The sequence below is a fragment of the Kibdelosporangium philippinense genome, assembly GCF_021390435.2.
Lineage (GTDB): Bacteria > Actinomycetota > Actinomycetes > Mycobacteriales > Pseudonocardiaceae > Kibdelosporangium > Kibdelosporangium philippinense.
Genome location: NZ_JAJVCN010000002.1, coordinates 283,633 through 514,318, shown reverse-complemented (window position 1 = coordinate 514,318; position 230,686 = coordinate 283,633). Strand labels below are relative to the sequence as shown.

The window sequence follows — 230,686 nt, the reverse complement described above, 5'->3', positions numbered from 1 at the left end:
ATTCCGAGGCACGCGGGTGCATCCCATGCCACACCGACACACTCACCGCGGCCCGCCCAGGCTCGGCGGGCACCGCGAGGTATTCGTCCGGGTCACGCCAGCTACGGCGATCGGACAGTTTCATCTTTGGCCCGTGCACTCGCGGCCGCCCGATCGTGCCTGGTTCCCGCGGCGGCGGATCGGCCATCACCACCGCGTCCTTACGCAACCGGACCACGATCTGCACCCGCTCGCCGGTCAACCGGCCACCCAGATACACCGGGCTGTAGTCCCCGTCAGCACACACAATCGGAACCAGACCACCACCATCATCACCACCGTCCGGGTCCCGGTCGGCAGCCACCTGCTTCAGCAACGCCTCGATCTGCCCGACAGCAACCACATTGTGGTTCTCACCCACCGCGATACGCGCCACCGCCACCGGCGACGCCCACGACGAACCGCTCGTCCCGGTCGCGGCCAGCCACTGAAACCACCAGCCCGGAGTCACCACCCCGCTGCCACCGCCAACATCCTTGCCCGCGTCGTAGTTCAACGTCCGGTCCGGGCTGGTCGGCGCATCCGGACGCGGCCACTGCGAACAATCCAACGCGAACACCAGCCCCGAGGACCGATCCACCACACCCGCCAACACACCCGCCAACACCGCGGCGTCGATCCGGCCCCGATCCAACGCGGCATACACACTGCCATGCCCACGCCGCAACACCGGCTCCAAGCTTAGATACGGCAACGACTCCAACCGGCCCGGATGACACAACAACGCGTCCACCATCTCGAACAACACATCCGGCCACCTCGTGAACGACTCATACACCGCCCGGCGGAACCGCCGCAGCCGCCGGAGTTGGCCTACAAGGGATCCATCAGGCACACTGCCAGACACGGCCACCGCTTTCGTGATCAAAGTTCTGTGGAACGAACCAAGATCATCGAGCGGTGGCCGCCTCCATGTCAAAGATCAACCACCCGGAACGTTAAAACACCAGACCGGCCAAAACACTCACGAGGTCAGCAGTGCCGCCATGCTGCCGTAGGGGTCGCTGATGCTTGGCAGCTCCTCGTGGATGGCACGGCGGACGTTGCGTAGTCGTTCCGTCGCCTCGTAAGTGCGTCCGCGGTTTTCCCCTGTGGCAATGAGAAGCCGCGCGTCGACCAGATCTTGAAGATCCCTGCTGGCGGTTCGCTCTTCGACATCCGCCAGCTTCACGTAGCTCGAGCGCCGCAGCCTTCGCCCCATTGACGCGTCGAACATCGCAGGCACGGCACGCTCGGGCACCCCTGATTCCTCGGCCAGCCGGTCAAGCTCCGCCCACAGCAGCGATGCCTCCCGCAGCCGTGCGACGACAGTCTGGGCCTGCATGTGATGGGCTCGCAGGCTGAACCTCAGCCATAGGGTCGCGTCGTTGCCAGGCTGCCAAGATCCCTGGCCGACCCGGGCAAGTACCTCGTAGTAATCGGGAGTATTGCGCCCGAGAAACTCCTCGATGCTGCTGAACTGCGGTGCGATCACCGAGTCCCTGGCCAGTACCAAGGTTTGCAGGCAGCGTGCCATCCGTCCGCTGCCATCCCGGAACGGATGGATCATGACGAGATTGAGATGGGCCATCGCGGCACGGACAAAGCAAGACGGATCACCACGGTCGCCCGCGATCGAGTCGACCAGGTCCTGCATCAGGTCTGGCACCAGCTCGAAGTCCGGTCCCTCGTACACAACACGATCACGCGCCTCGTCGATGACGTACACCGTTTTCTGGCGGTACCGGCCCGGACTCTTGGCCAGGTCATGCGCGAGCATCATGTAGTGCAGGCTTCGCAACAGTGATTGATCCAGCCTGAAGTGCGGGTCATCGGCCAGCTGCAGCACGTAGCTCATCGCCGATCGGTAACCCTGGATCTCGGCCCAGGTGGCCTGATCCGCGGTCATCGGCTCTTCTTCCTCGACCGCGGCGACAGCGTCCTCATCGGACACGTCGTACCCTTCGATGCTGTTGCTTCCCTGGATCGCTTTGGCCAGCAGGTTGCGCCTCAGTTGACCGGTCCATCGCTTCGGCTCACTCAGCGCGAACCGCATCTCAGACCGGAACTGGTCGATCTCGCTGAGCACCGCACGGTCGGTCTCGTCGAGATCCGGCGACTGGAACACGGTCATTCACCCCTTCATCTGTCCCGTAATAATAGGACAGATGACCGATTGTTTGAGACAAGGTGACACGATCGTGTACATGCCTTTCGAGCTGGGATTTCCACTCGAATACCAGCGGGATCGTTGGTTAATTGACTCTAATCAGTTAGTTATTAACACGTAGAATGCTACGTCACGACTGGCCACGTGCGTTGTTGATGGCCGCGGTGAGTTGTAGCCAGGTCGGATCAGCATCCGTCGTGTCCGTGACGGTTGCGCGGTCGCCTGGGGTCCAGCTTTGGGTCCCGTCGGTGAGGTCGAGGGTTTCCCACGGATCACCGTCCTTGACGACCTCGACCGTGGAGTCCAGAAAGGCCTGCACCAACGCTGGGTCAAGTTGAGCCCTTGCGAAGGCGGTAGCGAGCGCGAGTTCGCCAGCGGCTGTGGCGACAACAAGGTTGCCTGCCCCTGTCGCGCACAGCGCGGTCACCCGAGATCCCGCGAGTAGGTTGTGCTCGACGGCCTGCTGGCTGTCGATGTCTACTTCGACGAGTGTTCCGTCGGGGGTTCCGACCCACAGCTTTCCCGGCGCTCCGAACGCTATGTTGTGCCGAGACCAAGATTCCTTGTGCTCAAGCCACTCGTCCGGGTACGGGTAGCCGGGGCTGGGTTCGCCGAGGATCATCGCGACGACCCTGTGCAGCGACGGGAATTCGAAGATCTCCAGTGAGTTCTCGTATGCGTTGCCTCGAATCGCCAGATAGCGGCCGTCTGGGCTGAAAATCGGAGCCGCATAGCCGTCGGCGTCCAGGATCAGTGCGCGGCGAAGCATTGTCTGGTCAGGTTTGGCGAAGACGCACAGGGTCGCGCCTTGGTCGCTGCACAACATGGCCACCAACCCACCGGCCGGGTGTACGGCGGCTCCGGTGTCCCATCTTGGGCCTGTGCCAACGGTTTCGGTAGCGAGGTCGAGAACATCTGAGCTCTCCCACCTGGCGTACTCGTCGCCCGATGTCGACGGCGATGCCCATAACCGCTCACCGTCCGGGCTGAACGCCAGATGCAGGTAGGTGGCGGTGAGCGGGACTCCAGCACGCAGTTCTCGATCGTCACGAGAGCCAACGGGCGTTCCGGATGCCAGGCCACGGCGGGTTTACGCAAAACGCGATCCTGGCCGTAGTCATCGTCGGCGTAGACAACCGAGTCCGCACCGATGATTCCCAGTAGGCGCAGGTCCGTGCAGTCCCAGACGTGCACTGCCGGACGTTCCGCGGCCAAACCCGCGACCAAAGGAAGCCGTGGATGGCAGACCAATTGCGTGACGGATCCGGCGAGCGCGACGACGTTCACCGGGAAAACCCTAGCTCAGAGCTCGTGAGTGGTTAGCCGGGTTAGAACACGGCTAACCACTCACGAGGGTTTACCTGCGTTTGCCGTGCAGCAAGGTCATCAGTTTGGCCACAGTCGCATCCACTTTCTCCGTACGGGCGAAGGTGGTCACGGTCAGTGGGGTGCTGAAGCGTTGGCGGGTGATGGATTTGGCGCGGGTGAATTCCTTCAGGCCGTCCGCGCCGTGGATTCGGCCGAAGCCCGAGTCGCCGACACCGCCGAACGGCAGGGAAGGCACGCCAGCGAAGGCAATCACGGCGTTCACGGCGGTCATGCCGGAGCGCAGGCGACGGGCCAGCTCCATGCCGCGGCGTTTGGCGAAGACCGTTGAGCCCAGGCCGTAGCGGGAGTCGTTGGCTTTCACCAGAGCTTCGTCCATGTCTTTGACTTTGGCGATGGTCAGGGTTGGGCCGAAGGTTTCGTCGCGGACGGCTACCGAGTCTTCTGGGACGTCCACGAGCACTGTTGGCTGCACGTATCGGTCGCCGACCGCGTCCACTCCGCCGACTAGGGCCTTTCCGCCGCGTTCGATCGCGTCGGCGATGTGCTTACGGATGATCTCCAGCTGGGCGGGCATGGTGATCGGGCCGATCTTGGCGTCGGCGTCCGAACCTGCGCGCACGCCGCGAGCCTTTTCCACAGTCGCGGCGACGAAGGCGTCGTAGATCTTCTCGTGGACGTAAACCCGTTCCACGCCAACGCATGTCTGGCCCGCGTTGGACATTCCGCCCCAGACCGCCGCGTCCGCTGCCGCGTCGATGTCGGCGTCTTCGTCGACCAGCAACGCGTCCTTGCCGCCTGCTTCGATCAGCACTGGCGTCAGGGTTTCCGCGCAGGCCGCCATGATTTTTCGGCCGGTTGCCGCTGAGCCCGTGAAGCCGATCTTGTCGACGCCTGCGCGGCACAGTGCCGCACCCGTCGCGCCGTAGCCGGTGATCAACTGGAAGACGGGGTGCTCGGGTACTGCTTCGGCAAAGCTGTCGACCAGCCACTTGCCTACACCGGGGGTGTATTCGCTTGGCTTGAAGACCACCGCGTTCCCCGCCGCCAGTGCGTAGACGATCGAGCCCATCGGCGTGAACAGCGGGTAGTTCCACGGTCCGATCACGCCGATCACGCCAAGCGGCTGGTACTCCACCGACGCTGATTGGTTCGCCATCAGCAGTCCAGCCGGGCGGCGCTTGGGGCCGAGCACCTTCTTGGCGTTCTTGGCCACCCAGTTGGTGTGGTCGATCGCCAGTACGACTTCGATCATCGCGTCCGGGTGTGGCTTGCCGGTCTCCTGGTGGATCACGTCGGCGAGCTGCTGACCGCGGCGCGTGATGATGCCCTTCCAGCGCTGCAAGCGCTCCGCGCGACCGGCGAACCCGAGCGACTGCCACCAGGCGGACGCGTTGCGCGCCCTCGCGACAGCGTCGGCGACATCCTTCTCGGTATGCACCGGGTATGTCCCGACGACCTCGTCGGTGGCCGGATTCAGCGAGTCGAACGTCTCGACTTTGTGCTCCACGGTCGTCATGAGCGCGCCTCCTGGTTGGCTACTGCCGAGGTTACTCGACGGTAAAGCGCGCCGCGATGGGCACTGATCACACCGAATGCCGCGATCAGCGCGACAGCCGAACCAACCAAGGGCGCCCCGATCACCGGCAAAAGAGCCACGCACAGTGACCCAAGCGCGAATCCGCCCGCCTGCGCCGTGAAAACCAGGCTGAAGCCCTCAGCCTTGCGCGACTCCGGCAATGTGAGCTGCACATGCATCGAGATCGTCGTGTTCAGCGGCCCAGTACAGACACCGACAGTCACCAATCCAGCGATCAGCAGCGGCCACGAGTTGCCGAACGCGACCAGCACGCCGCCAACAGCCATCACCACCAGAAAGAACGCGGTCCGGACACTCCGGTCCACCGTGATGGCGGGTCCGCCCCACGCGTACAGCCCGGCGCCAGCCATGCTCGCCGCGATCAACACGACCATGAACACCACCGCGAACTCTGGACCACCGCCGAGCCGCTGCGCGAACGGCAGCGAAGAAACCTCGATCGTGCTGATCAGAACCCCGAAGCCGAACGAACTCATCAGCCAGATCATGATCGACCCAAGCTTCGGCCGTTCGCCACGAGCACGCGGCGCGGCAGCGACCGTCGGCACGAACAGCACCGCGAGCAAATACGCCCCAGCCATCCCCAGCACCGGCGCGACAACCCCAAGCGGGGTAAGCAAAGCAACGACCAGCGGCCCGCTGACCACCACGATCTCGATGACCACAGCATCGATCGCAACGGCCCGTTCCAAGAAACCAGGAGCGACGGACTTCGGCAGCAGCGCACGAATCCCGCCGGACAACCCACCCGCAGCAAACCCAGTCAGGACAACAAGAACGATCGTCAGCACCGGCGAAGAAGCGACCAACGTCAAGCCACACAACCAGAAAGCCGAAACCACAAGCAGCACACGCAAACCGCGCGCCACCCCAAAGAGGTCGAGCAGTCGGCCGACAGGTCCGGCCACCAGGATCTCGGCGGTGATGAACACCGCCATCATCACGCCACCGAGCCGATACGAGCCGGTCATCTGAGTCGCCAGCAAAGCGAAAGCCAACGGCGCCATCATCGCGGGCAGGCGCAGGAACTGGGCGGTGACGGACCAGCGCAGGTAACTCACGCGGGCCACGCTGCAGGCAGCGGGCATCCCGGCGATACTGATTCGGCTATTTCCGAAAGGACGACCGGTGATCGAGATCCAGCTCGGCGAGGTCGGCGCCCAGCGGGTGCGGCTGGCGATCTCCCCGCTCGAAGAGGTGCTCAACGCGATCCGGCTGCTCACCAGGCCGGGCCGGGCACCAGCGCACGCCCGCTGGGCAGTCGCCAACCGGGCCACGCTGACCGGCCTTGACGTGCCCGAACTCGTCACGCTGGTCACCGGCGACCGGTACTTCCCCGATTTCCTCAGTCCGCCGCCTGCCGACCGCTGGACCACGGTCGAAGATCAACTCGAAGCCGTCACGCACACGCCGGACGAGCAGGTCAGCCTCGAAGTGACGATGTCAGCGGCCGGACGGGACAGTCTGGAAGACCTGCTGGTCGACCCGGCCAAGACCCGCGACCTGCTGACCGACCAGATGAGCAGGTGCTGGGACACGCTGATCAAGCCGATCTGGCCGCGGCTGAAGGATTTGCTGGACACCGACGTGCACTACCGGTCGCGCCAGTTCGGCTCCGGCGGGATCGCGAAGGTGCTGACCGGCCTGCATCCCGGAGTCGTCATCGACGGCAACCGGTTCCTGATGCCGACGTACAACAGCGCCCGGCTCGACTTGGACGACCGTGGCCTGCTGCTCGTGCCGAGCTCGTTCGCGGCGGGAATTGGCGTGATGATGACACCGCCGTGGCAGCCGTCGGTGGTGTATCCGGCTCGTGGCGTGGCAACTCTGTGGGAGGACGTACCCGCTTCGACAGGCGATCCGCTCGCCGCAGTCGTTGGCCGCACGAAGGCTCGTGTGCTGCGTGAACTGGGCGATCCCGCGAGCACGACAACGCTTGCACTGCGGTTGGGTGTCGTGCCTAGCACGATCTCCGAGCACGTCAAAGCACTGGCTGCGGCCGGTCTGCTGAGCGCACGGCGGTCCGGGCGTAGTGTCCATTACAGGCGCAGTGCGCTTGGCGACGAAGTGGTGGCCAGCGCGACCTGAGAGGAACCGCGGATGCAATTCGTCCATTTCGGACATTCGTGTGTGCTTGCCGAGACCGCCTCCGAGCGGCTGCTGTTCGATCCCGGCACGTTCTCAACGGGGTTCGAGGAGGTCCGTCACCTCGACGCGATCCTGATCACCCACCAGCACCCCGACCATCTGGACGTGCCACGGCTGGCCGAGCTGATGGAAGCCAACCCCAAGGCACAGCTGATCGTGGACTCCGCGTCCGCGCAGGACGTGGTCAAAGCCGGGCTGACCGCGCGGACGGTGAAACCGGGTGAGCGCTTCAAGATCGGCACAACGCAGGTGAACGCGGTCGGCGGCAACCACGCGATCATCCATCCCGAGATCCCGGTGCCGCCCAACGTCGGATACGTGCTGGCCGACGGCGCCTTCTACCACCCAGGCGATTCGTTCTTCCGGCCCGAGCAAAGCATTGACGTGCTCGGCATGCCCACTTCGGCGCCGTGGCAGAAACTCAGCGAGGCCGTGGACTTCCTGCGGATCATGAAGGCACGCGTGGCGATCCCGATCCACGAGGCCATCGTCGCCGTGCCGCAGATGTACTACAGCAGGTTCGCTGAGCTGGGCCCCAAGGAGACCGAGGTCCGCGTGCTGACCGCGGGCGAGGCCACGGCGGTCTGATACGTCGACGGCTCGGCGCCGTGATGGGTGGCGATGTCGATCGCGTCGAGAACCGCCCTGCGCGGCCCGGGCTTGGCCAAGTCCGCGGCGTCAACGGAAAGCCGGACAAGGCCACCGCGCCGGGCGGCCCTGGCAACGCTGAGCACCAAGGCGAAGCAGGACCACGTCTCCACGCGCTCGCTCGCCGACAAGGCATGCACACGTCCCTTGTGGACGGTGTCGGCGCGTAGGTCGTAGATCTTGCTCTGGTCCGCGCAGAGCGTGAAGTCATTACGCCGCAGGGCAGTCAGCGTTCCCGGCGAAACCGCCCACTGCGGCGGGGCGAAGCTGTCCACTTCCAGGTCGAGCCTGCCCATCAGCCTGCGGGCCGCAGTGATCCGCAGACCGGCTTCGTGCGCGGGCAACGAGCCGAACTCGGCACGGCGGCGTGGGGCGTCGGTCAGGTCGAAGCCGTGCAGCAGCAGCGCGTCACCTCGGGCGCGCCGCTGCCGCACCCAGTCCACAACCACTGAGTGCTGACCTGCCCCTGCCAGCCGCGGCGCGAACAACAGCGAGAGCGAGACCCCCCGAAGGTCCAGCTCTCCAGCCAGTTCGGCGCAGAGGTGCAGGGTCCGGATCCCGATGCCGGACAAGGAGACCACCAGACGCGCGGACACACCACTATGACGCCACACAACAATGGCGAGCGCTCGACGAGTTGGTAACGACTCGGCACTAATGCGGTGAAATCACGTCAGGGTGACTGAAGGCCTGGATATGTCGGACCCCTGCGGTAACGTTAAATCAAGGGTTCCCCTGGTGGCGGGATTTGTCGGATCAGGGCCAGTCCGAAAAGGACTTTCCTGACACGATCTCGTAGGCCTCGATGTAGCGCGACCGGGTCGCCTCGACCACGTGCTCGGGCAGCTCCGGCGGTGCCTCACCGGAGTGCCGGTCCCAGCCCGACTCGGCCGAGGTCAGCCAGTTGCGCACGATCTGCTTGTCGAACGAGGGCTGCACCTTGCCCTCCTGGTAGACGTCCACCGCCCAGAACCGGGACGAATCCGGCGTCAGCACCTCGTCACCGAGAACGATCTCGCCGGACTCGTCGAGCCCGAACTCGAACTTGGTGTCCGCCAGGATCATCCCGCGCGTCAACGCGTGCTCCGCGGCCTTCGAATACGTCGCCACAGTCAAATCCCGCAACTGCACGGCCAGCGAGTCGCCGACGGTCGCGCGGACCGCGTCGAAGTCGATGGCCTCGTCATGCTGGCCGACCTCGGCCTTGGTCGTGGGTGTGAAGATCGCCTCAGGCAGCTTGGACGCCTCGACCAGCCCGGCAGGCAGCGGCACGCCGCAAACGCCGCCGGTCTTCGAGTAGTCGATCAGGCCGGAGCCGGTGAGGTAGCCACGGGCCACGCATTCGACCGGCAGCATCTTGAGTTTGCGCACGAGCAGCGCCCGGCCGCGTACTTCCTCGGGGATGCGTGGGTCGTCCCATGCCACGAGGTGGTTCGGCACGTCGAGCAGGTCGAACCAGAACACGCTCATCGCCGTGAGAACGCGCGCCTTGTCCGGGATCGTCGTCGGCAGCACGTAGTCGTACGCGGAGATCTTGTCCGAGGCCACCAGCAGCAGGTGGTCGTCGTCCACTGCGTACAGCTCGCGAATCTTCCCGGCTGCTACCTGCGGATACTCAGTCAGCGAAGGCACTGCCACAGCTTAATTGCGTAGCGCGGGTCACACGCGGGAAGGTAGCTTGCCCGCTATGCACGATTATTGACTCACGTCTGACGACACGAGATCGCCACGCAGGTTGCTGTGGCGGTTGCTTGTCTCGACGCGGCGGACGCTGCTGTCAGGCATGTTCTGGGGTGCGCTGTGGATGGTTCCACTGGCGCTGGTGCCGCTGGCCATCGGCGAGGCGATCGACAAGGGCATCGCGGCGCGTGACACGGGGTCGTTGCTGACGTGGGCAGGCCTGGTTCTCGGACTGGGCATCGTGCTCGCGATCAGCGACTTGAAAACCAACCGGGCGGGCGACCGGGTCTGGATCGACAGCGCCGGGCTGATGCAGCGAATCGTGCTACGGCACGCCACGCACGTCGGCGCCGACCTGCCGAAGAAGATCAAGACCGGTGAGATCGTCGCGGTCGGGTCCTCCGACCTGCACGGCATCGGCGGGCTGGCATCGGTGATCACCAGGCTGACCGGTGGTGTTGTGGCGTTCGTCGTCGTCGCGATCATGTTGCTGACCTCGACGCCCATTCTCGGCTTGGCCGTGGTGATCGGCGTTCCGTTGGCGACGCTGGGTTTCGTGCCGTTGCTCAAACCGTTGCGGGCACGGACCGAAATACACCGCGACGAGGTCGGCGCGGCCACGACAATGGCCGCGGACATCGTCTCCGGACTGCGGGTTCTGCGCGGTATCGGCGGTGAGCGGAAGTTCACCGAGCGGTTCGGCACGACGAGCCAGCGGGTCCGCAAAGCAGGTGTCGAAGCCGCGAAAATCGACTCGTGGCTGTCCGGTATCGAGGTGTTCCTGCCCGGTCTGGTCACGATTCTGGTGGTCTGGCTTGGCGCGCGGCTTGCGTTGGACGGCACGATCACGGTCGGCGAACTGGTCGCTTTCTATGGTGTGTCGGCATTCCTGGTGATTCCGGTGAGTGTCGCGACCGAGGCCGCGCACCACTACAGCGAGGCGATCGTGGCGGCCCGGCGCGCGTGCGCGATCTTGGCGCTTGAGCCTGCACTGAAGTCGCCGCAAGATCCGAAACCGTTGCCGTCCGGGAGTTTCGGGCTGCGTGACGAGACGTCCGGGCTGACGTTCGCGGCCGGTCAGTTGACCGTGGTCACCACGACCGAACCGGTGGCGTTCGCGGACCGACTCGGCCGCTACACCGACGCGCCGGTGTTCGCCGAGGATGTTTCGTTGCGGGACGCGGACATCGACGAGATCCGGGACCGGGTCCTGGTGGCACACAACCAGGACGTGCTGTTCTCCGGCAAGCTCGCGGACGAGGTCGATATGGGCAAGTCAGTCGACCTGCGTACGGCATTGTGGGCGGCGGACGCGATGGATGTCGTTGACGGGCTGGAACACGGCACCGACGAGTACCTGGCTGAGCGAGGCCGGACGCTGTCGGGCGGTCAGCGGCAGCGGATGTTGCTGGCGCGTGCGTTGAGTTTCGACGCGGATGTGCTGGTTCTCGACGAACCGACATCGGCCGTCGACGCGCATACCGAGGCACGCATCGTGCAACGGGTGGCCGAGCTGCGCAACGGCCGGACCACGGTGGTATTCAGCCAGAGTCCCTTGTGGACTCGGGTGGCGGACAGGGTGTACACCGCATGAACACAACACTTCCGTTGGCGGACAAGAAGGACGTACGCGCGTGGGTATGGGCCATCGCGGTGGCCAACCGGCGTGAGTTCCTCGGGATGATGTCGTTCTTCGGCGCGGCGACGGTGATCGGCCTGGTCGGCCCGCAGCTGCTGGGCAACCTGGTCGATGCCGTCGTGAACGGCACGACCGCCCTGCGGGTGGACATCACCGCGCTGATATTCGTCGCCGTCCTGGCGGTCCACGCGTTGCTACGGCGGCAGGCCAGGCTGCGTGCGGCGATCTTCGGCGAGCGACTGCTGGCCGAGGCCCGTGAAGGCATGGTCGGGCACGTTGTTCGGCTTCCACTGTCCATAGTGGAGTCAGCAGGCACAGGCGACCTGCTCAGCCGGGCAACCTCGGACGTGGACAAACTCGACGAGGGGCTGCGGCAGGCCGCGCCGGAGATCGCGATCGCCACCGTGACCGTTGTGCTGACCGCGATCGCCATGCTCGTGACGTCGCCGCTGGTGGCGTTGGGCATGTTGGTCGCGGTTCCGGTGCTGGTGGTGGCCACCCGGTGGTACCGGCCGAAGATCATCCCGAAGTACCAGGAGGCGCTGGCCGACTGGGCGGAGCTGCATTCAGCCACGCACGAAACCGCCGACGGCGGCCGTACGGTCGAAGCGTTGCGACTGCGGCAAAAGCGCATCGAACTCAACGACACCAAGCTGCACAAGGCGATGTCCGTCGAGTGGGCCTGCAGCCTGCTCTGGACGGTCTTCCTGGGTTCGCTGAGCTTCGCGTACATCCTGCCCATCGCGGCGATCCTGTTGATCGGCGGCATCGCGTACGCCAACGGGCTGGCCGGCATCGGCGAGATCACCGCAGTCGTGCTGTACGCGAGGGCGATCGCCGAGCCGTTGAGCGACGCCCTCGCCTGGATGGACGAGCTGCAAGTCGGCAACGCGGCGCTGCGCAGAATCCTTGGCGTGCAACAGATCAAGCCGGACCCGGGTGACGAGTCGGCCGTGCCGGACGGGACGAACATCTCGATCAGGGGCGCGCGATTCGCCTACAGCCAAGGCCGTGAGGTGTTGCACGGCATCGATCTGGACATTGTGGAGGGTGAACGGCTTGTCATCGTCGGCCCGTCGGGTGCGGGCAAGTCGACGCTCGGCCGGTTGCTCGCCGGGGTGAACGCGCCCGATTCCGGGTCGGTCACGATCGGTGGCGTCGAGGTCAGCTCGCTGCCGTTGGCCAAGCGGCGTCAGGAAGTCGTTCTTGTGACGCAAGAACAGCACGTGTTCACGGGAACTCTGCGGGAAAACCTCACACTGCCGCGCGAAGCGTCCGACGAAGAACTGTGGGAAGCGCTACGCACAGTGGATGCCGCCGACTGGGCGAAGTCGTTGCCGGACGGGCTGGACACCGTGGTCGGTTCCGGAGGCGAGGCCATCGCGCCCGCGATGGTCCAGCAGATCGCCTTGGCACGCTTGGTGATCGCCGACCCGCACACGCTGATTCTCGACGAGGCGACGTCCCTTCTGGACTCATCGGCGTCCCGGCACCTCGAGCGGTCGCTTGGCGCGGTGCTCGCCGGCAGGACAGTTATCGCTATCGCACATAGACTGACCACAGCACGGGATGCCGACCGGATCGCCGTCATGGAGGACGGCCGGATCGTCGAGCTGGGCGATCACGCCGAGTTGATGGCCGCCGAAGGTTCGTATGCGGGACTTGTGGCCAGTTTGTCCGGGGAGAATCGGCGGGCCGTGCGCTAAGTGATCGTTCGAGCAGGGTATTAATGGCCATGGCTTTCGACTGGGTTTCGCTCACCACCGACTATGGGCTGGCTGACGGCTTCGTGGCCGCGTGCCGAGGCGTTATTGCTCAGAAAGCACCGAAAGCCCAGGTCATCGACGTGTCGCATGCCGTGCCGCCGCAGGACGTGCGGCGCGGCGCGGCCATCCTCGCCCAGGTCGTGCCCTATCTGCCGCCATCGGTGCACGTCGCCGTCGTAGACCCCGGCGTGGGCACGGGCAGGCGCGGGATCCTCGTGGTCACGGAGGAAGGCATCCTGGTCGGCCCCGACAACGGCCTCCTTCTGCCAGCCGCTGAAGCGCTCGGTGGGCCGCAGGGCGCGTACGAGCTGATGGCCGAGGAATACCGCCTCTCCACGGTTTCGCACACCTTCCACGGGCGGGACATCTTCGCGCCCGCGGCCGCGTATCTGACGCTGGGCGTCGAGCCCGCCGATTTCGGGCCCGAGGTCGACCCGGTGACTTTGGTCCAACTGCCGGAGCCGAAGGTCGTGGTCGGCAGTCAGCGGCTGCAGTCCGAGGTGCTGTCGGTCGACCACTTCGGCAACATCCAGCTGGCCGCCCAGGTCCGCGACATGATCGCGACCGGGCTGCTGCTGCCGGGCGCGTCCGTGCAGGTCCAGATCGGGATGCACACGGTCGACGCCACGATCGGCCGGACTTACGACGACGTCGAACCCGGCGAGGCGCTGGTGTACGTCGACTCCGCCGGGCACGTGGCGATCGCGGTCAACCAGGGCTTCGCGTCGTCGCTGCTGATGGTCGGCCAGCGCAACCCGATCGCCGAGATCCGACGCTAAACCCTGGTCCTGGCCACTCGGTGGGCCAGGAAGATGACCAGCGCGGACAGCACCACCGACTGGACCCCGATGAGAACGACCGTGCTGGCCGCGCCCGGGGTGTCCTTCGCGTAGAGGTCGATCAGGGCGTTCACCGGCGGCGCTTGCCGGACGAACAGCTGCCCGAAGCAGATCCCGACACCAAGCACCATGGTCCAGCCGAGCTTCGGCATCACCGGACGGCTGATCACCGTGCCGAACGCGACACCCGCCAGCACGGTCATCGCGAAGTCCAGCGCACCCACTCCGGCGTGCTCGAACTGGGTGGACGTGGCCGTGAGCCAGACCAGCGCGGACACGCCGAGCACGCCAGTGCACAGCAGCGCGGCACCGACTTTGGCCAGCCAGACCCTGGTGAATCCGCGGTTGACCGCCATCGTGATCGCGACCTGCATCGGCTCTTCGTTGTGCATCACGACAACCGTGATCCACATGCCGATCGGTACGAGCGCCGCCGATGCCATCGCGTACGTCGGCAGCACCGGCCCGGTCGGCGGCCCGATGATCATGAGAATCGCCAGGTAGGCCAGCATGGGTGCGGCCCATCGCTGGCCGCGCAGCACGTCGGCGACGAGATAACGGATCAGCGGGTTCATGAGACCGCCTCGATCAGGGACCATCCTTCGGCCAGTGCCTTGAGCAAGAGCTTGTCCGCGTCATCGGTACGGACAACTACCCGACCTGGCTCCTCCAAAAGGATCTCCGCCGCCAACTCCGATGTGAGCAAGCCGGGCCGAGTGGGCCGCAGCGCGATTCGCATGCCCCGCAAGGATTCCGTGACGAGCTTGCCGTTGAGCAAGCGATAGAGCTTCCCGTTGGGCACCGCACTTTCGTGTGCGCTCAACAGGATCCGGGCACCGTCCTGTTCGGCCTCGGACATCAGCGCGGCCAGTTCCGCACGAGCCGGGGCATCGAGACCGGTAGCTGGTTCGTCGACAACGAGCAGCTCGGGTGGTTTCAGGAACGCTTGCATAACAGCGACTTTTTGACCGTTGCCCTTGGACAGCGCCGCGATCGGCACGTCCGGTCCCGGCACCAGGGACAGCCGCTCGGCCAGCTCGTCCGTGCGGGCCTTGGTCTGCTTCGGCGTCAGGCCCCGCATCCGACCGATGTGCCCGAGGTACTGGCGCGCCGACATCCGGATCGCCGCCGGGGCTCGCTCGGGGACGTAACCGACCGTGTCAGGCCTGCCGGTGATCTGCCCGCCCGTCGGCACCGACGCACCGGCCACGATCCGTAGCAATGTGGACTTGCCGATGCCGTTACCAGCGACGATGACGGTGATGACGCCGGGTTCGACGGTCAGATCGACCCCGTCGAGCACCCACGGACCACTACGGGAGTAGCGCTTACGGACACTTTGAACCACGGTCACATTCCCATATTGCCGAAACCGACGATCGGTTCGCCGCCAAAGGGCTTCAGCGCATGGTCCGTACGTGGGTAATCGGCAGGCGACATCTTGCGCACGTTCGGGCAGCCGACTCACGCTACGAGACACCCTGCACACAAGTTCACAAGGGAGGGCTCATGAAGTCTCGTCGCGGTCTGCTGGCCGCGGCGGCGCTTGGCGCTGCCATGCTGCTGCCTCTGCCGGTCACGGCGTCGGCACAGCTCGACCAGAGCACGGCTGCGGCTGCCACTGCCGACAGCCAGGCGTCTGCGATCTACGTGGTCGAGAACACCACCCCTGCCTCTCGTACCGCGATCAGCCGGTTCGGCGTCGACATCCACGGCACCGAGCACGGCACGCTGATCTTCGCGGCAACCGCATCGCAGGCAAAGGCGTTGCGGAACGCCGGATACCAGCTGACGGCGCAAGCGACGACGCTTGACTTCCCGCCTGCCGACTCGATGTACCACAACTACGCCGAACAGACCGCCGAGCTGCAGAAGATCGTCGCGGACCACCCGTCGATCGCGCGGCTGACCAGCATCGGCAAGAGCTACCAGGGCAACAAGGACCTGTGGCTGCTCAAGATCAGCGACAATGTGGCCAGCGACGAAGCTGAGCCCGAAGTGCTGTTCACCTGCCAGCAGCACGCCCGCGAACACCTGACGCCGGAGATGTGCCTGCGCATCGCCAACCGCTACACCGACGGCTACGGCTCGGACACCGCGATCACGAACATGGTGAACGGCCGGGAGATCTGGATCGTCACCAGCGTCAACCCGGACGGCTCCGAGTACGACATCCAAACCGGCTCCTACCGAATGTGGCGCAAGAACCGTCAGCCGAACTCAGGGTCGTCCAACGTGGGCACGGACCTGAACCGGAACTGGGGCTACAACTGGGGCTGCTGCGGCGGTTCAAGCGGATCGACAAGCAACGATACCTACCGTGGCCCATCGGCGTTCTCGGCACCGGAAACCCAGCGGCTGCGCGACTTCGTGCAATCGCGGGTGGTCGGCGGCGTGCAGCAGATCAAGACGCACATCGACTGGCACACCTACTCGGAACTGATCCTGTGGCCGTACGGCTACACGTTCAACAACACCGGCCCGGGCCTTGACGCCAACCAGGAACGCGCATTCCGAACCCTCGGCCAGCAAATGGCGAACACGAACCAGTACACGCCACAGCAATCCAGCGACCTCTACATCACCGACGGCTCGATCGGTGACTGGATGTGGGGCGTGCACAAGATCTGGAGCTACACGTTCGAGATGTACCCGCGTTCGGGTGGTGGCGGCTTCTACCCGCCGGACGAGGTCATCGTCCGCGAAACCCAGCGTAACGACCAAGCGGTGGCTCTGTTCCTGAGCTACAGCGACTGTGTCCCCAGGGTCATCGGCGGAACCTGCTAGCACCGTGCATTTCACTGTTCCGGAACGGTGGACACACTGTTCCGGAACGGTGGACACACTGTTCCGGAACGGTGGACACACTGTTCCGGAACGGTGGACACACTGTTCCGGAACGGTGGACACGGCGGGGGTTAGGCGAAGGCGGTGACTTCCACGGGGTCTCCGGTGGTCAGTTCGCCGGTGGTCATGACGGCGAACTTGGCACCGAAGGAGACCCCGCCTTCTTCTTCCCTGCGGTATCCGGCCAGGGTTTTGGTTGGCTCTGGGCCGGTTTTGTGGCCGGTCGCCTGGTCGACTGTGGGGACCACGCACCGGACCGCTTTCTTCTCCCAGCCTGTTTGGATTGGGCCGACGGTCATCTGGCGGACTCGGTCTTCGGTGTAGGGCTCGTCCCAGCCGCTGATGACGATGTTGGGCCGGAACCGGTTCATCGGCAGGGTTTCCCCGCCTTTCTCCAGGATCAGTCCGTTCAGGTGGTCCAGCGAGGACAGGCTGGTCACGTGCAGCGCGTGCGCGTCGGCGAACCCGGCATACCCCTGGGTCAGTCCGCTGGAGCGGCGCTCGTGGTCCGGCGGGACGCGGACCAGCCTGCAGGGCTCGCCAAGGAACTGGGAGAACCACTCGGCCGGTGCCGCGCCTTGGTCGACCGCTTTGCCAGTCCACTTGAACAGCAGGACTTCAAGGCGTTCACCGTCGGCAAGGAAGTCGAACGTCAGGTCATCGAAGCCGGGCGCGGACAGGGTGAGCGTCCCGTCGCCCAGCTTCGGCTTGATCACCGCCATCTGGGGCCGGGTTCGCTGCGTGACGAACTTGCCGTTCTTGTCGACGACCATGAACAGCCGGTCGTCGACAAGGCCCATCCGACCGACTGCCGAGCGGTCGAGTGACTCGCCCGCGCAGCCTTTGACGACATACCGGACAAGTTCCGCCACGCGTGCGCCCATGGCCCCAACCTAGCAATACGCCCAGGTCAGGGCGCCCTTATCAAAGGATGGGCGCAGGGGCGTAACCAGCGGCTTCCGGATAATCCTCGAGCACCTCTGAGACACGCTTCACAACCGTGCGGACCTGGCTGTCAGCGACCCCTGTGAACGACAGGCGGTCGGCCAACAGCGCGTCCAGCTGTGCGCGGTCCAGCGGGATACGGTCGTCCGCGGCCAGCCGGTCAAGCAGATCGTTCTCGGCCTGGCCTTGCTCACGCATGGCCAACGCGACCGCGACGGCGTTCTCCTTGATCGCCTCGTGCGCGGTCTCCCGGCCGACGCCTGCCTGCACCGAAGCCATCAGAACCTTTGTCGTGGCAAGGAAAGGCAAGTACCGGTCGAGCTCGCGCGCGATCACCGCCGGGTACGCGCCGAACTCGTCGAGCACAGTCAGGAACGTCTGGAACAGGCCGTCCAGAGCGAAGAACGCGTCCGGCAGCGCGACGCGGCGCACGACGGAACACGAGACGTCGCCTTCGTTCCACTGGTCACCGGACAGCTCGCCGACCATCGAAAGGTAGCCGCGCAGGATTACCGCGAAACCGTTGACGCGCTCGCAGGAACGCGTGTTCATCTTGTGCGGCATGGCCGACGAGCCGACCTGGCCTGGCTTGAAGCCTTCGGTGACCAGCTCGTGCCCGGCCATCAGACGGATCGTCTTCGCCACACTGCCTGGCGCGGCGGCCAATTGCACCAAAGATGACACGACGTCGAAGTCAAGCGAGCGCGGGTAAACCTGGCCGACGCTGGTGAAGACTCGTTCGAAACCCAGGTGCTCGGCGACTTTCCGCTCAAGCTCGTCCAAAGTGGACTCGTTGCCGCCGAGCAGGTCGAGCATGTCCTGTGCGGTGCCGACCGGGCCTTTGATGCCCCGCAACGGATAGCGGTCGATCAGGTTCGTCAACCGCTCGAACGCCACCAGCAACTCGTCGGCCGCGGTAGCGAACCGCTTGCCGAGCGTGGTCGCCTGCGCGGCGACGTTGTGCGAGCGTCCGGCCATCACCAAGTCGGTGTGCTCGGTCGCCAGCCGCGCCAACCGCGAGAGCACGGCCAAGGTCCTGGCCGCGATGAGCTCCAGCGAGCGCTTGATCTGCAGCTGCTCGACGTTCTCGGTGAGGTCACGCGAGGTCATGCCCTTGTGCACGTGCTCATGCCCGGCGAGCGCGTTGAACTCCTCGATCCGCGCCTTCACGTCGTGCCGCGTGACGCGCTCGCGGTCAGCGATCGACGCCAGATCGACCTGGTCGATCACGCGCTGGTAGTCCGCGGCCACACCGTCTGGCACCTGTACGCCCAGTTCAGCCTGCGCCTTGAGGACCGCGAGCCACAGTTCACGTTCGAGGACGACCTTGTGCTCCGGCGACCACAGCTTGGCCAGCTCGACCGAGGCGTAACGGTTGGCGAGGACGTTCGGGATACGCGGCTTCACGGTGACACAGGGTATGTCACCTACATGTGCAAGGCGGGATCAGTGGCGAGGCGCACCAGCTGGTCGTCGGTCAGCGCGACGTTCGGCTGGTAGCCGCTCGGCCCGGTGACCGGGTCGTAGTTGTACGTGGAGACCCGGGTGACCGAGCCGTCCGTGCGGTAGTGCTCGGCCGAGGTGATCTTCATGTCCGGGGCGTTGCCTGCCGGGCCGGACTCGGTGCGGATCACCACTTTGCTGCCGTCGGCCTGTGGCAGCTCCCGGCAGCCCGTGCACGGCGCGCTCTTCTCCGGGGCGTTGTTGACCTGCACGTTGATCGCGGTCCGCGCATCGCCGAGCGTGAACGCGAGAAAGCCGTCCAGGTAGGTCTGGCCGTCCCAGAACTGCCCGCTGGCCTCACCGCCGAACTCGCCCGGCGTGATGTTCTTCGCATCCGGGACCACCACTGGGACCTGGGTCTTCAGGTGTGCCATGAGTTCCTCGCCGCGCTGCTTGAGCTGGGCGACCGTCATGGGCGCCTTCGGTGGCGAGGTGGTGATGGTGACAGCCGGAGGCGCCGCTTGGGGTAGTTCCGGCGGAGTGCCACCAATCCCGAGAAAGACAGGCACCGCCACAGCGACGACAGCGACCGCGGCCGTGCTCACACCGACCGCGACGAGGGCGCGGCGGCGCCGGACCATCCGCTCGGCGGTGTCCACGAGTTCATCGAGGTCGAAGACCATCGGGGGTTCGTCGGCGACGGCCAGTTTCAGGCCTTCACGCAGTTCCGCCTCACTCATGACACGACCCTCCTAGCCGGCCTGCCTGCCGTCATGTTCTCCACAACATCACGCAGGGTCGCCAGGCCGCGTGCGGTCTGGCTCTTCACCGTGCCCTCCGAACACCCGAGCACCGCAGCCGTCTCCGCGATCGACAAGTCGTCGAAATAGCGCAGCACCAACGCCGCCCGCTGCCGTGGTGGCAGCTCCAGCAGGGCGCGGTGGGTCATGTCCTTCGCCCACGCGCGATCCTGGTTCGCCTCCGGGTCAGCGGCCAGATCCGGGACGTCCGGCACCTTGTCGACCCGCAGCTCGCTGCGCCGCCATGGCTTGCGCTTCTCGTCCAGCCACGTGTTCAGCAGGACCCTGCGGGAGTAGTTCTGCAGGCTGTCCTGCTTCTGCACCTTGTCCCACGCCCGGTACATCTTGATCAAAGTCTGTTGTGCCAAGTCCTCCGCGGTATGCCAGTCACCAGCGAACAGATACGCAAGGCGGCGCAGCCCCGCGGCGTGTTTGCCGGCGAAGGCACGAAAGCTCTCCTCGTCGGGTTTGCGCACTCTGGCTCCCTTCGCATTCCCGACCTACCTCACGCGCGGTCAAGGACGAAGGTTGCATGGCTTGGTCGCGCCGGTCATTTACGCCACACAACACGCCCGATGCCGCCCCGCCCACAGCGGTGAAGAGACACTGCGCGGTGTCGGTTGCGTTGGGGTGGGGTGGGGTGGAAATGACCGGCTTTGGCGACCAAGCCCGTCCGAGCGGAGCGAGGACAATCCAGCACTGCATACCTATTTCAGCAGCGCTGCCCGGAGCATCTGGCGGGCTCTCGCGCGCGGATCCGCGTGGATCTCGATGATCGCGTTCAGCACGGCACCGTCGACAAGGGCGATCACCTGCTCGATCAGGTCAGCGTCGGACGGAAACCCGCATTTGGTGAAGACCGCGGCCAGCAGCTCGCGCAGCTTGACCGCGTCACTCCCCATCAACGGTTTGAGGTACGGCCTACGCCCGGTCCCGACCAACCTTTCGTAGCGCAGGAGCACGGCCTCGGCGTCCCCGGACTCCGGCTCGTCACCCAGCAGCAGGTCGAGAACGATCTCGACAAGGGTGTCGAAGCCAGCGTTCTGCGGCGTCTGCTCAAGCTGGGCCCACGCCCTGGCGAACTCGGTCTCGCCGCGATGCATGACGGCCGCGGTGATCAACTCGTCGAGCGAGTCGAAGTAGTACGTGGTCGACGCCAGCGGCAGGCCAGCCCGCTCCGCCACCGCGCGGTGGCGGATCGCGTCGAACCCGCCCTCGACGAGCAACTGCGCCGCAGCCTCGACAAGGGCGTGGCGCCTTCGTTCACCTTTGGGCGTACTCGCGGCAGTCATGGTCAGTCAAGCGTAGTGGCCTCATCGCCGACGGCGTTTCCCCGCATGAGCCATGTCGGGCCGTTGGCGTAGGCGCTGGCCTCGGCAAAGAAGGCGCTGAAGTACGGGCCGCTGGCGTGCGTGTTGAACGCCTCGGCGTCGGCGTAGACCTCGTTGAGGTAGATGACTTCGGGGTTCTCCTCGTCGGCGATGACCTCGAACCGCCGCGATCCGGGCTCGTTGGCCAGTGAGTCGCGCGCGGTTTTCGTCGCGACCCGGATGAAGTCGTCGCGGTGTTCCGGCTGGACGGTGAAGGAAACCAGGAACTGGTACATGGAAGCCTCCTGCGGGAGCAGTTCATTGACTGAACCGACGGTAGCACAGCGTGGTTCAGTGACCGAACTATCCGAGGTAGGCTGGACATCATGGCCCTTCCCAGCACGTACGCGGACCGCAACTGCTCGATGGCGCGAGCGTTGGAGGTGGTCGGCGAGCGGTGGACGCTGATGATCGTGCGAGACGCCTTCTACGGGGTACGTCGATTCGGCGACTTCGCCACGCAGCTCGGCATCCCGAGGGCGGTGCTGACGAACCGGCTGAAGGCGCTGGTCCAGGAAGGCGTGTTCAGCCGGGATGACGATGGCGCGGGCAACGTCGAGTACCGGCTGACCGCCAAGGGTGTTGAGCTGTGGCCGATAGTGCGGGCCCTGATGCACTGGGGAGACTCGTTCTACTCACCCGCGGGCGTGAAACGGGCCGTGCGCCACGACCTCGACGGCGGACTACTCGACCAGGAGGGCCGCTGCGAGCAATGCGGTCACCTCGTCCCGGTCCCGGAAAGCCGGATCGAACCAGGCCCCGGTTTTGACGCGGCGGCCGACGCCGAGACCGACCCGGTTTCCAGCGTGCTCAACACGCCGCGGCGGCTGCTCGATCCAATCCCGCACGGCGGCAAACAGTCCTGAATCAGGAATCGCCTTCCGGACCGCGAGTAAAACCGCCGAGATGCTCCGGAATGACGGTTATCTTGACGTTCGGCCCGCCAAGCTTCGTGAACAGATCCATGATCGCCTCGGTGGGTTGCCCATAGACCCGAACACTGCTGGTCTCACCAAGGAAGTCCTGGTAGGACGGGTCGTGCACGGTCATATGATGCTCGAACGACTCGATATCGGGATGAAACTGGATGAAATCGACCTCAGTACCATCCGCGTGGCCGAATTCGTGAAAACCGATAGTGCGCGGCTCATGGTCATGGGCGTATTGCGCCGAGCGAGGCGCCCGCTTTTTCTCATCCGCCAGTTTGCCGTCCTTGACCTTGCAGGTCGCGATCACGATGAATGGGCTTGCCATCAGAACTCCCGGTTGTGGGTTGTTTCGGCGCCAGGGTTCCCAACTTAAGAGTCCACTGGCCCGCTACAACCGAAGCTAACAGTCCACTGGCCGCCTAACAAGAGGCCAGTGGACCGTTAACGTGGGTTTGGCTGATGTCTGCCAGCAGTGGCGCCACCAAAGCCACGGCTAGAACCTCAGGGCGGTGCTATCCGGTGGCAGGTCATCGGCACGTCCGGCTTGCGCAGGCATGACCCGAGTCCGGGGGGCCGATCGGGCTTTCCGCCTCAGAAACTCGGCGCGATCTTGGCCGCCATCCGCGACAACTCGTCCGTGTACGGCGCTTCCGCTGGCTGCACCAGTGGGTCCGGCTGGCTGACGATGTTCAGCGTGCCACCGCTCTTCGCTGGGCTTTGGGCATTCGCCGTGCCGTAGACCTCGCTGCCCAGCGGCGCGAAGGTCGCTGAGCCTTGCGGCGTCAGGACGATCGAGATCGTGCCGGTCCGGGTGCCTTCGGTGATCTTGAATGCCGCGCCGCGGGAGCCCGGTGGGCAGCCGAAAGGCACCTGGACCGGGGTTTTTGCAGGGGCGGCCAGGAGCTCGCCCGCGAGGGCAGCAGCGAGCTCCTGGTCCGCCTGGCACCCACTCGGGGTGCTGCCGGCTGCGCCGGCTGTACCGGCCGAATCGCCTCCCTGCTTAGGTCGATCCGTCCGGTTGTCCTGCTGAGAGTTGGGCGATGCGTCCAACGCGGTCGCACCTTCCTGCGCCTCTCTGCGTTCCATAGTGCCACCGTTTTGGCCCACACCGCCTGCGGCAGCGGGGGCATTCGCCGCTGTTGGGGTCGCAATTCCACCCGAAAGGGTTACTGCGGTTACAGTTCCGCCCGCGACCAGCACAAATGCCAGGGCTGACGTTGCCACGACAGTGTTACGCCGCTTGATCGTCGCTCGGTGTGACGCCTGTTTGACCTCGCTCGTGCCGAAGGTGGCGGGTGGGACGTCCCGCACCGCGTCGTTGAACAGCTCACTCAGCTTCTTCTCGTCCACCTACATCCACCTCCTCAAGTTGCCGATCGCAAGTCGTCGAGCGAGTCACCCAGCGCCTCGCGCAGTGCGGTCAGCCCGCGCGCGGTCTGGCTCTTCACGGTCCCCTCGGAGCACTTGAGCGACTCGGCAGTCGCGGCCACGTCAAGGCCCTCCAAGAACCGCAGTACAAGCACCGCACGTTGCCGTGGCGGCACCTTTTTCAACCCGTCGAGCAGTGCTGACCTGGTCGCGACCGTGTCGCCCACCTCGCCGTCGGTCGGCGCGGGTTCAGGCAGCTGTTCGACGAATCGCTCCCGCCGCCATGGCCGTCGCGACTCGTCGATCATCGCGCGCACCACTGTGCGGCGGACGTAGGCGTCCAACGCCCCACGGTCACGCACCTTGCGCCACCGCCGGTGCAACGCGACGAACGCGGTCTGAGCCAGGTCGTCCGCCCGGTGCCAGTCGCCACACAGCAGGTACGCGGTTCGGCGCACGGCGTCTCGCCGAGCCTCGAAGTACTCCGCGAACTCCTGCTCGTCGCGCTGATCCACGCGGACTCTCTCCGCTCGTCGTCTTCGGGTAATGGACGGACCGGGTCGCCTACACGGTTGCACGGCCTGTGGATGAGTTCTACGCCACACCCCGGATCGGCTTGCCTCCGGGGCGCCAAGATTGGTGGGATCAATCCCGTGCCAGCACCGATGATCGATCTTCGCTCGGACACCGTCACCAAACCGGACGATCGGATGCGGGCCGCGATGGCCGCGGCCGAGGTCGGCGACGACGTTCTCGACCACGACCCGACGATGGCCAAGCTGGAGGAGACCGTCGCCGGGCTACTCGGGGTCGAGGCGGCGTTGTGGGTGCCGAGTGGCTCGATGGGCAACGTGATCGCGCTGATGCTGCACGTCAAGCGCGGTGACCGGTTCCTCGCTCCGGCCTTGTCGCACGTCATCTCCAGCGAACTGGGTGCCGGTGCCTGGCTGGCCGAGGGCATGCCCGACCCGTTGCCGTGGGACGGCGGCCCTGGACGGCCGAAGCCCGAGACGCTGCGGACCGCGATCGGCGGGCCACAGCCGTACTTCAACTTGAACACCACCTTGCTGTGCCTGGAAAACACGCACAACGCGGCTGGCGGGACCGTGACTCCGCTGGAGGAGTACACGCAACTGGTCGCGGTCGCCAAGGAAGCAGGCCTCACAGTCCACCTGGACGGCGCACGGATCTGGAACGCGTCCATCGCGCTCGGCCTGTCACCGGCTGAGTTGACGGTCGGCGCGGACACCGTGCAGGTCTGCCTCAGCAAAGGCCTGGGTGCGCCGGTCGGTTCGATGGTCGCCGGGTCTGCCGCATTCGTCACGGATGCCCGTCGCGTGCGCAAGATGCTGGGTGGCGGCGTCCGCCAAGGCGGCGTGCTGGCCGCAGCCGGTTTGGTCGCGCTGGAGAACATCGATTCGCTGGCCGAGGACCACGCCAACGCGCGTGCGCTGGCCGAAGGCCTCACCGAGCTGGGCTGGGTAGCGGCCACGCCGGACACCAACATCGTGGTGGCCAGCGTGCCGGATGTGGATCACGCGATCGCCCAGCTGCGCGAGGTGGGTGTGCTTGGTTATCCATTGCCCGGCCACGTCCGGTTCGTCGCTCACCGGGGCGTTTCCGCCAACGACATCACCGAAGTGTTGCGCCGGATAGAGAAGGGGTGAACGTGCGCTGGATCGTGTTCGACTACGGCGAGGTCATCAGCAAGCGGACCGCTGCGTTGGCTGAGCTCGCCGAGGTGGTGGGGGCGGACCCGGCGGCGTTCGAAACCGCGTACTGGGCGCATCGCGAGGCTTACGACCGCGGCCAGCCGGACCTGGAGTACTGGTCGGCCGTTGCCGGAACGGACTTGGACGAGCCGACTTCGGCTCAGCTGACCAAGATCGACACCACCGGCTGGCTGACCACCGAGCAGTCCACTTTGGACCTCATCGCGGACATCAAGGCCGCTGGCCACGGACTGGCACTGCTGTCCAACGCGCCGTCGTCGTTCGGCCGGTTGGTCGAGGTCGAGGCGTGGAGCACGCAGTTCGCACACCTAATCTTCTCGGGGGACCTGCGGATCGCCAAGCCGGACCCCGAGATGTGGACGTTGCTGCTGGAACGGCTGAACGCCCAGCCGCAGGACTGCGTGTTCTTCGACGACCGTCAGGTCAACATCGATGGCGCAACCGCGGCCGGGATCGACGCCCAGCTCTGGGTTTCGGCGGCCAAGGCACGCGAGTACCTGGCCGCCGCGGGCATCCTGTAGCTATGAGCGGATCTGGGAGCGCTTGATCGCACCGTAGGCAAGTGCTCCCACGGTGGCCACCGCGGCGATGATCAGCACCCACTTGAAGGCCGACAGGATCCAGCCGAGGACCATGAACGCCAGCCAGATCAGGACGATCGCACCGAGGATCTTCACAAACATGTCCAGCCTCCCCATTCGGGTCATGAAGTGAACGATCCGCGCTCACCCGTGGTTCCCAGTCAACCAGCGATCGGCCGCCCCGCCCATCGGGAATCACCCCGATATCGCAGTTCAGGGGTTCACCCACCCGCCTAGCCGGACGATCGCCTCCTCGATCTCGTGGTGCGCGCCCGCGAAACTCAGCCGGATGAACTTCGAGCCGTTCTCCGGGTCGAAGTCGATCCCCGGCACGATCGCGAGACCGGTGTCGGCGAGCAGCCGCTGGCACCAGCTCATCGCGTCGTGGGTGAGGTGCTCGATGTCGGCGTAGACGTAGAACGCGCCATCGGCCGGCGCCAGCCGGTCGATCTTGAGCCGCTTCAGGCCTTCGAGCAAGGTGTCCCGGTTCATCCGGTACTTCTGGACGTGTCCGTCCAGCTCCTTGTACGACTCGTCGGTGAACGCGGCGACCGCGGCGTGCTGGGCGAGCGCGGGCGCGCAGATGTTGAAGTTGCCGATCAAGCACTCGACCGCGCGATGCAGCCGTTGCGGCACGAGCAGCCAGCCAAGCCGCCACCCGGTCATCGCGAAATACTTGGAAAACGAGTTCACCACCACGGCCTCGCGGCTGTACTGCCACGCCGTCGCGGGCTTCAGGCCGTAGTCGATCCCGTGGTAGATCTCGTCGCTGATCAGCTGGACGCCACGTTCCGTGCACCAGCCGGCGATCGCGGCGAGCTCGGACCCGGCGACGATCGTCCCGGTCGGATTGGCCGGGCTCGCGATCACGACGCCCTTGAGCGGCCCAAGGCGGTCAAGGGATTCGACGGTCGGCTGGAACGTGTCGATCTCGACGACCTCACACCCGAGGGCCGTCAGGATGTTGCGGTACGCCGGATATCCCGGCCTGGCCAAGGCGACCCGGTCGCCCGCGTCGAACGCGGACAGGAAGGAAAGCAGGAACCCGCCGGAGGATCCGGTCGTGACGACCACATCCTGCGGCGAGACCTCAAGCGAGTACGTCCGGTCGTAGTGAGCGGCGATAGCGGCCCGGAGTTCCGGGATGCCCAACTGCTCGGTGTACCCGAGTTTGTTGCCGCGCAAGGCTTTCTCGGCGGCTTCGAGGACGGGAGCTGACGCTGAGGCTGATGGCTGACCGGCCGCCAACGACACCACATCGCCTTGTGAGCGTTGGCGGGCGTTGGCGGCCTCGAGCACATCCATCACGTAGAAGGGGGGTACCTGGGCACGAGCGGCAACCGTCAGCAGGTTGTTGACCATGCAGCCAGACTAATCAGCACCACCCGAAATACGTACCGTGAGCAAACCGGACAGATCAGAACCCGCCACGCCGGTTCTGTTCCTCGGCCACGAATCGCCGAGCGAACTCGGTCAGGTTCGGTTGCGGCACCGCGCGCCGTGACACCGTTTCCGCATTGTCGGCGGGGATGTCCGGGCGTTGGGCGCCGGGGCACGTGACACGGGTACCCGGCAGTACACCGTCGATCAAGTACCGGTCGACGAGTTCGTTCACACAAGGGTTGTAGCCATATAGGTCATGCGTGCCGTCATCCGCTACGGAGATAAGGTGATTGCGCAACTTGCTCGCCATCGCAGGACCACCGGCGTACGCGGTGTTCGTGTCACCTTCAGCCTGGATTACCACTCCGGTCGGGTAACCGGCTCGCTTGAGTTCAGTCACCTTGTCCGGTGGCGTGAAGCTGCGGAAGGTGCAGTTGTTCGGCGCGACCTTGGCGACACCGTCCCAGTACGGATATTCCTCCCGGAACACCTTCATCTCGTTGTAGTAGAACGACAGGTCCTGCGGCCAGTCAGCCTCACAGCGGACCGTGTCGAACACGCCTTCCCTGGTGCGAGGGATGGCGAACTCGCGCACCACCGCCGCCGCGTCGGTCGCGTCCTTGGCGGCCGGGGAATCGGCGGCGATGGTGCCTTCGGCGATCGCCTTGAACGTCTTGATCTGACGGCCAAGGTAGTCCCACGCCGACCGGGCGCGCGACAGGAACCCGAGCACGAAACGATCGTAGTGGGTGATGGTCATCGTCTCGCCGTTGTCGGGGTTGATGATCGGCTTCTCGATCAGCTTGGCGGCGAGGGCCCGCGAGGAGGCGTAGACCTCGGCGTGGGATTTGCCCAGTCCGTAAACGGAGTTGCGCTCACCAAGCCAGGTGAACAACGCGTCGACGTTGGCACGCGCCGCGACCGCTTGCGACCGCCAGGTCCCGCGCCAGATCTCGTCCGGGTGGACCGCGGAGTCGAATACGTTGCGGTTCACCTTGTTCGGAAACAGGCTGCCGTACACCGCGGCGACATAGGACCCGTAGGACGTACCGACAAAGTTGATCTTCTGCTCGCCGAGCACGCCACGGATGACATCCATATCGCGGGCGATGTTCGGCGTGTTGACGTACGGCCGCAACCCGCCACCGGCTCGCTCACATTCGGCTTCGGCCATGCGTGCTCGCGCGGTGAACAACTCGAACTGGTCATCGGTCGGCCGGGAACTGACCTCGCCGACCGGAGCGCCACCCTCGCAGTGCAGCTGGGTGGACTCGCCAACACCACGCGGGTCGAAGCTGACCAGGTCGTAAACCTGCCCGATGGGCCGCTCGGCATCCCAATACGGGAGCAGCAAGCCGCTTCCGCCTGGCCCACCCGGGATGAGCATCAGCGCGCCCTTGCGTTTCGCCGGGTCCTTCGCGGGCATCCTGCTGATCGTCAACGAGATCCGCTCGGCACCGGGTTTGCGGTAGTTCATCGGCACCACCAAGGTGGCGCACTGCAAACCTTCGATGGGACGCCCGAAATCCACACAACGACCCCACTGCGCCTGCTGACCGTAGAACTCTTGCAGGCCAGCGGGTTCAGCTGCCGCGACCGGCTGAGTCACGGCAGCCACCGTGCCAAGCAGCACGGCCGTGCTCACCCATCTATTCACTCGCACAAATTGCCCCTTCAGGTGCGGCGAACGGACTCAGAAACGTTCAGCTGCTGTGCCGGGCGCTGGGACACCGTTTCCGCGCTGTCAGCGGGCACGTCCGGGCGCGGGTCGCCTGCGCACGTGACGTGCGTCGACGGAAGCACGCCGTTGATCAGGTACCGGTCGATGATGTCGGACGCACAGTCGTTGTAGCCGTAGAGGCCATGCATGCCCTCATCGGCGACGGACACCAGGTGGTCACGCAGCTTCGTCGCCATAGCGGGGCCACCGGCGTACGCGGTCTGCGCGTCGCCCTCAGCCTGGATCACCAGTCCGGTCGGGTAACCGGCGCGCTTGAGGTCAGTCACCTTGTCCGGCGGCGTGAAGCTGCGGAAGGTGCAGTTCCACGGCGCGACTCTGGCAACACCGCCGAAGTGCGGGTACTTCTCACGGAACAGCCGCATTTCGTCGTAGTAATACGCCAGGTCCTTCGGCCAGTCGGCCTCACAGGTGATGGTCTCGAACACGCCTTCCCGTGTCTCCGCGATGGCGAGGTCGTACATCATCCTCGCCGCCTTGCCCGCGTCCTTGAGTACAGCGGAGTCACTGGCGAGCGCGCCATCGGCCGCTGCCTTGAAGGACTTGATCACTTCGCCAAGCTCGTCCCACAGCGGCCGGAAACGCGAATACCACCCAAGCAGCGCGTCCACGGTGGTGCCGTCCACCTCGCCGAAATCAGGGTCATTGATCGGCGCCTTGTTGAGCTTGGCCGTCAGGGCCTCGGTACTTGCGAACACCTCGGCCTGGGATTTATCCAGCCCGTACACGAAATTCCGTTCGCCAAGCCACGTGTCGTAGATGTCGATGTTGGCGCGCGCGGCAACCGCCTGCTGCCGGAACGTCTCGCGCCAGATCCAGTCCGGGTTCACCGACGAGTCAAGGACATTGCGGTTCAGCTTGCTCGGGAAGAGGCTGCCGTACACCGCGCCGAGATAGGTCCCGTAGGAGAAGCCGAGGTAGCCCGCCATCGCGACGCCACTCACTGTCACATGTGGACAGTACGGCGAACCTGATTCAGTAGCCGCGGTAGGCGCCGCCGCCCGCCATTGCCTTGATTCCTGGGACGTTGTCAAGCGATCCGTACCGGGAGATCGCGTAGTTCACGCCAGCGCAGATGTTCTGCACCGGATCCCAGACGTTGTTGTGCCCCGGCATTTTGTAGCTGTTGAAGGTCGGATCGATACACTGCATCAAGCCCTTCGACGGCGTTCCCTTGGCAGCGTTCGAATCCCACAGGTTCTGGGCATTGGGATTTCCGCTTGATTCGTGCTGAATGATCGCCCAGATCTTCGGAACGTCCGCTTCGCTGACGTTGATTCCGTTGGCGCGCAAGATTTCTAGCGCTTGCTTGATCCAGTCCTGGACGTTGCCGGGTGGTGGACCTGCTGGCGGGCCGCCGCTTGGGCCCATACCGCCACCGCCTCCACCGCCACCACTGCTGCCTCCGGATCCACCGCCGGAGTGGGTGCTCGCTGGCTGGGCGGTCGGTTTGGCGTCGGTGTTCGCCGGGTTCGTGCCTTGGTCCTTGGCTACTTCCTCTGGCTTCCAGTCGATTGTCTTGCCGGGTCCTGGCACGTATGCCTGGCTGCCAGGCTCGGGAACATCGGTGAATGTGGCGCCAGGGTTGGCGGCCGCCGTGATCTCGCTTGCCGCGGCTTTCAGCTGCGCGTCGGTTTCCTTGAGCTTGTTCTCGATGTCAGTGGCCGCGGCCGCCGTCAACGGCATGATCGCGGCGTCGATCTGCGCCTGGTCCGCGTCCGGGTTGCGCTGAACGGCCCGCTTGATCTCGCCGAGAACCTGCTCGCACCGGTTGGCCACGAAATGCTTGGCGTCCTCGATCGCCCCGGCCACTTTCCCCAGTGCCGCACCGGCTTTCGCCAACGCCTCGGCACTTGCCGTGCCAGCTTTGGCAAAACGGTCCATATAGGCCACGAACTGATCGGCTGACGCACCCTTCCATTCCGAGTCGAGCGTTTTGACCGAATTGGCGACACCCGTGCCGTGCTCACCCGCATTCGTGCCCGCCTGAGTCAGGCGTTGGGCCGCCGCGGTGATCGCCCCGCTGTTCGCTTTCTCGACTTTCCGCGCGGCCGCCAGAACGGCTCCACCGCCCGGATATTTCGCCACCACCTCCGCTGCGCTCACGGCTCAGCCCCTCCCCGGAGAAAATCAGACCTGATATGTCTTGGCGGTGTGCTGTTCGACGTTCTGCACGCTCTGGATCACCGCGTCCAACGACCGCGCGATCCCGTCGAGCAGGCTCTCGGCTTTCTCGAACTCGCTCTGCATCAGCTTGTTCACCACGTCGACCGCACTGGACACCGCGCCGGAACTTGGCAGCTCGCCATAGGCGCCCGGATCGCTCGGCACGCCCGTGAACGAATCGGCGATCTGGCCGAACTTCGGCTTGAAGTTCTGCACGGTCGTCATGCAGTTGTTGATCGCCGCAAGGTTGTAGTCGGCCACGTCCCCACCCTTCGCCCCACATCTGTGACGCCGGAGCACCCCTCCCCGGTTCCGCCAACCTTAGAGCGAATTCACACCTCGTCGAGCAATTCCCACACAAACGTGGCAAGCCGGTGATTGTCCGCGGGTGACACGGTCAGCCACATCCGCCCGTCCGGGCTCGGCTTCACCAGATCGAGGTAACGGCCAGAGCCGGTGTCATGGAAAGCGACAACTCGTTCGGCACGGACAATTCGCTGATCCCGATGCCGTCGTTCGGCACCGAACTGGCCACGCGTGGAGATTCCGTTGAGCATCGAAGTCAACGCGTGCGCCTCGGCCAACAGAACGCCTTTGGACTCAAGGGCGGTGACGAACTTCCGGGTGTCACCGCCCGATTCCTCGTCCGCGCCGACAACGAGATCGTTGGGCACGCTCACCGAACGGCCACCGCCCGAGCCCAGTTCACCGGCGACGGACACCGCCGACTCGGCGAGCGCGCTGTCCCGCGCCGGAATCAGCCAGACCTTGCCTTCGTCGACCACAGCGAGCTGAGCCTCCCGGCCAGCCATGGCCGCAAACGCTTTCACCTCGCGTCCAGCCCACACCCACACGTCGATGCTGACCTGCGGATGCGCCAGGATCTCCAGCTTGTCCACCAGTTCGGGCGTGGCCCGGCCGGACTGAGCCAGCCCACGCGCCTCAAGCGCCTTCCATGTCTTGCGGACCAGCTCGGCCCGCTCAGCGTGCGTCTTGCCGGGACTGGGCACGTCGAAGGCGACATGCCGGTCCGGCAGCCGTTCGCTCTCCCAGATGACGTCGAACTCCAGCGCGGAGAGAACCAGGCTCACTCGTCGTCGTCTTCACCCAGAACCGACGGCATGACCATGCGTCCGTCGGCGAACACGTCCTCGGCTTCGATGCCGTACTTACGGACGTGCTCCGCATCCTCTTCGCTCTGCGCGGTGCCCGCGGCAGGCTGCATCATCGACGCGCCAGGCTTGCTCGTCGACCCAACCCGTTCAGCCGCTCTCGCTGCCGCCTCCCCAGGAGGCAGAGCGCCAGCGGCCGCGCCACGTGAGCCACCCGACGGTGGCACCGCGACCCCACCAGGCCGTCCACCGCGAGGCGCCAAACGGTCCTTGTCGGCGACCGAACCCACGGCCGCACCACCACCAGCACCCCCGGCCATGCCAGCGACGGCCGCGGTCATGCCTTCGTAGTACGGACGCATCGGCGGAGTCGGAGGTGTCGAAGCCGGAAAGCCGGTCGTTGGACCAGGCATCGGCCCGATGCCGACGGTCTTGCCGGGAGGACCGCCCGTCGGTGCTGGTCCAGGCTGTCCACCGCCGCCTAGGGGGTTGATGGGTGCGTCGAAGGACCCGATCGGCGCGCCACCACCGGGCAGACCTGACGTCGGGGAACCACCGGTCGGGACGCCCGAACCACCAGCGCGGATACCGGAAATGCTGGTCCCGGAGCCATTCCTGGGCGGAGGTGCCGCGTCGAGGCTCATGTTCGGCGGAACCGGCAGGCCTTGATAACCGGCCAGGTTGTTGCGACTGGCGTTGGCGTAGTTGTTCATGGCGTCGACGGCCTGAGCCCGCGCGGCTTGGGTGCGCTGGACTTCCTTGGAGTGGTCCGTGGTGTGCAGCAGGAGCTTGTCGGCCAGGTTGTAGTCCTTGGCGCCCCTCAGCGCGCTCGACTCCGGGGCGCAGTTGCGAGTGCGTGAGTAATCATCGCCCTGGTTGCACACAGCCCCAGCGGAACTGGTGATGGTGCCCGTGGCCGCGCCGCCGTACTGGGCGGAGTCGGTCATCACGACCTGGGCGTCGTCACTGGACGCGCCAGTCCATTCGACGCCGATCTTGCCGAGCTCGGTGCGGAGGGTTTCGTCGGTCTGCTTGAGGCTGTTGGCGATCGCGGTGAGCGCGTCGACCGCGCGGTTCATGCTTTCCGAGCCACGCCCCTGCCGGATCTGGTCGACCATGCCGGCGAGTTCCTCGTTGCTGTAACCGGCGAATCGGTAGTCACCGATATCAGGTCCAGGCATGACGGTTCCTCACTTCAAGATCTTGAGAGTCTGCATGGCCAGGGTGGCGGCCTCTTCACTCTTCTGACACATCTGATCCTGGCTGAACGCATTGCGGGTTGGCCGGAACACGACCATCAATTGCTGGCCGTTGGCGACACCCACCGCGGTGGCGCAGTCGAACGCGCCGCCACTGCCGCGGATGTGGTAGTCCGCTGCCGGGAATCCATCAACCGAGACCAGGCGAGCTTGGACATTCCGTTTTCCGCTGAGCCAGGGTTCGAATCCTTCGCTCGTGATCGCCCAGACCTCATAGTCGAATGACGCCGGACCGTCGACACCATCCATCAGGCATTGCGGGGACCCCTTGAAGGCATCGCCATCCTGGGTCTTGTTGCGTTGCCGCTTGACTTTGATCTGATCGAGCTGGGCCTGGCTGTACAGCTTGCACGGATCGACGCCATCCAGCTTGATTTCCCGCGGTCTTGGCGGAATGGCCGCGCTCGGCGCCTGCGGACCGCTGGCGGCCTGCCCGCCACCGGCAGGCGGAACCGCCTGACCGGGTTCTGTCTCGGTGCACCCGGTCAGCGCCACCGCGGAAAGCAGCGTGACCATCACTGACTTACGCAACCGTCGTCGTCCCGAAAACGGCTGCGATGTCCTGCTCGTTGAATCCATAGGTCTTCGCGCTGTCCCGAAGTTGAGTCATGAGCTTGCGCAGGCTGCCGACATACTCGGTGATCCGGGCCGCATAGGAATCGTCCGCAAGTACCAGCCGATAGTTCCAAGCCTCCGCGGCGTCGACACTGACCGGGTCGTCGGCCGTTGCCTCGATCATCAACGATCGCCCATGTGAGGAGAACGTGTCGTTCAGTGCATCGATCTGAGCCTGGATGATCTTTGCCGCGGCCAGCACGTTGTCGTGGTTGACCTTCATCGTTGCCGTGCTCGCTGGTGCCTCTGGCAGTACCTCCGGCACCATTGCCAGCACTTTCGCAAAGAAATTTGAGCCGGTCGTCTCGTTCATTCACGCACCCCCGTACGTTCCGTAGTCGTCCGGTCTCGCTTCGTAGGCTACCAACGCTGGTAGACCGCTACCTGAAGTTTGACGGAGAAACCGGCTGGCTGGTTCCACCCAATTCAGCTAGCGGGAACCGCGACCTCCCCACGGGACGCACGCAGGGCGATGTCCGTCCGGTGATGTGACCCGGCGAGGTGCAGGTTCTCGACCCGACGGTACGCATCCTGACGCGCGGCCTCCAGAGACTCACCAGTTCCCACGACCGACAGCACTCGGCCGCCCGTCGAAACCACAGCTCCGTCGTCGCGGCGGCGGGTGCCTGCGTGCAGGACTCCCTCGGCCTCGCTGCCTGCGATCACGTCGCCGGTCCGAGGCCTGCCTGGGTAGCCTTCGGCTGCTACGACCACCGTGACCGCTGAGCCGTCTTCCCACTCCAGCGGGGGTTGCGCGGCCAGGGTCCCCGTGGCCACGGAGGACAGGAGCTCGCCCAACGGGGTACGCAGCAGGGCCAGCACCGCTTGGGTTTCCGGGTCGCCGAAACGGCAGTTGAACTCGATCACCGAGGGTCCGGTCGGGGTGATCGCCAGGCCTGCGTACAGCAGCCCGGAGAAGGGCACGCCACGGTTCGCCATCTCGTCCACGACCGGCTGGACGATGTCGGACACGATCCTGGACACCAGTTCGTCCTCGGCCCAGGGCAGCGGTGTGTACGCGCCCATTCCTCCGGTGTTCGGGCCGCTGTCGCCGTCGCCGACGCGCTTGAAGTCCTGCGCGGGCAGCAGTGGCACCACTGTCCGGTCGTCGACCAGGCAGAACAGCGATACCTCTGGTCCTGACAGGAAGGATTCCAGCAGGACCGGGTGGCCGCCTTCGAGCAATGTCATCGCGTGCGCACGGGCGGTCGCCAAATCCGTCGTCACGACGACGCCCTTTCCTGCCGCCAGGCCGTCGTCCTTGACGACCCAGGTTGGGCCGAAGCGCTGGAGGGCCGCGTCCAGGCGGGCTGGGTTGTCCACGATCTCGCTGTGCGCGGTCGCCACTCCGGCGGAGGCCATGATGTCCTTGGCGAACGCCTTCGAGCCTTCGATCTGCGCCGCCGCGGCCGACGGGCCGAAGCATGCGATGCCCGCGGCTCGGACCGCGTCGGCAACACCTTCGACCAACGGACCCTCTGGGCCGACGACGACCAGGTCGGCCTTCCATCTGGTCGCGAGGGCCGCGACCTCAACTGGGTCAGCCACTGAGACGCCGTACTGCTCAGCGACCGCGGCTATGCCGGCATTGCCCGGCGCACAGGCCAGCGCGGTGACCTTCGGGTCCCGTGACAGGCCAAGTACCAGGGCATGTTCTCGGGCCCCAGACCCGATGACCAGAACTCGCACGACTGATGAGGATAGGTGCCGCGCTCGGTTCAGCTCACGCCGAGGGCCTGCTTCGCACCCGGGTGGAGTGGTACTGGATCGGTCTTGACGGCCGTTTCTTTGGTGATGTCCTTTGCCGACGGGTGAGTCTTTTCCAAATCCGCCTTCTTGTCGAAGATCAGCTTGGTGATCGCGCACGCGTTCGCGGCCGGGAAGTCGTCCCGGACGAGCAGCAGGTTCGGCACGACGATGGTCGGCACGTCCGCGGGCTGCTTGTAGGTCGCGGCCGGGATGGTGCCCTGGTCGTAGACCGAGTTGAGCTGCTTGAGCGCACCCAGCTGCGGGGTGATGTCGATGAACTTCACTTTGTCGCCCATGGAGGTGGTCAGGTCCGTGATCTCGGGCGTCGGCAGGCCGCCGGACCAGACCAGTCCGTCGATCTTGCCTTCCTTCATGCCGTCGACGGTCTGGCGCAGCGCGAGCCGCTGCGGCGACAGATCCGCGTCCTTCAGGCCCGCGGCCTGCAGCAGGCGGTTGGCGATCACCTCGGTGCCGGACTTCGGCGAGCCGGTGGAGATCCGCTTGCCACGGAAGTCCACGACGCTGTTGATGCCGCTGTCGGTCCGCACGAGCACCTGCGTGTAGTTCGAGTAGATCCGGGCCAGTGCCTGGACTTTCTGCGGTTTGCCCTCGAACGCGGACTTGCCTTCCACCGCGTCGGCCGCGGTGTCGGCCAGCGAGAAGGCGATGTCGTAGGTCTTGTCGCCGAGCTGCTGGATGTTCTGCACGGACGCGCCGGTGTCCGCCGCGGTCGCCTTCAGCTTGGAGTTGTTGCTGATCACCTGGGCAAGGCCGCCGCCAAGGACGTAGTACACGCCGCCGACGTTGCCGGTGGCGATGGTCACGCGGCCGTCCGCCGCCTCACACGCGCCGTTGGCGGGCTGCTGAGCCGTGGGGGCGTCCTCCCGCTTGCCGCCGCAGCCGGTGGCCACCAGCGCGAGTCCCAGTACGCCAATCAGTGTCCTACGCACTGTCGATCTCCTCTTTGTCCTTGTTCCGCAAGATCAGGTGTACGACGAGGGCGGCAACGGCGAAGCCCGCGCCGATCGCGATGGAAAGTGGCTGGAGATACAGCAACAACAACGCCGCTGGCACGCACAAGATCCGTACCGCAAGCTTCGTCGGACCTATCAGCCAACCGGTCGTGACGACGGCGAGCACAGCGACACCGAGCGCCGAAACGGCCGTCACCCAGACAACATCGAGGAACGAACCCTGCATCAGCAAGGCGGATCCGTTGTCGGTCAGCACGAACGCAAGCGGCACAAGGAAAGCGGGCAGCGTGTACTTCCACGTCTGCCACATGGTCTTGATCACGGCGCCGCCGGTGATGGCCGACGCGGCGACGGCGGCGAGCGCGGTCGGCGGCGTGACCTCGGAAAGCACCGCGTAGTAGAAGATGAACATCGCGGTCTCGGCGGGCTGCACGCCCAACGTGATCAGCGCGGGACCGATCACCACCCACGAGATGATGAACGAAGCCGTGACCGGAACCGCGAGGCCGAGCACGCACACTGCCAAGGCACAGAACACAACCGTGCATGCGAGCACAACGGTTGGGTTGTCCGACAAGGAGTTCGCGGCCTTGACCAACGCGTCCGCGAGCACCTGGCCCAAACCGGTCTTGGTGATCGTCGAGGTGATCACGCCAGCCGCGGCACACACCGCGATCACCGGCAGCGCCCCACGAATACCTTCGGCCAGCGAGTCGACGAGTTCCTTCAGCCAGGCGATGACAGCGGCACGCTTGACGGACCCGAAAAGCTTGGTGGCCAACGAGAACAAAGCCGCGACACCGGACGCGTAAACCACTGCGGAGAACGGCGGGATGTCCAACGCCAGGAACACCACGATGATCGCCAGCGAGGCGAAGTGGTATCCGCCCTTGACCAGGACCGTCCAGGCTTTCGGTGTGTCGACGTCCACCGAATGCGCCCCGAAGCGACGGGCATCGGCTTCGACCGCGAACACAATCCCCAGGTAGTACAGCAAAGTCGGGATGATCGCCCAGAGGAGAACCGTCAGGTAGGACGTTTCCAAGTACTCGGCGATGATGAACGCGGCCGCACCGAGCGTCGGCGGCGACAGGATCGCGCCGATGCCGGACGCGGCAAGCAAACCACCCGCGTTTTCCTTGGGATACCCGGCTTTCTTCAGGATCGGCCAGGTGATCGCGCCGAGCGTGACCGTGGTCGCGGTGCCCGAACCGGAGACCGTGCCGAGCAGGAATCCCGACAGCGCGGTGGTCCGGCCCGGAGCGGTCCTGGACTTACGGAACAACGCGAAGCTGAAGTCGACGAAGAAGTTGCCCGCGCCCGAGTTGGCGAGCACGGCGCCGTAGATCGTGAACAGCACGATGTACGTGGCCGCGACGTCGAGCGGCGTGCCGTAGAAGCCGTTGCTCGGGTCGTACAGCGCGCTGATGATCTCGTCGAAGTTCATTCCCGCGTGCGAGATCGCCCAGCTCTGTGGCAGAAACCCGCCATAGTAGGCGTACGCGAGGAAGACAAGGCAGATGATCGGCAGGATCAACCCGGTGGTTCGCCGGGTGGCCTCAAGGATCAGCAGCAACAGCACCGCACCGGCCAGTACGTCCACAGTGGACAACTGGCCTTGCCGGTCGAGGAAGTCGTCGAACCCGGTCAGCAGCGGGTAAAGCGCGACCACCAGGGTGATCGCGGACAGTACCCAGTCGATCACGCCGGGGTCGTCTTCTTCCTTGGCCTTGCGGCCACCCGGCCGGTATGACAGGAAGACGAGCGGCAGCGTGACCGCGAGGAAGATCACCAGGTAGTACTGGTTGCCCTGGTCGAACGGCAGGAAGACCTGCTTGAGCACCAAGAGCGCGACGCCGGCGCCGATGATCCACAGCGCCCGCTCCCAGCGCGGGGACAGCTTGCGCGCGGGGCGTTCCTCATCGTGCGCGCCGACGATCTCATCGACATCTGGCCTGGGGCCGACCGTCACTCAAACTCTCCCGAACTGGTCTTTTCCCGACAAAGGTAGAGGCACGTTACCCCGTGACGTGGCGCTGGCCACAAGATTGACTCCCACCCGAGATGTTCACCTTCAGATCGGTTGCCGGACGACAACCGGATGTAGCGTCCACGCACTTCGTTTCAACAAGGAGGCACGTGATGGGTAAGCGACTCGCCGCACTGGCGTTGTCGGGGTTCGCGCTGGTCGCCCTGGTGGGCTCGGCGGCCGCGGACCAGGACTCGCGCGGTGGGGGTGAGCAGGCCAAACCGCTGATCTTCGGCCACCGCGGCGCCTCTGGCTACCGGCCAGAGCACACACTGGCCTCGTACGAGCTTGCCGCCCGGATGGGCGCGGACTACATCGAGCCGGACCTGGTGTCGACCAAGGACGGCGTGCTTGTCGCCCGGCACGAGAACGAGATCGGCGGTACGACCGACGTCGCCTCGCACCCCGAGTTCACCGGCCGCAAGACCACCAAGATCATCGACGGCAGCCCGCTGACCGGCTGGTTCACCGAGGACTTCACCCTCGCCGAACTGAAGACGCTGCGGGCGACCGAGCGGATCCCGGACATCCGCCAGCGCAACACGATCTACAACAAGCGTTTCGAGGTGCCGACCTTCCAGGAGGTCATCGACCTGACCAAGCGCTTGTCCTGGGAGCTCAAGCGGGACATCGGGATCGCCCCGGAGACCAAGCACCCGACGTACTTCCAGTCGATCGGCAAGCCGCTGGAGCCTGCCCTGATCCGCACACTCGACCGAAACGGTCTGAACAAGCCACAGGCCAAGGTCGTGGTGCAGTCCTTCGAGGTCAGCAACCTGGTCTCGCTCAACCGCTCGCTGCGGGTCCAGCTGGTGCAGCTGACCAGCGCCACGGGAGCGCCCTACGACTTCATCGCCAAGGGCGACAAGCGCACGTACGCGGACATCGTCAGCCCGGCTGGCCTGCGTGAGGTCGCGAAGTACGCCGACTGGCTCGGCCCGGAGAAGGCCCAGATCATCCCCCGGGACGCGGCAGGGTTCCTGCAGGCGCCGACCTCATTGGTCAGTGACTCGCACAAGGCGGGCCTGAAGGTGGTCCCGTACACCTTCCGCAACGAGAACAGCTTCCTGCCAGCTGACTTCCGCTCGTCCGCGGTGGCGGCGGAGTACGGCAACGCGATCGGCGAGTTCGAGAAGTTCTTCGCGACCGGAATCGACGGGATCTTCACGGACAACACGGACACCGGAGTCGAAGCACGCAAAGCCACGGGCCATTAACCCAACACCTGCGCGAGAGAGCCCTACCCCGCCAATGTGCGGGGTAGGGCACCAAACCGACCTCGCATGCAAACAAAGGGTTACCCCACCTTGGTCGAGAGCTCGGGCAGCATACCCACCGTGTCCGAGCCCAAGGTTTACCCCACCTTGGTCGAGAGCTCGGGCAGCATACCCACCGTGTGCGAGCCCAAGGTTTACCCCACCTTGCGTGCGGGTTGGGCGGTGTGCCGACCTTGGTTGAGGGGATGAAGGGTTGGGCCTGGAATGTGCGGCGTGCACCCGGTAGCACAATGACGTATCGCCGTGAGCGGTAGCGAACAGGCGGGGAGTCAGCGACGGGTGCCCGCGCGTGTCTGCCGCTCCGGCATGGCGTGTTGAACGCGCGAGCGGCGCACGGTGGCGAGCAAGCAGGCCGAAAGCGAGTCGAGCAGTTTGACTCGCCGTGCCGGTGGGGCGGACACGCGGAAGATCACCCCAGCCAACCCGGCTGGACCGCGAAGCCAGCAACGGGGCCGGGCCTGTCGGTATCGCCGGGCCGTAAAAGTCGGGGCTTCCACCGGACGGTGTCTGGCATTGCAGCGCCCTGGCGCGTGTCCACCGTTCCGTCACGGTGTGTCAAACTGCTCGACTCGCTTCCAGCCTGGTTGCTTCTCCCCGTGCGCCGCTCGCGCGTTCAACACACCATGACGGAGCCGGTGGACACGCGAACACGCGCGTGCACACGCGAGGGGGCTCTGGGGTTAGACCAGCTTGTTGTCTACGTAGCACCAGCGCCAGGCTTCGCCGGGTTCGTACGAGCGCATTACTGGGTGGCCGTCTTTGTGGAAGTGGCCGGTCGCGTGCCGGTAGGGGCTCGAGTCGCAGCAGGCTACGTGCCCGCAGGTCAGGCATTTGCGGAGGTGGACCCAGCCCGTCTCGCCGAGTTCGATGCACTCGGCGCAGCCGGAGACGCAGTCGACCTCGGGTTCGGGCGGCAGTTCGGCAACGTGCGTACAGCTCATGGTGAGATTCAACGCTGGATGGACCGGAATGACACCCGGGGGTGAGAACTTGCACGGAACTGACTTGCTCCTGCTGCTGGCGGGTTCGCTCGCAGTCGCCACGCTGGCGCGACGATTGAACTGGTCGGCGCCCTTGCTGCTGGTCGCGGTGGGTCTCGCGGTGTCGTTCATCCCCGGCATGCCCGCGTTCGAGATGGACCCCGAGCTGATCTTGCTGCTGGTCCTGCCGCCGCTGCTGTACTCGGCCGCGCTGGACAGCTCGTATCTGAACATCAAGGCGAACCTCAAGCCGATCGGCCTGCTGTCGGTCGGGCTGGTTCTCGCCACGATGGCCGTGGTCGGGTTCGTGGCGCACTGGCTCATCCCTGGGCTGTCCCTGGCCGCCGCGTTCGTCCTCGGGGCCGTGGTGGCGCCTCCAGACGCTGTTGCGGCCGTCTCCATTGGACGCAGGCTGGGGTTGCCGCGACGGACCATGACGATCCTGGCGGGCGAGAGCCTGGCCAACGACGCGAGCGCGCTGACGGCGTTCCGGGTCGCGGTCGCCGCGGCGACTGGCACGGCAGCGGTCTCGTTCGGCAACAGCGTGGTCGCGTTCATCGTCAGCGCGCTTGGCGGGATCGTGATCGGGTACGTACTCGGTGTCGTCGTGCACTGGGTTCGGATGCGGATCGGCGACGGCGTGCTGGAAAGTGCCCTTGGCATGCTTGTGCCGTTCGGAACGTACTTGCTGGCCGAGTCGGTTCACGTGTCCGGTGTGCTTGCTGTGGTCGTCGCTGGCTTGTACCTCGGCCACAACTCGCCACGAGCGGGTTACGCGACCCGGCTGCAGGAGACCGCGGTCTGGCGGTCGGTGGACATGTTGCTGGAATCGCTGGTGTTCGCGCTGATCGGCCTGCAGCTGCCGTCGGTGATCACGTCGCAGATCACTGTGCACATTGGCTTGACCGCGGCGATCCTGCTGGTTGTCACGATCGCGATCCGGTTCGTCTGGATGTTCCCGGCGACCTATCTGCCCAGGTTCATGTTCAAGAAGACCAGGGAACGCGAAGCCGATCCTGGTTGGCGTGGTGTGGTCGTGGTCTCGTGGGCGGGAATGCGCGGCGTCGTGTCGTTGGCCGCCGCTGCCGCCATTCCGCCGAATATGCCCGGCCGGGACATGGTTTTGTTCTGCGCGTTCGTGATCACGGTCGGCACGCTGTTGTTGCAAGGTCTCACGTTGCCGGTACTGATCAGGAAGCTCGGGGTACGCGGAGACGAGCAGCAGTCCGACAACCTGGCCGAGGCGCAGGTCCAGCACCGCGCGGCCGAGGTCTCGGTGACTCGCCTCGACGCAGCGATCAACGACCACGCAGCCCCCGACTACATCGTGGAACGGCTGCGCAACCTGGCCGAGATGCGCGGCAACGCGGCGTGGGAACGGCTTGGCCGCCAGGAAACCGAAAGCCCGGCCGCCGCGCATCGGCGGCTGCGCCGGGTGATGGTGGAGGCCGAGCGGGAGGTCTTCATCGCCGCGCGGGACGCCCGCGAGATCGACGATGAAGTCCTCCGCCGGGTGCTGCGTGAACTAGACCTGGAGGAGGCTCGCCTCGCCAGGGACGAGTAGGCCGCGCCTGGCCAGCTCCGGCCGCACGCCTTCGCCGAACCAGTAGGCCTCTTCCAGGTGCGGGTAGCCGGACAGGACGAACTCGGTGATGCCGATCGCGTGGTACTCGGCAATCAGGTCGGCGACCTCGGAATGGCTGCCGACCAACGCCGTTCCGGCGCCGCCACGCACCAAGCCGATGCCCGCCCACAGGCCTGGGTGGATCTCCAGGCCACGCACGCCCTTGTCCAGCGCGCCCTTGTGCAGCTCGACCATTCGTTGCTGCCCAACGGATTCACTCGCGGCCAGCTGCGCTTGGGCCTTGGCGACCTGTGCCGGGTCGAGCGCGTCGAACAGCTTGCCCGCCTCTGCCCAGGCTTCCTCGGACGTGTCACGGGAAATGGTGTGCAGCCGGACACCGAACCGCAGCGGCCGGTCGGTCAACGCCCGCACGGCCGCGATCTTCGCCGCGACCTGGGCTGGCGGTTCGCCCCACGTCAGGTACACGTCCGCAGCCTTCGCGGCGACGGGCAATGCGGCAGCCGACGAGCCGCCGAAGTAGATCTCTGGCAAGGGATCCGGCGGGGCGAGCACGGTCGCGCCCGCGACCCGGTAGTGCGCGCCATCGAAGTCGAACGGCTTGCCCGACCACACGCCGCGCACGATCTCCAGGAATTCCGCGGTGCGCGCGTAGCGCTGGTCGTGGTCGTGCCAGTCGCCGAATCGTTGCTGCTCAATGGCATCGCCGCCGGTCACCACGTTGAGCAGGAGCCGTCCGTTGGAGATCCGTTGGTACGTGGCCGCCATCTGCGCGGCCAACGTCGGCGAGATGACACCGGGCCGGAAGGCGACAAGGAACTTCAGGCGGGACGTGTGCGCGATCAGCGCCGCGGTCGTCAGCCACGCGTCCTCGCACCAGGTCCCGGTCGGGGTGAGCACGCCCGTGAAGCCGAGTTGTTCGGCAGCGCGTGCGACCTGCGCTAGGTAGTCGATATCCGCCGGGCGTTGCGCTGGCGCGCCGAGGGAACGGTTGGCGTGGAAGCGTTCCACGATCGTCCTGCCGTCGCCGGAGGTTGGCAGGAACCAGTGCAGTGTGATGCTCATTGGACGCTCCCGAGATCGGCCGCGTAGCGTTTGTCCACGAAGCCAGCGAAATCTACTGTGGACGGCAGGACCTTGTCGTCGGTGAAGGCGTTGGTCAGTTCCTGTTCAGAACCGATGACTGTGTCGTCCAACGGGACCGGCAGATCCGGTCCTTGCGCGGTCGCCGCCAGTGTCACGTTGACGGGCAGGCCCGTTTCCGCCGCCCATGCCTTTGCCCAGTCCTCGCGGTGCGCGTCCGACCACTTCTGCGCCTTGGCGATCCGGGTCACGTAGTCCTTGATCGCCGCGTTCTTTCCAGGATCGGCCAATGCCGCCTGCCCGGCGACCTGGAAGGTGTAGCCGTTGGCAACCCCGCGGCCGTCGGTGAGCACCTGGGCACCTGCCTCCAGTTTCGCCTGTGAGGTATACGGATCCCAGATCGCCCACGCGTCGACGCGCTTCTGTGTGAACGCCGCGTACGCGTCGGCCGGTTGCAGGAAGTTCAGCTTGACGTCCTGAGTGGACAGACCGGCTTTCTTCAGTGTCAGCAGGATCTGGCCGTGCGCCGAACTGCCCTTGGCCACCGCGATGCTCTTGCCGCGCAGGTCTTCGATCGCGCGCAGCGACGACCCCTGCGGCACCAGCAACGCGTCACTTTCGACGTTGCCCTTGCTGGAGCTGACGATCGCGATCTTCGCCTTGGCCGCGGCCGCGAAGATCGGCGGAGTGTTGCCGACCGCGCCGATGTCGATCCCACCAGCCGACGCCGCCTCCAGCAGCGGCGGGCCGGATGAGAACGTGGACCATTCGATCTTGTACGGCGTCTTGTCCAGCCCTGCCGTGGTCAGCAAGGTCTTTGAGCCGCCCTTCTGGTCGCCGATCTTGAGCACGACATTGGCGAGGTCAACCGGCCCGGTCGACACAGGCGTGCCCTGACCGCACGCGGCTAAGCCGAACAGCGCGATAGCCAGAATTCCGTTACGCAGTCGCATTCTCACTCACTCCAAGGTCGGCGAGGATTCGCTGGCGGACGCCCGGACCGGGCTCGTACTCACTGACGATCTGGCCACCGGACAACACAAGCAGCCGCTGCGCCAGGCGCAAAGCCTCGTCCACGTCGTGCGTCACCAGCAGGACCGAAGGCTGATGTGCCCGCCACAGGTCACGAACCAGGCGATGCATCGCCAACCTTGTCAACGCGTCCAACGCTGCGAACGGCTCGTCGAGCAGCAGCAGATCAGGCTCTCGAACCAATGCTCTGGCAAGGGAAACGCGCTGCGCTTCACCCCCGGACAAGGTCCGCGGCCACTTGTCCGCATGATCGGCGAGGCGCACCTCATCGAGAGCTTTCAAGGCCAAGTCGCGCCCAGCGTCCGGTTTGTGCAGTCCCAGCACAATGTTTCGCCAGACCCGGCGCCACGGCAACAGCCGAGGTTGCTGGAACGCCACCGAAACCGTGCCGTCGACATGCGCTTCACCCTCGACTTCACGGTCAAGCCCGGCGAGCACCCTGAGCAAGGTCGATTTGCCGGAACCGCTGTGCCCCAACAAGGCCACGAACTCGCCCGGCGCGATGTCCAGGTCCAGCCCGTCTAGCACGGTTCTTGTACCGAAGCGCTTGGTCAGCCCGCGTACCGTCACGCCCGCCATGCCAGCGCCCTCCTTTCCAGCAGCCGCACCAAGGCGTCCGTGACCAGGCCGAGGATCGCGTACACGACAAGGCCGACCACGATCACGTCGGTACGCAGGAAGTCGCGGGCGTTGTTGATCAGATAACCGAGGCCCGCGTCCGCGTTGACCTGTTCACCGACGATCAGTGAAAGCCAGGCGATACCCAGCGATTGCCTTACGCCGACAAGGGTTTGCGGGATCGCGGACGGCAGAACGACGTGCCACAGGCGCTCGGTCCGGGTGAACCCCAAGGCCGTTGTCGCCTCGATCAGCTGCGGCTCGGTGTTCCGGATGCCGGAATGCACGTTGAGGTACAAGGGAAACGCGACACCCAGCGTGACCAGGGCGATCTTGGGTTCCTCGCCGATGCCGAACCACAGGATGAACAACGGGATCAGGCCGAGGAACGGCAGCGTGCGCAGCATCTGCACGGGCGGGTCGACCAGGGCCTGGCCCCACTTCGACAGCCCGGAGATCACACCGAGGGTCAGGCCGATGACGGCGCCGAGCACGAAACCGATGGCCACGCGGCGCAACGAGACGACGAACGCTTCGCCCAGTTCGCCCGATTGCGCCAGTTCGACGGCCGACTGCAGGACCGTCCACGGCGAGCTGAGTTTGTCCGGCGGCAGCACGCCGGTACCGCTGGCCAGCTGCCAGAGTACGACTATCGCAAGTGGACTGATCCACCTGCGGAGGTCAGGGACTTTGCGGCGCCGCTTCTTCGGCGGCGCCGCAACGGGTTGGGCGGCCACCGGCTGGATCACGACGGAGCTCATGGGCTCCGAGTGTTCTCAGCCGGTCAGCCGGTGGTCAACGCTTCCCAGATGGTGAACGTGCCTTGTCAGCGCACCATTTCGTGGCGGACGATCGTCTGGTCGCGGCCGGGGCCGACGCCGATCGCCGAAACCCTGGCGCCCGACAGCTCTTCCAACCGCTCGACGTAGGCGCGCGCGTTTGCCGGGAGTTCCTCGAACTGCCGGCATTCGCTGATGTCCTCCCACCAACCCGGCATCTCCTCGTACACCGGGATGGCGTGGTGCACGTCGGTCTGCGTCATCGGCATGTCATCGAGCCGTCGGCCATCCACTTCGTACCCGACACAGATCGGCACAGTGTCCAAACCAGACAGAATGTCCAACTTGGTGAGGAAGTAGTCGGTGATGCCGTTGACCCGCTGCGCGTAACGCGCGATGACCGCGTCGAACCAGCCGGTGCGCCGCGAACGTCCGGTGGTGACACCGAATTCGCCGCCCTGCTTGCGCAGGTTCTCGCCCACCTCGTCGGTCAGTTCGGTCGGGAACGGCCCGGAGCCGACGCGCGTGGTGTACGCCTTCAGGATGCCGATCACGGTCGTGATCCGGGTCGGGCCGATGCCCGAACCCGCGCTGGCGCCACCGGAAGTCGGGTTCGAGGACGTGACGAACGGGTACGTGCCGTGGTCGACGTCCAGCAGGGTGCCCTGCGAGCCCTCCAGCAGCACGTTCTCGCCACGCTCAAGCGCCTGGTTGAGCAGCAGACGCGTGTCGGCGATCCGGCTGAGGAACTTGCTGCCCTGCTCAAGGACGGTGTCCACGACCTGGTTCGGGTCAAGCGCACGGTGGTTGTAGACCTTGACCAGCACCTGGTTCTTGAAGTCCAGTGCCGCGTCGACCTTCTGGCGCATGATCTTCTCGTCGAGCAGGTCCTGCACCCGCACGCCGACCCTGGCGACCTTGTCCTGGTAGCACGGCCCGATGCCCCGGCCGGTCGTGCCGATCTTGGCCTTGCCCAGGTACCGCTCGGTGACCTTATCGATGGCCACGTGATACGGCATGATCAAGTGCGCGTCCGCGGAGATCAGCAGCCTGCTGGTGTCCACACCGCGGTTCTCCAGCCCGGAGAGCTCGTCGAGCAGCACACCCGGATCCACAACGACCCCGTTGCCGATCACGTTGTTGACGTTCGGGCTGAGGATGCCTGAGGGGATCAGGTGCAGCGCGAAGTTCTGCCCGTCGGGAAGAACCACGGTGTGCCCTGCGTTGTTGCCGCCTTGGTAGCGGACGACCCACTGGACGCGGTCACCGAACAGGTCGGTTGCCTTGCCTTTACCTTCGTCGCCCCATTGGGCGCCGATGACCACGATGGCCGGCATGTGAAACTCCAGGGTGGATTCGGGCGTGCGAAATGCCGGTAAGTGAGACTAGACCAGGAGCTCAGCGTGGGTGCACTCGTACTGGCCTGCGGCGATTCGGCCGGACACGGTTGGTTGACGTCGTTGACCGAGCGTGATGACGTCGAGATCCGGCCGGTACCGGCGATCCCGGCCCGCCCGGACATAGATCCCCTGCTCGCGGGCCTTTCCGGACGCCGTCTGGTGGTCGTCGGGACGGACGCGGACCTCGCCGCCGTCACTCTCCGGCTGGTGCGGAAAGAACTCGTCGATTCCGTCACTATCGGATTCGTGCCGGTTGGTGAGTCGGCCGTGGCGGACCTCTGGAACCTGCCGTCGAACCCGGTCGAGGTAGCTCTGCACGGCGAAGTCGACCCGGTCCCGCTGCTGCGTGACGACGCCGGAGGCGTGCTCGTCGGACTCGGCAAGATCGGGCCAACTCGCGGGGTCGGCTACTGCGACGACACGACCGCCCTGCGTGGCGCGGCCAGCGGCATCGAGGTCACGCCCGATCCTTCTGGCCGCGACGGGCTAGTCGTCCGTGTGATCCGCCGGGGGTTGCTCGGCAAGCGCGTCAGCGAGTTCCGTGGGCGTGCGTTTCAGCTCGGCAGCCTGCCCGTGACCCCGGTCAAGGACGGCGTCCCGCACCCTCGGCAGACAGAGCGCTGGACTTGGTACCGGCACACCTCAGACCTGCGGGTCGCGCGCGGCCTCATCTGACTTTGAGCAGCGCTGGGTCGCGTTCTTCGAGCACATCGCCGCATACGAACGGCTCTACAAGGCCTGACTGGGAAAGATGGCAATCATTTGGTCCCGACCGTCCTCGGCGCCATCGCGGTCCAGTCGATCACGTGGTGGCTGACGCATGATCGTCCCTGTTCAGCGGCCGAGATCGCCGATCAGACGGCACGGCTGATGCGCGCCGTGGTCGAGTCCGAGTTACGGCATCAGTAGTACTGGCGTCACCCAGACGTATTGCCCACGCCATCTCCGTGAGTCACGGTCGATCGACCCTGCTTTGTCACGGAGGTGACATGTTCGCCAAACATGCCTTACGGACCCTGCTGCTCGTCGTCGCCCTGTTGCTCGGAATGGTCGTGGTGGCGTCGGCGACCCCGCCAGGCATTCCCAGCGCAGCCACCGCACGCACGCAGCTGAACTCCTTGCAGGTGGCCGCCGACGGGACGATGACCGGCTACAGCCGCGATCTCTTCCCGCACTGGTCCACCGTTTCCGGCACCTGCAACACCAGAGAGCAGGTGCTGAAGCGGGACGGCACGAACGTCGTCGTCGACTCGTCGTGCGCCGCCACGTCAGGCCGCTGGTTCAGCCCATACGACGGCGCCACGTGGACAGCCGCGTCGGACGTCGACATCGACCACATCATCCCGCTCGCCAACGCATGGCGGACCGGAGCGCGGTCGTGGACGACGGCCAAGCGCCAGCAGTTCGCCAACGACCTGTCCGGCCCGCAGCTGATCGCCGTGACCGACGACGTCAACCAGGCCAAGGGCGACAAGTCACCGGAGGCGTGGAAGCCGCCAGCCACGGGCTACTGGTGCACCTACGCCAGGATGTGGATCGGCTCGAAGCACAAGTGGGTGCTGACCGTGAACTCGGCGGAGAAGGCCGCGCTGAACACGATGCTCGACCGCTGCTGAAATGCCGTGAAGGTCTTCTTGCCTTCGCGGCGTTCAACAGGCCCTCGCTAGATCCCGGGGGCGGCTGGGTCGGAGTCCTCGATGAACTTGCGGACCCGGTCGTACTCCTCGGTCTCACCGATGGCGTTGGCGGCCTTTCCCAAGGCTGCCAGCGCCCTCAGGAAACCCTGGTTGGGCCGGTGGCTCCACGGCACGGGCCCGAAACCCTTCCAGCCGTTGCGCCGCAACTGGTCAAGGCCGCGGTGGTAGCCGGTGCGGGCGTAGGCGTAGGCCGCGACCGCCTCGCCCTTGTCGAGGGCCTGCTCGGCGAGAACAGCCCAGGCTTCACTGAAGTCCGGCCACTGGGCGGCGACCTCGGCGGCGTCTTTCCCTGACTCGATGGCGGCCTGCTGCTCGGCACGCTCGGGCAGCAATGTCGGTTCTGGGCCAAGCAGGTTGTTCTGCATGACCCCATCCAATCAGCTCAGCAAGCCAGCCAGAGCCCCGAGGGTGGCGAGAGCGAGACAAGCGAGAACAACGACAGCGACTACGCGTTTGGGCATCACGCCCCAGCACCTTGGCCGCAGTCGCGGCTGGCGGCAACAAAGTTCACCCGCTCGATCGGGTGACGGCTATCGGGTGGATGTTATCGCGGTGGCCACCCGGCGACCGCTCGACATCAGCCACCCAATGTGGCACTCCGGTCGAAGCCCGCGCACGGAATGTGCATTTCGGTGTGCCGGAATGGTGGACACGGTCTTCAGGAACGGTGGACACGGCGTGAAGAAGCCCGCGCCTTGGTTGGGGCGCGGGCTTCTGTGGGTGGTGCTTGGTCAGCCGGCGATCATGCGGCCGGCCGACTTCAGGTGCTGGCAGGCTTCGATGATCCGGTCGGCCATGCCGACCTCTGCCTTCTTCAGGTAGCTGCGCGGGTCGTAGGTCTTCTTGTTGCCGACCTCGCCGTCGATCTTCAGCACGCCGTCGTAGTTCTTGAAGAAGTGGTCGACGACCGGGCGCGTGAACGCGTACTGCGTGTCGGTGTCGATGTTCATCTTCACCACGCCGTACGACAGGGCCTCGTGGATCTCCGAGAGCTCCGAGCCCGAGCCGCCGTGGAAGACCAGCTCGAACGGCTTGGCGTCGGCCGGGCGGCCGAGCTTCTGCGCCGCGACTTCCTGGCCACGCTTGAGCACCTCGGGACGCAGCTTCACGTTGCCCGGCTTGTACACGCCGTGCACGTTGCCGAAGGTCGCGGCGAGCAGGTAGCGGCCGCGCTCACCGGCGCCGAGGGCGTCGATCGTCTTGAGGTAGTCCTCTTCCGAGGTGTAGAGCTTGTCGTTGATCTCGTTGGCGACGCCGTCTTCCTCGCCGCCGACCACGCCGATCTCGACCTCGAGGATGATGTTCGCCTCGACGGTCTGCGACAGCAGCTCCGCCGCGATCTTCAGGTTCTCGTCGATCGGCACGGCCGATCCGTCCCACATGTGCGACTGGAACAGCGGGTTCTGGCCCTTGGCCACGCGCTGCTTGCTGATCTCGATCAGCGGCCGGACGAAGCCGTCCAGCTTGTCCTTCGGGCAGTGGTCGGTGTGCAGCGCGATGTTCACGGGGTAGCGGTCGGCTACCACGTGCGCGAACTCCGCCAGCGCGACCGCGCCGGTGACCATGTCCTTCACCTTGGTGCCGGACGCGAACTCGGCGCCACCGGTTGACACCTGGATGATGCCGTCGCTCTGCGCCTCGGCGAAACCACGCAGTGCCGCGTTCAGGGTCTCCGAGGACGTGACGTTGATGGCCGGGTAAGCGAACTCGTTCTGCTTGGCCCGATCCAGCATCTCCGCATAGACCTCGGGTGTGGCGATGGGCATCGGTCTCGTCCTCCTCGGGGCTGGGATGCCTTTGCAGCCGAATCCTACGAGGCGTTAACTGGCGCTATGGCGATAGCACGGTGGAATGGAACGGTCATAGCGGAGAGTGACAACACGGTGGTCGTGGAGGGGAACCACTATTTCCCGATCGATTCAGTGAACCAGCAGTACTTGCAGCCATCCGAGACCACGTCGGCATGCCACTGGAAGGGCACCGCCAGCTACTACACGTTGTCGGTCGACGGCGCGCAGAACACCGACGCCGCGTGGTACTACACGCAGCCGTTCGAGGCTGCGGCGCAGATCAAGGACCACGTGGCGTTCTGGAAAGGCGTGGATGTCACCGCATAGGGGGAATCAAGTCGATCTTCCACACTGCCGAGCGGGTCACTGTGGGTGTCTGGGTCGCTCGATTGGCTGACCGGGGCTTCTGACCCGTCTGGCAGTGTCGGCAGACCCTGGTCAGCACGTAGATTTCTGGCCCGTGACCGCCCTTTATAACGAAACGATCACCGGCGGTCCGGTCACCTTCGCCGCGGCGGAGGACTTCCTGCGGATGTTCCACGACGCGCATCCCGAGGCGGGCGCTGTGCGCCACCGGCTGGCTGAGGTGCGGGCGGAAATCGCGGAGACCGGCACCTACCGGCACACCCATCAGGAACTGTGTTACGGCGCCAGGGTCGCGCTGCGTGACAGCGGCTGGTGCACGAGTGGCCTGCCGTGGCGACGGCTGAAAGTCCGCGATCTGCGCGGCATCCACAAGGCCTCGGCCGTCGCGGCCCAGTGCTTCGAGCACCTCAGGCTGGCCACGAACGGTGGCAAGATCCAGCCACTCGTCACGGTGTTCGCCCCGGACCGGCCCGACGCGCCCGGCCCACGGATCTGGAACGCCCAGTTGGTCAGCTACGCCGGATACCCGGACATGGGCGACGCGCGCAACGCCGAATTCACCGAGTCCGTCGAGGCTCTCGGCTGGCAGCCGCCCGCGATCCGGACCGCGTTCGACCATCTGCCGTTGGTCGTCAGTACGGGCATGCAGGATCCGCAGCCGTACAAGATCCCGCGTGAGGTGGTCCACGAGGTCCCGCTGACCCACCCGGACCTGCCGTGGTTCGCCGACCTCGGGCTGCGCTGGCCAGCCGTGCCGGTGATCACGAACATGCGCCTGCGGATCGGCGGGGTCGACTATCCGGCGGCGCCGTTCAACACGTGGTTCGTGGGCACCGACATCGGCACACGCAGCCTCGCCGACGACTCGGCGTATGCCATGTTGCATCCGGTGGCCATCCAACTAGGCCTGGACACCTCAACCGACCGGACCCTGTGGCGGGACCGCGCGACTCTGGAGCTCAACCGGGCGGTGCTGCATTCGTTCGACACCGCCCGGGTGACCATCACCGACCATCACGCGGAGACGCAGCACCGGCTGGCCTGGTTGCGATCCCGGCGCAACCGCGGCGACCGGCCCGCGTTTCGCCCGCACACGTCACGCTAGGGCTTTGCCCAAGGTGCGGATTGCGTCCATGTCGAGGGATTTGTCGACCGTGAGCACCTGGATGTTGACGTGGTCCGCGCCTGCTTCGTGGTGCTGCGCGACCGCGGCGACGATGTTGTCGATGCCTTGCGGGATCAACGCGTCGATCAGCCGCTGACTGCCGCCGTCGACGAAGTCCTCCTCGGTGAACCCCAGGCGCAGGAGGTTGTTGGTGTAGTTGGTCAGCTGCAGGTAGAGGCTTGTGTACTCGCGGATGATGTCCGCGGCGACCTCGCGGTCCGGTTCGAGCACGACCGCGATCTCCGGCGCGAGGAGCGGCCCGTCACCCAGGGTCTTGCGGGCCTGCCTGGTGTGCTCGACCGGAACGAAGTACGGGTGCGCGCCGAGGGTGCGCTCGGCCGCGAGGGTCAACACCTTGGGGCCCAACGCGGCCAGCGCACGACCCGACGCGGGCACCCCACCGGTGTCCAGTTCGTCCAAATAGGACACGAGCTTGGTGTACGGCTTCTCGTAGCCGGAGTTGAACAGTTTGTGGCCGGCACCGACGCCGAGCAGGAAGCGGCCGGGGTGCCTCGCCTCGATCCGCCGGTACGACTCGGCGACCTCCCATGCCTCGGTCGTCCAGACGTTGACGATCCCGGTGGCGATCTTCAGCGTGGTCGTCGCGTCCAGCAGCGACTCCGCGATCCGCAGGTCACCGGTTGGCGAACCGCCGAGCCAGAGCGCACCGAACCCGAGTTCCTCGATTTCAGCGGCCCGTTGCGGCCGCTCGGCCCACAAGGGCGTCCCCGTCCAGATACCGACCTTGCCCAGCTGCATGTTCCATCCTCCGATAGGCACACGACGACCCTGCCACAAACAGATACGTTCGATGGACGACGAACATTCCCGTATTCGGTTACCGGATAACCTGGGTTCGGTGGAGTTTCGGATCCTCGGACCACCCGAGATACAGGGCCCGGACGGGTTGGCACAGCCGCGCGGCGATCGGCAGCATGTGCTGTTGTCCGCATTGCTGCTGCAGGCCGACCGAGTCGTCCCGGTGGATCAGCTGATCGACGCCATCTGGGGCGACGACCCGCCCGCCACAGGTCCGGGGGCGCTCTACACGCTGGTGTCGCGGCTGCGACGAGTCCTCGATGCGGCTGGGGCAGGCGAACGCCTGATCAGCCTGCCCTCCGGATACCGGCTGCACGTCGAGCCCGGCGAGCTGGATCTCGCCAGGTTCCGCGCCCACGTCGAGCGCGGACGAGCCGCGGATCAGCCAGCAACGGCGGCGCAGGAGTTGCACGCGGGGCTGAAGCTGTGGCGAGGGCGCGTATTGGACGGCGTGCCCGGCGCCTTCGCCGAGGCCAACGCGACCAGGCTGCACCAGGAACACCTGGCCGCCGTCGAGGACCGGATCGGCGCGGATCTCGCGATGGGCACGCATGCCGAGCTCGTCCCCGAGCTTGGTGCCCTGATCGCCGAGCATCCGTTGCGGGAGGGTCTGCGCGGACAGCTGATGCTGGCGCTGTTCCGGGCCGGGCAGCAGGCCGACGCGCTGCTCGCTTTCCAGGACGCGCGACGGACCTTGATCGACAGTCTCGGCATCGAGCCAGGCCAGGACCTGCAGGATCTCCACCAACGGATCCTGTTGGGCGATCCCAGCCTCGCTGTGCGGCAGGCAAGGCAGCGGCGCAACACTCTGCCAAGGGACATCACCGACTTCACCGGCCGCGAATCCGAACTGCGGCGGATGCTCGACGACTTGTCCCAGCACGAGACCGTGATCGTCTCGACGATCGACGGGATGGCCGGGGCAGGCAAGACCGCGCTCGCGGTGCACGCGGCGCATCGGTTGGCCGAGCACTACGCCGACGGGCAACTGTTCATCGAACTGCACGCGCACACCGCAGGCCAGGAACCAACACCGCCCGGCGACGCTCTCGATGCTTTGCTTGGCGCGCTCGGAGTGCCCGCGGACCGGATCCCGAACCGGGTGGAGGATCGGGCGGCATTGTGGCGTGCGGAATTGGCTGACCGCCGAGTGCTTGTGGTGCTGGACAATGCGGCCGACGCGGCACAGGTTCGCCCGCTGCTGCCTGGCGGCGTGGGGTGCCTGACCTTGATCACCAGCCGTCGTCGGCTCGTCGATCTCGACGACGTCCGCACTGTCACGCTCGGGGAGTTGCCGCCAGACGAGGCCCTTGCCATGTTCAGTCGCATTGTGGGAGACGCACGTCCGGCAGCCGAAGCCGATGTGGCCAAGGAAATTGTGCGCCTGTGCGGTTATCTGCCGTTGGCGATCCGTATCGCCGGTGCGCGGTTGCGCAGCAGGCCGGCGTGGTCCATCCAGCATCTGGCACAACGTCTGCGGGAAAGCCGTCCGCTCGCCGCGGGGGATCGCAGTGTCGCCGCGGCTTTCGAACTGTCCTATCGGTACCTCACTACCGAACAGCAACGCGTGTTTCGGTTGATGGGCTTGCATGCCGGTCCGGATTTCGGTGCACACCTTGCCGCGGCGGTGACCGGTATCGACCTTGACACTGTGGAGCAGGTGCTTGAGGATCTGGTTGACGTCCATCTCCTGCAGCAGAACGAACCGGGGCGATTCCGGTTCCACGATCTGGTTCGCCGGCATGCGAGAGCGTTGGTGTCCACTGAGGACGAAGAGCCAGCCGTTGCCCGGCTGCTCGACTACTTCCTGCACACCGCAGAACTCGCCGCGCGGCGGATCCACCCCCGTGGATACCGGATGGCCGTACATGTCACGTGGCAACCGCCGCACACACCTGATTTGGACAGTTATGACGTAGCATTGTCCTGGCTGGAAACGGAACGGGACAACCTCACCGCCGCGACCACGTTCGCGGCAGAACACGACCGGCTTGCCCACGCGTGGCAGATCCCGCACATGGTCTGGTACTTCTCGTTCCTCCGTGGCTACACGCACGACTGGATCGCCACCCATCAGGTCGCTCTCGCCGCCGCCCGGCAGCTCGGCGATCACGCCGCAGAGGCCGAAACACTGCACAGCCTCGGTGGCGCGTGCTGGCGGGTCGGGCGCTTCGACGAGGCGATCGAGCACTGGCGCCGGGCGATGGAACTGTTCCGCGCAGCCGGAAACCGGCGAGGTGAAGGAAAGGCTCTGCACCGTTTCGGTCTGATCAACGCGTTTCGGGGAGACCTTGACGAGGCTGTGCACCACTACGAGCAGGCCCTGCCGCTTTTGCGCGAGACCGGCGAGCAGTGGACCGAGGCGATCGTACTGACCCATCTCGCTGGCGCGTACGCCTTGGCTGGCAAGGAAGACAAGGCGATGGAAACCTACGGCCATGCCGCCGCCGTCGTCGACGAGATGGGCGAGAAGTGGGTGGACAGCTGCGTCCGTGTCTACTTTGGTGCGTTCTACCGGCAAACGGGCCGGTACCAGGAGGCACTCGACCAGCACTGGCGAGCACTCGCGCTCAAGCGCGAGATCGGCGATCGCGGTGCGGAGAGCGAACTGCTCAGCGACCTCGGTGACACGTATCTCGCTGCGGGACAGCCCGATCGGGCAATCTCCTTGTACGAGCAGTCCCTCGCGCTCGCCACTGACGTACTCGACCGCAAGCAGCAGAATGTGGTTCGGCGCAAGCTCGCCGATGCGGTGGCCGACATCAGGTGAGTCCCTGGGCTATGTTCGACGCATGACGAACATTGCCGGGACGGACCTCGACGTCTATCCACTCAACCTGGGCACGAACGTTTTCGGGTTCACCGCGGACCAAGCGGCGTCGTTCGAGATCATGGACCGCTACGCCGAGGCGGGCGGCAACTTTCTCGACACTGCCGACAGTTATTCGGCGTGGGCGCCAGGACATGTCGGTGGTGAGTCCGAAACGGTCATCGGCTAATGGCTGGCCGCACGGGGAAACCGCGACGACATCGTGATTTCCACCAAGGTCGGCGCGCACCCGGAGTTCAAAGGCCTGTCCGGCCCGGTCGTGAAAGCCGCGGCCGAACCATCGCTCAAACGGCTTGGCACCGACCGGATCGACTTGTACTGGGCACACTTCGACGAGCCGGAGATTCCGGTCGAAGAGACCGTCGGCGCGCTGACCGAACTGGTCCAGGAGGGCAAAGTCCGGTACGTCGGCGCGTCAAACCTCAGCGGTGAACGGATAAAGCAGTCACTGGCAGCGTCCGACAAGGACGGTCTGGCACGATATGTCGCGCTGCAGCCGGAGTACAACTTGGTGGAGTGCAAGCGTTACGAGTCCGAGTACGCGCCAATCGCTGCCGAGGAGAACCTGGCCGTGTTCCCGTATCTCGCACTGGCGCACGGATTCCTGAGCGGCAAGTACCGCGGCCGGGAAGGCGACGGCGGCGGCAGCGTCCGTACCCAGCTGGCGCAGAAGTACTACGACGATCGCGGCAAGGCCATTCTGTCCGCATTGGACGAAATCTCGGCCGCACACAACGTGCCGGTCGGCAGTGCGGCGCTGGCGTGGCTGCGGTACCAGCCGAACGTCATCGCACCGCTCGCTGGCGCGCGCACGCCGGAGCAGCTGCCCACGCTGATTCAGTCCGTGACGCTTGACCTGAGCCCCGAGGAGCTGGCGAAACTCGACCAAGCCTCTTCCTGACTGCCAGTAGCTTACTGGCGGTAGGTTACTGTACGGTCGGGTCAGCGGACCGAGGTGAGGAGGCCCCAGTGGCGAGCGTGCGAGGCAAAGTCGTCCTGATCACTGGAGCCGCCCGCGGGATCGGCGCGGGCCTGGCCAAACGCCTCGCCCAGCAAGGCGCCAAGGTCGCGCTGGTCGGCCTTGAGCCCGAGGAGCTCAAGCGGGTGGCCGCGGACTGCGGGCCCGATGCCGCGTTCTGGGAAGCCGACGTGACCAGCTGGGACGCGCTCGAGAAAACCGTCGATGACGTGGTCGAACACTTCGGCGGGATCGACATCATGGTGGCCAACGCGGGCATCGCGGCGACGGGTTTCGCCAGGTCGATCGACCGGGCCGCGTTCGAGCGCGTGATCGAGGTGGACCTGCTCGGCGTCTGGCGCACGACCCGCGTCTGCCTGCCGCACCTGATCGAACGACGTGGCTACGCGCTGCTCGTCTCGTCGGCCGCCGCGATCCTGCACATCCCCGGCAATGCGGCGTACAGCGCGGCCAAAGCCGGTGTCGAGGCATTCGCCAACAGCCTGCGTGCCGAGGTCAAACACCTCGGTGTGGACGTCGGCGTCGCACATCCGACCTGGATCGCCACGGACATGGTCAACAGCGCCGACAAGCACCCGGTGTTCGGCTCGCTGCGAGCGAGCGCGCCCGGCCTAGCGGGCAAGACGTACCCGCTGTCGGTCGCGATCGACCTGATCAGCGAGGGCATCGCGAAGCGGTCGCGGGCGATCCACGTGCCCGGCTGGGTCGGCGCGATCAAGCTGATCCGCGCGCTCCTGCCGCGCCTGGTCGAGCTGTCCACCAGGCGGTTCATCGGGGAGGTCGACAAGGCCGCGATCGAGGACATCGCCAAGCGTGGCAGCAAGGAAGCCAGCATCGTCGGCCCCGGCGCGCGGGCTGACCTGGACGCGCGTAAGTAGTTAGATCAACGCCATGTCGCGCCGCGAGCAGATCAAGATGACGCCCGACGAGGTGCGCGCGTACCTCGCCGCGGGCAGGGTGGCCAACGTCGCCACGATTGGCCCGAAAGGCCGCCCGCACCTGGTGCCGGTGTTCTACATCCCGGACGGGGACGGCATCGCCACGTGGACTTACGGCACGTCACAGAAGGTCGCGAACCTGCGCAGGCTGGCGCAGGCGACGGTCCTGGTGGAGACCGGTGTGTCCTATGAGGAGCTGCAGGGCGTGTCGCTCGAATGCGATGTCGAGATCATCGAGGACACCGAGCAGATCGTGCGGATCGGCACCGACCTGCTCGGCAAGATGTCCGGTGGCAACGACGACGTGGTCACGGCCGCCGCGCAGTTCATCCGGCTGCAGGCACAGAAACGCGTCGGCCTGGTGTTCCGGCCGACCAAGGTGGTCAGCTGGGATCACCGGAAACTCGGTGGTACTTACTGAGTCTTGGGCAGCCAGGACCCCATCCTGATGTTCCACTCCCGGACTTCCCGCTTGGCCACGACGCCGTCGGTCGAGTACGGGTCCTCGGCGAGGAGCTTGTCCAATTGGACTCGGTCCTCGACCTGGTAGACCACGAACCCGCCGAGGTCGTCGGCGAATGGCCCGGCGGCGACGACTAGGCCCCGATCCACGAGTCCACGCAGGTAGTCGCGGTGTGCCGGGCGCACGGCGTCGAGCTTGTCCCGGTCGGTGGTGTAGGTGACATCAGCGGTGTACCAAGCCATGATCGGAACTCTAGTGGTGTGTCTCGGAACGTTGCTGGGTTATTCGGCGGATCCAGGTTTTCGCTGGGCGTGCCGGACGAAGGTGCCTGTACCGGGTTGTACCGGCGCCTTTGGCCGGTGCGTCCAGCGGGAAGCTGGGCCGTCGAGAAACCCGGCGAACGTTTCGAGACGCGCCACTACCCTCAAGGTTGTGCTTGATCAGACGCTGTGAGGAAGCGGTCTGACCGATACCCTCAACGTCGTGACAGGTCACGGCGACAACTTCGGCGGCAACCAGCCGTCGCAACAATTCCAGGGTGGCGCTCCGATGTGGCCGAGCCCGGAGCAGAACGCGGAACGCAGCGTGGAGAGCACCCTCACCCGGCTGCGCGCGCTCGACGGCGGCTCGATCGCCGAGGCACCGGCCCGGCTGACGCTGGAAGACCTGTACCGGATGCACCGGATGCGGCTGGTCCGGCTGGCTCTGCTGCTGGTCGACGAGCCCGCGACGGCCGAGGACGTGGTGCAGGAGGCCTTCACCGGGCTGCACCGGCATTGGTCCAATCTGCGTGACGGCGCGGCAGCAGTCGGCTACTTGCGTACCGCCGTGGTCAATGGGTCGCGCAGTGTGCTGCGTCGCCGCAAGACCGCCCGTGACTACACGCCGCCGCACGCGGTGAACGCGCGTTCTGCCGAGAGCCTGGCGATGCTCACGGCCGAGCACCAGGCCGTGGTCCAGGCGCTTTCCCAGTTGCCGCCGCGCCAACGTGAAGTGCTGGTTCTGCGGTATTACGGCGGTTTGTCCGAAGCCGAGATCGCCGACGCGGCAGGCATCTCCAAGGGCACCGTGAAGTCCACGGCGTCGCGTGCGCTGGACGCGCTGCAGAAAATTATGGCGGGTCCCGCCTGACGGGATTGCGCCTGTGCACAGGCCATTCGTACTCGTGCGGGCGAGTGACGCTCGCATGTTGGTATAGACCAATCGCGGGTCTATGACCCATCATCGTCAGCATGACTCACCTGGTGATCAGCGGGGGCAAGGTCGTGACGCCCGACGGCGTCCTCGATCCCGGGTGGCTGGAAGTCGAGAACGGCACCATCGCCGCGCTCGGTCCGGGTTACCCAGAGCAGTCCGGCGCCCCCGTGACGGATGTGGCCGGCGCATGGGTTGTGCCCGGTTTCGTGGACATCCACTGTCACGGTGGCGGGGGCGAGGCGTTCACCGACACCGACCCGTTGCGAGTGGGCACCGCGGTCGAGGCCCATCGCAGGCACGGCACCACGACGATGCTGGCCTCGCTGGTCTCCCGGCCGGTTCCCGAGCTGGTCAACCAGGTCGCGGCGCTGTCCGAGATGGTCCAGGAGGGCCTGCTCGCCGGTATCCACCTCGAAGGCCCGTTCCTGTCCGCGGCTCGCTGCGGCGCGCACGACCCGGCGATTCTCGTCCCGCCGGACCCCTCGTCGATCCGCAAACTGCTGGCCGCTGGCGACGGCGCGATCAGCATGATCACCATCGCGCCCGAGCTCGAAGGAGCCGTCAACGCGGTACGCACGCTCGTGGACAACGGCGTGATCGCGGCGATCGGCCATACGGACGCGACCGAGGCGACCGTGCTTCCAGCGATCGACGCTGGCGCGACCGTGGCCACGCATCTGTTCAACGGCATGCGGCCGCTGCACCACCGCGAACCCGGACCAATTGGCGCGTTGCTCGACGACCCGCGCATCACGGTCGAACTGATCGTCGACCTCGTCCATGTTCACCCGACCGTGGTACGGCTGGCCGCACGGCACGCCGGACCCGGCCGGACCGTGCTGATCACCGACGCGATCGCGGCAGCCGGGGTCGGCGACGGCGTCTACGACGTCGGCGGGCTCGAGGTCACAGTGATCGACGGCGTCCCTCGGATCGCCGGTGGCGGTTCGCTGGCGGGCAGCACGCTGACCATGGACGCGGCTTTCCGCAACCTGGTGCAGGGCTGCGGGCTCACCATTCGCGAGGCGGTCACCGCGTGCGCGACCAGGCCTGCCGCGCTGCTCGGACTGGGCGAGGAAACCGGATCGCTGACCGCCGGGCTGGCCGCCGACTTCGTCCTGCTGGACGCCGAGCTGCGGCCGACCGGTGTGATGGCCCGCGGTGAATGGGTGAAGTAGCGTTGGCCGCGTGGCCAAGGACAAAGATCCGGAGCAGCTGCTCGCCGAGGCGTTGCGGGCGCAGGCCGTCCAGGTGACCGGCCCGCCGGCGACCCCTGGATTCGGGTTGTTGTCCGGCGACGACCTCGGGCTGGCTTCCCGCGTGCAGACCCAGGCTTTGGCCGAGGAGCCGTACGTGGAAATCGAACCGCCGCGCGAACGGCTCGGCGGCTGGGCCATCCTGCTTCTCGCGCTCGTGTTCGGCCTCGCGTGCGGTGCCGTGGTGGGACTGCTCACCGTGCTCTGAGGTTTCCGGGGTACCGTGTCTGGCCGTGACCACCAACACCATGTCGTTCCTGCCAAGCTGGCTGAGCGCCGAGGGGCTGCTCACCGGGCTCGGCGGGTTCATGCTCGTCGGCCTCTGCCTGGTCATCTTCGCCGAATGCGGGCTGCTGGTGGGTTTCTTCCTGCCTGGCGACTCGTTGCTGTTCATGGCCGGGCTGTTCAGCGCCAAGGGCATCATCACCGAGCCGCTGTGGCTGCTCTGCGTCCTGTTGGCCGTGTGCGCGTTCATCGGTAACGCGACCGGCTACTGGATCGGCCGCTGGGTCGGCCCGAAACTGTTCAACAAGCCGGAATCCCGCTTGTTCAAACAGGAGTACGTCACCAAGACGCACGAGTTCTTCGACAAGTACGGGCCGCGGGCGATTGTGCTCGCCCGGTTCGTCCCCATTGTCCGGACGTTCATCACCGCGATCGCCGGTGTCGGCAAGATGGACCAGAAGAAGTTCTTCACCTACTCGGCGATCGGCGGCGTGCTCTGGGCGGCCGGGCTGACCGCGCTCGGCTCCGTCCTCGGCCAGATCGAGTTCGTGCGCAACAACATCGAGGCCATGATCATCCTGATCGTGCTGCTCTCGGTCGTGCCGATCATCATCGAGGTGGTCAAGGCCCGCAAGGAGAAGAAGCATGCGGCCGCAGCGGCGGCGGCGCAAACCCAGGTGCTGCCTCGCATCGAAGGCTGAAAGCCCTCGTGAGTGGTTATCCGTGTTCTAACCCGGATAACCACTCACGAGCTTGTCAGAACATCGATCCCGGGTTGAAGAGGTTCCCCGGATCGAGGGCGTTCTTGATGGCCCGGTGGACGCGCATGCCCACCGGGCCGATCTCTTTCTCGAGCCATTCTTTCTTGATCCGGCCGACGCCGTGCTCGCCGGTGATCGTGCCGCCCAGCGACAGCGTCACCTCGAGGATGTCGTCGAAAGCCTTGCGTGCCCTGGCGAACTCGTCCTCCGAGGACGCGTCGTAGACGATCGTCGGATGCATGTTGCCGTCGCCAGCGTGGCCGACGACCGCGATCCGCAGCCCGCATTCCTGGCTGATCCGCTCGCAGCCCGCCAACATCTCGGCGATCCGGGTACGCGGCACGCACATGTCGTCGGTCAGCCAGGTCCCGTAGATCTCCAGCGCGGTCAGCACCACCCGCCGCGCCTGCAAAAGCATCTGCCCCTCAGCCAGATCATGGGTCGTGTACGCGAGATCCGCGCCCGCGCTGCGGCAAACCTGTTCGATCACTTCGAGTTCGTGCCGTGCGGCCTCGCCACCCGCGTCGGACTGGCACAGCAGCAACGCTGCGCATCCCTTGCCCGTGCCCAGTTCCGTCTTCAGGTACTCCTCGGCGGCCGCGATGGACGTCGCGTCCATGATCTCCATCAGTGACGGCACAAGGCCTTCCCGCACGATCCGGGTCACCGCGTCGCCAGCGGCCTCGATCGTCGAGAACGACGCGATCGTGGTGCCAGGGGCTTGCGGCAACGGCCGTAGGGCAACCGTGATCTCGGTGACGACACCGAGCGTTCCTTCGCTGCCAATGAAAAGCTTCGTCAGGTCGTAACCCGCGACGCCTTTGACAGTCCGGCGACCCGTCCGCAGCACCTCGCCGTCGGCGAGCACGACTTCCAAGCCCAGCACGGAGTCCGTCGTGACGCCGTACTTCACGCAGCACAGCCCGCCAGCGTTGGTGGAGATGTTGCCGCCGATCGTGCACCAGTCGTAACTGGACGGATCCGGCGGATAGAACAGGCCGTGCTTCTCCACGGCGTTGCGGAATTCCAGGTTCACGATTCCGGGTTGGACGACGGCGAGCCGGTTGTCCGGGTCGATCTCCAGGATCTCCTTCATCCGGGAGGTCACGAGCATGACGCAGCCGTCGATCGCGTTGGCCGCACCGGAAAGCCCGCTACCAGCCCCTCTCGGCACGATCGGCACCCCGAATTCCGCACAGGTCCGGACCACTGCCTGCACCTGGGCGGTGCTGGACGGGAGCACGACAGCCAGCGGCGAGCCATACGGCGCCAGCGGCATCATGTCGTGCTCATAACTGCTGGTCACGTCGGGGTCGACGATGACAGCACCGGCGCCCAGCTCCGCTCTCAGCCGCTCTGCCAAAGTCACGATGTTTACCCTAACGCTTTGGCTGGGGATCCCCCTAACAAGTCTTTCGGAGGGCAGCGAACTAGCGCCTTCGTGATCTACAGTGATGGTTGTCACGTCATGGTCGACGAGGCATCGGGGAGGCGATTCGCGTGCTTGAGCTACCTGCTACCCCCAGTATGGCGAGCCGTCTGTTGGCTCAGCTGATGATGCGTAGTCTGCGCGTGCTCGGCGGCGTTGTCCGGCCGGGAACGACACCGTTGAGAATCGTCCGTGAGGCCTTCGACGCGATCGGGTGGACGCCCTTGCCGCGTGGCACCAAAATCAAGCCGATCACTGCCGGCGGTGTGCCTGGTCTGCTTGTCACCGCGAAGGAAGCCCAGAATTCCAGCGGGATCATGCTGTATCTGCACGGCGGCGGGTTCGTCTGCGGGTCACCGCGCACGCACCGGCAGCTGGCGTCACGCATCTCGGCGTCGACCGGCATGCCGATTTTGTTGCTGGACTACCGTTTGGCGCCGGAATATCCGTTCCCGGCCGCGGCCGAGGACGCGCTTTCGGCATACCGCTGGCTGTTGAGCGAGGGTTACCAGCCATCGCAGATCGTGGTCGGCGGGGACTCGGCAGGCGGGCATTTGACGGCGTGCTTGTTGGCGGACATCGCGCACGACAAGCTGCCAATGCCGTCGGCCGCGATCATGCTGTCGCCGTTCCTCGACTTGACCGGTGCCGAGCTGGCTTCACGGGATCTGGCTTTGCGGGATCCGTTCGTACCGCCGGATTACGCGATCTGGTGCGGCCTGGCGTACGCGGGCAACACGGTGTTGACGCATCGCCGGTTGGACGTGCTGAAGGTGCGCAAGCGCGGCTGGCCGCCGGTGCTGATTCAGGTTGGCGGCACGGAATGCCTGCAAAGTGACTCCGAGCGGATGGCCGAGTCGCTGCGGCGCGCCGGTGGTTACTGCGATCTGCAGGTATGGCCAGGTCAGGTACACGTTTTCCACTGGTTCGCGCCATGGCTACCGGAAGCGAACGCGGCACTGAAGCACATCGGCGAGTTCGTCCGGGAAGTCTCTTCGGAGATTGTTGCCGCATAAGGAAAGAACATCCCAGTTCGGCGAGTTGCGAACAAATATGACAATAGGGGTGTCACTTCCGAGCAACGCACCGGTTGGCGCCAACGCGGTGGACACGTACATCGAACTGACCCGCGCGGCCGCTGGGGTCGGCCTCACGCAGATCTGGTTCGCCCAGCTCTTTGACATCGACGCGATATCCGTTGCCGCACTGGCTGGCCGGGCGGTTGCGGGCATCGAGGTGGGCACGGGCATCGTGCCGATGACCGGCAGGCATCCGTTGGCCGTGGCGCAACAGGCCAACACGGCACAGGCGGCCACCGGCGGCCGGTTCACGCTCGGCATCGGGCTTGGCGCCAAGGCAGTCGCCGAGAGCTCGTTCGGCGCGACCTGGGACCGTCCGATCAAACATCTGCGGGAGTACTTGCAGGTGCTCAGGGTGGCCACGAGCGAGCACGACGTCGACTTCCAAGGCGAGACCGTGGTCGCCAAGAATTTCTTGCCTGCCAAGGTTCCTGGCGCGACGCCAATGCCGATCATTGTCGCGGCAATGGGTCCACAGGCGTTGAAGGTGACCGGCGAGCTGGCCGACGGCACGATCCCGTTCCTCGCTGTGCCCAAGGTGATCGAGCAGGACATCGTGCCCGCCCTCCCGGAGACTGCCCGGGTCGTCGCGACCTTCCCTGGCTTGGTCACGAGCAACGTCGACGAGATGAAAGCCGTGGCACGCCAGCAGCTCGACATCTACGGTCAGATCCCGTCCTATCGAGCCGTGCTGGACAAGGCAGGTCTGGACCACGCGGTCGAGGCCGCGGTGATCGGCTCCGAGGAGGACCTTGCCGCCGAGGTGCGGCGGTACTTCGACGCGGGCGCGACCGATGTCGTGGTCAGCCATACCGGCATTGGGTCGGCCGAGGATCGCGAGCGCACATGGGCCGCGTTGGGCCGACTTGCGCGTTAGTTGACGACCTGTCAACAATCACCCCATGGACATTCCGGTCACAGCCAGTGAACAAAGTGTCCGGCTGGAGCGGTTCTTTGCCACGAGGGTGCGGCCGGTGGCGGACCGTTGGGTCGCTCGTGGCGTCCAGCTGCGCGCGATCCGCCGGTTCGCGGACTCCGGCGGGTTGCAGCGCCTGCCACGCGGCTCGAAGGTCTGGACGGCCAACTACGGCCACGTTCGCGGTACGTGGGTGCAGGCGACGGGCGCGAGCGTCACCAACGGCATCCAGCTGCACTTCCACGGTGGCGGGTTCGTGTTCGGCTCGCCGCGGTCACACCGGAGCCTGGCGCTGGTGATGTCCCGCCGGACCGGACGGCCGGTGTTCCTGCCGAACTACCGGCGCGCGCCTGAGCATCCGTATCCAGCGGCCGCCGATGACTGCCTGACCGTCTACCGGCGGCTGCTCGATCGAGGCATTCCAGCTGGGAAAATCGTGGTCTCCGGGGACTCCGCGGGTGGGCATCTGACCGCGTGCCTGCTGGCGGATGTGAAACGGCACGGGCTGCCGATGCCGAGTCACGCCGTTTTCTTCTCGCCATGGCTCGATCTGAGTGGCGAACTGGCCGCGGCACGGGACTTGGTCCATCGGGACCCGTTCGTGGCTCCAAGGGCCATCCAGAACTGCCGCCGGGCATACCTTGGCGACCGGGACCCACGCGCCGAGCGACCATCGGTGCTCACGGCCGACAAGTCCGGATGGCCGCCGTCGCTGATCCAGGTCGGCGACACCGAGTGCCTGCTCGACGACGCACGGCGACTCGCCGATTCCCTTCGTGCCGCGGAAATCCCGGTCGAGCTGCAGGAGTGGCCCGGCCAAGTGCATGTCTTCCAAGCGTTTTCCAACTACGTGCCGGAAGGGCGGCAGGCAATTCGTTACGTAGCCGAGTTCCTGGCTGACGTACCCTCCGTCGGGTGAACCTGGTTGGCTGGTTAGCCGCGAACGGCCCAGTGATGGTCTGGCTGATTGTGCTCAGCTTCGTGTTCGTGGAATGCGCCTTCGTCGTCGGCCTGTTCCTGCCCGGCGACTCGCTGCTTTTCACCGCCGGACTCGTACTGGCCCAGCACGGCTCACACCACGTCGAGGCGTTGGCGCTTTCCATTGCCGCGACCGTTGTCGCCGTCGTGGGCAATCAACTCGGGTATCACATCGGCCGCAAAGCCGGGACCTCGCTGACCGGGCGGCTCGGCGGCAAGGTGCTGACCGTCGAAAAGCTGGCCAAGGCCCGTGACTTCCTGGACCGCCGCGGGTTCTGGGCGATCGTGCTGGCTCGCTGGATCCCGTGGATTCGCACGCTGGCGCCGATGATCGCGGGCGCCGCCGCGATGGACTCACGCAGGTACATGGCCGCGACCACTATCGGAGCCGTGATGTGGGTACCGACCCTGGTACTGCTCGGCTTCTACGGCGCAGGCCTGCTCGAGCAGTATCCATGGGTGGTCACCACCGCCGTCGTCGTTGGCGTCGGCTTCTTCATCGTCTTCAACCGCGTGGGGTCTCTGGCGTTACCGCCAGGAGATGCGCAAACCAGTCGCTGCCTAGGGCTTCTCTGCCCAGAGGACCAACTGGATTCCGTCCGGATCGCGTAAGGCGACCACGGCTTTGCCCGCGCTCTGCTCTTCGGCGATCGGCGAGAACATCACGCCGTGCTCCTCGAGCCGGTCGGTCCATTCGGTGAGACAGGCCCCATCGGGCACCGAGAACGACAGGTGATCCAGCCCTGGCTTCTTCTCGTCGAAGACGCTGCCGGCCGCGTACGGGTGCTGGATCAGGGTGAGCGCGAAGCCGTCGCCTGGGCCGCGCAAGAACACCTTGCGCACGCCGAGCGCGTCCTCCTCCTGGGTTCCGACCACGCTGAACCCGAGGACCCGCTCGTACCAGGGGACGCTGCGATCCACGTCGGTCACGGTCAGCGCGATGTGATGCACGCCGCTCAACGTGGGCATTTCGGTCCGTCCTTTCGTGCGGCCACTAAAGATCGGGGAAAGGCCGCCCCGCCATAGTGCCGCACGACTGTCTACAAATCCGATGTCGTGAGCACGCTGTTATAGGACTTTCCACAGCGCGAGACTCGGCCGCTATCCACGTAGCACGAGATCGGCGCGATCCGCGGTCGCGTTGATCACGGTTGCGTTGCGTTCATCGGACCCCAACGCTCTGTCACGAGCTTCGGCCGGGCTGCGGCCGAACGCTTCGTGCCGCGCGATCAGCCTTCGGTGGCGTTCTTCCTCGTCAGGCCGCAGAAACCAGACCTCGTCGAGCAGTTCACGGACCTCGCCCCACGGTTTGTCCGGCACGAGCAAGTAGTTGCCCTCGGTGACGACCAGCCGTGTGTCCGGGAACACAGGGACCGCGCACGCGACGGGCTCTTCGATCTCCCTGCGGAACTCCGGGGCATAGACGATCTCGTCGGACTGATTCCGCAATCGTTGCAAGAGATTGACATAACCGGGACCGTCGAAAGTGTCCAGTGCGCCCTTGCGCTCGGCGCGGCCGAGCCTGGCAAGCTCGACCTGCGCGAGGTGGAAGCCGTCCATGCCGACGTAAACCGCCTGGTCACCAAGGGCTTCGACCAGCTCGGCGGCCAACGTCGACTTACCTGCGCCCGGTGCGCCACAGATCCCCAGCATGGCCCGGCCACCCACGGCTAACCCGCGGGCCCGGTCAACCAGTTCAGCGAAGTTCATCGCGCCAGCTCGCTCCTTCGTGCTGTACCCGCAGACCAGCGATGCGGTTGGCGTATCGGATCAAATCCGGCATATTGGCGACTTTCGGAACCTGGCCGAGTCGCGCCACCCCCAGCGCGAGCGCGCCGTGCCAGACGTCGCCGGCGCCCGAGGTGTCTTTGGTTTCCACTTGCGGCACAGGGACTTCGCCACGGTCGGATCCGACGAACCACTGCACCGGATCGGGCCCGTGCGTCCGGGTCACCACCGGGCAGTCGACCGGATCGGTGAACGCCGACGAGCACGCGCACACGTCAACCATCGGCAGCAGTTCATCGAACACCGGTTTACGACTGCCCGCGTCCAGGATCACCGGGACCTCGGCCCGAGCGGCTTCGAGCGCGAGCGCCGGGTGGTGCCCGTCAAGCAACACAGTGTCCACATCAGACAGGTCGATCGTCGCGGACGCCGTTATGCCAGAAGCGTTGTGCGATACCACTGTCCGCTCACCATCACGTTCCCGAACCGATACTGCACTCAGCGTCGGTGGCTCGGCGCGATCGGGCATGACGTCGACGACTTCGACGCCGTACTGCGCGAGATCACGCTTTGCCAATTCCGCCAAGGGATGCGAGCCCAGCACGGTCACCAGGCGGACCGCGGCGCCAAGCGCGGCAATGGTGATCGCCGCGTTCGCCGCCGGTCCGCCTGCCACCAATTCGACCGAGCTGGACTGCACCTTCTGCCCTGGCACCGGTAGCACTTCCACGCGTTGGACGAGATCCACGGTGCACAGGCCGACCGCGAGGATCAACGACCCAGCCCCGTGGTGACGCCCACTTCCTGGATCGTGCCGTCCTCCGCCATCCGCAACGCCCCGGTGAGCAGGCCGACGACCTCGTTCATCGAGTGCGTCTTCGGTGAGACGACCGCGACCCGCTTGCCCAGCCGGTGCACATGCACGCGGTCGGCGATTTCGAAGACGTGCGGCATGTTGTGGCTGATCAGCACCACCGGCAGGCCACGGTCCCTGATCCGCCCAATCAACTCCAGCACCTTGGCGGACTCGGCGACACCCAGTGCGGCCGTCGGCTCGTCCATGATCACCACGCGGGTGCCGAAGGCGGCGGCACGTGCCACCGCGACCGCCTGCCTTTGCCCACCGGACAACGTTTCCACGGGCTGGGTCATCGACTTGATGTTGATCCCGAGGTCGTCGAGCACGCTACGCGCCTCGGCCCGCATGCCTTTGGAATCAAGCAGCCGGAACACCGCACCAAGGAATCCGGGCCGCCGTTTTTCCCTGCCGAGGAACAGGTTTGTCGCGATGTCCTGTGCCTGTGCTAGCGCCAGGTCTTGGTAGACCGTCTCGATTCCGTGCTTACGGGCGTCCAGCGGGCCGTGGAAGTGCACGAGCTCGCCGTTGACGTAGATCTCGCCTTCGTCCGGGATCACCGCACCGGACAAGGCTTTGATCAGCGTCGACTTGCCCGCGCCGTTGTCGCCGACCACCGCGAGAACCTCGCCGGGCTGCAGGTCGAAGTCGGCGCCGTCCATCGCGGTTACCTTGCCGTACCGCTTGACCAGGCCTTTCGCTTCCAGTACCGGAGTCATCGCTGCCTCCCTCGGGAGAACCGGTCCACCGCGACCGCGGCGATCACGAGCACGCCCGTGGCCACGTCCTGGTACAGGTTGTCGATCCCGGCCTGCGTCAGGCCGCTGCGCAACACCGCGACGATCAGCGCGCCAACAAGCGTTCCGATCACGCTGCCGCGCCCGCCGAAGAGGCTCGTGCCACCGATGACGACCGCGGTGATCGAGTCGAGGTTACCGAGCTGGAACGCGTTCGGATCCGCGTTGGGCACGCGGCCAAGTGCTTGCCACGCCGCGATTCCGTAGATCACACCAGCGACGATATAGACGCCGAGCAAGCTGCGGCGGACGTGAATCCCGGACAGTCGCGCGGCTTCCGGGTCGTTGCCGACCGCGTAGACATGCTTGCCCCACGCCGTGCGGGTCAGCGCGTACCAGACCCCGATGTACATCACCAGCATCAGCAGCATGCCGAAGGTGATCTCGATCTGGCCGAACAGATACTGCTTCTGGCCGAGGAAGCCGAGCGTGTCGTCGGTGACCGGGAAGCTCTGGCCGGACGCGTAGATCCGGCTGACCGCGGTCACGATGGTCAGCATGCCGAGCGTGACGATGAAGGGCGGCAACCGGAACACGGTCACGACACCGCCGGTCACCGCGCCGATCGCCGCCGCCACAACGACTCCGAGCAGCAACGCGACGATCCCGGGCATGCCGGACAGGAGCACCATCTTGGCCATCAGCAAGGTCGCGAACACCGCGATCGCCGCGTTGGCCAGGTCGATTCCGCTGGTCAGGATGACCAGGGTCTGACCGAGCGCCAACGTGCCGATCACCAGCGACTGCTGGACGACCAACGACAGGTTGTCCACGTTGAGGAACGTGTCGGTGGCGAAGGAAAAGACCACCACCGCCACGACCAATGCGATCGCCGGACCGATCGCGGGCGTACGCAGGATGAATTCGCTGCGTTCTTTAATTGTCGTCATCGGCTCAGCCCCAGCAGTTCTGCAAGCCCCACGCGGTGTCCTGACTCTGGATTCCGGCAACCGGTTTGTCGGTGATCACGGTGACACCGGTGTTCACGAATCCAGTCGGCTTCTTTCCGGTCTTGCCGAATTCCACAGCCGCCTGAACGCCTTGTGCCGCCATTTTCTTCGGGAACTGCATGACGGTCGCGACGACTTTGCCGTCCTTGACGTCGGTGACGCCCTGGCACGAGCCGTCAATCGAGCCAATCACCACCTGCGCCGCGATTCCCTTGGCCTGCAACGCGACATACGCACCCCGCGCGGCGGGCTCATTGAGCGTGTAGACGGTGTTGACCGAGGTGTCGCGCTGCAGCAGGTTCTCCGTCGCCGTCTGCGCCTTGTTCTGCTCGCCGTTGGTCGCCTCGACGCCGAGGATCGCGGGGTTGCCGTCCTGCAGGCCCATACCCTGCAGGAATCCGGCGTGCCGCTGCTCGCTGACCGACGAGCCGGGCGTGCCGTCGAGCATGATCACCTTCGGCGCCTTGCCTGCCAGCGTGGCCTTCACATACGTGCCCTGCATGCGGCCGGCCTCGGTGTTGTCACTGGCGAACGTGGCGTCGACGGCGTCCTTCGGGGTCGTCTCGGTGTCCAGCGCGATCACCAGGACGCCGCGGTCGCGCGCGGTCTTGATGGCGCCGAGGATGCCGGTCGAGTTGTTCGGCGTGATCATGATCGTCTTGGCGCCTTGCTGCACGAGGTTCTCGATCGCGGCGACCTGTCCCTCGTTGTCGCCGTCGAACTTGCCAGCCAGCGCGATCAGTTCGGCGCCGGACGCATCGGCTTCGGCCTTCGCCGAGTCGCGCAGCGCGACGAAGTAGGGATTGGAGTCGGTCTTGGTCACGAGACCGACCTTGATCTTGCCGCCTTCGGCGGGTTGGCCACCACTGCCGGTCTTCTGGCTGGTACAACCACTCACGGCGAATGTGAGCAGACCGGCGGCGATGATGGCGAGACCGCGTCGTCCCATGACTTCCCTCCCTGGCGTGCCTGGTTGCGGGGAAGTTAATGATTCACTTAGCCTGTCGCAACCGTTTGCGCAAACGCTTGGCGTGTCTTTGCTACAGGGAGACTGGCTTGGTCACCATGAAGGATGTCGCCCAGATGGCGGGCGTCTCCATCACCACGGTGTCGCACGTGGTCAACTCCACGCGTGCGGTCGCACCGGAGACCAAGTTCAGGGTGCTCGACGCGATCGAGCGAACCGGGTACACCGGGGACGCCATCGCCCGATCGTTGGTCACCGGCGGCACCCGATCGTTGGGTGTGGCGATCTCGTTGGTGGCCAATCCGTACTTCGGCGAGCTGATCCAGGCGATCGAGCACGAGACCACCAAAGCGGGCTACACGTTGGTGCTCACCGACACCCACGACGAGCAGGCGACCGAGCAGTCCGCGGTCCGCACGCTGCGCTCCCGCCGCGTCGACGGGCTGATCCTGACGCCGTCCCCGCGTGCCGCCGCGACCGTGCTGCCCGAGCTCAAGCAACTGGGCATTCCGATGGTGCTGGTCGACCGGCTGACCGTCGGCCAGGACTTCGACCAGGTCGGCCCGGAGAACGTGCACTCCACGTCCGCGCTCGTGCAGCACTTGGCAGAACTTGGCCACAAGCGCATCGGCATGGTCAGCGGCGCGGACGGCCTCGCCACGACATCCGAGCGCGTGCTCGGCTACCGCCTCGGGCTCGGCCGGTCCGGCCTGACCTGGGACGAAGACCTTGTCCAGTCCGGCGAGTCGCGCGCCGAACCTGCCTCGGCCGCGTTGGGCCGGTTGCTCGACTTAGACAATCCGCCGACCGCGGTCGTCGCGGGCAACAACGTGATGTTGTCCGGTGTCCTGCACGAAGCCCGCAAGCGTGATTTGAAGATCGGCAGGGAACTCGCGGTCGTCGGTTATGACGACGTGGAATGGGCCGATCTGCTTGATCCGCCGATCACCACAATGGCGCAGCCGATCGCGGAAATCGGGAAAACCGCGGTCCGGATGCTGCTCAACCGAATCGCGGATCCATCCCGGCCACCGCAAACCGCACGGTTGCAGCCGGAGTTGAAGCACCGCAATTCCTGTGGCTGTTTTTAACGGCCACCGCTGATCGTCACGACCGACCCGGTCACGAACGAGGACGCGTCCGACAGCAGCCACATCACGCCGTCCGCGATCTCCTCTGGCTGCCCGCCACGTTTCATCGGAATCAGCGGCGCGGTCTTGGCGACGCGATCCGGTGCGCCAGCAGCCTCGTGCATCTCGGTTTCGACCAGGCCTGGCGCGACACAGTTGACCCTGATGCCTTCGTTGGCGACCTCAAGGGCCAGCCCCTTTGTCAAGGTCTCGACGGCGGCTTTGCTTGCCGCGTAATGCACCCATTCGCCGGGTGACCCGCGATGCGCTGCGGTGGAAGAGATGTTGACGATCACGCCACCGTTTCCGCCGTGTTTGGTGGACATCCGGCGGACGGCTTCCCGGTCGCACAGGAACGTGCCGACCACGTTGACTTCGAGGACATCCCGCACGGTCTGGACGTCATGCTCGTCAAGGCGCGCGATCCTGTTGCCGGTGATGCCCGCGTTGCACACCAGCCCGGTCACCGGCCCCAGTTCAGCGGCTTTGTCGAACAGGCGCCGCACATCCGCTTCGTCGGACACGTTCGCCTTGACCGCGAGGCCGCCGGTCTCCTTCACTACCGCTTCGGCGGCGGCCGCGTTGCCGACGTAATTCACGACCACCTTGTGCCCGGCCTTGGCCACCGTTTTGCAGATCGCCGCACCGATACCCCGACTGCCCCCGGTCACGATCACCACACCCATGCGACCACACTAGTGGGAACGCTCAAGCAAAGCGGCCGCTTCGAGAATCATCCAGCCACCCAGTTGCGACGCCAGCTCCCGCTCGGGAATCTTGTGCCGCGGTGACCTCGGCACACGGGACGGGACTGTCCAATCTGGACCGTAGAGCGGCCCTCCCCTTGCCACCGCACGGTTTCGCCACGCGGCCGCCGCACTCGTCAGGACAAGGCGTTCCGCCACATGGCTGGCGGCCATACCCGTTGCCGACGCTCCGGTCAGCGCTGGCAGTCTGAGCGCGGCCAGGGCCAGGTAGCGCGCCAGGATCCCGGTGTAGATGCCGCCGTCATCACCGCCTTGCCCGCGTAGCACGCCGTTGTTCGCCAGGTGTTCGGAAACCGCGATGATCGTGCGCTCGGCCCGTTCGGCCCACACTGGGTCACCGACCGCCAGCTCCAGGCAAACACCTAGGTAGACGCCCTGGATGTAGGTGTACGCCTCTTTGATCGTCTCGCGAATCTCGCCGTCGAGATTCACATGCAGGCCAACCCAGACCAGCCCGGTGACCTCGTCGAGCAGCGTGTCTTCCATCCACTCGGCGATCGCCCGCGCGCGTTGCAGGTCGACCCGGTCGCCACATCGCGCCAGCAGGATCGTCGCCGGGCCGTTCACGCGCACGCTCTTGAGGTTCTCGTCCGCCCGCGACCACAACCCACCGCCCGCATGGTCGGTCCACGCGCTGCGCAAGCCTCGGATGATGTCGCCGACCGCGATCCTCGACGGCGTGTACTGCGACGCCCGCAGTAACGCCAGACCGAGCCAGGCCGCGTCACCGTAGTCCTCGGTCACCCAGCGCCGACCGTGCCGCAGCCGGACGCTGCGCACGATCCGGGCGATCGAGGTCGCACGGGCCGCTGTGGGGTTCCGCTCCTGCGCGTCGACGAGACAGTCGATCAGATGAGCCTGCGCGAAGTAATTCCACCTTCCGAACAACCGCTCACCCCGAGTGGGTGGCCAGCCGTCCACACCGAGCAACGTGCCAGGGCGCGCCCATAGCCGGCGCAGGTGCCTGGCCTGCACACCCAACTCCGACACCGCGGCGCGCGCCGCCCACAACCGGGCGGTGGCGACGAGCTCTCTAGCCATATACGCCATGGTGCTGTCTGGATCGGTCCCGAGATACCCCTCAGCGTGGTACGTGCCCCACTTGGGGTAATTAATCAGTCACCAGGCGGATCCCAGGTCCGCGTGGTCACGGATCCATGAGTGCATCACCACGCCAGCGGCCACGCCGGCGTTGATGGACCGCGTCGAACCGAACTGGGCGATTGACACCGTCATGGTTGCCGCGTCCCGAGCTTGTTCGGTGAGGCCAGGGCCTTCTTGACCGAAAAGAAGGACACAGTGCCTCGGAAGCTTGACCGTCTCGATGCGCTGCGCACCCGGCGTGTTGTCCACAGCGACGAGTGCCAGATCCTCGGCTTTCGCGAACTCGGCCAAGGAACCCACGTCCGGGTGATGCAGGACGTGTTGGTATCGGTCAGTGACCATCGCACCCCGGCGGTTCCACCGCCGACGGCCAACGATGTGCACGGCCTTGGCCAGAAACGCGTTCGCGGTGCGAACGACCGTCCCGATGTTGTGATCATGCTGCAAGTTCTCAATCGCAACATGGAAATCGTGGCGCCTGGTGTCCAGGTCCGCGATGACGGCCTCGCGGCGCCAGTAGCGGTACGCGTCGACCACGTTGCGCTTGTCGCCCTCAGCCAGCAACTCAGGGTCGTACTTGGGGTCGTCCGGCAACGGCCCGTCCCACGGGCCTACACCCACCGGGTCGCCGAACACCCACTCCGTCGGCCCGGTCACGCGGGCACGCCGGCCCGGCTGTTGCGCCACCGAACGTAGGCACCGACGTAAGAAATCACGAGAACCACCACAGCTAGCACTGCCACCACCGGCAACAGGCTACGCGGGATCAAATCGTCGTAGATGTAGTACTCGTTGAAACCGCCCGGCAGCGACCCGAGGCCCTGCTGGTGGCGGAAGTAGTCCTCGAGCGCGGTCAGCGGGCATGGCAGCCCGGGAATGACGTTCACCGCGACACCCCACGCGGCGAAGAAGACATGGATGAAGATGGATTTCGGCCACTGCCAGGCCAGAAACCCGCCCAACCCGATGTAGAGCAGTGCTGCGAAGTGCAGCACAACAGTCACATCGGCCAAGAACGAAGCCAATCGACTCACCGCCCCTGCCAAGTCGCTGTTTCCAGTCTGGCCTTGCAGGAGTCTCTGAGGCAAATGTCTTCGCAGGTGGCGGGGGCTGCCGGTGACAGCCCCCGTACCTGGTTACACGATTGGGGGAGCGCAGGAACTGGCTGGCGGCCCCGTTCGTTGCCGAGTTTGGAAGGCGCGCGGGGGCCGCAGCGCGGGGTCGCAGCCCCAGGGTCACAGCGCGACGGTGCACCGCTCTACATGGTGCACCGCTCTACATCGGTTGTGCGGGGCTACAGCCCGAGGTCGCCCAGCCCGAGCAGATGCCGATAGGGCAGGCCCGCTCCCTCGATCGCCTCCTTCGCCCCGGTGGCCCGGTCGACGACGGTGACAACGCCGATGACCTCCGCACCGGCCTCACGCAGGGCCTCCACGGCGGTCAGGACGCTGCCGCCGGTGGTCGAGGTGTCCTCGACCGCGAGCACGCGCTGGCCCGCGACCTCGATCCCCTCGATCCGCCGCTGCATCCCGTGTTCCTTGGTGGCCTTGCGGACGACGAACGCGTCAAGCACGTCTCCCTGCGCCGCGGCGGCGTGCATCATCGCGCACGCCACCGGGTCGGCACCGAGGGTCAGACCGCCGGCGGCGACGTAGTCCCAGTCGGCGGTGAGCTGGCGGAGGAGCTTGCCGATCAGGGGTGCGGCCGCGTGGTGCAGGGTCGCCCGGCGCAGGTCGACGTAGTAGTCGGCCTGCTTGCCGGACGAGAGCGTCACACGACCACGGACAACAGCCAGTTCGGAGATGAGCCTGGCGAGTTCGGACTTGGCGTTCTGGTCAACGAGCACAAGGTCTCACCCTAAGACACGATCGCCCGTTCGCCGCGGCGACGTTCGCCACTATCCCTGACAGTCCACTATAGACACTGGGTTTCGCTTGCGGCTCAGCCGAAACCGCGGTCGTCCTGTTTGAGCGCGGTATCGATCGCGAGCCCAGCGGCGACAACGAGGCTCGCCAGCGGGTTCTGCAGCTGCCGGTGGATCTGCACGACGTAGTTGTCGGCCGTGGTGAACATCGTCTTGGCGAAGCCCTCCCAGGTCTTCGTGATCCGCGCGATCTCCTGGCCGGTGTGGTCGTGCACCATGAAGTTCCACGCGCGCCAGTTCTCCGCGCGAATCCCGCCGATCTGCTGACCGTTGACCACGAACGCGAAGTTGATCTTGCCGACCATGTTCTCCTGCACGATCTCGCCGATCGGCTGGCCGTTCGGATACTCGACGATGATCCGCGACTTGAAGACCTTGCGCGGCCTGGTCAGCACCAGCACCGGCTGGCCAGTGAGGTCACGCACTTCCAGCCGGTGCGTCATGAACTGGTCGACACTGGCGAAGAACCGGACGGCCTTCTTCAGCGCGCTCTGGCCGACCTGCACGACCGTGCCAAGCTGTCTGCCGTGCTGATCGAAGACCGTGTACTCGTTGGCCATCTCGATCAGCTTGACCTTCTGGTTCACCACGAGAACCGGCTCGGTGAACAACGTCCCGCCACCGCCGCGCATCTGCGTGACGCCCGCCTGCTGCTGGACCTGCCGCTGCACCCGTGACGGGTCAGCCTGCCCGCCCAGTTCGAGCTCGAACGCGCTGGCGTCCGTCTTCTGCTGGACGTGATTGGTCCACTGTGTACCGTCCCACCACCGCAGCACCTGGGAACCAGGCTGCTCGGGGTACCAGCCAGGCGGTTGGCTCATCTTCGTTGTCCTTTCATGTACGGCCCCGGCCGAGACCGGCCTCAAGCTTGCGCAGCACGCCGTGCGGCAGCAACCGGGTCACGCCGACCAACACCTTGTACTGCCAGCCCGGAATCGACCGGATCCGCCCGCGCGCGAGGTCAGCCAGGCACTCGTCGACGACCTGTGTCGCGGAAAGCCACATGAAGTTCGGAAGAGTCTGCTTCTCGTCACCGGCGCGATCGTGAAACTCGGTCCGGGTGAAACCAGGGATGAGGGCCATCACCCGCACACCGGTGCCCTTCAAGCCCATCCCGATACCTTCGGAAAACGACGTCACATAGGACTTCGTCGCGCCATACGTCGGGCCAGTGGCGGGGAAGAAGCCCGCGATGCTGGAGACGTTGACGACCGCGCCATGCCCGCGTTCGAGCATGCCCGGGATCGCGGCCCTGGTCAGCCGGAGCACGCTGGTGACGTTGACGTCCAACTGGCCTTGCATCCACTTGATGGACACATCCTCGAACCGGCCCCGGGTACCGAACCCGGCGTTGTTGACCAACAGGTCGACGGGTTCGGCCAACCGTTCCTCGACAGCGAGCCTGCCGGTTTCCTCGGAAAGGTCGGCAGCCAGCACCTCGGCCTGCACGCCGTACTTCGCCTTGATCTCCGCGGCCACCTCGTGCAGCCGCGATTCGGTACGGGCCACGAGCACGACGTCGTAGCCGTCCTTGGCGAGCCGATGGACGAACGCGTTGCCGATCCCGGCGGTGGCGCCGGTGACTAGAGCAGTTGGCATGCGGCCAAGTTACTGGCCGTGGCGTCCCGGCGGGAGCTGTGCGGTGCCATCAGTTGAAGGTTGTTCATCGTCCTCGAACGGGTCGACCACATCCGCGACCTCGCCAAGGCTCCGCAGCAGCCGCTCAAGCCGCGACGGATTGGCGTTGACCGGCGCCGCGGCGAGAACCCACCCGTCCTCAACCCACGCGACCATCACATCCGGCCCGACTTCCTCGGACGCGTCAACCAGATCCGGCGTGATCAGCGCCCGCGCCTTGGCCAGATCCGATACGAACGCATACCGCTGGCCAACTGGACCGAGCAGCTCAGGCATGTGCTCCTGCTCGAACGGAACACTGGGGAGCCACAGCTCCACCACGACCTCGTGCTTGCGGCGGCACTGCACGGCCGCGATCACCGCGCTGACGCGGCCACCATTGTCGAGGTCGAAAATGTAGACCCGGCGCCTGCCATCAGCGGTGAAGGTCGACCCGGCCACCACGTCACGGGCGATCCCGCCGCCGTAGTACGCCAGCGCGCCGCCTTCCCACTGAGTCGGAAGGACGTTGTCTGTCTCGGTGAACTGCCAACCCCGTAACGCGGCCCATCGACGGCGTTCACGGTTACGCGAAGTGCGAACGGCACGGTCTCGAGCGAGCAGGGCAGCGCCGCCGAGAGCCGCGAGTGCGGCCACGGCGAACCAGATCCACGCGGGGAGGCCCACCGTTCAGAGACTAGCGGACATCGTCCGTAAGGATCATCTGAGCCAAGGGCGTGTCCACCGGTGGACACGCCCTGCCGGATCCGGTCAGGCTGCCTTTGAGACCACCAGGCCTGATGAATCGTCGGTGATGTCCACGTTCACCCGGTTTCCGTCGGTTATCTCGCCGGACAGCAGCTTCTTTGCCAGTTGGTCGCCGATCGCCGAGGAGACCAGGCGGCGCAATGGGCGGGCGCCGTAGACCGGGTCGAAGCCGTTGAGGGCCAACCAGTCACGGGCCGCTGCCGTCACTTCCAGGGTCAGCCTGCGCTGGGACAGCCTGCGGGACAGCCGGTCGATCTGGATGTCCACGATCGCGGTGAGCTCTTCGGTCGCCAGCTGGTGGAACACCACGACATCGTCGAGCCGGTTGAGGAACTCCGGCTTGAAGTGCCGCTGCACCACCGCCAGCACCGCGTCCTTGCGCTGCTGCTCGTTCAGCGACACGTCCGCAATCGCTTGCGAGCCCAGGTTGGAGGTCAACACCAGGATCGTGTTGCGGAAGTCGACCGTGCGGCCTTGGCCGTCGGTCAGCCTGCCGTCGTCGAGCACCTGCAGGAGCACGTCGAACACGTCCGGGTGGGCCTTCTCGACCTCGTCGAGCAGCACGACGCTGTACGGCCGGCGCCGGACGGACTCGGTCAGCTGGCCGCCCTGGTCGTAGCCGACGTATCCGGGCGGGGCGCCGACGAGCCGGGCCACCGAGTGCTTCTCGGCGTACTCGCTCATGTCGATGCGGATCATCGCCCGCTCGTCGTCGAACAGGAACTCCGCCAGTGCCTTGGCCAGCTCAGTCTTGCCGACACCGGTCGGGCCGAGGAACAGGAACGAGCCTGTCGGCCGGTCCGGGTCGGCGACACCGGCACGCGACCGACGCACCGCGTCGGACACCACGCGCACGGCTTCGGCTTGGCCGACGACTCGCCTGCCGAGCGCGTCCTCCATCCGCAGCAGCTTCGCGGTTTCGCCTTCGAGCATCCGGCCTGCCGGGATGCCGGTCCACGCGGACACGACTTCGGCGACGTCGTCCGGGCCGACCTCTTCCTTCAGCATCACGGACGCGACCTTGGTCGACTCGGTCGCCGCCTCGAGTTCCTTCTCCAGCGCGGGAATCCGGCCGTAGCGCAGCTCAGCGGCCCTGCCGAGGTCGCCGTCGCGCTCGGCGCGCTCCGACTCACCGCGCAGGTGCTCTAGCTGTTCCTTGAGGTCACGGGTCTTCTCGATCGAGCCCTTCTCGTTCTGCCACCTGGCGGTCAACGCGGACAAGGCTTCGCGCTTCTCGGCCAGTTCGGCGCGCAACGCGGTCAGGCGCTGCTTGGACGCTGGGTCCTCTTCCTTGGCCAGCGCCATTTCCTCGATTTCGAGGCGCCGGACGGCCCGCTCGACCTCGTCGATCTCGACCGGCCGTGAGTCGATCTCCATCCGCAGCCGGGACGCGGCCTCGTCGACCAGATCGATCGCCTTGTCCGGCAGGAACCGGGCGGTGATGTAGCGGTCAGAGAGCGTGGCGGCCGAAACCAGGGCGGCGTCGGTGATCCGGACACCGTGGTGCACCTCGTAGCGCTCCTTGAGGCCACGCAGGATGCCGATGGTGTCCTCGACCGACGGCTCGCCGACGAGCACTTGCTGGAACCGGCGCTCCAGCGCGGGGTCCTTCTCGATGTGCTCGCGGTACTCGTCCAAGGTGGTCGCGCCGACCATGCGCAGCTCGCCGCGGGCCAGCATCGGCTTGATCATGTTGCCCGCGTCCATCGCGCTTTCGCCGGTCGCACCGGCGCCGACGATCGTGTGCAGCTCGTCGATGAACGTGACCACCTGGCCGGCGGAGTCGGTGATTTCCTTCAGCACGGCCTTGAGGCGTTCCTCGAACTCACCGCGGAACTTCGCGCCCGCCACCATCGAACCGAGGTCAAGGGCGACAACTCGCTTGCCACGCAAGGATTCCGGCACGTCGCCGGCGATGATCCGCTGGGCGAGGCCTTCGACGATGGCGGTCTTGCCGACACCGGGCTCGCCGATCAGCACGGGGTTGTTCTTGGTACGCCGGGAAAGCACCTGCACAACGCGGCGGATCTCGGCGTCGCGGCCGATCACCGGGTCGAGCTCGCCCTTGCGCGCGCGGTCGGTGAGGTCGACGCCGTACTTCTCCAGCGCCTGATAGGTGCCCTCGGGGTCCGGGCTGGTCACGCGGGCGGAGCCGCGGACCTTGGTGAACGCGTCCTTGAGGGCTTCGGGGGTGGCGCCGTGCCTGCGCAGCAGCTCACCGACCGGGCCGCGCTCGTAGGCCAGGCCGTACAGAACGTGCTCGGTGGAGACGTATTCGTCGCCCATCTCGGTCGCCAGCTTCTGCGCCTGGCTGAGCGAACGGGCCGCCTGGCCGTTCAGGTTCGGCGTCGACACAGTCGCGCCGGTCGCCGACGGCAGACTGGCGACGATCTTCTCAAGTTCCTTGCCGACAACCCCAGGATCCGCCCCGACCGCGGTCAGCAGCGGCGCCGTGATCCCGTCGCCCTGCGCCAGCAGCGCCGCGAGCAGATGCGCCGGCGAGACGTCCGGGTTCCCGGCGACGGTGGCCGCCTGAACCGCGGCGGAGACCGCCTGCTGGGTCTTCGTGGTCGGGTTGAATGCGTCCATCCCTCACCTCAGTACGCGTGTTGATGCTCTGACCCCAGCTTCCCCGAGAAGCTGTCGTAATGCTCAACGTCAGAAAAGTTGAGTCTGTTCCGCTCAACCCAGTTTCACTCACATGTACCAACGGGGTTGTCCACACGAAGTGCCCAGTTATCCACAAACCGCAGGTCGCTATCCACAGGCCATAGGTGATCACCGCGTGATCAAGCGGCCGTCTGGGTGTAACCGGTTCGACCTGGGTGACCCTCAGCTCGACAGGTGTGCGCGAAAGGCGGAGTTCATCCGGGCGAGGTGCTCTGTGGCGGACGCGACGTCTTCGGCGTCCCAGTCACTCAGGGCGTCAGCCATGGTGTCCGCCTGACGCTGGCGCCATTGTTCGAGGACCTTCTCACCCTCTGGCGTCAGGCTCAGCAGAGCGGCGCGCCGGTCCTCTGGCGCCCGGCGGCGCTCGATCAGGCCGAGTTTCTCCAGCTGAGCGGCCTGCCTGCTGACCACGGACGCGTCGACAAACCGCTGCTCAGCGAGGTCGGAAACGCGGGCTTCGCCACGGTAGGCCAGTTCGGCGAGCAGTTTGCCCGCGCCCGGCTGCACCCGCGATTCCTCCCAGCTGCGCATGGTGGTGGCGTGCTGGAGCTCCATCAACGACCGGACCTGCCGGATCAAGCCGATGTAGTCCTCGGAAGTTGGCTTCATCGCCGGGCCTCCACCATTGGTTGCCTAACGCAACTATACCGGAGGTGCCGTGCGCTACAGGTCCTGATTGAGCTTGCCGAGCAGGTCGGAAAAGGTCGTGATCTCGTCGGTCGGCCAGCGGTCGAGGATCGCGTGCAGCCTCGCGCGGCGGTCGTTTCGAACCGTGGCAAGACGCTCGGTGCCTCCGTCGGTGAGCTGGACCAGTCGTGCCCGGCCATCATGCGGATCGGCGACCCGCTCGACCAGCTCCAGCTCCTCGAGCCTGGCGATTTGGCGACTTATCGTCGATTTGTCCAGACCGGTGCGCTCGACCACGTCGGCCGCGCGCACCGGCCCGATGTCACCGAGGTGCAGCAGCATCGCGTAGCAGGCCGCGTCCAGCTCCGGATGGACCCGCGCGGCCAGGCTCAACGAGATGCTGCGGGCCCGTCCGATCAGCACGGACAGCTCGCGCTCCAGCGCACGGGTCGCGGACTCCCGTTCGCCTGCGGGTTGATCTTGCGTGCTGTTCACTGCGAGGAAGTCTGCACCACCTGCTGCCACGGCTTCGGCGTGGCCTTCGCTCCGAAGTAGTCGCCGCCCTTGCGCCTGGCGTCGTCGGTGCCCCAGTCCCTGCTCCGCTCGACCGGCTGCAGGTGCGGGATGTGTTTGCGGCAGTGGATGTAGGCCTCCTCCACCTCGACGACGACCCAGCGCTCGGGGGTGCGGCCGCGGTCGAAGTCGGTGGGGATGTCCGGGTACCGCGCGCGCATGTCGGCGTCCTCGACCACGCTGGCCCGGCCGTTGATGTGCAGCCCGATCAAGTCACGGACGAAGTCCACCATCAGGATGGCAAGGTGCGGGTTCTCACTGACGTTGCCGAGACTGGCGTGCACGCCGTTGCCCCGGTACTCCGGGTAGGCGATGTGCTTCGCGCCGAGTACCTGCAGGAAACCGGGTGGTCCGGCGCGAAACGACGAGTCGCACTCGCCCTTCGCGTCCGCGCTGGCGATGAACGCCATCTCCATCCGCCCGACGAACTCGATCATGTCGTCGTTGAGGTGGTCGAGCATCTGGTTGTCGTAGAACTTCTTGGCACGCTCGCGACTGCCGTACGCGCACTGGAGGAGATGCTCACCACGCGAACCCGGCAAGTGATCAGACTCATGATCAGCGAGCGGATCGGCGACTTCGGTGGTCACGACCGCCAGATTGGGTCGTGGCCGGGGTGGGGGCTCCGCCAGTTCGAGGTCGAGCAGGTGCGCCTCGGCGGTGCCGGTGGGGGGCGGGGTTGCGGAAGGCACGCGGGTAACAGTTTCATATCAAGAGGCGAGCGCCCAGCCCGCCCATCGGTTGTCCACCAGAAGAGGGAACACGCAGAACTTTCCGTCACTCACAAGTACACGAAGGTGGCATCAAGGCGGACATCTCACGAGAATCGGGTTACTGTCCAACCCTGTCGGGGGATGGATGCATGAGAAGACCGTGACGCCCATCAAGACGTCTGAGCCAGAGGTTGGAGTCCGTGCCCCGACCATGACCGCAAACGCCGTAGTGAGCCCCATACCCCAGACACCCAGGTCCGCCAGTCCCGCGGCGACGCGCTCGGCGGACGCCGCCTCCGGCGCGGCCGCGATGGTGCGGCTGATCCGGGAGAGCTTCGCCGTTGTCGAGCCCAAGGCCGACGAAGTCGCGAAGTTCTTCTACGGGATGTTGTTCAGCCTGTCGCCGAACGCGCGCGAGATGTTCCCGGCCAACATGGAGGTGCAGCGCTCGCGCCTGTTGCGCGCGCTCGTACACATCGTCCAGCTGGTCGACCGGCCCGACGACCTCAACCCGTTCCTCCGCCAACTCGGCCGCGACCACCGGAAGTTCGGTGTGATCAGCGCCCACTACGAGGCGGTCGGTACGGCGTTGATCGCGGCCGTGAAGAAGTTCTCCGGCAAGTCCTGGACCGACGAGATCGAACGAGCCTGGGCAGAGGCTTACACGATCATGGCCCGTGCGATGCTCGACGCGTCGAACGCCGAGGACGGCCCTGCGTGGTGGCCCGCGACCGTCGTCGCCCACCACCGCATCGGCTACGAGCTGGCCGTGGTGACCGTCCAGACCGACTACCCCTTGCCTTACCAACCAGGGCAGTACGTAAGCGTGGAAACCCCGCACCGCCCGCGGCTGTGGCGCTACCTCTCTCCCGCGAACGCGCCCCGGGAAGACGGAACCATCGACTTCCACATCCGGACGGTCGACGGCGGCTGGGTCAGCCGGGCGATCGTCGGACACACCCAGATCGGCGAGACCTGGCGGGTCGGACCGCCGCTTGGCCGGATGAGCGTGGACCGCGAGAACACCCGAGACTTAGTCATGGTCGCCGGCGGGACAGGTCTCGCTCCCATGCGGGCGATCATCGACGAGCTCAGCCAGTGGGGCGAGAACCCGCGCGTGCACCTGTTTTACGGTGGGCGCGTCATGTCGGATCTGTACGACCTGCAAAGCCTGCAGCAGTTGGCGGCCACGAATCCGTGGCTGACGGTCGTGCCGGTGCTCGAGTCCGAACCGGATTCCACTGGGGTGGAACACGGCACGCTGGCGGATGTGGTCACTCGGTATGGCGCTTGGGCCGACCGTGACGTGCTGGTCAGCGGCTCGCCCGGAATGATCAGGTCGACGGTGTCGCGGATGCTGGTCGCGGGTACGCCGCTGGACCACATCACGTACGACCCGTTCACCCTGGACTGAGCAGCGCTAGCGGGAATCTGCCCGGCCAGCTCGCCGCCGCGGACGCCTGGCCGCGGTGGTTCCGGGTCACGAATTGACCGGAGCTGCCCGATTCATCCGCTGGCAGGCTGCTCGATGCCCGGACACGCCACCAGCCTTGACCTTCGGGGGTCGAAGTCAAGGCTGGAAATGATCCCGATCCGTACACCCTCGACTAGACCAATCCCTGCCTGATACCCGGCAGTGAGGGGAACTTTCGGGGCGTTGGATGCCGCGAAGGTGACCTTCACGGCAAAAATCAGGTGCGGCGGGGGTGGGGTTTCCAGACCACTAGTGCTGTTTTGGGCTTGTGGACCGGGACCAGCTCGTGCCGGTAGGACGCGTGCACTGCCGCGGCTGCCTGCTCGGCCGCTGTGTAGGCCGCGGCCAGTTCGTGGGTGAGTTCCTCCACGCGCGCCTGCAGTGCGGTCACTTGGTTTTCCAAGTGGATGATTCGCTTGATGCCCGCGAGGTTCACGCCTTCCTCTTGGGACAGGCGTTGAACCTCGCGCAGGACCGCGATGTCTCGCATGGAGTACCTGCGGCCGCCGCCTGAGGTCCGGCCGGGTGAGACCAGGCCTAGGCGGTCGTAGCTGCGCAGGGTTTGCGCGTGCAGGCCGGACAGCTGCGCGGCCACCGAGATCACGAAGATCGGGGTGTCCTCGTCGGCGTTCGCCGGGAAGGGGACACCGCTGGGAAACGAGGGCATCATGGTGATTCGCTCCTCTGCTTCAGCATCGCCGTCAACTCCGGCCTCGGGTCGTGGTCCGAAGTTGCCTTCGCGTACTCCTCCATCGCGGTCTTTGCCTCGTCAGAGAGTTTGCTCGGCACCGCTACCTGCACGGTCACCAGCAAGTCGCCCGCGGCACCGTCGCGTTTGACGACACCCTTGCCACGGACCCGGAACACCCTGCCATTCGCTGTACCCGGGGCGACGCGCAACGACACCTTGCCGTCCAAAGTGGGCACGGTCAGCGTTGTACCGAGCGCCAGTTCTTGGAATGTCACAGGCACGGTGATTGTCACGTCGTTGCCTGAGCGGCCGAACACCGCGTGCGGGGTGACGTGCACACGCACGTACAGGTCTCCTGCGTGCCCGCCGTTTTGGCCGGGTTCGCCTTGTTCGGCCAGTCTTATCTTCTGGTCGTCTTCCACGCCTGGCGGAATACGCACAGTCAACGTGCGGCTCTTCGTGCTTACGCCGTCGCCGCCGCATTCCGGGCATGGGTCGTCAACGATCCGACCTGTGCCACGGCAGTCGCGGCATGGCTCGCTGAAGGCGAAAGCGCCTTGGCTGCGGGTGATCAGGCCTGCGCCGTTACACGTCGGACACGTGCGGGGGTGGGTGCCTGGGCGGGCGCCGTTTCCTCCGCATGTCCCACATGTGGATGGGCTGGACAGTCGCAAAGGGACAGTCGCACCGCGGATCGCTTCGAGGAAGTCGATCCGGATCTCGGTGTCCACGTCCGCTCCGCGCTGCGGTCTGCCCGCGGCGGATCCTTGGCCGCGCCTGCCGAACAGGCCGCCGAGAATGTCGCCGAGGCCGCTGAAACTTCCGCTCGCGCCTTGCTGGTTCGCGCCGCCGAAGATGTCGCTGACGTCGAAACCGCCGCCGGCTCCACCACTTCCGAAGCCACGAAGCCCGCCGCCGAACAACCGGCGGGCTTCGTCGTACTGCTTGCGCTTCTCGGGGTCACCGATCACGCCGTACGCCTCGGACACGGCCTTGAACCGGGTCTCGGCCTCGGTGTTGCCCGGGTTGGCGTCCGGGTGCAACTCCCTGGCCAGCTTGCGGTAGGCCTTCTTGATGTCCGCGTCCGTCGCGCTGGACGAGACGCCCAGCTCACGGTAGAAGTCCTTGTCGATCCAGTCCCTAGCGCTCACCGGACGTCCCCTCCCTTCTGCTTCTTAGTTACGGTCCGCCGAACCATCTGGCTGTCCCTCGGACGGTTCGGCCCATTCCTGTGCCGGGGCACCGGGCTCGTGGTCGGTCACGGCCACCAGCGCGGGGCGCAGCGTCTTCTCGCCGATCCGGTAGCCACGGCGCAATACCGCGGTCACGGTCGGGCCTTGCACGTCCGGAGACGTGTCGTGCTGCACGGCCTCATGCACGGACGGGTCGAACGGCTCGTTCTCATGGCCGAACGGCTCCAGCCCGACGCGCTGCAGGGTCGCGGTCAACTTGTCCGCCACTGCCTTGAACGCTCCGGTCAGGTCGCCGTGCACGGCCGCGCGCTCGAGGTCGTCGAGGACCGCGAGCAGCTCGTTCACCACCGACGCCTTGGCGTTGACGACCACGCTCTCGCGGTCGCGGTCCACCCGCTTGCGGTAGTTGGCGAACTCGGCCTGCAGTCGCTGCAGGTCCTTGGTGCGCTCATCCAGTTCGGTCTTCAGCGAAAGCTCCTCGCTGATGATCTCCGGGACGATCTCCGCCTCGACCTCGTCGGCCGAGGCGTGCCTGCCGCCCTCGGGGGCGCCCGCCTCGTCGACGGGCACCTCCTCGGTCACAGTCTTGACCTGACCTGTCTCCGGATCGATCCGGCGCCGGTCGCGCACCACCACTCGAGGCTCCTCAACGGAGTTGCTGTTGTCGTGCGGTCCCTGGTCAGTCACTTCTTCTCGTCCTCGTCGACGATCTCGGCGTCAACAACGTCGTCCTTCGGCGGGGTCGCACCGGCACCGCCGGCCTGGCCGCCCTCGCCACCCGCCGCGTTGGCGGACGCGTACATCGCCGCGCCCATCGCCTGCGACTCCTGCGACAGCTTCTCGACCGCGGCCTTGATCTTGGCCGTGTCCTCGCCCTTGAGCGCCTCGTTGGCCTCGAGGATCGCCGCGTTGACCTTGTCCTTGGCGTCGGCCGGGACCTTGTCCTCGTTGTCCTTCAAGAACTTCTCGGTCTGGTACACCAGCGTCTCGGCCTGGTTGCGGGTCTCGGCCTCCTCGCGGCGGCGCTTGTCCTCCTCCGCGTGCGCCTCGGCGTCCTTGACCATCCGGTCGATGTCGTCCTTGGGCAGCGCCGAGCCACCCGTGATCGTCATCGACTGTTCCTTGCCGGTGCCGAGGTCCTTCGCGGAGACGTGCACGATGCCGTTCGCGTCGATGTCGAAGGTGACCTCGATCTGCGGCACGCCACGCGGAGCCGGGGGCAGACCGGTCAGGTCGAACGTGCCCAGCTTCTTGTTGTGCACGGCGAACTCGCGCTCACCCTGGAAGACCTGGATGCCAACCGTGGTCTGGTTGTCGTCCGCGGTCGAGAAGATCTCCGAACGCTTGGTCGGGATCGTGGTGTTGCGCTCGATCAGCTTGGTGAACACGCCACCCTTGGTCTCGATGCCCAGCGACAGCGGGGTCACGTCCAGCAGCAGGACGTCCTTGACCTCACCCTTGAGCACACCGGCCTGCAGCGCGGCACCAACGGCCACGACCTCGTCCGGGTTGACGCCCTTGTTGGGCTCCTTGCCGCCGGTCAGCTCCTTGACCAGGTCGGTGACCGCGGGCATCCGAGTGGAGCCACCAACGAGCACGATGTGGTCGATGTCGCCGAGGTTGATGCCGGCGTCCTTGATCACGTTGTGGAACGGCGCCCTGGTGCGGTCGAGCAGGTCGGAGGTGATCCGCTGGAACTCCGCGCGGGTCAGCGTCTCGTCGAGGAACAGCGGGTTCTTGTCCGCGTCGACGGTGATGTACGGCAGGTTGATGTTGGCGCTCGTCGAGCTGGACAGCTCGATCTTCGCCTTCTCAGCGGCCTCACGGATCCGCTGCAGCGCCATCTTGTCCTTGGTCAGGTCGATGCCGCTGGACTGCTTGAACTTGTCAACCAGCCAGTCGACGATGCGCTGGTCCCAGTCGTCACCACCGAGGTGGTTGTCACCGCTGGTCGCGCGGACCTCGACGACACCGTCGCCGATCTCGAGCAAGGAGACGTCGAAGGTACCGCCACCGAGGTCGAAGACCAGGATGGTCTGCTCCTTCTCGCCCTTGTCCAAGCCGTAGGCCAAGGCGGCCGCGGTCGGCTCGTTGACGATCCGCAGCACGTTCAGGCCAGCGATCTGGCCGGCTTCCTTGGTGGCCTGTCGCTGCGCGTCCTCGAAGTAGGCAGGGACGGTGATCACGGCGTCGGTGATCTGCTCACCGAGGTAGGACTCCGCGTCCCGCTTGAGCTTCTGCAGCACACGCGCGCTGATCTCCTGCGCGGTGTAGGTCTTGCCGTCGATCTCCTCGGTCTTCCAGTTGCTGCCGACGTGCCGCTTGACTGAGCGGATCGTGCGGTCAACGTTGGTGACCGCCTGGTTCTTCGCCGGCTGGCCGACGAGCACCTCGCCGTTCTTGGCGAAGGCGACGATGGACGGGGTCGTCCGCGAACCCTCGGAGTTGGCGATGACCGTCGGCTCACCGCCTTCGAGAACGGCGACGACGGAGTTGGTCGTCCCCAGGTCGATGCCGACCGCTCGCGCCATGGAATCCTCCCGGTAAGTGTTTTTCTTCGCCTTGAGCGTGTGTGGCTCAAGTCTGCTACCGAGAGTCTACGCCGGTCAAAATCAGACTTGAGCGGAGTCCGCTCAACCTTCCTGATAGGCTAACGAGCGGGGTGCGGGGTTTGTTCCCGCGGGTCTTCTAGCCGCGGTAGTCGACCTGGATGTTGCCGCTTGAGGCCTCCAGGTCGAGCAGGTACGGCGCCTCCTGGCTGGTGTCGACGTTGACCGTCTTCTCCCCGCTTGAGGTGACGACGTTCGTCTTGTACGCCTGGCCGCGGGGCACGGTGACCGTGATCCCGCCACTGCGCGCCGACACCTTCACATTCTGCGCCGTGGCCATGTCGACCCGGACATCGCCCGACCCGCTCTCCACGGATGCCTTGCCGCTGATGGCGCTGGCAGTGACCTCACCTGAGCGCGACAGCGCGGTGACGTCCCCCTTGACGTCGGTCATCCGGATGTCGCCGGAACCGACCTCGACCACAGCCGACTTCTGCAGATTGGTCAGCTGGATCTCGCCCGATCCTGCCGTCGCGGTGACCGGCCCGGAGATGTCCCTGACTCGGACATCGCCGGAACCGGTCCGCACCCCCACCTCGGACATGCCCGTGATGTCGATCTCACCCGACCCGAGCTGCCCCATGATCTTGGCCGCGGCAGGCAACGTGACCTCGTAGTCGACCGAGCAGTTGCGCTGCGGACAGTCATCGAGAACCAGCGTGTCCCCCTCGACACGATGGGTCTGACCAGGCTTGTCGTTCTGCCGGTAGTGCACCGTGCGGCGCACCGACGCAGTCGACCCGGTCCGGACGATCACGTTCCCCGAGCCGGTGTTGAGCCGGACCGTCCCGACCTGCTGCGTGAGGTCCGTCGAGTCGGTGAAGTTGGACGACGTCAGCTGGAATCCGTCACACCCGGACAGCACCAGCATCCCCACGCCGATCGCGCATACCCCCGACACCACACGACGAGACATGTCCATCTCCTGCTCCCCATCGGATCCCACTGGCCACAACGTGACGAGACGACCTCAAGGTATTGAGACGACCGGGTAGCGGCATCGGGGAGGACCCCGAGCCGACCCGGGTCGCGAACCCTGAGTGGACCGTCAGCAAGGAAATTACGCGTCAGGGGTGGCCGACGCGCTGGAGTTGGCTGGCATTCCGACCTTGGTGCTAGCCCTACCCCCGTTCGCGTCGGTCGAAAGTGCTACCGGGTCGACTTATCGGGGTCGACGCCGGACCGGGGCGCGGCCGTGTGGCTGGTGTGGTGCCGGGTTTCCGGGTAGGTCGGGGATCGGCAGGATCACCGGTTCGGTACCAAGGGTGAACTGGTCGCCGTGGTGGCACAGCTCCAGTGGTTCGCCAGAGTGCAGCCGGTATGCCACGCGGTCAGGGCGGATCTCCACACCGATCTTGCTGCCGCGGAAGGTCATCCGGAAGGTGATCTTGGTCAGTTCCGGTGGCAGGCGTGGCGCGAACGAGAGTTTGCCGTGGTGGTCACGCATTCCGCCGAACCCGGCGACCGTGGCGATCCACGCGCCCGCGAGGGAGGCGATGTGGAGTCCGTTTTGGACGTTGTCGTGCAGGTCATGCAGGTCCGTCAACGCGGCTTCGGCGAAGTAGTCGTAGGCCAGTTCCATATGGCCGACTTCCGCAGCCATCACGGCCTGTGTGCACGCCGACAATGACGAGTCGCGAACGGTCAATGCCTCGTAGTACGCGAAGTTTCGGGCTTTCTGCTCGGGGGTGAACTCGTCACCGCAGACGTGCAGAGCAAGCACTAGGTCGGCTTGCTTGACGACTTGCTTGCGGTACAGGTCGAAGTACGGGTAGTTCAGCAGCAGTGGGTACTTCTCGACCGGCGTGTTGTGGAAGTCCCAGCGAGCATGATCGGTGAAGCACTCGGACTGCGGGTGAACCATGAGGTCCTTGTCGTACAAGACAACCATGTCGTCGGCGGCATCGCGCCAACGGGAGGCTTCCTCGGTGTCGACGCCCAATTCGTGCGCCAGAGAGGGATTGTCTTCGGCAAGGGCGGCCGCGGCGCGCAAATTACGCCGTGCCATCAGGTTTGTGTAGACGTTGTTGTCCACGACGGCTGTGTACTCGTCGGGGCCCGTGACACCGTCGATACGGAATCGGCCATGGGTGTCGTGATGGCCGATGCTCATCCAGAGCCGGGCGGTCTCGACGAGCAGTTCCACCGCGCATTCGGACTCGAACGGCTTGTCCTGGGTCGCGTACAGGTACCGCATCACGGCGTCCGCGATGTCGGCGTTGATGTGGAACGCCGCCGTGCCCGCGGGCCAGTAGCCGGAGCATTCTTCGCCGTTGATCGAGCGCCACGGGAACGCGGCGCCGTCCTGGCACAACGTTTTCGCCCTGGCGCGCGCTTTGTCCAAGGTGGAGTAACGCCAGCGCAGCGCGTCGCGGGCGGCGTCCGGGATGGTGTACGTCAGCACCGGCAACACGAAGGATTCCGTGTCCCAGAAGGCATGCCCGTCGTACCCTGGGCCGGTCAGGCCCTTCGCCGGAATCGCCCTGGTCTCACCGCGGGCTCCGGCCTGCAGGACGTGGAACAACGCGAACCGGACCGCCTGCTGCAGCTCAGCGTCGCCTTCGACCTCGATGTCGGCCGTGTCCCAGAACTCGTCCAAAAAGGACCTCTGCTCGGCGAGCAGGCCGTCCCAGCCGGTTTGCAGCGCGCCCACCAGTGCCGCGTCGACCTGGGCCCGCAGCGCGGCCGATGACCTCTGGCTGGACCAGCCGTACGCCAGGTATTTGGTGAGCGACAGCTTGCTTCCCTTGGGGATGTCAGCCGCGACGGTCAGCCTGGCGAGATCGTGCTCGGCCCGGATTTCCGTGCGGATGTTGTCGTGGTCGAGGTGCAGTTCGTGGTCCATCGCCGCGGCCATCCGCAACCCGGAAGCCTTCGTGTGATGGGCAAGCACCGCCCGGTAGCCCCTGGCCGAGGCGTGGTCGCTGACCAGCGGTTTGTCCAACGCGGCCGCGACCCTCGGGTCTTCGGTGCGAGACGCGACGGGCTCGTTGGCCAGCAGGTCGGACTGGATCACCAGCTGGATCTTGTCGTCCAGAGGTTCCACGGTGTAGTGGATCGCGGCGATCGCGCGCTGGGTGAAGGACACCAGGCGCTCGGAGGTGATCCGGACCCGGCGGCCGGTCGGCGACTCCCATTCAGTGCATCGCCGCAGCGTGCCGGACCGGAAGTCCAGGACCCGCGTGTGGTCAAGGGCCCGGCCGTAGCGCATGTCGAGCGGTTCGTCCTCGACCAGCAGCCGGATGATCTTGCCGTCGGTCACGTTGACGACCGTCTGGCCGTCCTCCGGAAAACCATAGCCAGCCTCGGCATACGGTAACCTGCGCTGTTCGTAGAAGCCGTTGAGGTACGTGCCCGGCAGGCCGCGCGGCTCGCCTTCCTCAAGCGTGCCACGCAGTCCGATGTGGCCGTTGGCGAGGGCGAACGTGGATTCCGTGCGGCGCAACTCTTCCAGATCAAGACCACACCAGCGCAACTGCCACGGCGAGATCTCGTAACTCGGCTTGTCCATCAGGCCTCCAGCAGTTGGGCAAGATCCGTCACGACGACGTCGGCGCCGTGCGCGCGCAAGGCATCCGCCTGGTTCGCGCGATCGACTCCGACAACAAACCCAAACTTCCCATCTCGCCCAGCTTGTACACCTGACAACGCGTCTTCGAAGACTGCGGTCTCCTCCGGCAGGACGCCCAAAGCCTTGGCACCAGCCAGAAACGAGTCCGGCGCCGGTTTGCCGCGCAGCCCCTGTGAGGTGATCGTCACCCCGTCCACCCTGGCAAGCACGTATTTGCTCAGATGCGCCGCGTCCAAAACGGCGGCGCCGTTGGCCGACGACGTCACCACGCCGATCTTGAACCCGGCGGACCGGGCGGCTTCGACGTAGCGCCTCGATCCGGGATACGGCCGCACGCCCTCGGTGTCGATGATCGACAGCAACAGCTCGTTCTTCCGGTTGCCGACCCCGTTGATCGTCTCTGCGCTCGGCGGGTCGTCCGAACCGCCCTCGGGCAGTTGAATGCCGCGCGACGCGAGGAACGTGCGTACCCCGTCGGCGCGCGGCCTGCCATCGACGTAGTCCAGATAGTCCTGTTCGGTAAAGGGTGTCTGACCTTCCCGACCGGCGAGGAAATCGTCGAACGTCCGTTTCCATGCCTGCTTGTGCAGCTCGGCGGTGCCGGTGAGCACTCCGTCGAGATCGAACAGCAGGGCCTTGATCGAATCCGGCAGTCCCATCACAGGAACGAAACTACCGGTCCCGGGTGAATTCCTCAGCGCGTGACGGCGTCGGCGATCCGCTGGACCCGTGCGTCCGGCCCAGTCGAGGACTTGTTGGTCGAATTCAGCGAGTACACGACCTTGCGGGCCAGGTCACGGGTGGCGAACATGCCGCTGGTGTACCCGTAGCGCGTGCCGGTCTTGCCCCAGACCGTCACCCCGTTCATGGTCACGGTCTGCAGGCCCTGGCTGAACCTCGCATCCTGGGCCGGACTGTCGTAGTCCTTGACCTTCGGCACGGTGAACAGCCTGGTCATCGAGTCTTTGCCGAGCAGACGGCCGCGGAACAACGCGGTCATGAAGGTGTCCATGTCCGATGCTGTGGAGATCATTCCACCCGCCGCCCACGGGATGGACTGGTTCATCTCGGTGATGTCGATGAGCTTGCCGTTCAGGGTGAAGTAGCCGCGTGCGGTGGGGTTGGGCAGGCGCGGGTCGTTGCCGGGGTAGTAGGTGTCGCACAGCCCGAGCAGGTCGGCGATGCGCTCGCGCACGAGCTGGGCGTACGACTGGCCAGTGACTTTCTCGGCGAGGACTCCGGCGACGATGTAGCTGGAGTTGCTGTACCGCTGCTTGGTTCCCGGCGTGAACAGGATCGGCTGCGCGGTGACTGTGGCGAGAACTCGCCCCGGTGTCCAGCTGTCGAAACGCCTGTCGACGATCCACTGTGGATCGCTGGCCTGCGGGATGTTCACGTGCGGAAGGCCGGAGGTGTGGTCGAGCAGCGTGTACACCGGGATCGGCGGATAGTCCGCTGGCAACGGCAGATAACGCTGGACCGGCTGGTTGAGATCGATCTTGCCTTCCTCAGCCAGCTTCAACACCAGAAAAGCCGTGAAGACCTTGGTGATACTGCCGATCCGGAACCTTCCATCGGGCCGGACCGATCCGCCTTTCTCGATGTCGTAGACGCCGGACGTGCCCGACCAACGTCCAGCAGACCCGGTGACCCGGACAAACGCGCCCGTCACGTCAGGGTCGGGTAGGCCCGAGAGGGACGCTTTCAGCAAGGCGTCGTTGGGTGGTGGCAGCGTGGCTGCCTGGGCTGGGATGGCCGTCATGGCCACAGCCGCAGTGGCAAGGGCCACAATGGTTTTACGCATGATGATTCTCCCCCGTGATCAGCGGGTGACCGCGTCTGCGATGCGCAGTACGCGTTGCTCAGGACCGGTCGTGGACTTGGCCGTCGAATTGACCGAGAGCGCGACCTTTCGTGCCAGGTCACGGGTGGCGAAAAGGCCGGTCGCGTACCCGTAGCGGGTGCCGTTCTTGCCCCAGAGCTGCACGCCGTTCAACGTGATGGTCAGCAGGCCCTGGCTGTACATCGCCGGTTTGCCGTCGTCGAAGTTCTTCACGTTCGGCACGGTGAAAAGCCTGGTCATCGACTCCGTGCCGAGCAGACGGCCGGTGAACAGCGCAGTGCCGAACGTGTCCAGTTCGGACGCCGTCGAAATCATCCCGCCAGCCGCCCACGGCACGGACTGGTTCATCTCGGTGATGTCGACGAGCTTGCCGTTGACGTTGAAGTATCCACGCGCGCTTGCGTTGGGCAGGCGTGGATCGTCGCCGGGATAGTAGGTCTGGCACAGGCCAAGCGGTTCGGCGATGCGTTCACGGACAAGCTGGGCGTAGCGCTTGCCAGTCACTTTTTCCGCGATCATTCCGGCGACGACGTAGCTCGAATTGCTGTAGCGCTGGAAGGTGCCTGGCGTGAACAGATGCTCGTGCCGGGTCACGGTCGCGAGTACCTGCGACGGGGTCCAGCTGTCGAAGCGGTGGTCGACAACCCATTGCGGGTCGTCAAAACCGGGGATGTCCACATGCGGCAGGCCAGACGTGTGGTCGAGCAAGGTGTACACCGGAATCGGCGGATAGCTCGCAGGCAACGGCAGATAACGCTGGACCGGCTCGTTGAGATCGATCTTGCCTTCCTCAGCCAGCTTCAACACCAGAACAGCCGTGAAAACCTTGGTGATACTGCCGATCCGAAACCTTCCATCGGGCCGGACCGATCCGCCTTTCTCGATGTCGTAGACGCCGGACGTGCCCGACCAACGACCGGCGGACCCGGTGATCCGGACGAACGCGCCGGTGGCCTCCGCGTCGGGTAAGCCCGCGATCGACGCTTCCAGCAAGGGTTTGTTCGGCGGCGGCAAATCGGCGGCCTGTGCGGGCATCGCGGTCAGCGTGACGGCAGCGGCAGTGGCCAGGGCGGCAACGGTTTTTCGCATGCTGTAACACTTTCGGCTGACCGCCCGTAAGCCATCCGGGCAGAACCCTGGCTGATCAAGATCAGGGTTTTGAGGGGCGCATCAGGTACGCGACCACCGGTTCCAGCTCGGCCACGGTCGGCGGCTCGTCGTCGATCAGGCCCTGCATCAACAGGCCGTCCATCCCGGCGAGGAACGCGCGGAAGGCGACCTCATCGTCGTGCTGCACCAGGCTTGTCAGCACGTCAAGCCATAGCCGGGCGGCCGGGCGCAGCGCCGGGTTTCGGGCGGCGTAGAGGTAGAGCTCGTACTCGGCCATTGTGCGGCCGCGCTCGGGGCCGAGGGACTCCACGATCATCTCGGCGACCTCGCGGGCACCCTGACTTCCCCTGATCCTGGCTCGTTCGACCAAGTCGCGCACGGCTGTCGTGAAGCCACTCGCGCACCAGGTGAGGGTTGCGGTGAGCAGGTCTTCGAGGCTGGAGAAGTGGTACGTGGTCGAGGTCGTCGGCACTCCGGCTTCCTTGGCGACGGTCCGGTGCGTCACTCCCGCCACCCCGTCCCGCTCGATGACCCGCAGCGTCGCCTGGATCAACTCCTGCCTGCGCCGGTCGCCTCTGGCCTTGCGGCCGTCCGGTTGTGTGATCAGTGCGCCCTCCCGAGTTCGAGCAGCACGACGCCGCCGATGATCAGCACCAGTCCACCAGCCATCGTCCAGTTGACCGGTTCGGCGAAGAACACCGCCCCGATGGCCGCGACCGCGGCGATACCGGCCGCTGCCCAGATCGCGTAGGCGGCGCCGACCGGGAAACCGTCTTTCAGCAGCTTGCCGAGCACGCCGAAGGCAAGAAGGTAGCCGACGACGACCACGATCGACGGGCCGAGCTTGGTGAAGTTCTCGGAGAGCTTCAGCGAGGTCGTCGCGGCGACTTCACCCGCGATCGCGACCGCCAATAACAGGTAGGGAGGCATACTGCCAAACTAACGGGACGATGGTCCCAATACCAAGCGAATTTGAGCGATCCAGATCACGCTGGACTAGTTACTGACGAGTAACCCTGGATACGGTCGGCGCCATGACAGGCTTGGGGCTGATCCTCGGCATCCTCTGCGCGCTGCTGACAGTGGTCGCGGTGGTCATGACGACCATCACCGTGCGGCGCATGCTCGCGACGATCCGGCTCGGACAACCGGACTCGACGCGCAACGGCCCCTTCGGCCGCCGTGTCCGCGTGATGCTCAAAGAGGTTCTCGGGCACACCCGGATGCTCAAGTGGAGCCACGTCGGTGTGCTGCACTGGTTCGTGATGGCCGGGTTCGGCGGGCTGATCCTCAGCGTCGTCGCCGCGTACGGCGAGGTGTTCGTGCCCGCGTGGGACCTGCCGGTGATCGGCCACTGGGGCCCGTACAACCTATTCGTCGAGCTGCTGGGGCTGACCACGGTCCTCGGCATCCTCGGCCTGATCTACATCCGGCTGAGCAACCACCCGCGCTTCAAGGGCCGCTCGTCGCGCTTCACCGGCTCCCGGATGGGCCGCGCGTACTTCGTCGAGGCGATCGTGCTGGTCGAAGGCCTTGGCGTGATGGGTATCCGGGCCGCGAAGTACGCCGCTGGCTACTTCGACGTGCCGACCTGGTCCGCGCCGGTGACCAAGCTGATCGGTTCGGTGCTGCCCGCCGAGCCCGCGCTGGTGTCGATCTTCGCGGCGATGAAGATCTTCTCGGCGATGGTCTGGCTGATCGTGATCTCGCTGAACAAGACCATGGGTGTGGCCTGGCACCGGTTCACCGCGTTCTTCAACATCTACTTCAAGCGCAACGAAGGCACGGCCCTCGGCGCGCTGAAACCGATGATGAGCGGCGGCAAGCCGCTGGACTTCGAGGAAGCCGACCCGGAGAAGGACGTCTTCGGCGCAGGCAAGGTCGAGGACTTCTCGTGGAAGGGCTGGCTGGACTTCACCACGTGCACGGAATGCGGCCGCTGCCAGTCGCAGTGCCCGGCGTGGAACACCGAGAAACCGTTGTCCCCCAAGATGGTCATCACGCAACTGCGTGACCACGCCTACGCCAAGGCGCCATACTTGCTGGCTGGCGGCCGACGCGACATGGCTGGCGACGAGATCGGCCTTGACTCGCACGCGGGCATCGACGTACTGGCGCTCGCCGAGTCGGAGAAGGCCCTGGTCGGCGACATCATCGACCCGGACGCCCTGTGGTCGTGCACGACCTGCGGCGCGTGTGTCGAGCAGTGCCCGGTCGACATCGAGCACGTCGACCACATCGTCGACATGCGCCGCTACCAGGTGCTGATCGAGTCGAACTTCCCGGCCGAGCTGAACGGGATGTTCAAGAACCTTGAGAACAAAGGCAACCCGTGGGGCCAGAACACCAAGGACCGTCTCGAGTGGACCAAGGACCTGGACTTCGAGGTGCCGGTGTACGACGGCACGCAGGACTTCGAGTACCTGTTCTGGGTCGGCTGCGCGGGCGCGTTCGAGGACAAGGCGAAGAAAACCACCCGGGCCGTCGCTGAACTGCTGCACATCGCGGGCGTGAAATACGTGGTCCTCGGCTCGGAGGAAGCGTGCACGGGTGACCCGGCTCGCCGCGCTGGCAACGAGTTCCTGTTCCAGATGCTCGCGCAGCAGAACGTCGAAGTCCTCAATGGAGTGTTCGAGGACCGCAAAGTTCGCAAGATCGTCGCGACCTGCGCGCACTGCTTCAACACCATCGGCAACGAGTACCCGGAACTCGGCCTGACCGTCGAGGTCATGCACCACACGCAGCTGCTGAACCGCTTGGTGCGTGAGCGAAAGCTGGTACCGGTGGCTCCGGTCGCCGAGGACGTGACGTATCACGACCCCTGCTATTTGGGGCGGCACAACAAGGTTTACGAGGCGCCGCGTGAGTTGATCGAGTCTTCCGGGGTGTCGATGCGGGAAATGCCGCGCCACGCCGACAAATCCATGTGCTGTGGCGCCGGTGGCGCTCGCATGTGGATGGAGGAGCGGATCGGCAAGCGGATCAACGTGGCCCGCGTTGACGAGGCCCTCGGCACCGCGCCGACGAAGATCGCTACTGGTTGCCCGTTCTGCCGCGTAATGCTCAACGACGGGTTGACGCAGCGCAAGAGCGAAGGTGTCGGCGAGAACGTCGAGGTCGTGGACGTTTCCCAGCTGCTGCTGACCGCCGTGAAACGCGGCCAGCCGCAGCCCGCGCCCGCCGCGCAGGACTTGTCAACAACCTGATCGTGTAGGAGCGTTGGGTAAGAACAGCGGGTAGCCTGAACATATGATCGAGGAGATGGTCCCCATGTTCGCTGAGGCGAGTAGGGCTGGGTCCTTCGATCCTTTAGTAGATCTCTACGGCATGTGGACCACCGACCTCGCCGAGCGTTACCTACCCATCAAAGGGGCGCCGCCGGCCAAGTACGAATGCGTCGACGGAAAGCTGATCTTGAGCCCCTACGAAGCAGGCCATAACGTCTACGCGGCTGATGAATTGCGGACGCTGGTCAAGCCGGCCGTGCGCGCTGCGGGGTTGCGTGTGTACACGACTGTGAACCTTCGGTTCGATCTCCAGAAATGGATTCAGCCTGACTTCGCGGTCGTGCGCTCACCTGTGCCTGGGGTGTGGGTCGAGGCGGCAGATGCAGTCGTGGTCGGCGAGTTCGTGTCGCCATCCAGCCGATCTCGGGATCGGATCGACAAGCCCGCCCTGTGCGCGGCAGCCAAGATCCCCTACTACCTGACGGGCGAAGTGAGCCTGGTCGACGAGCAAGCGTCAGTTCGGATGTGGCGGCTTGACGGGGACAAGTACCGGCTGCTCGCCAAGGCGTCGGCCGGAGAGCGGTTCGAGGTGGATGAGCCGTTCAAGATGTCGTTCGATCCGATCGAGTTGCTCGATCTGTAAATCCGGATGACAGGGTCCCTACAGTCAGCTAGGTGACTACGACTGACAAGCAGCACTGGGAATCGCAGGCGGCCAACTGGGTCGAGTGGGCACGTAAGCCAGGGTTCGATGCTTATTGGCATTACCGGGAGAGGTTCTTCGACCTGATACCCGCGCCCGGCGGGGTCACTGTCGACGTCGGGTGCGGGGAAGGCCGCCTCTCCCGGGACCTGGCCTCCCGTGGCTACGCCGTGACCGGCGTCGAACCGGCGCCTGGCCTGCGCAAAGCGGCGCAAGAGGCGCACCCAGAGGGCAAGTACGTCGATGGGGAAGCCAGCAACCTGCCATTCCAAGACGCCTCAGTGGACCTGCTGGTCTCCTACAACATGCTGATGGATGTGGACGACCTCGATGGGGCGTTGCGGGAGTTCGCCCGCGTGCTCAAGCCGAGCGGCAAGCTCGCGATCACCATCGTGCACCCGGTCGCCGACTCGATCGGGTTCGACCAGAGCGATCCTGAGGCACCTTTCACCATCGACGGCTCCTACCTGGCGACGTCAGCGTTCAACGCGGTCGACACGAAGGAAGGCATCTCGATGCACTTCAGCGGCTGGCACCGCTCGATCGGCACGTACGCCGAGGCGCTGCGGCAAGCCGGGCTGCTGATCGAGACCATCCGTGAACCCGTGCCACACGACGACTCGCCCGAGGACAGGTTTGCCCGGTGGCGCAGATTCCCGGCGTTCATGCAGGTTCTCGCCACCACCCCGGGCGTGTCCACCATTCCAACACCATGAATTGACCGTTCCGGCACACCGTGTCCACCGTTCCAGCACACCGTGTCCACCGTTCCAGCACACCGTGTCCACCATTCCAACACCATGAATTGACCGTTCCGGCACACCGTGTCCACCGTTCCAGCACACCGTGTCCACCGTTCCAGCACACCGTGTCCACCGTTCCAGCACAGTGAAATGCGCGTAGCGGCCCTGAAGCCACCCCGGACGGCGATCTCGAGGTGCCGGAATGTGTATTTCGGTGTGTCGGAACGGTGGACACACCGTTCAGCAACGGTGGACACACTGTTCCGGAATGGTGGACACGCTAGTGGTCGCGCGGCGGCGGTATTCGTGATGGGCTTGGTTCATGACTGCTGAGGATGTGGACGTCGTTGTGATCGGGCTGGGTCCGGGTGGCGAGTCGCTCGCCACTCAACTCGGCAAGGCGGGTTTGTCCGTTGTCGGGATCGATGCCCGGTTGGTCGGCGGCGAATGCCCTTACTACGCCTGCATTCCGACCAAAATGATGATCCGCGCGGCCGATGCTCTCGCCGAGGCGCGACGGGCGAACCAGTTGGCTGGGTCCGTGCAGATTCAGCCGGATTGGGCGCCGGTCGCCGCCCGTGTACGCGATGACGCGACCGCCAACTGGAACGACCAGGCTGCCGTTGACCGGTTGGAAGCTGCGGGCGTCCGGTTTGTCCGTGGGTACGGCAAGATCACCGGCACCGACGAGGTCACAGTTGGCGACCTGGTTTTCCGTACACGCAAGGGAATCGTGCTCAACCCGGGGACCGATCCAGCGGTTCCGCCGATCGATGGGCTTGCTGACACTCCACTCTGGACGAACCGCGAGGCGGTCCCGGCAACGGCAGTGCCGAAGTCGCTGATAGTGCTCGGCGGCGGACCGGTGGGCTGTGAGTTCGCCCAGGTGTTCGCCCGTTTCGGTGCTGATGTCACGGTTCTGCAGTCGCCGGACAGGTTGCTGCCCAACGACGAACCGGAGTCGAGCGAGTTGCTCAGGCAGATCTTCGAGCGCGAGGGCATCAAAGTGGTCACCGGCGCCCGCGCGACCAAAGTGGACCACGACGGCGCCTTCCATGTCACGGCAGGCGGCGAAACCTATACCGCGGACCAGCTTCTGGTCGCCACCGGCCGGACGCGGGACCTGGCCGCGCTCGGGGTGAAAGCCGTCGGCATCCCGGACGACGGCCGGTTCATCCAGGTAGACGACCGGATGCGGGCGGCCGACAAGGTCTGGGCGATCGGCGACATCGCGGGTACGGGCGCGTTCACGCACATGTCCATGTATCACGCGGACATCGCGGTCGCCGACATCCTCGGCAAGGACGGCCCACGGGCGCAGTACCACGCGGTGCCGCACGCCACTTTCACCGATCCCGAGGTTGCCTCGGTCGGCCTGACGCAGGCTGAAGCCGAGCAGCAGGGCATCAACGTCCGGACCGCGCTGACCAGATTGCCGGATTCCTCCAGGGGTTTCATCCACAAGCTGGGCAACGACGGGTTGATCAAGCTCATCGAGGACGCCGACCGCGGTTTCCTCGTCGGCGCGTCAGCCGTCGGGCCTGGTGCTGGGGAGATCATCGGCGCGCTGGTCGTGGCCGTGCACGCGAAGGTCCCGACCGCCACACTGAAGGGCATGATCCTGGCGTACCCGACGTTCCACCGCGCGATCGGCGCGGCACTGGCCGAGCTGTGAGCGAGACCAAAGAGACCAAAGAGGACAAGCCGGGCGGCGAGAGCACGCTCACGGTCGTCCTGGCACTGCTGGTCAACCTGGCGATCGCGATCATGAAGTTGATCGCCGGGCTGATCACGGGCTCGGCCGCGATGCTCGCCGAAGCCGCGCATTCGGTGGCGGACACGTTCACCGAAGCGTTGCTGCTGACCGCGTTGCGCAGGTCCGAGCGACCGGCGGATCGCGCGCATCCCTTTGGCTACGGCAAAGAACGCTATTTCTGGTCGCTGCTCGCGGCCGTGTCGATCTTCGTGTCCGGCGCGGTGTTCTCGTTCTACGAGGGCTTCGACGCGATCTTCGGCCCGACGGTAGAGCAGGAATCGCCGATCGTCGCGTACATCGTGCTGGCCATCGCGTTCGCGCTGGAGATGGTGTCGTGGCTGCAGGCCGTGCGCCAGACTCGCCGGGAAGCGGCAGAGCAGAGCCGGACGATGTTCGAGTATCTGCGCCACAGCGACGACCCGACCTCCAAGACGGTGTTGTTCGAGGACAGTGCCGCGTTGGTCGGTCTGTTCATCGCGTTCGCGGGCATCGGGTTGCACCAGATCACCGGATCGCAGTTGGCCGACGGCATCGCCTCGGTGCTCATTGGTCTGCTGTTGGCAGTGGTCGCGTACTTGCTGAGCCGTACCAACCGGGGTTTGCTGATCGGCCGCCAGGCCGACCCGGTGCTGGTCAGGGCGGTGGGCAAGCGGTTGCGTGAAACGCCTGAGGTCGAAGCGGTCGTCGATCTGCTGACGATGACCACCGGAACAGACAGCGTCCTGGTCTGCGCCCGGCTCGACTTCGACGACTCGCTGGGCGCGGCGGACCTGGAACGGGCGTGTGTGCGGATCGAGGCGGAGTTGCGGGCCGAGTTCCACGAACTGACCGAGATCTTCCTGGAACCCGTGCCCCGCAACGATCCTGAGCTCCGCGCACGAGTGCTCGCGCGCTACGGCTTCGAACTACATGGTGGCGCCGGTCAGTGACCGGGGATCGCGGGTGCGCCACGCACCCCGGTCGACCGCGCTGATGAACCTGTCCACAGTAGAGTTGAACAGGTCCGGCTCTTCGAGGTTGGCCGTGTGCCCGGTTTGCGGCAGCACGGCCAAACCCGAGGTCGGAATGGTCCGCTTGAGCATGAGGTCGGGTTCGAGGCAGCCTTCGTCCTCATCGCCGACCACGATCAACACCGGCGTCTCGATCGTCGCCAAGTCCTCTTTCAACGCGTACAACGAAGGCCGTGAGGCCTGCACGCCCCGCATCGTCAACGCTGAGCCGAGCGAGTCGTGCTCAGCCAAGGCTTCCGCGAATTCCGCCCAGCCGCGCGGGTTCTTGTTCTGGAACTGCACACGCGCCGGGCCGACCGCGTACGTCTTCGCGACCTCAGCCGCGCCCTTGTGCTCGAAGGAGTCGGCGGTCGCGTGGCTTTCGGCTCGGAAGCCCTCTTGCTTGTCGGGGTGTGCGCCGTAGCCCGCGCCCGCGACCACCGCCGAGACCACTCGGTCCGGATGCCTGAGCGTCAGGTGCAGTGTCGTGAAGCCGCCCATCGACAGGCCGACTACGTGGGCTTTCTTGATTCCCAGACGGTCGAGGACCGCGATCGCGTCCTTGACCGCGCGGTCCATCGAGTAGGCGGCCGGATCCTGTGGCACGTCGGAGGGCGGGTAGCCGCGGGCCGAGTACGTGATGCACCGGTGGGTGTTGGAGAAGTACCGCACCTGCGGTTCCCAGCTGCGGTGATCACCAGCGAACTCGTGGATGAAGAGCAGCGGGAAGCCGGTCCCGGTCTCTTCGACGTGCAGGTTCACCCCGTCGTCGGTCTCGATCTTCGGCACGAGTGACACCCTCCCGAAGGCATTATTGAAATCTGGTATACCAACTGGTATACCAGATTCAGCTCAGAGCTTCGACAACAGCATTCAGGGGGTTCCCAGCCCTAGCGAAGCGAGGCCGAATGACGCTCAAAACAGGTGATCAGGTCGTTCAGGAACTCCCTTGGCGTTGGCGAGCCCAGGGCACGATCTTCTTAGTCGGCGGGCTCGGGTTCATGTTCGACGCGTGGGACGTCACGCTGAACGGCTTCCTGATCCCGCTGGTATCCGACGAATGGGGACTGTCCAAAGCCGAAGGTGCCTGGGTCGGCACGGCCAACCTGATCGGGATGGCGATCGGCGCCTTCGTGTGGGGCGGGATCGCCGACACCATCGGCCGAAAACGCGCCTTCAGCCTCACCTTGCTGATGTTCTCGGTCTTCTCCGTCGCCGGGGCGCTCGCACCGGACTTCGTGACCTTCTGTGTGTTCCGATTCCTTGCGGGACTTGGACTTGGCGGCTGCATTCCGGTCGACTACGCCCTTGTCGGTGAATTCACACCAGCGAAGGTCCGTGGCCGGGTGTTGACCGCGATGGACGTGTGGTGGCCGATCGGCGCGACCTTGTGCGGCGTTGTTTCCACTGCGCTGCAACCGAACTGGCGCGCGATGCTGCTCGTGATGGTCCTTCCCGCGCTACTTCTGTTCTGGGTCAGGCTTTCCGTGCCGGAGTCGCCGATGTATCTTGTGCGGCGCGGCAAAACCGAAGAGGCCCGGCGGGTGATCGATGGCTTGATCGCCAAGACCAAAGCACAGGTCGGACCGTGGGAACTTCCACCGCCGGAACGGATGCCAAGACTGTCCGCCACGAGCATGATCGAGCAGTTCAAGGACCTCTGGCGGTACAGCGCGAAGATCACGTCCGCCTCATGGGCGCTGTTCCTCACGGTTTTCCTGTTGTACTACGGCGCTTTGACGTGGCTGCCAGCCATTCTCAAAGCTCAAGGTTACGGCAACTACGCGGCGTTCATGGTGACCACGTTGATGACGGCCGTCGGCATCGTTGGCGTGCTCGTTTCGGCATGGCTGGTCGATGTGGTCGGTCGCAAGTGGGTGATCGGCTTGTCTGGCCCGGTTTCCGCGCTCGCTATGGTCGTTTTCGCTGTCCAGCTTGATATTCCGGGCGCGGCGAAGTTCTGGATCGGCCTGTTCGGGTTTGTCATCGAACTGACCATCCCCGCGCTGTACGCGTACGTCTCCGAGCTCTATCCCACGCGGTTGCGGGCGAGCGGATTCGGCTGGGCCTCGACGATCAGCCGAATCGGCGCCGGATTCGTTCCGTTGATTTTCGGGTCGCTGCTCTGGCCATACCTTGGTTTGCCGATGACCTTCCTGGTCATCGGGGTGCTGCTGGCGCTGGCATCGCTGTGGATGGCTGTCGCCGCGCCGGAGACCAAGGACCGGGAGTTGGACGAGATCAGTCCAGCGGGGCCGCTCCCATGATGTGCTCGTAGGTTGCCTTTCGTGCGGCTTCCGCGTCGCCTTGGCGCAGTGCGTCGATGATCAGCTCGTGCTGGCTGATGGATTCGGCGTGACTGCGGGCGACGCGGGGGCCGCCGTGCAGGGCTTGCCAGAGCAGGCGCATCAACGACAACAGAAGCGGGCTGTGTGAGTACTCGTAGAGTGCGAAGTGGAACTCGCGATTCAACTCCGGGTACGTCGGATCATCCTCGGCCAGCGATCGCATTCGCTCGTTCAAGTCAGTCAGCTTCGCGATTCCGGCTTCGTCGATCTTGGGCGCCGCCAGCGCCGCGCCGAGCGACTCAAGTGCCGCGCGGATCTGGTAGTTCTCCTCGGTCGATCCAGAGTCGGCTTCCACAACCGTGAACCCGCGGTGCGCGTCGCCGATTACCAGGCCTTCGGACTCGAGGCGGCGCATCGCTTCACGCACCGGCGTCTGGCTGACGTGGAACCGCGCCGCCAGGTCACGCTGGCGCAGCTGCTTTCCCGCGGCCAACTCGCCGGTGATGATCAGCTCACGGATCAGCGCGACCACCATGTCGGTCTTGCTGACATAGTTCAGCGCCGGTTGCTGTTGTGTCGACTCCGTCATTTCCCCTCCTTGATGAGACCACGCACGCGCTCCGCGGTCATCGGCAAGCGCCCCACCGGTCCGGCGAGGCCCACTGCGTCCCTGATCGCCCCCGCGATGGCCGCGCCTGCCGCGGTCAGTCCTCCCTCGCCGGCTCCTTTGACCCCAAGGGGATTGCCCGGTGCCGGAGCGTCCTGCGCCACCAGGATGTCGATCTGCGGCAACTCGGCCGCCGTCGGCATCAGGTAGTCCATGAACGTCACCGCCTGTGGTTGTCCGGCCTCGTCGTACCGGAACTCCTCCAGCAAAGCGCCCCCAACCCCCTGCGCGACACCACCGAGTAGCTGACCTTCGACCAAAGTCGGGTTGATCGCCCGCCCGACTTCGTAGGCGACCAGGTAGCGCACCACCTTCACCTGCCCCGTCCCGGTGTCCACGTCCACCAGCGCGACATGCACGCCGTACGGGTAGGTCATGTGTTCGACCTCGAACCGGCGCCGGGCGCTCAACCCAGCGGGTTCGTCAGCCTGCAGGTACCGGCTGCCCGGGCGGCAGGCCTTGGCAACCTCGGCATACGAGACGCTCGAACCCGGCGCGCCTTTCACGCCGATCGAGCCCGCGGTGACCTCAAGGTCGTCCTCGGACACCTCGAGCATCCGCGATGCCATTTGGACCGCGCGTTCCCGAACGGCCGTCGCGGCCCGGTGCACCGCGCTTCCACCGACGACAGTCGACCGTGACGCCCACGATCCACCACCGAACGGCTGCAGCATCGTGTCGCCGTTGATCACGGTGATCACGTCCGGATCGACCGTCAACGCATCCGCGGTGACCTGCGCCAGAACCGTCTCGATCCCTTGACCGAGCGAGGTTCCGCCGGAGTACACGCGCACGTCACCGGACGTCCCGATCGTGACGTCGGCGGTTTCCTGCGGGCCGAGGCCGCTCTTCTCCAGGAACATCGCGACACCGAGCCCGGCCGTGTGGCCTTGCGCCTTCAGCGATTCGAGCTGGGCGTAGTACCCGAGCCGGTCGGCTTCGACCATCGCCTTGTCCAGCAGTCCCACGTAGTCGCCGGAATCCAGCACGACGTCCGTGCCGAGCGTGCTCATTTCCCTGGTGTGCGGGAGTTCGTCCGCGGTCAGCAGGTTGCGGCGCCTGAGTTCCACACGATCGATGCCGATCGCGTCCGCAGCCACGTCAAGCAACTGTTCGCGGACTGAGGTTCCCTCGAACCTGCCGGGTGCCCGATACGTGCCGCACGGCGTCTTGTTCGTGAGCATCACGCGGATACGGCCGTGGAACGCCGGAACCCGGTACGGACCAGGCAACATCGCCAGCGTCAGCTCGGGGACGATGATCCCATGTGTCCGGGCGTACGCGCCGTTGTCGTGCAGCACATCGTCTTTCAGGCCAAGCAAGGTTCCTTCGGCGTCGAAGGCGGCCGTGATCGTGTGTTCCTGCTGGCGTGAGTGGTTCACCGCGACCAAGTGCTCGGCGCGGTCCTCGACCCACTTGACCGGGCGGCGCAGTGTCCACGCCAGCCACGGCACGAGGAAGTCCTCCGGGTAGAACTCGCCGCGGACACCGAATCCGCCGCCCGCGTCCATCGCGTGTACGTGGATCAGGTTCTCGTCGATGCCGAGCATGGTGGCCAGCACATCCCGGTTGAACACTGGGACCTTGGTCATCCCGAAGATCTGCAACGCGCCGGTCGCCAGGTCCACATCGGCCAGCAACGCGCGCGGTTCCAACGGGACCGCGCTGTGCCTGCCGACGTCGAACTTGATGGACACCACGTGCGCCGGGTCGTCGAACGCGGCATCGACATCGCCGTAGCCGAGCTCGAACTCCGCGGCTTGGACGCCGTCGGCGGTGTCCACTGTGACCGGCAGTTCCGCGATGTCCACCTGGACGAGTTCAGCGAGATCTTCGGCTTCGTATGGGTCGTCGGCCGCGACAACGGCGACGGGTTCGCCGACGTACCGGACCTCGTCGGCGGCCAGGACGGGCTGGAGGTAGTCGCTGAGGTCGATGCCCTGGACGGTCAACCGGACCGGGATTCGCAGGCCTGGCGGCAGATCCTCGGCGGTGATGACCTTGGCACCATTCGGGCGACTGATCGAAATAAGATGGCCGTGCGCCACCGGCGATCGAACCACGCGAAGCCACAGCTGGCCTTGACGATCCTGGTCGTCGCCGAAGCGGCCAAGACCGCGCAGCAGCCGTGGATCCTCTTTGCGTGGCACGCGTTCGCCGATGGACGTCATCCCGCGCGCTCCTCGGCGACTTGCCGGACCGCCTCGACAATGCCCTGATAGCCGGTGCAGCGGCAGATGTTGGACGCCATCACTTCGCGCACTTCGGACTCGTCCGGCACACCGTCTTGTTCGGACAGGTCGGACAGATATGCCTCGGACAGCATCAGGAATCCCGGCGTGCAGAACCCGCACTGCAGCCCGTGGCAGCGGCTGAAGGCTTTCTGCAGGTCTGAGAGGTCCTCACCGGACGCGAGGCCTTCGACCGTCCGCACGTCGCAGCCGTCGGCCTGCACGCCGAAGACCAAACACGCCCGGACTGGTTGGTCATCGAGCAAAACCGTGCAGGCGCCGCAGATTCCATGCTCACAGCCGATGTGCGTGCCGGTATAGCCGAGATCGTGTCGCAGCACGTCAGCGAGCGTCCGCCGGGATTCGACCACGATCTCGTGTTCTTTCCCGTTGACCGACAAGGCGATCAGGTGGATGTCCTTCATGCCAACACGTCCTCGGGCAGAACGGGAATATGGTCGAACTGGACACCGAGGTGACCAAGCGCGTCGTTGATCGCGTTGAGCACCGCGGCGGGCGCGCCGATTGTGCCGCCTTCACCCATCCCTTTGGAACCGTTCTCGCTGAATTGAGATGGCGTTTCCAGGTGGTGAATCTCGATCGGGCAGATCTCGTTCGCGGTCGGCACCAGATAGTCCATCAGAGTCGTACTCGTCGGCTGTCCTTCTTGGTCGAACGTGATCCGCTCATAGAGCGCGGCCGCGATCCCTTGCGCGACACCGCCGCGCACTTGGCCGTCCACTACCAACGGGTTGATGATGACGCCACAGTCTTCCACGACCATGAACTTGAGCGCACGTATTTCACCGGTTCCAGGGTCGACCGAAACCAGAACAGCGTGACAAGCGTTCGAGAACGTTCCCGGCGGGTCCGCGGTTTCCCGCGCTTCCAGTCCATATCGGCATTCCGCCGGTAGCTTGTGGGTTTGGAAATGCACTACTCTGGCCAGTTCGCTGATCGGCACCGACACATCCGGCACGCCGCGAACACCGGCTTTGCCATCGGCGAGCTCGACGTCGTCCGCACCGACCTCAAGCAGGTGAGCAGCCACCTTCTTGAGCTGAGCGGCCACCGTGTCCGCCGCTTTACGCGCGGCGCCGCCACCGATCACGATCGAGCGGCTGCCGAATGTGCCCCAGCCGTACGAGGTCAGATCGGTATCGCCTTGCCGCAACCGCACTTGGTCGGGATGAATCCCGAGTTGGTCGGCGACTATTTGGGCGAACGTGGTTTCGTGCCCCTGTCCGTGCCCCGATGTCCCTGTCGTCACAATGACTTCACCCGAAGGGTCCATTCGCACGTGTGCCGTGTCGTATCCGGGGGTCATCCGCATTCGCCGCTGCGACATCGTTGGTGTTCCGTAAGCGGTTCGCTCCGAGAAACACGAGAAGCCGATTCCGGCGTAAAGTCCTTGCTCGCGCAACCGGTCGCGTTCGGCGTACCAGCCTGCCTCGGTGATTCGCTTCTCGGTCTGGTCGAGCGATTCGAGGTAACTGCCCTCGTCATACGTGATGTTGTTCGTCCCGGTGTACGGGAACTCGCCGGGCAGGATCATGTTGCGGCGCCGGATCTCGACCGGATCGATGCCCAACTTGGCCGCGGCCTTCTCCATCAACCGTTCCATCACGAGCACGATCTGCGGCCGTGACACACCCCGATAAGGAGCAGTCGGCGCTTTGTTCGTCGCGAATCCACGACCGCGTGCCCGATATGCCGGAACTTTGTAAATTCCGGGCAGTTCGGTCGCGGCCATCAACGGTTCGACCGCGCACGTGAACGGGAAGACCGAGTACGCGCCGATGTCACAACGAATGTCCGCGGCGAGGCCAAGGATCCGGCCGTCGCTGTCGAAGGCGGCCGTGACGTCGTATTCCTGCTCATGGCCGTGCACCGAGGCGGTGAGATTCTCCTGCCGGTCCTCGATCCAGACCACCGGGCGGTTGAGCCGCATCGCGGCAGCCGCGAGGACCACTTCTTCCCGGCTGACCACGCACTTCTGGCCGAACCCGCCGCCGACATCCGGCGCGATCACCCGGACCGACCGTTCAGGGATGCCCAGCGCCTGCGCGATTCCGGACCTCGCCTGGTGCGGCACCTGGGTCGACGTGTGCACGACGACCTGGCTGTCCCGATCGTCCCATTCGGCCAGGGTCACGCGGCCTTCCATCGGCAGCGCGGAAACCCTTGCGCTGGCAAAGGACGCGGTCAGGGTCAGCGGCGCCGAGCCGAAGATCCCGTCGAGCTCGGGATCATCGAACATGACCAGGTCGACAAGACAGTTCCCGGTTCCACTGTGGACTTCCGAATCCGCTGTGAGCGCAGCCTCGATGTCCATCACGACCGGCCCGGTTTTCCACTCGACCTCGACCGCTTCCACGCCGTCCTCGGCCGCGTAAGCGTCTTCGGCGATCACCACGGCCACCGGCTCGCTGACGAACCGGAGGCGATCCGTGGCCAGGATCGGCATCTTGGTCGGCGTGAACTCGTCACGCTCCAACACGGACTGCAGATACGGGTCGCCAAGGTCCTTGCCAGTCAACACTTCCAGCACGCCATCAACCTTCTTGGCTGCTGAGGTGTCGATCGACTTGATCGTCGCCGAGGCATAAGGGCTACGGACAAAGCTCGCGTGCAATGTGTCCGTACGAACCATGTCCGCGACGAAACGACCGCGTCCTAACAACAACCGACGGTCTTCCTTGCGGGGTACACGTGCCCCGACCCACGCGGTCATGCCGCTGCCTCGGCCAGAGCCCGCGCGACCAAGGTCGCCGTGAGTTTCTTGCGGTACGCGCTGCTGCCGTGGCCGTCTGACGGCGGTTCAACCTGTGCCGCCGCGGTTTCGCCTGCCGCGCGCCAGGTTTCCTCATTCGCGGGTTGTCCCGCCAGGTTCACGTCGACCACGTACGGCTGCTGGCTGACGCCACCGAGCACGATCCGGGACGTCAGGATCTCGCTCTCGGCAAGATCTAGCCGGGCGCTCGCGGCGACGATCGCGAAGTCGCCCTGTCGCTGGGAGAACTCGGTCAACGCCGCGTGCGGCGCCGCTTTGGGGAACCGGACTTCCACGATCATCTCGTCCGGTTCGGTCGCGGTCATGAAGAAGCCGTGGAAGAAGTCGGTCGCGGCAACTTCACGCCGTCCTTGCGGGCCCTGCAGCACGATCTGGGCTTCGAGCAGCACGGCCAACACGCACCACTCGGCCGTGGCGTCGCCGTGGGCGATGCTGCCGCCGAACGTGCCACGGCAACGGATGGGGTAGTGGCCGATCCATCTGGCGGCTTTTGACAGCACTCCGAAGCCGTCGATCTTGGCCGTCTCGACGGTCCGATGCCTGGTCAGCGCGCCGATCCGGAGGCCTTGGGCGTCGCGTTGGAGGTAGTCGAGACCGGTCACGCGGGTGATGTCGACGAGCGCGCTCGGCCGGGCCAGCCGGAAGTTCATCATCGCGACCAGGCTCTGCCCGCCCGCCAGGATCTTCGCGTCCGGCCCGAGCTCGGCCAGGAGCGCGATCGTGTCGTTCACGTCGTAGGCCCGGTGGTAAGTGAACGCCGCTGGCTTCACGAGGCTCCTTCCAGATCCAATCTGGTATACCATATTTCAGCATGCGTCTCGTCCAGGAAAGATCTGACGACTTTCTCCGACTCAAGCTGAACCGACCCGAGCAGCGCAACGCAATGGACGAAGCGACAGTCGCCCAGCTGCTCGAAGCCTTACTGGCCCAACCATCCATGCCGGTCCTGCTTGGCAGCACGGATCCGACGATCTTCTCGGCAGGAGCCGACCTGCGTGTCTCGGATGCCGAGCGCACGCGCCTTTCAGACCTGCTGTACGAGTGCTACAAGGTCATCATCAGTCGCCCCGGCGCCGTGATCGCCGTGACCTCCGGCGCTGCAGTCGGTGGCGGCGCACAGCTGGCGGCGGCCGCTGATCTGCGGATTTCCTCCACTGGCGCCCGGTTCCGGTGGGTCGGACCGGGGCACGGATTGGCCGTCGGCGCGTGGATCCTGCCCACCTTGGTCGGACGAAGTGCGGCGATGGACTTGCTGCTGACTTCCCGTTGGCTGGATGCTGAAGAAGCGCATCGACTGGGGTTCACCGCGCTCGCCGACGATCCATGGGCAGCGGCCGAACAGGCCGTCGCCCACGTTGCCGGTCTCGTCAGCGACGCGGTCGCGCGGATAAAGGCAGTCACGGCGATGGAAGGACTGCTGGAACGGCTGAACGCGGAACGAACAGGCAACAGTGCGAACTGGTCGGGGGCGGTATGACCGTTGCGTGGAGCGAACAGTCCTGGCGCGTGCATGTGCCTGACGTGCCGGATCCGTTGGCTTACGTCCAATCGCTTGGGGCTTCGACCATTCCGCTGCTTGCCCAGGCCAGCGCGGCCCGTTTTTCCTCGAAACTGGCGCTTTCGGTCGACGGCGAGTCCATCACGCACGGGGAGTTGGATGCTGAGGCCGCGTCGGCCGCTGGGTGGTTCGCTGCGCGCTATTCGCCTGGGACGCGGGTTGTGCTCGTTGGGCCTTCATCCTTGGGGTTCGTGCGCTGCTACTTGGGGGCGTTGCGCGCGGGGATGATCGTGGTGCTGGCCAACCCGGCTTACACGGCTGCTGAGCTTTCTCACCTGGTCGCTGACTCGGGGGCGGCGTTGACGCTCTCGGATTTCACGGTCCCTGTGGGTGATCCTGTTGAGCCCGTTGGCGGGCCTGATGACGTGGCCCTTTTGGCTTATACGTCTGGGACGACCGGCAAGCCCAAGGGAGTTCCGCTGACTCACCGGAACATCTTGACTTCGATCCGGTCGGCCATGGCCGCTTGGCGGTGGTCCGCGGACGACGTGCTCACGCACGCTTTGCCGCTGTTTCACCAGCATGGGCTCAGTGGGGTGCATGCGACGCTGTTCGCTGGGTCGTCCGCCCGGATCTTCTCGAAGTTCTCGGAGTCTTTGGTTTCCTCGATGGCCTCGGCCTCGGTGTTGATGGCTGTGCCGACGATCTACGCACGGTTGGTCTCCTCGCCTGAGGCTTTCGCTGGCTTGCGGTTGTGTGTCTGTGGCTCGGCTCCGCTGTCCTCGGCTTTGGCTTCACAGCTGCCTGGCGTGCCTCTGGTTCGCTATGGCACAACGGAATCCGGGCTGGACACGTCCAATCCTCTGGATTCGCCACGTGCGGACACGGTCGGGATTCCGTTGCCTGGCATGCACGTTCGGTTGGTGGATGAGGAGATTCAGCTTCGCGGGCCTCAGGTGTTCTCCGGGTATTGGGGCGATGCCGAGGATCCGTTCACTCCGGACGGGTGGTTTCGCACTGGGGATCTCGGTGAGATCGTCGACGGGCACCTGGTGATCAAGGGGCGCAGCAAGGAACTCATCATCACCGGCGGGATGAATGTGTACCCGCGTGAGGTCGAACTAGCGCTTGAGTCGCATCCTTTGGTGGCCGAGGCTGCTGTCGCCGGGCTGCCCTCGCCACAGTGGGGCGAGCAAGTGACCGCTTGGGTCGTCACTCGTGAACGTGTCGATCTTGCCGCGCATGCCCGGTCGCTGCTGGCGCCCTACAAGGTCCCGAAGCAGTTCTTCGAGGTGCAGGCCCTGCCGCGCAACCACATGGGCAAGATCGACCGCAAACGCTTGGCCTCGCCTGTTCAGCGTGCTGTGGACCTTGGCGCGTTCGTCTCGGTTTCCGGTGCCGAGACCGGCGTTCCAGTCGCGGTGAAGGACAACATCAGCCCGGATGCGACGGTCTGGCAACGCTTGGTCGAAGCGGGCTGCTACTCCATGGGCCGCACCACAATGCCCGAGTTGGCGTACTCGGTGATGACGCCAGGCTGCGTAAACCCCTGGGATCCTGCGCGGCACGCAGGCGGATCCAGTGGTGGGTCGGCGGTCGCTGTGGCCACTGGCGCGGTCCGATATGCACTGGGCACGGACACCGGCGGCTCGATCCGCATTCCCGCTGGCCTGTGCGGTGTGGCCGGGCTTCGACCGACGTACGGCGCCCTGCCGATGGACGGCATCAAACCCTTGGCGCCTTCGCTGGACACGGTCGGTCCGATCGCTCTGACCTCGGCTGACTGCCTGTGGATGTTCGAGGCCATGGGCGGTGTCACCTCGCCGGTGCCGACTTCCTTCCGGGTCGGATACAGCCTTCGGTTCTGCTCGGACGAGGTGCGTGCGGTGCTCGAAGCGACGATGGCCGCCTTGCCGGTGGTTTCCTTTGAGGAAGTGGAAATCCCGGACGCCCGGTTTGCCGCGTCGTCGTTGATGCAGTCGGAGGCGCGGTCGCTCTATTGGCCCGCCAAGGATTCGCTGTCGCCGCGGTTGGTCGAGGTGCTGGAGCCGTCGTCGCCGGTGGTGGAGTTCCCAGCTTGGACGTTCCCGACTGAGTTGGACGCAATCTTGTTGCCCGTCACCCCATTGTCCGCAGCTGTGTTGGGCACAGAAGGGTTGGAGAACAAGTACTTCAGGTTCACGGCACTGGCATCGATCACAGGTTTGCCCGCTTTGTCAGCACCTGCCGGACTCGCCGGCGAACCGGGATCACAGGCAACGCCGATCGAACTTGCCGACGCACAGCGCGTCGCCGAACACGGGTCAGCGGCCACCGCCGTCCGCCTGCCTGTCGGCGCCCAACTGATTGGCAAACCGGGATCGGAGGCGACGTTGTGCCAGCTCGGGACCTTGATCGAGGGGACACCGGCCGGATTGGCCCTCGCTTCCGCCCGAGCAGATCTGGTATACCAAATATCACGTCCGAGGTGAGGAGTGGTTCATGGACCTGCAGCTGACCGACAAAGTCGCCTTCGTGACCGGCGCGAGCAAGGGCATCGGCCGAGCGGTCGCCGAACACCTCGCCGCCGAGGGCGCGGACGTGGTGATCACCGCCCGAACCGCCGAATCCCTTGAGGTGACCGCGAAGGAGATCGCCGCGGCAAGCGGGCGCACGGTCGTGCCGATGGCAGGCGACATGAGCAAGTCCGAAGACGTCGAACGCTGCGTCGCAGCCACGTTGGAGCAGTTCGGCCGGATCGACACGCTGGTCACGTGCGCAGGCAGCTCACCGGGCGGCCTGCTCGAAGAGCTGACCGAAGAGCAGTGGATGTCCAGCCTGAACCTGAAGTTCATGGGCTACGTCCGGTCCGTGCGCGCGGTCATCCCGCACATGAAGGAGCGCGGCACGGGTTCAATCGTGCTGGTGGTTGGAAATGACGGCCTCAAGCCAAGCTACTGGGAGCTCACCGCGGGTGTCGCGAACGCCGCGGACATCAACTTCGCCTCCTCGATCGCCGAGCAATACGGCCGCTACGGCGTCCGCGTGAACACGGTCAACCCAGGCCCAGTGAACACAGACCGTTGGGACACCTTGGAAAAGGCGTTCGCACGGGACAAGAAGGTCACCCAGGACCGCGCGCACGAGCTGGCCACCAGCTCGATCCCGTTCGGCAGGATCTGCGAGCCGGACGAGGTCGCGGCACTGGTGGCGTTCCTCGCCTCGCCGAAGGCTAGCTTCATCAATGGCGCGCACATCCCCGTCGACGGCGGGCAACGTAAGGCATTGATGGATCTCTGATGAAGCTGACGAACGAAGTCCACATCGCCGAAGATCCGGCGAAGGTGTTCGAGACTCTGCTGGACGTCGAGCGGGTTGCCGGGTGCATGCCCGGCAGCCGGTTGACCGGCCGCGTCGACGACTCGACCTACTCCGGCGAAGTGAAGGTGAAGGTCGGACCGCTCGGAGTTGCATACACCGGGACGGTGAAGTTCCTGTCGGTCGACCAGGCCGCACGCACTGCGGTCCTCAAAGCCTCCGGCCGTGAACAACACGGCCAGGGCAACGCCGACGCGCACGTGACAGCTCGCGTCCTGCCCGACGGCAATGGTTCGAAGGTTGAGATCGAGACGGATCTGATGATCCGCGGCAAAGTGGCCCAGTTCGGCCGGGGTGTGATCGGCGAGGTCTCGCAGCGGCTGATCGACCAGTTCGCCAAAAACGTGGAGAACTCCTTCACCACCAACGGTTCTTCGCCAGCTCCAGCCGTCACCGCCGAACCCCAGGCGCTGGACGGCGCGGCCCTCGTCCTCACGCCGTTGCTAAAGCGTGCCGCGCCTGTCGCGGCTGGTGTGGCGTTGGGCCTGCTTGCTGGGTTGTTCCTCAAGCGGCAGCCACGGGTGATCGAGGTCATCATCCGCCACGAGTAGTGCCGGGCTCGGATCTTGAATGACCAGAGGGGCTGTCACCGATGATCGGTGACAGCCCCTCTGACCTGCTAAAACTTCTCCAGAGCGGATGACGGGAATCGAACCCGCGTATTCAGCTTGGGAAGCTGATGTTCTACCATTGAACTACATCCGCGAACGCCTGACCGAGCATACACAACATCAGCTGCCGGGCGCAGCTAGGGTGTTGGCGTGCTGCTGAGTGATCGTGATCTGACCAAGGAGCTGGAGTCGGGACGGCTAGGGCTCGAGCCCTACGACCCGGCGATGCTTCAGCCTTCGAGCATTGATGTGCGGCTTGACCGGTTCTTTCGGGTTTTTGACAACACCAAGTACACGCATATCGATCCCGCGTTGCAGCAGGACGAGCTGACGTCCTTGGTCGAGCAGCAGGGTGAGGATCCGTTCGTGCTGCACCCTGGCGAGTTTGTGCTGGGTTCGACCTATGAGTTTGTCACTTTGCCCGATGATCTCGCTGGTCGGTTGGAGGGCAAGTCCTCTCTCGGCCGTCTTGGTCTGCTCACGCACTCGACCGCCGGGTTCATCGACCCTGGGTTCTCCGGGCACATCACTCTCGAGCTGTCCAATGTCGCGAACTTGCCGATCACGCTGTGGCCGGGGATGAAGATCGGGCAGCTCTGCCTTTTCCGCCTCTCCAGCGCCGCCGAGCACCCGTATGGCTCGACGAAGGCCGGGTCGCGCTATCAGGGGCAGCGGGGGCCGACGCCGTCAAGGGCTTACCTCAACTTTCACCGGGTCGACACCAGTCGCGACACAAGCGGGTGAAGTAGCCGCCGAACAGATGTCGGTAACGGCGTTCGCTGACAGACTCGGCTGGTATGCGCCTTGTGTTGGTCGGGCTGATGTTGTTGGCAGGCTTGACCGCAGGCGCACGCGCCGCTGAGGAACAGCCGTTCCTGCAGGCATACACGCGGATTCTCAACGGCGACTTTCTTAGCGTTGGCAACGGTTCTCTGCGCTGCCCGACCGATGCCGACAAGGCACCCGCGACGGGCGAGGGCAACACGCCCCAAGCCTGTGCCGAGGCGGCCAACCGGGGCAACGACCGGGTGAACGACAACTTCTTCATGCAGTACGCGGACGTGGACAGTGATCCGGGCACGTTCAACTCCAGCAGCGCCAGCCCGGAGCTGCCCAAGGGCGCGAAGGTCGAGTACGCCCGGCTGAACTGGGGCGGGAACACCGGTGTGTTCGCCGATTCGACCGTGAAGATGTGTCAGTCGCGGGAGTCGGAGACGCCTGCGGTGCTGCCGGGTGGCGCGCCGAGCCAGCCGATCCGGCTGACGGTCGGGTCCAGCACAAAGGACGTCACGCCAACGACATTCCGGGTCGATCCGCCAGGGACGCACCGCGGGTCGAGCCAGCTCTACTCGGCGTCGGCGGACGTGACGGCCGCGTTCATGACCGAGACCAAGCCGGTCACAGTCGCGAACGTGTGGACTCCCAAGGGTTTCGGCTGCGTCGGCGGCTGGTCGTTGACGCTCGTGTACAGCGAACCCGGGGCGCCGAAGCGGCAGGTGTTCGTGTACGACGGGCACGTCCGCCAGAACACCGGCGACGAGACAACCACGTTGCAGGTCAACGGTTTCCGGGCAGCGACCCCGGAGGCGCGGATCGAATTGACCGCCTACGAGGGTGACTGGGGCATCGGCGGCGACCAGTTCCTGGTGAACAAGGCCGGGCAGGGCGAGAACTTCTTTGTCTCCCAGGCCAATGGTAGTCCGAACAACTTCAGCGTCGACGCGCGCACGCTGACCGCGCCGATCCTGGTCGGTGCCACGACATTGGACCTTGGCTTCACCACGACGGGCGACAGCTATCTCGTGCAAAGCGTCGCGATCTCCATCGCGGTACCGGAGTTGCAGGTAGCCGTGACCGTGGACAAACCCGCGGTGCACCCGGGTGATCAAGTCACGTTCACGATCACTGTCACGAACTCGGGCGCCGTGCCGGTCAAGGACGTCAAGGCTGGGTGCGGGACGATCGCCACGCTCGACCCTGGCCAGTCGCAGACGGTGACATGCCAGGTCACGGCCCCGCAGGACGACTTCACGCATACCGTGAAAGTCATTGGCAGCACGCCAATCGGCGACATCGAAGGCGGTAGCTCGGTGCCGGTCGAAGTGCTGAACCCGGCCGTGAAGATCACCAAGCAGGCCGACAAACCCGCGTACCGCGTCGGCGACACGGTCACCTTCACCATCAAGGTCGACAACGCGGGCGACACCCCACTCACGGACATCGAGGTTCTCGACGCCAAAACCCCTGGCTGTGCGAGAAAGCTCGCTGCCCCAACGACTTTCACGTGCACCGCGACAGCACCTGTGCCAGACGGCGTGAACATCGCGGAGGTGGGCGCGTCCGATCGTCTCGGCAAGCGGGTGACAGCGACCGCCGAGGCCGCGGTCAAGGTCATTCATCCGAACGTGCAGATCACCAAGGACGCGGCACCTAACCCGGTCAGGCAAGGCGACACCGTCACGTTCACGATCAAGGTCACGAACACCGGCGACACCCCGCTGACCAAGGTCGGAGTGATCGACGAGATCCCGAACTGCACCAAGGAAATCGGCGATCTCGCCGCAGGCGCAAACCAGACCTACACCTGCACGCAGGTCGCCGGATCAATTGGCACGACGACAAAAGCGACCGTGACGGGCGTGGACATCACCGCGCGCTCAGTCACCGCAGCCGACGACGCGGCCTACACGGTCATTCACCCAGGCATCTCGATCGTGATGACCACCGCAGGCCCGTACAAGCCAGGGGACACCGTCACGTTCTCGGTCAGCGTCCGCAACACCGGTGACGTCCTGCTGACCGAGGTCGCGGTCACGGACGCGATCGCACCTGACTGCGCCCGCACGATCGGCGAGCTCAAGGACAAGGCGGAGTACACCTGCACGATGACCGCGCCGACGGACGACGTGACCAACCTGGCCACCGTCACAGGCAAGCCGCCCGTCGGGCCGCCGGTGACCGGGATAGGGGTGGCGTTCGTGGACGTCCAGCCTTAGAGCGAGTCCTGACGTGCGAGCCCGTGCACGGGCGGCAGCAGGGCACGGCGTGCATCGGGCAGGCCGTCGATGACGACCGCGATGCCCACGAGGGTCGCCCCGCACTCGGCGATCATTGACTGGGCGGCGATGGCCTGGCTGCCGGTCTCGATCCAGTCGTCGACCATCAGGACCCGGTCGCCGGGCGCGAGCGCGTCGCGCTGCATCAACAACTCGGTGTCGTTGCCCCGGTAGTCCGCTGACGTCACGCGCCTGACCTTGGGGCCGGGAAAGATCGATCCCGACTTGCGGATGGCAGTGAAGCCGACATTCAGGGCAACCGCGACTGCGCCACCAAGCAGGAAGCCCCGGGATTCGATGCCAGCGACCGTCGTAATCCGTGCACCGCCGAACGGATCAGCCAATGCCGCGATGATCTCGCCGAACGCGGCGGGATCTCGGAAAACAGCCCAGACGTCGGCATGGCCGTCGATCCATCGAAACCGATCCAACACAGTGATCATTTTGGCACCCTGCCTGCTGGTTTTGTTCAGCTGTCAGACAAACTGAACCATTTCCAATGGACCGTTTCAAAACGATGTTCTTTGGGTATTCAAGTAGGTCCAGTTGTGTAAATCACCCGGCAAAGGGATAGAACAAAAGTAACCGCCGTCGCAGGACGGCGGTTACTTTCAGCTTATATTTCCGGCGGCTTGCTAACCCGCAGTCGCGACCAGGGCTTTTCGATTCGCGGCACCGACAACCCGATTTCGACCGCTCTCTTTGGCCACGTACACTGCCGCGTCCGCGGCGGCAAGAACTTCGTCGAGGCTTTCCCCAGCCGTGGGATACGAAGCCACTCCAATGGATGCCGTGCGGTCGGTGATCGTCACCGGCGTGCCCTCGTTCGTGCGGGTCTCGACCACCAGCTCAACGATCAACTCACGGATCCGGTCAGCCGCGGCCAGCGCCTCCCGCTCGGACGCGCCTGCCAGCAGGACCACGAACTCCTCACCGCCGAACCGGCCGACCAGGTCGTGCGACCTCGTCTCGCGTTTCAGCAGCTCGGCCAGCGAGATCAACATGTCGTCGCCGGCCAGGTGACCGTAGGTGTCGTTGATCTTCTTGAAGTAGTCGAGGTCGATCATCAGCACGCTGAACTCGCCAGCCGACCGGTCGGCGCGGGATATCTCCCGCTCACCACGGTTGTGCCAGGTCACAGCGTTGAGCAGGCCCGTCTTCATGTCCTTTGACGCCATCTCCTCGAGCTGCTTGGCCAGCATCGAGCGCTGCAGCACGAACATCGGCAGGAACATCAGCATGGACAGCACCGGCTGGTGCATCAGCACCAGGATCATCAGGCCGCCGAGGCACAGCGTGGTCAGCTCGAGTGCGTTGTCGTCGTAGCTACCGAACAGCCGCTCTGGCGTTGCCTGGTCCGGTTCGGCCAGGTAGAGGGCGATGATGGTGATGATCAAAGCGACCAGGAAGTGCACGATCACGCCCGCGATGACCGCGAGCGAGATGGCCTTGACGTCGAGCGTCGCGGTGATCGGCCCGGTCAGGAAGAAGGTGGCCGCGAACGCGGTCGCGTAACACGACAGGATCATCGTGCTGGCGTTGGTCACGGTCTTGTGCACCGCGACGTGCTCGAGGTTCCCCCAGCTGCGCATCCCCAGATGCGTGTACAGCACGACGGCGAGCAGCGCGACGAGCGGCGGCGGGAGCAGCAGTGCCGCGGGCAGCATCCAGACCGAGGTCATGTTGATGTGCGGGGTCACGTTGAGTGTTCGCCGCATCCGCTCGATCTTGCGCGTCGCCTCGGTGTGTACAAGGCCGAGCGCCGCGAGAAACGCGAAAAGTCCCACGTCATCGCCCGCGATCGGGAAGATGAAGAAAGCGGCGACGGTCAAGCCAACAGTAACCGCTTCAGTACTGAGCGTGAAATAAACCCAATGGCGCGGCCGCTGCCACAACGACCATTCACCGACGGCGACCCAACGTCGCCGGGGCGGATCCTCCGTTGCTTCGCTTTTCATGGGAGCCCCCATTCCCCTCGTGTACCCCTCTTGCTCGCGCTGGGCGACCAACTCATCTACAGACAGTTTCCATCCAGACGCTTCTTTTGGCCAGAGCCGGAGGTGTGTATTTTAATTTGCGTCGAGGAAAGGTGGTTGGCGATGTGCGGTCGAGACCAGTGACCCGAACCCGGTGACTTCAGCACGCTGAAGTCACCGCGGATCACTTTCAGGCTGGGGATGTAGGTGTGGTGTCGCTTGGTATCCACCGCTGCGGATCTGAGCCAATGGCTCGGAACCACACCCATGCCAGCACTGCTGTGATCAAGATCCCTGCGACTCCGAATATCCCTACGGCTGTCTGTGCGTTTGTTGCGTCCGCGACCACACCTCCAATCGCCGGGCTCAACCCCATGGCCGTCGTCAGGCCGGTGTTCGACAGTCCCATCGTCTGCGCCCTGCTCGAGTCGGGCACGGCCAGCGACAACGAGGCAGTCGCCTGCATCAGTGCCACGGTGCCCAGTGCTCCGCACACCAGGAAAACCACCATTGACGGGACCAGTCCCGGACGCAGGAACGCGACCAGCATCGGCGCCGCCGCGAGGATCGCCAGCGGCCCGATCAGCTTCGGCCGGGTAGCTGGATGAACCCACCGCGTGAACACGAACGCGCCGATAACACTACCTAGTGGGTCGCTGGCCAGCAGAAGACCGACTTCGAACGAACCGCCGCCGAACGTCTTCGCGTATGGCGCCGCCAGTCCTTCGTAGACGGGCAACAACCCGGACACCCACGTGATGAGCAGCAGGGTGCGCAGGCCGGAGTCGGCGAACACGAGGCGGCCGCCCTGCCTGATCGAGCTGAGGAAGTTTGCCCGTTTAGCTGCCTCTTCGGTCGCCCTCGCGGCCGGTCGACGCTGCAAACCGAACCGGACGAACAGGGCCGACGCGATGAACGTGAGGCCGTCGATCACCAGCGCGAGGTGCGGATCGATCGCCGCGATCAGCAGACCGCCGCCGGCGAATCCGATCAGCTGCGCGGTCTGGTTGGTCATGCTGCGCACCGCGAGGCCGACGACGTAGCGGTCGCCTTCGAGCACGTCCGGCATCAGCGCGAGCTGCGCCGCCTTGAACGGCGGGTTGAGCAACGAGACACCGGCAACCAGCACCGCCAGTACCCACACCGACATGCCTGGGATGGCCACCAGCAGGATCAACACGGCACGGGCCAAGTCGACCCCGACCATGACCTCGCGTCGCGGGAAACGGTCAGCCAGTCCGGAAAGGAAGATCCCACCGAGGATGGACGGCGCGTAGGTCAGCGCGTACGTCAGACCGGTCAACGCGGCCGAGCCGGTCTCCTGGAAGACGAGCACGGAAAGCGCCACTCTGGCCAGTTGATCGCCGAAAATCGACAACAACTCGGCGAACCACAGTGCCCGGAACTCCGCGAGCGCGAAGACATCGCGGAACGTGGCACGTTGCGGTGCTCTTGTCACTCACCGACCCCTTGTGTACCCAGCCTGGCAGTCACTCACCGGGACCTTAGATGCTTGCCGTCACCAGTCAATCACAAAGCGTCAGAGGCTGAGCCTGGGATGTCACCTTGTTGCTGGCGGCGGATTGTCAGTCCGGGCAGGCCGATGGTGGCCGCAGGGTGAACCGTAGACGAAACGTACCGACTGACGAAACGGCGCGATGGTCCACAACGGAGTCTTCGCAGGCCAGAACAGCACTGTGGGCGGGGAGTCCGGACTCCCCGCCCACAGCCGGCGTTGCCAATCGGGGTTGGCAACTTCTCGTTGGTTACTTGCTTGCGGTCACCGCCGGTGTCGGATCATCCGACTCCAGCGTGTCGATCAGCTCGTCACGCTGCTCGGTGCGCTCTGGGAAGAACAACCCGCCGAAGATGTAGATCACCGTCGAGGTCAGGATCGGGTAGGCGACGAGCGCCTCCTTCGACACCGTCACGCCGGTCTTCTGCGAGATGAACAGCGTCGCCCAGACACCGAGGCCGAGCAGAACCGCGGACAGCGCGGCACGCGGGCCGGAACGGCGGAACCACGGCAGCAGGCCGAGCATCAGCGGGATGCCGATGACACCGACGGTCGCCGCGACCACGTCCACCACGATCTTGATGACCACACCGGTGCCGCTGGTGCTGATCGCGATCAACATGCTCGCCGCGATGAACAGGAACGTGGTGATCCGGGCGAGCTGCAGCTTGGCCGCCTCGGCCATCCGCGACGCGCCCTTCCAGATCCGCGGCAGCATGTCGCGGGTGATCACCGCGGAGATCACGTTGGCGTCCGAGGACACCATCGCCATCGTGTGCGAGAAGAACCCGGCGAGCACCAGGCCGACCAGGCCAGCGGGCAGCATCTGCAGACCCATGGCGACGTAGGCGTCGTCGCCGTTGGGCAGGCCCGGAACGATCAGCGGCGCCGCCCACATCGGCAGGAACAGCACGAGCGGCCAGACCAGCCACAGCACGCTGGACAGCGCGGCCGAGCGACGTGCGGCGGAACCGTCTGGCGCGGCCATGTAGCGCTGCGCCAGGTTCCACATGCCGCCGTTGTATTCCAGCGTCTTGATCAGGAAGAGGGCGAGGAAGAACGTGATCGTGTACGGCCCGGCCAGCGGCTGGCTGTTCTGCGGTGGCAGGTCGCCCCACATTTCCCAGATCCACGAGATGCCGCCGAAGTGGGCGATCACCGCGCCGAACATCGCGAAGCCGGCGACGGCCTGGATGATGAACTGGCCGAAGTCGGTCAGCGCGTCCGCCCAGAGGCCACCGATCACCGAGTAGACCATGGTCACGGCGCCGATCAGGAGGATGCCCCAGGTGATCGGCACACCGGCGAAACCGCGCAGCAGGACGGCGACGGCCGCCCACTTGGCGGCGATGTCGACCACCTTGAGCAGCGAGCCCGACCAGGCGAGCACCTGCTGGGTCGGCACGTTGTAGCGCTTCGCCAGGTACTCGAGCGGTGAGGCCACGTTGTACTTGGACCGCAACCTGTTCCAGCGCGGCGCGAACAGCCACGCACCGATGCCGACACCGACACCGATCGTCAGCGCCCACCAGACGTAAACCGTGAGGCCATACCGGTATGCCTCACCAGCGAATGCCACGAACATGACAGCGCTGTAACCGGACATGTGGTGGGAGATCCCAGAAAGCCACCACGGCATCTTGCCGCCGGCTGTGAAGAAGTCACTCGTGTTGGCGACCCGGCTCTTCGACCAGACGCCGATAGCCACCATCACGAAGAAATATCCGACAACGACAGCCCAGTCCAGTGTGCCCATCGCACCTCCAACGTCGACCCAAGCGCTCGGCTTGTGACGTACGTCTTACGGAGACGTGACATCGGTGGGGAAGGTCTAGGCCACAACTGAGTCACATTCGTGATTCGGTTTCATGTAGATGAACCGTTAGCTTTGCGCAGGGTCCCCAGTGCCCGGTCCATCTCCCAGAACGCCCGCAAGGAAACGATCAAGCCGTCGTCACCGACCCGGTAGACGAACACGCCCTGGGTGTCCATCCGCATGTCACCGGGCAGGTACACGTGGATCGTGCCGATGTTGGCGACCTCGTTCCCACCGGTGAACGAGTCCACCACGTTGAACTCGAACCGCTCCACTGTCGCGACCGTTTTGTCCCAGAACGCACGGATCGCCTCGTGCCCGTGATGCCCGAGACCGGTCGGGTCGATCGGCGACTGGCCGACCGGGTCCTCGATGACGGCATCGGGCGCGAAGAGCGCGACCCATTCCTCCTTCGCGCCCCGGCTTACCGCGCTCATCGACTTACGGGACGCGTCACGGGCCGGGTGCTCGGTCTCGGTCGCCTGCCAACTCACGGCGGTCATGGATTGGTCCTTTCAGATCAGAGCTTGTGGAGGATCTCGTCAGCGAACCGCTTGATGCCGTCTTTCTTGGCGTTGAGCTCGCCGTCCATGCCGACGCCGTAGAACACCCACGGCGCCACGAGTGCGTCTGTGACACCGATATCTGACTGCTGGCGGTACCCGTCGATGCCGAACCGGTCGATGCACACGGCCTGGATCTCGAAGGGCTCAGCGGCCCGCTCGTACTCCGCGCGCAGCTGCGCGAGCCGCTCAATGGTGGCCTTGAGGTCGTCGAACTTGATCATCGCCGAGCTCCAGCCGTCGCCGATCTTGGCGGCGCGGCGCAGCCCACGCTCGGTGTGCCCGCCGACGTAGAACGGCACGGGCTCGCTTGGCGCCGGGCTCATCTGCAGCTTGTCGAAGTCGAAGAACCGGCCGTGGTACTCGACCATGCCGCCGCCGAGCACGAGCTTGAGCACCTCGATCGACTCGTCGACCCGTGCGCCGCGGTTCTCGAAGGGCGCGCCGCACCACTCGAACTCCTCCGGCGTCCAGCCGATACCGACGCCGAGCCCGAACCGGTTGTTGGTCAGACAGGCGACCGACTGAACCTGGCGGGCGAGCAGCAGCGGGTTTCGTGGGCCAAGTTTCAGTACTTGGGTGTAGAACCTGATCTCATCGGTGACCGCCCCCATCGCGGCGGCCGCCACGAACGGGTCGACCCATGGCGTCTCGGCGTTCCAGAACCGCGAACCGTCCGGTGTGTATGGATAGTCCTCTGCGACTTTCTCGGGGTAGAAAATCGAGTCTGGCAAGGCAATCGCCGAATATCCGCACTCCTGTGCGGTCCGCGCGAGCTCGGTGATCTGATCGAGCGGACTCAACGCGATGGCGACCGTGAACTTCATCAGCATGCCGTCCTTCCCCGCACTGCCAGGAAGGACAACTGTAACGTGTTCTACTTCTTGCTGTCACCGTCTGGGCGATTGAGGAAGACCACGCCACGGTCGAGATCTACATGGTGAGGTGGCGCTCCGTCCTCGCTCTCCTCGCGCATCAGCGAATGCGTCACGCGCTGCTCAAGCTCGACCCGCTTGCCGCCATGGAGGAACGCCGTGAACTCGTCGAAGGCCACGCCGGAGAAGGGCGCGCCGGACTTGCACGAGCGCCGGATCCGGCGCCAGACCAACTCCATGATCGCGAGCCCGATGAGCAACACGGCGAGCGCGGGGAGTGACACGCCCCACATCATCTCCATGCCTGACCAACGCCCGGGCGAAGGCGTCGGTTCCGGTCCATTGGTCGGGAATCGGACAAGAGTTATCACCCGTGGGGGTGAGTTTTTGTGTTACCGGCGGTCACAGACGCCGACAACGTCACGAGTCAGGTGTCCTGACGTCGCACTATCGGACGAGTGACCCGGCGTGGAGGCGTGGATGGCGAACAACATCGACCACCGCCAGGTGCGACCGACAGGAGCGGTCGTCACCGGGCGGTCGACAGAAGGTGGCTTGGGGATCGCCTTGGTCGATTCGGTGCCGCTCGTCCGCGAAGGGCTGTCCGCACTCGTGATGAGAACCCGCGGCCTGCGTTGGGTGGGCGCCGCAGGCAGCCCGCACGCCGCGCTTCAGCTGTGTGAACGCTTCCGGCCGCACGCGGTGATCATCGACTCCGGTCTCGACCCGCGCTGGCACCTGTCCCGGATGCTCATCGGCAATGACCCTGACCTCGGCGTTCTGCTGATGATCCGCGAGGCACAGCGCAACACCCAGTACATCGCGGGCGCGATCGCAGCTGGCGTGCACGGCGTGATCTCACGGCGCAGCGAGCCGCCGCAGCTGATCCAGGCGATTCAGCGGGTGCATGCCGAACGCAGGTACATCGATCCGACGCTGGCGCCCGCGCTCGGCTCAGCCAAGGGCAAGGGCGGGCCGGTCGTGGCCAACCACGGCCAGCAGCCGCTGTCCCGGCGTGAGTACCAGGTGCTGCAGCTCATCGCCGACGGGTTGGAGAACCAGGCGATCGCCAAGGTGCTGTACGTATCTGTGGAGACCGTTCGCACTCATGTGAAGAGCATCCTGCGCAAGCTGTCCGCACGGGACCGCACGCACGCCGTCGCGGTCGCGTTCCGCTCCGGTGTGCTCACGGTCAACCAGGAAGACCACCCCTACTAGTGGTCACGATCGCAACCACTGGACCGTTTCCTTCACCACATCGGCGGGATCTGCTTGCTCGGGTTACCGGCAAGTAATATTCTATTGTTACCGGCGAGTAGCACAAGCCTGCCCCGGAAACGCAGACACACAGGGGAGCGACCCATGGCCCACTACAAGAGCAACGTTCGCGACCTGGAGTTCAACCTCTTCGAGGTGTTCAACGTCCAGGAGCGGCTCGGCACCGGCCCGTACGCGGAAGCGGACGAGGAGACGGCGCGTGGCGTGCTCGCGGAGCTGAACAAGGTGGCGACCGGCCCGCTGGCCGACTCGTTCGTCGAAGGTGACCGCAAGGGCACCACGTACGACCCGAAGACCTTCTCGGTGACGCTCCCCGAGAGCTTCAAGAAGTCCTACCAGGCGCTGTGGGACGGCGAGTGGTACCGGATCGGCCTGAGCAACGACCTCGGTGGCCTCGGCATTCCGCCGTCGGTGACCTGGGCGGCGGCCGAGCTGATCCTCGGCGCCAACCCGGCGATCTTCATGTACATGGCCGGCCCGAACTTCGCCGAGGTCGTGCACCGCAACGGCACCGACGAGCAGAGGCACTGGGCCGAGGTGATGATCGAGCGCGGCTGGGGCGCCACCATGGTGCTGACCGAGCCCGACGCCGGCTCCGACGTCGGCGCCGCGCGTACCAAGGCCGTGCTGCAGGAAGACGGCACCTGGCACCTGGACGGCGTGAAGCGCTTCATCACCTCAGCCGACCAGGACATGACCGAGAACATCATGCACCTGGTGCTGGCCAGGCCGGAAGGCCCGGGAATCGAGACAAGGCCAGGCACCAAGGGCCTCAGCCTCTTCCTGGTACCCAAGTTCCACTTCGACCCGCAGACGGGCGAACTGGGCGAGCGCAACGGCGCCTACGTGACCAACGTCGAGCACAAGATGGGCCTGAACGCCTCGGCCACGTGCGAGCTGACCTTCGGGCAGCACGACAAGCCCGCCGTCGGCTGGCTGCTCGGCGAGGTGCACAACGGCATCGCGCAGATGTTCCAGGTGATCGAGTACGCCCGGATGATGGTCGGTACCAAGGCGATCGCGACCCTGTCGACCGGCTACCTGAACGCGCTGGACTACGCCAAGGAGCGCGTCCAGGGTGCGGACCTGCCGAACATGCTCAACAAGGCGGCGCCCCGCGTGACCATCACGCACCACCCCGAGGTGCGCCGCAGCCTGATGCTGCAGAAGGCGTACGCCGAAGGCCTGCGCGCGGTGTACCTGTACACGGCGACCTTCCAGGACCGGATCGCGCTCGGCGGCGAAGAGCTGATGGCACAGGTGAACGACCTGCTGCTGCCGATCGTCAAGGGCGTCGGCTCGGAGCGGGCGTACGAGCAGCTGACCCAGTCGCTGCAGATCCTCGGCGGTTCCGGCTTCCTGCAGGACTACCCGATCGAGCAGTACATCAGGGACGCCAAGATCGACTCGCTGTACGAGGGCACGACCGCGATCCAGTCGCTCGACTTCTTCTTCCGCAAGATCGTGCGGGACAAGGGTCAGGCGCTGGCGTACGTGGCCGGCGAGATCAACGAGTTCCTGTCGACCGAGGGCGGAAACGGCCGCCTGAAGGAAGAGCGCGCGTTACTCAAGCAAGCACTTGAGGACGTGCAGGGCATCATCGGCGCGCTGATCGGCCACCTGACCTCGTCGCAGGAAGACCCGCAGAACATCAACAAGGTCGGCCAGCACACCGTTCGGCTGCTGCTGTCCACCGGTGACCTGCTGATCGGCTGGCTGCTGCTGCGCCAGGCCGAGGTCGCCCTGAAGGCGTTGTCCGGCGACGTCTCCGCCCGTGACAAGGCCTTCTACGAGGGCAAGGTCGCTGTGGCGTCCTTCTTCGCCCGCAACGTCCTGCCGGAGCTCTCGGCCGGTCGCAAGATCGTCGAGGCCGCCGACAACGCCATCATGGAGTTGGACGAAGCAGCGTTCTGACCCAGTAAGCCCACCGCTCCCGCGGCGAGGAAAAGGGCGGCGACCCCTGGCCCAGTTCATTCAGGCCAGGATCGCCGTCCTTTCGTGTACTTGCCTGTCGTGAGTGGTTTGTCCCGGTAGAGAACTAACCGCTCACGACACGCTGCCCAGCCTTGCCAGTTCGCGTCTGTCGTGAGCGGTTAGTTCGGACTTCTGTTATCGCCTGGAGTGGGACAAACCACTCACGTGGGTCACGTGGGTCACGTGGGGTTTCACGCAGGCGGTGGGCAGGTGATCTTGGGCTGCGGGTTGTACTTCATCGTCCGGTTCTCCCGGCGAATCTCCCGACCGTTGAGGTCCTTGATCACCCGGGTGTCGGTCACCGTGAAGCCGTGCGAACCGTTGCTGGCCTTGCAGTTCTGCGGCGGGCCTGCCTTCTCCTGCGGCTGGGTCGGGTTGGTCTCTCCGCCAGTGATCGACTCGACGTTGTACCGCTTCGTTCCCCACAGCCGCACGGTGATGTTGCCTGGCGTCCAGATGGTCTGGATCGCCACACCGGTCTGCGCGTCGTTGGTGAACTTCAGGTCGATGATGCTGTGACCGGCGTGGTCCTGGAACACCGTCGCCTCACGAGCCTTGGGGTAGCGGCTGATCCAGTAGCTGTGTTCCTTGTGGCCCGCGTCCTTCATGCCCGCGAAGTACGAGGCGTTGTACAGCGTCGTCGCGAACTGGGAGATGCCGCCGCCGACCTCACGGCCAGGGGCGCCGTCCTTGATCACGCCTGCTTCGACGTACCCCTGTGCGAGGCCGCGGGGACCGGTGAAACCGTTGAGGCTGAACGTGTCGCCCGGCTTGACGATCGCGCCCTGGACCTTCTGCGCCACCGTCCGGATGTTCACGCCGGACTCGGCGACGAAGCCACCGGTGGTGTATTCACCGATGACCTCCTTGATGCCGAGCGCGTTGGCCTGCTCGGTGGTCACCTTCGCCGGCTTGACCGTGTACTTCAGCACCAGCTCGCGCTTGTCCTGCTGCTGCACGACATCCGGGAACGTGGCGAGGCTCGGATCCCAGTCGACCTTCTTGCCCTCCTCGGAGGGGTGCACGGTCGGCTTGCCACCTTCGAACACGATGGTGGCGTCCTTGCCTTCCTTCTCAGAGGACTTCAGCTGCGGGCCGGCCGCCTCGACGACCTTGGCGTTGTCGATCTTCACGACCAGGGTGTTGTCCACCGGCTCGAACCGCAACGCCGTCGCGATCTGGGTCGGCGTGAGCGTCGCGTCCTTGCCTTCGCCCTTCAGCACGAACGGCTTGGCCGTCGCGGCCTTGGCCTTGTCGAACGCGGCCTGCACGGCCTCACGCGAGACCTTCGCCTCGGTCAGCGCCACCGGCAGCTGGATCGGCTGCCCGTTGACCCATTCCGCGACGATCTGGTCGGACGCGCCCTTGGCGTCGAGCTTGCGGCCCTGCTTGGCTTCCACGACCGACGGCGTCGCGCCGTCGAACTTGATGCTGCCTTCGACGGTGTCCTGGTCGACCTTGCTGCGCACCTCCTCGACCGCGGACCCCAGCGCCTGCTGGTCGGTCTGAGTCGAGAAGCCGACCTCGCGGTCGCTGAAGAACGACGACAGCCGGGTGATCGGGTTGATCGGCTGCTCACCGGCGGCGTCGAGCGTCTTGTTCCAGTCCGGGGTCAGCCCGGCCTTGGCGGGCAGCATCTCGGTGGTGAAGTCGCCTGCCTTGAGCTGGATCGGCTGGTTGAGCCGCGGCTCGATCTCGTCGCGGAGCTTCTTCTCCGCGGCGGCGCGCGTCAGCCCGCCGACGTCGACACCCGCGACCGTGACACCGCGCGGCACATCGCCCTGACTGGACAACAAGTCGGTCAGGTAGAGCACGCCGAGCACACCAAGGACCGCGCCAGCCACGAGCGCGGGCTTGCGCAGGTTCTTCTTCTTGGTGCTCTCGGCTGGTTGCTCAGGCGTGGCAGCAGACTGCTGGTCGCCCCAGCGGACCGTCGGCTCGTCGTACGCGGACGTGGCCTGAAACGGTGGGATGTTGTGCACCACCGTCGGGTCGATCGCAGGAGTCGACGGCTGAGCGACGGCCGGTAAAATATCCGTCTGCTCGCTGTGCGACTCCGGCCAGTTGTGCTGTTCCGGCAAGGCTCAATCCTCCGCGGGATTACAAGTACAGCCCGGTTCCGTGTTCGGTGCGTTCGCTGGCGATGGCGTGCACGTCGCGCTCGCGCATAACCAGGTAGGTCTGCGCCTGCACCTCGACTTCGAGCTGGTCCTCGGGGTTGAACAACACCCGGTCACCAACCTTGACCTGCCGGACGCTGTTGCCGACCCCCAGAACGTCACCCCATGCCAGCCTGCGCGCCATCTGCGCGGTTGCCGGGATGACGATGCCGCCTGTGCTTCGCCGTTCCCCATCCTCGGGTGAGATCCGCACGAGCACGCGGTCGTGCAGCATCTGGATCTCGAGTTTGAGTTCGGACACAAGGCGAATCGTACTTGTCCGCCGGACAGGCCCGATAAGGGCACGGCACCTTATCAGTCGTCCATTCCGCCCAACATCAGCGGCAAACGACGCAAGCCACCCTCATCCATCTGGATGGGCACACCCCAATCCTGCCTGGTCAGACGGCATGCCGGATGCTCGATCGAGGGATCGTCATCGCAGCTCGCGGCCTGCGCGACGACATGCAGCACACCCATGCCGATGCCGTCGGCCAGCACAAGCCGCCGACTGAGTGTTGTGGTGACGCCGGTGCCCTCGACCAGCAGTTCCGGCGGGGAGGAAGTGATCTCCAACCGGGTCGACGGGCCGTATCGCTCGTCAAGTTTCTGCCCGGGCGGCGGCTGGAAGACGACAACTAGTTCGACCTCGCCAGGCGCGAGAACAGTGGGCGGCCGCTTGACTTGATGCGCTTTGCCAGCGACCAATTGCTCGTTGTCACCGGGTGAGATGGGCCACTCAAGCCGGTGCGCGGCCGACGCGACGACAACGAGCCGCCCATCGACGATCGCGGCGCCAGACGGCTCCTTGATGCCGTCGGCGAGAGTGGAAACCTGCCCGGTTTCCGGGTCGAACCGCCGAATCGCCCCGTTGTAGGTGTCCGCGATGGCGACGCTGCCGTCACCGAGGACCGTGACACCAAGCGGATGCTGCAACAGCGCCTGGTCCTTGTCGCCGTCGCGGTGGCCGAAGTCGAACAGGCCCTTGCCGATCGCCGTGTGCACAACGTGATCGGTATCGATCCACCGCAGCGCAGACGTTTCGGAGTCGACCAGCCACAGCCGGTCATCGGTGGCCGCGAGGCCGGAGGTTTGCGCGAAGAAGGCTTCGCTCGCTGGACCGTCGTGCAGGCCTTCGACCGTCGTTCCCGCGTACCTCTTGACTGTGCGGTTGATTGGGTCGAACGCGCTGAGGGTGTGGTTGCCAGCCATGGCAATGATGACCTGGCCGTCCCACCAGGCCACGTCCCAGGGGCTGGAGAGGTCTACTTCGGTCGCCGGTCCTTCGGTGGGCCCGTTGCGCCATTGTTCGCCTGTGCCTGCGATGGTCGTGACTTCGCCGGTGTCGAGGTTCAACCCGCGCAGCAGGTGGTTGACGGTGTCGGCGATGACGGCGTGATAGCCGGTCGTTTGGGTAATTTCCGTTGGCAGCAAAGCAATCCCGGCGGGTTCGGAGAACTCCGGGCCGGGGCCGTCCTTGTGTCCTCTGTGGCCAGTCCCGATCCGCCGGATCAGGGTTTCGCCATCGGCTTCGAGCTCGGCGATGCTGTGGTTGGCGGCGTCGGCGACGAGCAGAGTCCCTTGTGGCGTAACGACAACCTTGGACGGGAACCGCAGTTCGGTGTGCTGCTTCTCCGGCGGGGAGTATGGGCCGTCGCCTCGGTGCAGCGTGCCTTTGGCCTCGTGTTCGGTGACGAGCTCGCGAATCACCCTTTTGAGTGCTTCTGCATGGCCCTCGCCCGCGGCCACGTGAACGACGTAGCCCTCCGGGTCGACGACAACAAGCGTTGGCCACGCTTTGACCGCGTAGTTCTGCCAGGTCGTCAGCTCCGGGTCGTCGAGCACGGGGTGGTCGACTTCGTAGCGCTCGACCGCGGCCGTCAACGCGTCCAGGTCCGCCTCGTGCACGAACTTCGGCGAATGCACGCCGACCGTCACCAGGACATCGGCGAACTCCTCTTCCAGCGGCCGCAGTTCGTCCAGTACGTGCAGGCAGTTGATGCAGCAGAACGTCCAGAAGTCGAGCAGCACGATCTTGCCGCGCAGGTCTTTGAGCTGGACGTCCTTGCCACCGGTGTTCAACCAGCCACGGCCAACCAGCTCAGGAGCCCGGACACGGGCACGGCGTTTCACTGCGGTCACACTTGAAGTCAACACTGCTGGTCCGGAGGGGTGTTCGCGGGTTCAGCCACTGGGACAACGCTTGGCGACAAGTCCTACGTTTTGTACAATTTGGCGCATGACCGAGATGCCGATCAGCGAGGCGAGAGACCACCTGGGCGAGGTTGTCGCCAAGGTGGAGCACGCCCACGAGCGCACTGTGCTGACCCGGCACGGACGACCTGTCGCCGCACTCGTTTCCATCGAAGATCTTCGACGGCTTGAAGCCGTGGAGGATGAGGCAGACCTGGCTGCGGCCCGAGAGGCCTTGGCATCTACCGAACCCCGGACCGCCCACCGTGACGTGCTTGCCGAGTTCGGTGTCGCCTGACAGTGCCCTACGAAATCGAATGGACAGCAGCCGCTCTCCGCGAACTTCGCAAGCTCGACCGGCAAACGGTTCGCAGGATCGTGTTGGCGGTGACCACGCTGGGAGCTGATCCGCGTCCGTCCGGTTGCCGGGCGCTCTCGGGTCAGCCAGCTGGAGTGAGGCGCATCCGAGTCGGCGACTACCGCATTGTCTATCAGGTTGACGACGGCAAGATCCTGGTAACGGTGGTGCGGGTCGCGCATCGGCGCGAGGTGTACCGCAACCTTTGATCTCTGGTCATACGAGACCAAGACAGCGTGGCCGGACAAGGCCGAGGCCGAGCGAATTCCAACACTGGGAATCGGAACAGGGACTCGCAGACTTGTTGGCTCAGCCGGTCACCGCGAAAAGCGGCTCGGAATCAACAGGTCTAGTTGAGACGCAGGATTGTCTCCTCGATTTCCGCGCCACGGGCGTTGGCGTAGGCGATCTCGGTGCCGATCGGTTTGAAGCCTGCCTTCTGCAGGACGCGGAGGGATCCGAGATTGTCGCTGGCGGCACGGCCGTACATCGGGCGGTCCGTGACTGTGGCGAGGAACAAAGTGAGGGCTTGGCTGGCGATCCCTTGGCCCCACGCCGCTCGCTCAATCCAGTAGGTGATCTCGGTTTGGTCGTCCAACACGAAGCTGGAGATCGTTCCGACGAACCGGCCGTCTTGGGTTATCGCGTACCGGTTGGGGTTGGTCCTCAACTTCGCCATATGGGTGTCGAAGGCTGCGCGGTCGTTCGGGTCCTTCGCGGTGAACGCCGCCATCCTGACCGATTCGGGATCACGCATGAACTCGAACAGCGGGTCGAGGTCAGCGTCCTCAACCGACCGCAGTGCCACCTCTGTCACCTGTCTCCTCCTTACTGTTCGGCCTGACAGGCAATGTATCGGTGGCCACCGACAATTCTGGCTCGCGGAACTTCGGCTCACCCCCCGGGTATTGATAAGCCTGCACGATGGACGAAGACGACATCCACATCCGACAGCCTGATCGTGCCGCTGGGTTGGACGAGATGGTGTGCGTGAGCGAGGAAGACCGGCTGTACGACCTATCTCTCCACGTGCCATCCGAACGACTGCCAACGGAAACAGATTTGCCGTCAGCGGACTGTGCTGGGGCCTAGGACTGAGGCGCCCAGTGAGGTGACGCGGGCTTTCAGGCCGCGGTCGGCGGTGACGACGTAGCAAGTCCGATCGGCACACTCCGTTCGGACCAGTTCGACGATGGCGTCATCTCCGTCGCCTGAGCGAGGGGCTGAGACGACGCGGATCGTGTCTGACGAAGCCACATCACGCGCCTTGCCCTCGACGACCATGACCACGTCCACGGGTGGTTCGACGCCTGGGACGCCAACCGAGGGCAGCGAGGCGAGTTTGTCGCGGAGTCGCTCGGTCGCGCCGAATCTGTCACGCCACCAGCCGTCGGGCACCGAACCGACCACGTTGGCCGCGTCGATGATCAGGAGCGGGGTTGTCATGCTTCGGCTTTCTCTTTCAGGCGCTGGAGGGTGCGGGCGATGTTCTCCGTATTCACTTTCACCCGGTCGGATACTCCTGTTGCCAGGTAGGCCAGGCCCAGGAACCATCGTGGCCTGCGGTCCCATGTGCTTTCGACGACCTCGCAGCCGGTTTCAGCTGGAGTGATCGAGTAGTCCCACCGGGCCACGGGAATTCCCAATGACGCCACGTTGAAAGCGAACTGACGACCGGGCGCGGCATCGGTCACTGTGGACACGGTTGACCAGCGGCGCACACCTCGCCGGTTCACGCCGCGGAACCGCGTTCCGACCGTTACCGAGGAGGCTCCGTCCAGTAGCTTGCAGGTCACCGTTTCCTCGGCGATTCCTGCAAGGGACTGTGGGTCGCTGATCAACGCGTAGACCGTCTCCGGTGTGGCCGCTACCGTTATCCGGCCGGTTGCGGTGGGTTCCACGATGCACCCCTTAGTTACGTCTGAGCATCCGGGTCAGGCCTGCCGCTGCCGTTGTCGCCAGTATCCAGCCGGTTGCGATCAGTCCGGTCGCCACCCATTGTGAGGCTCCTGGGGCTTGCCAGCGATTCTTGTTGCCGAAATCGATGATCGGCACGAGCAGGTCCAGTGTGTAGAGCACCGGGTTCCAGATCAGCGTGTCGTCCGAATTGATCTCGTTCGGTTCACCGCGCAGTGCGAACCAGACACTGCCGGACACCAGGCAGAACAGCAGCCACACCAACGCACGAGTCGGCCGGTAGCCGTAGCCGACCATCGACCGTTGCAGCCAGCTCCACAACCGCACCCCTGGCCACAGCACCCGCATACCTTCTGCCAGTGCCACATAACGCCATTTGTGCTTCTCGATCAGCACGGTATGGGCGTGTTCTTCGTTCCCGGTAGAGCGGAACACGGTCGCCAACTGGTCATACGGGCCGGGGCTGTAATGGCCCTGCATCGAGGTGCGTAACCACCGCAATCGCGTGCGGACGTTCTTGTCGTCCTTCAAATCAATGGGTACGGCCAGTGCTTCGTAACGGAAGTCCTCAAGGTCTATCCGGCCGGTGCCGTCCCAGAATTTGTCGTTGTCCGCCAACGAAGCGCAGCGTGCGTGCCGCAGTGTCACGCGCCCGCGCGGTGCCTGGCCGACGGTCAGAACGAGTTCCTGGGCGACCATGCCGTGTGCGTTCAACGCTGTCCCGCCGAGCCCTGAGCCGAGGATGGCACCGTCGAAATTGGCTTCGCGGCCTATCTCCGCGCGGTGCATCCGGACGCCGCCATGTGCCGCGAATGGACGATGACCTGCGGCAAGAATGAGGTCACGGCCGATGGTCGCGGCACGGATGTCCACCGAGGGCGCCACGTCGCCGGTCCGCATGTTCTTGCCCGGCTCGATCAGACGGGTGCCGCGCAGGTCCATGTTCGCGCCGATTTTGGCGCCCTGCAGGGAAAGGCAGCCCGCGGCTTCGACGAACCGGCCGTCCAGGTTGCCGCCGACGCTGAACCGCCTGCCGAGGATCACGTCCGCCTCGGGGTTACGCAGGTTCGCGCCGTCCATCAGCAGGTTTCCGCTGATCGTCACGTCGACCATGCGGGCTTGACCGGCCATCCGGATCGAGCGGGCGTCGAAATCGCCGCTGATCTGCGTGCCGTCGAGGTGCAAGGCCCGATGTGGCCACGGCGGTTCCTGCTCGTCGGACACATCGATGTCCGCGCTGGACAGTCGCAGCGAGCCGCCGATCACCCCGTTGACGATCCGCAAAGTCCCGTTGGATCGCAGGCCACGGTCCAGTTCGAGGTTTCCTTCCACCCTGAGGCGGTCGGCGATCAGGGTCGCGGTCACGTCGAACCCCGGGTCGCCGGTGATCTCCACCCCGGTCGTGTCGCCGTGGTTCAACTCCGCGCCACGCAACGAGAAATCGCTCTCCACCCGGGTCGCGGGCAGGAACAGCCAGCCAGTTGAGGAAAAGCGTGCTCCGGTCGTGACATCGATGCCGCACAACAGATTTCCGCCGACATGAATGCCGTATCCGTTGAGCGCATAGCCTTCCGCGTTGTCCAAAACCGCGCCGGAGAAGTTCACGTTGCCGCCCGCACGCAGCCCGGGCATCCGGATCTCGCCGCGTGCCACCAGATTGTTCGCCAGCAACGCACCGGCAAGCACCAACCGGTCGGCGCTCAACGCGCGCCCGGAGTGGTTGCCGATCATGCTGCCGGTCAGGTTCAGCGAACCTTCGATCTGGGTGTCGACCAGATCAACCAAACCATCCACTGTGGACGACACTAGGACGAGATCGTTGTCGCAGCGCATGTTCTTGGCCTGCAGGCCTGGCAGCCAGCAGTCCCGGAATTCGAGACCGGCCAGTTTGGCCTGCCGAAGGTCCGGTGCCTGTTCGAACCGGCACCGGTAGAACTCGAGTACGTAAGGGAATTCCAGCGCCCGCAGGTTCAGTGTGCCGGTCAGGAGCTTGTCCTCGACCACGATCACGGGCGGGCTCGCTGCCTTACGGCGCCAGCGCGGGCCTGCGGCGTCCGGCTCGACCACCCGGCGGATCACATCGGCCGCGGGCATAGGGGTGAGTGGTGGCTCCTCACCAGAAGAGCCACCACGAGTAACGGACAAAGTCAGTCCTTTTTCAGCACGCGGGACAGGAACGCCTTGGTGCGTTCGTGTTTCGGCGACCGGATCACGTCGTCCGGGCTGCCCGCCTCGACCACGACGCCGCCGTCCATGAACACCACCGAATCGGCGACCTCACGGGCGAATTCCATCTCGTGGGTGACCACGACCATGGTCATGCCTTCCTCGGCGAGCTCACGCATCACGCCGAGCACGTCCCCGACCAGCTCAGGGTCCAATGCGGACGTCGGCTCGTCGAACAGCATCAGCTTGGGGCTCATCGCCAGCGCCCTGGCGATCGCGACCCGCTGCTGCTGGCCGCCGGAAAGCTGCCGGGGATAGTTCTTCTCCTTTTCCGCGAGGCCGACCCGGTGCAGCAGTGCGGTCCCAAACTCACGGGCCGCCGCCTTGGTCGAGCCTTTGACCTGCACCGGCGCTTCCATGATGTTCTCGAGCGCTGTCATGTGCGGGAACAGGTTGAACCGCTGGAACACCATGCCGATCTCGCGGCGCTTGCGGGCGACCTCGTCCTCTTTCAGCTCGTAGAGCTTGTCGCCCTTCTGCTGGTAGCCGACCAGTTCGCCGTCGACGGACAGCCTGCCCGCGTCCACCTTCTCCAAGTGGTTGATGCAGCGCAGGAAGGTCGACTTGCCCGACCCGGACGGTCCGATGATGCACATCACCTCACCGGGCTGGACCTCCAGATCGATGCCCTTGAGCACCTCGAGCGGGCCGAACCGCTTGCAGACGCCCTCGGCCTTCACCATCGGGTTCACTGGCGCTCCTTCGTCACGTCGGCGCCGAACCGCCAGGCGAACATCCGGTTCGCCCAGCCGGGCGAGTGGACCGTCGACGGGCTGTACTTGCGTTCGATGAAGGTCTGGAACACGGTCAGGATGCTCGTGCAGACCAGGTACCAGATCGCCGCGACGATCAGCAGCGGGATGACCTTGAAGTTCTGCGCGTAGATCTGCTGCACGACGACCGTCAGCTCGGCGTAGCCGATCACCACGACCAGCGAGGTGGTCTTCAGCATCGAGATCACCTGGTTGCCGGTCGGCGGCAGGATCACCCGCATGGCCTGCGGCAGCACGATCCTGCGCAGGGTCTTGCCCCTGGTCATGCCCAGCGCGCCGGCGGCTTCGGTCTGGCCGTCGTCGACCGACCTGATGCCAGCCCTGACGATCTCGGCCATGTACGCGGCCTCGTTGAGCCCGAGCCCGAGCACCGCGGCGACCTCGAGCTTGATCAGCTCGGTGGTGTTCCACGTGACGAACTCGGGGCCGAACGGGATGCCGAGTCCGATGGTCGGATACAGCGACCCCAGGTACGCCCAGAAGATCAGCTGGGTGATCAGCGGAGTGCCACGGAACAGCCAGATGTAGATGCCCGCCGCGCCGGAAAGGACCGGGTTGGGCGACAGCCGCATCACCGCGAGCACGACACCGCCGACGATGCCCAGCACCATCGAAAGCACGGTCAGCATCAGGGTTTTCAGCAGACCGGTGAACACCCTGGTGTCGAACAGGTACGGACCGACGAGGTCCCACTCGAAGTTCGGGTTGACGATGATGCTGCGGATGATCAGCGCCGCGATGAACAGGACGACGGCGCCGCCGATCCAGCGGCCGACGTGCCGCACCGGAACCGCTTTGATCGGTTCCGGGCGGCGTTCTTCGGTTGAGGATGACAAGTGAGTCTCCAGATCAGCCCGCGGGTGCGGGGTTCACCTCTGCCTTGGTGACCGCGCCCTGCTGAACGCCCCACTTCTCAAGGATTTTCTTGTACGTCCCGTCGTCGATGAGTGCCTGCAGCGCGCCCTGGACGGCCTTGGCGAAGTCACCCTTGCCCTTGGGCAGGATGATGCCGTACGGCGCCGAGTCGTAGGTCTGGCCGACCTGCTCGAGCTGGTTGCCGGTGACCTTGATCGCGTAGTCGATGACCGGTGAGTCGGCGACCATCGCCTGGACGCGCTTCGAGGTCAGCGCCAGGTTGGCGTCGGTCTGGTTCTGGAACTGCTGGACGTTGATCGCGCCCTGGCCGGCCTGCGTGCACTTGGCCGTGCGGCCTTCGAGGTCCTCGACCTGGACGGTGCCCTTCTGCACGGCGACGTTCTTGCCGCAGAGGGTGTCGAGCGTCAGCTTGTCCGGGTTGCCCTTGAGCACGGCTGCCGAGGTGCCCGCGGTGAAGTACGACACCATGTCGACCTGCTGGAGGCGTTCCGCGTTGATCGTGAACGAGGACATCGCCGCCTCGTAGCGGCCGGCCGCGAGGCCGGGGATGATGCCGTCGAACGCGGAGTTCTCGAAGGTGAACTCGACGCCGAGCTTCTGCCCGATCGCCTTGCCGAGGTCCACGTCCATCCCGACGACCTGGCCGCTGTCCACGAACTCGTTCGGCGGGTAGCTCTGGTCCTGCCCGACGACGATCTTGCCGTCGGACTTGAAGTCCGCTGGCACCAACGCTGCGAGCGCGTCGTCCTTGGTCGGCGTCGGGATCGCCGCCGCCGATGTGTTGCCGGGCGCCCCACCACCGCCACCGCTGGGGTTGTCTTGCACGGTTCCGCACGCGGCCGCCAGTGTCGCCATGGCCAGCGTAGGCAACAGGGCGAGCAACTTGTGCCTGGTCCGTAGCGCCACAGGTCACTCCTTTTCTTGGTCAAGTGCCCGCATACTGCCACTTGTTAGCGCTCGTTCCCAGCAAGCACCCGTTACGACCTGGTCACCACACAGCCGATTGGCCGATTCGCGATGCGCGATCGGTGCGTCGCCTACGATTGCTCCAGTGACCCGAAGCTCGTTGCCGCCGTCGAAAGTGCTCGGATCGATGCTCGCCGGGGCGGTCGGTGACGCGCTCGGTTCGCCGATCGAGTTCAACTCGATCGACGACATCCGGGACCGGTTCGGCCAGGCAGGCCTGCGTGACTACGCCACCGAGTACGGCGGCCGCGGCAAGATCACCGACGACACCCAGATGACCCTGTTCACGCTGGAAGGCCTGATCAGGGCGCACGCGGGCAAGCGCAGGGGCACCGAAACCGACATCACGATGGTGTTGCAGCACGCATACCAGCGGTGGTACCTGACGCAGGGTCAGCCGTGGGAACGCTGGGGTGGCGTGTTCGCGCAGCGCTCGCCCCAGCCGGACGGCTGGCTGATCACCAACCGCGGCCTGTTCCACCGCAGGGCGCCGGGTGGGACGTGCATGGCGTCGCTGCGCACTTTCGCAACTTCCGGCAAACCGAGTACGCCGGACAACCCGATCAACGACTCGAAGGGCTGCGGCGGCGTGATGCGGGCCGCGCCGGTGGCGTTCTGGTCGGATGACCCCGTCGAGGTTTTCACGATCGCGGTGCGGAGTGGGGCGCTGACCCACGGGCACCCGAGCGGCTATCTGTCAGCCGGTGTGCTCGCGGTGATCGTGAGTGAACTGCTTGAAGGAACACCGTTACCCGACGCGGTCACGGTCGCGCGGGAACAGCTGTTGCGCTGGAACGATCACCAGGAACAGCTGGACATTTTGGACAAAGCGGTTGAGCTGTCGCAGTACAAGCCGGATCCGGAGACCATCGCGGCCGAGCTTGGCGGCGGCTGGGTCGGCGAGGAAGCCTTGGCGATCGGGCTGTGCGCGGCACTCTGTGCCGACGACATGGCCGAAGGCCTGCTGATGGCGGTCAACCACTCCGGCGACAGCGATTCGACCGGCGCGATCTGCGGCAACATCCTCGGCGCCGCCTGGGGTATCGACGCGATCCCGGCGTCCTGGCTCGCCGAGCTGGAGCTGCGCGAGGTGATCGAACGCCTCAGCCTGGACGCGGTCGTCGAGTTCGGGCCGAAGCCGTTGCGCGATCCGGCCTGGTACACGCGCTACCCGGACTGGTGACGGTGGAAGAGGCCATTCAGCTGCAGCTGCGAATGGCGCATCTGGTCGAACACCGTGCACCGGAAGGGTTCGAGCCGAAAGTCGCCGCTGGCCTGGATGTCGCGTACACATCGGACAGGTTCATCGCCACGGCAGTCTGTGTCGACATAGCGACACTGGACATTGTGGACAGTGCGGTCCACCATGGCGTCGCGGACTTCCCGTACGTGCCAGGGCTGTTCAGCTTCCGTGAACTGCCAGCGCTGCTTCCGGCATTGGCGAAACTCCGTGTCACGCCGGATGTTCTGGTCTGCGACGGCCAAGGTCTCGCGCATCCGCGCAGGTTCGGGCTCGCCTGCCACATCGGTGTGCAGACCGGGCTGCCGTCGATCGGCGTGAGCAAGCAAGCGCTAGGCCAGTACGAGGCACCAGGACCGCACCGAGGCGACTGGAAACCGTTGGTGGACAACGGCGAAACCGTCGGACGGGCGCTGCGAACCCAGCACGGCGTCAAACCGGTGTTCGTCTCCATTGGACACCGGATCGACCTGGACACCGCGACCGAGCTGACGTTGAAACTCAGCCCGAGGTATCGGCTGCCCGAAACCACAAGGGCAGCCGATCACCTTGGCCGTGAAGTGCTAGCGGGTCGCGTGGGCGTCCAGGATGTGCGCGACTGACGTCGTCACGCGCGCGGCTTGGCCCAGGTGCAGCCACTCGTCGGGCACGTGCGGGTTGCTGTCCGCGCCCAATGCACCAGTCACGACGAACTGCGCTTGCGGGTACGTCTCCGCCAAAAGGCCCATGAACGGGATCGAGCCGCCAAGCCCCACGGTTCCCCATGGCGCGTCGAACACCGTCTTGCTCACGTCATCCAGCACCGCACGCAGCCAAGGCGCGGTTTCTGGCGCATCCCAACCGTCGGCGATGTCCGGCCGACCCAGCTCGACGTGCGCGCCATAAGGAACGTCCGTGGTCAGCGCCTTCTTGATGGCCGCGAGCGCGGCCTCGGCGGAAGCAGTCGGCGGCAGGCGGAAGCTCAGCGACAACGTTGTGTACGGCCGCAGCACATTGCCCGCGTCGAGCGGCTCGGGCATGCCGGAGGCACCGATGATCGACAGCGTCGGACGCCAGCTGTTGTTCAACGCGAGCTCGAGGTCCTGGTCGGTCACCCGGTGCACGCCGGAGGCCAGCGGGAACGTGGTTCCGATCGGGCCGACCGCGGCCACGCTCGTCCTGGCCTCTTCCTGGCGGTGCGCCGGAATTTCCACGTTCAGCTCGGGCAGCAGGATCTCGCCCGTGGCCGAGTCTTCGATCCGGTCGAGCAGCACCCGCAGCACCCGGAACGAGCTGGGCACGATCCCGCTGGCCAGCCCGGAGTGCACGCCAGCGTCGAGCACGCGCACGGTCACGTCCACCGAAACCATGCCGCGCAAGGAAGTCGTGAGCCACAGCCGCGAATAGTCGTTGCCACCCGAGTCCAGGCAGATCACCAGAGTCACGTCACCGAGACGGTCACGCAGGTGCGTCAGATAAGCCGCAAGGTCAGGGCTACCGGACTCCTCACACGTCTCCAGCAAGATCACGCACCGAGCATGCGAACCACCCGCAGCCTTGAGCGCCTCGATCGCAGCCGTTGCCGCATAACCCGAGTAACCGTCGTCAGCCGCGCCACGTCCATACAGGCGACCGTCGCGCAGAACCGGGGTCCACGGGCCGAGGCCCTCGCCCCAACCGCCGACGGGCGGCTGCTTGTCCAAGTGGCCGTAGAGCACGACAGTGCCCGCGTCCTCAGCGCCTGGCGTTGCCGGGATGTCCACCATCACCACGGGCGTCAGGCCGTCCAGCCGGACCGTCTCGACGGTCGCGCCTGGCAGGTTGCGGGCGGTGATCCACTTGCTGACATGCGCGACCGCGTCGTCCAGGTGTCCGTTGGCCGCCCATGACGGGTCGAAGACGGGCGACAGCGCGGGGATCGAGACCAGCTCGGACAGGCTGGGCAGGATCTCTGCGTCCCAGAGCCTGCTGACAGTCGAGTTCAGGGTGTTGTGCTGCACCCCCCGATCCTGTCACGAATCACGGCGTGGCCCAGATCACATTCCGCATGGTGGCTTGTCGAACGGACGTCACCTCGGCGCCGGGCCGAACGTGCTCTGGCATGCGTGGCCGATGCCCTCGCTAGGCACCCCAACCATCGGTGTTCCTACCATTTTGCCTGCTCAGGACCATTTCGAGACGGAAAAGCATGCGCGCCTGACTCACCAGACCGGGCGACGGCGTGCCAGGATGGAGCCTGACAGCCCGTCAGTGCCGACCGCCGCTGTCCGCCTTCCAACCCGAGGTGGCGGTGCGCGGACCGGAGTGGCCGCAAGGCGCCGTCACAAGCGATGCCGTGGCCTCGAACGCGAGGAGAACAAGCCGCATGTCGTCCCCAGAACAGTGGACGCACCCGGAGCCCGGAGGCGGTCCAGCCGCAACCGCGGCGAAACCGACCCCAGAACAGGTGATCGCGGGTTTGCGTGCGACTAACGAAGGTGGCGCGGAGCTCGTGGAGCTCCTGACGCCCGAGGGTGAGCGAGTAGCCAACCCCGAGTTCGACAAGTACGTCGCCGACATTGGTGCTGAAGAGCTTCGCGCTCTGTACCGCGACATGGTGCTTGTCCGCCGCGCCGACCGTGAGGGAAACGCGCTGCAGCGCCAGGGCCAGCTCGGCATCTGGGTTCCGCTGCTCGGTCAGGAGGCCGCACAGATCGGCGCGGGCCGCGCGCTGAAGCCGCAGGACATGGTCTTCCCCAGCTACCGCGAGCACGGTGTCGCGTGGTGCCGTGGCGTGAAGCCCGAGCAGATCCTCGCGACCTTCCGCGGCACCGAGCACTCCGAGTGGGATCCGGTCAAACACCGCTTCCACCCGTACACGATCGTGATCGGCAACCAGGTCGTGAACGCGACCGGGTACGCGATGGGCCAGAAGTTCGAGGGCAAGGTCGGCCACGAGCCGGACGCCGAAGCCACGATGGTCTTCTTCGGCGACGGCGCGACCAGCCAGGGTGACGTGCACGAAGGCTTCGTCTGGGCCGCGGTGTACGACGCGCCAGTCGTTTTCTACTGCCAGAACAACCAATGGGCGATCTCCGAGCCGACCGAACGACAGAGCCGGCTCCCGCTCTACCAGCGCGCCCGTGGCTATGGCTTCCCCGGCATCCGGGTTGACGGCAACGACGTGCTCGCGTGTCTCGCGGTGTCGCGGTGGGCGCTGGAGGAGTGCCGGACTGGCAACGGTCCCGTGTTGATCGAGGCGTTCACGTACCGGATGGACGCGCACACCACGTCCGACGACCCGACGCGCTACCGGCTGTCCGACGAGCTCGAAGCCTGGAAGCTGAAGGACCCGATCGAGCGCGTTCGCGTGCACCTGGTCCGCAGCGGCATGGCCGAGCCGGAGTTCTTCGACGAGGTGCAACTCGAAGCCGACCAGCTGGCTTCCGAGCTGCGCGCGTACTGCTTCAACATGCCGGACCCGCCGGCGTCGCGGATCTTCGAGAAGGTCTACGCGGGCGGAAACCCGTTGCTTGAGCGGGAACGCGACGAATATCTGGAGTATTTGGCCGGTTTCGAGGGGGGTGCGCACTGAAATGGCGGCACCAGTGATGGATCCGAAGACAGCCGCGGTCGCGGCACCCACGAAACTGACCATGGGCAAGGCCATCAACATGGGACTGCGCGCCGCGATGGAGCGCGACCCCAAGGTGATCGTGATGGGCGAGGACGTCGGCAAGATGGGCGGCGTCTACCGGATCACCGACGGCCTGCAGAAGGACTTCGGCGAGCACCGGGTGCTGGACACCCCGCTGGCCGAGTCGGGCATCGTCGGCACCGCGGTCGGCCTTGCCATCCGTGGCTTCCGGCCGGTGTGTGAGATCCAGTTCGAAGGATTTATTTTCCCGGCGTTCGACCAGATCAACAGCCAGGTCGCCAAGCTGCACTACCGCACGCAGGGCATGCTCAAGGTGCCGATGGTGATCCGGGTTCCGTTCGGCGGCGGTGTCGGCGCGGTCGAGCACCACTCCGAGTCGCCGGAGTCGCTGTTCGCGCACCTGCCAGGGATCAAGGTCGTCTCCTGCGCGAACCCGGTCGACGCGTACTGGATGATCCAGCAGGCCATCGAGTCCGACGACCCGGTGCTGTTCTTCGAGCCGAAGCGGCGCTACCACGAGAAAGCCGAGATCGACTTCGACGCGACGCCATACCCGTTGTGGCGCTCGAGGGTGGTCCGGCAGGGCACGACCGCGACCCTCGCGGCGTACGGCCCGATGGTGAAGACCTGCCTCGACGCGGCCAACGCGGCCGCTGAGGACGGCAACGATCTCGAAGTGATCGACCTGCGCACGTTGTCCCCGCTCGACCTCGACCCGGTGTTCGAGTCGGTGCGCCGCACCGGACACCTTGTGGTGGTCAGCGAGGCGCCCGGCGAGGTGTCGATCGCGTCCGAGATCGCCAGCAGGGTGCAGCAGGAGTGCTTCTACTCCTTGGAAGCACCGGTGCTGAAGGTGACCGGATTCGACACGCCGTACCCGCCGTCGAAGGTGGAGGAGGAGTACCTCCCCGACCTCGACCGCGTGCTCGACGCCGTCGACCGATCCCTGGCGTGGTGAGCCGTGCCTGACTACAAGCACTTTCCCCTTCCCGACGTCGGCGAAGGCCTTGTCGAGGCGGAGATCCTGACCTGGCACGTCCAGGTGGGCTCGAAGGTCAAGGTCAACGACATCTTCGTGGAGATCGAGACCTCGAAGGCTGCCGTCGAACTGCCCGCGCCGTACGAAGGCGTGGTGACCGAACTGCTGGCCCAGCCGGGTGAGACGGTCGCGGTCGGCACGCCGATCATCGTCTTCGACATCGACCCGGACGGGCCCGAGAAGTCCTCTTCGGACAACGGGACCGGTGGGACGAAGATCGGTGAGGAGAGCGCGGACGGCCGGATCCAGAGCCTGGTCGGCTACGGCCCGAAGACCGGTGCCGCGAAACGCCGGGCCCGCAAGGGTTCCACACCCACGCCCGCGCCGGTTGCGGAAGCGCCTGCTCCGGCTCCTGTTGTGCGGGAACCGGAACCGGTCGCCGCTCCGGCCGGTGGCTACGTACCGATGGCCAAGCCACCGGTGCGCAAGCTGGCCAAGGACCTTGGCGTCGACCTGCGTTCGCTGGCCGTTGAAGGCCAGGTCATCACGCGCGACGACGTTCAGCGTGCGGCGACGCCCGTCGCTCCGGTGGTTTCTTCGGGCTCGGTTGAGCGTGAGCGGCGGGTGCCGGTTCGCGGCGTCCGCAAGGCGACCGCGAAAGCCATGGTGGACAGTGCGTTCACGGCTCCGCACGTCACCGAGTTCATGACGGTCGACGTGACCCCGATGATGGAACTGCGGGCGAAACTGAAGAACCATCCGCAGTTCCGGGACGTGAGGCTGACGCCGCTGACCTTCGCCGCCAAGGCAGTACTGCTGGCGATGAAGCGGACGCCGGACATCAACGCGCTGTGGGCAGGCGACGAGATCATCTACAAGTCCTATGTGCACTTGGGTATCGCCGCGGCCACCCCGCGTGGCCTGGTCGTTCCCAAGATCCACGACGCCGACCAGCTGTCACTGCGTGAGCTGGCCGAGGCGTTGGAGGCGTTGACGGCCAAGGCCCGTGACGGCAAGACGACCCCGGCGGAGATGGCGAACGGCACGTTCACCATCACCAATATCGGTGTGTTCGGAGTGGACACCGGCACGCCGATCATCAACCCTGGCGAGTCGGCGATCCTGGCCCTCGGCACGATCCGCGACATGCCATGGGTGGTCGACGGGCAGATCGTGCCACGCAAGATCTGCCAGCTGTCACTGAGTTTCGACCACCGCGTGATCGACGGTCAGCAGGGCTCCGAGTTCCTCGCGGACGTCGGCACTCTGCTCGCCGACCCCAGCCTGGCAATCACGTATTAGCAGGTCAACGGTCGTGAGTGTTTTCGCCGGTTAGAACCGGCGAAAACACTCACGAGGGATTTCTGCCCGTCAGGCCCAGGATTCGGTCCATGAGCGGGGCGTCTGCGGGTACTGGTACTTCCGGCCTGTAGACGCCCATGTCGCGGCCCCATTCCACGCCGGACTCGACTTCTTTGTGCACGTAGACCAGCAGTGCCTCGTCGAACTCCAGCTGCTGGCCGGTCGCGCGGGCAAGGTCCTTGCCATGGATCACGATCTCGCCGGTGATCATGCCGCCGACCATCGCGGCAGGCAGTTCGGTCGGGCCGCCCATGTGTGTGGTGCCCTCCCATGCGGCCGGGTCGCTCCAGGACTCGGTGATCTTCTGCAGGTGCGCCACGAGTTTCGGCTGCCAGTCCGCTGGCAGGTCCACTTCGTACTCAGGGGTGACGGGTGGTGGCACGGTTTCCTTGCGTGCGGCGCCTTCCAGCGACGGGCCCCAGTACAGCAGGTGGTTGAGCAGCTTGCTGACGTCGAAATCGGCGCACGGCGTCGGCTCGCCGAGCTGGTCCGGTGTGGTCCCGTTGACGACGTCGATCACGGGTCCGGTTGCGTATCGGAAGAGCTGGTCCGGAGACATGCCGACAACCGTAGGGTGGACGCGGCCCGGTGTATTGAACAAAGGCGACAGATGAGCAGGGATCCGCGTGAGCTGGCGTGGCGGAAGTTCCAGAGCCACACGTTCCGCGAGCCCGCGCCCGATCTGGCGGTCTATGTCGCCAGGTACTGGATGGTGGAGTGGGATTACGCGGAGCCGTATCGCCAGCTCATCGTGCCGTACCCGAACGTGCACCTGACGTTCCACGAGGACAGCGCGAACCTCAACGGCGTGTCGAGCGGGCACGTGTACCAAGTGCTTGACGGGCGCAAAAGCGTGTTCGGGATAGCGTTCCACCCGGGAATGTTACGGCCTTTCCTCGGCCGGGCCGTCTCGACGATCACCGACCGGGTCATCCCGGCGAACGAGGTCTTCACCGGGATGCCCGACCGGTACGAGATCGCCGAGGTCGAGGACTTCCTGCGGGCCAACCTGCCGACCCCCGACGCGAAGGCAGAGCTGGCCGCGCAGATCGTCGACCGGATCACGAAGGCGCCAGAGATCGTGCGCGTCGACGCACTGGCACAGGAATTCGACACGACAGTCCGGCAGCTACAACGGCTGTTCGCCGAGCACGTAGGCGTCGGACCGAAATGGGTGATCCGGCGCTACCGACTGCATGAAGTGACCGAGCAAATGGCTGGCGGCTCGAAAATCGACTGGGCATCGCTGGCGGCTGATCTCGGATACGCCGACCAAGCCCATTTCATCAGGGATTTCACCAGAATGTTCGGCGAGACCCCGACACGCTACGCGGAACGTTACTGATTGAGCAGCGCCAGGTGCTCCGGCGCGAGTTCCAGGTCGAACGCGGGCGCGTAAGCCTCGTAGTGCTCCCACGTACGCGGCCCGATGATGGGCACGACCTGCTTCGATGACTGCTGCAACCACGCCAGCACGACCTGGCTCCTGGTCACACCCAACTCCTGCGCGACCTTCGCGACCGCGGCCAGCTGTGTTTCGGTTTCCGGGCCGTCGTACTGCTTGTAGATCGACTTGTCGCGGCCTTCGTAAACACCGGAAAGGATCGGCGAGTACGCGGCCAGCACAGCGTCCGGGTTGTGCTGCAACCAATCGAGCATGTCCGGACCGGCGACATTCCGCCCGCCGGTACGTGGCTTCAAGTACGAATGCTGTTGCTGCACAACGATTGGCACAGTCCAGCCGTTTTCCCTGCACAACGCCCGGATGCGCTCAAGGCGCCACGTCCAGACGTTGCTCCAGCCGATGTACCGGACTTTGCCCGCTCGCACGATCTCGTCGAGAGTTTCGAGTGTCTCCTCCAGCGGAGTCACCATGTCGTCGACGTGGATGTAGTACAGGTCAACGTAATCCGTCTGCAGCCGGTTCAGGCTGCCGTCGATCCCGCGCCGGATCACCTCGGCACTGGCGCCTTCGTAGTACGGCTCCGCGCTGGGTGCTTTGCGTGCGGCATCGAGATCTGTGATCGCCGCGGACACCTTCGTCGCCAGGAAAACCTTGTCCCGCCTGCCTTTCAGCAGTGTGCCCAGCGCGGTCTCGCTCTCGCCGCCCGTGGTCTGCGGGCTGGTCCACCAGGCGTAGCAGTCGGCCGTGTCCAGGAAATCCCCGCCTGTGTCAAGGAAAGCGTCGAGAATGCGAGCGGACGAAACAAGGTCGGTGCGGGTGCCCATCAGCATGCACCCGAGGGAAATCTGGCTGACTGTCTGGTCACCGAGTTGGACTCTCTTCATGTCTTCGACCCTACGAGCGATCGGTCCGGTACTACAGTCCACTCTCGTGACCAGATCGCAGACCAATTTGGGCTGGGACGTTCTGCTGGACATGTCCGGCCCCGGCGCCCAGCACGAACGTCTCGCCCGCGCACTGCGGACGACGATCCGCGAAGGTGTGCTAAAGAAAGGCGCGACCCTCCCGCCAAGCCGCAAAATGGCCGGAGACCTGCAGTGCTCGCGATGGGTGGTCACGCAGGCGTACGCGCAACTGGTCGCCGAGGGATACCTCGAAGCCAGAACCGGATCAGCGACCCGCGTGCACTGCTGGGCGGACGAGATCTGGGAACCCGTGCCACGACGGCAAGAACTGCCGCCACCGCGCTACGACCTGGCACCTGGCCTACCTGACCTGCGCAATTTCCCACGTAGGCGATGGGCGGACGCGGTCCGTGACGCGTTGACAACGGCACCGCACACAGACCTTGGAATGCCCATCCCAGGCGGACATCCGCGGTTGCGCACGGTTCTGGCTGAGTACCTTCGCCGAACCCGGGGTGCGGTGACCGACGATGTGTTGATCACCTCTGGGGTGTGCAATGGCGTCGCATTGGTTGGCCGGGCACTGCATGCGGCAGGTATCACGCAGATCGCTGTGGAGGAACCCGGCTGGACTCACGTGTGGCGGGCTGCTGAGGACGCTGGTCTCGAAGTGGTCCGGGTGCCCGTCGACGCGGACGGCCTGTGCGTCGACCAGATTCCCGCCGGGATTCGCGCGGTTGTCGTGACTCCCGCGCACCAATTCCCGTCAGGTGTCGTGCTCACGCCGGAGAGGCGTGCCGCGTTGTTGACGTGGGCGCGCGATGTCGACGGCCTGATTCTCGAAGACGACTACGACGCCGAGTTCCGGTACGATCGTAAGCCTGTTGGGACCGTGCAAGGCATGGATCCGCGACGCGTCGTTCTACTCGGCTCGATCGCCAAGACGCTGAGCCCGGCGCTGGGCATCGGCTGGTGTGTCGTTCCTCCACAGTGGACCATTCCGCAAGCGGCGCCACCAGTCATCGACCAATTGGCACTGGCGACTTTCATCGAGAATGGCGGCTATCACCGGTACCTACGCGCGGCGCGGCTGCGTTACCGCAAACGCCGGGACGCCCTGTTGGCCGCGTTGGGCCCACTCGACATCTCTGGCGCTGCGGCAGGACTGCATCTGTTGCTGCACTTGGATTCTCCCGCTGACGACGTCGTCAACCGGGCGGCCGCCTCTGGGCTGAAGCTCAAAAGCCTCGACGCCTACCGGTCCAGCCCAGGCGCCCCGGCCCTGGTGCTCGGCTACGGCAACCTGGCGGACAGTTCCGTGACCGAAGCGGTCGCCGTGCTCAAGGACTCGATAGGTCGAAGTGGTTCGGGAAGCTCGCGATGAACGGAATGTCCCCTTTGACCTTCACACGGCCGCGGATGAACAGCAATGGCGCGGACGCGTTGCCGGTCGCGACTTTGAGGAAATCGGACGGGGTGATCGTGACCGTCGCGCGCGGGTCGCGGTCTTGCACGATCCCTGACGTACACCGGCCTTTCTCGATGACCGTTTGGTAGCGATCGTAGCCGCCGGTGTCGTAACCACCGATGAAACGCCAGTGCACAACGGCATCCGGCGCGTCTTGCTTGAGATGCTTGCCCATCCTGCTGAAGATCTCGGACAGGACGACGGTCCGGAGATTGTCGTGCGCCATCAACGCTTCCAGCTGCGCGGCGGACGCTTTCTCGATGATCCAGACGAACGTGCTCGTGCTGAGATTGGCGAGCTCGATGCCCGTACCGGCCTTGCCGAGCATGTCCATGGTCTCGATCAGCCGGACGAACTGGTCCTCATCGAGCTTCGCGATGTCAATGGACCGCGCGAACTGGTCGAACACGCTCATGTCCGGCAACCGGTTCCAGCGCTTCAAGGCTTCGGCAGGTCGAACATGTGCAGCATGCCCGCGGCGAACGGCAGATCGCCGCGCAGCTTGAGCTTGCCCATCATGAACAGGACGGGAGCGGACGCGTTCGACGTGACCAGCCGGAGAAAGTCCTGCGGAGGCATGGTGATGGTGACCCGGCTTTCCTTGGTCATCTCCCGGTTGATCGTGCACGTCCCGTTGGCGATGACGGTCTCGTAGCGGTCGTAACCGCCTTCGCCGCTCCCTTCGGAGAACCGCCAGTGCACAACGGCATCGACACCCACGGCCTTGTCCTGCTTGAGATGGGTGGACATCCGCCGAAAAATCTCGCCAAGGATAAGTTTGCGCAGCTCAGGTCGGCTGAGAACCTCTTCGAGCTGCTCCTTGGAAGCGCCGGAGATGAGCTTGGCGAACGTGCGAGGCCCCATCTTGGCCAGGTCGATGCTGACGCTGGACAACCGCTGCAACCCGCTGATGAGGCGGACGAACTCGTCGCCGCTGAGCCGAGCCGGGTCGATGTTGCGAGCAATCGCATCGATGTCGACATCGGCAAGCCCCTCGGTGGAAGGGTCGAGCGAGTCGATGAGCAAGACCAGCTCACTCGGACTGAGCCTGCTGATGGCCTCGACGCTGAGGTCGGGCATGAGCGCCTCCTCTTACCTACTCGCGAGTAAGAATACGGTCGGGTAGTTACGATGGCAATCTCAAACACACGAGGGGTGGATACGGTGAGCGTGGAGGACAGGCGAGTAAAGCGGCTACCTCGAGAAGTCCGGGAACGACAGATCCTGGACGCAGCCGTCCGCGTGTTCTCCGAGCACGGCTACCACGAAGCCTCAATGGACGAAGTCAGCGAGGTGGCCGGGGTCTCGAAACCGATGATCTACGCCTACCTCGGGTCGAAGGAAGACCTGTTCGCGGCCTGTATCCGCCGAGAAGCAGGCCTGTTGATGGAGGCCATCGCCGGGGGCATAGACGTCGAACTGCCGCCAGACATGCAGCTGTGGATGGGCCTGAGGTCCTTCTTCGAGTTCGTCGGGGCGAACAAGCAGAGCTGGCGCGTGCTACACCGACAGGTGATCTCGCAAGGCGGCCCGTTCAGCGAGGAAGTCCTGGCGATGCGGAGTCGTGCGATCAACCTCGTGGACGCGCTCCTGGTCGGCGCCGCAACCAAGAAGGGCGTGGACGAACACGCCCAGAAGAGCACCGAGGCCATGGCCGCCGCTTTGGTCGGCGCCGGAGAGTCGCTCGCCGACTGGTGGCTCGACCACCCCGCCGTCCCCACCCAGACTGTGGCGTCGTGGCTGATGAACCTGGTCTGGATGGGCTTCGGCGACCTGGTCGAAGGCGAAGTCTGGACCCCATCCGAGCACTGAGCCCCCGCCCGACAGCCTCTGCCAGACAGCCCCCACCCGTCCCGGGGGGGCGTCCCTTGTCCAGTCTATCGATGAGGCTTGATCAACAGCTGAATTCGCCACCGTTGTGGATAACCAGATTTGCGAACGGCTCCATTGGCTCGGTCGACTCAGGTGATTTCACCGGTCAGGTGCGGTTTTGCGGTACGGGCGCCGAAGAGCTCGAAGCCCCACCCATCCTCCGTACGGTTGGTGGCGAAGCCGACCTTGGCTGGCAACAGCACCGGCAGCTTGAACTTCACGTCCACTGTGTAAGCCTCAGGCAACCGTCCCTCAAAAGCCGCCAAGCACCGAGCCTTTGTCCACATCCCATGGGCGATGGCCCGTGGGAAGCCAAAAAGCTTGGCGGTCAACGGATGCAAGTGAATCGGGTTCCGGTCACCGGAAACGTCCGCATACCGACGGCCGATGTCGTCAGGCACGGTCCACACGGCACGAGGCTGCCGGACAACCACTTCCGAAGGCCCGGAAGAACCCCCAGAACCTGTGCGGCGCAAGTAAGTGCTGGTGCTGTGCCAGGCGACAGAGTCACCGACGGACACCGTGGTGATCATGTCGAACTGGTGCCCCTTGGGGTGTTCACGCAGGTTCTCCACGTGCACCTGCAGCCGCAGCGCATCCGTCGAGTACAAGGGTCGCAGTTGGGTGATGCGGTTGGCGACATGCACCGAACCAACCAAGGGGAACGGGAAGTCGTTGTCGGTCATCAGTTTGACCTGCAACGGAAATCCCAAGATATGCGGATACGTGATGGGCAACTGGTCAGTCAGCCGGAATCCACATACCTTGCTGTACGCCGACAAGTGCCCAGGGTCGATCGCGACCGGCGACCGGCTGTACACAGTGGACGGCAAGGCTGATCCGTGCCTGGTGAAGCCGGTGAGTACTGCTTTGCCGAACAACACAGTCAGGTTTGGTGTCGAGTCGAGTTCGTGGGTGTGGGTGGTCGGCATGTCACGCTCCCAGCAGACTTTGGCCGCAGACCCGCACGACGTTGCCGTTCACGCCGCCGGACGCGGGATTCGCGTACCACGCAATGGTTTCGGCGACGTCCACGGGCAGGCCGCCTTGGGACATGCTGTTCATCCGCCGTCCGACTTCGCGGATCGTCAGCGGCATCGCGGCGGTCATCGCGGTCTCGATGAAACCGGGCGCGACCGCGTTGATGGTTCCGCTTTGTGCAGCGAGCAGAGGCGCATATGCGTTGACCATCCCGATCACGCCTGCCTTGCTCGTGCCGTAGTTGGTTTGGCCGACGTTTCCGGCGATTCCGCCGATCGAGGAGACGCCGATGATCCGTCCGCCGGTGCGCAGTGTGCCGTCAAGCAGGGCGTCGTTCATTCGAAGCTGGGATGCCAGGTTCACCGACAACACCGCGTCCCATTGGGCGTCGGTCATCTTGGCCAAGGTCTTGTCGCGCGTGATTCCGGCGTTGTGCACCACGATGTCCACGCCGCCGTGCCGGGCGCGGAAGTAGTCGACGAGCTGCGCGGGTGCTTCGGGGGCGGTGATGTCGAGTTGGAGCGCCGAGCCGCCAACGCGGTTCGCGACCTGCGACAACGCTTCGCCCTGCGCCGGGATGTCCAGGGCGACGACGTGCGCCCCGTCCCGAGCCAGCACTTCCGCGATCGACGCACCGATGCCTCGGGAGGCTCCGGTGACCAGGGCGACCTTGCCTGCCAACGGCGTCAGCCAGTTTTCCGGGCGGGTGACTTGGCCGTCGCCGATCCGGATGACCTGGGCGTCGACGTAGGCGGACTTCGCTGAGAGCAGGAAGCGCAGCGTCGATTCGATGTCCGCGTCGCCGGACGTGTAGACCAGCTGCGCGGTGGCGCCGCGTTTGAGTTCCTTGCCGACCGAGCGCGTGAATCCTTCGAGCGCACGCTGGGGGATCGATTCCTTGGAGCCGTCGGGTGTTGCGCCGACCACCACCACTCGGCCGGATGGCGCGACGCTGCGGATTCGTGGGTGAAAGAAGTCGTAGAGCTCACGCAGCCGATCCGCGCTGTCGATGCCGGTCGCGTCGAACACCAAGGCGCCGGGTCGTTCGGCTTCCGACGCGATTTCGATGCCTGAGCTGCTGAGGATTTTGCGGATTTGTTCGTCGAGACGACCACCTTTGGCTGCACCGACAACCGCTGGACCTGGCAGTGGGGGCTGTCCTTCCCGGTATCGTCGCAAGGGTACCGGGTTGGGTAGCCCGAGCCGCTTGACCAGGAACTTTCCCGGGCCGGACAGGGCGAATCGCTGGTAGCCGTCGGTCATCTCACGCCTCCCTACTCGCGGTAATACTACTTGCGAGTAGGTTAGGATGGCTAGTACCACCGATTCGGGAGGGCCACATGGCGCCAAGAGGCTTGAAGCGGGTCGCGATCATCGGCGGAAACCGGATCCCGTTCGCCCGGTCGAACGGCCCGTACGCCACCGCTTCGAACCAGGACATGTTCACCGCGGCGCTGGACGGCCTGGTCAGCCGCTTCGCGCTGCAGGAGGAACGGCTCGGCGAAGTCGCCGCGGGCGCGGTGCTCAAACACAGCCGCGACTTCAACCTGGCGCGCGAATCCGTGCTCGGCAGCAGGCTTTCCCCGGAGACCCCGGCGTACGACATCCAGCAGGCGTGTGGCACCGGCCTGCAGGCGATCATCCAGGTGGCGAACAAGATCGCGCTCGGTCAGATCGACGCGGGCATCGCGGGCGGCGTGGACACCACCAGCGACGCGCCGATCGGCGTACACGAGGATCTGCGCGCGCTTCTGTTGCAGCTCAACAGGACCAAGAGCATCGGCGGGCGCCTTCGGCTGCTGACCAAACTGCGGCCGAACCACATCGTGCCGGACATTCCACGCAACGCGGAGCCGCGCACCGGCCTCTCGATGGGCGAGCACGCGGCGATCACCGCGAAAGAATGGGGCATCGAGCGCGCCGACCAGGACGAACTCGCCGCCGCCTCACACCACAACCTGGCCGCCGCCTACGAACGCGGGTTCTTCGACGACCTCGTGACGCCTTATCTAGGGCTGCAACGCGACCAGAACATGCGGCCGGATTCTTCGGTGGAAAAGCTGGCGAAGCTGAAGCCGACATTCGGTGGCGCGGACGGCACGATGACCGCGGGCAACTCGACTCCGTTGACCGACGGCGCTTCCACGGTTCTTCTTGCCAACGACCAATGGGCCAAGGCTCATCGGCTGCATGTGTTGGCGTACCTGACTTTCTCGGAGACCGCGGCCGTCGACTACGTGCACGGCGGTGAAGGTCTGCTGATGGCTCCGGCGTACGCGGTGCCGCGGATGCTCGCTCGTGCCGGGATTTCGTTGCAGGACTTCGACTTCTACGAGATCCACGAAGCCTTCGCCTCGCAGGTGCTCGCGACGCTCAAAGCCTGGGAGGACCCAGCGTTCGCCAAGCAACGGCTTGGATTGGACGAGCCGCCCGGCGCGATCGACCGGAGCAAGCTCAACGTCAACGGCTCGTCGCTGGCGGCCGGGCACCCGTTCGCCGCGACCGGCGGCCGGATTGTCGCGACTTTGGCCAAACTGCTGAACGAACGCGGCTCCGGCCGTGGACTCATCTCGATCTGTGCCGCTGGCGGGCAGGGCGTGGTCGCCATCGTGGAGAAGTAGCGCCATCTACAGGTTTCTAGTTTGAGAGCTAGATTGCAGTAGACGACCTGATGGACGACACGCCGTACGGATGTATCCGGGAATATCGGATCGGCGCTAGATACGCCGATACCTTCCGATGATGGACCCGGTACGCAACCCGTTCGCCCCTGGCGCGGGGCAGCGCCCGCCCGAGCTCGCTGGTCGGGACAAGGAAGTCGCCGCCTTCGAGGTCGTGCTGGAACGGATCGCCCGCGGGCGCCCGGAACGCAGCCTGGTGCTGACCGGTCTGCGAGGCGTCGGGAAGACCGTGTTGCTCGGCGAGCTGCGGTCGATGGCGTTGAAACGCGGTTGGGGCGCGGGCAAAGTCGAGGCCCGCCCCGACGCTGACCTGCGGCGACCGCTGTCTGCCGCGCTGCACCGAGCCGTGCGGGACCTTGCCGTGCGGCATCGTGCGCCAGACCGGGTCGAGTACGTGCTCGGGGTGCTCAAGGCGTTCGCGCTGCGAGCCACTCCCTCGGACGCCAAGCTGCGGGATCGTTGGCAGCCAGGCATCGACGTGCCTGCGGCGCACGGCCGCGCGGATTCCGGGGACATCGAGATCGACCTGGTCGAACTGTTCACCGACGTCGCCGAACTGGCTCAGGATGTCGGCACCGGCGTCGCGCTGCTGATCGACGAGATGCAGGACTTGTTGCCGGACGACGTGTCCGCGATGTGCGCCGCCTGCCACGAGTTGTCCCAGAACCAGGCGCCTTTGGTGGTTGTCGGCGCCGGGCTGCCGCACTTGCCCGCGGTGTTGTCGGCGAGCAAGTCGTACTCCGAGCGACTGTTTCGTTACGTCCGGATCGACCGGCTCTCCGAGGAGGACGCCCACCAGGCGATCCTGGCGCCGGTCACCCGCGAGGAAGCCGACATCACTTCCGACGCGTTGGCTGCGTTGTTCGAGGCGTCCGGTGGTTATCCGTACTTCATCCAGGCCTACGGCAAGGCCGCGTGGGACGCCGCACCCAGCGATCCGATCACCGATGAGGACGTTCGGGTCGCCGCGCCGGAGGCAGAAGCCGAGTTGGCGGTCGGCTTCTTCGGTTCGCGGTACGAGCGCGCGACGCCTGCCGAGCGGGAATACCTGCGGGCGATGGCCGAGCTGACCGAGGGCCGCGACGAAGGCACAAGCACTGCGGATATCGCCGTTTTCCTGGGGCGCAAGCCGTCTTCGCTGTCGCCCGCACGGGACAGCTTGATCAAGAAGGGCTTGGTGTACTCCGCCGAACGCGGCCGGATCGCCTTCACCGTGCCGCACTTCGGCCGGTTCCTGCTGGGTCGTGACGGATGATGTCTAACGGAATCTAGAACACGAGGTAGACAGCCAGATAGGAAGACATGTCCGGCGGACTACCCACTTTGACCGACGAATCATCGGCTTGTGCCTCATATCACCGGATAATCGGGTGCATTCGAGCGTGCGGACGCGCATACTAGGTACAGATAAGCCGAGACACAACCCGAGGGGTGCAGTACCTGTGAACATCACCGCCAAGATTCGTGCCCGCCGCGCCGAGGCTCGTACCCGGCGGGCGGTCAACCGGGCCATCGATCACGCCGCCACACCTGCGATGCGCCACGAACTGATCATGATCGCGCAGCAGCAGGGCCAACTCCGCTGACTTCGCGGGCCCTCACTCACCCCGAGTGATCGGCCATACACCAAAAGCTAGAAAGCGTCACACGATAGAGTGACATGGAACACATCCGGAAACCCGGTAACAACTTGGTCCAGACCGGCGATGTTCCCAATGATCCCGAGATGCTGGCGGACCCCCGACCTGGCAGCATCCCGGGGTCTTCCATATCCCGGGCAAACCCAAGGCACACGGCACGAGCCCGCCCCTGCAAGCAACAAGGCACAAACCTGGGAACGCCGCCGCACCACAAGTAACGAACCTGGGAACGCCGCCGTACACATGCACCCGAGAGCGGCCTGCGAGCGAAGCGAGCAGGCGTGAACAGGGCGCGTACACCGTCGCGCGTGTCTGCCGCTCCGGCATGGCATGTTGAACGCGCGAGCGGCGCACGGCGGCGAGTGAGCAGGCTGGTGGCGAGTCGAGCAGTTTGACACGCCGTGCCGGTGGGGCGGACACGCGGTAGTTCACCCCACCCAGCCCGGCTGGAACCTGCAGCGAACCAAACCGCAAGCCAAAGCCAAACCGCAAGCAACGTGCATTTCCCTGTGCCGCAAAGGCGGACACACTCTTCAGCAAAGGTGGACACGGTGTGCCGGAACGGTGGACACACCCTTCCGGAACGGTGGACACGGCGTTGGGTCATGGCGGGCTGGGAATGCAAGTTGGAGGTGCCGGAGTGGGGGACATTCCGGACACAGTAGGCAACCGAGTGGCCTAGACATCCCTCGATCGGGCGTCCTCCGTAGGGTGTTGGCGTGGGTATGACCGTTCTGGCGCTGGATATCGGCGGGACCAAGATCGCGGCAGGCGTCATCGACGAGCACGGTGAGGTGCTTGCGCACGCGACTCGACCCACTCCGCTGCACGACCCCGCCCATGCCTGGCAAGCCGTGCTCGATGCTTCGATGGAAGTGCTCGTTGGCCGGACAATCAACGGCGTCGGCGTGGCCTGTGCGGGCCCTGTCGACTCCACCGCTGGCACCGTCAATCCGATCAACGTGCCCTGCTGGGAGGACTTTCCACTCGCCGCACACCTGAGCCGGGAATTCGAGGTTCCGGTGAAGCTCGCGGGCGACGGGGTTTGTATGGCACTGGGCGAGCATTGGATGGGCGCGGGCCGGGGCGCCGATTTCCTAGTTGGCCTGGTCGTTTCCACCGGCGTTGGCGGTGGGCTTGTGTTGCAAGGCAAGCCGTATGGCGGACGCACCGGAAACGCCGGGCATATCGGCCACATCGTGGTTGAGCCCGATGGCCTGCCGTGCACCTGTGGCGGCAAGGGATGCGTGGAAACCGTCGCCGCCGGGCGGCACTTGGTGCAATGGGCAAGGCAACAAGGATGGCGCGCTCCCGAAAATGGCGACGCTGCACATCTCGCGGCCTCCGCGCTCGCCGGTGACGAGGTTGCCTTGGCGGCCTTTGAACGGGCTGGCCGGGCGGTTGGGATGGGGATCGCGGCCACCGCCGCGTTGTGCGACTTGGATCTCGCGGTGATTGGCGGGGGTATCGCGCAGGCCGGGGATCTGCTCTTTGATCCCGTTCGGCATGCGTTGGCCGAATACTCAAGATTGTCGTACGTCAACGCGGTGCGGGTAGTTCCGGCTCAGCTTGGCAGCCACGCGGGCATTGTCGGCGCGGCCGCGTTGATCATTGGCGCTTGATACACCGCATTTTCGAAATCCAATGCGCAGCAACTTTGATCAGTTGGTGAACAAAAAGGCCTCGATGGTCGCATCCGAGCATCGCGACAACTGATCAAGCGACAGAAATATATACGTCCAGTAGCCACCAATACGCGCACCGCGATTAGCGTCAAGCAGTCGCACACAACACACTCGAACGCAGCATCGACGAACCCGCCAATCCGTGGTTTGGTGGGCACCTGGAAATTCTTCTTTGTTCTGGGAGGCTCGGCGTGCCTGGTCGCGCCCTTACCGCGGTGCTGCTCGCAACCGGGTTGCTGGCTGGTTGCAGCGCGGTTAACGATCATTGGGACTTACCCATGTCGCCACTTGAGCGACCTTCCGACATCCCATTACAGGACCACGATGTGTGCGCGGCGCTGAATGCCGACCGGCTCTCCGCCGGCTGTCAGCTGATGACCGAGAACGGCACCGCGGAAATTCTTGTCTTCCCCCGGCTCGACGGCGGTTTACGCCACTACTCCGACTCGATCGACGGCCACACCATCAGATGGCTCGGTATCGACAAGTTTCCAGCGATCCAATTGATCGGCGCCAGTAGCGACGGGATCACCTCCTGCCGGGTCGCCCTCGATGTCGCACCGGATCAGGTTTTACTGATCGTCTATCGCCAGCAGGCAACCGATCAGGAACTGGCCCCGTGCAAACCGGCTCGCGAGTTCGCCGCGAAGGCACTTGCCGAATTGCAGCACACACAGAACCGGCCGGTCAGTCCATAGTGGACTAACCGGCCGGTTTCCTTGTCACCTAGTGGACAGCGACTTCCTTGAGCCGAGGGTCGCCCTCATCGGCGTGGTAGTCCGCATCCTGCGTCTGGTCGACGCCGTTGTGCACCTTGCGAGCCCGCAGAATCCACGTCACCACGATCGCGATGACCAGGTTCGCGAGCAATGCGACGAACCCGACGTAAATCTGCGTGCTCACGCCAGCGAACGGGTGCCAGCCGAAGATGCTGAGCTGCCCCAATGACAACGCCGAGCCGCCGAAGTGAGCCTTGCCCGCGGCCGGGTTCGGGATCTCGTAGAGCATCGCGAACCCGGCGACCATGCCGACGACCCAGCCGGCGACCAGCGCCCACCGGTGGAACCACCTGGTGTACAGCGAGATCGCCACCGCCGGCAGCGTCTGCAGGATGATCACGCCACCGATCAGCTGCAAGTCGATCGAGAACTGCGGGTCGATGAACAGGATGAACAGCACCGCGCCGAACTTCACGATCAGCGAGGCGAGCTTGGCCTGCTTTGCTTCCTGCTTCGGGTTGGCGTCCTTGCGGACGTACTCCTTGTAGATGTTGCGAGTCCACAGGTTCGCCGCGGCGATCGACATGATCGCGGCGGGCACGAGCGCACCGATACCGATCGCGGCGAACGCGATTCCGGTGAACCACGCGGGGAACTGCTGGTCGAACAGCACCGGCACGATGGTGTTGCTGTCCGGGCGCCCGGTGGCCTGGTTGGTCAGCGGCTTGGACGCGGCCTGGATGGCCACGAAACCCAGCAGTGCCAGCAAACCCAGCAACAGCGAGTACGCGGGCAGCGCGACCATGTTGCGCTTGATCACGCTACGGCCGCGCGAAGCCAGCGCGCCGGTCAACGAGTGCGGGTAAAGGAACAGCGCCAGTGCCGAGCCCAGGGCCAGGGTCGCGTACTGCAGCTGGTTGCTCGGGCTGAGCAGGATGCCGTCGTTCGGGTTCGGCGTCGCGTTGAACTTGGCCTCGGCCGTGTTGAAGATCGTCTCCCAGCCGCCGAGCTTGGACGGCAGGTAGAACACCGCGACCAGGATCACGATGTAGATCAGGATGTCCTTGACGAACGCGATCAGCGCGGGCGCGCGCAGGCCGGACTGGTAGGTGTAGACGGCCAACACGACGAACGCGATCAGCAACGGCAGATGCCCGAGGAAGCCGGAGCCGTTGAAGCCCATGGTGCGCAGCACCGCTTCCAAACCGACCAGCTGCAAGGCGATGTACGGCATCGTGGCGACAATGCCTGTGATCGCGACCAAAAGTGCCAGCGTGCGCGAGCCGTAACGGCCGCGCACATAGTCCGCGGGCGTGACATAACCGTGCACGCGCGACACCGACCACATCCGCAGCAACGGAAGGAACACGATCGGGTACAGGATCACGGTGTACGGCAAGGCGAAGAAGCCCATCGCACCGGCGCCGAACACCAGCGCGGGCACCGCGACGAAGGTGTACGCGGTGTAAAGGTCACCGCCGACCAGGAACCACGTGATCCACGATCCGAACTTCCGGCCGCCGAGACCCCATTCGTCCAGATGGTCCAGTGTGGCGCCGGCCTGCCAGCGCGCGGCGACGAAGCCGAGCACGGTCACTACGAGGAACAGGATCGCGAAGATCACGATCTCGGTCCATTGCAGATTGCTCACTTCGCGTCCCCCTCGTCAAGATCGTCAACACTCAGCTGGTCTGGTTTGTGACTGACCGGCTCGTCCTTGGTCTTGACGTACACGATCCACACGCACAGCACGCCGACGATGACGAAGGCGAACTGCGACCAATAGAAGAACGGCATCCCGAACAGGTGCGGGCCATCGAAGTTGATCAACGGTGTGATCAGCATGACCAGCGGAACCAGCAGCAGCAGGTTCCAGTTGTTCCACCGTAGGCCGTACCCGGTCTTCCCAGGTGACTCAGACATCGACGTCCTCACTCCGCGTCTCAGGCCATTGCGTTCGCCGGATCGTAGACGTGACTAAGCACCAGATGCATTACCTTCCTGGTGGGAGTTCACGGCCGGAACCAGCCAACCGGCGGGAGTATCCGAATCGTGACTTCACGCCGTCACAGAACGCATCCCGGCCGGTACGGTCACGTCATGCGGATCGCTTGGGGGCTGGCCGTATGCGCAGCCCTGCTCGGCATCGCCGCCTGTGACCCGGCCGCCGCCCCGGAACCAGCGCCGACATCGCCCTCATCGGGTCGTGTCACCGTGCCACCGAACATGTACGGCGCCGACCAGCCGAAACCGGGCCAGTGCCTGGACACCGGCAACGCCATCGTCGTCGACTGTGGTTCACCGCACGACGCCGAAGTGGTCAGCACGGGCAAGCTCACAGCAACGTCCATGCCGGACGAGGCGACCGCCGCGACCATGACGATGCCGCCGTGCCGCGAGAAACTGGCCGATTACCTAGGCGGGCAGGACATGGACGCGACCAATCTTGTGGCGATGCCGCTCTGGCCGAACGAGCAGCAGTGGAACAAGGGGGAGCGGTGGCTGCTGTGCACCGTCGCCGAGGTCGGCGCGGACGAGAAACCGTTGCACCGCACCGGATCGCTGGAAGACGCGCTGTTGAGTACCGACATGTTCCGCTACCAGACGTGTTCGGTGTCCTCGCCGTCGCGCGACGCGCGGGTTCGTCGTGGTCCGTGCGACGGTCCGCACCTCGGTGAGGCGCTGCCTGGCGTGATCAGCCTCGGCAAACCCGGATCGACGATGCCGAACACCGACACGATGAACCGGATCGCCAGCGAGAAGTGCCCAGCCGTGGTCAAGAAGTACCTCGGTGGTGAGAACAAAGAGGTTTCCGCCGCGTGGCGGCTGCCCAACGCGGAGTCGTGGGCCCGCGGATACACCAATCTGGTCTGTTACGTGGAAGCCACGCGCCCGGTCCGGGTCCGGCTGCGCAACTTGGGCCCGCTGACGCTACCCAGCTAGGTGGAGCCCGTCACGCGTGGGCGTGACAGGCTCCGTGTTGTGGTCCGCGGGTTCCTGGTCGGGGTCTGTCGACGTGAAAACAACCATCAACAGGGCGGCCAGTGCCAGCGCCATCATGGCCAGTCCGGCGACGATCATCTTTGACACCACCTCTCCTGTGTGTGTTCCTCGTCTCTTAATGACGTGCGGACCAGGGTCCTTGTTTCGGGTGGTTGTGGGCAACTGAGTTTCGAAGCGGTCTCGGGCAGGTCTCGTCCCCAGGCTGTGCACAGTTCTATCCACAGGATGTGGACAACTTCGGGCTTGCCCAGCTCCATGCCAGTGCACCACCAGTCACACTGTTCACACACGCCTCAGAGGATGTGGATAAGCCGGTTGGGGAACCATTGAGGCCTATCGTGAGTCCAACCCGCGTAACGAGACCTACTTCATCCGAGGGGGAGCGGTGTACGAAGACGCCGACCAGGACACCACCGCCACCGGTCATGGCGACGAGATGACCGTGACCGTCGATGGTGAGCAGTACGAGCTCGAGACCGAGTTCGACATCAACAAAGACGGCACCAACGACACCGCCATCGTGACCACCGACGACGGTGGCCAGGTCGCGTTCACCGACTCCGACAAAGACGGCGACGCCGACGTGGCGGTCGAACTCGACGACAAGGGCAACGTGGTCGGCGCCGCGCGGTACGACGAAGCCAGCGGCGAGTGGGTGCCGATCGACCCGAAGACCGGTGACGCCACCGGCGAGGAATCGTCCGCGGCAGGCGAGGGGACGCCGGCGGCATCGGCAACCGGCGACATCATTGTGGACGTTCCGGACGACCCTGAGGACATGAGCGCCGGAGCGGCCACAGTGGACATGAACAAGGACGGCAAGAACGACACGGCCGTCGTCCAGTCCGAGAATGGCGACGTGTACGCGTTCACCGACTCCGACGGGGACGGCGAGGCCGACCAGATGACGGTGATCGAGTCGGACGGCAGCGTCAGCATCTCGCAGCACACCGGCGAGGACGAGTGGGCCGAGGTCGAGAAAGGCCACCTCGACTCGCAGGGCAACTACGTACCGGACAGCCAGCGCAGCTGACCCGTAAGTCAACGAGCGGCCCGGTTATCCGACCGGGCCGCTTTCACATTTCCGAACTGACCTGCGTTCAGCAGGAAACCCTTGCAGCGCAAGGAAATCGGACAAAGTGGCGGCCGCCACAATGCTTTCGCCGACACCCGGCAAAAGGGTCACGGAATGTGCCCAATGCCCTTGACCGATTCCTGAACCGATCAGGAAATACCGCTGAACAGGAAAATTTCCCGGCGGGCACGGGTTATGTGGGAAAGCACACGTGCGCATTCGAGTGCTGAATCGATCCCCTTATCGGTCCGGTGAGGCAACCCACACGCCAGCTGTCGTTTAACCGGCCGTCACCTGGTTAATCTCGCTTCATCCCTTTTCACGGCACGCCCATCTCCTCCGGTGGGTGGGCGAAGCCATTGGTGAGGACGTCGAAGTCCCCGCGAGCTAGACAACGGCGTCCGTCGCGGGCTTTGTGATCCCCCAGTCAGGAGACGAGGCGACATGACCGCATTGGCCATCCCAGGTCTGGATTCCGCACCGACGGCGCACCAACGGCTTCTCGAGTGGGTGCACGAGGTCGCCGAGCTGACCACCCCGGACCGTGTGGTGTGGGCTGATGGTTCGGACGAGGAGTGGGAACGACTCACCGCGAAGCTCGTCGAAGCGGGCACGTTCACCCCGCTGAAGCAGAAACCCAACTCGTTCTGGGCCGCTTCGGATCCTGGCGACGTCGCCAGGGTCGAGGAGCGGACGTTCATCTGTTCGGTCGACCCACAGGACGCGGGCCCGACCAACCACTGGATGGACCCGGCCGAGATGAAGGCCACCATGACCGAGCTCTACCGGGGCTGCATGCGTGGTCGCACGATGTATGTGATCCCGTTCTGCATGGGCCCGCTCGACGCCGAGAAGCCGATGCTGGGCGTGGAGATCACCGACTCGGAGTACGTCGTCGTGTCCATGCGAGTGATGACCCGCATGGGTTCGAAGGCGTTGGCCAAGTTCGGTGAGGACGCCGACTTCGTTCCGTGCCTGCACTCCGTCGGCGCGCCGCTCGACGAGGGCCAGCAGGACGTGGCCTGGCCCGCGAACGAGACCAAGTACATCAGCCACTTCCCGGAGACCCGCGAGATCTGGAGCTACGGCTCCGGCTACGGCGGCAACGCGCTGCTTGGCAAGAAGTGCTACTCGCTGCGGATCGCCTCAGTGATCGGCCGCGACGAGGGCTGGCTGGCCGAGCACATGCTGATCCTCAAGCTGATCTCGCCGGAGAACAAGGTCTACTACATCGCCGCGGCCTTCCCAAGCGCCTGCGGCAAGACCAACCTGGCGATGCTCGAGCCGACGATCCCCGGCTGGAAGGTCGAGACGCTTGGCGACGACATCGCGTGGATGAAGTTCGGTGAGGACGGTCGTCTGTACGCGGTCAACCCGGAGGCCGGCTTCTTCGGCGTGGCCCCCGGCACGGACTGGCACACCAACCCGAACGCGATGCGCACGATCGAGCGTGGCAACACGGTCTTCACCAACGTGGCGCTGACCGACAACGGCGACATCTGGTGGGAAGGCATGGGTGAGCCGCCCGCGCACCTGACCAGCTGGAAGAAGGAAGACTGGACGCCGGATTCGGGCGAGCTGTCGAGCCACCCGAACTCGCGGTACTGCACGCCGATGTCGCAGTGCCCGATCCTGGCGCCGGAGTGGGACGACCCGAACGGCGTGCCGATCTCGGCGATCTTCTTCGGCGGCCGTCGTAAGGACACGATCCCGCTGGTGACGGAGTCCCGCGACTGGAACCACGGCACCTTCATGGGCGCCACCCTGTCCAGCGAGACGACGGCCGCGGCCAAGGGCAAGGTCGGCGTCGTGCGCCGCGACCCGATGGCGATGCTGCCGTTCATCGGCTACAACGCCGCGGACTACTTCGCACACTGGATCGCCACCGGCAAGCGCGCCGACGCGGCCAAGCTGCCGAAGATCTTCTACGTCAACTGGTTCCGCCGTGGCGAGGAGAACCAGTTCCTGTGGCCAGGCTTCGGCGAAAACTCGCGCGTCCTGAAGTGGGCGATCGAGCGCATCGAAGGCAAGGCGGCTGCCCAGGAAACCCCGATCGGCTACGTGCCGACGCTGGCCGACCTGGACACCGAGGGCCTCGACGCGTCGCAGGAGGACCTGGAGGCGGCGCTCAAGGTGAACCGCGAAGAGTGGCTCGCCGAGATCCCGCTGATCGAGGAATGGTTCGACAAGATGGGTGAGAAGCTGCCGACGTCGTTGAAGGACGAGCTGGCGGCTCTCAAGCAGCGGCTGAACGGGTAGTAGCACTCAAGCAGCGCCTGCCAGCGTAGCCAGGCGCAAAAGGCCCCGGGACGGCTCACCCGGGGCCTTTTCACACTTCAGCACAGTGCATTTCACTGTGCCGGAACGGTGGACACGGTATTCAGCAACGGTGGACACGGTGTGCTGGAACGGTGGACACGGCTTCAGGCTTGGGTTTCTTCCATGCGGGCCTTGAGGTCTTGGACTTCGCGGCTGGTGTGTTTGGCGACCTGTGCGGCCAGGGTGCGTAGGAGATCTTCGACCCGGCCGGAGCGCATGTGCTCGGCGGTGTCCAAGGCGCCTGCGGCAATGGTGGCCGCTTCGGCTGGGTCTCCGGTTTCCAGGGCGGTTGTGGCGAATTTGAGTTCGGCCAGCACTCTTGCGCGTGGGTACTTGTCGCCGAAACCCTTGCGTGCCAAGGCGAAGCGGGCTTCTGAGCCGGAGGCTTGCAGCGTCGCCAGGGTTTCGGCGGTCTCTCCGGCGTGATGGGCGGCGGTGTAGCGGTCTGTCCACAGTGGCGCGCAATCGTCCGGTGCGCGAGTGAATGTCTCGTCGGCGGCACCGATTGCTCGCAGGGCGTCCTGCGGACGTCTTCGCGCGGCCAATGCCTTGGCGTGCGCGACATGCACCATTGACCGCCGGACCGGGGCCAGTCGATCCGCACGGACAAGCGCACGTTCGGCGAGCGTGAGTGCCCGGTCCGGCTGACCCGAGTCGACGGCGAGGCGCACCATCCGCGCAAGGACCCGCGCACGCCGGTGCCAGTCGTCGGCCTCTTCGGTGCAAACCAAAGCGAAGCGGAAGTACCGGTTCGCTTCTTCGTACGCGCCCGTGTCGAACAGCTTGAACCCGCAGGTTCCCACGAGATCGGCGACCGCCTGGCACAGCGGCGTACGTAAGGCGGGCGGGCAGTCGGCGGTCATCAGCTGCCGTGCCCATCGGGCCTGTGACAGCGCGGCATCCAGCAGGGACCATCCGCCGTGCATGTGGTCCCAGTCGCTGAGGAATCTGGCCGCGCCGATGACGTCCCGGATGTGACGGCGGTCGACTACGGCAGGCACCGAATGCGGGGCCGCTGATCCCAGGTCACGCTCTCGTGATGGGCCGACTGGGACGACGCCTCGGCGGGTGTTGCGCAGGCCGAGCTGGGCGTCTGTGGTTACGTCCAGTATCGAACGCAGCGCTTCCCGGTAGAGCTGGCCCGGCCAGGTGATCACTCCTCGTTCGAGCTTGCCGATGTAGCCAGCGTCGATTTCGACGCGCTGGCCGTGCATCTGCCAGAGGTGGGCGTTGACCAGTTCGGCCAGCTCCTGGCGGGACAGGCAGTCGCCGGGGTGCTGGCGTGATGGCGTGCGCTCCCGCACCTCGCGCAGGAGTGTGTTCGATGTCGCCACGCTTTAACTCCCCCGTCGAAGGTGGCACCAACTCGTCGCCCAGCGTGATAGAGGTTGGCGGGGTTGTCAACCAGATCGTTCATAGACTTGTCAAGCATTTGCGCGATATCCGCCGCGATCCAACCTCGATGCCTCCCCCGTCGGCTCCCTCCTGCGGTGGACCGCCTGCTGGCAGAGTTTCTCGCCGAGGGGGGCGGGGGCGATCCGGTCCGTTGTCTCGGGGGCAGCGGACCGGATCCTCACACAGCGGCGGGCTTCACCTTCGCGGCACGGATCCGGGCGAGCAGGGCTTTCGCCGTCTCGCTGCCGGACTCGACCTGGGCGAGCTGCTTGTTCACGGCCTGAAGGCGTTTTGAGCGCTCGGTCGCGTCCAGCCGCATGGCCTTGTCGACTTCACGCAGCTCTTCCTCGATGCTGGCGATCCGGCGGCCGAGTGCGTCGTCCAGCGCCAGCGACAACTCCTGTTCGGCCTGGATCAGCTGGTCGGCGACCATCTGATCCAGGGTGGAACGGGCGTCCGCGATCGCGTCGGTCAGCCAGGTCTTCATGTGCTGCTTGTCCTGCGCGTGCCTGCGCGTTCGGGAAATCCACCAGCCCGCGCCGAGGCCGAGCACGATCGTCACCGGAGCCACGATCACGCCGAGCGTTCCAGCGGCCGCCGCGCCGAACAGTCCCAAGGGCAGGGTGGCGAGTTTGCCAAGGCCCACGCCGCCGGAGATGCCCATCATCACCATCAGCTTGTCTTCGGACGTGCCTGGCCGTTTCTCCGGACTGCGCAGCACGACCGGCGGCTGGCCCGCACGGGCGTACTGGGCCTGCAGCATCACCAGCTCGTCCGGGGAGAACAGCCCGATCAGCACGGTTTCGCCGATCTTGTTCAGCCTGGCGCCGACGGACATGCTGATTCGGCGGGAGACCAGCTGCAGCGCCGCGTCGACCTGGTTGGGCAACGCGGCGAGCGCGTCCCGGTCCGCCGCGTCGATCGCCTGGCGGAACCACGTCTGCATGTCGCGCATTTCGCGGCTGACTTCGTGGGTGTTCTCGACGCGCGTGCGCTGGATTTCGCCGCGCAGCTTCACCTGCCAGCCGCGGGCGGCTGATTTCCGTTGCGCGGTCAGCTCTTCTTTGCGGGCACGCAAGGCTTTGGCCTCGTCCGCGCCAGTGGTCAACGCGCGGGATTCCGCGGTCAGCTGGACCTTGACCTCGTCGAGTGACGTGGTCAGCGCGCGCATGGTGTTGGCTTCGGCGAGCATGGCCGCCTTGCCAATCACCAGCTCCTGCAAGGCTTCCGCCAACGCCGCAAGTCCCGACTTCTCCTTGAGCATGTCCGCGGCTTGTTGGTTGGGCGCCTTCTGCGCCATCTCGTACATCCGCGCCGAGACGGGGTAGAACATCGCGTCGGCGAACCGCGGTGCGTGATCACGCAGCAGTCCCTGGTTTGCCTCAAGGACCTGGCGCCAGCCGCGATATTGGTCCACTTTGGACAGCGCGAACAGCACGGTCTCGACGCGGTCGCCGATGTTGCGCAGGAAGTTCAACTCGCCAACGGTGAACGGCGCGGAGGCGTCGACAACGAACAGCAAGGCGGTCGCGCTGGCCGCGGCTTCCACGGCCAGCTCGCCGTGTACCGAGTCGAGCCCGCCGACTCCTGGGGTGTCCACAATGGAGATCTTGCTGAGCAGGTCGACCGGGCCGTCGATCTCCACATACCGCGGCGGCAGATGGCCTTCCGGCAGCTCGTGCGCGGCGGACACCCAGTTCACCAGCTGCGCGAGGTCGACCTGGATGGGCGCGAGGTGGCCGGGATAGCAGGCCCTTGCCTCCCATTGCGGGGCGTGGCCGAAGACCAGGTACGTCGCCGTCGCCACATCCGCGTCCACAGGAGACAGTCCTGGACGGTCGAGCAACGCGTTGACCAGCGAACTTTTGCCCCGGTTGGTCTCGCCGACGGTCACAACGGTCGGCTGGCGCCGTCGGCGGGCCCGCAGTTCCTCGACCCACGTGGCCGAATCCGGCGAGATCTCCCGCAGCAGCTTCAACATCTGCTCGCGGTGCTGGGCAACCTGCTTGGGCAGACTGGGTGCGGGCGCGGTCACGGTTGCCGGGCCTTGTACACAGTCACGATCGGCGCCCGCAGCAAGCGCCCACGATCAGCGAATCCCACCACTTCTGTCTCCGCCACCACGCCGTCCATCGTCACGTCCTGTGTCGGCACGGTACCGCCTGCTTCGTGCTGCGCCGGGTCGAACAGATCACCATCCGGGCGGATCGCGGCGACGCCGATGCCGTTGAGGCCTTCCTCGATCCGCTCGACCACGCCTGGACTGCGGGCGCGGTCGAGCGCGTACAGGCACAGCTGAACCAACGAATCCCGCTCGGACAGTGCCTGCTTGAGGGTCTCGTTCTTGTCGATGCCCGCGATCATCTCGGCACTGACCTCGATCGTCGCGTCGGTCGGATCGGTCTCGTCGTCGGCCTTCGTGCGTCGGAAAAGGGAAGCCAACGAGATCACCCTGTCTACGAAATTCTCGGGACGACTGAAATGCCGAAGCTACCGTTAGTTGCCGCGAAGTTGTTGCCAGATGAGGAAATAGGCTCGGTGCACGACATGCGCGACACGACTTTGTGCCGGTGTCGCACCGAAAGAGGCGAAAGAACGCCACCAGCCCGCGCGTTCCAACGCGTACGCGACCAACTCGTGCCGCGGACGCCCCTGCATGCCGAGTTGCTCGCCGATGTCCGCGCTGCCACCGACCCTGAGCACCTCCTCGGCCAGGTCCTCGGGCATCGCGACGGCGCCGGAGGTGACCAGCGTGAGCGCTTCGAGCAAGCGCAGCGCGTGCGCCTCCGGCTTGGCCAGCAGGACTTCGATCGCGTCGTTGACCCGCTGACGTTCACCCAGATCCCCGGATGCTTGGGCCAGCGCGGTCACGGACGCCAGCGCGGCAGCGGCTTTGATGCCGTCTGCCCTGGCACGGAACACCGCGTCCAACCTCGCCCGGACAGTCGCCAAGCCGGATGCGTCCAGCAGCTTGCGGCGCAAGGCGCCCGCGGTGAGCTCCGGCTCATCACGCACTGCCGCAACGGCTTGGCCGATGCCGTAGAGGTCAAGCTTTTCCAGCAGCCGCAGCCTGGTGCCGCTGGGCACGTCGCAGTCCCACGTGGTGAAGATGTCGGCGGAGACCAGCATCATGTCCCATGTGACGTCGTCGAGCTGGGCGAGCTGCTTCAACGCGTCGGCGTCGGCCTGGGTGAACCCGCCGGACTCGGCGGTCTCCGCGAGCAACCCGATCACTGGCAGGACGTCCGCGACACGCGGCTTGAGCGTGAGGGCCTGCTTCTCGGCGAGCAGGGACGCGGCTTTCCAGACGTCGCCGTCCGAACCGGTGACCGACTCGGGCGCGATCGTGTCCGCCTTGTTCAACACAGCGATCGCGTTCACCGGACCGGCTTCACGGCTGGCCGTCGCTGCCGTGAACGCCGCAAGCGCTTGCTGGTCGTCGGCGCGCACGCCTTGCGTCACGACATAGAGCACGGCTTCCGCGCCTGCGACCGCGTTGCGTGAGGTGTCGTCGAGCTCGTTCGACTCTTCCTCTTCTGGTTTGGCCGCGCCGAGGAGTTGCTCGGTCCGGGCGACCGACGCGGCGTCCAGCGAGCCGAGGCCAGGCGTGTCGATCACGGTCAGATCGCGCAGTACCGCGTTGGTCAGGTACGCCTCGATGTGGGAGACCTGGTCGAAGTCGACGTTCAGGGTCGCCGGGATCATCCCGTTCGCGTCGAACGGCAGGACCTGTTTGCGGCCATCGTTGAAGATCACTTCGACCCGGTCGACCGTGCCGTACTGGAACCTGGTCACCAATCGGGTGCACTCGCCGACGTCGGTCGGTGCGACAAGGCGCCCGATCAGGGCGTTGACCAGCGTCGACTTACCGGATTTGATCCGGCCTGCGACCGCGACCTGAAGCGGTGCGGACAGCCTGCGCAGCACTTCCCGGAACCCGGCCGCGGTATGGGCCGTGACCTGCGACTGCAGCCGGACACACAGCTGAGCGACAGCGGCCGACAGCGGGCCGGCCAGGTGCTGTTGCTGATCGGTCGCCGTGGTCACTCGTCGAATCGTGCCATGTACTGGGGACGCACGGTTGCAAACCCGCCATTCCGGGGTAACCACTCGGCATGGACACGAACAGCTACATCGCCTTCCTCGTGGTCGGTGTCATTCTCGTGGCCATCGACGGGCAGATCATCTATCGCAGCGGGCGGCGGTATCTCGAGCGTTCTCATGGCGATTCCGGTGCGGGCACGTCCATGGCGCGCCTGGTCACCGTGCTGTTCCACCTCGTGGTGCTCGGTCTGCTGATGCTCATATCCACCGTCGAGGTCGGAGATACCCAGACCGAGGGTGTTGTCATGCGGCTAGGCATCGTGTTGCTGCTGATCGCGGCGGCACACGGGGTGATCATGGCGATCCTCGCGCGGATCAAGGAGAGCCAGGTGCAGGAGCAGTTGGCGGAGGACATGACCCATCCACAGACCCTCCGGCACGAGCAAGCCCCTGAACCAAGCATCGACACGGCCCCGACCACGACAACCAACCCGCCTCCTCCGTATCTCTCGTCCTAATCAGCCTCCAGGGCGAGACGTGTCAGCCTCCGGCGCGACGCGCTGGGGGCTGGCGCGCGCTTAGGCTCTAGGGGTGCGACGGCTGAGCTTGTGGATGCGCGCGCATCCGACGTTCGGCGACTCGTTGCTGGCCCTGTTCCTGGTGCTGTTCGAGTTGCCGCAGGTGATAACCGCGCGCGGGGAACAGCCGTGGTGGGTGTTCGTCCTGGTGGACATCGGTCTGATCGCACCGGTCGTGCTGCGCCGGCGGCGCCCTTTCCTGGTCGGTTACGTGATCCTCGGAACGGCGTTCGGGCAACTGCTGCTGGACGGCTTCCTCGCGCCCGGCGAGTTGGTCCGGCCTGCGGACATGGCGCTCGGGATCGCGCTGTACACGATGGTGGTCTACGTCGGCCGTCGTCAGGCGTTGATCTACGGCATCTGGCTGACCGTCGGGACGATGTTGTGGGCTGGCACGCTGCTCAGGCCGACTACCGAGGCGTGGTGGGTCGCGGCTGCCGTGGTGATGGTGCTGTTCGCGTTCTGCTGGACGCTTGGCGAGTTCGTTGGCGCACGTCATGCGTACCAACGCGAGGTGGAGCAACGGCTACGGCTCTTGGAAGCCGAGCGTGACCACCAGGCGAAGATCGCCGTTGTCGAGGAGCGCGCGCGTATCGCCCGCGAGCTGCATGACGTGGTCGCGCACGCGGTGAGTGTCATGGTCGTACAGGCCGATGGGGCGCAGTACGCCGTGCACACCAATGCTGAGCTGGCCGAACGCGCGATCAAGACGATCTCGTCGACCGGGCGTGAGGCGTTGACCGAGCTGCGGCGGTTGCTTGGGGTGTTGCGTGCCGAGGAGAACGCGGACGAACGTACGCCGCAGCCCGGCACGAATTCGCTGAACGACCTGGCGGAACGGGTTCGGGTGGTCGGTTTGCCCGTGCGGCTGAAACTCAAGGGCGAGCTGGACGGCCTGCCAGCCGGAATCGGCCTGGGGATCTACCGGATCGTGCAGGAAGCGCTGACCAACACGCTGAAACACGCGGGCGCCGGTGCGTCCGCGGTCGTGCGCGTCGCGCGGATCGGCGACAACATCGAACTGGACATCACCGACGACGGCTTCGGCACACCGCACGAACTGGTGTCGATCTCCGGCGGAAACGGCCTGATCGGCATGCGCGAACGCGCGAACGTCTTCGGCGGGACGCTGCAAGCAGGCCCACGGCCCGGCGGCGGATGGCACGTCCACGCCGTACTACCAATCCAAGGAACATAGCGAACATGATCAGAGTGGTGCTGGTCGACGACCAGGAGCTGATGCGCGTCGGCTTCCGGATGGTCCTCGGCGCACAGCCGGACATGGAGATCGTCGGCGAAGCAGGCGACGGCGACCAGGCCGTTCAACTCGCGGCTGCACTGCGGCCCGACGTGGTGCTGATGGACGTCCGGATGCCGGTGCTTGACGGGGTCGAGGCAACCAAGCTGATCACCGAGGCTGGAACAGCGAAGGTGCTCGTGATGACCACCTTCGACCTGGACGAATATGCGTTGACCGCTCTGCGCAATGGGGCGAGTGGGTTCATGCTCAAGGACACTCCGCCTGATCATTTGGTGGCGGCTTTGCGTTCGGTTGCCAGTGGGGATGCGGTGGTTTCGCCCTCTGTTACCCGGCGCTTGCTTGACCGGTTCCTTGGGGCTTCTGGCGGGCAGCTGCGGGATGCTTCCGTGCTTGACGCTTTGACTGAGCGGGAGCGGGAAGTGCTTGTGCTGATGGCCCAAGGACTGTCGAACACCGAGATCGCCCGGAAGCTGTTTTTGTCCGAGGCCACGGTCAAGACTCACGTTGGCCGGGTCCTGGCGAAGCTGGAACTGCGTGACCGGGTTCAGGCTGTCGTGCTGGCTTACGAAACTGGGCTTGTTCGCCCAGGTGAGGCCTAGCCTCACGTGAGTGGTTTGTCCCATTCAAGGGCATACCCAAGTTCGAACTAACCACTCACGACAAAGAAAACCAGCCGAGCTGGAAAGAGTGTCGTGAGTGGTTAGTTCAATACCGGGACAAACCACTCACGAAGAGCCCGGCTGGAACGCAAGGTCGACCACACAAAGGAGCCCCGCTGGAACGCAGCCGAGCGGAGTTGCCTAAGGCTAATGAATGGGCTGTTGACCTGGATGTTTCGTGTGTCGCGGAACAGAGGGCGGTCGTGCACCGGCCGGAGCGAGGTGTGCGGGCCGAGTGTGGGGCGTTGAACGCCAATGCCAGGAGTTTCAGGCTTGCTGATCGGGCGTTGCTGGACCGTGTTCAGATCGGCGACCTGCAGGTTTCCCTGATGACACAGCGCGGAGGCTGCCATGGCCGCGGTCGCGCTGGCGTGCCACGACGTCGTGCGGGCGGTAGGCCGTTGCGAGGGGAAGATTCGGGGCGTTCAGCGCCGTCAAGGTGACCTTCACGGCACTCGATCCTGTCACAGGTGGGGAGAGTGTGGCAGGTGTGGCTGGTGAGGTGATCTGGCGTCCACAGTGGACTCCCGAATGCCTCGCAGGCCCCTTCGGCCTTCACGGCATCCAATTCCGGCACGGGTTACCTGTAATCCGCGGGATCGACGGTGTTCGGGTCCAGGCCTTTGCCGAAGATGTCTTCGTACCAGCGGCCCCAGTCCGGTTGGGTGCCGTCGAGGTCCGTGAAGTCGTACTCCCGCATCAGACTCCAGGATGACAAGGACTGACCCGACCAGCGTGCCACGTTCGGGTCCTTGGCGAGGGCGGCCACCGCGCGGCCGATGTAGTGGGGTGATTCGGCCATCGAGAAGTGGATGTCCTCGGCGATCGCGTCGCGCCACGTTGCCTCCGTGACACCGAAGCCTTCGAGCATTGCCTCGGATCGGATGAACCCGGGGGTCAGGGCCACGGCCGTGATGCCGTGCTCACGTAGCTGTTGGCTCATTGCCTGCGCTGTCCGGCGGAGGGCTGATTTGACCAGGAAGTACGGCAGGGCGACGCCGTGGTAGGTCTCGTCGTCGCCGTCGGTCACTTCGATGACGAGGCCGGAGCCTTGCCGGACCATCAGTGGCAGCAGTGTGTGCAGCCCGATCAGGTGGGTTTCGATTCCGTTGCGGTGCACCGACAGTGCTTTGTCCAAATCGGATTCCCAGAAGGGGGTTCCGTGCTCTACGAACGGGTCGCCGCCCCACACGTCGTTCACCAGGATGTCCAGGCGGTCAAGGCGGGACGCCAGCTCTCGCACGTCCGAGGCGACCGTGAAGTCGCAGCGGACCGGGATTCCGTTACCGCCCGCCGCGGTTACCAGTTCTGCTGTGTCCTCAATGGTCTCTGGGCGGTTCATTGGGCTGGTGGATGACCGCGTTGTCCGGCCGGTCACGTAGACCGTCGCGCCGATCGCGCCCAGTTCGACCGCGATTCCACGACCGCATCCTCTGGTCGCGCCCGCGACCACGGCGACCAGTTCAGTCATTGCGACACCTTAGGACAAACCACTCACGTAGGGGGTGGCAACTCAGGGACAGATCGGGGTTTTCACGGATCGCAGGTTGGCTGGATGTCCGCCAGGCTACGACTGCGAGTTGACCCCGAGTTGGCACCACGGGACGACGCGGTCGGACAGGTGGGGCGAACAGGATGGTCACATCGAGGCGGGACTCAGACTTCCAAGGAGCGATCATGATCGAGGCACGGGGCCTCACCAAGCGATATGGGAAGACCCTCGCGGTCAACGATCTGTCGTTCACCGTTCAGCCCGGCCGGGTCACCGGCTTTCTCGGCCCGAACGGCGCTGGCAAGTCCACCACCATGCGGATGATGCTCGGTTTGGACAACCCGACCTCAGGTGTCGCCCTCATCGACGGCAAGAACTACCGCGAGCTGCACAACCCGCTGCGCAAGATCGGCGCGCTGCTGGACGCCAAGTGGGTGCACCCCAACCGTTCGGCGTACGCGCACCTGCAGTGGATGGCCGTGTCCAACAAGATTCCGGTTCGCCGGGTGGACGAGGTGCTTGAGCTCGTCGGTCTGACCGCGGTCGCCAAGAAGCGCGCGGGTGGGTTCTCCCTCGGTATGTCGCAGCGGTTGGGGATCGCGGGCGCACTGCTCGGCGACCCGGAGATCCTGCTGTTCGACGAGCCGGTGAACGGCCTCGACCCTGAGGGCATCCTCTGGATCCGCAAGTTCATGCACCGGCTGGCCGACGAGGGCCGGACCGTGCTGGTGTCCAGCCACCTGCTGTCGGAGATGTCGCTGACCGCGCAGGAACTCGTCGTGATCGGGCGCGGCAAGCTGATCGCCCAGAGCTCCACTGAGGACTTCATCCACGCCGCGACGGAGAACACCGTCAAGGTGCGCAGCCCGCAGGCGAGCAAGCTGCGTGACGCACTCATGCGGACCACCAATGCCACGCTGCGCGACGACGCCGACGCCCTGGTCGTGTCTGGTTTGGACGCTGCGCAGATCGGTGAGATCGCCGCGGCCAACCAGGTCGTGCTGCACGAGCTCAGCCCGCAGCGCGGTTCGCTCGAAGAGGCGTTCATGCAGCTGACCGGCGACTCCGTCGAATACCACACCGAACTTGCCCAGGCCGTTGACCAACTGGTGGATGTGAACCGATGACCCTGCTCGCTGTCGAACGAATCAAGCTCTTCTCCACCCGGTCACCGTGGTGGTGCATGGCGCTGGCACTTGGCCTGATGGTCGGGTTCGCCGCACTGGTCAGCGCGTCGGCCTCCAACGCGGGCGAGCTCTCCGTGCCGATGAGCCAGTTCGGGTTCACCTTCGCCTTGGCGGTCATCCTCGTGCTCGCCACGCTGTCGGTGACCACCGAATACCGCTTCAACACCATCAGGACGACGTTCCAGGCGGTGCCGAGCCGCACGTCCGCCTTGTTGGCCAAGACCACTGTCGTCGCGTTCGTCTCCGGCGTCCTCGGCCTGATCGCCGCGTTCGGTTCGGTCGGCATCGCCATGCTGATCCAGCCGGACGCCAACCTCGCGCTCAACAGCGAGGCCGACTGGCGGCAGGTCGCCGGTACAGGTCTGATCACGTTCTTCGCCGCTGTCGTGGCGATCTCGGCCGGCATCCTGATCCGGCACACAGCAGGCGCCGTGTCGCTGCTGCTTGCCTACTCGCTCGTGGCCGAGAACCTCGTCCAGCTGATTCCGAGCATCGGCAGGGACATCCACCAGTGGCTGCCGTTCAACGTCGCCAACCGGTTCCTCACCGGCAACCCGGATCTCGCACAGGTCGTCGACGGGCCAGGCAGTTCCACGAGCACGCTCGCCCCATGGGCAGCGCTGGCGTACTTCGCCGGCTTCGCCATCGTCATGCTGGTGATCGCCATCGTCACGGCAAAGAAGCGGGACGCCTGAACGAAAGAACCACCTGGCGGGTCTGTCGGGGGACGTGCCAGTGGATACGGGGGAATGAGAGCCCGGGTCACCTGTCGGGGGGTGGCCCGGGTTTCTTTGTTGGTCTGGTCACCCACGGTTGCGATCACCGGTCGAGCTTGCAAGGATGTAACGAAGCGATCTAGCGCATGCGGCCCGGTTAAGACCACGTTAAGAGGCTGTGAGGTGCCGCACTTATCGCGGACAACGATGTTCGACTAGCGCTCAGATCGATGTTGACTCCGTCACGAACCATCGGAGGTGGACGTTGACGGTCGCCGATGTAAGCGCACCTACGGAACCGCCGGAGCCGGTCATGCCGAACAACGGCATGGGGCCCCGACGGGCACTACGAGTCGAACCGATGATCGAGCTCGAATGGTCACAGGCCATCGAGCCCCATACCGCGTTGGCATCCATCGCGGCCGCGACGAAACCAGCTGAAGCCCGGCGTGCGTGGGTCCATCGTGCACCAGAGGACCAAGTACTGACCCTGTACCGCTCAGCGTCCGAAGTCGACCCAGAGCTGGCCGCCCCGTGGTGGCTGAAGGCGTTGGCAGCAGGCGAATTGACCTCACGGGCGGAAGGTTTCCTACTGGAGGACCGGGTCGGCAAGTTGCTGGATGCCCGTCCTGGCTGGGTTTTCGTGCCGTGGAGCAGCGATGGTGACTGCGGCTACTGGGAATACATGCCGTCCGAACGTCGAGTATCCGGGCCTGCCGTGCCGACCACGCTCGTGCTCACCGACCGGCACACCGGCTGGCTCGACATCTATCCCGTGCATCTCACGACCGGCAAACCGACCCCACTCGCGGTGAAGGGGATGGGCGACCTGCGGTCCAACCTCGCCCGCTGGGAGAGCGTGTTCTAGCTTTTCCGACGTGGAACAACAGCTACACAGGCGCACGATCGTCAGCTACGTCCAGCGTGGCGGGCGGATGACGGTAGGCCAGGAACGGGCATGGGAGCGCTATTGGCCGCAGCTCGGCCAGGAGATTTCTGACCTGCCTTCTGGTCCGTTGGACGCTGGGGCATGGTTTGGACGGTCGGCGCCGGTCGTGCTGGAGATCGGTTCGGGGATGGGCGAGACCACGGCGAAGCTGGCCGCCGCCGCACCGGACGTGAACTATCTGGCCGTCGAGGTATACCAAGCAGGCTTGGCGCAGCTGATGATGCGCGCCGCCGAGCTTGAGCTGACCAACCTCCGGCTGCTGCGTGGCGACGCGGTCATCCTGCTCACTGAACACATCGCGCCGGACTCGTTGTCCGAGGTTCGGCTGTACTTCCCGGACCCTTGGCCCAAGAAGCGGCACCACAAGCGACGGATCGTCCAGCCGGATTTCGCTGCACTGGTCGCTTCACGACTGGCGCCTGGCGGGCGGTTCCACATGGCGACCGACTGGGAGCACTACGCCGAGCACATGATGGAGGTGTGCTCCGCGGAACCCGCGTTGCGCAACGTGTACGACGGGTGGGCGCCACGGCCGGAATGGCGTCCGGTGACCAAGTTCGAGTCGCGGGCGCATACCGAAGGACGGGAAATCCGCGACCTGATCTTCGAAAAGGCCCACGCAGGGTAGTTCGGCAATACCCGACCAGGTAGTTGAGTCGATTAGGGCATTCGGCCGATAAGCACTGCGTGACTGCCCTGTTATCGACTGAGCTTGTCGCCGCCGAGGAGTTCCTGCACCGGTACCACGGTGCCCGCCCGCGTGCCGGGCATGTGCAGGCCCGCCTCGGCAAGGTCCGCGCGCAGATCGCGGAAACCGGGACGTACGAACACACTCGTGCGGAACTGGCATACGGCGCGCGGATAGCGTTGCGCGACAGCGGTGTGTACACCGACGGAGTTCCATGGCGCGAACTGCTGGTCCGCGACCTTCGTGCGGCGAGAACCTCGACGCAGGTCGCGACCGGGTGCGTGCAGCACCTGCGGCTCGCGGCTGGCAAGGGGCGGGTCCGTCCAACGGTGACGATCTTCGCGCCGGACAGTCCACGGTTGGTCAACGAACACCTCGTGCGCTACGCGGGATACGCGCAGCACGGCCAGGTGCTGGGCGACCGTCGGCATGTCGCGTTCACCGAGACTGTCCGCAAGATGGGCTGGCGGCCGCCGACCGCGCGCAGCGCCTTCGACCTACTGCCGTTGGTGGTGCAGGACGAGGAGCAAGGCGTTCGGTTGTTCGGGCTGCCACGCGACGTCGTGCGTGAGGTGCCTTTGGAGCACCCGGAGCTGGGCTGGTTCGTGGATCTTGGGCTGCGCTGGCACGCGGTGGGCGCGCGCTCGCAGCGGCTGGCGATCGGCGGCATCGAGTATCCGGTGGTGTTCAACGGGATCTACATGTCCTCGGCGATTGGTGCCGACGCGTTGGGCGCCGACGGCGCATACGGATTCGGCCGGGTCATTGCCGAACACCTGGGGCTGGCTACCTCAAGCGACGAATCGCTGTGGCGAGAACGCGCCGCGCTGGAGCTCGACCGTGCGGTCCTGCACTCATTCCACGCAGCTGGGGTGACGATCGCGCCGCGTGAGGCTCGGCCGCAACGACGTGAGCCAGGGAAGTATCGCCCTAGTTTCCTGGGATAGCGTTTCCAGCATGCGTCAGCGTTTGCGTGCTCCGATCATCCTGCCGTGCGACCCGGATTGCTCTGTGCTGCGGGATGCCGTGCTGGACATTGAGGACAACGGCCGCATCGGGTACGTCGGCCCGCTCGCCGACGCGCCCGGCGACGAGCCGATCACCGACGTGTCCGGAATCCTGGTACCAGGCCTGATCAACGCGCACGCGCACACCCCGATGACGGTCCTGCGTGGAATGGGCGGCGACCTGCCGTTGCTGCGCTGGCTGCAGGAAGTCATCTGGCCAGCCGAGGCGCAGTTGAGCGCGGCGGACATGCGCGCCGGGATGCTGCTCGGGTCGGTCGAGATGCTGCGCGCTGGCGTGACCGCCAGTGTGGAGATGTACTTCCACCTCGATCAGCTCGCCGACGCGGTCCTGCAGACCGGCGGCCGCGCGGTACTGACCGGCGGGATCATCGAGGCGCCCGGTTTCACGTGGCGTTCGCTGCTTGAGGACGTCAGCACGCTGATCGACACCGAGGGTCTGCGGTTCGGCGCGGGCGACCGGATCGAGATCGGATACGGCCCGCACTCGGCGTACACGTTGACGCCGGAGGTGCTGACCGAAGTCGCTGCCGCCGCGCACGAACGTGACGCGCTCATGCACATCCACGTGGCCGAAGCGTCCTTGGAGGACACCGTCGCGCGTGCTTCGCACGGTTCGGTGCCCAAGTTGCTGGAATCGTTGGGTTTCTACGGCGGACGCGTGCTCGCGGCGCACTGCGTGCATCTGTCCGACGAGGACATTTCGATCTTCGCCCGGCACGGTGTCGCGGTCGCGCACTGCCCGGGGTCGAACGCGAAACTGGCGTCCGGCATCGCGCGGATCCGCGACCTGCGCGAGGCAGGCGTGACCGTCGGCCTCGGCACGGACGGACCGGCCAGCAACGACGACCTGGACCTGTGGGAAGAGGTCCGGCTGGCCGCGATGCTCAGCCGTTTGTCCACTATGGACGCTTCAACCCTGATCGCGCCGGATGTCCTGTTGATGGCAACCCGGATGGGCGCGGCCGCGATCGGCCGTGACGACATCGGCGCGCTGGAAGAAGGCCGCTGGGCGGACATCGTGCACATCTCGACCGACGCACCCGCGTTCTCGGCAGGCGTCGACGTGCCCGACGCGCAGCTGCTGTCCAATGTGGTCTGGGCAGCCGGTTCGCGGCAGGTTCAGGATGTTTGGGTCGCGGGCGACCAGGTTTTGCGGTCGTTTGAGCCGACGCGGGTTGACCGTTTCGAGGTTCAGGCCAAGGCAGGCGCTGTCACCCAGCGGTTGCTCTCGGGCGGATGATCACTTCGGCGGGGTGCGCGTCGGCGGGCATCGTGATGGCGTTCAGGACAGCCTGGGCGACCGTGTCCGGTTTGAGGTACTTCTCCGGCTGGTAGTCACCTTGCTCGGCGGCTCGCACCCCACGCTGCATCTCGGTGTCCGTGCGGCCGGGGAAGACCGAGGTGACCCGAATGTCCGGTTCCTCGGCCCTGAGCGCGTCGGCGAAGGCCCTGAGGGCGAACTTGCTGGCGCCGTAGGAACCCCAGTTCGGGTTCACGCGCAGGCCAGCGCCCGAGTTGATCAGGATGACGTGCCCGTTTTTGGCCCTGAGCTTGGGCAACAGGATCCTGGTCAGCTCGGCGACCGCGATCACGTTCAGCTCAAGGGTGTCGCGCCAGGTCTGCACCGAGGTCTCGCTCAACGGGCCCAACTGGATCACGCCCGCACTGTGCACCAGCACGTCCAGGTCGGGGATTTCGGCCGTCTTGTCTTCGAGGCTGTCCAGGTCGCGCAGGTCCACCGGCCATGGGTGGCCCGGCAGGCCATCCGGGATCTTGCGGCCGCCAAGCCACACCTCGTGTGTCGGCGCCAGGACCTGCGCAATCGCCGCCCCGATACCGCCGGACGCACCCGTCACCAAAGCTGTTTTCACGACTTGAACCCTAGAAGGTCAGCAAGTACCGATACCTGAGCGCCCAAGACAGCATCGATCCCAGTTGAACGGTTCCGCCTTGGCGCGCTGGAGATAGGTCTTCGCAGGTGGGTAGTCGTCATCGAACCAGCGGCCGAGCACCAATCCCGCAACCTTGGCAGCACCAGCGCCCTTGAGGGTGAGGCTCGCTGACTGCAGGCGGGCACCTGTGGTCCAGGTGTCGTCCACCACAAGGACATTCAGCCCGGTCATGTCACGAACCGCAGCAAAGCGATCCGGGCGCACGACTCGATCATCTTGACTGCTGGGCAAGGGGACCAAACACTCCGCGAACCGGTGTTTGGTCTGCAGGACAGTCTTACTCACCATCTTCGCCAGCGGGTGCGCCTGCCGACCTCGGGTACTGGGAACCACCGTGACCTGATCGAACTCGGGTACCTCGGCTGCTGCGGCTATGCACTTCTCGTGCTGGCGCAGGAACTCAGCGAGAACCGCGGCAAGTCCGACATAGAGTCTGCGCCGGACACCATCCATCCCATCCTTGTACTGCCGGAGTTCGTGAGCCAACTGCTTCGACCGCTCCGCGAGCGAAACCGGGACCACGACGTCGGCGAGAAAACTCGCGTGATTCTCCTGGTGCTCATGGCATCGCCGACAGCGGAGCTGCCTCCGGGTGTCGCGCCAGCACGTGGCGCATACATCAGGACCAGCAGGTGGCACTGCCACCAGAACGTTGCGGTAACTCTGCAGCGTCCACGGCGAGGGACTCACAGGTTGATCAGGTCGGGCGTCTCGGCCAGCATGTCGCCGAGCACCTTGATCACATGGTCTGGCCCTTCCAGAACCGTCGTGTTCGGACGATCGGCAATGCCGCGAGCCCACTCGTTCACCAGGACCTCACGCATCAGGAAGACATGCCTGCCGTGCTCGAGCGCGAGACGCGCCTGCGTACGTGCTCCACTGTGCTCACCGGCTTCGACGATCACGGTGGCGACGGTCAGGCCGCTCATCACACCGTTGCGCATCGGGAACTGACGTTTCGCAGGTCCCGCGTCTGGCCAGAACTGCGAGAACACCGCGCCGGTACGGGCGATCCGGCTCTGCAGGTCGCGATTCTCGACTGGGTAGCAATGCCGGAGACCGGTTCCGACGACGGCGACCGTTCGTGAACCGGCGTCGAGGGCCGCCTGGTGTGCGGCGGTGTCGATGCCTGCGGCCAATCCACTGACCACGGTTATGCCGTGATTGCACAAGAGTGTCGCAACCGTTCGGGCTCGTTCGAGACCTGCGGGGGTTGCCGCGCGGCTGCCGACTACAGCGACCGCGTTCATCTCGGCTGGGTCGGGCAATCCGCGATAGGTCAGGAACGGTGGACGCTGATGGACCATCAGCAACTGTGTGGGATAGGTCTCGTCAAGCAGTGTGACCAGTCCGATGCCGTCGGCTGACCACTGCTCGATCTCCGTGCGCATCGTGGCGATCTCGGCGTCCAGGTCGAGTGGCTGATGATCGAGTGTCGGCGCCGATGGGCTGGTCAGTTGCTCAAGGATCGCGCTGGTCGAGCCCACTTCTTCGACCCGGCGGGAGATCTCTGGCCACGACAGCTCGCTGTTGCGCAGTGCTACCAGGAGCGCTGCCTGCTCGCGACGATCGACCACGCGCTTCATCCTATCGAACAGGCGTTCACCCGGCTGGCTGAAGATTTTCGTGTCGCGACCTTAAACCCCCTGTCAGGCTCGGGCGTAAACGACACGTGAGAGCGGTTGCTGCCGGCTCGGACGCCGGTCCGTCCAGAATGGACGCGATGGCGGCGTTCTCGGCACTGTTCGACGAGTCCTTCGAGGCGATGAAGCGACTCGCGTACCTGCTCGGTGCCGATGACCCGGAGAACATCGCGCAGGAGGCGTTCGTCCGGCTGCACGACCGCTGGCACACGTTGTACGACGACAGCAAGGCGTTGCCGTACCTGCGGGCGATGGTGGTGAATCTGAGCCGGTCGCGGCTCAGGCATCTGCGTGTTGTGCGGCGGACGCCGCCGGATGTGATGCTCGACGAGTTGTCGGCGGAGTCACACGCGCTGGCACGCCAAGAACACAAGCGGATCAGGGATGCCCTGGGCAAGCTGTCCCGCAGGCAACGAGAAGTTCTGGTGTTGCGCTACTGGCTGGATCTCGACCAGGCCGCGATCGCCGAAACGCTGGGTGTCGCGGTTGGCACGGTCAAGGCGACCACGTCACACGCGATGACCAACTTGCGCAAGCACCTGGAGGAGTGGTGATGGACGAGCTGGAGCACCGGCTGCGCTCGGCACTCACCGAGATGGCCGAGGAGGTGCCGCCGAGCCACGGCGCCTGGGAGGACCAGCAGCGCAGGCTGGCCCTGAAAAGTCGTCGAGATCGACGTCGACCGGCTGTTATGGCGGCCGTGGCTGCGGCGGTGGTGGCGCTGATCGTGACCCCGATCATGATCTTCCAAGGTAACCACTCGCCGGTGGGTCCGGCTGGTTCGATCCCCGAGGCAAGTGGCCAGCCTGAGGTCACGGCGCCGCCGAGCAGTGCGTGGAAGCCGGGCGTGCCGCAGTACATCGCGCTCGAGGGGGAAATCCTGGCCACCGACCCCGTTTCGACGGGTTCGGTGAACCTGAGCAACGGCCGCGACTTCGTCAGCACGTACGTCTACGCCTTGCAGATGCCGAAGGGTTACTCGCAGCTGTGCCAGGCTCAGGTTCTCGAAGGCGAGCCGATCAACGGCCCGCAACAGGCCAAATATGGCGCGCCGCAGTGTCAGATCCTGGCCCCGCCCGTCAACGAGAAGGTGGTCAGCTGGGGCAGCCGGGATGTGACGACACCTGGCAACAGGCCGAACGGCAGCGTCTACGCGTACGTGATGAGCCCGCCGACCGACCGGGTCATGGTGCGCCTGCCCGACAACAGCTATGCGGTGTCCGCTTCGAAAGCCGTTGGCAAGCAGTTCACCCTTTTCGTCGTCTACCTGAACGGCCCGATCAAGCCCATCGCCTGGTCGGCGCTCGACGCCAACAACAAGCAGCTGCAGAACGGATCGTGAACAGCGGGTGAACGGTAGGCGACGTTCGGTCGTTCCCATTCGGGGCGAACGGGCTTAGTGTCGATCTCCTCCCGAGCGGACTGGAGGAGCTCACGATGCCACCACGCATCCCTTTGCCACTGCTCAACAGCGGCGGCGGCCGCGCGGCGGTGACCTGCGAGTACCGCTGCGGCAACGCCTGCTCGCACGAGGCGCCGAACCCGTCGGCGAACGAGTATCTCGGTGACATCGTCACGAATGTGATCAACCGGCGGAATGCGCTCAAAGCGGGCGCTGTGGTCACGTTCGCCGCGAGTGGTGTCGTCGGGGTCGGCGGGTCGGCCGCGGCGGATGACCAACGCGGCGGCAGAGGCACGCCCGGCTTGAACTTCGAACGGGTCCAGCCGAACACGCTGGACGCGGTGGTCGTCCCGAAGGGCTACGAGCAGGCCGTGGTGATCCGCTGGGGTGACGCGGTGCTGCCCGGCGCGCCGAAGTTCAACTTCACCGAGCAGAGCGCGGCCGCGCAGGAAAAACAGTTCGGCTTCAACTGTGACTTCGCCGCGCTGTTGCCGACCAACGGCGGCAACCAGCTGCTGGTCACCAACCACGAGTACACGTCCGAGAGCTTCATGTTCAAGGACTACAGCTCGGCCAACCCCACCGCGGAGCAGGTCAAGATCGGCTGGGCGGCGCATGGCCTTTCGGTCGTCGAGGTCGAGCAGGTTCGTGGTTCCGGCAGGCTGAAGCCGGTGATCGGGCCGCAGAACCGGCGGATCACGATGACGACGCCGTTCAAGATCACCGGCCCGGCCGCGGGCAGTGACCTGCTCAAGACCTCGGTCGACCCGACCGGCACGGTCGCGCTCGGCACGCTCAACAACTGCGCTGGCGGCGTGACGCCGTGGGGCACGATCCTGTCCGGCGAGGAGAACTTCAACCAGTACTGGGCCAACGCTGGCCAGACCGCTGAGCCGATCAAATCGCGGGCCGCGCGCTACGGCATCACTTCCGGCACCACCAGCCGAAAGTGGGAACGCTTCGACAAGCGGTTCGACATGGTCCAGGAACCCAACGAGGTCAACAGGTTCGGCTACGTCATTGAACTCGACCCGCACGACCCGGACTCGACGCCGGTCAAGCACACCGCGCTTGGCCGATTCAAGCACGAGTGCGCCAACATCCGCGTCGCTCGCGATGGCCGCGTGGTCGCGTACTCCGGCGACGACGAGCGCTTCGAGTACCTGTACAAGTTCGTGTCCAAGAACAAAATGCGCAAGGGAAACAGCCGTAGCGCGCGCCGGTACAACATGACCCTGCTCGACGAAGGCACGTTGTACGTCGCCAAGTTCACCGGTGACAGCCCGCCAAGCGAGATCGACGGAACCGGGAAACTGCCTTCCGACAAGAGGTTTGACGGCAGCGGCGAGTGGATTCCGCTGGCCAGCGGGAATCGCTCGTTCGTGCCGGGCATGACCGCTGAGGAGGTCTACGTCTTCACCCGCCTGGCAGGCGACAAGGTCGGGGCGACCAAAATGGACCGTCCGGAGGACGTACAGGCCAGCCCGAAGACCGGCAAGGTCTACGTGGCGCTGTCCAACAACGTCGAACGCGGTGTCACGCCGGGCAAGGAAAGCGCGACCGAGCCGAACCCGCGTAACAACAACAAACACGGCCAGGTGCTCGAGCTGACCGAGCACGATCCGTTGTCGCTGCGGTTCGAGTGGTGGCTGTTTTTGGTGTGCGGCGACCCGAACGACCCGAGCACGTACTTCGCGGGTTTCCCGAAAGACCAGGTCAGCCCGATCTCCAGTCCGGACAACGTCGCCTTCGACCAGTACGGCAACCTCTGGATCTCCACCGACTCGGCCAACGCGCTCGGCATCAACGACGGCCTGTACGGCGTTCCGGTCGACGGCCCGGAACGCGGCAACCTCAAGCTGTTCCTCACTGTGCCGAGGGGCGCGGAGACCTGCGGCCCGATCGTGCAGGAACGGTTGATCACGGTCTGCGTGCAGCACCCGGGCGAACTCGACGGGCACAGTGCGAACAACCCGGCGTCGCACTGGCCGGACGGCGGTGACAGCCAGCCACGGCCGTCGGTCGTCGCGGTATGGAAGCCAGGGCGGCACGGGCCGATGAAGATCGGCTCATAACACCAGGTAGTCAGGCGATTCTCCCGTGCGATGGCGTCAGCTGTTCGCTCCGCGTTCACCTGGATGTCGGCTTTAACACCCCTGCCGCGCTTAGGTTTCGAGCGTTCCGGACTGACCCTCGTACGGGAGGCCTCGCGTGTCATCACGCCCCGAGCCTGGCCGCTTGCTGCCTTTGCTCACCCAGAACCACCACGGGCGGCAGGCGATCACCTGCCAGTACCGCTGTAACAACGCCTGTTTCCATGAGGCGCCCAACACTTCTGACAACGAGTACTTCGGCGACGTCGTGCGTGATGTCGTGCGGCGGCGCGGCATGCTCAAGGCCGGTGCGGTGCTCGCCGCGGCTGGCGCTGGTGTGACCGCACTCGGCGGCGCTGCCGCTGCCGCGCCTGCCCAGAACTCGATACAGGACGCCGAGGTCCAGGGCTGGGGACGGCCGGACCGTCGTGACGGGCTGAACTTCGACCCGGTGGCCCCGAACACCGAGGACAAGATCGTCACGCCGGAGGGCTACGACCAGTCGATCGTGATCCGCTGGGGCGACGCGGTGCTGCCCGGCGCGCCGAAGTTCGACTTCGACAACCAGACCGCCGCCGCGCAGGCCAAGCAGTTCGGCTTCAACAACGACTTCTGCGGCCTGGTGCCGCTCGGCTGGAACCGCTGGCTGATGGGCTCGAACCACGAGTACACCTCCGAAACCTTCATGTTCAAGGGGTACGACGCGGCCAACCCGACCGAAGAACAGGTCAAGATCGGCTGGGCCGGGCACGGTTTCTCGGTCGTCGTGGTGGAGAAGGACTTCTGGTCAGGCAAGCTGGTCGCCAAGCTCGACCGGCACTACAACCGCCGGATCACCGTCAACACCGAGTTCAAGTTCGAGGGACCGGCCGCGGGCAGCAAATACCTGCAGACCTCGGTCGACAAGACCGGCCGCAAGGTGTACGGCACCTTCGGCAACTGCTCTGGCGGCGTGACCCCGTGGGGCACGTACCTGTCCGGCGAGGAGAACTTCGACGGTTACTACGCCAACACCGGCGCCCCGTCGACCGACCCGCGCGTGACCCGCTACGGCAAGCTGGGCACGTCGACGACGCGCAAGTGGGAGCGGTTCGACAAGCGCTTCGACTTCGCCAAGGAGCCGAACGAGTTCAACCGTTCCGGCTACATCGTCGAAATCGACCCGAACGACCCGAACTCGACGCCGGTCAAGCACACCGCACTCGGCCGCTTCAAGCACGAGGGCGCCAACGTCCGCGTCGCCCGTGACGGCCGCGTGGTCGTGTACATGGGTGACGACGAGCGCTTCGACTACATCTACAAGTTCGTGTCGCGCAACCGCATCAAGCACGGCAACAGCCAGCGGGTGCGCGAGGAGAACAAGAAGCTGCTGACCGATGGCACGCTGTACGTGGCCAAGTTCTCCGGTGACAGCCCGGCCGCGGAGATCGACGGCTCGGGCAAGCTGCCGTCCGACGGCGAGTTCGACGGCGGCGGCGAGTGGATCCCGTTGGCCAGCGGCAACAAGTCCTTTGTGGACGGTTTCACCGCCGAAGAGGTCTACATCTTCACGCGCCTGGCCGCCGACAAGGTCGGCGCGACCAAGATGGACCGGCCAGAGGACATCGAGCCGAACCCGAAGACCGGCCGCGTCTACGCCGCGCTGACCAACAACACCGACCGCGGTGTCGTGGCAGGCAAGGAAGGCCCGACCGAGATCAACCCACGGATCAACAACAAGCACGGGCACGTGCTCGAGTGGGAAGAGCGCAACAACGACGCGACCGCCACGAAGTTCTCGTGGAAGCTGTTCCTGGTCTGCGGTGACCCGGCGTCGCCCGACACGTACTTCGGTGGTTATGACAAGACCCAGGTCAGCCCGATCTCGTGCCCGGACAACGTTGCCTTCGACAAGAAGGGCAACCTGTGGATCTCGACTGACGGCAACGCACTGAAGTCCAACGACGGCCTGTTCGCCGTGCCGACCGAGGGGCGTTACCGGGGCCGGGTCAAGCAGTTCCTGACCGTGCCCAAGGGTGCGGAGACCTGTGGCCCGGTGATCGAGGACAACTTCGTTCTCGTGTCCGTGCAGCACCCGGGTGAGCTGACCGGCGCCAACGCCGACAACCCGCTGTCACACTGGCCGGACGGCGGCACCAGCCAGCCTCGGCCTTCGGTGGCCGCGATCTGGCCGCGCCGCGGCAACATCTGCGACTGACCCGTAGAAGTTGTGGTGGGCCGGGATTCCGGCCCACCACAATCACGGCTCCAGCAGAACCACAGGGTCGAACGAGATCGGGAACGGCACCTCAGTCTCGAACCGCTGACCGGTCAACGCCTTGGCGTGCAGGCGGTACTGCCCGTCGTCGAGTTGGAACAGCTCGACATGGACTTCACGGTTGTCGATCTCGACCCGCATGAAGTACGGAATCCCAGCTTCGGCGCACAACTTGGGCTTGTCGATCCGGTCGCGCCGACGACTGGAAGTTGAGACGAACTCAACCGGGATCAGCACCTTGTCGGCGGGAACCCATGTCAATCCGTTGACTGGCTCCTTCAACACGACCAGATCCGGCTCGATCCACGTTCTCGGCTCGAACTCCACATTGAGGGTCAGGTAGGCCAAGTGACCCGCTTCAAGAGCAGGATCGAAAAGGAGCCTGTTGAGCGCCGACGCGGCGAAGCTGTTCCGGCTGCCCTCGCGGGGACTCATGATCAGGTAACCGTCCAGGCACTCGTACTTGCCGACCAATGAAGCAAACGGAATCGGCAAGTAGTGCTCAGCCAGTTCGGTGGTCCACATGCCGTAAAGCTCGACTAACGGATCAAACTCCGGTGCTATCGACTCTGCGGCCATGTTCCACCTCCCTGTCGGGTTCGAACCTTGAGTATGCCGCATACGGGACCAGCCGCGCTGGTCCCGCTCGCCGCCATCCTCAGCCTTCGACATCGCCTCGGATGAAGGCCTCGACCGCGTCGTAGGCCTCGGAGTCCGAGTACTGCTCGGGCGGCGACTTCATGAAGTACGACGAGGCCGACAGGATCGGCCCGCCGATCCCGCGATCCAGTGCGATCTTCGCGGCCCGCACAGCGTCGATGATCACGCCTGCCGAGTTGGGCGAGTCCCAGACCTCGAGCTTGTACTCGAGGTTCAACGGGGTGTCGCCGAAGGACCGGCCTTCCAGGCGCACGTAGGCCCACTTGCGGTCATCAAGCCACGGCACGTGGTCGGACGGGCCGATGTGGACGTCGGCTTTCTCCATCTCGTGCGGGATCTGTGAGGTGACCGACTGGGTCTTGGAGATCTTCTTCGACTGGAGGCGCTTGCGCTCCAGCATGTTCATGAAGTCCATGTTCCCGCCGAAGTTCAGCTGGTACGTGCGCAGCAGCTCCACTCCGCGGTCTTCGAACAGCTTCGCCATCACCCGGTGCGTGATTGTCGCGCCGACCTGGGACTTGATGTCGTCGCCGACGATCGGCACGCCCGCGGCGCGGAACTTCTCGGCCCACTCCGGGTCGGAGGCGATGAACACCGGGAGCGCGTTGACGAACGCGACACCCGCGTCGATCGCGCACTGGGCGTAGAACTTGTCCGCTTCCTCCGACCCGACGGGCAGGTAGGACACGAGTACGTCGGCGCCGGATTCGCGCAGTGTCTTCACCACGTCGACCGGGTCTTCGTCGGCTTCGGTGATGATCTCCCGGTAGTACTCGCCGAGCCCGTCGAGGGTGTGGCCGCGCTGCACGGTCACCCCGAGCGGCGGCACGTCACAGATCTTGATCGTGTTGTTCTCGCTCGCCACGATCGCTTCGGACAGGTCACGCCCGACCTTTTTGGCATCCACGTCGAACGCCGCGACGAACTGGACGTCACCGACGTGGTACTCGCCGAACCGCACGTGCATCAGGCCGGGCACGCGGGTGGCTGGATCGGCGTCGCGGTAGTAGTGGACGCCCTGCACCAGCGAAGCCGCGCAGTTGCCGACGCCGACGATGGCCACTTTCACGCTTTGGCCCATGCCGGTTCTCCTTATCCTTTTCCGCTGACGGCGCCTTCAGCTGCCGTCACTGGTGTTTTCGCCGCCTCACAACGCGCCGCCGTCCTGCTCGCGTTGTTCCTCGGCGATCAGCTCGTTGAGCCACCGGACCTCGCGTTCGCTGCTTTCCAGTCCCATCCGGTGCAGCTCGCGGGTGTACCGGTCGATCTGTTCGCCCATCCGCGACATCGCGGAGCGCTGGCCTTCCCTGCGTTCCTCGACCCGCCTTCGACGGCCTTCCAGGATCCGCATCCTGACCTCGGCTGGTGTCCGGGAGAAGAACGCCATATGGACGCCGAACCCCTCGTCGTCCCAAGTCTGGGGACCGGCGTCGGCGAGCAGATCCGCGAACCGTTCCTTGCCTTCCGCGGTCAGCTTGTAGACGCGCTTGGCACGGCGGCCCCATGCGCGGTTCTCATCCGGATCTTCCTCGACGATCCAGCCTTCACGTTGCAACCGGCGCAATGTCGGGTACAGCGATCCGTAGGAGAACGCCCGCAGGGTGCCGAGTAGGTCGAAGAGGCGTTTGCGCAGCTCATAGCCGTGCATCGAGGCCTCGTGCAGCAGCCCGAGGATGGCGAACTCAAGCACTGAGGCCTCCTCTCCGGACAGCTTGACCTACCGGCCAATTATATCGGCGCGATACATCGCGTGCAGTTTCAACGACGTGAACCTGTGGCAATCGACACCTCCTCCTTGATGCGCAGGTCGAAGGCCTGCCAGTGGTGTGCTGCGCTGAACGGCGCAACGCCTCCTCAGCAAGGGGCACGTAGTCTGTCCGATGTGCGGACCCAACGTCAGGTGGTGGACTATGCGCTGCAGCGCCGTGCGCTGCTTGCCGAGGTCTATTCCGGCCGGGTCGGCACCACGGACGTCTGCGACGCCAGCTCGTACCTGCTGCGAGCTGCGAAGTTCCATGGTCAGCCGACAGACGTGCAATGCCCGGTGTGCCGCAAGGAACCGCTCACGTTGGTGTCGTGGATCTATGGTGACGAGCTCAAGCACGCGTCCGGATCCGCACGCGCTCCCGAAGAACTTGCCAGACTGGCGAACCTCTACGAGGAGTTCACCGTATATGCGGTAGAAGTTTGCCGCACCTGTTCATGGAACCACCTAGTGCAGTCATACGTCTTGGGAACGCGTGGACTGCGTTCCGGCAAGCCACGCAGGAGGACTGTGGCGGAGTGAGGCGGTTGCAAACGCACTTGTTTCGTCACAAACTGCTCCGCATGCTCGCGGACGTCTGGAAGGCCCATCATTCGTGAACGACCACAGAGACCCGCAATGGCCCACGGGTGACGACCCGGACGCAGGCAGGCGCGGGCGTCGCCAGGAACAGCCCCAGGAGGAAAGCACTGGGTTCTGGCAGCCGTCTTTCGATGACGATGACACCCCCGCGCCCCGGCAACAGCCCCAGTGGCCCACGGAAGCGCCCCCTGAGCGCCAGTCTCCGCCTCGCCCACCGATGAACCCGCAGGCTGGACGAGGTGGCCCGCCACGTCCGCCTGGCAGACCGCCGGGTGGACCACGGCCGGGTCAGCCGATGCCGCCTCCTCCCGGTGTTCGCCCACCGGGTGGTCCCGCCGGGCAGCAGACTGCGCGAGTTCCCCAAGGCCCGCCACCCGACCAGCCGACTGACGTGGTCAGCCCGGTCCGCGGCGGCAGCGGGCGCAACCGCAGCGCGCCCGAGCCTGAGCTGCTCACCCATCGCGAGTTCGAGGATGGGTACGACGACTACGACGACCCGGACAGCCGGTACAGCGAGCCGGTACTGACCGACGAAGAGGCGCGCCTGCTGCGGCGCAAGAAGATATGGCGACGCGTACGAAGGACCAGCTATGTCTTCGTCGCGTTGATGCTGATCGGCCCGCTGGTCGCGTTCTTCATCGCGTACCAGATGGTCGAGGTACCCAACCCGGAGCGGCTGGCCGACCGGCTGGACAAGACCGTGCAGATCACTTACGCCGGTGGCACGGAGAACTTCGCGACGGTCGCCCCCAAGGGCCGCCGCACCCTGGTCAAGTGTGACGAGATCCCGGACCCGGTCAAGCGCGCGGTGTTCGCGGCCGAGGACGCGACCTTCGAGACCAACGAGGGCTTCGACATCACGTCGATCATGCGCGCGGTGTGGAACAACCTGAAGGGTGGCGGCGGTGGTGGTTCGACCATCACCCAGCAGTACGTCAAGAAGGCGACCGGCAACGAGGACCCGACCCTCACCCGTAAGGCGCTCGAGCTGGTCACCGCGTACAAGTTGTCCAACACCACGGACAAGACCGACATCCTGTGCGGGTACCTGAACACGATCTACTTCGGCAAGGGCGCTTGGGGCATTGTCGAGGCCGCGAAGGCCTACTACGGCGTGGCGCTCAACCAGATCACGGACATCCAGGCCGCGACGCTCGCCGGTGTGATCCAGCAGCCCGGCCGCGCGGCCGGTGACCCCGAGTGGGTCGAGCAGCGCTGGAACTACGTGATGAACAAGCTGGTCGAGAACAAGTGGATGGAGGCGGCCAAGCGGGCAAACTCGGTGTTCCCGCAAATGGTCGACAACAAGGACACCAACGCCGGGATGACCCCGGACATGCAGTTCATCTGGGCGCAGGCCAAGAAGGAACTGGAAGAAAACGGTATCTCCGAGGAACAGATCAACAGGAACGGCTACAAGGTCGAGCTCACCATCGACAAGGCCGCGCAGGATGCGGCGAAGCAGGCGGCGGAAGACGTCATGCGCGGCCAGCCTGCCAACCTCAGGAAAGCCCTTGTCGCGGTGGATCCGACCAACGGCAAGGTGATCGCGTACTACGGCTACAACGAGGCCAAGAACGGCATCGACTTCGGGAAGGGCTGGTACAACCCCGGTTCGGCGTTCAAGCCGTTCGACCTGGTCGCGTTCCTGCACAAGGGCAAGGGCCTCGGCGAGACGTTCGACGGCACGTCCGGCCGGAAGTTCGGCGGGATCACCATCCACAACTCCGAGAACGACGACTGTGGCGAGCACTGCTCGGTGGCAAAGGCCATGGAGCTGTCGATCAACACGGTGTTCGCCGATATCGGCTACAACCAGACCGGGTTGAAGGCGGTGGCAGCGGCTGCGATCGAGGCAGGCATCCCGAACAACATCGGTCGCCAGAACATGCCGCTCGAGCAGACCCCCGACCTGAACATCGTCATCGGCGGTGGCAAGTACGTCGCCACGCCGCTCAACATGGCCAGCGCCTATGCCACGTTCGCTGCCAACGGCACCAAGCGGTCGCCGCACTTCGTGGCCAAGGTGACCAACCCGAACGACGGTGACGCGGTGGTCTGGAGCGGTGACGAGTCGCTCAGCCAGCCGCAGCAGGCGTTCAGCAAGTCGGATGCCGCCGAGAACGCCAAGATCGCACGGAACGTGACCGAGTCGCTGATCCCGGTGGTCAACAACACCCGCGGCGGTGCGCTGAAGTGCATCGAGGGCCGCCAGTGCGCGGGCAAGACGGGTACGCACGGTTGCGCAGACACGGCGAAGACCTCGAAGTCCGACAACTGTGCGGCCTGGATGGTCGGCTACACGCCGCAGATCTCCACGGCGGTATGGGTCGGTTCGGACGACAACTCCGCGCTGAAGAACAAACAGGGCAGGATCATCTTCGGTAGTGGCCTACCGGGGGAGATCTGGAAGAAGTTCATGGACTCGTACTTGAAGGGCAAGGAGAAGAAGACCTTCACCAAGTTCACGGCCATCGGCTTGTCCCCTGACCAGGCGAAGACGGGCGAGAGCAAGACCGACGACAGCAAGAGCCAGACGTCGCCCTCGCAGACGTCGTCCGGTACCCCGTCGAGCTCGACCCCCTCGTCAAGCGACCCAACCAGCCCGACGAAGAACACCAAGACGCCACCGACGCTGTTCCCGACCGGTACGGATAGAGACAATCCGAACCCGAGAGACAACGACGATTTCGGCAGATGACCGGCAACCGCATGATCCAGCCCGCGTAGCATCTCGCGCGTGCAGCCCGACGAAACCGGTGACACCGACTCGCTCGAACTGACCGAGCGAGTCGCTCCCACCCGGACTGGTCCGCTGGCCACAAGTGCGGCCGGTGCGATCGGTGGCCCGCTCGGGCGGCACGCGCAGGTGGGCAGGCAGTGGTTCTGGACTCCGCTGCGGGTCGCCTTGCTGATCGGTGTGCTCGCGCTGACCGTGAGCTGGTTCGGCAAGGCAGGCTGCATCCAGCAGTTCACCAACGACCAAGGCCAGTTCGAACTCGACTGGCGAACCGCGCGGCCGTACATCGCGATGTGCTACTCCGATGTCGTCCCGCTCTACTCCGCCGAGCAACTCGACAAGCCGGACACGTTCCCGTACAAGACGAGCTGGATCGACGACGAAGGCAAGCCGACCCAGCAGACCCGGTACATGGAGTACCCGGTCGTCACCGGGTTGTTCCAGTGGGTCAACGCGAAGCTCACCGCGGGCTGGCTCGACCTTGGTCTCGCGACCGCGTTGCCGGTCGCGATCTACTTCAACATCACCGCTTTCTGGCTCGCTCTGGCGTGGCTGATCACTGTCTGGGCAACCATGCGGACCGCGCGCCGACGGCCGTGGGACGCGATCCTGGTCGCGGCTTCACCGCTGGTCTTGGTGCACGTGTTCACCAACTTCGACGCACTGGCCACGGCAGCCGCGGCGGCCGGAATTCTGGCGTGGGCCCGGCGTAAGCCGGTCGTCGCCGGTGTGCTGATCGGCCTTGGCGGCGCGGCCAAGTTCTATCCGTTGTTGCTGCTCGGCGCGTTGTTCGTGCTGTGCCTGCGAGCCGGGAAACTACGGGAGTGGCAACGGGCCACAGTCGCCGCGTTGGCTACATGGCTGGCCGTGAACGCGCCGATCGCCTTCCAGTACCAGGACGGCTGGTGGGAGTTCTTCCGGCGCAACACCGCTCGGGCCGCGGACACCGACTCGATCTACAACGTGATCTCCGGGTTCACCGGCTGGCTCGGCTTCGACGGGCCGTTGGGGCCGTGGGAAACGCCTGCCGTGCTCAATACCGTGACCGCGATCCTGTTCCTGATCGCGTGCGCGGCGATCGGCTGGATGGCGTTGTCCGCGCCCACCCGGCCACGGCTGGCACAGCTCGGTTTCCTGCTTGTCGCGTCCTTCCTGTTGATCAACAAGGTGTGGAGCCCGCAGTACTCGCTGTGGCTCGTGCCGCTGGCCGTGCTTGCCTTGCCGCGCTGGAAGATCCTGCTGGCGTGGATGACCGTCGACGCCCTGATCTGGGTGCCGCGGATGATGTACTACCTCGGCGTCGACCACAAAGGCCTGCCCGTGGACTGGTTCCTCGGCGCGGTCGTGCTGCGCGACCTCGTGGTGATCGCGGTATGTGCCGTGGTGGTCTACGAAATCTACCATCCGCAGCGCGACCTCGTGCGCAAGTTCGGTGACGACGACCCTGCCGGCGGTGTGCTCGACGGGGCCGAAGACAAGTTCGTGCTCAAAGCAAGGCGAGCGGCACAGCTTCACCCATCGCCCTGAGACCCGCGTCGTTCGGGTGCAGATGATCGCCGGTGTCGAACTCCGGCTTCATCCGCAACGGATCCTGCGAATCCCTGATCGCGGCGTCGAAGTCGACCACGCCGTCGAACGCGCCGCTCGTGCGGATGAACGTATTCACCGACTGACGTGTGGCTTCGAGCGTCTCGTTCCAGACCCGCCAGCCCTTGAACGGGGTGATCGTGCCGCCGATGACCCGGATCCCGCGCGCCTTGGCCTGCGCGATGATCTGCTTGTAGGCGTTGATGATCTGCTCGGGATCGGTCTGGTTCGGCGACTGCTGGATGTCGTTGATCCCTTCGAGCACGATCAACGTCCGCACGCCGCCGAGGCTCAGCACATCCTCGTCCAGCCTGGCCAGCGCATTGCGGCCGAAGTCGGTGCCGTCGAGCAGCAGCCGGTTGCCGCTGATCCCCGCGTTGAGCACGCCGAGCCTGCGCTGGCTTGCCTTCAGGCGATCGGCGAGCACGTCCGGCCAGCGCCTGTTGGTACCCACGGTTGAGCCGACACCGTCGGTGATCGAGTCGCCGAGCGTGACCACTGAACCGTTGGCGAGCGCGCCTTGCACGTCGACGCCGCTGACGTAATGCCAGACGTTCGTGCGCTCGTTGTAGGGCGTGCCGACTCGTCGGTCGTGAAGTTGCCTGTGCGGTTGAAGAACGAGGTCTGCATAGCTGCGGGGTGGTACGTGACCGGACCGGATGGCGTCGGGACATATGTCGTGACAAGCAGATCCGAGTCTTCGGGGACACGCAGGATCGCCGCGTCGGTCAGCACTTCGGCGCCCGGCGGCACGGTTACTGTCTGCGAGCCGCCGAACTTCAACGTCCTGACGCTGCCGGGCACCGCGCGCGGGCTGTTCGGCTCGGCCGCCGCAGCAACCGTGACTTGCCCGAACTGCAAGGGTTTCGTACCGAACGCATTGGACAGTCGCACTCGGACAGTGCCGCCGCCGACACTGGTGTGCACGATGTTTCGGATGGAGAAGTTCGGGTAACCGATCTCGGTGCCGGACACACCGGTCGCGGGCGATGCTGCCCACGTCCCGACCCATCCGCCCGGAGTTTGGGCGCCACTGGACGTAGCCACAAGGCCGATCGTCGCGGCGGCAGTCAGGCCCACAGCCAGCAGTCGTCTCATTCGATCAACTTGCTGGCTCACGCGTTCGGCGTGCCACCGCCGAACGGCTGATTAACTGACCGTGACGGTTTTCGGCACACCTGGCAGGAAGTCGTCGGGAACAGGGTCTTCCACGGTCGATCTCGCGTTCAGGAACGCGATGAACAGGCCGACGAGCAGGGCCGCGCGACCCCACACGCCGATCATCACCGCCTGCGCGGTGAACCCGTCGTAGATCGTGGTCGCCTTGTTGACGTCGATCGCGTGGTACCACTTGAAGATCCCGACACCCATCGCGAAATCCGCGATGTAGTACGCGATCGCCCAGCCGAGGTGCACGCGCAGCAGCACGAACATCGGCACGAGCCACAGCGTGTACTGCGGCGAGTGGACCTTGTGCAGCAGCAGGAACCCGCACAGCATCGCGGCGGACACCGCGATCCACGGGTACGTGCCCTCGCGCTTGTAGCGACGCCAGCCGAGGTAGAGCGCCAGCGCGAACGAGGCGAGCACCAGGATCGGCGACCACACCGTGACCATGTCCTGGAAGTCCGTGTTCTTCGGATCCGACTCCGGCCGGAAACCCCAGAACCAGAACGAGTTCGTGGTGATGTCGGCCTGCCGCAGGCCCTGGAACGTGAACGACGCCCGCCAGCCGTCGAACCCGGCGAGCGCGAACGGCAGGTTGATCAGGACCGCGGTCAGCAGAGCTACCCCGGCGATCTTGAACATCCCACCGACGTTGTACCGCTTGTCCGGCGGCAACTCCTGGCCGGACCGCCCGCCGGTCAGCACGTACAGCATCAGCGGCAGAACGAAGATCGCCGGATAGAGCTTGAACGTAAAGCCGATGCCGAGCAGGATCGCGGCGAACGTGGCCCGGTCCATCAACGGCCGGTTCGCACCGGCGTTGCCCCAGCCGCGGTGCATCACGTACACGGCCGCGACCGCGCACAACACGACCGGCAGATCCCAGTTGTGGAAGGCGTACAACACAAGTGGCGGGCCGACGCTCCACAGTAACGCCCGCCACCGCGACAGCTTGCCCAGCATCCACGCGGTGACCAGGCCGAACGGCGCCATCAGGATCGCCGAGCCGAGCAGAAATCCGGCGTCGTTGTCGGCGAACAACGCGCCGAGCCAGATCACCACACCGGTCAGCACCGGGTACTCGACCGTGCCGCCGGTCAGCTCGCCTCTCGCGGTGATCCCGCCGGTGATGTACGGGAAGACGTGCCGGTCGATGTCCCGGCCGACCCACAGGTACTGGATGTCGGAGTAGCAGGCGTCCTCACGGGCGCGCTGGGTGAAGTTCGGTTCGCTGCGGCCCCACTGGTCGAACTGCGGGCCGGTGCACCTGTCCTTGTTGGCGAACCCGAGGACCAGCGTCACGCCGCAGAGCAACACCAGCGCCGCGAGGGAGAACCGGCCGAGTTGCACCGCTTTGCCAAGGGACGCGGGCGGGGTTGCCTCCTGCTCGCCCACCGGCCGCTCCGCCTCCTCGGACACCTGCCCCGGCACCTTGTCCCTCACCCACCAAGCGCCTGACGAAGGAACGCGATGTCCTCCGCCTGGCCTTCGGACGGTGTCTCGACCACGACCGGAGCTCCTGCCGCGGCGACGACCGCCGCGAGTACCTCCGGTTCGATGGTGCCAGTACTGATGTTCGCGTGCCGATCGCGGGACGAGCCGAACTCGTCACGCGAGTTGTTCAGGTGCACCAGATCGATCCGGCCGGTGATCGCTTTCACCCGGTCGACGATGCCGACAAGCTCCTCGCCGGCGGCGAAAGCGTGGCACGTGTCCAGGCAGAACCCAGCGCCGAACTCGCCGACCGCGTCCCACAGTTTGGCCAGCATGTCGAACCTGCGGGCCATCGCGTTCTCGCCACCGGCGGTGTTCTCGATCAGGATCGGCAGTGGGAAGCCGCCGTCCTTGGCCTGGCGCTCGAAGAACTTCTTCCAGTTCTCGATGCCCTGCTCGGGATCTTCGCCCTGTGTCACGTGCCCGCCGTGCACGACAAGGCCCTTCGCGCCGATCGCGGCGGCGCCTTCGGCGTGCTGCAGCACGGTCTTGCGCGACGGGATGCGGATCCGGTTGTTCATCGACGCGATGTTCACCGGGTACGGCGAGTGGACGAAGACGTCAAGGTCGGTCGCCCGCAAGGCCTCGGCCTGCGGGTGCTCCGGCGGCTTCTTCCACGACTGGGGATCTGCCAGGAAGAACTGCACCACCTCGGCGCCACGCTCGCGCCCGGCAGCGAGCGGGTCGTCGTCGCGGACATGGGCACCTATACGCATGGCCAGCGAGCGTAGTCGCCGTTCGATAGCAAACGCGCCGGTGGTGGGTCGAGCTGCTCCACCTGGCGGGAGAAACCGAGCCGGGAAAATGCCGACGACTGGGTGATTAGCGGTGGTTGGCGTCACCAATCGCCAGTACTGTCGTTGGAATTCATGGAGCTACTCGTCGGTACGACTCGGAAGGCAGGGGATATGCGACTCGTCAGACGACTGGCAGCTGCGTTCGCCGTGGTCATCGTCGTGCTGACGAGCAGCTTGCTCGGCGGGAGCACCGCGGCCGCGGCCACTCCCATGGTGATCGGCAGCTGCGCGGTCACCGTCAAAGGCGAGCAGGGCACGCCCATCCAGCTGCAACCCTCGGCAGTGCTCGAACCGGTGGTCAACGTCGTCAGGGCACTCGATCCGCTGAACTTGATCACGCCAGGCGTGCGTTCGGCGTTCGCCGCACTGCCGCCGATCCCGATCGGGTCCATTCCCGCTGGTGGCGGGTTCATCAGCGGCGGCCAGATCGCCAATGCCGTGATCGCCCAGCTGAACAAGATCCCGCTGCTCGGCCCGATCATCGGTGGCGTTGCCAAGGGCGTGCAGAACGCTCTCGCCGGGATGTGCGGCGTGACTGTCCAGGTCGCCAACACGGCTGGCGGACAGGCTCAGGACGGCTCCAAGGCCGTTGCCGACGCGGCCAACGCGGGCGCCGCGCGGATCCTGCCTGGCGGTGGCTCGACCCCGGGGACTGGTGGTGGCCAGACCGGCAAGCCTGGCCCCGGTGGCAGCACCGGCGGCGGAGCGCCGCAAGACCAGCAGCCGTACCAGCCGACGCTGCCCGTGCTCGGCGGATCGCCGCAGGCTCCTGGGATCGCCGGCTTCGGGTTCGGCGACTACCTCACGGGCCGCTCGCCGATGACCGACTACAGCATGATCCCGTTCGCCCAGGCCGGGCTGTACGCGCCGTCTCCTGCCGTGCGATACGGCTCTGGTGTTCCCGGCTACAGCCCGCAGTTCGGGATCCTCGGCGTGGACAACCCGCCCAACGACGGCGTGCAGGCCGCCGGGCACGCCGAGGCGATTGGTGGCTCGTCCGGTCGCAGCGCCATCGACATTTCCGTGCTGCTCGCGGTGCTGGCTTTGTCCGGCGTGACCGCCGCACTCGTGCGGACATGGGTCCTGCGCAAAGCCGCCGCGTAACCGGCTTGGGCGCGCCGGTCGTTTACGCCACGCAACGCGCCCGACATCGCCCCAGCCAGCCAAACAAGCAGCTCACAGCGAAGATGTCGGCTGCGCGGGGCGGGGTGGAAATGACCGGCTTTGGCGCCCAAGCCCGCCCGAGCGAAGCGAGGGCAATCCGGCACTGTACTCTTTTTGGCCGTAGACCCTCCTGCCATGGAGAGACCATGGCCGCGAGTCCACAGGAGGTGAGTGGTCTTCATGCGTCATTACGAGGTAATGATCATCCTCGATCCCAGCACCGACGAGCGCAACGTGCAGCCGTCGCTGGAGAACTTCCTCAACGTGATCCGCAACTCCGGCGGTTCGGTTGAGAAGGTCGAGGTCTGGGGCAAGCGCCGGCTCTCGTTCGAGATCAACAAGCACGCCGAGGGCATCTACGCGGTGCTCGACGTGAACGCCGAGCCAGACGCTGTCAAGGAAATGGACCGTCAGCTGTCCCTGTCCGAGTCGATCCTGCGCACCAAGGTGCTGCGGCGCGTCGACAAGCGTCCGGCCGCACGGGCCTGATCTCAACCACCCCCAGCTAGGGAGCCGATATGGCAGGCGACACGATCATCACGGTGGTCGGCAACCTGACCGCCGACCCGGAACTGCGGTTCACCTCGTCCGGTGCTGCCGTTGCCAGCTTCACGGTGGCCTCGACGCCGCGCACTTTCGACCGTCAGAGCAACGAGTGGAAAGACGGCGAGGCGCTGTTCATGCGCTGCAGCATCTGGCGCCAGGCAGCCGAGAACGTGGCCGAGTCACTGACCCGTGGTGCACGGGTCGTCGTGACCGGCAGGCTCAAGCAGCGGTCCTACGACACCCGCGAGGGTGAGAAGCGCACCGTCATCGAGCTCGAAGTCGACGAGATCGGTCCCTCGCTGCGGTACGCCACCGCGAAGGTCAACCGTGTCAGCCGTGGTGAAGGCGGCGGCGGTGGATTCGGTGGTGGCGGCGGAGGCAACAGCGGTGGCGGTGGCGGAGGCAACCGTCAGTCCGTTCCCGCCGACGACCCGTGGGGCTCCGCGCCCCCGGCTGGCGGCGGCGGTGGCGGCGGCGGTGGCGGCGGCTTCTCCGACGAACCGCCTTTCTAACCCCCAGATCTCTCAGGAGTAACTCCCGTGGCAAAGCCACCCATTCGCAAGCCGAAGAAGAAGGTCTGCGCGTTCTGCAAGAAGGACGCCGTGGACACGTTGATCGACTACAAGGACACCGCGCTGCTGCGCAAGTTCATCTCCGACCGCGGCAAGATCCGCGCCCGTCGGGTGACCGGCAACTGCAGCCAGCACCAGCGTGACATCGCCATTGCGGTCAAGAACGCCCGCGAGATGGCGCTGCTCCCGTACACCTCGACCGCGCGCTGATCGGAGGATTAGAGATGAAGCTGATCCTCACCACCGATGTGAGCGGTCTCGGCGGCCCCGGCGACATCGTCGAGGTCAAGGACGGCTACGGCCGTAACTACCTGCTGCCGCGTGGGCTGGCGATCCAGTCGACCAAGGGTGCGGAGAAGAACGTCCGCACCATCCGCCGGGCGCAGGACGCTCGCCGGGTGCGCGACCTCGACCACGCCAAGGAGATCAAGGCGACCCTCGAGGGTCTCGGCGCGATCCCGCTCAAGGCGAAGGCCGCGGCCGGTTCCGGCAAGCTGTTCGGTTCGGTCACCACCGCCGACATCGTGTCGGCGATCAAGGCCGCCGGTGGCCCGCAGCTCGACAAGCGGACCGTCGAGCTCGCCGGGCACATCAAGAACGTCGGCAAGCACACCGCGAGCGTCCGGCTGCACCCGGACGTGAACGTCTCGGTGAAGCTCGAAGTCACCGCGACCAGCTGACGCCAAGTTCTGCTGTCGAACCACCCTCCCGCGCACTGCCGGGAGGGTGGTTTGTCTATCCACAGGCACCGCCCCACGATGGGGTGAATCACGCTTCGCGACACGCCGACGCCCGGTTTTCCCGCGACACGCCGAGCCTTTTCAGACGAGTTTTTCCACACCTCGTACACAGGCTCTGACCAGCGGGTTTGATTCTTATACCGGTAGTTGTCCCCAACTTGCCCACAGGGCCATTCGGGCCTGTGGTCAGCTGGGTGCAACCATCCACAGGTTGTCCACAGAGCGCTCCCCAAGACGGTTTGGCGCTGGTCGGTAGTGGCCTCTAGCGTGCATCGCGACACCCCCTCAGTTGGTCCTTCCATGACCGGCCTTCGCGGGGTAAAACGAACATATGTGCGAGGAGGGGCTGCTCGGTGGCGCTCACGGATGACCGGGGAACGGCACCGGCGGAGAACGGCGGCGGCAATCCGTCCTTCGACAGGCAGCCGCCGCAGGACCAAGCCGCCGAGCAGTCGGTGCTCGGCGGAATGATGCTGTCCAAGGACGCGATCGCCGACGTGGTCGAAGTCCTGCGGCCAGGAGACTTCTACCGACCCGCGCACCAAAGCGTCTACGACTGCATCCTCGACCTCTACAGCCGAGGCGAACCCGCCGACCCCATCACAGTGGCCGCGGAGATGGAGCGCAGAGGCGAACTCCGCCGAATCGGCGGCGCCCCATACCTGCACACCCTGATCGCCACCGTCCCGACGGCCGCGAACGCCGGCTACTACGCGGAAATCGTGGCGGAGAAAGCAGTCCTGCGCCGGCTGGTCGAAGCAGGCACCCGGATCGTGCAGCTCGGCTACGCGGGCCAAGACGGCAGCGACGTGAACGAGATCGTCGACCGCGCCCAGTCCGCGATCTATGAAGTGACCGAACGCCGCACCACCGAGGACTACGTCGCCCTCGAAGAACTGCTGCAGCCAACGATGGACGAGATCGACGCCATCGCCTCCCGCGGCGGATCGTCCCTCGGCGTCCCCACCGGCTTCGCCGACTTCGACGACCTCACCAACGGCCTGCACCCCGGCCAAATGATCATCGTCGCCGCCCGTCCCGGCGTTGGAAAGGCACTGGCCCTCGACACCCCACTGCCGACCCCCACCGGGTGGACAACCATGGGCGAGGTCAAGGTCAGCGACCAGCTGATCGACGCCGCAGGCAAACCGACGACCGTGGTCGCCGCGACCGACGTGATGCACAACCGCCCGTGCTACGAGGTCGAATTCTCCGACGGCACCGTGATCACCGCCGACGCCGAACACCAGTGGCTGACGCAGAACACCAGGGCGACTGGCCGGATCCGGACCACAAGCGAACTCGCCGATGACCACGCTGGCCACTTCGTCGTGAATGCCCAAGCGCTCGACAGCGCCGAGTACGTGTCCAAAGGTCCCGCTTATGTCGTCGGTGTTTGGCTCGGCAACAACTGCTCAGCGGAATTCGGCCTGCTCGCGCCCGAAGTCATCTGCCACATTGAGGCCGAAGGCTTCGACGTGCCGCCGAAAGGCCCGGCACTCTGGCAGACAGCGGGATTGGACGAAGCCGCTGCCTTCGTGCGAGCAGCGAGGTCGCAGCGATCGGCACTCCTCGCCGGTCTTATGGACGTCGCCGGAACAGTCGCACCTGATGGCCGGCTGCGGCTGTCCGTCGCGTCCGGTCCAATCGCTGACCTGGTGCACGAGCTGATCGTCGGCCTCGGCTACACGTGCCAGCACGATGCCGGAGAGCTTGTATTCGAAACCGAAGACCGCGTTTTCCGCATGGAGACCAAGCACCTTCTGCACAAGGAACTGGTTTGCCCGGTCCGGCACGCCAGGTACATCGTGGATGTGCGCCAGGTGCCCAGCGTGCCGGTGCGGTGTGTCGAGGTCGACAACGCGGATCACCTGTATCTCGCCAGCCGATCGATGATCCCGACGCACAACTCGACGCTGGGATTGGACTGGGCGCGGTCGTGTTCGATCAAGCATGGGATGTCCAGCGTCATCTTCTCGCTGGAAATGAGTAAGACCGAGATCGTCATGCGCATGTTGTCCGCCGAGGCGAAGATCCGCCTCGCCGACATGCGTGGTGGCCGGATGACCGACGACGACTGGACGCGGTTGGCACGGCGGATGAGTGAAATCTCCGAAGCGCCTTTGTTTGTCGACGACTCGCCGAACATGACGATGATGGAAATCCGGGCGAAGGCACGAAGGCTGAAGCAGCGCAACGATCTCAAGCTGATCGTGCTCGACTACATGCAGCTGATGACCTCCGGCAAGCGGGTGGAGAGCAGGCAGCAGGAAGTCTCCGAGTTCTCCCGGTCGCTCAAGCTGCTGGCCAAGGAGCTCGAGGTTCCGGTGGTCGCGATGAGCCAGCTGAACCGTGGTCCGGAACAGCGAACAGACAAGCGCCCGATGCTCGCCGACCTCCGTGAATCCGGATGTCTGACCAGCGGTACGCGAATCCTGCGCGCGGACACCGGAGGGGAGACCACCCTCGGAGACCTGCTAGCGTCTGGTGAGAAGCCACTGGTGTGGTCGCTCGACGAGCGAATGCGGACCGTGGCGATGCCGATGACCAAGGTCTTCCCCAGTGGCGTCAAGGAGGTCTTCCGGCTACGGATGACCTCAGGGCGAGAGCTGGAGGCGACTGCGAACCATCCGTTCATGACGATTGACGGATGGGTGCCCCTCGGCGAGCTGAAGCCCGGCGATCGGTTGGCGTCCCCGCGTCAGGTTCCCGAACCAGTCGAAGCCAAGGCCTTGCCTGAAGCCGAGGTTGTGCTGCTGGCGCACTTGATCGGCGACGGATCCTTTGTCCGCAGGCAGCCAATCCGATACACCAGCATTGACGAGGGAAACCTCGTCGCTGTGACGAACGCGGCAACGCATTTCGGCATCACCGCAGTGCGTGACGAGCATGCGGCAGCGGGCTGCACGTCGCTCCGGTTGCCTGCGCCATACCGACTGACACATGGCAAGCGAAACCCGATCGCTGCGTGGCTCGACGAGTTCGGCCTGTTCGGGCTCAGGAGCCACGAGAAGTTCGTGCCGCAGCAGATTTTCAGCGCACCGAACTCGCAGGTCGCGCTTTTCCTGCATCATCTGTGGGCCACCGACGGGTCCATTCGGTGGGATGATCGAGCAGGACAGGCGCGGATCTACTACGCCTCGACCAGTCGGCGGCTCGTCGACGACGTGTCCCAGTTGTTGCTGCGCGTCGGAGTACTGAGCCGGATCAAGCGCGTGCGGAAGACGGGCCGCCGGGACTGTTGGCATCTGTACGTATACGGCGCCGAGAACCAATTGCGGTTCGTCGACGAGGTCGGGGCCAACGGCCTGCGGGGGTTGGCTGCCAAGAACGTAGCCGAGCAGCTCAAAGACGTCATCGGTAACACAAATCTGGACACGGTGCCCTCAGCTGTGTGGACGCAGGTTCGTTCCCTGCTGTCCGCGAAACACATGACACACCGGGAATTCTCCGCGGCCATGGGCTCACGCTTTTGCGGGTCGACGATGTGGAAGCACTCACCGAGCAGGTCACGACTGGCGCGAGTTGCCGCGGTGCTGGACGATGCCAAGCTGGAGATGCTCGCGACCAACGATGTCTTCTGGGACGAGATCGCCGAAATCGAGAGCCTCGGCGAACAATCCGTCTACGACGGCACCGTGCCTGGTACACACAGCTTTGTCGCCAACGGAATCCACGTTCACAACAGCCTGGAGCAGGACGCCGACATGGTCGTCCTGATCCACCGCCCGGACGCGTGGGAACGCGACGACCCTCGCGCGGGTGAGGCTGACTTGATCATCGCCAAGCACCGTGCCGGTCCGACCGCGACCATCACCGTGGCCCACCAACTGCACTACTCGAAGTTCGCGGACCTCGCCCAGGCTTAGGACTTGGCTCATGCCGTGTCCGCTAGCCGGAGCCTGGCAGTCCCTCGGCCGATGCCCTGAGCAGGCTGCGGTAGCAGTGGCGGTGTCGTGGATCGCCTGGATACGTTGGGACGGGTGATCATCTGGCTGAACGGCGGGTTCGGGGCGGGGAAGACGACGTTGGCGGGGGAGCTGCACCGGCGGCTGCCTGAGGCGATCGTGTACGACCCGGAGGACGTCGGCATCATGTTGTGGAAGTGGATGCCGCCCAACGACGATTTCCAGGACCTGCCGAGCTGGCGTGAGCTGGTCGTCGCGACAGCGCTGGCGCTGCGCAGGCACCACGCGGGCACGTTGATCGTTCCGATGTCACTTGTCCGTGACGCCAACCGGATCGAGATTCTGGGAGGCCTGGCTTAGGCAGGCGAGGAAGTTCTGCATGTCTTCCTGGATGCGGACGCCGACGTGCTGAAGGACCGGCTCGCCGCTCGTGCGCCGATTCCCGTCAACCCAGCTGGGGACGCGGGTCTCGAATGGGCGCTGAGCCGGGCAGACCCGGCCGCCGCTGGCCGCCAGCCGGAAGGGACGCTCATTCTGCGCTCGGACCGGCTCACCCCAGCCGAACTCGCCGACGAGGTGCTCGCCGCCACCTCGTCGATTGCGCCAAACAAGGTGCAGCGTTCGGAGTAAGTGGTTACGCGGCAAGGCTTGTTGCCCGTGCTTCAGCGCGGTTGGATACCGAAACCTTCGTGGGAACTGGCACCGATCAGCCTACGGGGTGTTCGCGATGGTGGATCTGGCCGCCGCCGACACACTTATCGCGTGCTATCAGGAGAAAACGCATTGAAGCTTCTGGCATCCGGTGACTGCGATCCCACTCGCCGACACCGACGGCGATCCAGCATGGGCTCCACTGCGGATCACCGCGCCATCAGCGGAATACCCGTCAGGGCACGCCTGCTTCACCGCAGCCGTCACGCCTTCGGTCCTCGGTAATCACGCATGAGTGATCCGAGCGGCGAGCTTGTCGAGGTGGGCCTGTAGCTGCGGGGGACCGTGGACTTGGAAGCGCACGTCCAGAGAGAGCAGTCGCATAGCGAGCCATTCCACGGTGTCGGTGTGCGACTGCCAGCGGCATGAGTCGTCGTCACCGGTCAACGTGCCGTCGCCAAGGTTGTCTCCGAGGCGCGCGGCGATGAGTCGGAGCGGTGCGTGGAGCGTGACGTCGGCGCGAAATGTCGGCGCCATGCTCATTGTTCGGGCGCGCAGGAATTCCTCTACGGCCGCGTCTGGGGGTGACCGGCGTTGTGCGCGGGCGCCGGTTGCGCGCGGATCGATCATTCGGTCGACGCGGAAGGTTCGCCAATCGTCGCGGTCAAGGTCGAATGCAACCAGGTACCACCGGCGGCCGCTGGCAACCAGTCGGAGCGGCTCCACATGCCGGGCGCTGTCCACGTTGTCGTGGCTGCGGTAACGGAACCGCAGGCGTTCGTGGTTCGCGCACGCGGAAGTGATGGTTACCAAGGAATCCGGGGACACGGCCGTGCTCGCGGACAGCGTGAACGACAGGGTGCTGGCTGTCAGCGTTGATACCCGGCGGCGCAGCCTCGGCGGCAGCACTTGGGCGAGCTTCGCGGCGGCGCGCGCTGCCGCTTCGTCCACGCCGCTTATTGCCTGACCAGCGACTGTGGCCAGGCCTACCGCGATCGCCACCGCTTCCTCATCGTCGAGTAGCAACGGGGGCATCGCTGATCCTGCCGTCAGCCGGTAACCGCCTTGCCCGCCTTCGGTTGCCTCGACGGGATATCCGATCTCGCGTAACCGGTCGATGTCACGGCGAACCGTCCGGCCGCTCACACCTAGGCGGTTGGCCAGCTCGCTGCCCGGCCACAGCCGCGGGGTTTGCAGCAATGACAACAACGACAACAGGCGTGCAGTGGTGTCGGTCACGCGATCAACTTTACGCTCCGACTAGGACATGATCTGTCCTATACGCCTTCTACCTTTGGGATCACCAACGAGGAGAGGACGCCTGATGACCACCAGCTACACCACCGTCGCCCCTTGGATCGTCACCAAGGACACCGGAGCGCTGCTCGACTTCGTCACGGCCGCTTTCGACGGCGTCGAGCTTGGCCGGGTTCCGGTCGAAGACGGCAGCATCGGGCATGCCGAGATCCGCGTCGGTGACACAGTGCTGCTCGCTTTCGACCAGCATGAAGACTGGCCGGACATGCCGTCGTTGCTGCGAGTGTTCGTGCCGGACGCCGACGTCGCGTTCGCCGCTGCGATCGAGGCAGGCGCTCGCGAGGTGACTGCGTTGACCAACAACGCTTTCGGTCAGCGCGGCGGCCGGGTGCGCGACCCGTTCGGGAATATTTGGTGGATCACTGCTCTCGTCGAGACCGTGACGCCAGAGGAGGGAATGCGTCGGCTGGACGAGCCTGAGTACCAGGAGCAGATGCGGTACGCGCAGGAAACCCTCGATGCCGAACTCAGCGGTCGCACGCAGGGCCGGTCCAGTGCCGTGATCCGCTGACGGGGACCGGTCCCAGCCGAGCGCGGCACGCTCAGCGTATGACTGAGCGTCCGCGGCGTCCTGGTTTGCTGGTCGCAGCCCTGGTAGCGCTGCCATTGGCGGCTTTGATGTTCGGTACGACCGCGACCAACCTCGCTGGCCCGGGGAGTCCGGAAACGTCCTTGCCTTCGTTGGGTCTGTTGATCGCCTTGCTGGCGATCCGGTTCAACTGGGCACGCGCGGCGGCAGTGATCATACTGGGTTTCCTGACCATCCTGTGGTTGCCGGGTGCTCTCGCGAACATGGGCGAACCGCGCGTCGGGCAAGCCGTGGCATATGTCCTGATTGGTACGGCGTTCTTCGCGGTGGGGACCGTTCTTGTCTACTTGCCTCAGTCGAACGAATACTACGGGCAGATCGCTCAATGGCGCACGAGCCGAAAACAGGGTCGATAGCGTGACGTATGGGGTTTGGGCGGTTCTGGGCTGCTGACACGGTTTCGCTGGTTGGCAGTTATGTGACGACAGTGGCGTTGCCTGCGTTGGCTGTCCTGACGTTGCAGGCTTCCCAGACTGAGGTGGGGTTGGTGTCGGCGGCGCGGTGGTTGCCGTATCTGCTGTTCGGGTTGGTCGCGGGTGTGTTGGTTGATCGGTATCGGCGACGGCCGCTGCTGGTCGGCACGGATTTGGCACGTGCGGTGTTGCTGGCGTTGGTGCCGTTGCTTCACGTGGTCGGACTGTTGACCATTCCGGTGTTGATCGGGATTGTGTTCGTGTTCGGGGCGCTGTCCCTGGTCTACGACGCAGCCCACCAGTCGTTTCTGCCGAGCCTTGTCCCAGCGGATCGGTTGACGTGGGCGAATGCGAGGTTGGAGCAAACCAACGCGGTCGCTCAGACCGCAGGTCAGGCAGCAGCCGGGTGGTTGGTGAAGGTGATCGGCGCGCCGCTTGCCTTCCTGCTCGACGCGATCTCGTACCTGGTGTCGGGCTTGTTGCTGGCCTCGATCGAGGCGCGGGAACAGGTCACGCAGCGGAAACCTGAAGTGCGGGAAGGCTTGCTGTGGGTCTACCGGCACGAGACGCTGGCTCCGCTGGCGATCACGTCACACGTGTGGTTCCTGTTCAACAGCATGGTGGCCACGCTCTTTCCCTTCCTTGTTCTGCGGACGTTGGGGTTCAGCGAGTTCGTCCTCGGTATCACGTTCGCTGTCGGCGGGATCGGCGGACTGCTCGGTGCCTCACTGTCCACAAGGGCCGAGATGCGGCTGGGTACTGGGCGGGCGATCATCGTCGGACGCTGGCTGACACCTGTCGGATACCTGGCGATTCCGTTCGCCACCAACGAAACAACTGGCGTCATTCTGCTGTGCGTCGCGCAGTTCGTGTTCGGGCTGTCGATTGGGCTCGACAGCCCGATCGAGATGACCTATCGGCAGACCATCACGCCGGATCACTTGCAGGGCCGGATGAATGCCACCATGCGATCGGTCAACCGGGGCATGATCGTGATTGGCGCGCCGCTCGGTGGGATGCTCGCGGACGCGCTCAGCCTGCGAGCGGCGCTGTGGATCGCGATCGCCGGGTTGGGAGTTCAGGCGGCCGCGGTCACGGCCACCCGTTTCCGGCACGCACGACTGCCTATTCCTTGATCGCTTGCAGGGTGTACGAGCAGGCGACGCGCTGCGGATCCTCGGTGAGACGCCATTCCTCGGTCGCTGGGTCCTGCGTCATCTGGCCAGGGATGGCGCACCACGGGACGCTGTCGTGTTCGACGAACTGGGTCAGGCGCATGCCGGTGTCCAGCAGGGCTGTGATGATTTCGCCGATGCCGTGGTTCCAGCTGTGCGACTTCTGCGAAAGCTTCGCGTCGGTGGCGACGTATGTCTCTTCGCCGGAGAACTCCAATGGTTCGGCGTGCTCGAAGTAAGGGTATCGGGGGTACGGCGGTGTGGCGTTTTCTTCCAGTCCCCACAGCATCGGATGGCCTTCGCGGATGAACAGGCGACCGCCTGGGCGAAGCAGTGATGTCACCACTTGCGCCCAACGGGAAACCGAAGGCAGCCAGCACAATGCGCCGACTCCCGTGTACACGAGGTCAAAGGATTCCGCGCCGAGCACTTCTACCGCGTCGTACACATTGGCTTCGTGGAAAGGAATCTCGGCGCCTGCTGCGGCGACGAGGCGTCGGGCTTCAGTCAGGGCTGCCGGGGAGAAGTCCAGGCCCGTCATCTCCGCGCCGAGTCTGGCCAACGACAACGTGTCCGTGCCGATGTGGCATTGCAGGTGGACTCCGCGCAGGCCGGTGACCGAGCCGAGGCGTGGTTGGTCGAATTTCACGACCGAGCTCAGGTGCGACGGGTCGTTGATGAAACGGTCGAAGCCGTAGTCCGGCGACGCAGCGTGCGCGGGTGCCCGTTCGTCCCAATGTGCTTTGTTGACGGCCAGCGAGTCCATGCCCGCCAGAATGACGTTGGCCGCAGCGCCTCACAACTCAGTATTTGTCGTGGTGACGCAGCCACGCCATGCTCGGCGACTGCGGCCAGCCTTCGGGCGAGTCCTCGTGCACTTCCTGGCGCCCGAACGCGCTGAAATCGAGGTAGTTGTATGTACTGACCAGCACATCCAGGCCGCGGGCGTAGGTCGAGTACGTGTGGAAGACGCGGTCTGAGTCCTGGATGAAGGCACTCAGGCCGGGGCCTTCGCCGGGTTCGGAGATCGGCTCGTAGTTGTAGACCGGCTGCTTCACCGCTGGGTCGAGTGACACGTCGAAGTCGTAGTTGAAGTCGCTGCCGTGCGAGGAAAACCAGGGCACAGTCCAGCCCATCCGGGTGCGGAACGCGTCGGTCTCGCTGAACGGTCCACGCGTCACGACGGCGAATGACGTGTCCCGAGCGTGCAGGTGCGCCAGATGGCCAACGTTGTCGATCACCCACGAGCAACTCGGGCAGCCTTGGCCCTCGTCGAAGCGCCACATGAAGTGGTACACGAGCAGCTGGCGCCTGCCTTCGAACAAGTCGAGCAGGCTGACTTTGCCATTGGCGCCTTCGAAGACGTAGTCCTTGGCGACTTCGACCATCGGCAGGCGCCTGCGTTCCGCACTGAGCGCGTCCCTGGCTTTGCTGAAGGCTTTTTCCTTGGTGAGTAAGGCTTTGCGAGCGGTCAGCCATTCGTCCCGGCTGACGATCGGCGGTGTGCTCATGTCGGCTCCAGGTAGGTCGCCAGGCTTTCGAGTGCACTGGTCCAGCCTTCGTGGACGCTCTCGCGCATGTCCTGGGGCAGGCTGGAAATGAGGAAGGTCATCGTGGTTTTACCGTCGGCTTCGGCCAGCGTGACGGTGACGAGCGCCTGCCGCGCCGGATCGTCTGGCGCGCCCCAGGTGAACACAAGTCGTTCTGGCGCAACGACTTCCTGGTACGTGCCGCCTTGCGGGTACTCGGTGCCGTCGGCGTCGCTGATCATCGTGGCGCGCCATGTGCCGCCCGGACGGACGTCCAGCGAGATGGATGACAGCGGTGTGGTCAGCCCGACCGGGCCGTACCAGCCCGCCAGGTGTTCCGGCGTCGTCCAGGCGTCGAACACCAATTCCCTTGGGGCGTCGAAGACTCTCGTGATCGTCAGGTCAGTCATCGGACTGTCCTTTCTGGAGGTCCTTGAGCAGGGTGTCCATCCGGTCGAAGCTGCTTTCCCAGAACTGCCGGTAGTCCCCGACCCAGTCGGCCACGGCTTTCATCGGGCCGGCATCCAGGCGACACGGCCGCCACTGCGCGGACTTGCCACGCACGATCAACCCCGCTTTCTCCAGGACCTTCAGGTGTTTGGAGACCGCGGGCAGGCTCATCGCGAACGGCTCGGCCAGCTCGGTCACCGCGGCCTCGCCCTTCGCCAGCCGGGCGAGGATCGCGCGGCGCGTCGGATCGGCCAACGCCGCGAACGTACTGCTCAGCTGATCGACCACGACACCTACTAAACCGATCGGTTATTTAACCTGTTGGTTCAATCTATCCACGGTGTCAAGGGCGCGCGAGGGGCGAGTTAGGTGCGTTGAGTGCCGTGAAGGTGGCCTTGACGGCATTCCATCCTTGCAACCAGCGACAAACGCGGGTGCCCTCATGTAGCCTGGTTGTTGAAATTTAAACAACCAGGAGATGGCCGATGAGCACCATGCCTGTGCTGTACCTCAGTCACGGCGCACCGCCGCTCGCCGACGACACGCTGTGGACCCGTCAGCTGGCGGACTGGTCGGGTGACCTGCCAGAACCGACAGCGATCCTCGTCGTCTCGGCGCATTGGGAAGAGGCTCCGCTGACCATCGGCGCGACCACGACTCAGCCGCTCGTGTACGACTTCTGGGGTTTTCCCGAGCGGTATTACCAGGTCAAGTACGCGGCACCGGGCGCTCCGGAGCTTGCCGCGAAGGTAAGGAAGCTCGTCAAAGACCCTGTGCGTGACGATCCGGGACGCGGGTTGGACCATGGCGCGTACGTGCCCTTGGTCGAGATGTACCCGAACGCGAACATCCCGGTTCTGCAGATCTCCATGCCCACACTGGACCCGACTGGGCTGCTGGAACTGGGCCGGAAGCTTGCGCCACTAAGGGATGAAGGGGTGCTGATCATCGGCAGTGGCTTCTTCACCCACAACCTCCGGGGCTTGAACTTGTCCGGGGGCAATGACGCCACGCCGCCGCAGTGGTCAAGCGAGTTCGATGAGTGGGGCAAGGAAGTTCTGACCGAACGGGACTTCGACGCACTGCTCGACTTCAACCACAAGGCACCCGCTGCCCAGCTCGCGCATCCGCGGACCGAGCACTTCGCGCCACTGTTCGTCACCCTTGGGGCGAGTATCGACACCAATGAGCACGCCGACACGGTGATCGATGGTTACTGGTACGGATTGGCCAAGCGGTCCGTCCAGTTCGACTGAACGACTCGCCGCGGCGGTCCTTGAGTGTCCTAGTTAGACAATGGAGACTCGGGGGATGCTCGCGCCGGAACTCACCCACGGAGTGTTGCGCGGCAAAGGCTTGCTTGATCCCCGGACCGGACTGCCTGGCCGGGAACTGCTGATCGACCGCCTCGGCCTCGCCCTCACTCGCGTCAGAACCCACGGCACCTTGGTAAGTCTCGTACTCGTTCCCGGGGACGAACAGATCGCGGTGCTGTTACGCGAAACCATGCGCGCGGATCACACCGTGGCCAGATACGAACCTGAACTCGTCGCCATCGTGGCTGAACACCCGAATGGTGACGCGCGGCCGATCGTCGAACGCGTCCGGACCGTCACAGGCGCGAGAACCGCTTGGTACACAAGCGATGGCTCGGCTCGCGTGCACGAAGTCCTGTTCCGCGCCGAAGCATCCCTGATATAGCAGAACGGGCCCGAGAGCTTCGTTGCTCTCGAGCCCGCTCAGGGGAACCGACTGGTCAGATCAGACCGTCGGCAGCGTGGGGAGCTCCGTGGGCAGCTCCACGTCACCGGTCACGTCGTGGATGCTCGGCACCTCCGGCGTGTCAACGCTGGACACGACCGGCAACTGCTGCGGCAGGCCGACGCTCTGCATGCCCGGGGTCTGCGGGGCGGTGGCGGGCAGCTTCACGGCGTCCGGGGTCGAGGACAGGTTGGGCAGCTCCGGCTGGGGCACGCCGTGCACGTCGACACCCTTGGTGTTCGGGATCAGCTTCTGCGCGACGCCGTTGTGGTCGAGCTGGGCCTGCAGCGGCAGCCGGTCGGTGTCGGGCACGTCGACGACCGGGGCGTCCAGGATTTCGTTGGTCTCGCTCGGCAGCGACGGCATCATCGGCAGCTTCGAGGGGTCGAGACCGACCGGCGGCGCGGCAGGCAAGCCCAGGTCATCGGCGGCGGGCAGGTCGGTCGGCACCATGCCATCGGTCTCGGGCAGGTCGGCGAACTCCGACACGCCGTCGAGGTCGGTCAGGCCCTGGGTCAGGTCCTGTACTGCCAGCATGTCGGCCAGCTCACCGAAGCCGGTGAGGTCGGTCGGCAGGTCGCTGCGGGTCTCGCCGGGCAGCCCGGGCAGCGTCGGCGTGGTCGGCGACACGGCGAGTCCCTCGCCGAAGCCCTGGCCAACGTTGGACAGCGTGCTCAGGCCGGACAGCGGCAGGCCAGGAACGGTGGGCACCGGCGCGGCGGACGCCTGGAAGAAACCGAAACCGAGGGCACAGGCCGCGGTCGCGGTGACGAGGACGCCGCGACGGATGGTCTTACGCACGAAATTCTCCTTGTAGAAAAACGGGTGAGGAAAAAGGAATCCGGGGGTGGCCGGGGCCCGGATGAGCCCCGGCCACTGACGTCACAGCTTCGGCAGCGAAGGCAGCGAAGACGTGGACGGCTGGACCGGCAGCAGCTCGGTCGCCTTCATCATCGGCAGCGTCTGGGTGACGTCGTTCGACAGCACCTTTCCGCTGGTCAGGTCCTGAGTCGTCGGCATTTTGACACCGTTGAGGGTGCTGCCACCGAGGTTCGGGACCACGTTGATGCCAGGAGCGGCCACACCACCCGGCAGCCCGGCAACGTCCACACCGGACAGACCGGGGGTCTGGACCGGCAGGTCACTGCGGGACTGGCCGATCGGCAGCGACGGCTGGACCGGCAGCAGCTCGGTGGCCTTCATCATCGGCAGCGTCTGGGTGACGTCGTTCGACAGCACCTTTCCGCTGGTCAGGTCCTGAGTCGTCGGCATTTTGACACCGTTGAGGGTGCTGCCACCGAGGTTCGGGACCACGTTGATGCCAGGAGCGGCCACACCGCCCGGCAGCCCGGCGACGTCCACATCGGACATCCCTGGGGTTTCAACGGGCAGGTCCGCACGAGACTGCTTGTGCGGGAACACGCCCCGCTTCGGCAGCCGCGGCAGCTTGTGCGCGGCCAAGCCGCCGCCACCGATGGGCAGGTCGATGATCGGCGCGGTGTCATCGACCTTGACCAGGGTGTTGTTGGTGCCGTGCGCGATGGCGTGGGCCAGCACCGGCACCGGGATGTCGAAGACCTGCACGACGGCACCGAGTGGGACGACCTTCTGCACACCGGACAAGGTGTGCTTCGGGCCCTCGGTGTCGTACTCGCCACCCACGAGCGCGGTGGTGTTGTTGTCCGCGATGCCGATGGCGTGCCCGCCAACGGAAGCGGCGTTGCCGAACACCTGCGCGACGGCCGCGACGGGCACGGCGAACAGGTTGCCGGACATGGAACCGAACTCACCGTTGGTCTCGGCGTCGCCGCCGACGAGCGCGGTGGTGTCGTTCGGTGCGACGCCAACGGCGTTGCCCACGACCGAAGCCGCGTTGCCGAAGACCTGTGCGATCGCGACAGCCGGCACGGTGGCCAGGTTGCCGGACAGGTTGCCGCCCTTACCGGAGGTGACGTCGTCGCCACCGGTGACGGCGGTGGTCTCGTTCGGCCCGACGCCGATGGCGTTGCCACCGGCAGCGGCTGCGTTGCCGAAGACACCGGCGAGCGCGGCGACTGGCACATCGGCCAGGTTGCCGGAGATCGAACCACGGTCGCCGCTGGTGGTGATGTCACCGCCGTTGGTCACCATGGTGTCGTTGTTGCCGGTTCCGTTCACCAAGCCAGCCAACGCAGCGGCGTTGCCGAAGACCTGAGCGACGGGAACTGGCTGGACCGAGGCCACGTTGCCCGAGATCGAGCCGTCGTCGCCGTTGGTCGTCACGTCGCCACCGGAGGTCGCGTCCGTGGTGTTCTCGCCGGTGGCGTTGACGATCGAGGCCACACCGGCCGCGTCGCCGAACACCTGGGCCGCACCGGCGAGTGGCACCGAGGCCACGTTGCCGTTGACGGTTCCAGCCTGGCCGTCGGTGAAGATCATGCCGCCGGAGGTGGACGAGGTGTCACCCTCGGCCCACGCGGTCGCCTTGCCGAGCACGCCCGCGGCCGCACCGTAGACCTGCGTCGGCAGGGCCACCGGGACAGCTGCGACGTTGCCGGACCCGGCGCCGCCGGTGCCCTTGGCGTGGGCCTCGCCGCCGGACTTGACGATCGTCTTCTTGATCGCGGTGGCCTTGGAGATGCCGCCACCGGTCGCGGCGTTGCCGAACACCTGCACCGGGCCCGCCACGCTGGCGACAACGGCGTTGGACGCCAGCACACCGGCGTCGTCGTTGGTGTTGGTCGTGCCACCAGCCGTGGTGACCTTGTTCTCGTCGAGCTTGCTCGAGGTCAGGCCACCGAGGTTGGCGTTGTTGCTGAACACCTCGCCGGGCAGGCCGACGGCCGGGGTCACGGCGTTGCCGCCACCGAAGCTGTCGTTGCCCGTCGTTCCGGTGTAGCCACCGGCGGTGGTGATGACGTCGTTGCAGACGTCGGCGTTGCCGCGGCCCAGCAGGGTCGCGCTGTTGCTGATGACCTGCACCGGCCCGGCGACCGCCGGACGCGCGGTGGTCGCGCCGAGCACTGATTCGTCAGCGTGCACAACGGATTCGCCACCGGCTGTGGAGATCTTGTGCTCGCCGGCCAGTGCCTCGGCCTGGCCACCCAACGCAGCCGCGAGGCCGAAGACCTCGGCTGGCAGCGCCACGGCCGGTCCAGCCGTGGTGCCGGAGGCGACGCTCTTGTCCGCGTTGGAGTACGAGTTCCCGCCGGCCTTGGAGATGATGTCGTTGAGCGAGTTGGCCTTCGAGATGCCGACCATGTTGCTGGCGGTACCGAACATCTCGACCGGGGCCGAGACGGCCGGGTCGGCGATGGTGCCTGCGGCGACAGCTTCCTTGCCGCTGGTGACGGTGTTGCCACCGGCCTTCGCGACATCGGTGTTCTTGTGGGTGGCCGATGCCAGTCCGCCGAGCGTGTCGGCGTTGGCGAAGACCTGGATCGGACCGGCGAACGCCGGGGTGATCCCGGTGCCACCGATGACCGACTTGTCACCGTTGGTGGCGGTCGACCCGCCGGCCTTGGTGATCGAGTCGGTTTCGCCGACGCAGCCCGTGCCGCCGGCCAGGTTGGCCGCGTTGCAGGTGACGTCAGCGGTCGTGGAGACGGCGGACTCGATGACCGTGCCACCGACGACCGACTCTGTGCCGCTGGTCTTGATGTAGTCGGCCTGCTGGCCCAGCGACTGACCTGCCGTGGCGACGAGGGTGTTCTTCTCGTCGACCCACGACTTGCCGCCTGCCGCGGCAGCGTTTCCGTGCACGCCGACAGGCAGCGCGATCGGGGCACCGGCGCCGGTGCCACCGACAACGGAGTTGTCACCGTTGGTCTTGATGGTGCCGGGAGCGTGTGCCTCGTCGTCCATTTCGGTGACGGCCTTGGCGATGCCGCCCAGTGAGGCGGCGTTTCCGGTCACGCCGACCGGGGTGGCGAACTGGCCGGACACGACGTTGCCGCCGAGCACGCTGTTCGCACCGCTGGTGACGATGTCACCACCGGAGATGGTGGTGTTCTCGGACACGAAGTGCGTGGTCGCCTTGCCCAGGGCGGCAACCGCGTTGCCGCTGACCCGGATGGGCAGTGCCCAGTCGAGGTTGACCACGTTGCCAGCGAGAGCGCTGTCCGAGCCGTCAGTCCAAATTGGACTGTAGTTGGTGTCGGTCTCGCTGGACGTAGCGTTCACGTGGGCGTCACCACCCGCCGCGATCGCGTTTCCGGCGAACTCGACCGGAGCAATGATGTGCGGGCTGACCACGTTGCCGTGAAAGACATCGGCGGACTTGTGGGTGACGCGGCCGGCGCCGGGCAGTTTGCCTGCGACGGACTGTGCCTTGTCGACGACAGGCGTCGCCTTGGCAGCCGGCAGACCCTTGGTCAACGAGCCAGGGCTCACCACGACGTCGCGGTTGACATCCGGGAGGTTCTTCTGGCCGAACGGCGTGCCGATCGCATTGTCGTGCACCCGTACCGGGATCTTCACCTGCGGGTCGAGCGGCGAGGCCGGTCGATCCGGGTTGACGTTCTCATTGGCAGAAGCGATGCCTGTACCGAGCATCAGCAAACCACCGGTGATCAGCGCGGTCTGAAGACCACGCCGCGCCCAGGTTTGCATCGGGGTGTCTCTCCTTTTCCTTGTGCTGTGGCAAGGGTTTGGGGGACGGGTGGCCGGACGACTTCGAGAAGGCGTCAGGGCATGCGGCCACCCGGGTCAATGGGGGTGGTTATCTACGCGCGGCCGGAAAAAGACGAAACGCACACGGGCGCTATCGAGGGCCGCGCGTGCGTTAGTCAGTCAGGGGTGACGCCGGGCTGCTCACCAGCAGCCGGGGCAACGTGCTGCGAGATCAGGCGCAGCGCCTGTGAGGTGGCGAACTCGGAACCCGAGAACGGCCACGTGTGTGCCACCGCGACGCCGAAGTCGTCGTTCGAACCGCCGTTGCCACAGGAGTTGCACGCACCGAAGGGCGCGACCGGTCCTGGCAACGGCATCGGCAGCGGAAGGCGGGGGAGGGCGGGGAGGTCCGGTGCCGTGTCGCCGACCGGCGGGGCATGCCGGGGCGACTCGGCAACGGCTGCACGACGCCAGTCGTGCGCCGCCTCTCGCTCAGGCACGGCGGAGACGGCCGGAGCGAGCTGGGGGTTGGCGGCAACGGAATTGACGGACGACGTGTCGCCGTCACCCAAGGTCAGCAGCCGGGCTTTTGCCGGTGCCGAGCCGGAACCAAGGCCGTCGCCGGTCGCGGGCAGGCTCAGGTGCGCCGCGACCTTCTCGACCGCGTCCTGCACCTGACGGCCGACCTCGTCCAGTTCGTCGAGTTCGGCGGGCGGTGCGGACGGCTCAGGCAGGACAGCGTCGACGAAGTCCTTGACCTGCTTGGCATCCGGATCGGCCGGTGCCGATGCGGTGACGGCGTCGACGACTGGCTTGAGCGCGTCCTGTCCGGACGTCTCAGCCGACGCGGTCGCCGTGGAGAGCAACCAGGCCGCGGCGGCACCGCCGACGAGGACGGCGGCACGCGAGAGGATGCGCCGCACTCGGGCGGCCCTCTCAGTCCTTGCCGTGTCCACGGTTCGATGCCTGTCTTTCGGTCTGGCGAATGGGGAGCAAGCCGGGATGGATCATGGCGTTGCGTCCGCAAGACTGCCAAACGAACCGGGCGCGGCGCACCCTCGACACGACCAGTCCGCCCGATCGTGTGAACCTGCTCAAGTTCGCTTCAGTAGCCGGGTCGCCCCGGCCGCAACGGTTGTGGCAAGTACCCAACCTGCGGCGATGAGGATCCCGGAGACCCATTCGGACGGTCCGGCCATCCGCCACATCTTGTCCTGGCCAAGATCGATGATGGGCAGCAACAGATCCAGCGACAGCAGTGCCGGGCTCCACACCGGATTCTGGTCGTTGTCCAGTTTGGACAGTTCGGTGAAGCTGAACCAGACCGTGCCAGCCACCCAGAACACCGCGAGCCAGACCACAGCCAGCCATGGCCGGTAACCGAAGCCGACTGTCTTGTCCTGCAGGACACCCCAGATCCGGCCCGGCCACGTGAGTTCCGAGTGCCGCCTGCGCTGCTTTTCCATCAGCACCTGCTCGGCAAGCTCCTCTTCACCCGCGTCGCGGTACACCGTCACCAGGTGGTCGTACGGTCCCGGCGCGAAATCCGGCTGGACCTGGCGCAACCACTTCAGCCTGTCCTTGACCGTCGCATTGCCGTTGCTCTCAATGGACTCGTACACGAAGTCGTCCACATCCAGGCCGCCAACGGACCGCCACAGGCCAGGACCGTCGGACAGCTTGCGCACCCGCGCATTGCCAAGCCGGACCGCCCCCTGCGGCGGCTCGTCGGGTTCGTAGTGCATGTACAGGTGGTGCGCGGTCATGCCATAACCGTCGAACGCAACACTGTCCGACTGACCGTCACCCAGGGCCGCGTACGACAGGTGCACGGTGTGCCGGATGTCCGCGAGTCGCGCGCTGATGCCGCCGGTCGCGACAACGTTCCTGCTGCACAACAGGTTGTGGCCGATGGACGCGAACTGCAGGTCCAGCGAGGGTTTACGGCTCGCGTCGGCGCGCAGCCTCGGCTCGGTGAACGACGAGCCGGTGACGTTCAGCGAGGCGCCGATCTTGCTGTCCTGCAATCGGATGCAGCCGGTGGCCAGCATTCCTTCAAGGAACAGGGTCTCGCCGACGTTCAACCGGTCGGCGAACAACGCGTCCCGTCCCGCGCAGTGCAGCTGTGCCCCGGACAGGCTGGCACTGCCGTCGATCTTGGCGCCCGGGAACCGGACCTGGCCGTAGGCGACCAGTGGTTTCACGTTCGGCGCACCGGCGATCTCACCGGACCGCGCGTTGAGATCGCCGCCGAGTTCGATGCCGTCGGCGAACAACGCGTAGGGCGCTCGGTACGGGTCGCTGCTGTCCTCCGCGTTGCCCAACGTGGCCCCGGAGAGCTTGAGGAAACCGCCGATCCGGGCGTCCGCGAGCCGGACCGGACCATCGGCTGTCAGTCCGTTGTCCAGGTAGACGTTGCCCTGGACCTCGATCCGGTCAGCGTCCAGCGGCGAGCGGCCCTTCGGCGCGCTCAGCTCGGCGCCGGTGAACTTCACATCGGCGCTGATCCGCGCGCCACGGAACAGCACCCGGCCCGACGACCGGAACCGGCCGCCTTTGGCGTTGGCCAGCAGGTTTCCCTCGACGGTCATACTGCTGCCGTCGAGCGCGATGCCATCGGTGTTGGTCAGACGTGCCCCGGTGAGCTGCAGGTTTCCGCCGACCTTCGCGCCGGACAGGCGCATTTCACCGTTCGTACGCAACACCACGGCCTGCAGCGATCCGGAAATCCGGAGCCGCGCGCCGAGGAACGGGCCGTGCAACACCGCGCCGGACATCCGCAGCGACCCGTCGATGCTGGCATCGGTCAGGTCCAGTGCGCCGTCGCACGTGAAGCGTGGTTCGAGGATCAGGTCGCTCTCGACTCGCAGGTTGCGGCCGATCACGCCGGGCATCCGGCACGCGTGCATGCGTAACCCGACAATTCGCGCCATCCGCAGGTCCGGCCGATGCTCGAACGTGCAGTCCCGCAGGTCGATCACCTGCCGGACCTGCTTTCCCTGCAGGCTGAAGTACCCGGTGATGTGCGCCCCGGAGAGCCGGAGCACGCTCGGCGTTTCGCTCCCGTCCAGCAGCTCGGCGAGCACCGGGCCGCGGATCTGTTTGCCACCGAGGTCGATCCGGTCGCCGAGACGGAACGCCTCGACGAGGTGCTGCTCTGGCTCGGTGAGCTCGTAACGGGACACACAGAGATTCTTTCGTGCAGACGGCCGTGCGGACGCCCTAATTCGGCTGCGGATACCGATAACGTGACGCGAGTGACAAGCGAGCCAAGGAAACGCCCTCTTGCCCCGCTAGAAGTGACGAATGTGGTGCCACGCGGACTGCGGATCGCCGCGGCGGTGTCGTGGCGAGTGGCCGCCGTTGCCCTTGTCCTCTACGGACTCATGCTGGTCGCCGGGTATTTCGCGACCGTGCTCATCCCGCTGGGTATCGCGTTGCTGCTGTCGGCGCTGATGGTGCCCGCGGTCGACAAGCTGGTCGACTGGCGGGTGCCGAAAGGACTGTCCGCCGCGATCGTGCTTGTCGCCGGGCTCGGCGTGATCGGCGGCCTGCTGACCTTCGTGATCTCGGAGTTCTCGTCCGGTCTGCCACAGCTGCAGCAGCAGGTCGGCCAGTCGCTCGACACCATCAGGGACTGGCTGGAGCACGGTCCGCTGCACCTGCGCGACGAGCAGATCAAGGACTTCATCAACAACATCATCGACACGATCAAGACCAACCAGGCCGCGATCACCTCCGGCGCGCTGACCACCGCCGTCAGCATCGGCGAGGTGCTCGCCGGGTTCATCCTGACCCTGTTCATCCTGATCTTCTTCCTCTACGACGGCGAGGGAATCTGGTCGTTCATGGTCCGTGGCGTGCCGCAGAACGTGCGCGAGCGGGTGGACGTGGCCGGTCGCCGCAGCTTCTCCTCGCTGGTCAGCTACGTCAGGGCGACCGCGGCCGTCGCGGTGGTCGACGCGGTCGGGATCGGCATCGGCCTGGCGATCGTCGGCGTGCCGCTCGTGGTCCCACTGTCCGCGTTGGTCTTCCTCGGCGCGTTCATCCCGATCATCGGTGCCGTCATCGCGGGCGCGGTGGCTGTGCTGGTCGCGCTGGTGGCGAACGGTGTCATCGCCGCGTTGATCGTGCTGGCGATCGTGATCGGCGTGATGCAGCTGGAAAGTCACATCCTGCAGCCGTGGCTGCTCGGCCGCGCGGTCCGGCTGCACCCGTTGGCCGTGGTCCTCGCGATCACCGCAGGTCTCGTCGCCGCGGGCATCCCCGGCGCATTGCTGGCGGTCCCGTTGCTGGCGGTGCTCAACGCTGGCGTCCGGTCGCTGCTGAGTGACCGAGACCGTTACACGGACGCCGATGACGTCGATGTTCTTGACGACTCCGGATCAAGGCCAGGTGCTCGTGCAAAAGAGTGACGTGGCGACGCCGATGTGGTCGAGCGTCGCCATCCTGCGGTTGGTGACGTTCGGCTTCGCGGTCGCCGCGGTGTTCGTGCACCACAACAACTACGCGGAGCCCGAGCTGGCCTGGGCGGTGCTTGGCCTGATCGCGGTGTGGACCGCGTTCACGGTCACCGCGTACCTGATGAAGTTCGGCCGCCGCGTGGCGGTCGTGTGGACGGATGTCGCGGTCACGTGTGCGCTGATGTACACCTCGGTGTGGATCTTGTCGCCGGAGCAGAACGAGGCGATCGTGCCCCTGATCACCACGGTGTGGGCCAGTGAACCGCCGATCGCGGCAGCGGTGTTGAACGGCCGGACCGCCGGTGTGCTCGCGGGCATCGTGGTGGCCATCGCGACGGGCTTCTCGCGTGGCGCGCTGACAACGGACGTGACCAGGGATGCTGTCTTACTCATGGGCAGCGGGTTCGTCGTCGGGTTGGCCTCGGTCATGGCACGGCGTGCGCAGGAACGTATGGCCCAGGCGGCACGTGCTGAGGCCGCGACCGCTGAGCGTGAACGGCTCGCACGCAGCATTCACGACAGCGTCCTGCAGGTGCTCGCGCGAGTCCGCAAGCGTGGCAACGAGCTCGGTGGTGAGGCTGCTGAGCTGGGTGTACTCGCCGGTGAGCAGGAGGTGGCGCTGCGGTCTCTTGTCGCCGCTGCCCCACCGGAATCTTCGGCGGACGGGACTGCCGACCTCGGGCCACGGCTGCAGGTCCTGGCGACCGGGTCGGTGCAGGTCTCGGTGCCGGGAACGCCCGTGCAGCTGCCTTCCTCGATCGTCACCGAGCTGACCTCGCTGGTGTCCGAGGCGCTGCTGAACGTGGTGAAACACGCAGGCGATGGCGCTAACGCGTGGGTGCTGCTGGAAGACCTCGGTGACGAGGTGGTGATCAGCGTGCGCGACGACGGCGCCGGAATCCCGGCGGGCCGGCTTGACCAGGCAGCATCCGATGGTCGAATGGGCGTGGCCCGGTCCATTCGTGGGCGTGTTGCCGACCTGGGTGGCACGATCACCCTGGAGACCGCGCCCGGTGAGGGCACCGAATGGGAGATCCGGATCCCGCGTGAGCCGGTCGGCAAAGGGCGGCACAGAGTAGGAGGTGTGCGATGACCGACAAGTCGATCTCGGTGATGGTCGTCGACGACCACCCGATGTGGCGCGACGGCGTGGCCCGTGACCTGGGCGAACGCGGGTTCGACGTGCGGGCGACAGCCGGTGACGCGGGTGCCGCGGTCCGGATCGCCAAGACGGTCACGCCCGATGTCGTCCTGATGGACCTGCAGCTGGGTGAGGTATCCGGGGTCGACGCGACCCGCGACATCCTGCGGGACGTGCCGAACACGCGGGTGCTGGTGTTGTCGGCCAGCGGCGCGCACAGCGACGTGCTCGAGGCGGTGAAGGCCGGTGCGTCGGGCTACATCGTGAAGTCCGCGTCGGCCGAGGAACTCGTGGACGCGGTGAACCGGACCGCGCACGGCGACGCCGTGTTCACGGCAGGGCTGGCCGGATTGGTGCTCGGTGAGTACCGGCGGATGGCGGCCGCGCCTGCGGAAGCCGATGCCGCCCCGAAGCTGACCGACCGCGAGACCGAGGTACTCCGGTTGGTGGCCAAGGGCATGACCGCGCGCCAGATCGCGGACCGATTGGTCCTGTCGCACCGGACCGTGGAGAACCACGTCCAGTCCACCTTGCGCAAACTGCAGCTGCACAACCGAGTCGAGCTGGCTCGTTACGCGATTGAGCATGGGTTGGACGCGGATTGACAGTAGGGTTTTCGCGTGACTGACCCACGGGAACTCCGGGTGTCCGACAGCGAACGTGATCATGTCGTAGGGCTGCTGCACAAGGCGCTGTCGCAAACCCTGCTCTCACTTGAGGACTTCACTACCCGAACCGAAGCCGCACTGGCCGCGAAGACCAGGTCAGAGCTGAACGCGGTCTTGATGGACATCCCTGGTCTGGTCAACAAGGACACTGTGCAGGACCAGCGGTTGGAACTGCGCAGTGTGCTGTCGAAGATGCGCAGGCGTGGTCGGTGGGACGTGCCCAACGAGCTTGTTCTGCGCTGCGACCAGAGTTGGTGCGAGCTGGACTTCGCCGTGGCACGGATTCCGTATCAGCTGGTCAGGATCGAGTTCGACGTCCGGGCGGCGCACGTGCGGTTGAAACTGCCGTCCGAGTCGATGTTGGACGCGACCGCCCTGCAGGTACTGAACTGCCGTTACGTCAACAAAGTGCGGGCGGGGCAGATGCCGGGACCACAGTTCGTGCTGAACGGAAAGGTCCGTGGTGGGACGTTGACCATCACGCGACCCGCAGCACTACGGCTGGGGTCGGTGATGGTTCGTTTCCCGTTGAAGCTCGACCGGATCGGCGACTAGCGCATCATCGCGTGCACGGTCTTGCGCGCGTCGGCTGGCGTGTGTGACACCAGCGCTGCCCTGGCGACCTGCCGGAAGTAGTCCTCGGTGTGTTTGGCCAACGCGGCACCGACCTTGCGGATCGCGCTTGCGTTCATCGAGAGACTGCTGATGCCAAGTCCGACGAGGACACCCGCGAGATCCGGGTCCGCAGCCGCTTCGCCACAGACACCTGCTGGCTTGCCTGCCCTGATGGCTGCTTGGCCGATCATGCCGATCAGCCGCAGCAACGCGGGTTGCCACGGGTCGTTGAGGGTCGCGACCGCGCCGAGCTGACGGTCCGCCGCGAGGGTGTACTGCGCGAGGTCGTTGGTACCGATGCTCACGAACTCGGCGACACTGAAGATCTCGTCGGCGACCAGTGCCGCGGCCGGGACCTCGATCATCACACCCGCGCGCTTGATGCCCGCGGCGTGCGCGCGCTCGGCGAACCACGCGGCCTCTTCGACCGTGGCGATCATCGGCGCCATCACCGAGACGTCCGCGCCCGTTTCCTGAGCGGCGCCAACGATCGCGGCCAGCTGACGGTCAAGCACGTCGACTCGTTCACGGGAGACCCGGATGCCGCGCACACCCAGCGCCGGGTTGGGCTCGGGATCAGGCGCGAGGAAGGCGAGGGGCTTGTCCGCGCCAGCGTCGAGCGTGCGGACGATGATCGGTTTCCCGTGAAACGGTGCCAGCACCGCGGCATACGCGGCCTGCTGTTGTTCGACGGTCGGCTCGTCGGTGGCGTCCAAGTAAGAGAACTCGGTACGGAACAAGCCGACGCCTTCGGCACCCGCGTCCACCGCGGCCTTCGCGTCCTTGGGCGCGCCCACGTTCGCCAGGATCTTGACCCGCAAGCCATCGGACGTCGTGCCAACGCCTTTCCAGTCGTCGACCACAGCCACCTCGGCAGCGAACGGCGTGATCGGGCCGCTCGGGATCTCCACCGCGCCCGTGCCGCCGTCGACGATGAGCTGCGCGGGTTTCGCCGCCAACACACCACGAACCGCGACTACCGCGGGAATTCCCAACGCCCTGGCCAGAATCGCGGTGTGGCTCGTCGGCCCGCCCTCCTCGGTGACCAGCGCGAGGACCTTCGCCGGGTCGAGCCCGGCGGTGTCCGCTGGCGCGAGATCTTGCGCGACAAGCACACTCGGCTCGCTCAGGTCAGGAACACCAGGCGCGGCGACACCAAGCAGGTCAGCCACCACGCGGTCGCGCACGTCCTCGATGTCACGGACGCGCTCGGCCATGTAGCCACCAGCGGCACGCAGCGCCTCGGAGAAACTCGCCGCAGCTTCGTAGACCGCACGCGCGGCGGGCAGTTGTTTGGTGGTGACGAGTGATTCGGCCTGCGTGACCAACGTGGGGTCCGCGGCCATCATCGCCGTGGTTTCCAGGAGTTGTTTGGCCTCACCGGATGCCGCTTCGGCACGCGCGTTCAGGTCGGCCGCGATCCGCTGCGCTGCCGGTCCGATCCGCTGTGCCTCGGCCGCGGGGTCCGCAGGGGGTGGGCCGGCGGATGGTTCTCCCGCTGGCTGGGCCACCACGACTACCGGGCCCGCGGCCCGACCAGGACTTACGCCGACGCCACTGAGCATGGACCGACATTACCTGCCAACTTCCTCCGCTGTGGGATACGAAGGCTGCGCACCATTGCGGGTCACTGAGATTGCCGCCACCTTGACAGCGAGTTGCGCGGCGGTGACCAGATCGGCACGCTTGGCCAGCTCGGCCGCCAACGCGCCGGTGAAGGCATCGC

Annotated in this window: 222 protein-coding genes, 1 tRNA gene and 4 pseudogenes (2 of these 227 running past the window's edge); 96 read left to right on the top strand and 131 right to left on the bottom strand. The window is 65.5% G+C overall.

All coding sequences use genetic code 11. The features are described 5' to 3' along the window. From LWC34_RS21260 to LWC34_RS21235, 6 genes are all read right to left on the bottom strand, one after another. A protein-coding gene (locus LWC34_RS21260) for a transposase (RefSeq protein ID WP_372496514.1) crosses the window boundary here: on the bottom strand, positions 1-817 show its 5' portion. 521 nt of this gene lie to the left of the window's left edge; only the first 817 of its 1,338 coding nucleotides appear in the window; it begins with the start codon at positions 815-817; its stop codon lies beyond the left edge, outside the window. A 186-nt stretch (positions 818-1,003) separates the two neighbouring features. Beyond that, complete coding sequence (locus LWC34_RS21255; RefSeq protein ID WP_233726933.1) at positions 1,004-2,152, bottom strand: Fic family protein; 1,149 nt, start codon at positions 2,150-2,152, stop codon at positions 1,004-1,006. A gap of 166 nt (positions 2,153-2,318) precedes the next feature. After that, a complete protein-coding gene (locus tag LWC34_RS21250) occupies positions 2,319-3,014 on the bottom strand; it encodes a hypothetical protein (protein WP_233726932.1) in 696 nt (231 codons plus the stop codon). Continuing rightward, positions 2,939-3,475, bottom strand: a complete 537-nt coding sequence (locus LWC34_RS21245) for a hypothetical protein (RefSeq protein WP_233726931.1) — start codon at positions 3,473-3,475, stop codon at positions 2,939-2,941. The genes LWC34_RS21250 and LWC34_RS21245 overlap by 76 nt, the downstream gene beginning before the upstream one ends. Positions 3,476-3,545: 70 nt before the next feature. Beyond that, complete coding sequence (locus LWC34_RS21240; RefSeq protein WP_233726930.1) at positions 3,546-5,033, bottom strand: aldehyde dehydrogenase family protein; 1,488 nt, start codon at positions 5,031-5,033, stop codon at positions 3,546-3,548. Beyond that, on the bottom strand, positions 5,030-6,175 hold the full coding sequence (locus LWC34_RS21235) for an MFS transporter (protein ID WP_233726929.1): 1,146 nt from the start codon (positions 6,173-6,175) through the stop codon (positions 5,030-5,032). The genes LWC34_RS21240 and LWC34_RS21235 overlap by 4 nt, the downstream gene beginning before the upstream one ends. Positions 6,176-6,242: 67 nt before the next feature. Here LWC34_RS21235 and LWC34_RS21230 point away from each other — a divergent pair, with 67 nt between their 5' ends. Then, positions 6,243-7,202 (top strand): DUF5937 family protein, encoded by a 960-nt coding sequence (locus tag LWC34_RS21230; protein ID WP_233726928.1) that lies wholly within the window; start codon positions 6,243-6,245, stop codon positions 7,200-7,202. Between the two features lie 12 nt (positions 7,203-7,214). After that, on the top strand, positions 7,215-7,850 hold the full coding sequence (locus LWC34_RS21225; RefSeq protein WP_233726927.1) for an MBL fold metallo-hydrolase: 636 nt from the start codon (positions 7,215-7,217) through the stop codon (positions 7,848-7,850). Here LWC34_RS21225 and LWC34_RS21220 read toward each other — a convergent pair. Continuing rightward, a complete protein-coding gene (locus LWC34_RS21220) occupies positions 7,772-8,506 on the bottom strand; it encodes a DUF2334 domain-containing protein (RefSeq protein WP_233726926.1) in 735 nt (244 codons plus the stop codon). The two genes, LWC34_RS21225 and LWC34_RS21220, sit on opposite strands and share 79 nt — an antisense overlap. Positions 8,507-8,666: 160 nt before the next feature. Next, the gene (locus tag LWC34_RS21215; RefSeq protein ID WP_233726925.1) at positions 8,667-9,542 is read right to left on the bottom strand and encodes a phosphoribosylaminoimidazolesuccinocarboxamide synthase; all 876 of its coding nucleotides are present in this window, start codon (positions 9,540-9,542) and stop codon (positions 8,667-8,669) included. 115 nt (positions 9,543-9,657) lie between these two features. Here LWC34_RS21215 and LWC34_RS21210 point away from each other — a divergent pair, with 115 nt between their 5' ends. The 3 genes from LWC34_RS21210 to LWC34_RS21200 are packed head-to-tail and all read left to right on the top strand — an operon-like array spanning position 9,658 to position 13,774. Then, the gene (locus LWC34_RS21210) at positions 9,658-11,184 is read left to right on the top strand and encodes an ABC transporter transmembrane domain-containing protein (RefSeq protein ID WP_233726924.1); all 1,527 of its coding nucleotides are present in this window, start codon (positions 9,658-9,660) and stop codon (positions 11,182-11,184) included. Continuing rightward, positions 11,181-12,935, top strand: coding sequence for an ABC transporter ATP-binding protein (locus LWC34_RS21205; RefSeq protein WP_233726923.1), 1,755 nt, complete (start codon positions 11,181-11,183; stop codon positions 12,933-12,935). Before LWC34_RS21210 ends, LWC34_RS21205 begins: the two co-directional genes overlap by 4 nt. Before the next feature lie 29 nt (positions 12,936-12,964). Further along, complete coding sequence (locus LWC34_RS21200; protein ID WP_233726922.1) at positions 12,965-13,774, top strand: SAM hydrolase/SAM-dependent halogenase family protein; 810 nt, start codon at positions 12,965-12,967, stop codon at positions 13,772-13,774. Here the strand turns inward: LWC34_RS21200 and LWC34_RS21195 are convergent. Then, positions 13,771-14,409 carry a hypothetical protein gene (locus tag LWC34_RS21195; RefSeq protein ID WP_233726921.1) on the bottom strand — a complete coding sequence of 213 codons (639 nt, stop codon included), beginning with the start codon at positions 14,407-14,409 and terminating at the stop codon, positions 13,771-13,773. The two genes, LWC34_RS21200 and LWC34_RS21195, sit on opposite strands and share 4 nt — an antisense overlap. Then, a complete protein-coding gene (locus LWC34_RS21190) occupies positions 14,406-15,188 on the bottom strand; it encodes an ATP-binding cassette domain-containing protein (RefSeq protein WP_233726920.1) in 783 nt (260 codons plus the stop codon). The genes LWC34_RS21195 and LWC34_RS21190 overlap by 4 nt, the downstream gene beginning before the upstream one ends. A gap of 155 nt (positions 15,189-15,343) precedes the next feature. On the opposite strand from LWC34_RS21190, the gene LWC34_RS21185 reads away from it, so the two are divergent. Further along, on the top strand, positions 15,344-16,621 hold the full coding sequence (locus LWC34_RS21185; RefSeq protein WP_233726919.1) for a M14 family metallopeptidase: 1,278 nt from the start codon (positions 15,344-15,346) through the stop codon (positions 16,619-16,621). A gap of 131 nt (positions 16,622-16,752) precedes the next feature. Here the strand turns inward: LWC34_RS21185 and LWC34_RS21180 are convergent, their stop codons facing one another. From LWC34_RS21180 to LWC34_RS21155, 6 genes are all read right to left on the bottom strand, one after another. After that, positions 16,753-17,565, bottom strand: a complete 813-nt coding sequence (locus LWC34_RS21180) for an MOSC domain-containing protein (RefSeq protein ID WP_233726918.1) — start codon at positions 17,563-17,565, stop codon at positions 16,753-16,755. 40 nt (positions 17,566-17,605) lie between these two features. Further along, positions 17,606-19,033: an adenylosuccinate lyase gene (purB, locus tag LWC34_RS21175; RefSeq protein ID WP_443667754.1), complete on the bottom strand. Its 1,428-nt coding sequence runs from the start codon at positions 19,031-19,033 to the stop codon at positions 17,606-17,608. Between the two features lie 20 nt (positions 19,034-19,053). After that, on the bottom strand, positions 19,054-19,809 hold the full coding sequence (locus LWC34_RS21170) for a hypothetical protein (RefSeq protein WP_233726917.1): 756 nt from the start codon (positions 19,807-19,809) through the stop codon (positions 19,054-19,056). After that, a complete protein-coding gene (locus tag LWC34_RS21165; RefSeq protein WP_233726916.1) occupies positions 19,806-20,345 on the bottom strand; it encodes an RNA polymerase sigma factor in 540 nt (179 codons plus the stop codon). The genes LWC34_RS21170 and LWC34_RS21165 overlap by 4 nt, the downstream gene beginning before the upstream one ends. 231 nt (positions 20,346-20,576) lie before the next feature. Then, complete coding sequence (locus LWC34_RS21160; protein WP_233726915.1) at positions 20,577-21,161, bottom strand: TetR/AcrR family transcriptional regulator; 585 nt, start codon at positions 21,159-21,161, stop codon at positions 20,577-20,579. Positions 21,162-21,163: 2 nt separating this feature from the next. Then, positions 21,164-21,475 (bottom strand): putative quinol monooxygenase, encoded by a 312-nt coding sequence (locus tag LWC34_RS21155; RefSeq protein ID WP_233726914.1) that lies wholly within the window; start codon positions 21,473-21,475, stop codon positions 21,164-21,166. 90 nt (positions 21,476-21,565) lie between these two features. Between LWC34_RS21155 and LWC34_RS21150 the strand changes: the two genes are divergently transcribed. Continuing rightward, positions 21,566-22,105: a winged helix-turn-helix transcriptional regulator gene (locus LWC34_RS21150; RefSeq protein ID WP_233726913.1), complete on the top strand. Its 540-nt coding sequence runs from the start codon at positions 21,566-21,568 to the stop codon at positions 22,103-22,105. Position 22,106: 1 nt separating this feature from the next. Here LWC34_RS21150 and LWC34_RS21145 read toward each other — a convergent pair whose 3' ends face one another. The 3 genes from LWC34_RS21145 to LWC34_RS21135 form a co-directional block, all read right to left on the bottom strand. Next, positions 22,107-22,493, bottom strand: coding sequence for a hypothetical protein (locus tag LWC34_RS21145; RefSeq protein ID WP_233726912.1), 387 nt, complete (start codon positions 22,491-22,493; stop codon positions 22,107-22,109). A 266-nt stretch (positions 22,494-22,759) separates the two neighbouring features. Next, on the bottom strand, positions 22,760-23,518 hold the full coding sequence (locus tag LWC34_RS21140) for a hypothetical protein (RefSeq protein ID WP_233726911.1): 759 nt from the start codon (positions 23,516-23,518) through the stop codon (positions 22,760-22,762). 14 nt (positions 23,519-23,532) lie between these two features. Next, the gene (locus tag LWC34_RS21135) at positions 23,533-24,051 is read right to left on the bottom strand and encodes a SigE family RNA polymerase sigma factor (protein ID WP_233726910.1); all 519 of its coding nucleotides are present in this window, start codon (positions 24,049-24,051) and stop codon (positions 23,533-23,535) included. Positions 24,052-24,201: 150 nt separating this feature from the next. On the opposite strand from LWC34_RS21135, the gene LWC34_RS21130 reads away from it, so the two are divergent. Together LWC34_RS21130 and LWC34_RS21125 are read left to right on the top strand one after the other, a co-directional pair. After that, positions 24,202-25,203 (top strand): threonine aldolase family protein, encoded by a 1,002-nt coding sequence (locus LWC34_RS21130; RefSeq protein ID WP_233728797.1) that lies wholly within the window; start codon positions 24,202-24,204, stop codon positions 25,201-25,203. 2 nt (positions 25,204-25,205) lie between these two features. Further along, positions 25,206-25,790: an HAD family hydrolase gene (locus LWC34_RS21125; protein WP_233726908.1), complete on the top strand. Its 585-nt coding sequence runs from the start codon at positions 25,206-25,208 to the stop codon at positions 25,788-25,790. On the opposite strand, the gene LWC34_RS21120 is transcribed toward LWC34_RS21125, so the two are convergent. The 13 genes from LWC34_RS21120 to LWC34_RS21060 form a co-directional block, all read right to left on the bottom strand. Then, positions 25,791-25,952 carry a hypothetical protein gene (locus tag LWC34_RS21120; protein ID WP_233726907.1) on the bottom strand — a complete coding sequence of 54 codons (162 nt, stop codon included), beginning with the start codon at positions 25,950-25,952 and terminating at the stop codon, positions 25,791-25,793. A gap of 111 nt (positions 25,953-26,063) precedes the next feature. Then, positions 26,064-27,212, bottom strand: a complete 1,149-nt coding sequence (locus LWC34_RS21115; protein ID WP_233726906.1) for an aminotransferase class I/II-fold pyridoxal phosphate-dependent enzyme — start codon at positions 27,210-27,212, stop codon at positions 26,064-26,066. Positions 27,213-27,267: 55 nt separating this feature from the next. After that, on the bottom strand, positions 27,268-28,896 hold the full coding sequence (locus LWC34_RS21110; RefSeq protein ID WP_233726904.1) for an alpha/beta fold hydrolase: 1,629 nt from the start codon (positions 28,894-28,896) through the stop codon (positions 27,268-27,270). 11 nt (positions 28,897-28,907) lie between these two features. Continuing rightward, entirely contained in the window at positions 28,908-29,921 is a 1,014-nt protein-coding gene (locus LWC34_RS21105; RefSeq protein ID WP_233726903.1) for an alpha/beta hydrolase, read from the bottom strand. A gap of 25 nt (positions 29,922-29,946) precedes the next feature. Next, positions 29,947-31,077: a transglycosylase SLT domain-containing protein gene (locus LWC34_RS21100; protein ID WP_233726902.1), complete on the bottom strand. Its 1,131-nt coding sequence runs from the start codon at positions 31,075-31,077 to the stop codon at positions 29,947-29,949. Positions 31,078-31,101: 24 nt separating this feature from the next. Further along, positions 31,102-31,398 carry a hypothetical protein gene (locus LWC34_RS21095; RefSeq protein ID WP_233726901.1) on the bottom strand — a complete coding sequence of 99 codons (297 nt, stop codon included), beginning with the start codon at positions 31,396-31,398 and terminating at the stop codon, positions 31,102-31,104. A gap of 71 nt (positions 31,399-31,469) precedes the next feature. Further along, positions 31,470-32,228, bottom strand: coding sequence for an ESX secretion-associated protein EspG (locus LWC34_RS21090; RefSeq protein ID WP_233726900.1), 759 nt, complete (start codon positions 32,226-32,228; stop codon positions 31,470-31,472). Then, on the bottom strand, positions 32,225-33,430 hold the full coding sequence (locus LWC34_RS21085) for a hypothetical protein (RefSeq protein ID WP_233726899.1): 1,206 nt from the start codon (positions 33,428-33,430) through the stop codon (positions 32,225-32,227). The genes LWC34_RS21090 and LWC34_RS21085 overlap by 4 nt, the downstream gene beginning before the upstream one ends. 9 nt (positions 33,431-33,439) lie before the next feature. After that, positions 33,440-34,039 (bottom strand): DUF3558 domain-containing protein, encoded by a 600-nt coding sequence (locus LWC34_RS21080; RefSeq protein WP_233726897.1) that lies wholly within the window; start codon positions 34,037-34,039, stop codon positions 33,440-33,442. Beyond that, on the bottom strand, positions 34,032-34,436 hold the full coding sequence (locus LWC34_RS21075) for a hypothetical protein (RefSeq protein ID WP_233726896.1): 405 nt from the start codon (positions 34,434-34,436) through the stop codon (positions 34,032-34,034). Before LWC34_RS21075 ends, LWC34_RS21080 begins: the two co-directional genes overlap by 8 nt. Before the next feature lie 113 nt (positions 34,437-34,549). Further along, complete coding sequence (gene purD / locus LWC34_RS21070) at positions 34,550-35,812, bottom strand: phosphoribosylamine--glycine ligase (protein ID WP_233726894.1); 1,263 nt, start codon at positions 35,810-35,812, stop codon at positions 34,550-34,552. A 29-nt stretch (positions 35,813-35,841) separates the two neighbouring features. Beyond that, positions 35,842-36,822, bottom strand: coding sequence for a TAXI family TRAP transporter solute-binding subunit (locus LWC34_RS21065; protein ID WP_233726893.1), 981 nt, complete (start codon positions 36,820-36,822; stop codon positions 35,842-35,844). Then, positions 36,815-38,818: a TRAP transporter permease gene (locus LWC34_RS21060; RefSeq protein WP_233726891.1), complete on the bottom strand. Its 2,004-nt coding sequence runs from the start codon at positions 38,816-38,818 to the stop codon at positions 36,815-36,817. The genes LWC34_RS21065 and LWC34_RS21060 overlap by 8 nt, the downstream gene beginning before the upstream one ends. Positions 38,819-38,988: 170 nt before the next feature. Here LWC34_RS21060 and LWC34_RS21055 point away from each other — a divergent pair, with 170 nt between their 5' ends. Further along, positions 38,989-40,092: a glycerophosphodiester phosphodiesterase gene (locus LWC34_RS21055; protein WP_233726890.1), complete on the top strand. Its 1,104-nt coding sequence runs from the start codon at positions 38,989-38,991 to the stop codon at positions 40,090-40,092. Positions 40,093-40,832: 740 nt separating this feature from the next. On the opposite strand, the pseudogene LWC34_RS21050 reads toward LWC34_RS21055, so the two are convergent. Continuing rightward, a pseudogene (locus LWC34_RS21050) lies at positions 40,833-41,036 on the bottom strand (UBP-type zinc finger domain-containing protein); the annotation flags it as partial. A 106-nt stretch (positions 41,037-41,142) separates the two neighbouring features. On the opposite strand from LWC34_RS21050, the gene LWC34_RS21045 reads away from it, so the two are divergent. After that, the gene (locus LWC34_RS21045; RefSeq protein ID WP_233726887.1) at positions 41,143-42,696 is read left to right on the top strand and encodes a Na+/H+ antiporter; all 1,554 of its coding nucleotides are present in this window, start codon (positions 41,143-41,145) and stop codon (positions 42,694-42,696) included. Here LWC34_RS21045 and LWC34_RS21040 read toward each other — a convergent pair. The 5 genes from LWC34_RS21040 to LWC34_RS21020 form a co-directional block, all read right to left on the bottom strand. Then, on the bottom strand, positions 42,658-43,779 hold the full coding sequence (locus LWC34_RS21040; protein ID WP_233726886.1) for an LLM class flavin-dependent oxidoreductase: 1,122 nt from the start codon (positions 43,777-43,779) through the stop codon (positions 42,658-42,660). The genes LWC34_RS21045 and LWC34_RS21040 overlap by 39 nt on opposite strands. Next, positions 43,776-44,750, bottom strand: coding sequence for an ABC transporter substrate-binding protein (locus tag LWC34_RS21035; protein ID WP_233728796.1), 975 nt, complete (start codon positions 44,748-44,750; stop codon positions 43,776-43,778). The genes LWC34_RS21040 and LWC34_RS21035 overlap by 4 nt, the downstream gene beginning before the upstream one ends. Next, positions 44,737-45,408 (bottom strand): ABC transporter ATP-binding protein, encoded by a 672-nt coding sequence (locus LWC34_RS21030; RefSeq protein ID WP_233726884.1) that lies wholly within the window; start codon positions 45,406-45,408, stop codon positions 44,737-44,739. Before LWC34_RS21030 ends, LWC34_RS21035 begins: the two co-directional genes overlap by 14 nt. Then, on the bottom strand, positions 45,396-46,208 hold the full coding sequence (locus LWC34_RS21025) for an ABC transporter permease (protein ID WP_233726883.1): 813 nt from the start codon (positions 46,206-46,208) through the stop codon (positions 45,396-45,398). The genes LWC34_RS21030 and LWC34_RS21025 overlap by 13 nt, the downstream gene beginning before the upstream one ends. Before the next feature lie 65 nt (positions 46,209-46,273). Then, entirely contained in the window at positions 46,274-47,563 is a 1,290-nt protein-coding gene (locus LWC34_RS21020) for an adenylosuccinate synthase (RefSeq protein ID WP_233726881.1), read from the bottom strand. 66 nt (positions 47,564-47,629) lie between these two features. On the opposite strand from LWC34_RS21020, the gene LWC34_RS21015 reads away from it, so the two are divergent. The 3 genes from LWC34_RS21015 (at position 47,630) to LWC34_RS21005 (ending at position 49,242) form a co-directional block, all read left to right on the top strand. Next, positions 47,630-48,301, top strand: a complete 672-nt coding sequence (locus tag LWC34_RS21015) for a hypothetical protein (protein ID WP_233726880.1) — start codon at positions 47,630-47,632, stop codon at positions 48,299-48,301. A gap of 87 nt (positions 48,302-48,388) precedes the next feature. Further along, positions 48,389-48,535: a hypothetical protein gene (locus LWC34_RS21010; protein WP_233726878.1), complete on the top strand. Its 147-nt coding sequence runs from the start codon at positions 48,389-48,391 to the stop codon at positions 48,533-48,535. An 80-nt stretch (positions 48,536-48,615) separates the two neighbouring features. After that, the gene (locus LWC34_RS21005) at positions 48,616-49,242 is read left to right on the top strand and encodes an HNH endonuclease family protein (RefSeq protein ID WP_233726877.1); all 627 of its coding nucleotides are present in this window, start codon (positions 48,616-48,618) and stop codon (positions 49,240-49,242) included. A 47-nt stretch (positions 49,243-49,289) separates the two neighbouring features. On the opposite strand, the gene LWC34_RS21000 is transcribed toward LWC34_RS21005, so the two are convergent. Then, a complete protein-coding gene (locus LWC34_RS21000; protein WP_233726876.1) occupies positions 49,290-49,688 on the bottom strand; it encodes a DUF3151 domain-containing protein in 399 nt (132 codons plus the stop codon). A 366-nt stretch (positions 49,689-50,054) separates the two neighbouring features. After that, positions 50,055-51,089 carry a class II fructose-bisphosphate aldolase gene (fbaA, locus tag LWC34_RS20995; protein WP_233726874.1) on the bottom strand — a complete coding sequence of 345 codons (1,035 nt, stop codon included), beginning with the start codon at positions 51,087-51,089 and terminating at the stop codon, positions 50,055-50,057. A gap of 66 nt (positions 51,090-51,155) precedes the next feature. On the opposite strand from fbaA, the gene LWC34_RS20990 reads away from it, so the two are divergent. Both LWC34_RS20990 and LWC34_RS20985 read left to right on the top strand, forming a co-directional pair. Beyond that, positions 51,156-51,440 carry a DUF427 domain-containing protein gene (locus tag LWC34_RS20990; RefSeq protein WP_233726873.1) on the top strand — a complete coding sequence of 95 codons (285 nt, stop codon included), beginning with the start codon at positions 51,156-51,158 and terminating at the stop codon, positions 51,438-51,440. 133 nt (positions 51,441-51,573) lie between these two features. Next, a complete protein-coding gene (locus tag LWC34_RS20985; RefSeq protein ID WP_233726871.1) occupies positions 51,574-52,584 on the top strand; it encodes a nitric oxide synthase oxygenase in 1,011 nt (336 codons plus the stop codon). On the opposite strand, the gene LWC34_RS20980 is transcribed toward LWC34_RS20985, so the two are convergent. Continuing rightward, positions 52,576-53,403: an LLM class F420-dependent oxidoreductase gene (locus LWC34_RS20980; RefSeq protein WP_233726869.1), complete on the bottom strand. Its 828-nt coding sequence runs from the start codon at positions 53,401-53,403 to the stop codon at positions 52,576-52,578. The genes LWC34_RS20985 and LWC34_RS20980 overlap by 9 nt on opposite strands. 100 nt (positions 53,404-53,503) lie before the next feature. Here LWC34_RS20980 and LWC34_RS20975 point away from each other — a divergent pair, with 100 nt between their 5' ends. The 4 genes and pseudogenes from LWC34_RS20975 (at position 53,504) to LWC34_RS20960 (ending at position 58,631) form a co-directional block, all read left to right on the top strand. Then, positions 53,504-56,233, top strand: a complete 2,730-nt coding sequence (locus LWC34_RS20975; RefSeq protein ID WP_233726868.1) for an AfsR/SARP family transcriptional regulator — start codon at positions 53,504-53,506, stop codon at positions 56,231-56,233. A 22-nt stretch (positions 56,234-56,255) separates the two neighbouring features. Continuing rightward, positions 56,256-57,194 (top strand): annotated as a pseudogene (locus LWC34_RS20970) (aldo/keto reductase). Between the two features lie 68 nt (positions 57,195-57,262). After that, a complete protein-coding gene (locus LWC34_RS20965) occupies positions 57,263-58,150 on the top strand; it encodes an SDR family oxidoreductase (protein WP_233726867.1) in 888 nt (295 codons plus the stop codon). 13 nt (positions 58,151-58,163) lie between these two features. After that, positions 58,164-58,631, top strand: a complete 468-nt coding sequence (locus tag LWC34_RS20960) for a pyridoxamine 5'-phosphate oxidase family protein (protein WP_233726866.1) — start codon at positions 58,164-58,166, stop codon at positions 58,629-58,631. On the opposite strand, the gene LWC34_RS20955 is transcribed toward LWC34_RS20960, so the two are convergent. Next, positions 58,625-58,915, bottom strand: coding sequence for a YciI family protein (locus LWC34_RS20955; RefSeq protein WP_233726864.1), 291 nt, complete (start codon positions 58,913-58,915; stop codon positions 58,625-58,627). The two genes, LWC34_RS20960 and LWC34_RS20955, sit on opposite strands and share 7 nt — an antisense overlap. A 307-nt stretch (positions 58,916-59,222) precedes the next feature. Here LWC34_RS20955 and LWC34_RS20950 point away from each other — a divergent pair, with 307 nt between their 5' ends. The 4 genes from LWC34_RS20950 (at position 59,223) to LWC34_RS20935 (ending at position 62,052) form a co-directional block, all read left to right on the top strand. Beyond that, positions 59,223-59,804, top strand: a complete 582-nt coding sequence (locus LWC34_RS20950) for a SigE family RNA polymerase sigma factor (protein WP_233728794.1) — start codon at positions 59,223-59,225, stop codon at positions 59,802-59,804. 101 nt (positions 59,805-59,905) lie between these two features. Then, complete coding sequence (nagA, locus tag LWC34_RS20945; RefSeq protein WP_233726863.1) at positions 59,906-61,048, top strand: N-acetylglucosamine-6-phosphate deacetylase; 1,143 nt, start codon at positions 59,906-59,908, stop codon at positions 61,046-61,048. A gap of 10 nt (positions 61,049-61,058) precedes the next feature. After that, the gene (locus LWC34_RS20940; protein ID WP_233726861.1) at positions 61,059-61,334 is read left to right on the top strand and encodes a hypothetical protein; all 276 of its coding nucleotides are present in this window, start codon (positions 61,059-61,061) and stop codon (positions 61,332-61,334) included. 40 nt (positions 61,335-61,374) lie between these two features. Beyond that, the gene (locus LWC34_RS20935) at positions 61,375-62,052 is read left to right on the top strand and encodes a DedA family protein (protein WP_233728792.1); all 678 of its coding nucleotides are present in this window, start codon (positions 61,375-61,377) and stop codon (positions 62,050-62,052) included. Between the two features lie 55 nt (positions 62,053-62,107). Here the strand turns inward: LWC34_RS20935 and LWC34_RS20930 are convergent, their stop codons facing one another. Continuing rightward, on the bottom strand, positions 62,108-63,481 hold the full coding sequence (locus LWC34_RS20930; protein WP_233726860.1) for an FAD-binding oxidoreductase: 1,374 nt from the start codon (positions 63,479-63,481) through the stop codon (positions 62,108-62,110). Between the two features lie 185 nt (positions 63,482-63,666). Between LWC34_RS20930 and LWC34_RS20925 the strand changes: the two genes are divergently transcribed. From LWC34_RS20925 to LWC34_RS20910, 4 genes and pseudogenes are all read left to right on the top strand, one after another. Beyond that, complete coding sequence (locus LWC34_RS20925) at positions 63,667-64,557, top strand: alpha/beta hydrolase (RefSeq protein WP_233726859.1); 891 nt, start codon at positions 63,667-63,669, stop codon at positions 64,555-64,557. A gap of 49 nt (positions 64,558-64,606) precedes the next feature. Continuing rightward, positions 64,607-65,497 carry a TIGR03564 family F420-dependent LLM class oxidoreductase gene (locus LWC34_RS20920; RefSeq protein WP_233726858.1) on the top strand — a complete coding sequence of 297 codons (891 nt, stop codon included), beginning with the start codon at positions 64,607-64,609 and terminating at the stop codon, positions 65,495-65,497. A 25-nt stretch (positions 65,498-65,522) separates the two neighbouring features. Continuing rightward, positions 65,523-66,455 (top strand): alpha/beta hydrolase, encoded by a 933-nt coding sequence (locus tag LWC34_RS20915; protein ID WP_233726856.1) that lies wholly within the window; start codon positions 65,523-65,525, stop codon positions 66,453-66,455. 35 nt (positions 66,456-66,490) lie between these two features. Next, a pseudogene (locus LWC34_RS20910) lies at positions 66,491-67,079 on the top strand (DedA family protein). On the opposite strand, the gene LWC34_RS20905 reads toward LWC34_RS20910, so the two are convergent. The 6 genes from LWC34_RS20905 to LWC34_RS20880 form a co-directional block, all read right to left on the bottom strand. Then, a complete protein-coding gene (locus tag LWC34_RS20905; protein WP_233726854.1) occupies positions 67,076-67,483 on the bottom strand; it encodes a VOC family protein in 408 nt (135 codons plus the stop codon). The pseudogene LWC34_RS20910 and the gene LWC34_RS20905 sit on opposite strands and share 4 nt — an antisense overlap. 132 nt (positions 67,484-67,615) lie before the next feature. Further along, positions 67,616-68,224 carry a nucleoside/nucleotide kinase family protein gene (locus LWC34_RS20900; RefSeq protein WP_233726853.1) on the bottom strand — a complete coding sequence of 203 codons (609 nt, stop codon included), beginning with the start codon at positions 68,222-68,224 and terminating at the stop codon, positions 67,616-67,618. Then, a complete protein-coding gene (locus tag LWC34_RS20895; RefSeq protein WP_233728790.1) occupies positions 68,211-69,014 on the bottom strand; it encodes a PfkB family carbohydrate kinase in 804 nt (267 codons plus the stop codon). The genes LWC34_RS20900 and LWC34_RS20895 overlap by 14 nt, the downstream gene beginning before the upstream one ends. Continuing rightward, positions 69,014-69,817, bottom strand: a complete 804-nt coding sequence (locus LWC34_RS20890; RefSeq protein ID WP_233726852.1) for an ATP-binding cassette domain-containing protein — start codon at positions 69,815-69,817, stop codon at positions 69,014-69,016. Before LWC34_RS20890 ends, LWC34_RS20895 begins: the two co-directional genes overlap by 1 nt. Beyond that, a complete protein-coding gene (locus LWC34_RS20885) occupies positions 69,814-70,785 on the bottom strand; it encodes an ABC transporter permease (RefSeq protein WP_233726851.1) in 972 nt (323 codons plus the stop codon). The genes LWC34_RS20890 and LWC34_RS20885 overlap by 4 nt, the downstream gene beginning before the upstream one ends. Positions 70,786-70,789: 4 nt before the next feature. Next, positions 70,790-71,794, bottom strand: a complete 1,005-nt coding sequence (locus tag LWC34_RS20880) for a substrate-binding domain-containing protein (protein WP_233726849.1) — start codon at positions 71,792-71,794, stop codon at positions 70,790-70,792. A 116-nt stretch (positions 71,795-71,910) separates the two neighbouring features. Here LWC34_RS20880 and LWC34_RS20875 point away from each other — a divergent pair, with 116 nt between their 5' ends. Beyond that, on the top strand, positions 71,911-72,903 hold the full coding sequence (locus LWC34_RS20875; protein WP_233728789.1) for a LacI family DNA-binding transcriptional regulator: 993 nt from the start codon (positions 71,911-71,913) through the stop codon (positions 72,901-72,903). Here LWC34_RS20875 and LWC34_RS20870 read toward each other — a convergent pair. The 12 genes from LWC34_RS20870 to LWC34_RS20815 all read right to left on the bottom strand — a co-directional run bounded on the left by LWC34_RS20870 (position 72,900) and on the right by LWC34_RS20815 (position 83,684). Then, on the bottom strand, positions 72,900-73,628 hold the full coding sequence (locus LWC34_RS20870) for an SDR family oxidoreductase (protein WP_233726848.1): 729 nt from the start codon (positions 73,626-73,628) through the stop codon (positions 72,900-72,902). The two genes, LWC34_RS20875 and LWC34_RS20870, sit on opposite strands and share 4 nt — an antisense overlap. 9 nt (positions 73,629-73,637) lie before the next feature. After that, the gene (locus tag LWC34_RS20865; RefSeq protein ID WP_233726847.1) at positions 73,638-74,750 is read right to left on the bottom strand and encodes a glycoside hydrolase family 76 protein; all 1,113 of its coding nucleotides are present in this window, start codon (positions 74,748-74,750) and stop codon (positions 73,638-73,640) included. Between the two features lie 78 nt (positions 74,751-74,828). After that, complete coding sequence (locus LWC34_RS20860) at positions 74,829-75,470, bottom strand: TrmH family RNA methyltransferase (RefSeq protein WP_233726846.1); 642 nt, start codon at positions 75,468-75,470, stop codon at positions 74,829-74,831. Further along, positions 75,467-75,838 carry a DUF2784 domain-containing protein gene (locus tag LWC34_RS20855; RefSeq protein ID WP_233726845.1) on the bottom strand — a complete coding sequence of 124 codons (372 nt, stop codon included), beginning with the start codon at positions 75,836-75,838 and terminating at the stop codon, positions 75,467-75,469. Before LWC34_RS20855 ends, LWC34_RS20860 begins: the two co-directional genes overlap by 4 nt. A gap of 269 nt (positions 75,839-76,107) precedes the next feature. Then, complete coding sequence (pyrE, locus tag LWC34_RS20850; RefSeq protein ID WP_233726844.1) at positions 76,108-76,659, bottom strand: orotate phosphoribosyltransferase; 552 nt, start codon at positions 76,657-76,659, stop codon at positions 76,108-76,110. Positions 76,660-76,754: 95 nt separating this feature from the next. After that, positions 76,755-77,558, bottom strand: a complete 804-nt coding sequence (locus tag LWC34_RS20845; protein WP_233726843.1) for an LURP-one-related family protein — start codon at positions 77,556-77,558, stop codon at positions 76,755-76,757. Positions 77,559-77,571: 13 nt separating this feature from the next. Next, positions 77,572-78,336, bottom strand: coding sequence for an SDR family NAD(P)-dependent oxidoreductase (locus LWC34_RS20840; protein WP_233726842.1), 765 nt, complete (start codon positions 78,334-78,336; stop codon positions 77,572-77,574). A gap of 9 nt (positions 78,337-78,345) precedes the next feature. Next, on the bottom strand, positions 78,346-79,041 hold the full coding sequence (locus LWC34_RS20835) for a TtfA family protein (RefSeq protein ID WP_233726841.1): 696 nt from the start codon (positions 79,039-79,041) through the stop codon (positions 78,346-78,348). Positions 79,042-79,125: 84 nt separating this feature from the next. Beyond that, a complete protein-coding gene (gene clpB / locus LWC34_RS20830; RefSeq protein WP_233726840.1) occupies positions 79,126-81,711 on the bottom strand; it encodes an ATP-dependent chaperone ClpB in 2,586 nt (861 codons plus the stop codon). Between the two features lie 243 nt (positions 81,712-81,954). Beyond that, on the bottom strand, positions 81,955-82,401 hold the full coding sequence (locus tag LWC34_RS20825) for a MarR family winged helix-turn-helix transcriptional regulator (RefSeq protein ID WP_233726839.1): 447 nt from the start codon (positions 82,399-82,401) through the stop codon (positions 81,955-81,957). Positions 82,402-82,455: 54 nt separating this feature from the next. Next, a complete protein-coding gene (locus LWC34_RS20820; protein ID WP_233726838.1) occupies positions 82,456-82,914 on the bottom strand; it encodes a MarR family winged helix-turn-helix transcriptional regulator in 459 nt (152 codons plus the stop codon). Beyond that, positions 82,911-83,684 (bottom strand): pyridoxamine 5'-phosphate oxidase family protein, encoded by a 774-nt coding sequence (locus tag LWC34_RS20815; RefSeq protein WP_233726837.1) that lies wholly within the window; start codon positions 83,682-83,684, stop codon positions 82,911-82,913. The genes LWC34_RS20820 and LWC34_RS20815 overlap by 4 nt, the downstream gene beginning before the upstream one ends. Before the next feature lie 232 nt (positions 83,685-83,916). Here LWC34_RS20815 and LWC34_RS20810 point away from each other — a divergent pair, with 232 nt between their 5' ends. Continuing rightward, positions 83,917-85,119 carry a globin domain-containing protein gene (locus tag LWC34_RS20810; protein WP_233726836.1) on the top strand — a complete coding sequence of 401 codons (1,203 nt, stop codon included), beginning with the start codon at positions 83,917-83,919 and terminating at the stop codon, positions 85,117-85,119. Positions 85,120-85,396: 277 nt separating this feature from the next. On the opposite strand, the gene LWC34_RS20805 is transcribed toward LWC34_RS20810, so the two are convergent. The 11 genes from LWC34_RS20805 to LWC34_RS20755 form a co-directional block, all read right to left on the bottom strand. Next, complete coding sequence (locus LWC34_RS20805; protein ID WP_284051633.1) at positions 85,397-85,849, bottom strand: heat shock protein transcriptional repressor HspR; 453 nt, start codon at positions 85,847-85,849, stop codon at positions 85,397-85,399. Then, positions 85,846-87,021: a molecular chaperone DnaJ gene (gene dnaJ / locus LWC34_RS20800; RefSeq protein WP_233726835.1), complete on the bottom strand. Its 1,176-nt coding sequence runs from the start codon at positions 87,019-87,021 to the stop codon at positions 85,846-85,848. The genes LWC34_RS20805 and dnaJ overlap by 4 nt, the downstream gene beginning before the upstream one ends. Before the next feature lie 24 nt (positions 87,022-87,045). Next, positions 87,046-87,750 (bottom strand): nucleotide exchange factor GrpE, encoded by a 705-nt coding sequence (gene grpE, locus LWC34_RS20795; RefSeq protein ID WP_233726834.1) that lies wholly within the window; start codon positions 87,748-87,750, stop codon positions 87,046-87,048. Then, positions 87,747-89,594 (bottom strand): molecular chaperone DnaK, encoded by a 1,848-nt coding sequence (gene dnaK, locus LWC34_RS20790; protein WP_233726833.1) that lies wholly within the window; start codon positions 89,592-89,594, stop codon positions 87,747-87,749. Before dnaK ends, grpE begins: the two co-directional genes overlap by 4 nt. 157 nt (positions 89,595-89,751) lie before the next feature. Then, entirely contained in the window at positions 89,752-90,588 is an 837-nt protein-coding gene (locus LWC34_RS20785) for a DUF4097 family beta strand repeat-containing protein (RefSeq protein ID WP_233726832.1), read from the bottom strand. 246 nt (positions 90,589-90,834) lie between these two features. Then, entirely contained in the window at positions 90,835-93,183 is a 2,349-nt protein-coding gene (locus LWC34_RS20780; protein ID WP_233726831.1) for a glycoside hydrolase family 65 protein, read from the bottom strand. Further along, positions 93,183-93,905, bottom strand: a complete 723-nt coding sequence (locus LWC34_RS20775) for an HAD family hydrolase (RefSeq protein ID WP_233726830.1) — start codon at positions 93,903-93,905, stop codon at positions 93,183-93,185. The genes LWC34_RS20780 and LWC34_RS20775 overlap by 1 nt, the downstream gene beginning before the upstream one ends. A 32-nt stretch (positions 93,906-93,937) precedes the next feature. Continuing rightward, positions 93,938-95,047, bottom strand: a complete 1,110-nt coding sequence (locus LWC34_RS20770; protein ID WP_233726829.1) for a serine hydrolase domain-containing protein — start codon at positions 95,045-95,047, stop codon at positions 93,938-93,940. 18 nt (positions 95,048-95,065) lie between these two features. Next, the gene (locus tag LWC34_RS20765) at positions 95,066-96,175 is read right to left on the bottom strand and encodes a serine hydrolase domain-containing protein (RefSeq protein ID WP_233726828.1); all 1,110 of its coding nucleotides are present in this window, start codon (positions 96,173-96,175) and stop codon (positions 95,066-95,068) included. Between the two features lie 61 nt (positions 96,176-96,236). Then, complete coding sequence (locus LWC34_RS20760) at positions 96,237-96,803, bottom strand: TetR/AcrR family transcriptional regulator (protein ID WP_233728785.1); 567 nt, start codon at positions 96,801-96,803, stop codon at positions 96,237-96,239. Beyond that, entirely contained in the window at positions 96,800-97,126 is a 327-nt protein-coding gene (locus LWC34_RS20755) for a DMT family transporter (protein WP_233726827.1), read from the bottom strand. The genes LWC34_RS20760 and LWC34_RS20755 overlap by 4 nt, the downstream gene beginning before the upstream one ends. A 104-nt stretch (positions 97,127-97,230) precedes the next feature. On the opposite strand from LWC34_RS20755, the gene LWC34_RS20750 reads away from it, so the two are divergent. The 5 genes from LWC34_RS20750 to LWC34_RS20730 all read left to right on the top strand — a co-directional run bounded on the left by LWC34_RS20750 (position 97,231) and on the right by LWC34_RS20730 (position 103,554). Continuing rightward, entirely contained in the window at positions 97,231-99,402 is a 2,172-nt protein-coding gene (locus tag LWC34_RS20750) for a (Fe-S)-binding protein (protein ID WP_233726826.1), read from the top strand. A 43-nt stretch (positions 99,403-99,445) separates the two neighbouring features. Further along, complete coding sequence (locus LWC34_RS20745; protein ID WP_233726825.1) at positions 99,446-100,066, top strand: Uma2 family endonuclease; 621 nt, start codon at positions 99,446-99,448, stop codon at positions 100,064-100,066. A gap of 32 nt (positions 100,067-100,098) precedes the next feature. Further along, the gene (locus LWC34_RS20740; RefSeq protein WP_233726824.1) at positions 100,099-100,842 is read left to right on the top strand and encodes a class I SAM-dependent methyltransferase; all 744 of its coding nucleotides are present in this window, start codon (positions 100,099-100,101) and stop codon (positions 100,840-100,842) included. Between the two features lie 349 nt (positions 100,843-101,191). Beyond that, positions 101,192-102,544 (top strand): dihydrolipoyl dehydrogenase family protein, encoded by a 1,353-nt coding sequence (locus LWC34_RS20735; RefSeq protein WP_233726823.1) that lies wholly within the window; start codon positions 101,192-101,194, stop codon positions 102,542-102,544. Beyond that, positions 102,541-103,554, top strand: coding sequence for a cation diffusion facilitator family transporter (locus LWC34_RS20730; protein ID WP_233726822.1), 1,014 nt, complete (start codon positions 102,541-102,543; stop codon positions 103,552-103,554). The genes LWC34_RS20735 and LWC34_RS20730 overlap by 4 nt, the downstream gene beginning before the upstream one ends. Here LWC34_RS20730 and LWC34_RS20725 read toward each other — a convergent pair. Further along, positions 103,531-104,403 carry an alpha/beta fold hydrolase gene (locus LWC34_RS20725; protein ID WP_233726821.1) on the bottom strand — a complete coding sequence of 291 codons (873 nt, stop codon included), beginning with the start codon at positions 104,401-104,403 and terminating at the stop codon, positions 103,531-103,533. The genes LWC34_RS20730 and LWC34_RS20725 overlap by 24 nt on opposite strands. A 119-nt stretch (positions 104,404-104,522) precedes the next feature. On the opposite strand from LWC34_RS20725, the gene LWC34_RS20720 reads away from it, so the two are divergent. Further along, positions 104,523-105,881, top strand: coding sequence for an MFS transporter (locus LWC34_RS20720; RefSeq protein WP_233726820.1), 1,359 nt, complete (start codon positions 104,523-104,525; stop codon positions 105,879-105,881). Here LWC34_RS20720 and LWC34_RS20715 read toward each other — a convergent pair. The 5 genes from LWC34_RS20715 to LWC34_RS20695 are packed head-to-tail and all read right to left on the bottom strand — an operon-like array spanning position 105,856 to position 112,364. Further along, positions 105,856-106,491 carry a GntR family transcriptional regulator gene (locus LWC34_RS20715; RefSeq protein ID WP_233726819.1) on the bottom strand — a complete coding sequence of 212 codons (636 nt, stop codon included), beginning with the start codon at positions 106,489-106,491 and terminating at the stop codon, positions 105,856-105,858. The two genes, LWC34_RS20720 and LWC34_RS20715, sit on opposite strands and share 26 nt — an antisense overlap. Further along, the gene (locus LWC34_RS20710) at positions 106,488-108,740 is read right to left on the bottom strand and encodes a xanthine dehydrogenase family protein molybdopterin-binding subunit (protein ID WP_233726818.1); all 2,253 of its coding nucleotides are present in this window, start codon (positions 108,738-108,740) and stop codon (positions 106,488-106,490) included. The genes LWC34_RS20715 and LWC34_RS20710 overlap by 4 nt, the downstream gene beginning before the upstream one ends. Beyond that, a complete protein-coding gene (locus LWC34_RS20705; RefSeq protein ID WP_233726817.1) occupies positions 108,737-109,225 on the bottom strand; it encodes a (2Fe-2S)-binding protein in 489 nt (162 codons plus the stop codon). Before LWC34_RS20705 ends, LWC34_RS20710 begins: the two co-directional genes overlap by 4 nt. Next, entirely contained in the window at positions 109,222-111,534 is a 2,313-nt protein-coding gene (locus LWC34_RS20700) for a xanthine dehydrogenase family protein molybdopterin-binding subunit (protein ID WP_233726816.1), read from the bottom strand. The genes LWC34_RS20705 and LWC34_RS20700 overlap by 4 nt, the downstream gene beginning before the upstream one ends. Then, positions 111,531-112,364, bottom strand: coding sequence for an FAD binding domain-containing protein (locus tag LWC34_RS20695; RefSeq protein ID WP_233726815.1), 834 nt, complete (start codon positions 112,362-112,364; stop codon positions 111,531-111,533). Before LWC34_RS20695 ends, LWC34_RS20700 begins: the two co-directional genes overlap by 4 nt. A gap of 41 nt (positions 112,365-112,405) precedes the next feature. Between LWC34_RS20695 and LWC34_RS20690 the strand changes: the two genes are divergently transcribed. From LWC34_RS20690 to LWC34_RS20675, 4 genes are read left to right on the top strand one after another with little or no spacing between them, the layout of a single operon-like run. Continuing rightward, positions 112,406-113,071, top strand: a complete 666-nt coding sequence (locus LWC34_RS20690; RefSeq protein ID WP_233726814.1) for an enoyl-CoA hydratase/isomerase family protein — start codon at positions 112,406-112,408, stop codon at positions 113,069-113,071. Then, positions 113,068-115,563: an AMP-binding protein gene (locus tag LWC34_RS20685; protein WP_233726813.1), complete on the top strand. Its 2,496-nt coding sequence runs from the start codon at positions 113,068-113,070 to the stop codon at positions 115,561-115,563. The genes LWC34_RS20690 and LWC34_RS20685 overlap by 4 nt, the downstream gene beginning before the upstream one ends. 10 nt (positions 115,564-115,573) lie before the next feature. Beyond that, positions 115,574-116,371 carry an SDR family oxidoreductase gene (locus LWC34_RS20680; RefSeq protein WP_233726812.1) on the top strand — a complete coding sequence of 266 codons (798 nt, stop codon included), beginning with the start codon at positions 115,574-115,576 and terminating at the stop codon, positions 116,369-116,371. Then, complete coding sequence (locus tag LWC34_RS20675) at positions 116,371-117,000, top strand: SRPBCC family protein (protein WP_233726811.1); 630 nt, start codon at positions 116,371-116,373, stop codon at positions 116,998-117,000. The genes LWC34_RS20680 and LWC34_RS20675 overlap by 1 nt, the downstream gene beginning before the upstream one ends. 83 nt (positions 117,001-117,083) lie before the next feature. On the opposite strand, the gene LWC34_RS20670 is transcribed toward LWC34_RS20675, so the two are convergent. Continuing rightward, a tRNA-Gly gene (locus tag LWC34_RS20670) sits at positions 117,084-117,154 on the bottom strand. A 56-nt stretch (positions 117,155-117,210) separates the two neighbouring features. Here LWC34_RS20670 and dcd point away from each other — a divergent pair. Further along, positions 117,211-117,804 (top strand): dCTP deaminase, encoded by a 594-nt coding sequence (dcd, locus tag LWC34_RS20665; RefSeq protein ID WP_233726810.1) that lies wholly within the window; start codon positions 117,211-117,213, stop codon positions 117,802-117,804. A gap of 53 nt (positions 117,805-117,857) precedes the next feature. After that, positions 117,858-120,056, top strand: coding sequence for a CLIPPER-2 domain-containing protein (locus tag LWC34_RS20660; RefSeq protein WP_233726809.1), 2,199 nt, complete (start codon positions 117,858-117,860; stop codon positions 120,054-120,056). Here LWC34_RS20660 and LWC34_RS20655 read toward each other — a convergent pair. The 7 genes from LWC34_RS20655 to LWC34_RS20625 all read right to left on the bottom strand — a co-directional run bounded on the left by LWC34_RS20655 (position 120,053) and on the right by LWC34_RS20625 (position 127,146). Then, positions 120,053-120,559, bottom strand: a complete 507-nt coding sequence (locus LWC34_RS20655; RefSeq protein WP_233726808.1) for a phosphoribosyltransferase family protein — start codon at positions 120,557-120,559, stop codon at positions 120,053-120,055. The genes LWC34_RS20660 and LWC34_RS20655 overlap by 4 nt on opposite strands. Positions 120,560-120,751: 192 nt before the next feature. Next, a complete protein-coding gene (locus LWC34_RS20650) occupies positions 120,752-122,074 on the bottom strand; it encodes a GGDEF domain-containing protein (RefSeq protein ID WP_233726807.1) in 1,323 nt (440 codons plus the stop codon). 208 nt (positions 122,075-122,282) lie between these two features. Next, positions 122,283-123,551 (bottom strand): MFS transporter, encoded by a 1,269-nt coding sequence (locus LWC34_RS20645; protein ID WP_233726806.1) that lies wholly within the window; start codon positions 123,549-123,551, stop codon positions 122,283-122,285. Between the two features lie 307 nt (positions 123,552-123,858). Beyond that, positions 123,859-125,364, bottom strand: a complete 1,506-nt coding sequence (locus LWC34_RS20640; RefSeq protein ID WP_233726805.1) for a sodium:solute symporter family protein — start codon at positions 125,362-125,364, stop codon at positions 123,859-123,861. Between the two features lie 110 nt (positions 125,365-125,474). Continuing rightward, the gene (locus tag LWC34_RS20635) at positions 125,475-125,927 is read right to left on the bottom strand and encodes a nuclear transport factor 2 family protein (protein ID WP_233726804.1); all 453 of its coding nucleotides are present in this window, start codon (positions 125,925-125,927) and stop codon (positions 125,475-125,477) included. Between the two features lie 17 nt (positions 125,928-125,944). Continuing rightward, on the bottom strand, positions 125,945-126,814 hold the full coding sequence (locus LWC34_RS20630) for a TIGR03619 family F420-dependent LLM class oxidoreductase (RefSeq protein ID WP_233726803.1): 870 nt from the start codon (positions 126,812-126,814) through the stop codon (positions 125,945-125,947). A gap of 50 nt (positions 126,815-126,864) precedes the next feature. Then, entirely contained in the window at positions 126,865-127,146 is a 282-nt protein-coding gene (locus LWC34_RS20625; protein WP_233726802.1) for a DUF6191 domain-containing protein, read from the bottom strand. A 196-nt stretch (positions 127,147-127,342) separates the two neighbouring features. On the opposite strand from LWC34_RS20625, the gene LWC34_RS20620 reads away from it, so the two are divergent. Both LWC34_RS20620 and LWC34_RS20615 read left to right on the top strand, forming a co-directional pair. Beyond that, positions 127,343-128,080, top strand: a complete 738-nt coding sequence (locus LWC34_RS20620) for a response regulator transcription factor (protein WP_233726801.1) — start codon at positions 127,343-127,345, stop codon at positions 128,078-128,080. Positions 128,081-128,224: 144 nt separating this feature from the next. After that, positions 128,225-130,054 carry an acyl-CoA dehydrogenase gene (locus tag LWC34_RS20615; RefSeq protein WP_233726800.1) on the top strand — a complete coding sequence of 610 codons (1,830 nt, stop codon included), beginning with the start codon at positions 128,225-128,227 and terminating at the stop codon, positions 130,052-130,054. Between the two features lie 251 nt (positions 130,055-130,305). On the opposite strand, the gene LWC34_RS20610 is transcribed toward LWC34_RS20615, so the two are convergent. The 3 genes from LWC34_RS20610 to LWC34_RS20600 all read right to left on the bottom strand — a co-directional run bounded on the left by LWC34_RS20610 (position 130,306) and on the right by LWC34_RS20600 (position 134,415). Further along, positions 130,306-132,195: a VanW family protein gene (locus LWC34_RS20610; protein WP_233726799.1), complete on the bottom strand. Its 1,890-nt coding sequence runs from the start codon at positions 132,193-132,195 to the stop codon at positions 130,306-130,308. A gap of 19 nt (positions 132,196-132,214) precedes the next feature. Continuing rightward, positions 132,215-132,508, bottom strand: coding sequence for a GroES family chaperonin (locus LWC34_RS20605; RefSeq protein ID WP_051793916.1), 294 nt, complete (start codon positions 132,506-132,508; stop codon positions 132,215-132,217). A gap of 80 nt (positions 132,509-132,588) precedes the next feature. After that, positions 132,589-134,415 carry an NHL domain-containing thioredoxin family protein gene (locus tag LWC34_RS20600; RefSeq protein ID WP_233726798.1) on the bottom strand — a complete coding sequence of 609 codons (1,827 nt, stop codon included), beginning with the start codon at positions 134,413-134,415 and terminating at the stop codon, positions 132,589-132,591. 97 nt (positions 134,416-134,512) lie between these two features. Here LWC34_RS20600 and LWC34_RS20595 point away from each other — a divergent pair, with 97 nt between their 5' ends. Next, positions 134,513-134,764 (top strand): type II toxin-antitoxin system Phd/YefM family antitoxin, encoded by a 252-nt coding sequence (locus LWC34_RS20595; protein ID WP_233726797.1) that lies wholly within the window; start codon positions 134,513-134,515, stop codon positions 134,762-134,764. 2 nt (positions 134,765-134,766) lie between these two features. Next, positions 134,767-135,033, top strand: a complete 267-nt coding sequence (locus LWC34_RS20590) for a type II toxin-antitoxin system RelE family toxin (RefSeq protein ID WP_233726796.1) — start codon at positions 134,767-134,769, stop codon at positions 135,031-135,033. Positions 135,034-135,173: 140 nt separating this feature from the next. On the opposite strand, the gene LWC34_RS20585 is transcribed toward LWC34_RS20590, so the two are convergent. From LWC34_RS20585 to LWC34_RS20555, 7 genes are all read right to left on the bottom strand, one after another. Beyond that, positions 135,174-135,641 (bottom strand): GNAT family N-acetyltransferase, encoded by a 468-nt coding sequence (locus tag LWC34_RS20585; RefSeq protein WP_233726795.1) that lies wholly within the window; start codon positions 135,639-135,641, stop codon positions 135,174-135,176. A 251-nt stretch (positions 135,642-135,892) separates the two neighbouring features. After that, a complete protein-coding gene (locus tag LWC34_RS20580; RefSeq protein ID WP_233726794.1) occupies positions 135,893-136,270 on the bottom strand; it encodes an NTP pyrophosphohydrolase in 378 nt (125 codons plus the stop codon). Next, positions 136,267-136,728, bottom strand: coding sequence for an SRPBCC family protein (locus tag LWC34_RS20575; protein ID WP_233728784.1), 462 nt, complete (start codon positions 136,726-136,728; stop codon positions 136,267-136,269). The genes LWC34_RS20580 and LWC34_RS20575 overlap by 4 nt, the downstream gene beginning before the upstream one ends. A gap of 7 nt (positions 136,729-136,735) precedes the next feature. Continuing rightward, on the bottom strand, positions 136,736-138,835 hold the full coding sequence (locus tag LWC34_RS20570; RefSeq protein ID WP_233726793.1) for a translocation/assembly module TamB domain-containing protein: 2,100 nt from the start codon (positions 138,833-138,835) through the stop codon (positions 136,736-136,738). Between the two features lie 53 nt (positions 138,836-138,888). Further along, positions 138,889-139,659, bottom strand: coding sequence for an amino acid ABC transporter ATP-binding protein (locus LWC34_RS20565; RefSeq protein ID WP_308200116.1), 771 nt, complete (start codon positions 139,657-139,659; stop codon positions 138,889-138,891). Continuing rightward, a complete protein-coding gene (locus LWC34_RS20560) occupies positions 139,656-140,576 on the bottom strand; it encodes an amino acid ABC transporter permease (protein ID WP_233726792.1) in 921 nt (306 codons plus the stop codon). The genes LWC34_RS20565 and LWC34_RS20560 overlap by 4 nt, the downstream gene beginning before the upstream one ends. A gap of 13 nt (positions 140,577-140,589) precedes the next feature. Further along, the gene (locus LWC34_RS20555) at positions 140,590-141,522 is read right to left on the bottom strand and encodes an ABC transporter substrate-binding protein (RefSeq protein ID WP_233726791.1); all 933 of its coding nucleotides are present in this window, start codon (positions 141,520-141,522) and stop codon (positions 140,590-140,592) included. Positions 141,523-141,667: 145 nt separating this feature from the next. Here LWC34_RS20555 and LWC34_RS20550 point away from each other — a divergent pair, with 145 nt between their 5' ends. Beyond that, on the top strand, positions 141,668-142,765 hold the full coding sequence (locus LWC34_RS20550) for an ADP-ribosylglycohydrolase family protein (RefSeq protein ID WP_233726790.1): 1,098 nt from the start codon (positions 141,668-141,670) through the stop codon (positions 142,763-142,765). Then, entirely contained in the window at positions 142,762-143,424 is a 663-nt protein-coding gene (locus tag LWC34_RS20545) for an endonuclease V (protein WP_233726789.1), read from the top strand. Before LWC34_RS20550 ends, LWC34_RS20545 begins: the two co-directional genes overlap by 4 nt. Here the strand turns inward: LWC34_RS20545 and LWC34_RS20540 are convergent. Continuing rightward, positions 143,386-144,801, bottom strand: coding sequence for a M20/M25/M40 family metallo-hydrolase (locus LWC34_RS20540; protein ID WP_233726788.1), 1,416 nt, complete (start codon positions 144,799-144,801; stop codon positions 143,386-143,388). The two genes, LWC34_RS20545 and LWC34_RS20540, sit on opposite strands and share 39 nt — an antisense overlap. A gap of 365 nt (positions 144,802-145,166) precedes the next feature. On the opposite strand from LWC34_RS20540, the gene pdhA reads away from it, so the two are divergent. The 3 genes from pdhA to LWC34_RS20525 are packed head-to-tail and all read left to right on the top strand — an operon-like array spanning position 145,167 to position 148,719. Continuing rightward, on the top strand, positions 145,167-146,375 hold the full coding sequence (gene pdhA / locus LWC34_RS20535) for a pyruvate dehydrogenase (acetyl-transferring) E1 component subunit alpha (protein ID WP_233726787.1): 1,209 nt from the start codon (positions 145,167-145,169) through the stop codon (positions 146,373-146,375). Position 146,376: 1 nt separating this feature from the next. Further along, a complete protein-coding gene (locus LWC34_RS20530) occupies positions 146,377-147,396 on the top strand; it encodes an alpha-ketoacid dehydrogenase subunit beta (RefSeq protein ID WP_233726786.1) in 1,020 nt (339 codons plus the stop codon). A gap of 3 nt (positions 147,397-147,399) precedes the next feature. After that, positions 147,400-148,719 (top strand): dihydrolipoamide acetyltransferase family protein, encoded by a 1,320-nt coding sequence (locus LWC34_RS20525; protein ID WP_233726785.1) that lies wholly within the window; start codon positions 147,400-147,402, stop codon positions 148,717-148,719. Between the two features lie 49 nt (positions 148,720-148,768). On the opposite strand, the gene LWC34_RS20520 is transcribed toward LWC34_RS20525, so the two are convergent. Next, the gene (locus LWC34_RS20520) at positions 148,769-149,338 is read right to left on the bottom strand and encodes a TIGR03086 family metal-binding protein (protein ID WP_233726784.1); all 570 of its coding nucleotides are present in this window, start codon (positions 149,336-149,338) and stop codon (positions 148,769-148,771) included. 51 nt (positions 149,339-149,389) lie between these two features. On the opposite strand from LWC34_RS20520, the gene LWC34_RS20515 reads away from it, so the two are divergent. Beyond that, a complete protein-coding gene (locus LWC34_RS20515; protein ID WP_233726783.1) occupies positions 149,390-150,124 on the top strand; it encodes a helix-turn-helix domain-containing protein in 735 nt (244 codons plus the stop codon). Here the strand turns inward: LWC34_RS20515 and LWC34_RS20510 are convergent. Beyond that, a complete protein-coding gene (locus LWC34_RS20510; protein WP_233726782.1) occupies positions 150,118-151,068 on the bottom strand; it encodes an aldo/keto reductase in 951 nt (316 codons plus the stop codon). The genes LWC34_RS20515 and LWC34_RS20510 overlap by 7 nt on opposite strands. Before the next feature lie 46 nt (positions 151,069-151,114). On the opposite strand from LWC34_RS20510, the gene pdxR reads away from it, so the two are divergent. Continuing rightward, the gene (gene pdxR, locus LWC34_RS20505) at positions 151,115-152,473 is read left to right on the top strand and encodes a MocR-like pyridoxine biosynthesis transcription factor PdxR (RefSeq protein WP_233726781.1); all 1,359 of its coding nucleotides are present in this window, start codon (positions 151,115-151,117) and stop codon (positions 152,471-152,473) included. Here the strand turns inward: pdxR and LWC34_RS20500 are convergent. Both LWC34_RS20500 and LWC34_RS20495 read right to left on the bottom strand, forming a co-directional pair. Further along, positions 152,430-152,999, bottom strand: a complete 570-nt coding sequence (locus LWC34_RS20500; protein ID WP_233726780.1) for an SCP2 sterol-binding domain-containing protein — start codon at positions 152,997-152,999, stop codon at positions 152,430-152,432. The two genes, pdxR and LWC34_RS20500, sit on opposite strands and share 44 nt — an antisense overlap. Then, positions 152,996-153,637, bottom strand: a complete 642-nt coding sequence (locus LWC34_RS20495; protein WP_233726779.1) for an SCP2 sterol-binding domain-containing protein — start codon at positions 153,635-153,637, stop codon at positions 152,996-152,998. Before LWC34_RS20495 ends, LWC34_RS20500 begins: the two co-directional genes overlap by 4 nt. 51 nt (positions 153,638-153,688) lie before the next feature. On the opposite strand from LWC34_RS20495, the gene LWC34_RS20490 reads away from it, so the two are divergent. After that, positions 153,689-154,369 carry a TetR/AcrR family transcriptional regulator gene (locus tag LWC34_RS20490; RefSeq protein WP_372496560.1) on the top strand — a complete coding sequence of 227 codons (681 nt, stop codon included), beginning with the start codon at positions 153,689-153,691 and terminating at the stop codon, positions 154,367-154,369. 149 nt (positions 154,370-154,518) lie between these two features. On the opposite strand, the gene LWC34_RS20485 is transcribed toward LWC34_RS20490, so the two are convergent. After that, positions 154,519-155,361: a MaoC/PaaZ C-terminal domain-containing protein gene (locus LWC34_RS20485; protein WP_233726777.1), complete on the bottom strand. Its 843-nt coding sequence runs from the start codon at positions 155,359-155,361 to the stop codon at positions 154,519-154,521. Position 155,362: 1 nt separating this feature from the next. Further along, a complete protein-coding gene (locus LWC34_RS20480; RefSeq protein ID WP_233726776.1) occupies positions 155,363-156,673 on the bottom strand; it encodes a 3-oxoacyl-ACP reductase in 1,311 nt (436 codons plus the stop codon). A 77-nt stretch (positions 156,674-156,750) separates the two neighbouring features. Here LWC34_RS20480 and LWC34_RS20475 point away from each other — a divergent pair, with 77 nt between their 5' ends. From LWC34_RS20475 to LWC34_RS20455, 5 genes are all read left to right on the top strand, one after another. Next, on the top strand, positions 156,751-158,031 hold the full coding sequence (locus LWC34_RS20475) for an acetyl-CoA C-acetyltransferase (RefSeq protein WP_233726775.1): 1,281 nt from the start codon (positions 156,751-156,753) through the stop codon (positions 158,029-158,031). 121 nt (positions 158,032-158,152) lie between these two features. Continuing rightward, positions 158,153-159,346, top strand: a complete 1,194-nt coding sequence (locus LWC34_RS20470) for an ATP-binding protein (RefSeq protein ID WP_233726774.1) — start codon at positions 158,153-158,155, stop codon at positions 159,344-159,346. Between the two features lie 187 nt (positions 159,347-159,533). After that, positions 159,534-159,677 carry a hypothetical protein gene (locus LWC34_RS20465; protein ID WP_233726773.1) on the top strand — a complete coding sequence of 48 codons (144 nt, stop codon included), beginning with the start codon at positions 159,534-159,536 and terminating at the stop codon, positions 159,675-159,677. 779 nt (positions 159,678-160,456) lie between these two features. Continuing rightward, positions 160,457-161,353, top strand: a complete 897-nt coding sequence (locus LWC34_RS20460) for an ROK family protein (protein ID WP_233728781.1) — start codon at positions 160,457-160,459, stop codon at positions 161,351-161,353. A gap of 278 nt (positions 161,354-161,631) precedes the next feature. Then, a complete protein-coding gene (locus LWC34_RS20455; protein WP_233726772.1) occupies positions 161,632-162,114 on the top strand; it encodes a DUF3558 domain-containing protein in 483 nt (160 codons plus the stop codon). Between the two features lie 28 nt (positions 162,115-162,142). Here the strand turns inward: LWC34_RS20455 and mctP are convergent, their stop codons facing one another. Both mctP and LWC34_RS20445 read right to left on the bottom strand, forming a co-directional pair. Next, positions 162,143-163,786: a monocarboxylate uptake permease MctP gene (gene mctP / locus LWC34_RS20450; RefSeq protein ID WP_233726771.1), complete on the bottom strand. Its 1,644-nt coding sequence runs from the start codon at positions 163,784-163,786 to the stop codon at positions 162,143-162,145. Further along, the gene (locus LWC34_RS20445; RefSeq protein ID WP_233726770.1) at positions 163,783-164,058 is read right to left on the bottom strand and encodes a DUF3311 domain-containing protein; all 276 of its coding nucleotides are present in this window, start codon (positions 164,056-164,058) and stop codon (positions 163,783-163,785) included. Before LWC34_RS20445 ends, mctP begins: the two co-directional genes overlap by 4 nt. Positions 164,059-164,235: 177 nt before the next feature. Here LWC34_RS20445 and LWC34_RS20440 point away from each other — a divergent pair, with 177 nt between their 5' ends. Next, positions 164,236-165,078, top strand: a complete 843-nt coding sequence (locus tag LWC34_RS20440; protein ID WP_233726769.1) for a septum formation family protein — start codon at positions 164,236-164,238, stop codon at positions 165,076-165,078. Here LWC34_RS20440 and LWC34_RS20435 read toward each other — a convergent pair. Then, positions 165,067-165,225 carry a hypothetical protein gene (locus LWC34_RS20435; RefSeq protein WP_233726768.1) on the bottom strand — a complete coding sequence of 53 codons (159 nt, stop codon included), beginning with the start codon at positions 165,223-165,225 and terminating at the stop codon, positions 165,067-165,069. The genes LWC34_RS20440 and LWC34_RS20435 overlap by 12 nt on opposite strands. 298 nt (positions 165,226-165,523) lie before the next feature. Between LWC34_RS20435 and LWC34_RS20430 the strand changes: the two genes are divergently transcribed. Continuing rightward, positions 165,524-166,171, top strand: coding sequence for a DUF6802 family protein (locus tag LWC34_RS20430; protein WP_233726767.1), 648 nt, complete (start codon positions 165,524-165,526; stop codon positions 166,169-166,171). Between the two features lie 486 nt (positions 166,172-166,657). Next, on the top strand, positions 166,658-168,472 hold the full coding sequence (locus LWC34_RS20425) for a phosphoenolpyruvate carboxykinase (GTP) (RefSeq protein WP_233726766.1): 1,815 nt from the start codon (positions 166,658-166,660) through the stop codon (positions 168,470-168,472). A gap of 164 nt (positions 168,473-168,636) precedes the next feature. Here the strand turns inward: LWC34_RS20425 and LWC34_RS20420 are convergent, their stop codons facing one another. The 4 genes from LWC34_RS20420 to LWC34_RS20405 form a co-directional block, all read right to left on the bottom strand. After that, positions 168,637-169,866 carry an NsdA family TPR-like regulatory protein gene (locus LWC34_RS20420; protein ID WP_233726765.1) on the bottom strand — a complete coding sequence of 410 codons (1,230 nt, stop codon included), beginning with the start codon at positions 169,864-169,866 and terminating at the stop codon, positions 168,637-168,639. Positions 169,867-170,105: 239 nt separating this feature from the next. After that, a complete protein-coding gene (locus tag LWC34_RS20415; RefSeq protein WP_233726764.1) occupies positions 170,106-171,962 on the bottom strand; it encodes a dynamin family protein in 1,857 nt (618 codons plus the stop codon). Then, positions 171,959-172,291: a nucleotide exchange factor GrpE gene (locus LWC34_RS20410; protein WP_233728780.1), complete on the bottom strand. Its 333-nt coding sequence runs from the start codon at positions 172,289-172,291 to the stop codon at positions 171,959-171,961. The genes LWC34_RS20415 and LWC34_RS20410 overlap by 4 nt, the downstream gene beginning before the upstream one ends. Positions 172,292-172,423: 132 nt before the next feature. Then, a complete protein-coding gene (locus tag LWC34_RS20405) occupies positions 172,424-173,983 on the bottom strand; it encodes a dynamin family protein (RefSeq protein WP_233728779.1) in 1,560 nt (519 codons plus the stop codon). 59 nt (positions 173,984-174,042) lie between these two features. On the opposite strand from LWC34_RS20405, the gene LWC34_RS20400 reads away from it, so the two are divergent. From LWC34_RS20400 to LWC34_RS20390, 3 genes are all read left to right on the top strand, one after another. Then, positions 174,043-174,489, top strand: coding sequence for a hypothetical protein (locus LWC34_RS20400; RefSeq protein WP_233726763.1), 447 nt, complete (start codon positions 174,043-174,045; stop codon positions 174,487-174,489). A 94-nt stretch (positions 174,490-174,583) separates the two neighbouring features. Beyond that, on the top strand, positions 174,584-175,747 hold the full coding sequence (locus LWC34_RS20395) for a sensor histidine kinase (protein ID WP_233728777.1): 1,164 nt from the start codon (positions 174,584-174,586) through the stop codon (positions 175,745-175,747). Between the two features lie 5 nt (positions 175,748-175,752). Continuing rightward, a complete protein-coding gene (locus LWC34_RS20390) occupies positions 175,753-176,409 on the top strand; it encodes a response regulator (RefSeq protein WP_233726762.1) in 657 nt (218 codons plus the stop codon). A gap of 640 nt (positions 176,410-177,049) precedes the next feature. On the opposite strand, the gene LWC34_RS20385 is transcribed toward LWC34_RS20390, so the two are convergent. After that, positions 177,050-177,940: an SDR family oxidoreductase gene (locus LWC34_RS20385; protein WP_233726761.1), complete on the bottom strand. Its 891-nt coding sequence runs from the start codon at positions 177,938-177,940 to the stop codon at positions 177,050-177,052. A 206-nt stretch (positions 177,941-178,146) separates the two neighbouring features. Between LWC34_RS20385 and LWC34_RS20380 the strand changes: the two genes are divergently transcribed. From LWC34_RS20380 to LWC34_RS20355, 6 genes are all read left to right on the top strand, one after another. Next, positions 178,147-179,088, top strand: coding sequence for an ABC transporter ATP-binding protein (locus LWC34_RS20380; RefSeq protein WP_233726760.1), 942 nt, complete (start codon positions 178,147-178,149; stop codon positions 179,086-179,088). Continuing rightward, positions 179,085-179,843, top strand: coding sequence for an ABC transporter permease (locus LWC34_RS20375; RefSeq protein WP_233726759.1), 759 nt, complete (start codon positions 179,085-179,087; stop codon positions 179,841-179,843). The genes LWC34_RS20380 and LWC34_RS20375 overlap by 4 nt, the downstream gene beginning before the upstream one ends. Positions 179,844-180,225: 382 nt before the next feature. After that, the gene (locus tag LWC34_RS20370) at positions 180,226-180,732 is read left to right on the top strand and encodes a hypothetical protein (protein ID WP_233726758.1); all 507 of its coding nucleotides are present in this window, start codon (positions 180,226-180,228) and stop codon (positions 180,730-180,732) included. Between the two features lie 67 nt (positions 180,733-180,799). After that, entirely contained in the window at positions 180,800-181,441 is a 642-nt protein-coding gene (gene trmB / locus LWC34_RS20365) for a tRNA (guanosine(46)-N7)-methyltransferase TrmB (RefSeq protein WP_233728776.1), read from the top strand. A gap of 59 nt (positions 181,442-181,500) precedes the next feature. Next, positions 181,501-182,448: a nitric oxide synthase oxygenase gene (locus LWC34_RS20360; RefSeq protein ID WP_233726757.1), complete on the top strand. Its 948-nt coding sequence runs from the start codon at positions 181,501-181,503 to the stop codon at positions 182,446-182,448. 10 nt (positions 182,449-182,458) lie between these two features. Further along, positions 182,459-183,769 (top strand): amidohydrolase family protein, encoded by a 1,311-nt coding sequence (locus tag LWC34_RS20355; RefSeq protein WP_233726756.1) that lies wholly within the window; start codon positions 182,459-182,461, stop codon positions 183,767-183,769. Here the strand turns inward: LWC34_RS20355 and LWC34_RS20350 are convergent. From LWC34_RS20350 to LWC34_RS20340, 3 genes are all read right to left on the bottom strand, one after another. Continuing rightward, entirely contained in the window at positions 183,741-184,400 is a 660-nt protein-coding gene (locus tag LWC34_RS20350; protein ID WP_233726755.1) for an SDR family oxidoreductase, read from the bottom strand. The two genes, LWC34_RS20355 and LWC34_RS20350, sit on opposite strands and share 29 nt — an antisense overlap. A gap of 18 nt (positions 184,401-184,418) precedes the next feature. Further along, a complete protein-coding gene (locus LWC34_RS20345; RefSeq protein ID WP_233726754.1) occupies positions 184,419-185,003 on the bottom strand; it encodes a ComF family protein in 585 nt (194 codons plus the stop codon). Positions 185,004-185,167: 164 nt separating this feature from the next. Next, positions 185,168-186,058, bottom strand: a complete 891-nt coding sequence (locus LWC34_RS20340) for a DNA-processing protein DprA (protein WP_233726753.1) — start codon at positions 186,056-186,058, stop codon at positions 185,168-185,170. A gap of 146 nt (positions 186,059-186,204) precedes the next feature. Here LWC34_RS20340 and LWC34_RS20335 point away from each other — a divergent pair, with 146 nt between their 5' ends. From LWC34_RS20335 to LWC34_RS20320, 4 genes are all read left to right on the top strand, one after another. Next, positions 186,205-186,678 carry an RNA polymerase sigma factor gene (locus LWC34_RS20335; RefSeq protein WP_233726752.1) on the top strand — a complete coding sequence of 158 codons (474 nt, stop codon included), beginning with the start codon at positions 186,205-186,207 and terminating at the stop codon, positions 186,676-186,678. Then, positions 186,678-187,466: a hypothetical protein gene (locus tag LWC34_RS20330; protein ID WP_233726751.1), complete on the top strand. Its 789-nt coding sequence runs from the start codon at positions 186,678-186,680 to the stop codon at positions 187,464-187,466. Before LWC34_RS20335 ends, LWC34_RS20330 begins: the two co-directional genes overlap by 1 nt. Before the next feature lie 95 nt (positions 187,467-187,561). Continuing rightward, positions 187,562-189,601 carry a PhoX family protein gene (locus LWC34_RS20325; protein WP_233726750.1) on the top strand — a complete coding sequence of 680 codons (2,040 nt, stop codon included), beginning with the start codon at positions 187,562-187,564 and terminating at the stop codon, positions 189,599-189,601. Positions 189,602-189,737: 136 nt separating this feature from the next. Continuing rightward, a complete protein-coding gene (locus LWC34_RS20320; protein WP_233726749.1) occupies positions 189,738-191,816 on the top strand; it encodes a PhoX family protein in 2,079 nt (692 codons plus the stop codon). Positions 191,817-191,858: 42 nt separating this feature from the next. Here LWC34_RS20320 and LWC34_RS20315 read toward each other — a convergent pair whose 3' ends face one another. The 3 genes from LWC34_RS20315 to LWC34_RS20305 form a co-directional block, all read right to left on the bottom strand. Further along, a complete protein-coding gene (locus LWC34_RS20315; protein WP_233726748.1) occupies positions 191,859-192,455 on the bottom strand; it encodes a Uma2 family endonuclease in 597 nt (198 codons plus the stop codon). Positions 192,456-192,534: 79 nt separating this feature from the next. After that, a complete protein-coding gene (locus LWC34_RS20310; protein WP_233726747.1) occupies positions 192,535-193,617 on the bottom strand; it encodes an inositol-3-phosphate synthase in 1,083 nt (360 codons plus the stop codon). Positions 193,618-193,683: 66 nt separating this feature from the next. Beyond that, positions 193,684-194,226 carry a PadR family transcriptional regulator gene (locus tag LWC34_RS20305; RefSeq protein WP_233726746.1) on the bottom strand — a complete coding sequence of 181 codons (543 nt, stop codon included), beginning with the start codon at positions 194,224-194,226 and terminating at the stop codon, positions 193,684-193,686. A gap of 192 nt (positions 194,227-194,418) precedes the next feature. Here LWC34_RS20305 and LWC34_RS20300 point away from each other — a divergent pair, with 192 nt between their 5' ends. The 3 genes from LWC34_RS20300 to LWC34_RS20290 all read left to right on the top strand — a co-directional run bounded on the left by LWC34_RS20300 (position 194,419) and on the right by LWC34_RS20290 (position 199,150). Beyond that, entirely contained in the window at positions 194,419-194,823 is a 405-nt protein-coding gene (locus LWC34_RS20300; protein WP_233726745.1) for a DUF5318 domain-containing protein, read from the top strand. A 355-nt stretch (positions 194,824-195,178) separates the two neighbouring features. Beyond that, positions 195,179-197,584, top strand: coding sequence for a transglycosylase domain-containing protein (locus LWC34_RS20295; protein WP_233726744.1), 2,406 nt, complete (start codon positions 195,179-195,181; stop codon positions 197,582-197,584). A 39-nt stretch (positions 197,585-197,623) separates the two neighbouring features. Then, the gene (locus tag LWC34_RS20290) at positions 197,624-199,150 is read left to right on the top strand and encodes a glycosyltransferase family 87 protein (RefSeq protein ID WP_233726743.1); all 1,527 of its coding nucleotides are present in this window, start codon (positions 197,624-197,626) and stop codon (positions 199,148-199,150) included. Here LWC34_RS20290 and LWC34_RS20285 read toward each other — a convergent pair. From LWC34_RS20285 to LWC34_RS20275, 3 genes and pseudogenes are all read right to left on the bottom strand, one after another. Then, positions 199,110-200,308, bottom strand: a pseudogene (locus tag LWC34_RS20285) (SGNH/GDSL hydrolase family protein). The gene LWC34_RS20290 and the pseudogene LWC34_RS20285 overlap by 41 nt on opposite strands. A 51-nt stretch (positions 200,309-200,359) precedes the next feature. Further along, on the bottom strand, positions 200,360-201,796 hold the full coding sequence (locus LWC34_RS20280) for a glycosyltransferase family 87 protein (RefSeq protein WP_372496559.1): 1,437 nt from the start codon (positions 201,794-201,796) through the stop codon (positions 200,360-200,362). A gap of 20 nt (positions 201,797-201,816) precedes the next feature. After that, positions 201,817-202,587, bottom strand: coding sequence for a deoxyribonuclease IV (locus LWC34_RS20275; protein ID WP_233726742.1), 771 nt, complete (start codon positions 202,585-202,587; stop codon positions 201,817-201,819). Positions 202,588-202,779: 192 nt separating this feature from the next. On the opposite strand from LWC34_RS20275, the gene LWC34_RS20270 reads away from it, so the two are divergent. The 9 genes from LWC34_RS20270 to LWC34_RS20230 all read left to right on the top strand — a co-directional run bounded on the left by LWC34_RS20270 (position 202,780) and on the right by LWC34_RS20230 (position 210,544). Further along, complete coding sequence (locus LWC34_RS20270; RefSeq protein ID WP_233726741.1) at positions 202,780-203,772, top strand: hypothetical protein; 993 nt, start codon at positions 202,780-202,782, stop codon at positions 203,770-203,772. A gap of 240 nt (positions 203,773-204,012) precedes the next feature. Further along, entirely contained in the window at positions 204,013-204,321 is a 309-nt protein-coding gene (gene rpsF / locus LWC34_RS20265; RefSeq protein WP_233726740.1) for a 30S ribosomal protein S6, read from the top strand. A gap of 29 nt (positions 204,322-204,350) precedes the next feature. Beyond that, complete coding sequence (locus LWC34_RS20260) at positions 204,351-204,890, top strand: single-stranded DNA-binding protein (RefSeq protein WP_233726739.1); 540 nt, start codon at positions 204,351-204,353, stop codon at positions 204,888-204,890. A gap of 27 nt (positions 204,891-204,917) precedes the next feature. After that, positions 204,918-205,160 carry a 30S ribosomal protein S18 gene (gene rpsR / locus LWC34_RS20255; protein WP_033380198.1) on the top strand — a complete coding sequence of 81 codons (243 nt, stop codon included), beginning with the start codon at positions 204,918-204,920 and terminating at the stop codon, positions 205,158-205,160. A 14-nt stretch (positions 205,161-205,174) separates the two neighbouring features. Then, the gene (gene rplI / locus LWC34_RS20250) at positions 205,175-205,630 is read left to right on the top strand and encodes a 50S ribosomal protein L9 (RefSeq protein ID WP_233726738.1); all 456 of its coding nucleotides are present in this window, start codon (positions 205,175-205,177) and stop codon (positions 205,628-205,630) included. 413 nt (positions 205,631-206,043) lie between these two features. Beyond that, the gene (locus LWC34_RS20245) at positions 206,044-209,559 is read left to right on the top strand and encodes a replicative DNA helicase (protein ID WP_308200113.1); all 3,516 of its coding nucleotides are present in this window, start codon (positions 206,044-206,046) and stop codon (positions 209,557-209,559) included. Positions 209,560-209,673: 114 nt separating this feature from the next. After that, entirely contained in the window at positions 209,674-209,958 is a 285-nt protein-coding gene (locus LWC34_RS57025) for a DEAD/DEAH box helicase family protein (protein WP_284051632.1), read from the top strand. A 45-nt stretch (positions 209,959-210,003) separates the two neighbouring features. Further along, positions 210,004-210,228, top strand: coding sequence for a hypothetical protein (locus LWC34_RS20235; RefSeq protein WP_233726737.1), 225 nt, complete (start codon positions 210,004-210,006; stop codon positions 210,226-210,228). A gap of 172 nt (positions 210,229-210,400) precedes the next feature. Next, positions 210,401-210,544, top strand: a complete 144-nt coding sequence (locus tag LWC34_RS20230) for a hypothetical protein (RefSeq protein ID WP_233726736.1) — start codon at positions 210,401-210,403, stop codon at positions 210,542-210,544. Here the strand turns inward: LWC34_RS20230 and LWC34_RS20225 are convergent. Beyond that, complete coding sequence (locus LWC34_RS20225; RefSeq protein ID WP_233726735.1) at positions 210,535-211,488, bottom strand: helix-turn-helix transcriptional regulator; 954 nt, start codon at positions 211,486-211,488, stop codon at positions 210,535-210,537. The two genes, LWC34_RS20230 and LWC34_RS20225, sit on opposite strands and share 10 nt — an antisense overlap. Positions 211,489-211,573: 85 nt before the next feature. Here LWC34_RS20225 and LWC34_RS20220 point away from each other — a divergent pair, with 85 nt between their 5' ends. The 3 genes from LWC34_RS20220 to LWC34_RS20210 are packed head-to-tail and all read left to right on the top strand — an operon-like array spanning position 211,574 to position 213,704. Next, positions 211,574-212,077 carry a VOC family protein gene (locus LWC34_RS20220; RefSeq protein ID WP_233726734.1) on the top strand — a complete coding sequence of 168 codons (504 nt, stop codon included), beginning with the start codon at positions 211,574-211,576 and terminating at the stop codon, positions 212,075-212,077. Positions 212,078-212,115: 38 nt separating this feature from the next. Continuing rightward, the gene (locus LWC34_RS20215; RefSeq protein WP_233726733.1) at positions 212,116-212,511 is read left to right on the top strand and encodes a hypothetical protein; all 396 of its coding nucleotides are present in this window, start codon (positions 212,116-212,118) and stop codon (positions 212,509-212,511) included. Between the two features lie 8 nt (positions 212,512-212,519). After that, positions 212,520-213,704: an MFS transporter gene (locus LWC34_RS20210; protein ID WP_233726732.1), complete on the top strand. Its 1,185-nt coding sequence runs from the start codon at positions 212,520-212,522 to the stop codon at positions 213,702-213,704. Here LWC34_RS20210 and LWC34_RS20205 read toward each other — a convergent pair. The 4 genes from LWC34_RS20205 to LWC34_RS20190 are packed head-to-tail and all read right to left on the bottom strand — an operon-like array spanning position 213,694 to position 216,010. After that, on the bottom strand, positions 213,694-214,509 hold the full coding sequence (locus LWC34_RS20205) for a class I SAM-dependent methyltransferase (protein WP_233726731.1): 816 nt from the start codon (positions 214,507-214,509) through the stop codon (positions 213,694-213,696). The two genes, LWC34_RS20210 and LWC34_RS20205, sit on opposite strands and share 11 nt — an antisense overlap. A 37-nt stretch (positions 214,510-214,546) precedes the next feature. Next, entirely contained in the window at positions 214,547-215,254 is a 708-nt protein-coding gene (locus tag LWC34_RS20200; RefSeq protein ID WP_233726730.1) for a DUF899 domain-containing protein, read from the bottom strand. Then, positions 215,251-215,682 (bottom strand): SRPBCC family protein, encoded by a 432-nt coding sequence (locus LWC34_RS20195; RefSeq protein WP_233726729.1) that lies wholly within the window; start codon positions 215,680-215,682, stop codon positions 215,251-215,253. Before LWC34_RS20195 ends, LWC34_RS20200 begins: the two co-directional genes overlap by 4 nt. Continuing rightward, positions 215,675-216,010, bottom strand: a complete 336-nt coding sequence (locus tag LWC34_RS20190) for an ArsR/SmtB family transcription factor (protein ID WP_233726728.1) — start codon at positions 216,008-216,010, stop codon at positions 215,675-215,677. The genes LWC34_RS20195 and LWC34_RS20190 overlap by 8 nt, the downstream gene beginning before the upstream one ends. A 197-nt stretch (positions 216,011-216,207) precedes the next feature. Here LWC34_RS20190 and LWC34_RS20185 point away from each other — a divergent pair, with 197 nt between their 5' ends. Together LWC34_RS20185 and LWC34_RS20180 are read left to right on the top strand one after the other, a co-directional pair. Next, positions 216,208-216,978 carry a dioxygenase family protein gene (locus tag LWC34_RS20185; RefSeq protein WP_233726727.1) on the top strand — a complete coding sequence of 257 codons (771 nt, stop codon included), beginning with the start codon at positions 216,208-216,210 and terminating at the stop codon, positions 216,976-216,978. A 40-nt stretch (positions 216,979-217,018) separates the two neighbouring features. Beyond that, on the top strand, positions 217,019-217,423 hold the full coding sequence (locus tag LWC34_RS20180) for a nucleotidyl cyclase domain-containing protein (RefSeq protein WP_233726726.1): 405 nt from the start codon (positions 217,019-217,021) through the stop codon (positions 217,421-217,423). A 60-nt stretch (positions 217,424-217,483) separates the two neighbouring features. Here the strand turns inward: LWC34_RS20180 and LWC34_RS20175 are convergent, their stop codons facing one another. The 4 genes from LWC34_RS20175 to LWC34_RS20160 form a co-directional block, all read right to left on the bottom strand. Further along, positions 217,484-218,284 (bottom strand): hypothetical protein, encoded by an 801-nt coding sequence (locus LWC34_RS20175; RefSeq protein ID WP_233726725.1) that lies wholly within the window; start codon positions 218,282-218,284, stop codon positions 217,484-217,486. A gap of 81 nt (positions 218,285-218,365) precedes the next feature. Further along, positions 218,366-222,073 (bottom strand): beta strand repeat-containing protein, encoded by a 3,708-nt coding sequence (locus LWC34_RS20170; protein ID WP_233726724.1) that lies wholly within the window; start codon positions 222,071-222,073, stop codon positions 218,366-218,368. A 176-nt stretch (positions 222,074-222,249) separates the two neighbouring features. Continuing rightward, the gene (locus LWC34_RS20165; RefSeq protein WP_233726723.1) at positions 222,250-222,996 is read right to left on the bottom strand and encodes a hypothetical protein; all 747 of its coding nucleotides are present in this window, start codon (positions 222,994-222,996) and stop codon (positions 222,250-222,252) included. A gap of 171 nt (positions 222,997-223,167) precedes the next feature. After that, the gene (locus tag LWC34_RS20160; RefSeq protein ID WP_233726722.1) at positions 223,168-225,258 is read right to left on the bottom strand and encodes a translocation/assembly module TamB domain-containing protein; all 2,091 of its coding nucleotides are present in this window, start codon (positions 225,256-225,258) and stop codon (positions 223,168-223,170) included. 72 nt (positions 225,259-225,330) lie between these two features. Here LWC34_RS20160 and LWC34_RS20155 point away from each other — a divergent pair, with 72 nt between their 5' ends. The 4 genes from LWC34_RS20155 to LWC34_RS20140 are packed head-to-tail and all read left to right on the top strand — an operon-like array spanning position 225,331 to position 228,900. Beyond that, positions 225,331-226,488 (top strand): AI-2E family transporter, encoded by a 1,158-nt coding sequence (locus LWC34_RS20155; protein WP_233726721.1) that lies wholly within the window; start codon positions 225,331-225,333, stop codon positions 226,486-226,488. Further along, positions 226,469-227,629 (top strand): MacS family sensor histidine kinase, encoded by a 1,161-nt coding sequence (gene macS, locus LWC34_RS20150; RefSeq protein WP_308200111.1) that lies wholly within the window; start codon positions 226,469-226,471, stop codon positions 227,627-227,629. The genes LWC34_RS20155 and macS overlap by 20 nt, the downstream gene beginning before the upstream one ends. Next, a complete protein-coding gene (locus tag LWC34_RS20145) occupies positions 227,626-228,282 on the top strand; it encodes a response regulator (RefSeq protein WP_233726720.1) in 657 nt (218 codons plus the stop codon). The genes macS and LWC34_RS20145 overlap by 4 nt, the downstream gene beginning before the upstream one ends. A 15-nt stretch (positions 228,283-228,297) precedes the next feature. After that, positions 228,298-228,900, top strand: a complete 603-nt coding sequence (locus LWC34_RS20140) for a DUF1707 SHOCT-like domain-containing protein (protein ID WP_233726719.1) — start codon at positions 228,298-228,300, stop codon at positions 228,898-228,900. Here the strand turns inward: LWC34_RS20140 and ptsP are convergent. Together ptsP and LWC34_RS20130 are read right to left on the bottom strand one after the other, a co-directional pair. Continuing rightward, positions 228,897-230,525, bottom strand: coding sequence for a phosphoenolpyruvate--protein phosphotransferase (ptsP, locus tag LWC34_RS20135; RefSeq protein ID WP_233726718.1), 1,629 nt, complete (start codon positions 230,523-230,525; stop codon positions 228,897-228,899). The two genes, LWC34_RS20140 and ptsP, sit on opposite strands and share 4 nt — an antisense overlap. A 9-nt stretch (positions 230,526-230,534) precedes the next feature. Beyond that, positions 230,535-230,686 carry the 3' end of a ribokinase gene (locus LWC34_RS20130; protein ID WP_233726717.1) on the bottom strand. 724 nt of this gene lie beyond the right edge of the window, so 152 of the gene's 876 nt are visible here — the last part of the coding sequence; its start codon lies beyond the right edge, outside the window — the gene reads right to left on this strand; the stop codon is at positions 230,535-230,537.

Bases quoted from the DNA above. Each gene is read 5' to 3' on its own strand.
- LWC34_RS21255 (WP_233726933.1), bottom strand. From the start codon at position 2,152: ATGACCGTGTTCCAGTCGCCGGATCTCGACGAGACCGACCGTGCGGTG.
- LWC34_RS21250 (WP_233726932.1), bottom strand. From the start codon at position 3,014: ATGTTGTGCAGCGACCAAGGCGCGACCCTGTGCGTCTTCGCCAAACCT.
- LWC34_RS21240 (WP_233726930.1), bottom strand. From the start codon at position 5,033: ATGACGACCGTGGAGCACAAAGTCGAGACGTTCGACTCGCTGAATCCG.
- LWC34_RS21225 (WP_233726927.1), top strand. From the start codon at position 7,215: ATGCAATTCGTCCATTTCGGACATTCGTGTGTGCTTGCCGAGACCGCC.
- LWC34_RS21205 (WP_233726923.1), top strand. From the start codon at position 11,181: ATGAACACAACACTTCCGTTGGCGGACAAGAAGGACGTACGCGCGTGG.
- LWC34_RS21200 (WP_233726922.1), top strand. From the start codon at position 12,965: ATGGCTTTCGACTGGGTTTCGCTCACCACCGACTATGGGCTGGCTGAC.
- LWC34_RS21195 (WP_233726921.1), bottom strand. From the start codon at position 14,409: ATGAACCCGCTGATCCGTTATCTCGTCGCCGACGTGCTGCGCGGCCAG.
- LWC34_RS21185 (WP_233726919.1), top strand. From the start codon at position 15,344: ATGAAGTCTCGTCGCGGTCTGCTGGCCGCGGCGGCGCTTGGCGCTGCC.
- LWC34_RS21180 (WP_233726918.1), bottom strand. From the start codon at position 17,565: ATGGGCGCACGCGTGGCGGAACTTGTCCGGTATGTCGTCAAAGGCTGC.
- LWC34_RS21170 (WP_233726917.1), bottom strand. From the start codon at position 19,809: ATGAGTGAGGCGGAACTGCGTGAAGGCCTGAAACTGGCCGTCGCCGAC.
- LWC34_RS21160 (WP_233726915.1), bottom strand. From the start codon at position 21,161: ATGACTGCCGCGAGTACGCCCAAAGGTGAACGAAGGCGCCACGCCCTT.
- LWC34_RS21155 (WP_233726914.1), bottom strand. From the start codon at position 21,475: ATGTACCAGTTCCTGGTTTCCTTCACCGTCCAGCCGGAACACCGCGAC.
- LWC34_RS21150 (WP_233726913.1), top strand. From the start codon at position 21,566: ATGGCCCTTCCCAGCACGTACGCGGACCGCAACTGCTCGATGGCGCGA.
- LWC34_RS21145 (WP_233726912.1), bottom strand. From the start codon at position 22,493: ATGGCAAGCCCATTCATCGTGATCGCGACCTGCAAGGTCAAGGACGGC.
- LWC34_RS21130 (WP_233728797.1), top strand. From the start codon at position 24,202: ATGATCGATCTTCGCTCGGACACCGTCACCAAACCGGACGATCGGATG.
- LWC34_RS21120 (WP_233726907.1), bottom strand. From the start codon at position 25,952: ATGTTTGTGAAGATCCTCGGTGCGATCGTCCTGATCTGGCTGGCGTTC.
- LWC34_RS21115 (WP_233726906.1), bottom strand. From the start codon at position 27,212: ATGGTCAACAACCTGCTGACGGTTGCCGCTCGTGCCCAGGTACCCCCC.
- LWC34_RS21085 (WP_233726899.1), bottom strand. From the start codon at position 33,430: ATGCCTGGACCTGATATCGGTGACTACCGATTCGCCGGTTACAGCAAC.
- LWC34_RS21075 (WP_233726896.1), bottom strand. From the start codon at position 34,436: ATGAACGAGACGACCGGCTCAAATTTCTTTGCGAAAGTGCTGGCAATG.
- LWC34_RS21055 (WP_233726890.1), top strand. From the start codon at position 38,989: ATGGGTAAGCGACTCGCCGCACTGGCGTTGTCGGGGTTCGCGCTGGTC.
- LWC34_RS21040 (WP_233726886.1), bottom strand. From the start codon at position 43,779: ATGAGCATCACACTGCACTGGTTCCTGCCAACCTCCGGCGACGGCAGG.
- LWC34_RS21035 (WP_233728796.1), bottom strand. From the start codon at position 44,750: ATGCGACTGCGTAACGGAATTCTGGCTATCGCGCTGTTCGGCTTAGCC.
- LWC34_RS21030 (WP_233726884.1), bottom strand. From the start codon at position 45,408: ATGGCGGGCGTGACGGTACGCGGGCTGACCAAGCGCTTCGGTACAAGA.
- LWC34_RS21025 (WP_233726883.1), bottom strand. From the start codon at position 46,208: ATGAGCTCCGTCGTGATCCAGCCGGTGGCCGCCCAACCCGTTGCGGCG.
- LWC34_RS21020 (WP_233726881.1), bottom strand. From the start codon at position 47,563: ATGCCGGCCATCGTGGTCATCGGCGCCCAATGGGGCGACGAAGGTAAA.
- LWC34_RS21005 (WP_233726877.1), top strand. From the start codon at position 48,616: ATGTTCGCCAAACATGCCTTACGGACCCTGCTGCTCGTCGTCGCCCTG.
- LWC34_RS21000 (WP_233726876.1), bottom strand. From the start codon at position 49,688: ATGCAGAACAACCTGCTTGGCCCAGAACCGACATTGCTGCCCGAGCGT.
- fbaA (WP_233726874.1), bottom strand. From the start codon at position 51,089: ATGCCCATCGCCACACCCGAGGTCTATGCGGAGATGCTGGATCGGGCC.
- LWC34_RS20990 (WP_233726873.1), top strand. From the start codon at position 51,156: ATGGCGATAGCACGGTGGAATGGAACGGTCATAGCGGAGAGTGACAAC.
- LWC34_RS20980 (WP_233726869.1), bottom strand. From the start codon at position 53,403: ATGCAGCTGGGCAAGGTCGGTATCTGGACGGGGACGCCCTTGTGGGCC.
- LWC34_RS20960 (WP_233726866.1), top strand. From the start codon at position 58,164: ATGTCGCGCCGCGAGCAGATCAAGATGACGCCCGACGAGGTGCGCGCG.
- LWC34_RS20955 (WP_233726864.1), bottom strand. From the start codon at position 58,915: ATGGCTTGGTACACCGCTGATGTCACCTACACCACCGACCGGGACAAG.
- LWC34_RS20950 (WP_233728794.1), top strand. From the start codon at position 59,223: ATGTGGCCGAGCCCGGAGCAGAACGCGGAACGCAGCGTGGAGAGCACC.
- nagA (WP_233726863.1), top strand. From the start codon at position 59,906: ATGACTCACCTGGTGATCAGCGGGGGCAAGGTCGTGACGCCCGACGGC.
- LWC34_RS20935 (WP_233728792.1), top strand. From the start codon at position 61,375: ATGTCGTTCCTGCCAAGCTGGCTGAGCGCCGAGGGGCTGCTCACCGGG.
- LWC34_RS20925 (WP_233726859.1), top strand. From the start codon at position 63,667: ATGATGCGTAGTCTGCGCGTGCTCGGCGGCGTTGTCCGGCCGGGAACG.
- LWC34_RS20915 (WP_233726856.1), top strand. From the start codon at position 65,523: ATGGACATTCCGGTCACAGCCAGTGAACAAAGTGTCCGGCTGGAGCGG.
- LWC34_RS20905 (WP_233726854.1), bottom strand. From the start codon at position 67,483: ATGCCCACGTTGAGCGGCGTGCATCACATCGCGCTGACCGTGACCGAC.
- LWC34_RS20900 (WP_233726853.1), bottom strand. From the start codon at position 68,224: ATGAACTTCGCTGAACTGGTTGACCGGGCCCGCGGGTTAGCCGTGGGT.
- LWC34_RS20890 (WP_233726852.1), bottom strand. From the start codon at position 69,817: ATGACTCCGGTACTGGAAGCGAAAGGCCTGGTCAAGCGGTACGGCAAG.
- LWC34_RS20885 (WP_233726851.1), bottom strand. From the start codon at position 70,785: ATGACGACAATTAAAGAACGCAGCGAATTCATCCTGCGTACGCCCGCG.
- LWC34_RS20880 (WP_233726849.1), bottom strand. From the start codon at position 71,794: ATGGGACGACGCGGTCTCGCCATCATCGCCGCCGGTCTGCTCACATTC.
- LWC34_RS20875 (WP_233728789.1), top strand. From the start codon at position 71,911: ATGAAGGATGTCGCCCAGATGGCGGGCGTCTCCATCACCACGGTGTCG.
- LWC34_RS20870 (WP_233726848.1), bottom strand. From the start codon at position 73,628: ATGGGTGTGGTGATCGTGACCGGGGGCAGTCGGGGTATCGGTGCGGCG.
- LWC34_RS20865 (WP_233726847.1), bottom strand. From the start codon at position 74,750: ATGGCTAGAGAGCTCGTCGCCACCGCCCGGTTGTGGGCGGCGCGCGCC.
- LWC34_RS20845 (WP_233726843.1), bottom strand. From the start codon at position 77,558: ATGAGCCAACCGCCTGGCTGGTACCCCGAGCAGCCTGGTTCCCAGGTG.
- LWC34_RS20840 (WP_233726842.1), bottom strand. From the start codon at position 78,336: ATGCCAACTGCTCTAGTCACCGGCGCCACCGCCGGGATCGGCAACGCG.
- clpB (WP_233726840.1), bottom strand. From the start codon at position 81,711: ATGGACGCATTCAACCCGACCACGAAGACCCAGCAGGCGGTCTCCGCC.
- LWC34_RS20825 (WP_233726839.1), bottom strand. From the start codon at position 82,401: ATGAAGCCAACTTCCGAGGACTACATCGGCTTGATCCGGCAGGTCCGG.
- LWC34_RS20810 (WP_233726836.1), top strand. From the start codon at position 83,917: ATGACCGCAAACGCCGTAGTGAGCCCCATACCCCAGACACCCAGGTCC.
- LWC34_RS20805 (WP_284051633.1), bottom strand. From the start codon at position 85,849: ATGATGCCCTCGTTTCCCAGCGGTGTCCCCTTCCCGGCGAACGCCGAC.
- dnaK (WP_233726833.1), bottom strand. From the start codon at position 89,594: ATGGCGCGAGCGGTCGGCATCGACCTGGGGACGACCAACTCCGTCGTC.
- LWC34_RS20785 (WP_233726832.1), bottom strand. From the start codon at position 90,588: ATGTCTCGTCGTGTGGTGTCGGGGGTATGCGCGATCGGCGTGGGGATG.
- LWC34_RS20780 (WP_233726831.1), bottom strand. From the start codon at position 93,183: ATGGACAAGCCGAGTTACGAGATCTCGCCGTGGCAGTTGCGCTGGTGT.
- LWC34_RS20770 (WP_233726829.1), bottom strand. From the start codon at position 95,047: ATGCGTAAAACCATTGTGGCCCTTGCCACTGCGGCTGTGGCCATGACG.
- LWC34_RS20765 (WP_233726828.1), bottom strand. From the start codon at position 96,175: ATGCGAAAAACCGTTGCCGCCCTGGCCACTGCCGCTGCCGTCACGCTG.
- LWC34_RS20755 (WP_233726827.1), bottom strand. From the start codon at position 97,126: ATGCCTCCCTACCTGTTATTGGCGGTCGCGATCGCGGGTGAAGTCGCC.
- LWC34_RS20750 (WP_233726826.1), top strand. From the start codon at position 97,231: ATGACAGGCTTGGGGCTGATCCTCGGCATCCTCTGCGCGCTGCTGACA.
- LWC34_RS20745 (WP_233726825.1), top strand. From the start codon at position 99,446: ATGATCGAGGAGATGGTCCCCATGTTCGCTGAGGCGAGTAGGGCTGGG.
- LWC34_RS20735 (WP_233726823.1), top strand. From the start codon at position 101,192: ATGACTGCTGAGGATGTGGACGTCGTTGTGATCGGGCTGGGTCCGGGT.
- LWC34_RS20720 (WP_233726820.1), top strand. From the start codon at position 104,523: ATGACGCTCAAAACAGGTGATCAGGTCGTTCAGGAACTCCCTTGGCGT.
- LWC34_RS20715 (WP_233726819.1), bottom strand. From the start codon at position 106,491: ATGACGGAGTCGACACAACAGCAACCGGCGCTGAACTATGTCAGCAAG.
- LWC34_RS20710 (WP_233726818.1), bottom strand. From the start codon at position 108,740: ATGACGTCCATCGGCGAACGCGTGCCACGCAAAGAGGATCCACGGCTG.
- LWC34_RS20705 (WP_233726817.1), bottom strand. From the start codon at position 109,225: ATGAAGGACATCCACCTGATCGCCTTGTCGGTCAACGGGAAAGAACAC.
- LWC34_RS20700 (WP_233726816.1), bottom strand. From the start codon at position 111,534: ATGACCGCGTGGGTCGGGGCACGTGTACCCCGCAAGGAAGACCGTCGG.
- LWC34_RS20690 (WP_233726814.1), top strand. From the start codon at position 112,406: ATGCGTCTCGTCCAGGAAAGATCTGACGACTTTCTCCGACTCAAGCTG.
- LWC34_RS20685 (WP_233726813.1), top strand. From the start codon at position 113,068: ATGACCGTTGCGTGGAGCGAACAGTCCTGGCGCGTGCATGTGCCTGAC.
- LWC34_RS20680 (WP_233726812.1), top strand. From the start codon at position 115,574: ATGGACCTGCAGCTGACCGACAAAGTCGCCTTCGTGACCGGCGCGAGC.
- LWC34_RS20675 (WP_233726811.1), top strand. From the start codon at position 116,371: ATGAAGCTGACGAACGAAGTCCACATCGCCGAAGATCCGGCGAAGGTG.
- LWC34_RS20660 (WP_233726809.1), top strand. From the start codon at position 117,858: ATGCGCCTTGTGTTGGTCGGGCTGATGTTGTTGGCAGGCTTGACCGCA.
- LWC34_RS20655 (WP_233726808.1), bottom strand. From the start codon at position 120,559: ATGATCACTGTGTTGGATCGGTTTCGATGGATCGACGGCCATGCCGAC.
- LWC34_RS20650 (WP_233726807.1), bottom strand. From the start codon at position 122,074: ATGAAAAGCGAAGCAACGGAGGATCCGCCCCGGCGACGTTGGGTCGCC.
- LWC34_RS20640 (WP_233726805.1), bottom strand. From the start codon at position 125,364: ATGGGCACACTGGACTGGGCTGTCGTTGTCGGATATTTCTTCGTGATG.
- LWC34_RS20635 (WP_233726804.1), bottom strand. From the start codon at position 125,927: ATGACCGCCGTGAGTTGGCAGGCGACCGAGACCGAGCACCCGGCCCGT.
- LWC34_RS20630 (WP_233726803.1), bottom strand. From the start codon at position 126,814: ATGAAGTTCACGGTCGCCATCGCGTTGAGTCCGCTCGATCAGATCACC.
- LWC34_RS20620 (WP_233726801.1), top strand. From the start codon at position 127,343: ATGGCGAACAACATCGACCACCGCCAGGTGCGACCGACAGGAGCGGTC.
- LWC34_RS20615 (WP_233726800.1), top strand. From the start codon at position 128,225: ATGGCCCACTACAAGAGCAACGTTCGCGACCTGGAGTTCAACCTCTTC.
- LWC34_RS20605 (WP_051793916.1), bottom strand. From the start codon at position 132,508: ATGCTGCACGACCGCGTGCTCGTGCGGATCTCACCCGAGGATGGGGAA.
- LWC34_RS20595 (WP_233726797.1), top strand. From the start codon at position 134,513: ATGACCGAGATGCCGATCAGCGAGGCGAGAGACCACCTGGGCGAGGTT.
- LWC34_RS20580 (WP_233726794.1), bottom strand. From the start codon at position 136,270: ATGACAACCCCGCTCCTGATCATCGACGCGGCCAACGTGGTCGGTTCG.
- LWC34_RS20570 (WP_233726793.1), bottom strand. From the start codon at position 138,835: ATGCCCGCGGCCGATGTGATCCGCCGGGTGGTCGAGCCGGACGCCGCA.
- pdhA (WP_233726787.1), top strand. From the start codon at position 145,167: ATGTCGTCCCCAGAACAGTGGACGCACCCGGAGCCCGGAGGCGGTCCA.
- LWC34_RS20530 (WP_233726786.1), top strand. From the start codon at position 146,377: ATGGCGGCACCAGTGATGGATCCGAAGACAGCCGCGGTCGCGGCACCC.
- LWC34_RS20520 (WP_233726784.1), bottom strand. From the start codon at position 149,338: ATGTCTCCGGACCAGCTCTTCCGATACGCAACCGGACCCGTGATCGAC.
- LWC34_RS20515 (WP_233726783.1), top strand. From the start codon at position 149,390: ATGAGCAGGGATCCGCGTGAGCTGGCGTGGCGGAAGTTCCAGAGCCAC.
- LWC34_RS20510 (WP_233726782.1), bottom strand. From the start codon at position 151,068: ATGAAGAGAGTCCAACTCGGTGACCAGACAGTCAGCCAGATTTCCCTC.
- LWC34_RS20495 (WP_233726779.1), bottom strand. From the start codon at position 153,637: ATGCCCGACCTCAGCGTCGAGGCCATCAGCAGGCTCAGTCCGAGTGAG.
- LWC34_RS20490 (WP_372496560.1), top strand. From the start codon at position 153,689: ATGGCAATCTCAAACACACGAGGGGTGGATACGGTGAGCGTGGAGGAC.
- LWC34_RS20485 (WP_233726777.1), bottom strand. From the start codon at position 155,361: ATGCCGACCACCCACACCCACGAACTCGACTCGACACCAAACCTGACT.
- LWC34_RS20480 (WP_233726776.1), bottom strand. From the start codon at position 156,673: ATGACCGACGGCTACCAGCGATTCGCCCTGTCCGGCCCGGGAAAGTTC.
- LWC34_RS20475 (WP_233726775.1), top strand. From the start codon at position 156,751: ATGGCGCCAAGAGGCTTGAAGCGGGTCGCGATCATCGGCGGAAACCGG.
- LWC34_RS20470 (WP_233726774.1), top strand. From the start codon at position 158,153: ATGGACCCGGTACGCAACCCGTTCGCCCCTGGCGCGGGGCAGCGCCCG.
- LWC34_RS20460 (WP_233728781.1), top strand. From the start codon at position 160,457: ATGACCGTTCTGGCGCTGGATATCGGCGGGACCAAGATCGCGGCAGGC.
- LWC34_RS20445 (WP_233726770.1), bottom strand. From the start codon at position 164,058: ATGTCTGAGTCACCTGGGAAGACCGGGTACGGCCTACGGTGGAACAAC.
- LWC34_RS20440 (WP_233726769.1), top strand. From the start codon at position 164,236: ATGCGGATCGCTTGGGGGCTGGCCGTATGCGCAGCCCTGCTCGGCATC.
- LWC34_RS20425 (WP_233726766.1), top strand. From the start codon at position 166,658: ATGACCGCATTGGCCATCCCAGGTCTGGATTCCGCACCGACGGCGCAC.
- LWC34_RS20410 (WP_233728780.1), bottom strand. From the start codon at position 172,291: ATGATCGCGGGCATCGACAAGAACGAGACCCTCAAGCAGGCACTGTCC.
- LWC34_RS20400 (WP_233726763.1), top strand. From the start codon at position 174,043: ATGGACACGAACAGCTACATCGCCTTCCTCGTGGTCGGTGTCATTCTC.
- LWC34_RS20395 (WP_233728777.1), top strand. From the start codon at position 174,584: ATGCGCGCGCATCCGACGTTCGGCGACTCGTTGCTGGCCCTGTTCCTG.
- LWC34_RS20390 (WP_233726762.1), top strand. From the start codon at position 175,753: ATGATCAGAGTGGTGCTGGTCGACGACCAGGAGCTGATGCGCGTCGGC.
- LWC34_RS20385 (WP_233726761.1), bottom strand. From the start codon at position 177,940: ATGACTGAACTGGTCGCCGTGGTCGCGGGCGCGACCAGAGGATGCGGT.
- LWC34_RS20380 (WP_233726760.1), top strand. From the start codon at position 178,147: ATGATCGAGGCACGGGGCCTCACCAAGCGATATGGGAAGACCCTCGCG.
- LWC34_RS20375 (WP_233726759.1), top strand. From the start codon at position 179,085: ATGACCCTGCTCGCTGTCGAACGAATCAAGCTCTTCTCCACCCGGTCA.
- LWC34_RS20370 (WP_233726758.1), top strand. From the start codon at position 180,226: ATGATCGAGCTCGAATGGTCACAGGCCATCGAGCCCCATACCGCGTTG.
- trmB (WP_233728776.1), top strand. From the start codon at position 180,800: ATGACGGTAGGCCAGGAACGGGCATGGGAGCGCTATTGGCCGCAGCTC.
- LWC34_RS20355 (WP_233726756.1), top strand. From the start codon at position 182,459: ATGCGTCAGCGTTTGCGTGCTCCGATCATCCTGCCGTGCGACCCGGAT.
- LWC34_RS20335 (WP_233726752.1), top strand. From the start codon at position 186,205: ATGGCGGCGTTCTCGGCACTGTTCGACGAGTCCTTCGAGGCGATGAAG.
- LWC34_RS20330 (WP_233726751.1), top strand. From the start codon at position 186,678: ATGGACGAGCTGGAGCACCGGCTGCGCTCGGCACTCACCGAGATGGCC.
- LWC34_RS20325 (WP_233726750.1), top strand. From the start codon at position 187,562: ATGCCACCACGCATCCCTTTGCCACTGCTCAACAGCGGCGGCGGCCGC.
- LWC34_RS20315 (WP_233726748.1), bottom strand. From the start codon at position 192,455: ATGGCCGCAGAGTCGATAGCACCGGAGTTTGATCCGTTAGTCGAGCTT.
- LWC34_RS20310 (WP_233726747.1), bottom strand. From the start codon at position 193,617: ATGGGCCAAAGCGTGAAAGTGGCCATCGTCGGCGTCGGCAACTGCGCG.
- LWC34_RS20295 (WP_233726744.1), top strand. From the start codon at position 195,179: ATGCCGCCTCCTCCCGGTGTTCGCCCACCGGGTGGTCCCGCCGGGCAG.
- LWC34_RS20275 (WP_233726742.1), bottom strand. From the start codon at position 202,587: ATGCGTATAGGTGCCCATGTCCGCGACGACGACCCGCTCGCTGCCGGG.
- LWC34_RS20270 (WP_233726741.1), top strand. From the start codon at position 202,780: ATGCGACTCGTCAGACGACTGGCAGCTGCGTTCGCCGTGGTCATCGTC.
- rpsF (WP_233726740.1), top strand. From the start codon at position 204,013: ATGCGTCATTACGAGGTAATGATCATCCTCGATCCCAGCACCGACGAG.
- LWC34_RS20260 (WP_233726739.1), top strand. From the start codon at position 204,351: ATGGCAGGCGACACGATCATCACGGTGGTCGGCAACCTGACCGCCGAC.
- rplI (WP_233726738.1), top strand. From the start codon at position 205,175: ATGAAGCTGATCCTCACCACCGATGTGAGCGGTCTCGGCGGCCCCGGC.
- LWC34_RS20220 (WP_233726734.1), top strand. From the start codon at position 211,574: ATGACCACCAGCTACACCACCGTCGCCCCTTGGATCGTCACCAAGGAC.
- LWC34_RS20215 (WP_233726733.1), top strand. From the start codon at position 212,116: ATGACTGAGCGTCCGCGGCGTCCTGGTTTGCTGGTCGCAGCCCTGGTA.
- LWC34_RS20210 (WP_233726732.1), top strand. From the start codon at position 212,520: ATGGGGTTTGGGCGGTTCTGGGCTGCTGACACGGTTTCGCTGGTTGGC.
- LWC34_RS20205 (WP_233726731.1), bottom strand. From the start codon at position 214,509: ATGGACTCGCTGGCCGTCAACAAAGCACATTGGGACGAACGGGCACCC.
- LWC34_RS20200 (WP_233726730.1), bottom strand. From the start codon at position 215,254: ATGAGCACACCGCCGATCGTCAGCCGGGACGAATGGCTGACCGCTCGC.
- LWC34_RS20195 (WP_233726729.1), bottom strand. From the start codon at position 215,682: ATGACTGACCTGACGATCACGAGAGTCTTCGACGCCCCAAGGGAATTG.
- LWC34_RS20185 (WP_233726727.1), top strand. From the start codon at position 216,208: ATGAGCACCATGCCTGTGCTGTACCTCAGTCACGGCGCACCGCCGCTC.
- LWC34_RS20180 (WP_233726726.1), top strand. From the start codon at position 217,019: ATGGAGACTCGGGGGATGCTCGCGCCGGAACTCACCCACGGAGTGTTG.
- LWC34_RS20170 (WP_233726724.1), bottom strand. From the start codon at position 222,073: ATGCAAACCTGGGCGCGGCGTGGTCTTCAGACCGCGCTGATCACCGGT.
- LWC34_RS20145 (WP_233726720.1), top strand. From the start codon at position 227,626: ATGACCGACAAGTCGATCTCGGTGATGGTCGTCGACGACCACCCGATG.
- ptsP (WP_233726718.1), bottom strand. From the start codon at position 230,525: ATGCTCAGTGGCGTCGGCGTAAGTCCTGGTCGGGCCGCGGGCCCGGTA.